Source organism: Paenibacillus sp. cl123 (assembly GCF_900101595.1).
Classification (GTDB): domain Bacteria; phylum Bacillota; class Bacilli; order Paenibacillales; family NBRC-103111; genus Paenibacillus_G.
In genome coordinates, this window is the sequence record NZ_FMYY01000003.1 from 243889 (window position 1) to 474574 (window position 230686).

206 protein-coding genes, 3 tRNA genes, 1 other RNA gene, 1 pseudogene, 1 riboswitch and 2 other annotated features (1 of these 214 cut by a window edge) are annotated in these 230686 nt (G+C 56.2%); of the genes and pseudogenes, 171 read left to right on the top strand and 40 right to left on the bottom strand.

Going from position 1 to position 230686, the window contains the following annotated elements; all coding sequences use genetic code 11:
• The first annotated feature begins 126 nt into the window (after positions 1-126).
• The 3 genes from BLR08_RS07770 (at position 127) to BLR08_RS07780 (ending at position 10659) form a co-directional block, all read left to right on the top strand.
• Positions 127-2793, top strand: coding sequence for a DNA internalization-related competence protein ComEC/Rec2 (locus tag BLR08_RS07770; protein ID WP_072328620.1), 2667 nt, complete (start codon positions 127-129; stop codon positions 2791-2793).
• Between the two features lie 90 nt (positions 2794-2883).
• Positions 2884-3972 carry an S-layer homology domain-containing protein gene (locus tag BLR08_RS07775; RefSeq protein ID WP_072328621.1) on the top strand — a complete coding sequence of 363 codons (1089 nt, stop codon included), beginning with the start codon at positions 2884-2886 and terminating at the stop codon, positions 3970-3972.
• Positions 3973-4938: 966 nt separating this feature from the next.
• Entirely contained in the window at positions 4939-10659 is a 5721-nt protein-coding gene (locus BLR08_RS07780; protein WP_176835452.1) for a glycoside hydrolase family 78 protein, read from the top strand.
• Positions 10660-10788: 129 nt separating this feature from the next.
• Here BLR08_RS07780 and BLR08_RS07785 read toward each other — a convergent pair whose 3' ends face one another.
• The gene (locus BLR08_RS07785; RefSeq protein ID WP_072328622.1) at positions 10789-11991 is read right to left on the bottom strand and encodes a hypothetical protein; all 1203 of its coding nucleotides are present in this window, start codon (positions 11989-11991) and stop codon (positions 10789-10791) included.
• A gap of 260 nt (positions 11992-12251) precedes the next feature.
• Here BLR08_RS07785 and BLR08_RS07790 point away from each other — a divergent pair, with 260 nt between their 5' ends.
• The 4 genes from BLR08_RS07790 (at position 12252) to holA (ending at position 17028) form a co-directional block, all read left to right on the top strand.
• Positions 12252-13166 carry an EamA family transporter gene (locus BLR08_RS07790; RefSeq protein WP_072328623.1) on the top strand — a complete coding sequence of 305 codons (915 nt, stop codon included), beginning with the start codon at positions 12252-12254 and terminating at the stop codon, positions 13164-13166.
• A gap of 543 nt (positions 13167-13709) precedes the next feature.
• Complete coding sequence (locus BLR08_RS07800; protein ID WP_072328625.1) at positions 13710-14270, top strand: RNA polymerase sigma factor; 561 nt, start codon at positions 13710-13712, stop codon at positions 14268-14270.
• A 62-nt stretch (positions 14271-14332) separates the two neighbouring features.
• On the top strand, positions 14333-15715 hold the full coding sequence (locus BLR08_RS07805) for a zf-HC2 domain-containing protein (RefSeq protein ID WP_256257461.1): 1383 nt from the start codon (positions 14333-14335) through the stop codon (positions 15713-15715).
• A 293-nt stretch (positions 15716-16008) separates the two neighbouring features.
• Positions 16009-17028 carry a DNA polymerase III subunit delta gene (gene holA, locus BLR08_RS07810; protein ID WP_072328627.1) on the top strand — a complete coding sequence of 340 codons (1020 nt, stop codon included), beginning with the start codon at positions 16009-16011 and terminating at the stop codon, positions 17026-17028.
• Positions 17029-17242: 214 nt separating this feature from the next.
• Here holA and rpsT read toward each other — a convergent pair whose 3' ends face one another.
• Positions 17243-17515 carry a 30S ribosomal protein S20 gene (gene rpsT, locus BLR08_RS07815; protein ID WP_072328628.1) on the bottom strand — a complete coding sequence of 91 codons (273 nt, stop codon included), beginning with the start codon at positions 17513-17515 and terminating at the stop codon, positions 17243-17245.
• Positions 17516-17713: 198 nt separating this feature from the next.
• Here rpsT and gpr point away from each other — a divergent pair, with 198 nt between their 5' ends.
• From gpr to BLR08_RS07880, 13 genes are all read left to right on the top strand, one after another.
• Positions 17714-18712 (top strand): GPR endopeptidase, encoded by a 999-nt coding sequence (gpr, locus tag BLR08_RS07820; RefSeq protein WP_072328629.1) that lies wholly within the window; start codon positions 17714-17716, stop codon positions 18710-18712.
• A gap of 250 nt (positions 18713-18962) precedes the next feature.
• The gene (locus tag BLR08_RS07825; RefSeq protein ID WP_072328630.1) at positions 18963-20225 is read left to right on the top strand and encodes a stage II sporulation protein P; all 1263 of its coding nucleotides are present in this window, start codon (positions 18963-18965) and stop codon (positions 20223-20225) included.
• Between the two features lie 75 nt (positions 20226-20300).
• Positions 20301-20729: a hypothetical protein gene (locus BLR08_RS07830; RefSeq protein WP_072328631.1), complete on the top strand. Its 429-nt coding sequence runs from the start codon at positions 20301-20303 to the stop codon at positions 20727-20729.
• Positions 20730-20816: 87 nt separating this feature from the next.
• Positions 20817-22628 (top strand): translation elongation factor 4, encoded by a 1812-nt coding sequence (gene lepA / locus BLR08_RS07835; RefSeq protein WP_072328632.1) that lies wholly within the window; start codon positions 20817-20819, stop codon positions 22626-22628.
• Between the two features lie 151 nt (positions 22629-22779).
• Entirely contained in the window at positions 22780-23946 is a 1167-nt protein-coding gene (hemW, locus tag BLR08_RS07840; RefSeq protein ID WP_072328633.1) for a radical SAM family heme chaperone HemW, read from the top strand.
• 89 nt (positions 23947-24035) lie between these two features.
• Positions 24036-24503, top strand: coding sequence for an N-acetyltransferase (locus BLR08_RS07845; protein WP_072328634.1), 468 nt, complete (start codon positions 24036-24038; stop codon positions 24501-24503).
• A 181-nt stretch (positions 24504-24684) separates the two neighbouring features.
• Complete coding sequence (gene hrcA / locus BLR08_RS07850; RefSeq protein ID WP_072328881.1) at positions 24685-25716, top strand: heat-inducible transcriptional repressor HrcA; 1032 nt, start codon at positions 24685-24687, stop codon at positions 25714-25716.
• A complete protein-coding gene (locus BLR08_RS07855) occupies positions 25713-27257 on the top strand; it encodes a TCP-1/cpn60 chaperonin family protein (protein ID WP_072328635.1) in 1545 nt (514 codons plus the stop codon). The genes hrcA and BLR08_RS07855 overlap by 4 nt, the downstream gene beginning before the upstream one ends.
• Before the next feature lie 85 nt (positions 27258-27342).
• Positions 27343-27939 (top strand): nucleotide exchange factor GrpE, encoded by a 597-nt coding sequence (gene grpE / locus BLR08_RS07860; RefSeq protein ID WP_072328636.1) that lies wholly within the window; start codon positions 27343-27345, stop codon positions 27937-27939.
• 59 nt (positions 27940-27998) lie between these two features.
• Complete coding sequence (dnaK, locus tag BLR08_RS07865; RefSeq protein WP_072328637.1) at positions 27999-29834, top strand: molecular chaperone DnaK; 1836 nt, start codon at positions 27999-28001, stop codon at positions 29832-29834.
• A 200-nt stretch (positions 29835-30034) separates the two neighbouring features.
• On the top strand, positions 30035-31147 hold the full coding sequence (gene dnaJ, locus BLR08_RS07870) for a molecular chaperone DnaJ (protein WP_072328638.1): 1113 nt from the start codon (positions 30035-30037) through the stop codon (positions 31145-31147).
• A 122-nt stretch (positions 31148-31269) separates the two neighbouring features.
• Positions 31270-31425, top strand: a complete 156-nt coding sequence (locus BLR08_RS07875; RefSeq protein ID WP_072328639.1) for a YfhD family protein — start codon at positions 31270-31272, stop codon at positions 31423-31425.
• A 48-nt stretch (positions 31426-31473) separates the two neighbouring features.
• On the top strand, positions 31474-31665 hold the full coding sequence (locus BLR08_RS07880; RefSeq protein WP_072328640.1) for a hypothetical protein: 192 nt from the start codon (positions 31474-31476) through the stop codon (positions 31663-31665).
• Positions 31666-31711: 46 nt separating this feature from the next.
• On the opposite strand, the gene BLR08_RS07885 is transcribed toward BLR08_RS07880, so the two are convergent.
• Both BLR08_RS07885 and BLR08_RS07890 read right to left on the bottom strand, forming a co-directional pair.
• Positions 31712-32188 carry a CBO0543 family protein gene (locus BLR08_RS07885; RefSeq protein WP_072328641.1) on the bottom strand — a complete coding sequence of 159 codons (477 nt, stop codon included), beginning with the start codon at positions 32186-32188 and terminating at the stop codon, positions 31712-31714.
• Between the two features lie 8 nt (positions 32189-32196).
• Positions 32197-32682, bottom strand: a complete 486-nt coding sequence (locus tag BLR08_RS07890; RefSeq protein WP_072328642.1) for a CBO0543 family protein — start codon at positions 32680-32682, stop codon at positions 32197-32199.
• A gap of 169 nt (positions 32683-32851) precedes the next feature.
• Here BLR08_RS07890 and prmA point away from each other — a divergent pair, with 169 nt between their 5' ends.
• From prmA to BLR08_RS07930, 8 genes are all read left to right on the top strand, one after another.
• Positions 32852-33826 (top strand): 50S ribosomal protein L11 methyltransferase, encoded by a 975-nt coding sequence (gene prmA / locus BLR08_RS07895; RefSeq protein ID WP_072328643.1) that lies wholly within the window; start codon positions 32852-32854, stop codon positions 33824-33826.
• Positions 33827-33834: 8 nt separating this feature from the next.
• Positions 33835-34524, top strand: coding sequence for a site-2 protease family protein (locus BLR08_RS07900; protein ID WP_072328644.1), 690 nt, complete (start codon positions 33835-33837; stop codon positions 34522-34524).
• Between the two features lie 136 nt (positions 34525-34660).
• On the top strand, positions 34661-35485 hold the full coding sequence (locus BLR08_RS07905; protein ID WP_072328645.1) for an RsmE family RNA methyltransferase: 825 nt from the start codon (positions 34661-34663) through the stop codon (positions 35483-35485).
• Positions 35486-36916: a tRNA (N(6)-L-threonylcarbamoyladenosine(37)-C(2))-methylthiotransferase MtaB gene (mtaB, locus tag BLR08_RS07910; RefSeq protein WP_072328646.1), complete on the top strand. Its 1431-nt coding sequence runs from the start codon at positions 35486-35488 to the stop codon at positions 36914-36916.
• Positions 36917-37019: 103 nt separating this feature from the next.
• Positions 37020-37448 carry an NUDIX hydrolase gene (locus tag BLR08_RS07915; protein WP_072328647.1) on the top strand — a complete coding sequence of 143 codons (429 nt, stop codon included), beginning with the start codon at positions 37020-37022 and terminating at the stop codon, positions 37446-37448.
• Positions 37449-38132 carry a deoxyribose-phosphate aldolase gene (gene deoC, locus BLR08_RS07920; RefSeq protein ID WP_072328648.1) on the top strand — a complete coding sequence of 228 codons (684 nt, stop codon included), beginning with the start codon at positions 37449-37451 and terminating at the stop codon, positions 38130-38132.
• A 220-nt stretch (positions 38133-38352) separates the two neighbouring features.
• The gene (locus BLR08_RS07925) at positions 38353-39723 is read left to right on the top strand and encodes a class I SAM-dependent rRNA methyltransferase (protein ID WP_072328649.1); all 1371 of its coding nucleotides are present in this window, start codon (positions 38353-38355) and stop codon (positions 39721-39723) included.
• Positions 39724-39743: 20 nt separating this feature from the next.
• Positions 39744-40307, top strand: coding sequence for a nitroreductase family protein (locus tag BLR08_RS07930; RefSeq protein WP_072328650.1), 564 nt, complete (start codon positions 39744-39746; stop codon positions 40305-40307).
• Positions 40308-40384: 77 nt separating this feature from the next.
• On the opposite strand, the gene BLR08_RS07935 is transcribed toward BLR08_RS07930, so the two are convergent.
• Positions 40385-41161 (bottom strand): arylamine N-acetyltransferase family protein, encoded by a 777-nt coding sequence (locus tag BLR08_RS07935; RefSeq protein WP_072328651.1) that lies wholly within the window; start codon positions 41159-41161, stop codon positions 40385-40387.
• A gap of 281 nt (positions 41162-41442) precedes the next feature.
• On the opposite strand from BLR08_RS07935, the gene addB reads away from it, so the two are divergent.
• The 8 genes and pseudogenes from addB (at position 41443) to BLR08_RS07975 (ending at position 60338) form a co-directional block, all read left to right on the top strand.
• Positions 41443-45237, top strand: a complete 3795-nt coding sequence (addB, locus tag BLR08_RS07940; RefSeq protein ID WP_072328652.1) for a helicase-exonuclease AddAB subunit AddB — start codon at positions 41443-41445, stop codon at positions 45235-45237.
• A complete protein-coding gene (locus BLR08_RS07945) occupies positions 45234-46589 on the top strand; it encodes a UvrD-helicase domain-containing protein (RefSeq protein WP_072328653.1) in 1356 nt (451 codons plus the stop codon). The genes addB and BLR08_RS07945 overlap by 4 nt, the downstream gene beginning before the upstream one ends.
• Before the next feature lie 577 nt (positions 46590-47166).
• Positions 47167-48630, top strand: coding sequence for a reverse transcriptase/maturase family protein (locus tag BLR08_RS07950; protein WP_176835454.1), 1464 nt, complete (start codon positions 47167-47169; stop codon positions 48628-48630).
• Between the two features lie 131 nt (positions 48631-48761).
• Complete coding sequence (locus tag BLR08_RS07955; protein ID WP_371117146.1) at positions 48762-51665, top strand: 3'-5' exonuclease; 2904 nt, start codon at positions 48762-48764, stop codon at positions 51663-51665.
• Positions 51666-51752: 87 nt separating this feature from the next.
• The gene (locus BLR08_RS07960; protein WP_072328656.1) at positions 51753-52937 is read left to right on the top strand and encodes an exonuclease SbcCD subunit D; all 1185 of its coding nucleotides are present in this window, start codon (positions 51753-51755) and stop codon (positions 52935-52937) included.
• A 174-nt stretch (positions 52938-53111) separates the two neighbouring features.
• A complete protein-coding gene (locus BLR08_RS07965) occupies positions 53112-56705 on the top strand; it encodes an AAA family ATPase (RefSeq protein ID WP_072328657.1) in 3594 nt (1197 codons plus the stop codon).
• 148 nt (positions 56706-56853) lie between these two features.
• Positions 56854-59118 carry a stalk domain-containing protein gene (locus BLR08_RS07970; protein WP_083536765.1) on the top strand — a complete coding sequence of 755 codons (2265 nt, stop codon included), beginning with the start codon at positions 56854-56856 and terminating at the stop codon, positions 59116-59118.
• Between the two features lie 179 nt (positions 59119-59297).
• Positions 59298-60338, top strand: a pseudogene (locus BLR08_RS07975) (transposase).
• A 251-nt stretch (positions 60339-60589) separates the two neighbouring features.
• Here BLR08_RS07975 and BLR08_RS07980 read toward each other — a convergent pair.
• Positions 60590-62506, bottom strand: a complete 1917-nt coding sequence (locus BLR08_RS07980; RefSeq protein WP_072328658.1) for an FAD-dependent oxidoreductase — start codon at positions 62504-62506, stop codon at positions 60590-60592.
• 647 nt (positions 62507-63153) lie between these two features.
• Here BLR08_RS07980 and BLR08_RS07985 point away from each other — a divergent pair.
• The 24 genes from BLR08_RS07985 to rnpB all read left to right on the top strand — a co-directional run bounded on the left by BLR08_RS07985 (position 63154) and on the right by rnpB (position 84563).
• Positions 63154-63495 carry a histidine triad nucleotide-binding protein gene (locus tag BLR08_RS07985; protein ID WP_072328659.1) on the top strand — a complete coding sequence of 114 codons (342 nt, stop codon included), beginning with the start codon at positions 63154-63156 and terminating at the stop codon, positions 63493-63495.
• Positions 63496-63626: 131 nt separating this feature from the next.
• Positions 63627-63800, top strand: coding sequence for a 30S ribosomal protein S21 (gene rpsU / locus BLR08_RS07990; protein WP_010491812.1), 174 nt, complete (start codon positions 63627-63629; stop codon positions 63798-63800).
• Between the two features lie 12 nt (positions 63801-63812).
• A complete protein-coding gene (locus BLR08_RS07995; protein ID WP_072328660.1) occupies positions 63813-64256 on the top strand; it encodes a GatB/YqeY domain-containing protein in 444 nt (147 codons plus the stop codon).
• A gap of 196 nt (positions 64257-64452) precedes the next feature.
• The gene (locus BLR08_RS08000) at positions 64453-65862 is read left to right on the top strand and encodes an NfeD family protein (RefSeq protein ID WP_072328661.1); all 1410 of its coding nucleotides are present in this window, start codon (positions 64453-64455) and stop codon (positions 65860-65862) included.
• Between the two features lie 36 nt (positions 65863-65898).
• Positions 65899-66897 (top strand): flotillin-like protein FloA, encoded by a 999-nt coding sequence (gene floA / locus BLR08_RS08005; RefSeq protein ID WP_305367645.1) that lies wholly within the window; start codon positions 65899-65901, stop codon positions 66895-66897.
• Between the two features lie 39 nt (positions 66898-66936).
• Positions 66937-67524, top strand: a complete 588-nt coding sequence (locus BLR08_RS08010; RefSeq protein WP_072328662.1) for a hypothetical protein — start codon at positions 66937-66939, stop codon at positions 67522-67524.
• A gap of 324 nt (positions 67525-67848) precedes the next feature.
• Positions 67849-68127 (top strand): sporulation protein YqfC, encoded by a 279-nt coding sequence (gene yqfC, locus BLR08_RS08015; protein WP_072328663.1) that lies wholly within the window; start codon positions 67849-67851, stop codon positions 68125-68127.
• 21 nt (positions 68128-68148) lie between these two features.
• The gene (yqfD, locus tag BLR08_RS08020) at positions 68149-69330 is read left to right on the top strand and encodes a sporulation protein YqfD (RefSeq protein ID WP_072328664.1); all 1182 of its coding nucleotides are present in this window, start codon (positions 68149-68151) and stop codon (positions 69328-69330) included.
• Positions 69331-69349: 19 nt separating this feature from the next.
• On the top strand, positions 69350-70312 hold the full coding sequence (locus BLR08_RS08025) for a PhoH family protein (RefSeq protein WP_072328665.1): 963 nt from the start codon (positions 69350-69352) through the stop codon (positions 70310-70312).
• 20 nt (positions 70313-70332) lie between these two features.
• Positions 70333-72564 carry an HD family phosphohydrolase gene (locus BLR08_RS08030; RefSeq protein ID WP_072328666.1) on the top strand — a complete coding sequence of 744 codons (2232 nt, stop codon included), beginning with the start codon at positions 70333-70335 and terminating at the stop codon, positions 72562-72564.
• 50 nt (positions 72565-72614) lie between these two features.
• Entirely contained in the window at positions 72615-73202 is a 588-nt protein-coding gene (gene ybeY / locus BLR08_RS08035; RefSeq protein WP_072328883.1) for an rRNA maturation RNase YbeY, read from the top strand.
• Positions 73199-73900, top strand: coding sequence for a diacylglycerol kinase family protein (locus BLR08_RS08040; RefSeq protein ID WP_072328667.1), 702 nt, complete (start codon positions 73199-73201; stop codon positions 73898-73900). Before ybeY ends, BLR08_RS08040 begins: the two co-directional genes overlap by 4 nt.
• Positions 73901-73931: 31 nt before the next feature.
• A complete protein-coding gene (locus BLR08_RS08045; protein WP_072328668.1) occupies positions 73932-74348 on the top strand; it encodes a cytidine deaminase in 417 nt (138 codons plus the stop codon).
• The gene (era, locus tag BLR08_RS08050) at positions 74348-75265 is read left to right on the top strand and encodes a GTPase Era (RefSeq protein ID WP_072328669.1); all 918 of its coding nucleotides are present in this window, start codon (positions 74348-74350) and stop codon (positions 75263-75265) included. Before BLR08_RS08045 ends, era begins: the two co-directional genes overlap by 1 nt.
• Positions 75266-75416: 151 nt before the next feature.
• Positions 75417-75560 carry a YqzL family protein gene (locus BLR08_RS08055; protein WP_072328670.1) on the top strand — a complete coding sequence of 48 codons (144 nt, stop codon included), beginning with the start codon at positions 75417-75419 and terminating at the stop codon, positions 75558-75560.
• Positions 75561-75612: 52 nt separating this feature from the next.
• A complete protein-coding gene (recO, locus tag BLR08_RS08060) occupies positions 75613-76365 on the top strand; it encodes a DNA repair protein RecO (RefSeq protein ID WP_072328671.1) in 753 nt (250 codons plus the stop codon).
• A gap of 326 nt (positions 76366-76691) precedes the next feature.
• Positions 76692-77504: a pyruvate, water dikinase regulatory protein gene (locus tag BLR08_RS08065; RefSeq protein WP_072328672.1), complete on the top strand. Its 813-nt coding sequence runs from the start codon at positions 76692-76694 to the stop codon at positions 77502-77504.
• Positions 77505-77604: 100 nt separating this feature from the next.
• On the top strand, positions 77605-78057 hold the full coding sequence (locus tag BLR08_RS08070) for a YaiI/YqxD family protein (protein WP_072328673.1): 453 nt from the start codon (positions 77605-77607) through the stop codon (positions 78055-78057).
• Positions 78058-78107: 50 nt separating this feature from the next.
• Entirely contained in the window at positions 78108-79949 is a 1842-nt protein-coding gene (gene dnaG / locus BLR08_RS08075; protein WP_072328674.1) for a DNA primase, read from the top strand.
• A 46-nt stretch (positions 79950-79995) separates the two neighbouring features.
• Positions 79996-81120 carry an RNA polymerase sigma factor RpoD gene (gene rpoD / locus BLR08_RS08080; protein ID WP_072328675.1) on the top strand — a complete coding sequence of 375 codons (1125 nt, stop codon included), beginning with the start codon at positions 79996-79998 and terminating at the stop codon, positions 81118-81120.
• A 138-nt stretch (positions 81121-81258) separates the two neighbouring features.
• Entirely contained in the window at positions 81259-82107 is an 849-nt protein-coding gene (locus BLR08_RS08085) for a hypothetical protein (protein ID WP_072328676.1), read from the top strand.
• Positions 82104-82886 carry a tRNA (adenine(22)-N(1))-methyltransferase gene (locus BLR08_RS08090; protein ID WP_072328677.1) on the top strand — a complete coding sequence of 261 codons (783 nt, stop codon included), beginning with the start codon at positions 82104-82106 and terminating at the stop codon, positions 82884-82886. Before BLR08_RS08085 ends, BLR08_RS08090 begins: the two co-directional genes overlap by 4 nt.
• A complete protein-coding gene (locus tag BLR08_RS08095) occupies positions 82853-83968 on the top strand; it encodes a Nif3-like dinuclear metal center hexameric protein (protein WP_072328678.1) in 1116 nt (371 codons plus the stop codon). The genes BLR08_RS08090 and BLR08_RS08095 overlap by 34 nt, the downstream gene beginning before the upstream one ends.
• A gap of 161 nt (positions 83969-84129) precedes the next feature.
• Positions 84130-84563: RNase P RNA component class A (gene rnpB / locus BLR08_RS08100), an RNA gene on the top strand.
• A 63-nt stretch (positions 84564-84626) separates the two neighbouring features.
• Here the strand turns inward: rnpB and BLR08_RS08105 are convergent.
• Positions 84627-86540 (bottom strand): S8 family peptidase, encoded by a 1914-nt coding sequence (locus BLR08_RS08105; RefSeq protein WP_072328679.1) that lies wholly within the window; start codon positions 86538-86540, stop codon positions 84627-84629.
• Between the two features lie 178 nt (positions 86541-86718).
• Between BLR08_RS08105 and BLR08_RS08110 the strand changes: the two genes are divergently transcribed.
• The 13 genes from BLR08_RS08110 to BLR08_RS08170 all read left to right on the top strand — a co-directional run bounded on the left by BLR08_RS08110 (position 86719) and on the right by BLR08_RS08170 (position 97355).
• Complete coding sequence (locus BLR08_RS08110) at positions 86719-87219, top strand: YpuI family protein (RefSeq protein WP_072328680.1); 501 nt, start codon at positions 86719-86721, stop codon at positions 87217-87219.
• A gap of 159 nt (positions 87220-87378) precedes the next feature.
• Positions 87379-88515 carry a glycoside hydrolase family 15 protein gene (locus tag BLR08_RS08115; protein ID WP_072328681.1) on the top strand — a complete coding sequence of 379 codons (1137 nt, stop codon included), beginning with the start codon at positions 87379-87381 and terminating at the stop codon, positions 88513-88515.
• Between the two features lie 130 nt (positions 88516-88645).
• A complete protein-coding gene (locus BLR08_RS08120) occupies positions 88646-88858 on the top strand; it encodes a DUF1540 domain-containing protein (RefSeq protein WP_072328682.1) in 213 nt (70 codons plus the stop codon).
• A gap of 20 nt (positions 88859-88878) precedes the next feature.
• A complete protein-coding gene (locus BLR08_RS08125; protein WP_072328683.1) occupies positions 88879-89334 on the top strand; it encodes a hypothetical protein in 456 nt (151 codons plus the stop codon).
• Between the two features lie 143 nt (positions 89335-89477).
• Complete coding sequence (locus tag BLR08_RS08130; protein WP_072328684.1) at positions 89478-90167, top strand: lytic transglycosylase domain-containing protein; 690 nt, start codon at positions 89478-89480, stop codon at positions 90165-90167.
• Between the two features lie 101 nt (positions 90168-90268).
• Positions 90269-91468 carry a cysteine desulfurase family protein gene (locus BLR08_RS08135; protein ID WP_072328685.1) on the top strand — a complete coding sequence of 400 codons (1200 nt, stop codon included), beginning with the start codon at positions 90269-90271 and terminating at the stop codon, positions 91466-91468.
• Positions 91465-92682 carry a tRNA uracil 4-sulfurtransferase ThiI gene (gene thiI / locus BLR08_RS08140; protein ID WP_072328686.1) on the top strand — a complete coding sequence of 406 codons (1218 nt, stop codon included), beginning with the start codon at positions 91465-91467 and terminating at the stop codon, positions 92680-92682. The genes BLR08_RS08135 and thiI overlap by 4 nt, the downstream gene beginning before the upstream one ends.
• Positions 92683-92783: 101 nt before the next feature.
• Entirely contained in the window at positions 92784-93446 is a 663-nt protein-coding gene (locus BLR08_RS08145; RefSeq protein ID WP_072328687.1) for a TerC family protein, read from the top strand.
• Between the two features lie 306 nt (positions 93447-93752).
• Positions 93753-95600: a translational GTPase TypA gene (gene typA, locus BLR08_RS08150; protein WP_072328688.1), complete on the top strand. Its 1848-nt coding sequence runs from the start codon at positions 93753-93755 to the stop codon at positions 95598-95600.
• Between the two features lie 117 nt (positions 95601-95717).
• On the top strand, positions 95718-95984 hold the full coding sequence (locus BLR08_RS08155) for a YlaH-like family protein (RefSeq protein WP_072328884.1): 267 nt from the start codon (positions 95718-95720) through the stop codon (positions 95982-95984).
• Positions 95985-96016: 32 nt separating this feature from the next.
• Entirely contained in the window at positions 96017-96481 is a 465-nt protein-coding gene (locus BLR08_RS08160; RefSeq protein ID WP_072328689.1) for a hypothetical protein, read from the top strand.
• Between the two features lie 6 nt (positions 96482-96487).
• Positions 96488-96760 carry a hypothetical protein gene (locus tag BLR08_RS08165; protein ID WP_072328690.1) on the top strand — a complete coding sequence of 91 codons (273 nt, stop codon included), beginning with the start codon at positions 96488-96490 and terminating at the stop codon, positions 96758-96760.
• 142 nt (positions 96761-96902) lie between these two features.
• Positions 96903-97355, top strand: a complete 453-nt coding sequence (locus BLR08_RS08170; RefSeq protein ID WP_072328691.1) for a pyridoxamine 5'-phosphate oxidase family protein — start codon at positions 96903-96905, stop codon at positions 97353-97355.
• Between the two features lie 47 nt (positions 97356-97402).
• Here the strand turns inward: BLR08_RS08170 and BLR08_RS08175 are convergent, their stop codons facing one another.
• Positions 97403-97948, bottom strand: coding sequence for a YhcN/YlaJ family sporulation lipoprotein (locus BLR08_RS08175; RefSeq protein ID WP_072328692.1), 546 nt, complete (start codon positions 97946-97948; stop codon positions 97403-97405).
• 109 nt (positions 97949-98057) lie between these two features.
• Here BLR08_RS08175 and BLR08_RS08180 point away from each other — a divergent pair, with 109 nt between their 5' ends.
• Positions 98058-99392 (top strand): PhoH family protein, encoded by a 1335-nt coding sequence (locus tag BLR08_RS08180; protein ID WP_072328693.1) that lies wholly within the window; start codon positions 98058-98060, stop codon positions 99390-99392.
• A gap of 147 nt (positions 99393-99539) precedes the next feature.
• Here BLR08_RS08180 and BLR08_RS08185 read toward each other — a convergent pair whose 3' ends face one another.
• From BLR08_RS08185 to BLR08_RS08195, 3 genes are all read right to left on the bottom strand, one after another.
• Entirely contained in the window at positions 99540-100091 is a 552-nt protein-coding gene (locus tag BLR08_RS08185; protein WP_072328694.1) for a hypothetical protein, read from the bottom strand.
• A 41-nt stretch (positions 100092-100132) separates the two neighbouring features.
• The gene (locus BLR08_RS08190) at positions 100133-101257 is read right to left on the bottom strand and encodes a hypothetical protein (RefSeq protein ID WP_072328885.1); all 1125 of its coding nucleotides are present in this window, start codon (positions 101255-101257) and stop codon (positions 100133-100135) included.
• A gap of 185 nt (positions 101258-101442) precedes the next feature.
• A complete protein-coding gene (locus tag BLR08_RS08195; protein WP_083536769.1) occupies positions 101443-102384 on the bottom strand; it encodes a hypothetical protein in 942 nt (313 codons plus the stop codon).
• Positions 102385-102476: 92 nt separating this feature from the next.
• On the opposite strand from BLR08_RS08195, the gene BLR08_RS08200 reads away from it, so the two are divergent.
• On the top strand, positions 102477-103613 hold the full coding sequence (locus BLR08_RS08200; RefSeq protein ID WP_072328695.1) for a class I SAM-dependent methyltransferase: 1137 nt from the start codon (positions 102477-102479) through the stop codon (positions 103611-103613).
• 55 nt (positions 103614-103668) lie between these two features.
• Here the strand turns inward: BLR08_RS08200 and BLR08_RS08205 are convergent, their stop codons facing one another.
• Positions 103669-103899: a DUF2626 domain-containing protein gene (locus BLR08_RS08205; RefSeq protein WP_072328696.1), complete on the bottom strand. Its 231-nt coding sequence runs from the start codon at positions 103897-103899 to the stop codon at positions 103669-103671.
• Positions 103900-104202: 303 nt separating this feature from the next.
• Between BLR08_RS08205 and BLR08_RS08210 the strand changes: the two genes are divergently transcribed.
• The 10 genes from BLR08_RS08210 to BLR08_RS08255 all read left to right on the top strand — a co-directional run bounded on the left by BLR08_RS08210 (position 104203) and on the right by BLR08_RS08255 (position 115632).
• Positions 104203-104844 (top strand): RsfA family transcriptional regulator, encoded by a 642-nt coding sequence (locus tag BLR08_RS08210; protein ID WP_072328697.1) that lies wholly within the window; start codon positions 104203-104205, stop codon positions 104842-104844.
• Between the two features lie 166 nt (positions 104845-105010).
• On the top strand, positions 105011-105985 hold the full coding sequence (locus BLR08_RS08215) for a ketopantoate reductase family protein (protein ID WP_072328698.1): 975 nt from the start codon (positions 105011-105013) through the stop codon (positions 105983-105985).
• Between the two features lie 38 nt (positions 105986-106023).
• The gene (locus BLR08_RS08220; protein WP_072328699.1) at positions 106024-106416 is read left to right on the top strand and encodes a DUF3397 domain-containing protein; all 393 of its coding nucleotides are present in this window, start codon (positions 106024-106026) and stop codon (positions 106414-106416) included.
• Between the two features lie 328 nt (positions 106417-106744).
• The gene (locus tag BLR08_RS08225) at positions 106745-108412 is read left to right on the top strand and encodes a peptide ABC transporter substrate-binding protein (RefSeq protein ID WP_072328700.1); all 1668 of its coding nucleotides are present in this window, start codon (positions 106745-106747) and stop codon (positions 108410-108412) included.
• 230 nt (positions 108413-108642) lie between these two features.
• Positions 108643-109578: an ABC transporter permease gene (locus BLR08_RS08230; protein ID WP_072328701.1), complete on the top strand. Its 936-nt coding sequence runs from the start codon at positions 108643-108645 to the stop codon at positions 109576-109578.
• Positions 109575-110492: an ABC transporter permease gene (locus BLR08_RS08235; protein ID WP_072328702.1), complete on the top strand. Its 918-nt coding sequence runs from the start codon at positions 109575-109577 to the stop codon at positions 110490-110492. The genes BLR08_RS08230 and BLR08_RS08235 overlap by 4 nt, the downstream gene beginning before the upstream one ends.
• A gap of 28 nt (positions 110493-110520) precedes the next feature.
• Positions 110521-111552, top strand: coding sequence for an ABC transporter ATP-binding protein (locus BLR08_RS08240; protein WP_072328703.1), 1032 nt, complete (start codon positions 110521-110523; stop codon positions 111550-111552).
• Complete coding sequence (locus BLR08_RS08245; protein WP_072328704.1) at positions 111549-112505, top strand: ABC transporter ATP-binding protein; 957 nt, start codon at positions 111549-111551, stop codon at positions 112503-112505. Before BLR08_RS08240 ends, BLR08_RS08245 begins: the two co-directional genes overlap by 4 nt.
• 183 nt (positions 112506-112688) lie before the next feature.
• The gene (gene bshC, locus BLR08_RS08250) at positions 112689-114332 is read left to right on the top strand and encodes a bacillithiol biosynthesis cysteine-adding enzyme BshC (RefSeq protein WP_256257439.1); all 1644 of its coding nucleotides are present in this window, start codon (positions 112689-112691) and stop codon (positions 114330-114332) included.
• A 31-nt stretch (positions 114333-114363) separates the two neighbouring features.
• Entirely contained in the window at positions 114364-115632 is a 1269-nt protein-coding gene (locus BLR08_RS08255; RefSeq protein WP_072328705.1) for an adenosylhomocysteinase, read from the top strand.
• Positions 115633-115972: 340 nt separating this feature from the next.
• Here BLR08_RS08255 and BLR08_RS08260 read toward each other — a convergent pair whose 3' ends face one another.
• The gene (locus BLR08_RS08260; protein WP_072328706.1) at positions 115973-116401 is read right to left on the bottom strand and encodes a hypothetical protein; all 429 of its coding nucleotides are present in this window, start codon (positions 116399-116401) and stop codon (positions 115973-115975) included.
• 188 nt (positions 116402-116589) lie between these two features.
• Here BLR08_RS08260 and BLR08_RS08265 point away from each other — a divergent pair, with 188 nt between their 5' ends.
• The 19 genes from BLR08_RS08265 to sigE all read left to right on the top strand — a co-directional run bounded on the left by BLR08_RS08265 (position 116590) and on the right by sigE (position 139908).
• Positions 116590-117756, top strand: coding sequence for a DUF4349 domain-containing protein (locus tag BLR08_RS08265; protein WP_083536771.1), 1167 nt, complete (start codon positions 116590-116592; stop codon positions 117754-117756).
• A gap of 156 nt (positions 117757-117912) precedes the next feature.
• Positions 117913-118350 carry a division/cell wall cluster transcriptional repressor MraZ gene (gene mraZ, locus BLR08_RS08270; RefSeq protein ID WP_072328707.1) on the top strand — a complete coding sequence of 146 codons (438 nt, stop codon included), beginning with the start codon at positions 117913-117915 and terminating at the stop codon, positions 118348-118350.
• 35 nt (positions 118351-118385) lie between these two features.
• Positions 118386-119342 (top strand): 16S rRNA (cytosine(1402)-N(4))-methyltransferase RsmH, encoded by a 957-nt coding sequence (gene rsmH, locus BLR08_RS08275; protein WP_176835456.1) that lies wholly within the window; start codon positions 118386-118388, stop codon positions 119340-119342.
• Between the two features lie 52 nt (positions 119343-119394).
• Positions 119395-119829: a cell division protein FtsL gene (locus BLR08_RS08280; protein WP_072328709.1), complete on the top strand. Its 435-nt coding sequence runs from the start codon at positions 119395-119397 to the stop codon at positions 119827-119829.
• 27 nt (positions 119830-119856) lie between these two features.
• Positions 119857-122247, top strand: coding sequence for a penicillin-binding transpeptidase domain-containing protein (locus tag BLR08_RS08285; RefSeq protein ID WP_072328710.1), 2391 nt, complete (start codon positions 119857-119859; stop codon positions 122245-122247).
• A gap of 73 nt (positions 122248-122320) precedes the next feature.
• Complete coding sequence (locus tag BLR08_RS08290) at positions 122321-124327, top strand: stage V sporulation protein D (RefSeq protein WP_083536772.1); 2007 nt, start codon at positions 122321-122323, stop codon at positions 124325-124327.
• 73 nt (positions 124328-124400) lie between these two features.
• On the top strand, positions 124401-125894 hold the full coding sequence (locus tag BLR08_RS08295; RefSeq protein WP_072328711.1) for a UDP-N-acetylmuramoyl-L-alanyl-D-glutamate--2,6-diaminopimelate ligase: 1494 nt from the start codon (positions 124401-124403) through the stop codon (positions 125892-125894).
• On the top strand, positions 125891-127300 hold the full coding sequence (murF, locus tag BLR08_RS08300; RefSeq protein WP_072328712.1) for a UDP-N-acetylmuramoyl-tripeptide--D-alanyl-D-alanine ligase: 1410 nt from the start codon (positions 125891-125893) through the stop codon (positions 127298-127300). Before BLR08_RS08295 ends, murF begins: the two co-directional genes overlap by 4 nt.
• Before the next feature lie 4 nt (positions 127301-127304).
• Positions 127305-128267, top strand: coding sequence for a phospho-N-acetylmuramoyl-pentapeptide-transferase (gene mraY, locus BLR08_RS08305; protein ID WP_072328713.1), 963 nt, complete (start codon positions 127305-127307; stop codon positions 128265-128267).
• A gap of 2 nt (positions 128268-128269) precedes the next feature.
• The gene (gene murD / locus BLR08_RS08310; RefSeq protein WP_072328714.1) at positions 128270-129691 is read left to right on the top strand and encodes a UDP-N-acetylmuramoyl-L-alanine--D-glutamate ligase; all 1422 of its coding nucleotides are present in this window, start codon (positions 128270-128272) and stop codon (positions 129689-129691) included.
• A 98-nt stretch (positions 129692-129789) separates the two neighbouring features.
• Complete coding sequence (gene spoVE, locus BLR08_RS08315; RefSeq protein WP_072328715.1) at positions 129790-130887, top strand: stage V sporulation protein E; 1098 nt, start codon at positions 129790-129792, stop codon at positions 130885-130887.
• 7 nt (positions 130888-130894) lie between these two features.
• Complete coding sequence (locus BLR08_RS08320; RefSeq protein ID WP_072328716.1) at positions 130895-131968, top strand: undecaprenyldiphospho-muramoylpentapeptide beta-N-acetylglucosaminyltransferase; 1074 nt, start codon at positions 130895-130897, stop codon at positions 131966-131968.
• 195 nt (positions 131969-132163) lie between these two features.
• Positions 132164-133069 (top strand): UDP-N-acetylmuramate dehydrogenase, encoded by a 906-nt coding sequence (gene murB, locus BLR08_RS08325; RefSeq protein WP_072328717.1) that lies wholly within the window; start codon positions 132164-132166, stop codon positions 133067-133069.
• Between the two features lie 15 nt (positions 133070-133084).
• Positions 133085-134353: a UDP-N-acetylglucosamine 1-carboxyvinyltransferase gene (murA, locus tag BLR08_RS08330; RefSeq protein WP_072328718.1), complete on the top strand. Its 1269-nt coding sequence runs from the start codon at positions 133085-133087 to the stop codon at positions 134351-134353.
• A 109-nt stretch (positions 134354-134462) separates the two neighbouring features.
• Complete coding sequence (locus BLR08_RS08335; RefSeq protein ID WP_072328719.1) at positions 134463-135308, top strand: cell division protein FtsQ/DivIB; 846 nt, start codon at positions 134463-134465, stop codon at positions 135306-135308.
• Between the two features lie 225 nt (positions 135309-135533).
• Positions 135534-136781, top strand: a complete 1248-nt coding sequence (ftsA, locus tag BLR08_RS08340) for a cell division protein FtsA (RefSeq protein ID WP_072328720.1) — start codon at positions 135534-135536, stop codon at positions 136779-136781.
• A 65-nt stretch (positions 136782-136846) separates the two neighbouring features.
• Positions 136847-137992 (top strand): cell division protein FtsZ, encoded by a 1146-nt coding sequence (gene ftsZ / locus BLR08_RS08345; protein ID WP_072328721.1) that lies wholly within the window; start codon positions 136847-136849, stop codon positions 137990-137992.
• Between the two features lie 216 nt (positions 137993-138208).
• Positions 138209-139117: a sigma-E processing peptidase SpoIIGA gene (gene spoIIGA / locus BLR08_RS08350; protein ID WP_072328722.1), complete on the top strand. Its 909-nt coding sequence runs from the start codon at positions 138209-138211 to the stop codon at positions 139115-139117.
• Positions 139118-139185: 68 nt separating this feature from the next.
• On the top strand, positions 139186-139908 hold the full coding sequence (gene sigE, locus BLR08_RS08355) for an RNA polymerase sporulation sigma factor SigE (RefSeq protein ID WP_072328723.1): 723 nt from the start codon (positions 139186-139188) through the stop codon (positions 139906-139908).
• Positions 139909-140122: 214 nt separating this feature from the next.
• On the opposite strand, the gene BLR08_RS08360 is transcribed toward sigE, so the two are convergent.
• Both BLR08_RS08360 and BLR08_RS08365 read right to left on the bottom strand, forming a co-directional pair.
• Entirely contained in the window at positions 140123-141496 is a 1374-nt protein-coding gene (locus BLR08_RS08360) for a sensor histidine kinase (protein ID WP_072328724.1), read from the bottom strand.
• Positions 141493-142179: a response regulator transcription factor gene (locus BLR08_RS08365; protein ID WP_072328725.1), complete on the bottom strand. Its 687-nt coding sequence runs from the start codon at positions 142177-142179 to the stop codon at positions 141493-141495. Before BLR08_RS08365 ends, BLR08_RS08360 begins: the two co-directional genes overlap by 4 nt.
• A gap of 168 nt (positions 142180-142347) precedes the next feature.
• On the opposite strand from BLR08_RS08365, the gene BLR08_RS08370 reads away from it, so the two are divergent.
• Positions 142348-142557 (top strand): DUF5957 family protein, encoded by a 210-nt coding sequence (locus tag BLR08_RS08370; protein WP_072328726.1) that lies wholly within the window; start codon positions 142348-142350, stop codon positions 142555-142557.
• The gene (locus tag BLR08_RS08375) at positions 142557-142991 is read left to right on the top strand and encodes a DUF6220 domain-containing protein (protein WP_176835457.1); all 435 of its coding nucleotides are present in this window, start codon (positions 142557-142559) and stop codon (positions 142989-142991) included. Before BLR08_RS08370 ends, BLR08_RS08375 begins: the two co-directional genes overlap by 1 nt.
• 149 nt (positions 142992-143140) lie before the next feature.
• Here BLR08_RS08375 and BLR08_RS08380 read toward each other — a convergent pair whose 3' ends face one another.
• Positions 143141-144205, bottom strand: coding sequence for a MerR family transcriptional regulator (locus BLR08_RS08380; protein ID WP_072328727.1), 1065 nt, complete (start codon positions 144203-144205; stop codon positions 143141-143143).
• 199 nt (positions 144206-144404) lie between these two features.
• Between BLR08_RS08380 and sigG the strand changes: the two genes are divergently transcribed.
• The 9 genes from sigG (at position 144405) to ileS (ending at position 152794) form a co-directional block, all read left to right on the top strand.
• On the top strand, positions 144405-145187 hold the full coding sequence (sigG, locus tag BLR08_RS08385; protein WP_072328728.1) for an RNA polymerase sporulation sigma factor SigG: 783 nt from the start codon (positions 144405-144407) through the stop codon (positions 145185-145187).
• Positions 145188-145334: 147 nt separating this feature from the next.
• Positions 145335-145637, top strand: coding sequence for a YlmC/YmxH family sporulation protein (locus BLR08_RS08390; protein ID WP_072328729.1), 303 nt, complete (start codon positions 145335-145337; stop codon positions 145635-145637).
• A gap of 70 nt (positions 145638-145707) precedes the next feature.
• Positions 145708-146574, top strand: coding sequence for a peptidoglycan editing factor PgeF (gene pgeF, locus BLR08_RS08395; protein ID WP_072328730.1), 867 nt, complete (start codon positions 145708-145710; stop codon positions 146572-146574).
• A gap of 83 nt (positions 146575-146657) precedes the next feature.
• Positions 146658-147347 carry a YggS family pyridoxal phosphate-dependent enzyme gene (locus BLR08_RS08400; protein WP_072328731.1) on the top strand — a complete coding sequence of 230 codons (690 nt, stop codon included), beginning with the start codon at positions 146658-146660 and terminating at the stop codon, positions 147345-147347.
• A 56-nt stretch (positions 147348-147403) separates the two neighbouring features.
• Positions 147404-147832, top strand: a complete 429-nt coding sequence (locus BLR08_RS08405) for a cell division protein SepF (protein ID WP_072328732.1) — start codon at positions 147404-147406, stop codon at positions 147830-147832.
• Between the two features lie 37 nt (positions 147833-147869).
• Positions 147870-148130, top strand: coding sequence for a YggT family protein (locus BLR08_RS08410; RefSeq protein ID WP_176835469.1), 261 nt, complete (start codon positions 147870-147872; stop codon positions 148128-148130).
• A 16-nt stretch (positions 148131-148146) separates the two neighbouring features.
• Positions 148147-148929: a YlmH family RNA-binding protein gene (locus tag BLR08_RS08415; protein WP_072328734.1), complete on the top strand. Its 783-nt coding sequence runs from the start codon at positions 148147-148149 to the stop codon at positions 148927-148929.
• 237 nt (positions 148930-149166) lie between these two features.
• Positions 149167-149646, top strand: a complete 480-nt coding sequence (locus BLR08_RS08420; protein WP_072328735.1) for a DivIVA domain-containing protein — start codon at positions 149167-149169, stop codon at positions 149644-149646.
• A gap of 63 nt (positions 149647-149709) precedes the next feature.
• Positions 149710-149967: a binding site (T-box leader), on the top strand.
• Positions 149968-150025: 58 nt separating this feature from the next.
• Complete coding sequence (gene ileS, locus BLR08_RS08430) at positions 150026-152794, top strand: isoleucine--tRNA ligase (RefSeq protein WP_072328889.1); 2769 nt, start codon at positions 150026-150028, stop codon at positions 152792-152794.
• Positions 152795-152994: 200 nt separating this feature from the next.
• On the opposite strand, the gene BLR08_RS08435 is transcribed toward ileS, so the two are convergent.
• Complete coding sequence (locus BLR08_RS08435) at positions 152995-153756, bottom strand: TraR/DksA C4-type zinc finger protein (protein ID WP_072328737.1); 762 nt, start codon at positions 153754-153756, stop codon at positions 152995-152997.
• Between the two features lie 118 nt (positions 153757-153874).
• On the opposite strand from BLR08_RS08435, the gene lspA reads away from it, so the two are divergent.
• From lspA to BLR08_RS08455, 4 genes are all read left to right on the top strand, one after another.
• Positions 153875-154405: a signal peptidase II gene (lspA, locus tag BLR08_RS08440; RefSeq protein ID WP_072328890.1), complete on the top strand. Its 531-nt coding sequence runs from the start codon at positions 153875-153877 to the stop codon at positions 154403-154405.
• A gap of 68 nt (positions 154406-154473) precedes the next feature.
• Positions 154474-155373 (top strand): RluA family pseudouridine synthase, encoded by a 900-nt coding sequence (locus BLR08_RS08445; RefSeq protein ID WP_256257464.1) that lies wholly within the window; start codon positions 154474-154476, stop codon positions 155371-155373.
• Between the two features lie 23 nt (positions 155374-155396).
• Positions 155397-156557 carry an aminotransferase A gene (locus tag BLR08_RS08450; protein ID WP_176835470.1) on the top strand — a complete coding sequence of 387 codons (1161 nt, stop codon included), beginning with the start codon at positions 155397-155399 and terminating at the stop codon, positions 156555-156557.
• A gap of 384 nt (positions 156558-156941) precedes the next feature.
• Positions 156942-157370: a hypothetical protein gene (locus tag BLR08_RS08455; RefSeq protein WP_072328740.1), complete on the top strand. Its 429-nt coding sequence runs from the start codon at positions 156942-156944 to the stop codon at positions 157368-157370.
• 69 nt (positions 157371-157439) lie between these two features.
• Here BLR08_RS08455 and BLR08_RS08460 read toward each other — a convergent pair whose 3' ends face one another.
• Together BLR08_RS08460 and dapD are read right to left on the bottom strand one after the other, a co-directional pair.
• Positions 157440-158615, bottom strand: a complete 1176-nt coding sequence (locus tag BLR08_RS08460; protein WP_072328741.1) for an N-acetyldiaminopimelate deacetylase — start codon at positions 158613-158615, stop codon at positions 157440-157442.
• Between the two features lie 159 nt (positions 158616-158774).
• A complete protein-coding gene (dapD, locus tag BLR08_RS08465; RefSeq protein ID WP_072328742.1) occupies positions 158775-159491 on the bottom strand; it encodes a 2,3,4,5-tetrahydropyridine-2,6-dicarboxylate N-acetyltransferase in 717 nt (238 codons plus the stop codon).
• 453 nt (positions 159492-159944) lie between these two features.
• Here dapD and pyrR point away from each other — a divergent pair, with 453 nt between their 5' ends.
• From pyrR to pyrE, 7 genes are all read left to right on the top strand, one after another.
• Positions 159945-160520, top strand: coding sequence for a bifunctional pyr operon transcriptional regulator/uracil phosphoribosyltransferase PyrR (gene pyrR, locus BLR08_RS08470; protein ID WP_072328743.1), 576 nt, complete (start codon positions 159945-159947; stop codon positions 160518-160520).
• Positions 160517-161422 carry an aspartate carbamoyltransferase catalytic subunit gene (locus BLR08_RS08475; protein ID WP_072328744.1) on the top strand — a complete coding sequence of 302 codons (906 nt, stop codon included), beginning with the start codon at positions 160517-160519 and terminating at the stop codon, positions 161420-161422. Before pyrR ends, BLR08_RS08475 begins: the two co-directional genes overlap by 4 nt.
• Before the next feature lie 55 nt (positions 161423-161477).
• On the top strand, positions 161478-162761 hold the full coding sequence (locus BLR08_RS08480; RefSeq protein ID WP_072328745.1) for a dihydroorotase: 1284 nt from the start codon (positions 161478-161480) through the stop codon (positions 162759-162761).
• Positions 162762-162860: 99 nt separating this feature from the next.
• Positions 162861-164042 (top strand): carbamoyl phosphate synthase small subunit, encoded by a 1182-nt coding sequence (locus BLR08_RS08485; RefSeq protein ID WP_072328746.1) that lies wholly within the window; start codon positions 162861-162863, stop codon positions 164040-164042.
• The gene (gene carB / locus BLR08_RS08490; protein WP_072328747.1) at positions 164029-167244 is read left to right on the top strand and encodes a carbamoyl-phosphate synthase large subunit; all 3216 of its coding nucleotides are present in this window, start codon (positions 164029-164031) and stop codon (positions 167242-167244) included. Before BLR08_RS08485 ends, carB begins: the two co-directional genes overlap by 14 nt.
• A gap of 119 nt (positions 167245-167363) precedes the next feature.
• On the top strand, positions 167364-168110 hold the full coding sequence (pyrF, locus tag BLR08_RS08495) for an orotidine-5'-phosphate decarboxylase (RefSeq protein ID WP_072328748.1): 747 nt from the start codon (positions 167364-167366) through the stop codon (positions 168108-168110).
• Positions 168111-168182: 72 nt separating this feature from the next.
• Positions 168183-168842 carry an orotate phosphoribosyltransferase gene (gene pyrE, locus BLR08_RS08500; RefSeq protein ID WP_072328749.1) on the top strand — a complete coding sequence of 220 codons (660 nt, stop codon included), beginning with the start codon at positions 168183-168185 and terminating at the stop codon, positions 168840-168842.
• 830 nt (positions 168843-169672) lie between these two features.
• Here pyrE and BLR08_RS31055 read toward each other — a convergent pair.
• Both BLR08_RS31055 and BLR08_RS32090 read right to left on the bottom strand, forming a co-directional pair.
• Positions 169673-169927 (bottom strand): hypothetical protein, encoded by a 255-nt coding sequence (locus tag BLR08_RS31055; protein ID WP_176835444.1) that lies wholly within the window; start codon positions 169925-169927, stop codon positions 169673-169675.
• Positions 169852-170181: a DUF4277 domain-containing protein gene (locus tag BLR08_RS32090; protein WP_072328750.1), complete on the bottom strand. Its 330-nt coding sequence runs from the start codon at positions 170179-170181 to the stop codon at positions 169852-169854. The genes BLR08_RS31055 and BLR08_RS32090 overlap by 76 nt, the downstream gene beginning before the upstream one ends.
• 310 nt (positions 170182-170491) lie before the next feature.
• On the opposite strand from BLR08_RS32090, the gene BLR08_RS08510 reads away from it, so the two are divergent.
• Complete coding sequence (locus BLR08_RS08510; RefSeq protein ID WP_072328751.1) at positions 170492-171169, top strand: HAD family hydrolase; 678 nt, start codon at positions 170492-170494, stop codon at positions 171167-171169.
• A gap of 15 nt (positions 171170-171184) precedes the next feature.
• Here BLR08_RS08510 and BLR08_RS32095 read toward each other — a convergent pair whose 3' ends face one another.
• Positions 171185-171460, bottom strand: coding sequence for a JAB domain-containing protein (locus tag BLR08_RS32095; protein WP_083536773.1), 276 nt, complete (start codon positions 171458-171460; stop codon positions 171185-171187).
• A 712-nt stretch (positions 171461-172172) separates the two neighbouring features.
• Between BLR08_RS32095 and BLR08_RS31600 the strand changes: the two genes are divergently transcribed.
• The 4 genes from BLR08_RS31600 to BLR08_RS31615 are packed head-to-tail and all read left to right on the top strand — an operon-like array spanning position 172173 to position 173632.
• Positions 172173-172583 carry a DUF4277 domain-containing protein gene (locus BLR08_RS31600; protein ID WP_371117184.1) on the top strand — a complete coding sequence of 137 codons (411 nt, stop codon included), beginning with the start codon at positions 172173-172175 and terminating at the stop codon, positions 172581-172583.
• 6 nt (positions 172584-172589) lie between these two features.
• Positions 172590-172868: a hypothetical protein gene (locus BLR08_RS31605; RefSeq protein ID WP_256257441.1), complete on the top strand. Its 279-nt coding sequence runs from the start codon at positions 172590-172592 to the stop codon at positions 172866-172868.
• 9 nt (positions 172869-172877) lie between these two features.
• Positions 172878-173402 carry a hypothetical protein gene (locus BLR08_RS31610; protein ID WP_256257443.1) on the top strand — a complete coding sequence of 175 codons (525 nt, stop codon included), beginning with the start codon at positions 172878-172880 and terminating at the stop codon, positions 173400-173402.
• An 11-nt stretch (positions 173403-173413) separates the two neighbouring features.
• Positions 173414-173632 carry a hypothetical protein gene (locus BLR08_RS31615; protein ID WP_256257444.1) on the top strand — a complete coding sequence of 73 codons (219 nt, stop codon included), beginning with the start codon at positions 173414-173416 and terminating at the stop codon, positions 173630-173632.
• 285 nt (positions 173633-173917) lie between these two features.
• Here the strand turns inward: BLR08_RS31615 and mtnB are convergent, their stop codons facing one another.
• The 7 genes from mtnB to BLR08_RS08560 all read right to left on the bottom strand — a co-directional run bounded on the left by mtnB (position 173918) and on the right by BLR08_RS08560 (position 181444).
• Positions 173918-174562 (bottom strand): methylthioribulose 1-phosphate dehydratase, encoded by a 645-nt coding sequence (gene mtnB, locus BLR08_RS08530; RefSeq protein ID WP_072328754.1) that lies wholly within the window; start codon positions 174560-174562, stop codon positions 173918-173920.
• Entirely contained in the window at positions 174559-175224 is a 666-nt protein-coding gene (locus BLR08_RS08535) for a 2-hydroxy-3-keto-5-methylthiopentenyl-1-phosphate phosphatase (RefSeq protein ID WP_072328755.1), read from the bottom strand. Before BLR08_RS08535 ends, mtnB begins: the two co-directional genes overlap by 4 nt.
• Positions 175221-176501, bottom strand: a complete 1281-nt coding sequence (locus BLR08_RS08540; protein WP_256257445.1) for a 2,3-diketo-5-methylthiopentyl-1-phosphate enolase — start codon at positions 176499-176501, stop codon at positions 175221-175223. Before BLR08_RS08540 ends, BLR08_RS08535 begins: the two co-directional genes overlap by 4 nt.
• A 29-nt stretch (positions 176502-176530) precedes the next feature.
• On the bottom strand, positions 176531-177400 hold the full coding sequence (gene proC / locus BLR08_RS08545) for a pyrroline-5-carboxylate reductase (RefSeq protein WP_072328757.1): 870 nt from the start codon (positions 177398-177400) through the stop codon (positions 176531-176533).
• Between the two features lie 35 nt (positions 177401-177435).
• Complete coding sequence (locus BLR08_RS08550; RefSeq protein WP_072328758.1) at positions 177436-178728, bottom strand: glutamate-5-semialdehyde dehydrogenase; 1293 nt, start codon at positions 178726-178728, stop codon at positions 177436-177438.
• Positions 178729-178761: 33 nt separating this feature from the next.
• Positions 178762-179901 (bottom strand): glutamate 5-kinase, encoded by a 1140-nt coding sequence (gene proB, locus BLR08_RS08555; protein ID WP_072328891.1) that lies wholly within the window; start codon positions 179899-179901, stop codon positions 178762-178764.
• Between the two features lie 46 nt (positions 179902-179947).
• Positions 179948-180164, bottom strand: a binding site (T-box leader).
• A gap of 77 nt (positions 180165-180241) precedes the next feature.
• Positions 180242-181444 carry a pyridoxal phosphate-dependent aminotransferase gene (locus BLR08_RS08560; RefSeq protein ID WP_072328759.1) on the bottom strand — a complete coding sequence of 401 codons (1203 nt, stop codon included), beginning with the start codon at positions 181442-181444 and terminating at the stop codon, positions 180242-180244.
• A 255-nt stretch (positions 181445-181699) separates the two neighbouring features.
• Here BLR08_RS08560 and BLR08_RS08565 point away from each other — a divergent pair, with 255 nt between their 5' ends.
• Positions 181700-182500, top strand: a complete 801-nt coding sequence (locus tag BLR08_RS08565; RefSeq protein ID WP_072328760.1) for a carbon-nitrogen family hydrolase — start codon at positions 181700-181702, stop codon at positions 182498-182500.
• Between the two features lie 19 nt (positions 182501-182519).
• Here BLR08_RS08565 and BLR08_RS08570 read toward each other — a convergent pair whose 3' ends face one another.
• Positions 182520-183452: a LysR family transcriptional regulator gene (locus BLR08_RS08570; protein ID WP_072328761.1), complete on the bottom strand. Its 933-nt coding sequence runs from the start codon at positions 183450-183452 to the stop codon at positions 182520-182522.
• Positions 183453-183582: 130 nt separating this feature from the next.
• On the opposite strand from BLR08_RS08570, the gene BLR08_RS08575 reads away from it, so the two are divergent.
• The 17 genes from BLR08_RS08575 (at position 183583) to BLR08_RS08655 (ending at position 207879) form a co-directional block, all read left to right on the top strand.
• Positions 183583-184449 (top strand): YitT family protein, encoded by an 867-nt coding sequence (locus BLR08_RS08575; RefSeq protein WP_072328762.1) that lies wholly within the window; start codon positions 183583-183585, stop codon positions 184447-184449.
• A 215-nt stretch (positions 184450-184664) separates the two neighbouring features.
• Positions 184665-186083 carry a 3-isopropylmalate dehydratase large subunit gene (leuC, locus tag BLR08_RS08580; protein ID WP_072328763.1) on the top strand — a complete coding sequence of 473 codons (1419 nt, stop codon included), beginning with the start codon at positions 184665-184667 and terminating at the stop codon, positions 186081-186083.
• Between the two features lie 56 nt (positions 186084-186139).
• Positions 186140-186739, top strand: a complete 600-nt coding sequence (leuD, locus tag BLR08_RS08585) for a 3-isopropylmalate dehydratase small subunit (RefSeq protein ID WP_072328764.1) — start codon at positions 186140-186142, stop codon at positions 186737-186739.
• A gap of 187 nt (positions 186740-186926) precedes the next feature.
• Positions 186927-187799 carry a 3-hydroxyacyl-CoA dehydrogenase family protein gene (locus tag BLR08_RS08590; protein ID WP_072328765.1) on the top strand — a complete coding sequence of 291 codons (873 nt, stop codon included), beginning with the start codon at positions 186927-186929 and terminating at the stop codon, positions 187797-187799.
• Complete coding sequence (locus BLR08_RS08595) at positions 187796-189010, top strand: acetate kinase (protein WP_072328766.1); 1215 nt, start codon at positions 187796-187798, stop codon at positions 189008-189010. Before BLR08_RS08590 ends, BLR08_RS08595 begins: the two co-directional genes overlap by 4 nt.
• Positions 189011-189089: 79 nt before the next feature.
• A complete protein-coding gene (gene asnS, locus BLR08_RS08600; RefSeq protein ID WP_072328767.1) occupies positions 189090-190388 on the top strand; it encodes an asparagine--tRNA ligase in 1299 nt (432 codons plus the stop codon).
• 77 nt (positions 190389-190465) lie between these two features.
• Positions 190466-191143: a DnaD domain-containing protein gene (locus BLR08_RS08605; RefSeq protein ID WP_072328768.1), complete on the top strand. Its 678-nt coding sequence runs from the start codon at positions 190466-190468 to the stop codon at positions 191141-191143.
• A 173-nt stretch (positions 191144-191316) separates the two neighbouring features.
• Positions 191317-192156 (top strand): ABC transporter ATP-binding protein, encoded by an 840-nt coding sequence (locus tag BLR08_RS08610; RefSeq protein ID WP_072328769.1) that lies wholly within the window; start codon positions 191317-191319, stop codon positions 192154-192156.
• Positions 192149-193213 (top strand): efflux RND transporter periplasmic adaptor subunit, encoded by a 1065-nt coding sequence (locus BLR08_RS08615; RefSeq protein ID WP_256257446.1) that lies wholly within the window; start codon positions 192149-192151, stop codon positions 193211-193213. The genes BLR08_RS08610 and BLR08_RS08615 overlap by 8 nt, the downstream gene beginning before the upstream one ends.
• Entirely contained in the window at positions 193213-196158 is a 2946-nt protein-coding gene (locus tag BLR08_RS08620; RefSeq protein ID WP_072328771.1) for an ABC transporter permease, read from the top strand. Before BLR08_RS08615 ends, BLR08_RS08620 begins: the two co-directional genes overlap by 1 nt.
• A gap of 7 nt (positions 196159-196165) precedes the next feature.
• Positions 196166-197104, top strand: a complete 939-nt coding sequence (locus tag BLR08_RS08625; protein WP_083536775.1) for an ABC transporter ATP-binding protein — start codon at positions 196166-196168, stop codon at positions 197102-197104.
• Positions 197101-198588, top strand: coding sequence for an ABC transporter substrate-binding protein (locus tag BLR08_RS08630; protein ID WP_072328772.1), 1488 nt, complete (start codon positions 197101-197103; stop codon positions 198586-198588). The genes BLR08_RS08625 and BLR08_RS08630 overlap by 4 nt, the downstream gene beginning before the upstream one ends.
• Before the next feature lie 58 nt (positions 198589-198646).
• Positions 198647-200866, top strand: coding sequence for a hypothetical protein (locus BLR08_RS08635; RefSeq protein WP_256257447.1), 2220 nt, complete (start codon positions 198647-198649; stop codon positions 200864-200866).
• A 185-nt stretch (positions 200867-201051) separates the two neighbouring features.
• Positions 201052-201585: a GbsR/MarR family transcriptional regulator gene (locus BLR08_RS08640; protein ID WP_072328773.1), complete on the top strand. Its 534-nt coding sequence runs from the start codon at positions 201052-201054 to the stop codon at positions 201583-201585.
• A 132-nt stretch (positions 201586-201717) separates the two neighbouring features.
• A complete protein-coding gene (locus tag BLR08_RS08645; protein ID WP_072328774.1) occupies positions 201718-204825 on the top strand; it encodes an efflux RND transporter permease subunit in 3108 nt (1035 codons plus the stop codon).
• Between the two features lie 48 nt (positions 204826-204873).
• Positions 204874-206127 carry an efflux RND transporter periplasmic adaptor subunit gene (locus BLR08_RS08650; protein WP_072328775.1) on the top strand — a complete coding sequence of 418 codons (1254 nt, stop codon included), beginning with the start codon at positions 204874-204876 and terminating at the stop codon, positions 206125-206127.
• A 30-nt stretch (positions 206128-206157) separates the two neighbouring features.
• Positions 206158-207879, top strand: coding sequence for a hypothetical protein (locus tag BLR08_RS08655; RefSeq protein ID WP_072328776.1), 1722 nt, complete (start codon positions 206158-206160; stop codon positions 207877-207879).
• A 117-nt stretch (positions 207880-207996) separates the two neighbouring features.
• Here BLR08_RS08655 and BLR08_RS08660 read toward each other — a convergent pair whose 3' ends face one another.
• The gene (locus BLR08_RS08660; protein WP_072328777.1) at positions 207997-209028 is read right to left on the bottom strand and encodes a phosphatidylinositol-specific phospholipase C/glycerophosphodiester phosphodiesterase family protein; all 1032 of its coding nucleotides are present in this window, start codon (positions 209026-209028) and stop codon (positions 207997-207999) included.
• A gap of 181 nt (positions 209029-209209) precedes the next feature.
• On the opposite strand from BLR08_RS08660, the gene BLR08_RS08665 reads away from it, so the two are divergent.
• The 4 genes from BLR08_RS08665 (at position 209210) to BLR08_RS08675 (ending at position 210298) form a co-directional block, all read left to right on the top strand.
• Positions 209210-209773: a phosphatidylglycerophosphatase A family protein gene (locus BLR08_RS08665; RefSeq protein WP_072328778.1), complete on the top strand. Its 564-nt coding sequence runs from the start codon at positions 209210-209212 to the stop codon at positions 209771-209773.
• A gap of 123 nt (positions 209774-209896) precedes the next feature.
• Positions 209897-210061: a hypothetical protein gene (locus BLR08_RS31060; RefSeq protein WP_176835458.1), complete on the top strand. Its 165-nt coding sequence runs from the start codon at positions 209897-209899 to the stop codon at positions 210059-210061.
• 78 nt (positions 210062-210139) lie between these two features.
• A tRNA-Met gene (locus BLR08_RS08670) sits at positions 210140-210213 on the top strand.
• Positions 210214-210224: 11 nt separating this feature from the next.
• Positions 210225-210298: transfer RNA gene (locus BLR08_RS08675), tRNA-Ile, on the top strand.
• 222 nt (positions 210299-210520) lie between these two features.
• Here BLR08_RS08675 and BLR08_RS31065 read toward each other — a convergent pair.
• Positions 210521-210688 (bottom strand): hypothetical protein, encoded by a 168-nt coding sequence (locus BLR08_RS31065; protein WP_176835459.1) that lies wholly within the window; start codon positions 210686-210688, stop codon positions 210521-210523.
• Positions 210689-210745: 57 nt separating this feature from the next.
• Positions 210746-210829, bottom strand: a riboswitch (cyclic di-GMP riboswitch).
• 241 nt (positions 210830-211070) lie between these two features.
• On the opposite strand from BLR08_RS31065, the gene BLR08_RS08680 reads away from it, so the two are divergent.
• Complete coding sequence (locus BLR08_RS08680) at positions 211071-211298, top strand: hypothetical protein (protein WP_072328779.1); 228 nt, start codon at positions 211071-211073, stop codon at positions 211296-211298.
• A 141-nt stretch (positions 211299-211439) separates the two neighbouring features.
• Here BLR08_RS08680 and BLR08_RS08685 read toward each other — a convergent pair whose 3' ends face one another.
• Positions 211440-211673 (bottom strand): alpha/beta-type small acid-soluble spore protein, encoded by a 234-nt coding sequence (locus BLR08_RS08685; protein ID WP_072328780.1) that lies wholly within the window; start codon positions 211671-211673, stop codon positions 211440-211442.
• A 204-nt stretch (positions 211674-211877) separates the two neighbouring features.
• Here BLR08_RS08685 and BLR08_RS08690 point away from each other — a divergent pair.
• A tRNA-Leu gene (locus BLR08_RS08690) sits at positions 211878-211963 on the top strand.
• Positions 211964-212130: 167 nt separating this feature from the next.
• Here BLR08_RS08690 and BLR08_RS08695 read toward each other — a convergent pair.
• Both BLR08_RS08695 and BLR08_RS08700 read right to left on the bottom strand, forming a co-directional pair.
• Positions 212131-213756 carry a response regulator transcription factor gene (locus BLR08_RS08695; protein ID WP_072328781.1) on the bottom strand — a complete coding sequence of 542 codons (1626 nt, stop codon included), beginning with the start codon at positions 213754-213756 and terminating at the stop codon, positions 212131-212133.
• The gene (locus BLR08_RS08700; protein ID WP_176835460.1) at positions 213743-215500 is read right to left on the bottom strand and encodes a cache domain-containing sensor histidine kinase; all 1758 of its coding nucleotides are present in this window, start codon (positions 215498-215500) and stop codon (positions 213743-213745) included. The genes BLR08_RS08695 and BLR08_RS08700 overlap by 14 nt, the downstream gene beginning before the upstream one ends.
• A 302-nt stretch (positions 215501-215802) precedes the next feature.
• Between BLR08_RS08700 and BLR08_RS08705 the strand changes: the two genes are divergently transcribed.
• The 4 genes from BLR08_RS08705 to BLR08_RS08720 all read left to right on the top strand — a co-directional run bounded on the left by BLR08_RS08705 (position 215803) and on the right by BLR08_RS08720 (position 221453).
• Complete coding sequence (locus tag BLR08_RS08705) at positions 215803-217365, top strand: extracellular solute-binding protein (RefSeq protein WP_176835461.1); 1563 nt, start codon at positions 215803-215805, stop codon at positions 217363-217365.
• Between the two features lie 79 nt (positions 217366-217444).
• On the top strand, positions 217445-218353 hold the full coding sequence (locus tag BLR08_RS08710) for an ABC transporter permease (protein WP_072328784.1): 909 nt from the start codon (positions 217445-217447) through the stop codon (positions 218351-218353).
• Positions 218354-218371: 18 nt separating this feature from the next.
• On the top strand, positions 218372-219241 hold the full coding sequence (locus BLR08_RS08715; RefSeq protein WP_072328785.1) for a carbohydrate ABC transporter permease: 870 nt from the start codon (positions 218372-218374) through the stop codon (positions 219239-219241).
• Positions 219242-219260: 19 nt separating this feature from the next.
• A complete protein-coding gene (locus BLR08_RS08720) occupies positions 219261-221453 on the top strand; it encodes an alginate lyase family protein (protein WP_072328786.1) in 2193 nt (730 codons plus the stop codon).
• Between the two features lie 217 nt (positions 221454-221670).
• Here BLR08_RS08720 and BLR08_RS08725 read toward each other — a convergent pair whose 3' ends face one another.
• Entirely contained in the window at positions 221671-223737 is a 2067-nt protein-coding gene (locus BLR08_RS08725; RefSeq protein ID WP_072328787.1) for a beta-galactosidase, read from the bottom strand.
• Between the two features lie 126 nt (positions 223738-223863).
• Here BLR08_RS08725 and BLR08_RS08730 point away from each other — a divergent pair, with 126 nt between their 5' ends.
• Positions 223864-224763 (top strand): helix-turn-helix transcriptional regulator, encoded by a 900-nt coding sequence (locus BLR08_RS08730; protein WP_072328788.1) that lies wholly within the window; start codon positions 223864-223866, stop codon positions 224761-224763.
• Positions 224764-224965: 202 nt separating this feature from the next.
• The gene (locus tag BLR08_RS08735; RefSeq protein WP_072328789.1) at positions 224966-225184 is read left to right on the top strand and encodes a spore germination protein; all 219 of its coding nucleotides are present in this window, start codon (positions 224966-224968) and stop codon (positions 225182-225184) included.
• 76 nt (positions 225185-225260) lie between these two features.
• On the opposite strand, the gene BLR08_RS08740 is transcribed toward BLR08_RS08735, so the two are convergent.
• Entirely contained in the window at positions 225261-225743 is a 483-nt protein-coding gene (locus BLR08_RS08740; protein ID WP_072328790.1) for an Hsp20/alpha crystallin family protein, read from the bottom strand.
• 131 nt (positions 225744-225874) lie between these two features.
• On the opposite strand from BLR08_RS08740, the gene BLR08_RS08745 reads away from it, so the two are divergent.
• From BLR08_RS08745 to BLR08_RS08780, 7 genes are all read left to right on the top strand, one after another.
• On the top strand, positions 225875-226096 hold the full coding sequence (locus tag BLR08_RS08745; RefSeq protein ID WP_072328791.1) for a spore germination protein: 222 nt from the start codon (positions 225875-225877) through the stop codon (positions 226094-226096).
• Positions 226097-226111: 15 nt separating this feature from the next.
• Positions 226112-226333 (top strand): spore germination protein GerPB, encoded by a 222-nt coding sequence (locus BLR08_RS08750; RefSeq protein WP_072328792.1) that lies wholly within the window; start codon positions 226112-226114, stop codon positions 226331-226333.
• Between the two features lie 22 nt (positions 226334-226355).
• Positions 226356-227009 carry a spore germination protein GerPC gene (gene gerPC, locus BLR08_RS08755; protein ID WP_072328793.1) on the top strand — a complete coding sequence of 218 codons (654 nt, stop codon included), beginning with the start codon at positions 226356-226358 and terminating at the stop codon, positions 227007-227009.
• Positions 226963-227169, top strand: a complete 207-nt coding sequence (locus tag BLR08_RS08760) for a spore gernimation protein GerPD (protein WP_090585971.1) — start codon at positions 226963-226965, stop codon at positions 227167-227169. The genes gerPC and BLR08_RS08760 overlap by 47 nt, the downstream gene beginning before the upstream one ends.
• Entirely contained in the window at positions 227170-227559 is a 390-nt protein-coding gene (locus tag BLR08_RS08765) for a spore germination protein GerPE (RefSeq protein ID WP_072328794.1), read from the top strand.
• A gap of 134 nt (positions 227560-227693) precedes the next feature.
• The gene (locus BLR08_RS08770; protein WP_072328795.1) at positions 227694-228086 is read left to right on the top strand and encodes a VOC family protein; all 393 of its coding nucleotides are present in this window, start codon (positions 227694-227696) and stop codon (positions 228084-228086) included.
• Positions 228087-228387: 301 nt separating this feature from the next.
• Positions 228388-228585 (top strand): hypothetical protein, encoded by a 198-nt coding sequence (locus tag BLR08_RS08780; protein WP_072328797.1) that lies wholly within the window; start codon positions 228388-228390, stop codon positions 228583-228585.
• 40 nt (positions 228586-228625) lie between these two features.
• Here the strand turns inward: BLR08_RS08780 and BLR08_RS31070 are convergent, their stop codons facing one another.
• Complete coding sequence (locus BLR08_RS31070) at positions 228626-228784, bottom strand: hypothetical protein (RefSeq protein ID WP_176835462.1); 159 nt, start codon at positions 228782-228784, stop codon at positions 228626-228628.
• Between the two features lie 366 nt (positions 228785-229150).
• Positions 229151-229378 (bottom strand): DUF3973 domain-containing protein, encoded by a 228-nt coding sequence (locus BLR08_RS08785; RefSeq protein WP_072328798.1) that lies wholly within the window; start codon positions 229376-229378, stop codon positions 229151-229153.
• Positions 229379-229494: 116 nt separating this feature from the next.
• Here BLR08_RS08785 and BLR08_RS08790 point away from each other — a divergent pair, with 116 nt between their 5' ends.
• Both BLR08_RS08790 and BLR08_RS08795 read left to right on the top strand, forming a co-directional pair.
• Entirely contained in the window at positions 229495-229710 is a 216-nt protein-coding gene (locus BLR08_RS08790; protein ID WP_072328799.1) for a hypothetical protein, read from the top strand.
• A gap of 202 nt (positions 229711-229912) precedes the next feature.
• On the top strand, positions 229913-230098 hold the full coding sequence (locus tag BLR08_RS08795; protein ID WP_072328800.1) for a hypothetical protein: 186 nt from the start codon (positions 229913-229915) through the stop codon (positions 230096-230098).
• 90 nt (positions 230099-230188) lie between these two features.
• Here BLR08_RS08795 and sda read toward each other — a convergent pair whose 3' ends face one another.
• Positions 230189-230344: a sporulation histidine kinase inhibitor Sda gene (sda, locus tag BLR08_RS08800; RefSeq protein ID WP_083536778.1), complete on the bottom strand. Its 156-nt coding sequence runs from the start codon at positions 230342-230344 to the stop codon at positions 230189-230191.
• 172 nt (positions 230345-230516) lie between these two features.
• On the opposite strand from sda, the gene BLR08_RS08805 reads away from it, so the two are divergent.
• Positions 230517-230686, top strand: partial view of a hypothetical protein gene (locus BLR08_RS08805; RefSeq protein WP_072328801.1) — the 5' portion only. The gene runs 61 nt beyond the window's last position; 170 of the gene's 231 nt are visible here — the first part of the coding sequence; its start codon is at positions 230517-230519; its stop codon lies beyond the right edge, outside the window.

Genomic DNA, 230686 nt, shown 5'->3' on the forward strand with positions numbered 1-230686 from the left:
AAAAATGGAACAGTGATACAGGTTTTTATACAAAGCGCTTTGGTCAAATAGAGCAAAAATATTTCTGACTTAAATTATAGGAAGAACCTCCTTTTACCTAACGATAGGGAAAGGGGGTTCTTTGCGTTGAATGAAACGGAGGGAGGGCATCGGTGGACATCCCGTCCCGTCGTCTGGCTCGCGGTCTGCTGGGTTGCGGGTTACGCGATCGCTATAGAGTGGGGCGGCTTGAGCCGTTTTTCCCTCTATATGACGCTCGCCGGGCCTGCTCTGCTGGCGCTTACAGCGGCGTGGAGGCTGCCCGGAAGGCTGACTTTGGCGTTGGCGGCGTTGTTGCTTGTATGCACGGCGGCAGGCTGGTACGGCATGTTCGATAACCGCAACCGGAGCTTGATCCCCGGTACTTGGGCGGAAGAGGCGAGCGAAGGCGCAGCGCTGGCGGGCCGTATCGAGACGCCGGTAGAGGTGGATGGAGACAAGGTGATGTTTCAGGTCGGAGCCGATCGGATCATGCTGCCGCCAGCAGCCCCCTCCTCAGGTCAGAAAGATTCATCTCCGGAAGAGCTGGCGCTTCGCGGCGAGCGAATCCAGCTCTCCATCCGACTGCTGAAGGAGGACGAGCAGCGGGAGGCGCGAACCTGGCAGCGGGGAGACCGGATTGAGCTTCGCGGGATGCTGGAGCGCCCGGGGGAGCCTCGGAATTTCGGCTCCTTCGATTACCGGAACTATTTGCTCCGGCAGCATATCCACTGGCAGGTTGCCGTCAAAGGATTGGAGGAAGTTCAAGTCAGCCAGCCGGGTCGGTCCGAGTGGGGCTGGTGGAGACTTGCCAGATCGAACGATAACTTGCGTTTTACGCTTGGAGCGATGGTGGACCGGCTGTTTCCGGCGGAGCAGGCGGGCTTTATGAAGGGCATGCTGATCGGCTTGACCGCGGAGCTTGATCCGCAGCAGTTCGACGCTTTCTCCCGATTGGGACTTACCCATATCATCGCGATTTCAGGATTGAATGTTGCTATCTTTCTGGGTTGCGTGATCTGGAGCCTGCGCCGTCTCGGCATGACGAAAGAAGCGTATCTATGGACGGCGATGGCTCTTCTGCCCTTGTATATAGCGATCACCGGAGCCGCCCCTTCCATTATGCGGGCCGGATTGATGGCGATGATCGGACTGTATGCGGCTTACCGGAACCGGTTGAAGGATGGGCTTCATCTGGTCATGATCGTTGGTCTGCTGATGCTGCTCTGGAACCCGTATTACATAACCGATGTGAGCTTCCAGCTGTCTTTTTTGGTGACGCTGGGCATTATTGTTCTGGTGCCTCGGGTAAGCGCCATTTTGCCCTTGTCGAATCGAAAATGGCGGGACGCGCTTTCGATCACTCTGGTAGCTCAGTTTGTTTCTTTTCCGCTTACCATCTACTATTTCAATCAATTTTCACTGCTTTCCTTTGCCGCCAATCTGGCGCTCGTGCCGGTATTCAGCTCCTTCACGATGCCCGTGGGAACGATAGCTATGCTGGTCGGCTTTCTGTTACCTGCCGCCGGAGGCTGGCTGGCATGGCCGGTCGCGAAAGTAAACAGCTGGCTGTTTGCTATCGTAGAATGGTCGGGAGAATTGCCGGGGTTTCAAACGATATGGCCAACTCCCCCGCTGTTCTGGATCGCTGCCTACTATGGGCTGTTAACCGCAGCTATTGCCTCGCTGGGCCTCTTGCGAAGGGGACGCGATCCGGCGGAAAACGGCGAAGGTCCGATGCTGGATACATGGAGAGCTATGCGCCGCAAGCAGCTGCTTGCTGCATGGAACCGGGTGCTGCTTCTGCCAGGGGCGGTTTGCTTGTTTGTTGTCGTTTTGATGCTGGGATATCGCCCTGCGCTGCAATCCCCTCCACAGGGGACGGTTCAGATGCTGGATGTGGGGCAAGGGGACAGCATTCTTATTCGGACCGGCGGCTCCGGCGGCCATACGGTATTGGTTGACGGAGGGGGGACCGTCACCTTTCGCAAGCCCGGCGAGGAATGGAAGCTTCGTCATGATCCCTATGAGGTGGGGCGCAAGCTGCTCGTGCCGCTATTGAAAAGGCGGGGCGTTCAACAGATTGACGAGGTTATCCTTACTCATCAGGATGCGGATCATTTCGGCGGCTTGCAGGCTGTACTCGAGCAAATACCGGTCAAACGCCTGCTCTTCAACGGAACGTTGAAGACGATTCCGGCCGTCGAGACATTATTCCGGACCGCGCTTGACCGGGGGACACAGCTTGTTCCCATTCAAGCCGGAGACCGGCTTACGACCCGCGAGGGATTGGAGCTGTATTTTCTGTACCCGATCGGCATGGGGGAGGATCGCCGCCAGCTTCAGCTGGCCGCAGAGCAAAATCCTATCTCAGTTGTATTTCTTATGGAGCTTGCGGGGACGCGCTGGCTATTTACCGGCGATATGGGGGCCGCCGAAGAACGCGAGCTGCTGGCCCGCTGGAGGGGGGCGGTCTCGGCATCCTCAGATGCCGGGCTTCCGGCTCTGCTGATGGAGAAGCCGCTCGATGTGCTGAAAATAGCGCATCACGGGAGCAAGTCGTCCACGTCCGAGGCTTGGCTTGAAGCCTGGCGGCCGCGTACGGCATTGATCAGCGCGGGTGCGCGCAATGTGTACGGACATCCGAGCCCGCAGGTGACGGAGCGTTTAAACAGCCGTGGGATAACTACCTATCGGACCGATCGTGACGGCGAAATTCAGCTGCAGGTTCGAGAAGGGAAGGTAGAAATTAGAACCATGCTCGGAGTTCCTTGATATGCACAAAATGGAAGAAAATGATGGGTGATTGTGCTATATTGAGAACAATTGGTTGACGACATAAAAAGGAACAAAGGGGAGATAGAGATGAAGCATTGGAAGAAAGGTTTGTTGATTGCAGCTGGGGCCGCCTGGATAAACGCTCAGTGGGGGACGGGCCAAGCTCATGCCCAATTCTCGGATGTGACCGGCCATTGGGCGGAGATGTCGATCGGGGCAGCGGTTGCAGCTAACTATGTGGACGGTTACCCGGACGGCAGCTTTAAGCCTGAGAATGAAATCAGCCGCGCGGAATTTGTGAAGCTGGTGGCTAGTGCGTTGCATGTACAAGGCGCAGGAATTGCTAATTCGAGCAGCTGGTATGACGGTTATGTTTCCGGGTTGAAGTTGGAAGGAGTAGTACGCGACTCCGATTTTTCTGATTCGAATTGGGACAAAGCTATCTCCCGTGTCGAGATGGCCAGGATGGCGGCGCGAGCCTCGTTGGCGGAGCTGCGTGACCCCGAGGTGGCGCTGGACGATGCGACGGCCATGTATTATGCGACGAGGAGCGGCTTGATTCAAGGCTTGCATAAGGGCGAGTTGGCATTGGACGGTTTGACGACGCGCGCGCAGTCGGTGACGGTGTTGGAGCGGATCATGAAGGCGCGGGCGGGAGAGAAGCTGCCGGTGGATAAATATGCGGCCGGGCGAGCGGAAGTGGCTTTGACCGGAACGAACTTCGAGTCGGCGTATGGGAAGCGGACGGCGCTGAAGCTGCCGGCCGAGTACAGCTTGACCAGCGATGTGAAGATGACGATTAAGGAAGCTTGGTTTTTTGATAGCTCGGAGAAGGATTCGCCGGTGTGGGAGTTGATTGAGGGTGGCAAGCGTTCTGACCGGAAGGGTTTGGAGGACAGCTATTATTTTGCTTACAAAGCTGAATACGACATGGGGAGTAAGGCCAGGGATTATTCTGTTCGAGTTCTTGACTATTTTGACATGATTGGCTGGGCGCACGTGTTTACAACAGGAGAAGATCAGATATTGCGTCTGGAGACAGGGATAAAGGAAGGTTGGATTATTTTTGCTTTGAGTAAATCGAAAAGTGACCCGAGCAAACAAAAGTACAACCTTCAGTACAGTGGATATGAGATAAATAACAAAAATCATTATTTGTTCGCTGATCAAGATTAAGGAGAAAAGTTAATGAAACATGAGGGACTATTGGTCTGTATTGTATTAATAATAGTACAATTTATAAGCTTGTTCGCTACAGCACCAGCCCAAGCTGCCCAAACTACGACTCTGTATGTGAACTTGGCCAACCAAACAATTCAAACTACTCCCGTGACAGGAGGGGACTATTATTCTCCTTCGAAGGAATGGAAAAAAGAATTTGACTTATCTTCATTGATTTCTGGAAACATTGAGTCTTACCAAGTTAATCTCCCGAAAGGTACGGTAATTAAACAAGATTTTAATCTAAATACTATCATACTAGAGCTTTCTGGTGTTCCTACGCCAATATATGGACGGACGAAAACAAATCCTGGTCATCAAATTTATAGACTGCCGGATGGGAAGCGTTGGGAACATAAAGGGGAACGGACTCAAATCATGCAATTTGTCCCCGATGATGCATCTTCCGGAATCTCACAACGGCCCGGCCAAGTTCCATCCAGCGGATACGTTCGACAACCAAATAATTCATTAGCGGATACAACACCAACGAGCTATATTACCAAAGGTCCAAATATTTCAGATGTTAACGGATTAGATCTTCGTTATGAATATGGCAACCCTCCCTACGGATTGAATGAAATGGGAAGACCCGACTATAGAGATCAGGGAGCAGCTGTCACGAGGGCATATAATGTAACCCCTGCGTCAATGTTCTTTTTGGATAAACCAACAGAAGAATCTCCTAGGCCGGGCAAGGAAATTACTGAAATCGAACCCGGCTCCATACGCCTCACACAAGCCAGCACGAAATACCCCGGTATTGAACCCTACTTCTGGGGATACGTGGAGGAAACAGGCACGAATCAAATTGCCGTTAGGCGTAAGCTCGAAGAAGTTTGTCCAGAGCCGCCAGCGCGCTCGGAGACTTGCATTGTTGAGAGCACAGGTCCAAACCACGGTAGGCTTGTGAACTACGTCATGGAAGTCAACACAGAATGGCAAGCCAACACCTTCGCTTTTAGCGCAGGCGCTACGATTACCGTAGTCAGCAAGGTTCCGGAGAAACCGGACCTTGCCGCGCAATACATCAAGCACGACAAAGCCTGCATCCAAGTCGGCGACACCGTTCCTATAAAATACGCCTACAAGAACATCGGCCTGAGCACGACAACGCCCTTCAAAGTACAGCTGAAGGTAGATGGAACCGTGATACATACCGAAAATGTCGATGATGGGGCTAATAAAGACATACTTCTCGGGGCCACGGTGAACTACAAGTTCACAAGCACAGCCAAGAAAAGCTTCACGCTGGTTGTAGACTCTGGAAACGCCGTCGATGAGGAAACGAAAACGAACAACTCGATATCCGAAATCTTCGAGGCGAAATCGGACTGTACTGGTGGTGGCACAGGTGGTCCAGAGGTCATAACAGGTACCTTAGAAGTCGAGTTGCCAACCGTATTATACGGCAAGTCCAACTACACGTGGCTGAGAAATGTCACCGTATCCGGCGGCAACAGCTGTAAATTGATCAAAGGAGACTTAATCTACTCGCAAGGCAGTCACAAGCGAACGTACAGCCTGGACCGAAGCGGTACTTTCAGTGACCAGTTCGTTGCCAGTCCATACAATGGATTTTCCACAGGTACAGTCAGCGTCCAATACGACATCCTCACCAGCTGCGGCACGAAGAAGACAATCGGACCCGGGAGTTTCCAAGTCATAGCCGATACAGCAAACAGACCGCCGCAGTTCGAGCCGTCATGGTTCGAGGACAGCTATTATACGGGGTATGGAACCAAAACAACGATGGTACCCGTCGGGGAGAAGGTAAGTCTGGGGCCGGTTAAGCGGCCGGCGATACCGGCCTTAAATGATAATGGAACGCCGTATGATCCAGATGGGGATGATATCACTTTCTATTACGATTTCGAAAACAGCAGCAGCTCCTGGATACGCTGGATTGGAGATACGAAGGATGGATTGGGATATTATCCTTATCAAACCTCCTTCAATAATCTTACAACCAACCAGCTGGGAGCTCATACGGTTGCGGTACAGGCATTCGATGGCCGCGGTGGGGTGGCTGGACCGTACAATATCACTTTGAATGTTGTTGATCAAAACCCGGTTCCGGTTATTGATCTGCCGACGAAAGTTGTCGAGGGCAGAACATACACTCCGGAGATTAGCTGTGCAAAAAGCTGGAGCCCGTACAAGAACCGGAGTATAACATCATGCGACTGGCACGGCACAAAGCAACCGATGTATCCAACAGCCGGCAATTACGCCATTCAACTCGATGTCACAGACAATACGGGCCTTCGCTCCAAAGAAACGGCTATCAAGACGCTGGCCGTGCAGCCGGATTTGCCTCCAGTCCCAAGACTTGTGAACCCGATGCTCGGAATCCGTAATGCGGGCATGCACTTCCAGGACACTTCCTATAGCCCTGACGATGATCCGATCAGCGAGCATGTGGTCACAATGAGCTATGACACTAACAATGACGGGAACTTTGCCGGCGAAGTCTCCTGGAGCGTTACGCTCGATGCGCAGGGTAGGTTTTCCTATACGCCTGCCAAGGTAGGGAAATACGCCATCCGAATTTATCTTAAGGAAGGGTTGGGCTACCAACGCTCAGCTCAGGCAGACTTTCAATTCGAAGTGATCAATGATGCTCCGGACGCAAGTTTTTACGTAGAGGGCTCAGATTTCTTCCCGCCTGAGATTGTGACCCAATCCTTTACCGGTGCGATGCTGCTGCAGCCTGGAAGCTGGAAAACATCCACTGTGAGTCACATCAATAAATACAAGGAGTACCTCCTGAATGAGGATGGTTCTCTTGAAACTGGAAAAAGTTTTGTCTCTCAGAGCTTTTTGCCAAATTTCAGCGGGGCCAGTTCGCTTGAAAAGTCATTTAGCTGTACATGGCCTACACGAAGATGTGACATTGGTCCGGCTATAAACCCTAATTTTTTTATGAACATTTATGGAACGTCTTTGTTGAACGTAAGTGACAATGACCCGAATACTTATGTTCCGGTATCCCCTCCGGTTAAACTTACAAGTATTTATCATTGGGCAGAATTGACATATGGACCTATCGTAGACACTGCAAATGATAGAGTGCTGTACAGGGCATTTGAAAAGGTTCATCGGGGCGGAGACTGGCATACCTATGTATTCCGTCTATCGGATTTGGAACAGCAAGCCAAACGAAATAGTCAGGGCAATACAACGTTTACAGCCCAACCCCTGTATAGCAAAACCGAATTTATACCGGAAGAGAAATATGGTAATGACCAAGGAAAAAGCTTGCTGGCCCCTATTCCAGAAAGTGTGTGGGTAAATCCTCCGGAAAAACGGGTGAATGTTATTAACGGTATGCCGCGCGCTTCCTATGATAATGCCTATACGAATAAAGAATTGGACCTGTATACCTCCAGCAATTATAAGGTGTACGGAGGAGACAACAATGGGAATCGGTTTCATTACTCCTGCAAACGGTTGACTTTCGAAGATGGTCACGGAGACACCTATTACCAGGACCCGTGTGATCTCCAATTACTTAATCCACAGGGGGGCGTTATCTGGACGATTCCACAAATATTTAAATTATACGATTATGGATCAGGAGCAAGACATATCCCACCGAGTGACTTGATAGCGTATATGACGCTAGACGGGACGAAAATGATTATAAATAAAAAGTTATACAGCGTTGCTACCGGGCAATTGCTCAGCTCATCGCTACCCAATCTGTCCTATATCGAATGGGATAAGATGATTGGCTTGAGGAATGTTATGGTGCGCAGTGAATCGGGCGACGACTACTACCAGCAATGGGATAATATCTATCTTGATGTGTTTGACCTAAATACCTTATCTTACAGCTCATCCACCTTAATTTGCTCAGATTGCGCGGTTGGCGGTGCCGGTAAGGGCAGTTTCTCCATTCAACTTACAGCCGATAAGAAGGTATTGGCGGTTCAAGGTTATCGCGGCGCCTGGGCGGAAGGCTCAAAAATCGTTGTTTCCGGCTATGATTTATCCGGTAATTTGATTTCGCAATACGAAAAAACAGTTCCTTGGTCTGATTTGTACCCAGGTTCAAAGAATATCCTGATGGTAAATGAACAGGAAGTGCTGCTTCATTATAGTGATTACGCAAACTCAAATGATTACTATTATTACAGCCTTTCCAAAATTACAACACCGTCCCCGACCCGGATGGAGGCCGATACGTTCAACTTCGGACAGTTTTACAACGAAGGTGTGCGGCTGGAAAACGGCGATGTATCAGCCGGCTTCAAGCTCAATTACGATAATCTCACGGAAGGCGTTTCCTTTGGCCTGTCCGCACGCATGCAGGATAATCGCAACATGTACAGGCTTGAGGTCACTCCACGATCGACACGGCTGGTCAAAATCGTGGGAGGGGTCAAGACCGTGCTGCAGGACAGGAGCTATCCCTTCCAGCTGCGATCGTATGTAGATGTGAAGCTGAAGATGAATGGATCGAGAATCCGTGGGTATGTGGGAGGTGTTCCACTAATCGATGTAACGGACGATACGTTCACGACAGGAATGACAGGTCCGTATTCCGAGGTGGAATACAGTCAAATGAAGGACTTCGCCATTACTTCCTATTCAGGCACAAATGGCAACACTCGTAATACGGCGATCGTGGGTACTCCGATCAATTACATCAAGTCTTATAGCGATCCGGAGCAAGATCCGGCGATTCCTGTCCTGACGGAGTGGACATACAACCATCTGCAGCCGTATAAATTCCTGGATACGGGCGACGGCTACTCCGGCGTGTCGGCCTACCACGGCCAGACAGTCACCGCGGAACGTGCGGTGCTGGACAAGGTTGGCGTTTACAGAGTGGATTACCGGGTGCCGGACGATCCGACACCGGCCGGGTACAAGTATCCGAATCCGGCATTTATGAGCTACAGCAAGTATTCGGATATCCATTCCGAAACGGTCATCATCCATCGCAGGCCGCTCGCGAACTTCAGCTTGACGATCAATGCGGACAAGACCATAGCATGGCATGACGCAGCTTACGATCCGGACCGCTGGATGAATGCATGGACGTATTCGATCGAGCCGGCCACAGGCATCGACTATGGAGCAACGCGAGGCATACTGGACCGCAAACGGAATTATACGACGCCGGGCGGCGTAACGGTGAACGGGCAACTGACGCGTCCGGCCGAGTGGGGCTGGTATACAGTACGGCAGGCAGTTGCAGACGAATACGGGGCGTGGAGTGAATGGTACGAGGTATCGATTTGGGTGGAGCCGGCACCGAACAATCCACCAGCTGTCACGTTGACGTTCCCTATAGGCAGTCATTCTAGCCCGACGCCGGTCAGCTTGAAGCCGACAATATCCTGGAATCAGTCGGACCCTGACCCTGGGACGACGTTCAGCGTATTCAATCTGAGCATTAGAGATGAGGCGGGGGTTTGCATCGAGTGTCTGAGCGGACAAGCCATGTATACGCAGCAGGGCAGCTGGGCGTGGACGATGGAACAACTGCTGACGATGGGGCGGAAATACCAGGTGCAGGTGCAAGTTGCCGATGACGGCAATCTGCATTCCCCCTGGAGCCATATCGGGTGGATGGCGACCAACAGTCCCCCGAGCGCCTACATGAGCTACCCTTGGGGGACGCAGGCAGAACCGACCGTCGTGAGCACGCTGCGCCCTACGCTCACCTGGTCGCAGACCGACCCGGACCCGGGCACCGTGTTCGACTATTTCCAGATTCAGATTACGAATGAAGCGAATACGGCGATCGTGCTCGATACATGCGCGGTGTCAGCCGACTGCAAGGTGAAGCAGAGTACGGCAGCCGCAACGGGAAGCTGGACGGTCAGCTCTGATCTGCCGGCGGGACAAAAGCTGCGGGTACGTGTGAAGGTGTATGACCAATACGGCTCCGAATCCGAATGGTCGCCGCAGACATGGATGCTGATCAACAGGGCGCCGGGAGGTAATTTACTCGTTCAGCAGCCGATCTATGAGCATGACACGCCGGTATTGACAGTCGAAGCTTCTGATCCCGATGGAGACGCCTTGACCGTGCGACTGGAGAGCAGCTACGAGGGAGGAGAATTCCTGGAACTGCAGAGCTGGAGCGGCGTTTCTTCGGGCGATACCCGTCAGATAAGCTATGGCCCCCTTCAGCAGGGGATGTATACGCTGCGGGTGACGGTGACCGATCCTTACGGCGCTCAATACCGGCAAACTTACCGGGTAACCGTGCTTCCGCTGGAGCTGACGGGCTGGGTTCGGCATACGCCGGACTGGGAGAGATACCGGCAGGAGTGGAACGCGAAGTTTCCTGAGAAAGAACGTCAGGAAGACATGTTCTGGGCGGGCGAGGCTTTCTTGCTGACGGCAGCCGTTACGGATACAGGGCCAAGCTCCACGAAGCCGGCAGCCGTCACTTCCGAGCTGCTGGCAACGGGGGAGCGCACAGAGCTGTCTTACGAGGCTCCAACGGACTTATACCAGGGCATGCTGCTGAACACCGACCATGTCCGGACTCTGCCGCAAGGAACCGTGACTTTCCGTTTCACCGTGGATTGGTCCAATGGACTAACCCTTCATTACGAGGTACCCGTCCGGATCGTCGGTTCGCTCTATGAGGCGATGGTGCAGCAGATTCGTCACTGACGAGGGCAACTACGAATCGCATCTTAACCATTGGTTTATCTTAACGGTTGGAGGAACAAGCAGAGGAGCGCTGCCCGATGCGTCAAGCATGGGGCGGCGCTCCTCCGGGGTTCGGATGGGATTCGGAATTTAGAAGCCGGCTGTCCGGATATCTCCGGCAGCTGTAGGGAGCGAAGCTTCCCTCGATTTTTTCGAGAAAAAAGGAATGGAGAGCGCTCCGGCGATGGAAATAAGGAGCAGAGCGACAAACGGTGCGCCGTGCAAGTTCTCGATGCCCAAAATCCATACCAGGATGACGACGCGCGATATAATCAGCATCCATTCCCGCCAAATTAAAATCCGCGCCTGTTCGATGGCCGTGTGTTTGCTGATCAGCCGGAAATGCTCCGTATTCCATACGGTGCCGAAATAAAACATGCCGATTGTCATCAAAATATTGGACACGACGAGAAAGACGGATATTTCCAAAAGCGGGAACAGAAATCCTGCGCTCAGGAGAGCCACTCCGATCATCAGCCAACGACGTTCCTGGACTCGAAGCTTCCGGTAGAGGAGCATGGCTGCCATGGTAGAGACGGTGTAAAGAACGTTCAGCATGGCGATCACGAGCTTATCGCTGGAGACGGAGAACGTGAAGATCAGCGTAAACAGATTATGGAACTGCAGCACGACGCCGGCGGCCAGGCAGGAAGGGATCATCCAGCGCAGCGCACTGTACGAGAAAACATGATGGAAGCGCATATTGTGGAAAACTGTCACGGACTGATCCGACAGCGTAATCTTCGGGATAAAGAACGACACAACCAGCAGAACCGTCACGAAGACGAGCATCAGCAAGAAGGAGCCGTTATAGCCGATCCACTGGATCACGAGCGCGGAGACGACGGGATTGATGATGGAGATGATCTGTCCGACTATGCTGGCGGCCGCGAAATATTGCTCGAAATCTTGTCCTTTGCCGATCAGACTGAGCGTGATGTTTTGCGTGGAAGCATAGGTTCCCCACATGACGCCGACGGGTACGGCGAGTATCGCAATCCACAGCAGCCGGTTGTCCAGAGTCAAGGTCGTCAGCAGCAGAAAGGTCAGGCCGCCGCATGCGGCCGTGATCTGGATCAGCAATCTTGTCGTAAACCTCGACAGCAGTCTGGAGCTGGTGGCGAACGAAAGACCCCAAGCCAAGAACATGATGAGGTTGAACCAGGCGACATCAAAAATCCGATGCCCTTGCTCCCAGATGTACAAATTCACAAAAATTCCGATGTAGTTGAAAATAATGTTGGAGGACGCGTTCATCAGCAGCATCTTGCGTACGGTTCCGGTAAGCTGCAAAGTTATTCCACTCCCTTGTGTCTGGTTAGTGCATCTGGGTCATGACGGATGAAGAATACGTCCCGGAGCAAGAAGACTGCAGCATGAACGACGGCTTTATTATATCTGATTTAAGCTGGCTTGATAAGATGGCGAGGCAAGTATTTTCCAGTATTTCATGTTGTGTTAGGTATTTGTTTTTGATATAGTTCAGTACTAGCAGGGCCTCCAGCGAGGCGATCGTGCGGGTGGGTGAGGGAACAACGTAAAGAGGATGGATCATGAATAAAAACAGCCGCTGGCAAGCGGTCGTTTATGTGCTTATCGGAGCGGCTTCCTACGGGGTGCTCTCCAGTGTCGTCAAGCTGGCTTATGCGGACGGATTCTCCGCCGGCGAAGTCACGGGCAGCCAGGTGTTGACAGGCTGTGTGGCCATGTGGCTGCTCAGCATTCCTTATTGGAAGCTCTGCCGGCAGTTATCGCTGGCTACTTTGGCGAAGATGGTTGGGAGCGGGACCTTTACCGGATTAACGGGTATTTTCTACTACCAGTCCCTTCAAAAGCTGGATGCGTCGTTCGCCGTCCTGCTGCTGTTCCAGTTCGCATGGATGGGGCTTGCCGTCGAATGGCTGTTCCATCGCAAACGTCCCGGACGGATGCAAGTCATCGGCGCTATCGTCGTTGGAGCGGGGACGCTGCTGGCATCGGGCCTGCTACTGGAAGGCGGCGCCCGGTCTTATGATCCGGCAGGCATCGCCTTAGGCTTGTTGGCTGCCGTTTGCTACACGCTATTCGTCTATTTTAGCGGCAGGGTGGCTACGTCAGTTCCGGCAACGCTGAGGAGCGCGTGGATGCTGACGGGAGCGGCGATCATAACGCTGCTGATTTTTCCGCCCCGGTTCATATGGAACGGAGCGGTTGCAGAAGGATTATGGCTGTGGGCGCTAATTCTTGGCTTGTTCGGAATGATTCTGCCGCCGTACCTGTTCGCGAAAGGAGCCCCGCGGTTGAATACCGGGCTGACCGCGATTCTTGGCTCCGTCGAGCTTCCGGTTGTTATGATCTGCTCGGCCTGGCTCCTGCAGGAGCGCGCGGAAGCTGCGCAGTGGCTCGGGGTTGTGCTGATTCTCGCGGGGATCGGCGTATCCGAGTGGAAGGGCCGCGCTTCGGCCCGCAAAGCCCGCCATACGGTTTGACGGCATCACGGCTTATGGCCGCTCTCCTCGCTGGAGAGCGGTTTTTTGTGTTCTCGGCACGTAAACCGTTCGGTGATTGCAACGGAACGCAGCGACCCCTAGCGCATGAAATTAAAGTCCCGGAGAGCAGTCCAGGGAGGTCGTGCATGAATAGCTGTTTAATGTGCTCAAGGAATGAAGAGCTATCGCTTGGGATGGTACGTAATGCTGATTGGCTGAGCGATGGAGATCCAGAGGTGGAAGACCCCACGCACCAAAAGCAGGGAGCCGTATGCGGAGATCCTTAAGAACCTGGCCGATGGTCATGATTCTCTTAAACTGCGCGTGAACATGCAGCCTTGTACGGGCCCCGATATATCTCCCGCCTCTTCTTCAGCGGACCGCGCAACAAATTCGGATCTCAAGCGTATAACTGTGCAGCAAATCTTGGCCGCTGAGGCAATCGTTTCCCTATAAGTCAAAGCCAATATTTGATAAGATAAATCTAGTGCAACATTTCGCCAGGCAGGTACGTTATTAAGGTTGCAAGAGAGGGGGATCCTAGTGGTAGCGCCAGATTTGATCAAGGCTGCCCAGATGGGCGATCGCGACGCTCTAATTACCCTATTGCGAGAAATAGAGAATCATGTTTACCGCACGGCTTATTACATTCTGGGCAATGAGCAGGATGCGCTTGACGCAGCCCAGGAAGCCTTAATCCGGATTTATACCAAAATCAACTCCTACGAAGAAAAAGCTCAGTTCAAAACGTGGGTGCAGCGCATCGTGACCAATCTTTGTATCGACAAATTCCGTCGGACGAAGCCAACGGTTTCGATCGAGCAGCATGACATGAGCTTTGCCGATCACAAAACGGTGGAAGACGAAGTTATGTCTACGTATATCGCGCAGGATATCCGAGAAGCGATCGACAAGCTCCCCGAGCACCATCGTTCCGTGGTCGTACTGAGGTATTTGCAGGATTTCTCGTATAATGAGATCGCGGAATCGCTGGACCTGCCCATTAATACGGTCAAGTCGTATTTATTCAGGGCCAGACAGCAGCTGCAGGGCATATTGAAGGATTATAACAAACAACAGCGCAGCGATGCGGTGCGGGGATAGCGGAGAAACAGCTAGTTGAGAATCGGTATACGAATCGTTAGGAAAGGTAGTGTACGGGGATGATGTGTCAAGAGGTGATCGAACTGATGCAGAGATACCTTGATCGGGATCTCGAAGAAACCGAATACCGCCGGATGCTGGGCCATCTGCAGCAGTGTCCGGATTGCTCTGAACTGTTCGAGCGTCTTGTTCATGTATCGACCGAGCTGGAGAGCTTGCCGAAGATTATGCCTCCATACAGTCTGGTCGATGCGATATTGCCAGAAATCGAGCGGCTGGAAGCGGACGCCGGCGGAGCGGCCGCTGGGGCTGGACTTGCCCGGGAGGAAGCCGCCGGCCGAGGAGCTGCGCGAGCGGATGCAGCCGGTGCCGGACCCCGGCCGCGCGCGAAGCGCGGTGAAGGCTCGCGCAGCCGGATGCGGGAGTGGGTTTCATTCCCGGTACTTGGCGGTGTCGTTGCCGCGGGGCTGATCTTTGGCTTCTTTGCTTTCCAGCAGGATATGACGATGAACAACAAGATGGCGGAGGAGATGGCGAGCAAGTCGTCACAGCAGTTCGATATGAGCCAATCTCTGTCCGCGCCGGCTGGCAGCCGCGCGCAGGATTCTGCCGACGGAGGGGCCGAGGGCTCTGCCGCAGGCAGCACGATGGCCGCTCCCGAGAGCAGCGGAGCGCAGCAGCCGGTAGCCGGCGACGCCCCTGTGCCTGATAAGCCGAGGGAGACGGCGTCTCCCCCTCAGGCCGACCAACGGCCCGGAGCCGGGGCGAAGGAGCCTACCACTCGTCCGGCGGCTCCGAAGCAGCCGCCAGCAGGGGAAGCGAAGTCGCCGGAGACCGGAGCAGGCACGCCAACGTCAGGCTTCCGGAATGGCGCAGCCTCGCCGGATGCAAAGATAACAGCGCCCCCGGAGCAAGGCCCCGCACTTCCCGATGCTGCGAACGAGCAGCAGGGAGGGAGCGGCGGAGCTTCAGGCGGACAGCCCGATGCCAGCCTGAAGGCGATGCCGCCCCAAGCCGGAGGCGCAGAAGGCCAGACGCCTGCTGAGGATGGATCGGCAGCGGATGCGAAGCCGGAAATGGGCTTGATGGGCGCTATGGAAGACCCAGCAGCTGCGGATGCTCGGGATGCGAACAGCAAGGGATTGACGGAGAAGCCTTTCGGACCGGCCTATAAGATTTCTGAGGTCCCTCCAGCTCCCAAGCATGAGCTTGAATCCAAGGACGGCCAATATAAGGCGGCCGTGAAGGATAGTCAGGTATGGGTATATGATAAGGATGGCAAGGAAGCTTATGCGTCCAAGTTCGATCAATGGACGGGGGCGGATCGGATCGAACTGCTGGAGTGGAACGGACTGAAGCTTAAGTACGCGGTGAAGATGAATGAGCAGACGAGAACTTTCGAGATCGATCTGCAGACGAAAACCGAGGTTGAAATCAAGAACTGACAAGCATGTTTCAGCGCTGTGGCTGCAAGGTTATGTAAAGAAGGTACCGCGCAGAAAATTGCGCCGGCCCGAGTCCGAGCCCGCGTCTTATGATCACGTTCGCTCGAGGGTTTCTAGAGCCCGGGGAGCCGTGTTGATATAGATGGTGTCCGGCCTTTAGGCGGAAGCAGGTAGAACGAAGGGATTACGTCCGTGCCGTGAATACGGTTTTGACGTAGTCCCTTCGTTGTTGTTATGATGAATGACGAGAGCCGTAATCGATCAAGGCAACAATCAAATCGGAGTGGGATGACATGGACTATAAGCAGGCGATTAAGCAGATCGCGAAGGGGCAGGTCGCTCCCGTATACATAGCCTATGGCTTGGAAAGTTATCTGATGCAGGAGCTGATTCACCGGTTGACCGAAACGCTGATTCCCGAGGATGAGCGGGCGTTTGCGGTGGGGCGGTATGATTTGGCGGAGACGCCGGTTGAGGCGGTGCTGGAGGAAGCCGAGACCTTGCCGTTTCTGGCTGAACGTAAGCTGGTTATTGCCTCCGGCGCCGTCTTCTTGACGGGGGCGAAGGATACGGGCAAGGTGGAGCATAACCTCGACAGGCTGAGCGCCTACCTGAAGTCTCCGGCAGATTTTACGGTGCTTGTGCTTACCGTGGACGCGGAGAAGCTGGATGAGCGCAAAAAAATCGTCAAAGCTTTAAAAGAAGCCGATGCGCTGGTGCCTTGCGCGATGCTGGGCGAGGCTGAGCTGATCCAGTGGGTTCAGCAGCAGGCGGGCAAGGCCGGATTTTCCTTTGCTCCCGGTGCGGCCGAGCAATTGATCCAATATACAGGCACCGGTCTGCAGGCGCTGGCCCAGGAGATCGAAAAATGCTACCTGTATGTCGGAGCGGGCGGGACCTTGACCGGAGCCGACCTCGGGCAGCTGGTGACGAAAACCGTGGAGCAGGATATTTTCCAGATGGTCGAGCATATCGTGCAGATGCGGATGGAGCAGGCGTTCACGATGCTGGCCGAGCTGCTGCGCCGCAAAGAGGAGCCGATCAAGATCGTGATCCTGATCGCCAGACAGTTCCGCATTATGCTGCAGGTGAAGGACCTGCTGCAGCAGGGCTACTCGCATCAGCAGATCGCCTCTCAGGTCGGACTGCATCCGTATGCAGTGAAGATCGCGGCCGGACAAGCCGGCCGGTTCGAAGCCAAGCGGCTGATGAGCATATTGCAGCAGCTCGGCGAGCTGGATTACCAGATGAAAAGCGGGAAGATCGACAAGGTGCTCGGGCTGGAGATGTTTCTGCTGCGGCTGGCGGCTTGACGGGCGAGCGGACTCAAGCCGTCCGGTGGCGGGCCAGGTAGCGCTCGCCGGACCGACCGGATGACCCGGGGCGGGGAGGGGGGTGACGAACAGACGGGGAAGCCATGCTTGCCAAGGCGTTTCCCGTTTGTTCGCCATCGTCCCATACAAAAAGACCATGCTCCTCAACAGGAGGACATGGTCTTCGCTTTTGTCGCATGCTTGTATCGTGAGCTTAGCCTTGTGCGGCAAGCGCGTTAAGCTTTTTAGCGAGGCGGGATTTCTTGCGGGCAGCTGCATTTTTGTGCACGAGACCTTTGGTAGCCGCTTTGTCCAGCTTTTTGCTGGCAGCGATCAAAGCTTCCTTAGCGGTTTCTACGTTGCTGCCTGCTGCAGCCGTTTCAAAAGCTTTCACAGCAGTACGAAGCGCGGATTTGTGAGATGCGTTGCGCTGACGGCGCTTCTCGCTCACTTTCACACGTTTAATCGCGGATTTAATGTTTGGCATGTGACGTTCACCTCCTACTACAACTTGCGAACAATCATGTAGCATGATTAGTTGACAACTCTAGATATTCTAACATGGGCATTTCCAAATTGCAATAGAGCGGGACAAAACGGCACCAAGCGTTCTATGCATAACAAATAAGCCTTTATCGCACAATAATTGGCGACAGCCGACGACTTAGGAAAGGGGAAACGCTGGATGAGTTTGGATTTAAGCGCATACTCGGTACGGACCGATCTGGCTCTGGAAGCCCATGACCTCGCCTCTGCCTCAGGAACCGCTATTCCCGGCGTGCAGATGTCCAAGAGAGAGGAGCAGGGCATCCGCATCAGTCTTATCGATATAACTTCCCAAGAAGGCTCGCAGGCGATAGGGAAGCTGCCGGGCCATTATATGACGATGGACGTCCCCGATTTGCGCAAGAAGGACAGCGAGCTGCAGGACCGGGTGGCTACCGTCTTCGCCCAGGAGTTCGAAAAATTTCTTATAAAGCTGAATGTGCCGGCTAACGCTAGCGTGCTGATCATCGGGCTCGGCAACTGGAATGTGACGCCCGACGCTCTCGGTCCTATGGTGGTGGAAAATGTGATGGTGACCCGCCATTACTTCGAATTGATGCCGGGCGAAGTAAGTCCCGGGTACCGGCCGGTCAGCTCGGTTGCTCCGGGCGTGCTGGGCACGACGGGGATCGAGACGAGCGACATCGTGCAGGGGATCGTGGAACGCTCCAAGCCGGACCTCGTCATTGCGATCGATGCGCTGGCTTCTCTCTCGCTCGAGCGCGTCAATACGACGATCCAGATTGCGGACACGGGCATTCATCCTGGCTCGGGGATCGGCAACAAGCGCAAGGGGCTGACGCTGGATTCGCTGGGGGTTCCGGTCATCGCGATCGGCGTTCCGACAGTCGTGTACGCTTCTACTATTGTAAATAATGCGTTTGATATGATGCATGCCCACTTTGCCAGACAAACGTCCAACACGGGTCAAATACTGGGGTTGATGGATACGATGGTGGAGCAGGAGCGCCTGGAGCTGGTGAGGGAAGTGCTGAACCCGCTGGGGCATGATCTGCTGGTCACGCCCAAAGAAATCGACCAGTTTATCGAGGATATCGCCAATATTATCGCCAGCGGGCTTAATGCGGCGCTGCACCAGGCGGTAGATGTGAACAACGTGTCTGCCTATACGCATTGACGGCGAAAGATCGGCCGGTCGCTCCGTCCAGGACGGAGCGACCGGCTTTTTGTGCATCGTTTATGCGTGGCTGCTTTTGTCGCCAGATCAAAAAGCGGAAAGCCGCCTCTGCGATTATTTTGCTGTCCCTCCCAGGTTCTATCTCTCTACGAGCCTTCATAGAGTAGTTACTAGAGAGTGGGGGAGCGGAACAGCTCCCGCTCATGCCAGCAGCGATCGATGCCGATCCGACGCAGAGGAGGAATAAACGATGAAATGGCCCGCCGCAGCAGCAGGTGCAAGCAGACTCCGCAAGACCGGACAAGCGCTTGGAGCGTATTCCAAGGCGTTCACCTTATTAATGATAGGGTCTCTGATCTTTTTTATTGCGCTTGGTTTGCTTGGTTATGTGCAGTCCCGGGTATCGGGGCATTCGCCCAACGCTTCGATGAAGGGGTTGGCCGCCAGCGTATCCAGTCGTTTTTTTATGGACATGATGGGGCTTGAAGTGCCGGGGCTGAAAGAGGACGGCCAGTCCTTTACATTTTCCCAGGCCAATGTTTCAGGTTTCCTGTTCTCGCTGGTGACCGATCTGAACCCTAAAGATCCGAAGACGATGATCGCCCGGGAGGTGCCCGGGATGTCGCAGTACCGCTCAGTTCCGCTGAACTCGGCGGTCGGAGCCGTGGACGCGCCGGAGGATTACAGCCCTCGCTCCGAGGTATTCGAGCGGGAAAATCTGGGCGAAGCGGGGGCAATTACGGCGATCCCGGGAACGAATCGGGACGGCGCGCCTGCCGAGCCCGCAGCGCCGGGACCTGAAGAAGCAGCGGCCAAGCCGCCCGTTACCGCAGGCAAAAACGTAGCCTTCATCTATCAATCTCATAATCAGGAGTCTTATCTGCCGGAGCTGCCCGGGGAGAAGGACCCGGATAAAGCTTATGACCCGAAAAAAAATGTCACCCAAGTCGGCCTCAGACTGGCCCAGCAGCTGGAGAAAGAGGGGATCGGTGCCGTGCATTCGGACAAAAACTACCCGGCGATCGAGAAAGGCTTCAACTACTATTATTCCTACAAATATTCGCTGAAGACGCTGCAGGAGGCGTCGGCCGGCCATCCGGACCTGAAATATTATTTCGATATTCATCGCGATTCCCAGCGCCGGGACAAGACAACGGCTACGATCAACGGAAAGACGTATGCGCAGGTATATTTTATCATCGGGGGCAAAAATCCGAACTATAAAGAAAACTACGAGTTCGCCGAGCGAATCGACAAGGTGCTAAAAGCCAAATACCCGGGGCTGTCCAAAGGCATTCATGCCAAGTCGGGAGAAGGCAACGGGGTGTACAACCAGACGTTTTCCTCAAACAGCGCTCTTATCGAGGTGGGCGGCGTCGACAATACGCTGGAGGAATGCTATCGCACCGCCGACGCGCTTGCCGCGGCTATTGCCGAAGTCATTATGAACGCCGAGAAGGTAGATGCCCAGCCTGCGCCGGGCAGCGCCCAGACAGGGAAAACTTCCAGCTGACGCGGAGGCTGGAGCGACCAGCCCAACGAAAAGCTGCGGAAAAAATCATGCGAACTCGCAAGGAGGAGTCTGGACATGGCCGATGGACGAGGTTGGATAAGGCTTGGTGTAGTGGGACTGGGCATGGCCTTCTGCTTGTTCTTCGGCGTCTCCCTGGCCACCCAGGGGACGGAGCGGATTCACGGCCCGCTGACGCCGGGCGCAGCCGGCGTGTCCGCCGGTCCGGTCCGGGCGTCCGGCGGAGAGTCCGGAGCGGTGAAGAAGCCTTCCGGCACGGAGGCCAAGTCGACAAGCGCGCAGGCGGAAGGGAAGGGAGCTTCCGGCAAGCAGCAGGTCAAGCCGTCGCCCCAGCAGGCTTCCAAGCCGGCTCCCAAGCGGGCGGAGGAGCCGGCCACGGAGACGGGGATCAACCGCGTCGGCAACAAAACTGGCGAGCTGCTGCAGATCGTCGCCTATCACGGAATCCGCGGAGTTGTGTCTTTGTTTGAAAGACTTCTGAAGTAATGGCGGAGCTGCTCATTGCTGGCTGACTTCACAACTGCTATAATGAGTTATTGTACAAAAAGCGAGTTTAGTGAGGTTTTGCTGCCAATGGATATTCAAGCCCGTCAGAAGAAAATCAGAAATTTCAGTATTATCGCCCATATCGACCATGGAAAGTCAACGCTAGCAGACCGAATTCTGGAATTTACAGGCGCCTTGACCTCCCGCGAGATGCAGGAGCAGGTGCTGGACAAGATGGATCTGGAGCGCGAGCGCGGCATTACGATCAAGCTGCAGGCCGTTCGGCTCAATTACCGCGCCGATGACGGCGAGGAATATATATTGAACCTGATTGACACCCCGGGACATGTCGATTTCACCTACGAGGTGTCGCGCAGCCTTGCCGCCTGTGAGGGCGCTTTGCTTGTCGTGGATGCGGCTCAGGGCATTGAGGCTCAGACGCTGGCCAACGTCTATCTGGCACTGGACAACAATCTGGAGATATTGCCGGTCATCAACAAGATCGACCTGCCGAGCGCCGACCCTGAGCGCGTCAAGCAGGAGGTTGAAGACGTCATTGGCCTCGACGCCAGCGAAGCGGTGCTCGCATCGGCCAAGGCGGGTATCGGCATCAAGGAGATTTTGGAGCAGGTTGTGCAGAAGGTTCCGGCACCGACCGGCGAGTCGACGAACCCGTTGAAAGCGTTGATCTTCGATTCCCACTTCGATCCGTACAAGGGCGTTATCGTTTATGTGCGCGTTATCGACGGTTCGATCCGTTCGGGCTCCAAGATCAAGTTCATGGCGACGGACAAGGTGTTCGAGGTCATCGAGGTCGGCGCATTCAAGCCGCGGATGACCATCATAGATTCCCTGGAGGTCGGTGACGTAGGCTTTATTGTCGCCGGGATCAAGAATGTGGGCGATACGCGAGTCGGGGATACGGTTACAGATGCGAAGAACCCCGCGCCTGCTCCGCTGCCGGGCTACCGCAAGATCAATCCGATGGTCTTCTGCGGTCTGTACCCGATCGAGACGAGCGACTATAACGATCTGCGCGAGGCGCTGGAGAAGCTGCAGCTGAATGACGCTTCCCTCAGCTTCGAGCCGGAAACGTCTACGGCGCTGGGCTTCGGCTTCCGCTGCGGCTTTCTCGGGCTGCTGCATATGGAGATCATCCAGGAGCGGATCGAGCGCGAGTTCAATATCCCGCTTATTACGACCGCCCCGAGCGTTGTGTTCCACGTGACGCAGACGAACGGCGAGGTTTTGAAAATCGAAAATCCGTCGCTTTTCCCTGAACCGGGCAAGATCGAGTTCGTCGAAGAGCCGTTCGTGAAGGCGGCGATCATCGTGCCTAACGATTATGTCGGTACGATTATGGAGCTGTGCCAAGGCAAGCGTGGCGAGTTTATCAACATGGAGTATCTGGACACGACGCGGGTGACGATTACTTACGATATTCCGCTGTCCGAGATCGTCTATGATTTCTTCGATCAGCTCAAATCAAGCACCAAGGGCTACGCGTCCTTCGACTACGAGCTGTCCGGCTACAAGCGGACCAATCTGGTCAAAATGGACATCCTGCTCAACAACGAGCAGGTCGACGCGCTTTCGTTTATCGTTCACCGCGACCGGGCCTACAACCGCGGCCGGATCATCTGCGAGAAGCTGCGCGAGCTGATCCCGCGGCAGATGTTCGAGGTTCCGATCCAGGCGGCCATCGGTCAGAAGGTCATCGCCCGCGAGACTGTCAAGGCGATGCGCAAAAACGTCCTTGCCAAGTGTTATGGCGGCGATATTAGCCGGAAGCGGAAGCTGCTGGAGAAGCAGAAGGAAGGCAAGAAGCGGATGAAGCAGGTCGGCAGCGTGGAAGTGCCGCAGGAAGCGTTCATGGCCGTGCTGAAGATTGACGAATAAATAGTCGGAGGGCAGATGGTCGAGACACGGGTCGCGGCCATTTTCCTTTGTCAGGCTGCCCGCTGTCTGTTGTCCGGCGCGGCAGCCGATGCCGATTGCCGGTCAAGGCTGCTTGACCGGTCAGATCAGGTCTTGGCAGAAAGGAATAAGGATGAAACAACTTACACAAACGCCGGCCGCAGTTTATCTGCATATCCCCTTTTGTACGAACAAGTGCCATTATTGCGATTTCAACTCATACATTTTGAAGGGCCAGCCTGTCATGGACTATCTGGACGCGCTGGAGCGGGAGATGGAGCGCACGGTGCTGGAAGTGCCGCCCGGGGAGATTGAAACGATCTTCGTCGGGGGCGGAACTCCCACCGTGCTGACGCCTGAGCAGATGGCCAGCTTTTTGAGTCGGGTGCAGACGTACTTCGGAAACTGGGCGCCGAATATCGAATTCACGATGGAGGCGAATCCCGGGACGACGGATCTGGAGAAGCTTCAGGCGATGAAGGAGGGCGGGGTGAACCGGATCAGCTTCGGCGTCCAATCGTTCGACAATGCGCTGCTGGAGCGGATAGGGCGCATTCACAATACGGATGATGTGTACCGCAGCCTGGAGAATGCCCGCAAAGCAGGGTTCGCGAATATGTCGATCGACCTCATGTTCGGGCTGCCGACGCAGACGATCGCGATCATGGAAGCGACGCTTGCGGAGGCGCTTAAGCTGGATTTGCCCCATTACTCCATCTACAGCCTGAAGGTCGAGGAGAACACGCTGTTCCACGCACTCTATGAACGGGGGAATTTGCCGCTTCCCGAAGAAGAGGAAGAGGTCGGCATGTTTCTTCATATTATGAAGCGGCTGCGCGAGGCCGGGTACGGACAATATGAGATCAGCAATTTCGCGAAGCCGGGGTTCGAGAGCCGGCACAATGCGATGTATTGGCGCAATCAGCCGTACTACGGGCTCGGAGCGGGCGCCCACGGCTATGTGCATGGGAAGCGCCACGTCAATATCAAGGGCGTCCAGCCCTATATCGAAGGCACCCGCGCAGGAAGGCCGTTGCTCGATTCTCATGAGGTGGACCTGACTGAGGCGATGGAGGACTTTATGATGGTCGGACTGCGGCTGCTGAGGGGCGTCCGCCGTGCGGATTTCACCGAACAATTCAATCGTCCGCTGGAGGCGGTGTTCGGCACCGCAATCCGCGGCCTGCTGGAGAAAGGGCTGCTGGAGGAAACGGCCGAGGGCTACAGGCTGAGCGAGCAGGGCATCTTGCTCGGCAACGATGTATTCGGACAGTTTCTGGAGGCGGCTGAATCCGTTTAAAAATCGATGAAAAAAAGAGATTGATCATTTTATACGTTATGTTGTATATTTATTCATATCATTCTTACATGTGATGGGTGGGAACTCCAATGACAATGACCCTGACCTGCCGCAAGGCAACCGAACAGGACATCGAGACGTTATACGACATCATTCAAGGCTATGCGGAGAAAGGGATCATGCTACCGCGAACGAGGGAGATGCTGACCGCACAGCTGGATACGTTCGTTGTTGCTGAAGTCGGGGGACAGCTGGTCGGCTGCGGGTCCAATACCCAGCTCGGACCGGATCTGGTGGAGATCCGATCGCTTGGAGTGACCGAGGGCTATAAAGGACTTGGCATCGGCAAATCCATTGTCAATCTGCTCATCGAAGAAGCGCGCAAGCTGGGCATTCCGAAAATTATGGCGCTCACCTACGAGGTCGCCTTCTTTGAAAGAATCGGATTTACGGTCGTACAGAAGGAGATCTTTCCCGAGAAAGTATGGCGGGATTGCATCCACTGCAAAAAACAGCATTGCTGCGACGAAATCGCCGTGCTCAAAAGACTGGATTGACTTGACACAGACCCTTGAGGTCTGTTATTTTTGTAGTAGCTTAGCACTCGATGGACTGGAGTGCTAACGAATGAACGGCCAATATGGCAGCCGCAGGACGTTCGGAGCATGTTCCGGGCGAATGACGGACGACAAGACCGCGGCGGCTGATACGGACATTCCTCGGAGGTGGAAATCGCTTATGCTAACCGAACGACAAAGACATATATTGAGCGCCATCGTAGACGATTATATCCGTTCCGCGGAGCCGATCGGCTCTCGCAGCATATCCAAACGCGGAAACGTGGGGTTCAGTCCCGCCACCATACGCAATGAAATGTCGGATCTCGAAGAAATGGGGTTTCTGGAGCAGCCGCATACGTCGGCCGGCCGGATTCCTTCACATAAAGGTTATCGCTATTACGTCGATCATCTGATGGCTTACGACGATCAGACGGTCGATGAAGATATCGGAGTCATGAAGCAGTTTTTCGCCGACCGTCTGCAGCAGATGGAGCGGGTTATCCAGCAGGTCGCGATGATCCTGTCACAGGTGACGCCGTATACGTCGATTGTGATGGGTCCCGAGATGCTGACGACGACGATGAAGCATCTGCAGATCGTGCCGCTCAATGAGCATACGGCCGTAGCGATCGTCGTTACGAATACCGGGCAAGTAGAGAATAGAACGGTCACGATCCCCGAAGGCATCCCGATGTCGGAGATTGAGAAGTTTGTGTCCATCCTGAACACGAGATTGAAGAATGTGCCGTTGCTGCACTTCAAGTCCAAGCTCTATACGGAGATTGCTTCGGAGATGAGCAGGTACGTGTCCGGCTACGAGGAGCTGCTCGTCATGCTCGATTCGATCATCGAGCGCGAGGAGGAACGCGTCTTCCTCGGCGGGACGACGAATATGCTGACCCAGCCTGAATTCAAGGATGTCGACAAGGTGAAGAGCATCCTGGACCTGCTGGCCGAGACGCCCAAAATTATTCAGCTGTTCGAAGGGACCGGCGGAGCGAGCGGGATTCAGGTGCGGATCGGCAGCGAAAACAAGCTTGAGGCGGTCAACGATTGCAGCTTCATTACCGCGACTTATGCTTTTGAAGGACAGACGCTCGGGACGATCGGCATCCTGGGGCCGACACGGATGGATTACGCCAAGATGATTAAACTGCTGGACCATTTGTCCAAAGACATGACCCAGCTTATGGAGCGTTGGTATAAATGAGCCAGACGAGACAGCCGGGCGCGGCGCAAGAAAGCGAAGAGGCGTATGCCACGCTGCGCAATAATGTGAATGCCGTCCGCGCGATCTGCTCGGCGGTTGAGGGTACGCTCGGTCCGAAGGGACTCGACACGATGCTCGTCGGAGCCCGCGGAGAAGTGATCATTACCAACGACGGCGTTACGATCCTGGAGAAGATGGATGTCGCGCATCCCGCCGCGCAGCTGCTCGTTCAGGTGGCCCGCGCCCAGCAGGAGCGCATCGGAGACGGCACGACTACCGCCACGGTGCTGGCAGGTGCACTGGTTGCCGAGGGCGCCAGACAAGTGATGCGCGGCGTGCCGGTGGCCAAGGTGGTGCGGGGCATCCAGGACGGAGTCGGCCAAGCGGCGCAGGCTCTGAGCAGCCGGGCCCGGCCTGTGCTAGGACTGGACGACCCGGTGCTGAAGCGGGTCGCCTATGTGGCCGGCCGGGAGCATGCCGATCTGGCCGATCTGATCGTAAGCGGCGCGAGGCAGCTCGGGGCAGGCAAGCTGTGCGAGGAGAACTTCCGCTTCGCGGACGCCGTACACTCGCTTGGTCAGGCGAGCGGAGAAGTATGGCCCGGGCTGATCGTTCCGAAGCGCCCGGCCAATGCGCAGCTTGATTTTCCGGCCCGGTCAGCAGGGGTTCTGATCATTCAGGACGCTTTCGGACCGGAGGAAGTGGCGGAGGAAGCTTTGACGACCGAATCCGGGTACGGACGGCATCTTCAGCTGCGGGAGCAATTCCGCGATGCGCTGGATAGCCTGTCCGAGCTGCAGGTCGGCCTGATTGCCTGCGAGCGGGGGGTGGACGGCGAGGCGGAGCAATATTGCACCGACCGCGGCATCATGGTGCTCCAGCGCGTGCCTCGCACCTGGCTGCGGCGGCTGTCCGACTATACGGCTGCACGGCCGATGCGCCGGTCGGCCTTTTACCGTCCGGCGGCCGAATGGTCGGGATATTTGGGCTACGCTGGCCGGGTCGCCTATGACGAGCGGCTGGAATGTGTGCGAATCGCCGACGGGCGGGGCCAAAAGCAAGTTTCGATCGTCATCGGAGCCAGCACAAATGAAATCGCCGGTGAGCGCCTGCGGATTGCGCGCGATGCCGCAGCGGCGCTCCAGGCCGCACTGAGAAGCGGCTGGCTGCCCGGCGGGGGCGCTGCGGAGATCGCAGCGGCTTACGAGCTGGAGCGTTACCGGGAAACCGTGCGCGGAATGGAAGGCTTCGGCGTCGAAGCTGTCGTCCATGCGCTGCGGAAGCCGCTGTCGCAGATTGTCGTCAATGCCGGCTATAACCCGCTGGAGAAGGTGGAGGAAGCGAAGGCGGCACAGCTGGCGGCGTCAAGCGACGCCTTGGGCATCGATTGCGATACCGGAGCGGTCGCCGACATGGCGGAAGCCGGGATCATCGACCCGGCGGATGTGAAGCTGCACGCGCTGCATGCGGCGGGGGAAGTCGCGTCGGCGGTGCTCCGCATCCATACCGTGATCAAGATGCGTCAGCCCAGAGAAGAATGACCGTACGGATGGGAACAGGTTTCGACTTTTCCCCGGTGGTTACAATATAGAGAGAGACAGATTGATTATAAGGAGGTGACAGACATTGAATACGGAACAACACAACCAGCCGCAGAGCGGCGAGCAGCAGACGGATACCAACGAGCAGGCGGAACGCGCTACATACGAAGCTCCTGAGAGCGAACAAGCGAATTCCGGCCATGCTGAAACTACCCAATCCGATGATGCTGTCCAAGCACAGCTGGAGGAAGCGAAGAACCAGGCGGAGGAGCATTATCAACGGCTGCTGCGCACTCAAGCGGATTTCGATAACTTCAGAAGACGGACCCAGAAAGAAAAAGAAGATCAGGCCAAGTATGCATCGCTCAAAGTGATCGAGCAGCTGCTGCCTGTCGTCGATAATTTCGATCGGGCGCTGTCGGCCAGCAAAGAAAATAAGGATTACGACGCCCTGGCCAAGGGGATCGATATGATATTCCGCCAACTGGAGCAGGTGCTGACGGCTGAAGGCCTTAAGCCGATGGAAGTTGTCGGCCAGCCGTTTAACCCGGAGTTCCATCAGGCGATTATGCAGGTGGAGTCGGAAGAGCACGAGGAAGGCATCGTGGTCGAGGAAATTCAGAAGGGCTACCTGTTGAAAGATAAAGTACTGCGGCCTGCCATGGTCAAAGTAAGTTCATAAAGCTAGAGATTTCGACGAGCTCATATTTGTTTTAACCCAAATTAAGGAGGAATTCCCTCATGAGTAAAGTTATTGGTATCGACCTTGGAACGACGAACTCCTGCGTCGCCGTTATGGAAGGCGGCGAAGCCGTCGTTATTCCCAACGCCGAAGGAAACCGCACCACACCGTCCGTCGTAGGCTTCAAGAAAGACGGAGAGCGCGTCGTGGGCGAAACGGCGAAACGCCAGGCTATCACGAACCCGGACCGCACGGTTATTTCGATCAAGCGCCATATGGGTACGAATCACAAGGAAGTTATCGAAGGCAAAGACTACTCGCCGCAAGAAATTTCCGCGATTATTTTGCAGAAGCTGAAAGCCGATGCGGAAGCGTATCTCGGACAGACCGTGACGCAAGCCGTTATTACGGTTCCGGCCTACTTCAACGACAGCCAGCGTCAAGCGACCAAAGATGCGGGTAAAATTGCCGGTCTGGAAGTGCTTCGTATCGTCAACGAGCCTACGGCTGCTGCACTGGCTTACGGTATGGAGAAATCCGAAGATCAGACGATTCTGGTCTATGACCTCGGCGGCGGTACGTTCGACGTGTCGATCCTGGAACTTGGAGACGGGTTCTTTGAAGTTAAAGCGACCAGCGGCGATAACAAGCTCGGCGGCGACGACTTTGACCAAGTCATCATCGATTACCTGGTAGCAGAATTCAAGAAAGAACATAGCATTGACCTGAGCAAGGATAAAGCGGCCGTTCAACGTCTGAAGGATGCTGCCGAGAAAGCGAAAAAGGAATTGTCCGGCGTGCTGACGACGACGATCTCCCTGCCGTTCATTACGGTCGTAGACGGCGTGCCGCAGCACTTGGAGATCAACCTGAGCCGCGCCAAATTCGAAGAGCTGTCCGCCGGTCTGGTCGAGCGCACCTTGGGTCCTACGCGTCAAGCGCTCAGCGATGCAGGGCTGACGCCTGACCAAATCAACAAAGTGGTGCTGGTCGGCGGTTCTACCCGGATTCCGGCCGTTCAAGAAGCCGTTAAGCGTCTGACGGGCAAGGAACCTCATAAAGGCGTGAATCCGGATGAAGTTGTAGCGCTTGGCGCAGCCGTCCAGGCGGGCGTATTGACAGGCGATGTCAAAGATGTCGTATTGCTGGACGTTACTCCTCTGTCGCTCGGTATCGAAACGGCAGGCGGCGTGTTCACGAAGATGATCGACCGCAACACGACGATTCCTACGACGAAATCCCAGGTGTTTACGACATATGCCGACAACCAGCCAAGCGTAGAAATCCACGTCCTGCAAGGCGAGCGTGCGATGGCTGCCGACAACAAGACGCTCGGCCGCTTTATTCTTGGCGACATTCCGACGGCTCCGCGCGGCATCCCGCAGATCGAAGTTACCTTCGATATCGATGCCAACGGGATCGTGAACGTATCCGCTCTGGATAAAGGTACGGGCAAAAGCCAGAAAATTACGATCACTTCCTCCAGCGGCTTGTCCGACGAAGAGATCGACCGCATGATGAAGGATGCCGAATCCCATGCCGAAGAAGACCGCAAGCGCAAAGAAGTCGTAGAAGCTCGCAACAACGCGGATCAGCTTGTATATTCGGTTGACAAAACGATCAAGGATCTCGGCGATAAGGTAGATCAAGCAGAGATCGACAAAGCCAATGAAGCCAAAGAAAAGCTCAAGAAGGCGCTTGAAGGCGACAATCTGGATGAAATCAAAGCAGCCAGCGAAGAGCTGACGCAAATTGTGCAGCAGTTGTCCGTCAAGCTCTACGAGCAAGCGGCTCAAGCGCAAGGCGCGGGCGAAGCGGGCGGCGAGCCGCAAGGCGCTTCCAAGAAAGACAATGTAGTCGATGCCGATTATGAAGTTGTAGACGACAAGAAGTAAGCTGCTGTCGTACAATAGAAGAGTGCGCTCCGAAAGCCTCGGCTTTCGGAGCCGGCTCTGATCAGGCAGCGTCTGCGTATACGGAGTGCCTAGAAGTCAAAGCCGGCAGCGGCTTTGACTTTCGGCTTTCCTACCCGGATCAGGAACAAGACGTCCGTGGGGACGCCGCTTAACGGAAGGCTAGGGAGTGGGAGTGAAGGATGAGTAAACGCGATTTCTATGAAGTGCTGGGGGTTGGCAAGGACGCTTCGCAAGAAGATATCAAGAAGGCTTACCGCAAGCTGGCCCGTCAATATCACCCTGACGTGAACAAGGCGGATGACGCCGAGTCCAAGTTCAAAGAGGCAAAGGAAGCCTACGATGTGCTGAGCGACGATCAGAAGAAAGCCCAATACGACCGCTTCGGCCACGTTGATCCTAACCAGGGCATGGGCGGCGGCGCGGATTTCGGAGGCGGGTTCGGCGATCTGTTCGATATGTTCTTCGGAGGCGGCGGCCAACGTCGCAATCCGAATGCGCCTCAGCGGGGCAACGATCTGCAGTATACCTTGACCATCGAGTTCAAGGAAGCGGTATTCGGCAAAAAAACCGATATCGTCATTCCGCGCACGGAAACCTGCGATACTTGTCATGGCAGCGGAGCGAAGCCGGGCACGAAGCCGGATACCTGCGGAGTTTGTCACGGCTCCGGTCAGCAGGAGGTTGTGCAAAACACCGCATTCGGCCGCATCGTCAACCGCCGGGTCTGTTCGGCCTGCCAAGGCCAGGGCAAGATTATCAAGGACAAATGCGGAACCTGCCATGGCGCGGGGAAGGTCAAGAAGCAGCGCACGATCAACCTGAACATTCCGGCGGGAGTCGACGACGGCGCTCAACTGCGGGTGACAGGTGAAGGAGAAGGCGGACTGCGCGGCGGTCCGGCAGGCGATCTGTACGTCGTCATCCGCGTGAAGGCGCATGAATTTTTCGAGCGCGAAGGCGACGATATTTACTGCGAGGTCCCGCTCACATTCGCACAGGCTGCGCTTGGCGATGAGATCGAGATTCCGACGCTGACCGAGAAGGTGAAGCTGAAGATTCCGGCAGGCACGCAGACCGATACGTATTTCCGCTTGAAGGGCAAGGGCGTCCCGCATCTGCGGGGCTACGGGCAAGGCGATCAGCACGTGAAGGTCGTCGTGGTCACGCCTACATCCATGAACGAAGAACAACGGGAGCTGCTGCGCGAGTTCAGCCGGTTGAGCGGCGAGCATACGCATGAGCAAAACCAATCGATTTTCGAACGTATGAAGAAAGCCTTCTTGGGCGACTAGAGGGCAGAAAGACAAGGAAAAGACGGCAGAGCTCTGCCGTCTTTTCCTTGTCTTTCTGCATATTTGGACTGATTATGCGGACAATAGGAAGGTTCGTAACTTGGAGAAAGGAGACTTGCCTTATGAAGCAGCAGCGGGAAAATCAACCGATGCCCAGCGCTAAGAATGAGGATGTGGAATTCTCGAAGGAGCTGGCGGATGCAGTGGATCTGGAGGCCGCGGAGCGTGCGGCGCAAGCCGATGCGCGCCAAGAGCGCGCTTCCGAAGACACGAACTGAGTGTGCGTAAGCCAAAGGAAAGAAACGGATAAGGAATGAGGCGCAGATATGTCGGATAAGGGAATTACCGCTTCCTTCGGTTCCCCGGAGGAAGCGCTCAGCTGTATATCCAAGCTGCAGGCTTTGCGTGCGGCCGATCTGCAGATTGACCACAGTCAGCTCCAATTGACGGGCGCTGTGAACGAATCGGCCTACGACCAGGCGCTTCGCGTCATCCGTGAAGCGGGCGGCAGCGTCTGAGCGGTAACCCGCTTATGTGACAACGGCTCCGCGGCTATGAGATTACTCAAGCCGGGAGCCGTTTTTCTCTGAAAAACCAGAGGCAGAATAAACGCGAGAGCATGAGGGTTATCAATAAGCTTAGCCAAGTCCAATACCAAGTCCATTGATGGTACCGGATCAGGTGGAGGGTTTTGGAATGCTCCAGCATAGCCTCCACGATCGTTATGGTCGTAGCGTATGTCATGGCGTAGCCCAATTGAAAGAGAAGCGACCGGTGACCCGGAAACCTGCTGTTGAATACGGCGCAGACCGTCGGGTAAGCGAAATATTCGAACGTGAAGCTGGCCCGGTTTACATCCGCGAAAAAACGGACCGGATACTCCAGCCAGCCTTTCTCCACGACATAGAGGCCGGTGGCCCAGGTAATCATCTGCTTGAACAAAAAAGCGGCGTGCGCGACGCGTCTCCTGTTCTTCGGTACGGCAAATATCAACAGACTGGCGGAAACGGCCCATACTGCGTAAAGTACGAGATACTCCATGCGGCGTCTTACTCCTCTTGATGGCTTATGAATGCGGAAGATCGAAAAAACCAGCAGCAATAATACCGGGTTGCCAGAAATTGTACCAGAAAGACAAGCCAGGTCCAGTACCAGGCATAATTTTCGTAGCGGACGAGATTCGTATAAGTGGCGAGCAGCAAGTCGATGACCGTCGCGGCTGTTACACAAGTTATTAAAGATTTCCAGTTTATGCGGCTTTGATTCATTGGTTCCCTGATCACATAAAGAGCGCAGAAAAAGGGATAAAAGAAATATTCGGTCGTGACCAGAAGATCCGTCGCCTTGGGAAACTCGCGGACCGGAAACTGGATCAGATCATGACGGCTGTGGAGCAGAGATGAGACCCACAACAAAGCCTGACAAAACAATAATGCGATAGCGGCAATCCGAACCTTGCGCCGGGGAATCATTATAACAGCAAGAACGACGCTTAGTCCCCATAAGAGTATAAGTACGAAGCGGTCTAATGTCATGAAGGAAGCTCCTAGTCTTGAATTGGCTCGTTATCTTAATTGGATCCATTCCGGCTTAGGATGATCAGCGGCCGCACCCTTTATGCAAACCCGGTTTATTTTACCCATACCTCTAATTGTTGTATACTAGGGGTTATGCGTGAGTTAAGCAGATAGGGGAGGAAAACCGGTGCGTTGGCATGAAATTACGGTACATACAACAGAAGAAGCGATCGAAATGATCTCCAACTTTATACACGAGCTGGGCGCGGGAGGCGTCTCCATCGAGGAGTCCGGCACCTTAAACAAACAGCGGGATACGTCGCTCGGGCAGTGGTATGAGCTGCCTCTGAACGATATTCCCGAAGGCCGCGCGGAGATCAAGGGCTATTTTGCCGAAGGAACGGATACGGCAGCCGTGCTCGCTGACCTGAAGGCTGCTGTAGAGCGGCTGGCCGAATACGATATCGATACCGGCAGCCCCGTTTACGAATGGAAAGAAGTGGATGACGAAGACTGGGCCACGGCATGGAAGCAATACTTCAAGCCGCTGCGCGTGTCGGATCGTCTGACGATCAAGCCGACCTGGGAAGAGTACGAAGCGGGCGAAGGCGAGATCATCCTGGAGCTTGATCCGGGCATGGCGTTCGGCACGGGAACTCATGCGACGACGGCCTTATGTCTTAGGACGCTTGAGAAGGTCATCCAAGGCGGCGAACATGTTATCGACGTCGGCACGGGCTCCGGCATTTTGGCTATCGCAGCGGCCAAGCTGGGGGCCCGCCATGTGCTGGCTCTTGATCTGGACCCGGTATCGGTGTCCAGCGCGACGGAGAATACACTGCTGAACGGCTTGCAGGATCGCATTACCATCAAGCTGAGCGATCTGCTGCAGGTGCTGAACGAGACGCGTGTAGCCGGCTCATCCGCGCTTGGCGTCCAGCTGCCTGTGCAGGTTGTCGTAGCGAATATTTTGGCCGAGATTATTATGCTGTTCATCCAGGATGTATACGATGCGCTGGAGTCCGGCGGAACCTATATCGTGTCTGGCATCATCAAAAGCAAGCAGGAGACGGTACAGGACGGGCTGACCGCGGCCGGCTTTACCGTGACCGAGGTGAACGAGGATCAGGATTGGGTAGTGCTCGTCGCCAGAAAGCCGTAGGTGGCTGAATGGATTGGAACTCTTTCCTGGCTTATCCGGTCGACGAACTGCCATTCGTCTTTCTCGTCCTGCTGCTGGCGTTCACCGTGCATGAATTTGCGCATGCGTATGTGGCGGACAAATTCGGCGATCCGACGCCCCGCGCCATGGGCCGGCTTACGCTGAACCCGCGCGTTCATCTGGACTGGCTGGGGATGATCTTCTTCCTGATCGTCGGCATCGGCTGGGCGAGACCGGTGCTCGTTAACCGGGCCCGCTTCAAGAATCCGCGAGCGATGGGCATCGCCGTGTCGTTCGCGGGGCCCTTCAGCAACCTCGTGCTTGGCTTTATCAGCCTGGTTATCATGTATATGGTGCATAATTACGGCTGGCTCGGCGGCATGAGCGCGGGCATGGCGATGGCCATCTCGACCTTCCTGAAATATATGGTCGTTCAGAACATCTTTCTCTTTATCCTGAATTTGATTCCTTTCCCGCCGCTCGACGGCTACCGGATTCTGGAGGATTTGCTGCCCGTTAGCTGGGCTATCAAGCTGCAGCAGGTGCAGCAGTGGCTGTTTTACGCGGTGCTGCTTATGTTCTTCATTCCGCCGCTGCGCGCGGTGACGCTCGGTCCGATTTTCGCCCTTCAGTACGATATTTTGGGAGCCTTCATGAGGGTGCTGACCCCTATTTTCGGACCGCTGGGCGGGCTTTGAGGACATAAGAGCATCTATAGCCTTGTGGTAAGGCTTGGACTGGTATTTTAACTGAAAAACGTGTAAGATGAAGGTTGACCGTTCTACGTAATTTGTAAAACGGTCTCACCTTTTTTTTGTGAAAGCGATGGTTGCGATGCAAAGATATTTCATTCAGCCGGCAAGTTTCTCGGCTGATCATGTGACGATAACGGGCGATGACGCCCATCATTTGATTCGCGTTATGCGCGCCAAGGCCGGCGATCGCGTAATCGTCAGCGACGGTTGCGGACGGGAAGCCGTCGCTGTGCTCCGCTCGCTCGAGGCCGGCGAGGTAACGGCCGCTGTGGAACAGTGGCTGCCGCCGGACAAGGAGCCGCGCGTGGATGTATGGATTGCCCAAAGCCTGCCGAAGGGCGACAAGATGGAGCTGGTGATTCAGAAGGGGACGGAGATCGGGGCGGCCCGCTTCATCCCCTTCTCCTCGGAGCGGACGGTTGTCCAATGGGATGCGAAGAAGGAAGGCAAACGGCTCGAGCGCTGGCAGAAAATCGCCAAGGAAGCAGCAGAGCAGGCCCACCGCAGCTGCATTCCGGCAGTGGAGTCCGTGCAGAGTTGGAAGGGACTGCTGAAGCTTGCGGCCGAAGCGGACGCCGCCTGGTTCTGCTATGAGAAGCAGGATGCGCAGGAGCTTCGCAGCTTGATCAAGTCGGCTCTGCGGAAGACGCAAGTGAGCGCCGCTGAGACCGGGGAGGGCGTGCAAGCGCCCAAGCCGCACGGGACGCAGGAGGAGAGCCGTCCGAAGCTGCTCGTGATCGTAGGCCCTGAGGGAGGCTTCAGCGAGCGCGAGGCCGCTGAGGCGGAGCAAGCCGGGTGCAGGCCCGTATCGCTGGGCAAACGGATTCTGCGCACGGAGACGGCCGCAATGGTCGGTTTAACGTGCATTTTATATGAAGCCGGAGAAATGGGAGGAGACGAATAGATGTCAACAGTCGCTTTTCACACGCTGGGCTGTAAAGTGAACTTCTATGATACGGAAGCGATCTGGCAGTTATTCAAGCATGAAGGCTATGAGCAGGTTGATTTTGAATCGACCGCCGATATTTATGTGATTAACACCTGTACGGTGACGAATACGGGCGATAAAAAAAGCCGGCAAATGATTCGCCGGGCCATCCGGCGCAATCCGGAGGCGATCGTGGCGGTGACCGGCTGCTACGCCCAGACCTCTCCGGCCGAGATTCTCGCTATTCCCGGCGTAGATATTGTGATCGGCACCCAGGACCGGGACAAGATTTTGTCCTATGTGCAGCAGCTGCAGGCCGAGCGCCAGCCGATCAACGCGGTGCGCAACATCATGAAAACCCGGGCCTTCGAGGAGCTGGATGTGCCGGACTTTGCGGACCGGACGCGCGCGTTTCTGAAGATTCAGGAAGGCTGCAACAACTTCTGTACGTTCTGCATCATCCCATGGTCCCGCGGCCTGATGCGCAGCCGTGAGCCGCAAAGCGTATTGAACCAAGCGCGGATGCTGGTCGAAGCGGGCTACCAGGAGATTGTGCTGACGGGTATTCATACGGGCGGATATGGCGAGGATATGGAGGACTACAGTCTGGCCAAGCTTCTGTGGGATCTGGACAAGGTCGAGGGGCTGAAGCGGATTCGGATCAGCTCGATCGAAGCCAGTCAGATTACGGATGAGGTGCTGGAGGTGCTGCAGCATTCGGAGAAGATGTGCCGTCATCTGCATATCCCGCTGCAGGCGGGACATGACGAGGTGCTGAAGCGGATGCGCCGCAAGTATACGACGGCCGAATTCGCCGCCAAGATCGAGCATATTCACCGGATTATGCCGGGCGTGGCGATCACGACGGATGTGATCGTCGGTTTCCCGGGCGAGACGGAGGAGATGTTCCGGGACGGCTACCGGTTCATGGAACGGATGGGCTTCTCGGAAATGCATGTGTTCCCATACTCCAAACGGACCGGAACGCCGGCAGCGCGGATGGAGGATCAGGTGGACGAGGAAGTCAAAAACACCCGTGTTCACGAGCTGATCGATCTCTCGGAACGGCTGCAGCTTGCTTATGCCGAGCGTTTCGTGGGCGAGGTGCTGGAAGTCATCCCCGAACGCGACTTCAAGGGGGAGCCGGACAGCGGCTTGATCATGGGATACTCGGACAATTACTTGTCTGTCGTGTTTGAAGGCCAGTCCGACTGGGTCGGACAAGTATGCCGGGTGCGGGTAACCGAAGCAGGCGTCAATGAATGCCGCGGAGAGCTGATCGGGGTTCCGATGCCTGCGGCGGCTGCGGGAAGAGGCGGGTTAAAGCTGGCTGCCTCCATTTCCGTCTCCGGGGGAAGCAGCGACTCTATCCCGGGACAAGCGCAAGCAGCGAAGGCAATCGTATAAAGACAAGCGGAGGATTTCACTTGCGCCGGGCAGCGGCGAGGAAGTGGAATCCTTTCGTTACGGAGGGCATAAGGGTCGTTAGCGGCGGAAAGGATGTTGAACGGTGAAGGAGATTTCAGCAGGCGGAGTCGTGTACCGGAAGACCGGAGATGGCATTCAGGTGCAAATGATCCAGGATAGATATGGGAAAATAACATTGCCCAAAGGCAAGATGGAGCCGGGCGAAACGGTGGAACAAACGGCTCTCCGCGAGATTCTGGAGGAAACGGGCATTGAAGGCAGCATTATTAAGCCGCTCGAGACGATTACGTATCAGTTTCAGCTGTCGGGCATAGGTCAGGTGGACAAGGAAGTGCATTATTATCTCGTAGAAGCGACAGGAGGCGAGCTGCAGGCTCAGGTGGAGGAAATCCGGGGCGTGGAATGGCTCCATCCGCTGGATGCCTGGCAGCAGCAAACGAATGCCGGTTATGGAAACAACGATGCTGTACTAAAAAAAGCGCTTCATGCGCTGGGCTATGAGGTGAAGTAGATGGGAAGCTTTGATGTCAGCAAACTGCCGAGCTATATCGACCATACATTGCTGAAAGCCGATGCGGGGGAAGAGACGATACGCCAGTTGTGCGCGGAAGCGAAGCAATACGGCTTTTACAGCGTCTGCGTGAACGGCACTTGGGTCTCGCTCTGCAAGGAGCTACTTGCCGGCTCGGGCGTCAAAATCAGCGTTGTCTGCGGTTTCCCGCTCGGTGCGATGGAAAGCACAGTCAAAGCTTGGGAGGCCGCCAAGGCTGCGGAGCAGGGCGCCGACGAAATTGACATGGTGCTGCAAATCGGACGATTGAAGCAGGGCGAATACGATGCGGTGCGTGAGGACATCCGCGCGGTCGTGCAAGCGGTCGAAGGAAAAGCGATCGTCAAGGTTATTTTCGAGACGGGCTCGCTGAACGAAGAACAGAAGCTGGCGGCATGCCGGCTGTCCGTGGAAGCGGGCGCTCATTACGTGAAAACGTCGACCGGCTTCGGCCAAGGAGGAGCAACCGTGGAGGATATCCGGCTGATGCGCGGCGCTGTGCCTGCCCAAGTGGGCGTCAAGGCTTCGGGCGGAGTCCGCGACCTGGAGACGGCTATCCGGATGATTGAAGCCGGAGCGACCCGCCTAGGCACCAGCTCGGGCGTGGCGTTAATGCAGGGAACGAGCGGGCAATCGGCCTACTAAGCTTGAGCTCGTTTGAGCAGCGCGGAGAAAAGGGGAACCGGCATGCCCCGGGTACGCGGTTCCCGGACAAGCGCTTTAAGGCCGGCAGCTTGCCGGCTGGCTGTGCAAGCATACATAGGCTCCGAACGACTCCGGTCCGGAGCTTTTCTTTTTGCATCGGGCAAAGGCTGGTTTCGCAGGGGCCGGCTATAACATTTCATGAAAGCGGAGGTGCGCGCGGATGGCGGCAATTTATTTGCACAAGAAACGAAAGAAACGGCTGGAGGAAGGGCATCCGTGGGTATATCGCTCCGAGATCGAGCGTGTCGAAGGCGAGCCGTCCCCAGGCGGGCTGGTGGCCGTCCATCGCCATGACGGGGCTTACCTCGCAACGGGCTATTACAATGAAGCTTCTCAGCTTACGGTGAGGATCGTCTCTTATGAGCCGCTGGAGGCGATGGCGCGGGAATGGTTTGCGGCCAAGCTGCTTCGCTGCAAAGAGCTGAGAGAACGTTTCGTGCCGGATGCGAGATCGTATCGGCTTGTTTATGGAGAAGCGGATTTTCTGCCCGGTCTGATCGTCGACAAGTTCGAAGAAACGCTGGTCGTCCAGGTGTTGACCCTCGGCATGGAGATGGCGCGCGAAGCGCTGGTGGCCGCGCTTGTCGAGGTGATGCAGCCGGCGGGCATCTATGAGCGGAGCGACGTGTCTGTCCGTGAGCTGGAGGGGCTGGAGAAGCGCAAGGGCGTGCTGTACGGAGATTGTCCGCAGCATGTAACGATTCGTGAGAACGGACTGCTGCTGGAAGTCGATATTGTCGACGGACAGAAGACAGGTTATTTCTTCGACCAGCGCGAGAACCGGGCGGCGATCGCTCCGCTGATGCTGGGCTGGGGGGCGCGCAGCGGCATCCGGACGGTCGAGCAGCTGCTGGACGACGGTACGGTCAAGAAAGTGCCTGTCAACAAGAGCGGCCAGGAAGTAACTTTCCCGTATTGGGACGGCGCTACGGTGCTCGAGTGCTTCTCGCATACCGGCAGCTTCACCCTGCATGCCTGCGGGTACGGCGCGAAGAAGGTCACTTGCCTGGACATCTCCGAGCATGCGGTCGAATCCGCGAGGCGCAACGTTATGCTGAACGGCTTCGGCGATCGGGTAGAGTTTGTGGTGGCCGATGCGTTCGCTTATTTGCGCGAGCAGGTGCGCGGCCAGGAGGAACGGGAGACGAGAGGACAGGCGGACAGGCGCAAGATGGACACCTCCGTTAAAATGGCGGGAAAAGGCCGGACCTGGGATGTAGTCATTCTCGATCCGCCGGCGTTCGCCAAAACGCGCAGCGCGGTCGAGGGAGCTTGCCGCGGCTACAAGGACATTAATCTGCACGGCATGAAGCTGGTGAACGAAGGCGGTTATCTGGTAACGGCGAGCTGCTCCTACCATATGAAGCCGGACCTGTTCCTTGAAACGATCCATGCGGCGGCACAAGATGCGGGCAAGACGCTTCGGCTGATCGAATTCCGCGGAGCCGGGAAGGATCATCCCCGCATACTCGGCGTGGACGAAGGCCATTATTTGAAATTCGCAATATTTGAAGTAACAACGCGCCGCTAGAGGCGGGGAGGAGCAGGCCGATGGAGTTATTCGAAGCTATCCGCACAAGACGCACGATCGGACGCGTGAAAGACGAGCCCGTGAACAGCCGGCTTATTGAACAAATTCTGGACGCGGGCAACTGGGCGCCCAGCCATCATGCGACCGAGCCTTGGCGGTTTTATGTCATGACGGGCGGCGGACGCAATAAACTGGGCGATGCCTACGCGGCTATCGCGGCCGAGACGGCGGATGGCGAATTGACGGAGGAGGCGCTGAGCAAGCACCGGGGCAAGGCGCTGCGTTCGCCGGTCATTATCGCCGTAGCCGTCTCGCCTTCGCCGGAGAAAGGCGTTATCCGCATCGAAGAATTTGCGGCAGCCCATGCCGCCGCGCAAAACATGCTGCTGGCCGCGCACGCGCTAGGGCTGGGAGCGATCTGGCGCTCGGGCGAGCCTATGTACCACCCGCTGATGCAGCAGGCTTTCGGGCTTGCCGAAGGCGAAGAGCTCGTAGCGCTCCTGTACATCGGCCACCCGGCGATGTCGCCTCCCGAAGGCAAGCGCAGGCCCGCTGCGGAGAAAACGGTATGGCTGGCGGATTGACCGCCGGCCTCCGGCTTGCTTCGGAGGAGCGGAGCGAAAAAGTCGGCTGCACGCCGCTTGTCATTGGGCCGGTTCCCTTATTGGCCGAAATGACGATGCAACAGATCCTTAAAGCTTGTGCTGTCGATGACCTGTTTGGTTACTTGGCCGCCCTCTCGCCGCGTAAGCGAAGTCTCCGTTAAAGTTATATTTCCTTGATCCGTAAGCCGGGTGATCATCCGGCTTTTATTAAAGCTTGATCTCGGGTCGTGGACAATCAGCTGCTGGACGGCATTAATTTCCGCTAGCTGAGTAACCGTTCGCTTGGAGTCGAAGGCATAGCCTGTTTTCCAGGCCGAATCTCTATCCTTCACTTTCATTTCGAGTACAAAGTTCCCATGCTCCCCCTCTTCTCGTAGTATCCGGAAGTCCCCATTATCTGAGGAAACGGGCTCACCGTTTAAAGGAACGGGCTTCAAGGGCAGATTCCCTCCGAAGCCGGTATCTACGACATACACCTGGTTTTCATGAGTCAGAAGAATAAAAACATGCGTTCTTCCCAGCGAAGGGAATTCCTGAGCCTCCTGGTTATACACAATTCCGCGCGCAAGCCTCACTTCAAACCCATTCTCCATCAAGAAATAATACAATATCGTATTCAGCTCATAACAAAGCCCCCCTTCTTTGTGTATAAGAATTTTGTTGATCAAGTTAGCCTTCGAAATCTCTTGAGTCCGCTTTTCAATGATTCTTAAATTCTCAAAAGCAATCGTTTTGGCCGTTTTTTCCAAAACCTTATCCAAGCTTGCAAATGTAAGGGCCGCTTCCTCAGCAAGCCCGATTCTGCTGCGAAATAAAGTGTTCAACTCGCTCATTGTTCCTTCTCTCCCTCCCAAGTGATTCCGGATCGTCGTCCGTTACTCGATATGTTAGAGCCGATCGATACTCGAAACAACAACCAATTCAGGGAATTGTACCAGTACAGTTCAGAATCGCTTATTGAATGAACAGGAACGAATGTTCCTAAAGTCTGGCTTATGCTATAATAAACGATAGGTTTGGAAGACTGGCATAACCTGCCTTTTACCGGAACCCCCGGTTATTTGGTAGAATAGTAGGATCAGGATAGAAGCTTGATGGGAGGGGATTGCGAGGAATGGCGTTTCAATTTGTGCTTGGACGCGCGGGAACGGGTAAAACCGCAAGCTGTCTGGAACAGATCAAGCAAAGGCTGAAGGCTGAGCCGCAAGGAAAGCCGCTCATCTGGCTTGTTCCCGAGCAGGCGACGTTTCAGGCGGAGTACGCGCTGGCGTCGGAGCCGGAGCTCCGCGGCACGCTGCGGGCCCAGGTGCTCAGCTTTCGCCGTCTGGCTTGGCGCGTGATGCAGGAAGTGGGCGGGACGTCGAGGCTTCCGATCGACGATACCGGGAAAAAGCTGCTGCTCCACCGTATTCTCCACAAGCAGCGGGACAGGCTGAGAAGCTTGCGTGATACTGCCGGGCAAACCGGTTTTTTGGAGCATATGAGCGAGCTCTTCACGGAGCTTAAACGGTATAGGATTACGGCCGACGAGCTGGCGGCCTTTTATTCAGCCCGCATCTCCGATTCGGAGCGCGCGGGCGCTTCCTTTGCGAACAAGCTCCACGACCTGCAGCTGGTGTACGCCGAATTTCAGGAGGAGCTGTCCAGGCTGTACTTGGACGGAGAAGATTATTTATCGCTGCTGATCGATCAAGTTCCGAAGTCTTCTTATTTGCGAGAGGCGTCGATATGGATAGACGGGTTCTACGGCTTCTCGCCGCAGGAGTCGGCCGTTATCGAGCAGCTTGCGCTGCATACGGAGGACGTCCGAATAACGCTTAGTCTGGATCGTCCGTATGGGGCAGGCGAGCCGGTGCCTGAGCTGGAGCTGTTCCATCCGACAGCGCGGACGATGTCTCAATTGTCGCAGCGGCTCGTTGAGCTGGGCGTAGAGCTGAATCCGACGGTCGTGCTGGAGGCGAATCCGCCCGCAAGATTCGCGGCGAATCCGGTGCTGGCCCATCTGGAGCGGAGCTGGGGGCTCGGCGTAAGGCCGGCCTACCGGATGAAGCCGGAAGAGCGGGCGGGCAGCGCCCTGCATATTACAGCTGCCGTACACCGGCGTGCCGAGGTGGAGGGAACCGCCCGCGCCATTCGCCGGCTTGTCCGCGAAGAGGGCTTGCGCTGGCGGGACTGCGCCGTATCCGTGCGCAATCTGGAGGCTTACGGCGATCTGATCGCTGGCACCTTTGCGGATTACGGCATCCCGCTGTTTCTGGACCGGAAGCGCCCGGTGCTGCATCACCCGATGGTGGAGTTTATCCGGTCGGCCCTTGAAGTCGTCCGCCAGCATTGGAGATACGACGCAGTGTTTCGCTGCGTCAAGACCGGATTTTTCATCCCTCTGCGCAGGACGGATAAGGGGTCGGCAGAACGGGTGAGCACACATGGATTTGACCGGCTGGAGAACTATGTGCTCGCCTTCGGTATCCAGGGCTCCCGGTGGCGTGAGGGCGCGGACTGGACTTATCGCTATGATACGTCCATCGAACGGGAGGAGGACGAGAGCGGCGTCGAGTCGGCTTTCTTGCGTTCGATCAATCATTACCGCCGAATTATTGCGCAGCCGCTGGGCGTTTTTCAGGACAAACTGCGCGAGCGCAAGACGGTGAAGGAGCGGGTAGAAGCGCTGTACGAGCTTCTGACCGAGCTGCAGGTGCCCGAGCGGCTGGAGAAGTGGAGCCAGGAAGCGCTGAATGCCGGTGAGCCTGAGAAAGCTCGTGAGCATGCCCAGGTATGGGATCGGGTTATCGATATGCTGGATCAGCTTGTCGAGCTGACGGGGGAGGAAGACATCTCGGTGGAGCAGTTTGCCAAGCTGATCGAAACGGGGATGGAGAGCATCAAGCTCGGTCTTGTCCCTCCTACGCTCGATCAGGTGCTGATCGGCAGCATGGACCGGACCCGGAATGCGAGGATCAAGCATTTGTTCGTCCTGGGAGTCACTGAGGGCGTCATGCCGGCCAAAATCGCCGAAAGCGGCGTTTTGACCGAAACGGAACGGGAGCATCTGGCGTCGGCCGGCCTGCAGCTTGCGGAGGATGGCAGACGGAAACTGCTGGATGAAAATTTCCTGATCTATAATGCGTTATGCACGCCCAGCGAGGGGCTCTGGATCAGCTATCCCCTGGCGGATGAGGAAGGCAAGTCGCTCTTGCCGTCGGATGTGATACGCAGAATCAGGCGGCTGTTCCCGGACGTGCCCGAGCAGCTCGGGCTGAACGAGCCGGGGTCCCGGACAGAAGCGGACGAGCAGCTTGACTATGTCACCCACCCGGATAAAGCGTTGTCCATGCTGGTCGTCCAGCTGAAGCAGTGGATGCGCGGGGCGCCGGTTCACGGCGTATGGTGGTCTGTGTACAATTGGTTCGCCAGACAGCCGGAACATAGCGGAAGATTGGCGCGCTTGACGGAAGCGCTGCAATATACGAACCGGATCGCGCCGCTCTCCGAGCGGACGAGCCGGGAGCTGTACGGAGACTCGATCGATACGAGCGTCTCGCGGATGGAGCGTTTCGTCGCCTGCCCGTTCTCGCAGTTCGCGTCGCACGGGCTTCGTCTGAAGGAACGGCGGATGTTCCGGCTGGAGGCCCCCGATGTCGGACAGCTGTTCCATGCGGCGCTCAGCCGGTTCGCCGAGCAGATCGTGGCCGAGGGCGCAGATTGGGGCGGGCTCTCGGCTGCGGAGTGCGAGCGCCGGGCGGCTCTCGTCATCGATGCTTTGACGCCGAGGCTGCAGGGTGAAATTTTGCTCAGCTCCAAGCGTTATCACTATATCGCGCGCAAGCTGAAGCAGGTTATCGGGCGCGCAGCCTATATGCTGGGCGAGCATGCGAAGCGGGGGCAGTTTCAACCGATCGGGCTGGAGGTCGGCTTCGGAGCGGGCGAACGCATTCCCGCACTGCATTATGAGCTGGACAACGGGGTACGGATGAACCTGCGGGGACGCATCGACCGGATCGACCGGGCGGATACCGAGAAGGGGGCCTTGCTTCGGGTTATCGACTACAAGTCAAGCTCCAAGGCTCTGCAGCTCGGCGATGTGTACTACGGCTTGTCTTTGCAGATGATGACGTATCTCGATGTTATTCTCACGCACGCCCCGCTGTGGCTGGGAACGGAAGCGCAGCCGGCCGGCGTCCTGTACTTCCACGTGCATAACCCGGTGCTGCAGGTCAAAAATGCGCTAAGCGCCGAGCAAGCCGACAAGGAGCTGAGGAAACGGTTCAAAATGAAAGGACTGCTCTCCGCCGATGCGGATACGGTCCGCCTGATGGACAGCGCGCTGGTCGGGGCCAGCGGATATTCCGAGCTGCTGCCGGTGGCGTTGAAGTCGGACGGCGGGTTCTACAAGTCGTCGTCCGTTGCGACGGAGCAGGAATGGGGGACCGTCAGACGCCATGTGCAGCGAACGATCCGGGAGATCGGCACGTCGATGTCGAACGGCCATATCGCGATCGAGCCTTACCGCAAAGGGACGGCTGTTGCCTGTCAGGGCTGCTCCTTCCAGCCGGTATGCCAGTTCGACCCTCAGCTGGCCGGCAATTCGTACAAGCAGCTTCCGATGCTGGGCAAGGACCTGGCGCTGGAGCTGATGGAGCGTAAGGACGCCTCGGAAGCGGGTTCCGGAGGAGACAAACGGCACGGTGAAAAGCCAACCGAAGTCGCAAGCGACGGAGAGAAGCCGATCAAACGCAGTCAGGCTGCGTTCCGTCCGGCAGCTGCCCGCAGCAATCGGCTTGCGGCTCTGGAAGCAGGAGCGGGGCTGGAGGACGACTTGGACGAACCCGCCGGGGACGAAGGGCCAAGCGGCAGCTTGCGTCCGGATGAGCCTGTACGCGGGAGAGGGAAGGATGGAGAAACGCAATGACGACGAATGTTAGTCCGAAGCCGGAGAACAGCACCTGGACGGATGAGCAATGGGAAGCGATCGCTGTCCGGGGAAGATCGGTGCTGGTGGCGGCGGCGGCCGGCTCCGGCAAGACAGCCGTGCTGGTCGAACGCATCATCCGCCGCATCTCGGACCCGCAGGAGCCGATGGACGTCGACAGGCTGCTGGTCGCCACCTTCACGAAGGCGGCCGCCGCCGAGATGCGGCATCGGATCAGCGATGCCCTGGAGAAAGCGCTGGCTGAAGACCCGGGCTCCGAGCATCTGCGCAGGCAGCTGGCGCTTATACCGCGCGCTTCCATCACGACGCTGCACTCCTTCTGTATGGAGGTTATCCAGAAGCATTACCAAACGATCGGTCTCGATCCCGGCTTCCGCATCGCGAATGAGACCGAAAGCGCGCTGCTTCGTCAGGAACTGCTGGAGGAGCTGCTGGAGGACCGGTACGGCGCAGCGGTAGAGGGCGAGCCGTTCTGGCTGCTGGCCGATACGTTCAGCGGGGACAAAAATGACGAGGGTTTATTCCGCCTCATCCAGAGGCTGTACGATGACTCGCGCAGCCATCCGTGGCCGGAGCACTGGCTGGAGGGCTGCGTGGATATGTTCGGAGCGCAGCTGGCCACGGATGATCATCCGTGGCTGGACAGCCTGCGTGCGGCGGTGAAGCTGGAGCTGCAGGGCATGGAAGGCATGCTGACCGAGGCGGAGCGGCTGGCTCGCGGCCCGGGAGGGCCGACTCCCTATCTCGCCAACCTGGACGACGATCTGACTATGACCCGCAGCCTGCTGGAGCGAAGCGAAGAAGGACCGTGGGAGCTTCTCTACGAGGCTTTCCACGGCGCTGCGTTCGGCAAGCTGAAGCCATGCAAGGGCGATCAGGTGGACAAGGAACTGCAGGAGAAGGTCAAGGATCTGAGAAATGCGGCCAAGGACAAGCTGACGCAGATCAAGGAGGAGTGGTTCGCCCGCAGCCTGGAAGAGTACGCGCAGGAGCTCGAGAAGGTGCACCCGTTGATGCGCGAGCTGGCGAGGCTCGTAAACGAATTCGCCGAAGCTTACAGGAAGGCCAAGTCGGACAAAGGTCTGGTGGACTTTGCCGATCTCGAGCACTACTGCCTGCGCATCCTGTGCGATCCGGCAACGTCATCACCCGAGCACCCGGTGCCCTCTGCGGCCGCCTGGGAATATCGCGAGCAGTTCGTAGAGGTCATGCTGGACGAATACCAGGATACGAACCGGGTTCAGGAGACGATCGTCGCCCTAATTTCGCGGGAGCAGCCGGGCAACCGGTTTATGGTAGGAGATGTGAAGCAGAGCATCGTGCGCCCATAAGGCGTATCCGTTTTCCCCGCTAAGCCGGGGGGCTTCCAGGGTATGGAGGTCATGTCGCCCAACTTATCCGAAGGGGAAACCCGGAGGGGAGTGCAGCATGTTGGGAAAGTCGCAAGTTGGCGAGCTAACGCGCCACGACTGAGCGGCGAGACATCAAGATAAGTACGAGGATGAAAGCTATACTGCTTAAAGTCTAGTCCAAGCGGGGCCATGCTTCCCGGCAGGAAAGTTAGCTGCTACCTGCTCTCAGCGCTCTGACAGCGAGCCGGACGGCTGTCAGGCACTTCGAAGGCACAGATGCTATAATTCGAAGTGATACCCAAGCTTCCCGCGCTGACGCACACCTGAAGAGGTGGAACGGACGAAAGGACCATCCGACAACTTATCGCGCTTGGACGGATATGACTAAATGGGGATTGCCTAAGTGGGAACGCCGACCCGGCTATATCCTGCAGAGGATTGAATATCTCATATGGCAACGGAGTCTCCATAGTAGTCCGAGACAGGGAAAGCCTGTTACATGGCGAAGGGAGACAGCTTGTCGGTATACATGCAGCGGAAAGGAGCGCAAGGCTCCATGAATTCTGGCGAAGCTTTATACCTATTGACCAAAATATCCAAGCAAAAACCGGATTATGTGTTCGAGCGGGTGTATCGTCATTTCTACAATCCTGACTTCTATCTCCGGGCTTATGACAGGCTTCGCGCCAGGAACGGCAGGGGAGAAGCAGGCAGCGGCAAGGAAACAGCCGCCTTGTTCCCTATGGATAAGGTCATGTCGCTCATCGAATTGATGAAAAATGAATCGTATCAACCACGAAGAAGGGACAGCCGAGGAAGGACAGGACAGCCCCCGTCACCGGGTTTGCCCGCTTTCACGGACAGCCTTATTCAGGAAATCGGCAGGATGATTCTTGATGCGATTTATGAGCCCGTTTTCGAGGATTTCAGTCACGGCTACAGACCGGATCGCAGCTGTCATACGGCCTTATGCGAAGCGCTAGACAACTTCAACGGGGCGGCCTGGTTGATCAAGGGAGATATCAAGGGGCATCTGGACAGCATCTCCTACCTTAAACTGATCGCGCTCCTGGAGAAGAAAATCAACGATGCGAAATTTATCCGGCTGATCCGGAAATTTCTGAGGGCGGGATACCTGGAAGATTGGAAGCAGGGCGGGACTTACAGCGGCACGCCGCAAGGCGGAATCCTCGGTCCGGCGCTTGCCAACATTTACCTGGACTCCTTCGATAAATGGCTGCGCTCTTATCAAGTCGAAGAGCGGGCGGCCGCTCGAAGCCACGCCCATCGCGAGCCTTTTCAGCACTTGGAAGCCAATCGCATCGCATGCATTCGTTATGCCGGCGACTTTGTCGTTGCCGTGTGGGGCAGCAGAGCGCAAAGCGAATCCGTACGACATGATATAAAGAGGTTTATGAGGGACGTCCTGGAGATCGAGCTTTTAGAAGGAGAGCTTCGGACGGCTCACGCCGGCAGCGGCGTCAAATTCCTCGGGCATATCATGAAAGTCCAAGACGACTGGCGTCTTCGAACAGACACAAACGGCGTAAAGAAGATGGCGGGCATCGGCCGCGCCCAGCTCTTCATGCCGGAGGATACGGTCCGGACGTTCATTACGGCGCATAAGCTGGTCAAGGACATGGATGCCAAGCAATGGAGAATGCTTCCCGTTCCCGCTATTCTTCATAAGCCCGACGCGGACATCGTCGCCCTGTACAACGCCCGACTGCTGGGGCTGTACCGGTATTACAGGATGGCGGTCAACGTAAACAGAGCTATGCAGCAATTGAGGCATGTCATGGAATACAGCTGCCTGGCGACGCTCGCGGCCAAACATCAAGCGAGCATTGCCCAAGTCAAGCGGAAGTTCAGGGCGGGCAAGCATTGGGGAATTCCTTATGAAGACGATAGCGGACAGATGCGTATGCTGTACTTCTACAAGGACGGATTTGCGAGAGTAAACGCGCCTTATACGGCATCCGATCCCGATCTTCAGCCGCATCCCAAGCTTTCCCCCTGAATAAAATGCGGCGGACGCGCGAAACCATGCCAGGCAGCGGAAGCTATGCATTGCTTGTCAGCCATGTCGGGACAGCATCTATCCGCGGTGAACGGAATTTTGGTCGAAATGACAAGCGGAGAGCCGTATACTTGGAGACAAGTACGTACGGTTCGGAGGGGAGTTCTGCGAAACCTGTCCCGGCAACGGGAGAAGGCGCGGGGGGCTTACCCTACTATCGTTTCCGGCTCGCAGAGCCAGGCTTGTTTCAAGAGAAATACAAAAGCTACCGGCTGGACGGAGCGGAGCCCGGGCAGCGGATCGATTTGGCCCGGAATTTCCGGAGCCGTCAGGAGGTAGTGGACGGAACGAACTATATATTCCGTCAGGTGATGAAAGAAAGCGTCGGAGAGATTGACTACGACGAGCGGGCGGAGCTTGTCTATGGAGCGGCCTACCCGCCGGCTGAAGGGGAGAGCGGGGCGCCGGAGCTGGTGCTGATCGACCGATCGTCCGCCGAACCCACGGAGCCGAGGGTGGCAGACGCCGACGCCGAGACGGAAGACAACGCTTCTTCCGGGCCGGACGGAGCGTCCGAGGCGAAGGATCTGGAGACGGCGCAGCTCGAGGCCAGATTTATGGCCGAACGCATACGCAGCATGATGGGCGAAGGCGGCCGAGGCAAACGCCAAGTGTTCGACAAGCAGTCAAAGGGCATGCGGGATATCGCTTACCGCGATATCGTCGTGCTGCTCCGGGCAACCCAGCAGTGGGCGCCTGTGCTGGTCGAGGAGCTCAGGCAGCAGGGCATCCCCGCATATGCGGAGCTTAATACCGGCTATTTTACGGCGACAGAGGTACAAGTCGTGCTTTCGCTGCTCAAGATCATCGATAATCCGTATCAGGATATTCCGCTTGCCGGGGTGCTTCGTTCCCCGCTTGTCGGTCTGACCGAAGAGGAGTTGGCGGCGATCCGGATCGCCCGCAGGAGCGGCTCTTATTTCGATGCGGTACGCAGCTTTGCCTTCCGCGCTTCCGATGCGGATACATCGCAAGGAGCGGCAGAGCCGGGAACGGCGGATATAGAGGATGCGGAAGAAGAGCGTCTGGCCGAAAGACTGCTGGAGCGGGCAGGCAGGAACGAAGAGGCCGTACTGCCGGCTAGAGCGTTGTATGTGCCGGCGGAACCGAAGGCCACGGATGCGGACAGCTTGCTTAAGGACAAGCTGCAGCGGTTTCTGGGCGCCCTCGGCGTATGGAGGATGCAATCGCTGCAGGGACCGCTCGCCGAGCTGATCTGGACGATATACCGGGATATAGGATATTTCGACTTCGTCGGAGGGCTGCCGGGCGGCGAGCAGCGTCAGGCGAACCTGCGCGCTTTATACGACCGCGCTCAGCAGTACGAGGCTACGAGTTTGCGGGGGCTGTTCCGGTTTCTCCGGTTCATAGAAAGAATGCAGGATACCGGGGGCGACCTTGGCACGGCCCGAGCGCTTGGCGAGCAGGAGGACGTCGTGCGGATCATGACGATCCATAAAAGCAAGGGACTCGAATTTCCCGTCGTATTTGTCGCCGGCTGCGGCAAAATGTTCAATCGCCGGGAGCTGACGGATGCTTTCCTGCTGCACAAGGAGCTGGGCTTCGGTCCGAAGCTGATGGACCCCGCAAGCCGCTTCAGCTACCCGACGCTGCCTTGGCTGGCGATCAAGCAGAAGATCCGGATGGAGATGCTGGCCGAGGAGATGAGAGTGCTGTACGTAGCGCTGACGCGGGCCAAAGAAAAGCTGATTCTGGTCGCCACCGTTCGCGGGCTGGAGAAGCAGCTTGCCTCCTGGGCGCGTTATGTCGGCTACAGCGGGCAGACGCTGCCGGACGATACGCTGGCTGCCGCCAAATGCTACCTTGACTGGATCGGACCTGCGATCATGCGTCATCCGGACGGAGACGTATTGCGCCAAGCGATCGGTCTGGACGAGAAGACGTCTCCGTCGATGGGCCGGGAGCCGTCGCAGTGGACGGTTCACGTGCTGAGCCCGGACAGGTTTGCTCATATCGCGGAGGCGGCAACCGCAGCGGAGTCTGTCGAGGACGATCCGCGTTGGCTCGCCGTAGAGCGCCATGAGCCGGTAGAAGGAACCGAACGGTGGGAGCCGGAAGTATGGAAGCGGCTGTCCTGGGAATACGGATACCGGGAAGCGACCCATATGTTCTCCAAGACGTCGGTCACCGAGCTCAAGCGGCTTACGGAGCATGAGAAGCTGCTGGAGCTGTTCGGGGACGAGCCTGCTTCCGCCTATTGGAACCGGGAGAGTCCGGAGCCGCCGCTGGAAGCGTCGGCAATCGGGGATAGGACCGGCGCAGAGCCTCCGAAAGCTCCATTATTGGGGGAGCGGGTCAACGAAGAGCAGCCGGGCTTGATGTCTGGGTGGGACGGGTCCGGCGGCGGCGTGAACGGAGCCGGTTATCAAGCGGCGAACGGCAGCTTCAGGCCGCTGATCGTGCGCAGACCCCGCTTCCTGGAGCAGCGGGAGCTGAACGCTGCCGAACGGGGCTCGGTGTTCCATGCTGTGATGCAGCATATTTCCCTCAGCCGGCTGCCCCGGACAGAAGATGTGGAAAACACGCTGGCCGATATGGTGCTGCGGGAGCTGCTGACAGAAGAGCAGCGGGCGCTCGTAGACCCCCAGGTGATCGTATCCTTCTATTCGAGCACGCTCGGTGAACGGCTGCTGGCCGCGCAGCGGGTTTACCGGGAGCTTCCCTTCAGCTTCGGAATGCCGGCAGCGGACATCTACCGGCAGGCGGACCCGGAGGGAGCGGAAGATATCGTGATGCTGCAGGGAGTCATCGACTGTCTGATCGACGAAGGAGACGGCTTCGTGCTGGTCGATTACAAGACGGACCGGCTGAAGGGCGTCCCGCCCCGCAAGCTGGCCGAGAAGTACAGGCTGCAGCTTGAGCTGTATGCCAGAGCGGTGGAGGCCATTTGGAAGAAGCCGGTCAAGGAGACATTTGTTTTCTTGTTCGACGGGGCTCATCTGGTGGAGCTGTAAGCAATGGTTCACAGAACTGCCGGGGTGCAGTTGAAGGGTAGAAGTCGAGGACAGAGGGTGCGTTAAAAGAAGAAGGGGGAGCAAGGCATGCGCATATTGCATACGGCGGATTGGCATCTTGGACGCACGCTGGAAGGACGGAGCCGGCTCGCCGAGCAGGAGGCGTTCGTAGACGAGTTGGCGTCGATCGTCCGTGACAGCAGGATCGACCTCATTTTGCTTGCGGGCGATGTGTACGATTCCGTGAATCCGCCGGCGGCGGCCGAGCAATTGTTTTATGAGGCGCTAGCCCGTCTATCGGATCAAGGAAGCCGGCCGGTGTACGTGATTGCCGGCAACCACGATCATCCTGACAGGCTGGCGGCGGCGGCCCCGCTTGCGGACAAGCTGGGCGTCAAGCTGATCGGCTTGCCGGAGAATCGCGTGCACCGGATAGCGATCCCGCGGACGGAGGAGACAGCCATGCTGTTCGCTCTGCCTTATCCTTCCGAGGCGCGGCTGAAGGAGCTGCTGACGGAAGGGACGGACGAGGCCTTGCTGCGGGCCGCCTATTCGGATCGGGTGCGGCATCTTGTACAGGAGCAGGCCCGGCATTTCGGCCCGGATACGGTCAATTTGCTGATGAGCCATCTGTACGTGATGGGAGGCAAGGAAACGGACTCGGAGCGCCCGATTCAGGTCGGCGGAGCTTATACGGTCGACGCCTCCGCGCTGTCGACGGGCGTAAGCTACGCGGCGCTTGGCCATCTTCACCGGCCGCAGCAGCAGACGAGCGGGGATTGCCTGCTCCGGTACAGCGGCTCGCCGCTTGCGTACAGCTTCTCCGAAGCGGGACAAGCGAAGTCGGTTACGATTGTCGATATGAAGCCGGGAGAGGCGCCCACGCTCGAGGAAATCTACCTTGGCTGCGGACGCCCTCTGGTGGAGTGGACGGCGCGCGGAGGTCTGGCCGAGGTACATAGCTGGCTGGACGAGGGCAAGGATGCGAGCGCCTGGATCGACCTGGAGCTGCATCTGCAGGAGACGATCTCTCTGGAGCAGATTCACCGGCTCAGGCAGGCGCGGGAAGGGTTTATTCATATCCGGCCCGTTTATCCGGAGCTGCAGGCGGAAGCCGACCAGGTCCGCCAGGTGGCGAAGTTGCCGATGGACGAGCTGTTTCGCCGGTTCTATGAGCGGCAGACCGGCGGCGCTCAGCCGGAGCCGGAGCTGACCCGGCTGTTTCTGGAGCTGCTGGCGGACGAGGACGATGACGCGGCTTCCGGCATGTAGCAGGGGGTTCAGCCGGGGGGCCGCTGATTCTGGAGCTGCTTGCGGATGAGGGCGGATACACGCACCGGCATGTAGCGGCTTGGCTGATGCCCTGCTACAAGGGAGCGGAAGACGAAGGATGGCTGCAGAACCGGCGCTGCCGGCTGCGGCCGTCCTTCCAGAGGAGGAATTGGAATGAGACCCATATCGCTGCAAATTACAGGGCTGCAAAGCTATCGAGAGCTGCAGGAGATTGATTTCACGGCTTTGACGGGAGCGGGGGTGTTTGGCATCTTCGGGCCTACCGGCAGCGGCAAGTCCTCGCTGCTGGATGCGATCACCTTGGCCTTGTTCGGCAAGGTGGAGCGCGCGCCGAGCGGCACGCAGGCGGTGATGAATCAGGCGGAGGATGTGCTCTCCGTATCCTTCGGCTTCGAGCTGTCTTCGCCGGGCGGTCCGGTCCGCTACCGGGTGGACCGGCAGTTCAAGCGCAGCGGCGACCAGTCGATGCTGGGCAGCGTTTGCCGGCTGATCCGGCAGCAGGACGGGGAGACGGTTGTACTGGCCGACAAGGCGGGGGAAGTTAACGGGCAAGTGCAGGAGCTGCTCGGGCTCTCGATGGCCGACTTTACCCGCGCGGTTGTGCTGCCTCAGGGCAAATTCGCGGAGTTTCTGACATTGGCGGGCAAGGACCGCCGCGCGATGCTCCAGCGGTTGTTTCACCTGGAGCCGTACGGCGATCGGCTGACAGCCAAGACATCCGCCCGCTACAAGCAGGCGGATGCGGGTGTGAAGCAGCTGCAAGCGGAGCAGCAGGGCTTGGGCGACGCCTCGCAGGAGGCTGTAAGCGAGGCTGAAGCAAGGCTTGCGGCGGCGCAGTCGGCCGCCCGCGCGGCCCGCGAGGCGCTGGCCGCCTGCGAGCGGCTGGCGGCGGAGCAGCGCGCGCTGCTCGAGCTGCAGCGCGAGCGCGGCGCGCAAGCCGAGCGCCGGGCGAGCCTCGCCGCCGAAGCGCCGCGCATAGCCGCGCTGGCTGCACGGCTCGCCCGCGCAGCCGAGGCCGAGCGGCTGCGCCCGCTGCTGCGCCGGCGGCTGGCCGCGCGCGCGCAGCTCGCGGACGCCAGCGCGGCGTCCGCGGCGGCTTCGGCCGCGCTGGCCGGCGCGCAGCGCTCGCTCGAGGCCGCGGAGGCCGCGCATCAGGCCGCCCGCGAGGCGCTGGCGGCCCGGGAGGCGCCGCTCGCCGCGCGGCTCGAGCAGCTGCGCTACGCCGCGGAGCTGGCGGCTGAGCTGGCCGCGGCCCGCGAGCGCTTGGCCGAGCTGGCCGCCGAAGCCGGCCGGGCGCAAGCGGGGCTGGCCGCGCAGCGCGCCGAGGAGGCGCGCGAGCGCGAGCTGCGCGAGAAGGCGCAGCTGCGGCAGGCGCAGCTCAAGGCGGAGCTGGCGCGCGTCGAGACGCCCGCCGCCGCCCGGAGGCGGCTGCAGGAAGCGCTGCAGGCTGCGCGCGAGCTGGAACGCACGGCTGCTCTGACCGCCGAGCGGCAAGCGGCGGCGGAGGGGCAGCGGCAGGAAGCCGTGCGCGAGAGGCAGCGGCTGCAGGAGCTGGCCGAGCAGGAGCGGGCCTGGAGCGAGCGGGCAGCCGGCTGGCTCGGGCGCGCCGCAGAGCTGCGCCAGGGAGCCGCTGCCGCCGAGGCGAGGCTGCAGGAGCTCGAGCAGGCCGGAGGCCGCGAGGAGGAGCTCCGCCGGAGGCGGGAGCTGGCGGCCGAGCGGGAGGCGATGGCCCAGGCGCTTGCCGCGCAGCTTCAGGCCGGGGAGCCTTGCCCGGTCTGCGGCTCGCTGGAGCATCCGGCGCGGGAAGCCCATGCGCGCAGCGAAGGCCCGGAAGCTGCGGCTGCCCAGTCGGGACCGGCGGACGGGCAGCTGCCGGCGGCAGAGGCGGATAGCGAGTCCGAGCGGCGGACGAGGGAAGCCGCCGAGCTGGAGTTGTGCCGCAAGCAGACGCGGGAGGAGCAGTTCGCCGCGCGCAGGCTGCTGCAGCGGCTGGATTCGCTGGAGCGCCAGTGCGAGCAGCTGTTCGAGGCGGAGGCTGCGGAGGGGGCCGCTTCTTCGCAGCGGGAGCTGCGGGAAGCGCGGCTGCAGGCGGCAGCCGGTCTGACCGGAATAGGCGCTGAGGCGGCGAACCGTCGGAGCGGCGAAGGGGATGCGGATATCTCCGCACCTGTTTTCGGACAATTGGCCGAGCATCTTAGCCGGGAATTTTCTGCCTCGTTGGCCGCTGCGCACGCGGATTGCATAAGAAGGCTTCGCCGCTTGGAGCGAGCGACGGACGAGCTTGAGAGCGGATGGCAGGAGCTTCTCCAGCAATACCGGCAAGGCGAGCGCAGGCGGCAGGAGCTGGAGACGAGGCTTCAGACGCTGCAAGCAGCGCTTGCCGCCGAAGAGAAGAAGGCGGAGGAGTGGGGGCAGGCGCTTGCCGCCCAAAACAAGACATGGCAGGCCGAGTACCCGGAATGGGAGCCGGCGCAAGTTCCGGCCCTTGCCGAGCAGGGGAGGCGTCAGGAGGAGGCGGCTGAGGATATTCGCCAGCGGCTGGAGAAAAGCGTCTCCTTCTTGCAGGAGAAGGATGCCCGACTGCAGCAGCTCCAACTGGAGCAGACAGAGCTGGAGAAGCACGCCGTACGGGTAGTTGCCGAGCAGGAAGCGCTGGAACGCCAGCTTAAGCTTCAGTCGGAGCGCCTGCACGGACTGGCGGGCGACGGCGACCCGGCCCGCTTGGCCGCAGAGGCCAATGCCGAGCTGCTGCGGCTGCGCGAGGAGGCGGGCGCGGCCAATCAGCGCCGAGAGCTGTCGCTGGCCGCTCATCAGGCGGCCGCCGCCCGAACCGCCGCAGCCGCGCAGGCAGAGCAATCGGCGGCTGCGCTTGAGGCGCAGACGCATCAAGAATGGCTTGAGCTGTCCGGAGCTGCAGGCTTTGCGGCAGAGGCCGATGTGGAAGCGGCGCTGCTCTCCGCCGAGCAAATCTCCGCCTGGAGCCGTGAAGTAGAGAACCACGGCAAGCAGGAGCATCAAGCGGCTGTCCGGCTTCAGGAGCTGGATGCCTTGCTCGCCGGCCGTTCCGTGTCGGACGAAGCCTGGGAACTTACCGAGCGCCAGCTGGCTGCCTGCAAGCGGCAGGATGAAGAGGCGCTTCAGGCCGCTGCGAGAGCGGAGAGGGACTGCGAGGAGCTTCGAAGGAAGCACGGGCGCTGGCTGGAGCTGGAGAAGCGCCGCGAGGAGCTGCAGCAGGAGCTTACGCTGCTGGGCAAGCTCCAGGGGGTGCTGAGAGGCAATGCGTTCGTCGAGTATTTGGCCGAGGAGCAGCTGATGCATGTCAGCCGGGCCGCCTCCGAGCGGCTGGGTCAGCTGACGCGCCGCAAATATGCCATCGAGGTGGACTCGGGCAGCGGCTTCGTCATCCGGGATGATGCCAACGGCGGAACCCGCCGTCCGGTGACGACGTTGTCCGGCGGAGAGACCTTCTTGACATCCCTGTCGCTGGCGCTGGCGCTATCGACGCAAATTCAGCTCAAGGGCCAGTATCCGCTCGAATTTTTTTTCCTGGACGAAGGGTTCGGTACGTTGGACCCCGAGCTGCTTGACGCGGTCGTAACCGCTCTGGAGAAGCTGCATATGGACAAGCTTTCCGTGGGGGTCATCAGCCATGTGCCCGAGCTGCGCGCCAGGCTGCCGCGCCGGCTTGTTGTGCTTCCGGCAGAGCCAGGCGGACGAGGCAGCCGGGTTGTGCTGGAGACGATGTAGCGCGGCGGCGGTCCGGGTCTTGCGAAACGTGAAGGCCGTTTGAGAAACGCGATCAGGCTTTTTCCGTACATAAGCTTGTCGCTGAGCGCATACTTGGTGATATATACTATAAAGACATGAAGGCGACAAGCAGGAGGGGGCAGATGAGATGAAGCGAACACGACAAACAACCGCGTCAAGACAGGGTACGACCAACGCAAGCGCGGCAGCTTGGACCGAAAAGGCCGATAGCGGTAAAGAGGCTGCCCGGCCGCCGGCGAAGAGAAGGTCTGCTGCAGCCCGCTCTTTCCTGGCAGCGGCGCTGGGAGCCGGCCTGCTGCTCGCCGGGGTCGCGCCGGCGCATGCCGACGAGATCTGGAACCGCTGGCAGGCTGCCGACAAGGCGGTTGCTGCAGGCAACGCGGCCGGAGCGGTGCCGCACTGGGAGTTTTTGGTGAATCATTATGCGGGCATCGGAGATTGGCAGAACGCCGCTTTATTTTGCGGGCGGCTTAACGTCTACTTTGACTCTGTCGGCGATTACGAGAGGGCCATCGCCTACTACGAGCTGGAGAATCAGTATTGGCTGAAGGACGGGAAGGACTGGGGCGCTGTCGATTTGCAGCGGGCCGAGCAGATCCGCACGATCGTCGAGGCCTATATCTCCACTTCGGATACCGAGGCGCTGCGCCGCAGAGCGCTTCCGGCTGGCGGCAAGCTGGCCAAGTTCGAGCCCGAATACGGGATGTACATCGGGATGTATACGGAACGCGACCCGAAGATGCTGAATTACTTCGACCGTTCCGAGTCGATATACGGGAAGAAGCATGCTTTGTATTTAGCCTATACGCAGGTCGGCAAGCCGTTTCCCAAGCAATATGCTGACCGCGCCAAACAGGCGGGAGCCGGGCTGCAGATTGGCTGGGAGCCGATGAACGGACTGGACGCCGTTACGGATGCGGTCGTTCGTCAATGGGCGAAGGAAGCCAAGGCGGCTGGGATTCCAATCTTCCTCCGCTATGCCAGCGAAATGAACGGCAATTGGATTCCCTGGCACGGCGACCCGGACAAATACATCCGGAGCTTCCGGATGGTGCATGACATCATGGAACAGGAAGCGCCCAACGTAGCGATGGTTTGGAGTCCGGGGGATGTGCCGATGTACTCGATGGATGCGTATTACCCGGGAGACGACTACGTGGACTGGGTAGGCGTCAGCCTGTACAGCGAGCCGTACGAAAACGGCGATCCGCAGCAGGGAAATATGCAAGCCACAAGTCCTGTCGAGAGGCTGGATTATTTGTACCGGACTTACGCAGAGCGCAAGCCGATCATGATCAGCGAGACGGCCGTATCCCATTACGCGAATATTCCGAAGGAATCGTTCACCGATTACGGAACGCTGAATTTGCAGCGCCTGTATGGAATTATGCCGTACAAATACCCCCGGCTGAAGTCCGTGACCTACTTCAACGTAAATCTGGAGATGTCGGAGAGTAAAAACAACTACCTGCTTCGCGACAATGACGCCATGATGAGCCTGTACAAGAAGCTGATCGCTCCTTCTTATTATTTGACGAAGATAGAGCAGGGGGCCAAGCCGTCCGATCAGACCGGACTCGTTCCGCTGGAGGACGGGAGAGTTTTTTATAAGCAGGCGAGCATAACGCCATTTGTAAAGATTCCGGATATTTACATCGGGAAAATCGCGTTTTCGTTGAACGGCAAGCTCCTCGAGGAGCAGACGGCGCCGCCCTACGGACTGCAGCTGAAGGCGGGACAGGTGCCGGACGGCTCCGTTCTCGGGTTAACCGTATACAACAAATCGGGCCGGCAGGTGGCATCCAAGTCGTTCCCGCTAACCTCCGGGATATCGATTGCGCTTAACGGCAAGGACTTGACCTTCGAGCAGCCCCCGGTAATCCGGGAAGGGAATACGCTTGCGCCTATACGGGCCGTGTTTGAAGCTATGGGCGCGACGGTTGAATGGAATGCCGCCACCAAAACGGCTACGGCCCGCAAAGGTTCCAAGGTCGTTTCCATAGCCATCGGCAGCCGGGAGGCGTACGTGGACAACAAGCCGGTGACGCTGGAAGTGCCGGCTCAACTGATCGGCGGCTCGACGCTAGTGCCTGCGCGCTTCGCAAGCGAAGCCTTTGGCGGAGTCGTTAGCTGGGACGGAACGACACGGACCGTGCAGATCCGCAGCAACGGTCAAGCTTCGGCCTCAGCGGTTTCCGCGTCTGCGGTTGCACACGCTCCGGTTATGAGCGCCTCCGCCGCTTCGACGGGAACGGGCAGCGCAGACCGCGCAGACAACGCGGACACCGATGCGAAAGCGGATGCAGCCGAAGAATCACCGACGACAGGCTGGCTGGGATGGATCAAGCTGCAACTCGGCCGTTTGGCCGGGATATGGGACCGCTTGGCCTAGCTTTCGAAAGCGGCTGGTCTCGGAGCGCAGCCATTCAAAAAAAGCCCAAAAAGCTCTCAGGGGAAGTTCGAGGCCACTGAAAAAGTGCGTCTCAAAAAAAGGTACAGTCACTCAAGAAATTGAGGAGACTGTGCCTTTTTTCGTTTATGATTAAGGCATCACAGAAAGTGGGTGAGCGAATGATCCGGCAACAACAATCACTGATGCTTAGTCCATACGCCAAGCTGTACGATATGCTGATCCCAAAGGACAACATGCTGCGTCAGATCAACGAACTGGTGGATTTCACCTTTATATACGAGGAACTCAAAGACAAGTATTGCCACCACACTGGCCGAAACGCCATCGACCCCATTCGTATGTTTAAATACATGCTGCTCAAGGCCATCTTCGAGCTGTCGGATGTAGACATTGTGGAGCGCTCGCGGTACGATCTGTCCTTTAAGTTCTTTCTGGACATGGCACCGGAAGATCCGGTCATCGAGCCCAGCTCTCTGACTAGACGCCACCCACACGAAAGCATGTTACAACCAGAAGTCGCCGCGGGAAATCCTGCAAGACCAGGCTAAGAAGCTGCGGAAGGCTATGTATGCTATGGACGAATCGGTCAAAGTTCGCATGCCGGCTAAGAACACAAACGATGTGTTAGAGGACGAAATGGCGTATTGTCAAAAGCTCATCACGTTCATCGAAACGGAAACGGGAGTACACAGGTGCCTAAGATTACGGAGCCGTTGAACCTTTTGAAAGAGATCGTGGAGGATGACGTGGAGCAGCTTCGTCTGGCCGCCGACCCGGATGCACGCTTGGGACACAAGAGCGCAGACTCGGCCTTTTTCGGTTACAAGACGCATCTGGCGATGACCGAGGAACGCATCATTACCGCAGGCAAAAACCAGGCGGACACCTACTACTTCGACGTAGAGATCTGCAAGCGTTGTCCGTTTAAGGGAGGCTGCTACAAAAAGGGATCTCGGAGCAAGACCTACTCCGTGAGTATTAAGTCCGACGCGCATTCGGAACAAATGGCGTTTCATGAGACGGCGTATTTCAAGGTCAAATTCAAGGAACGCTACAAAATCGAGGCAAAGAACAGCGAACTCAAACATGGATACGGGTATGATGTAGCTACATCCTCGGGTCTGCTTGGTATGCAACTGCAAGGAGGTATGACCATTTTCGCCGTAAACCTCAAGCGAATTTTGAAGCTAGCGGATTAAGAGTACGTGGCTAATCCAGAGGGGAATATAGCTCAAAAAGAAGGCATCTGCACCGAATTTTCGGGCAAATGCCTTCTTTTGCTCTACTCCATATGACGGGGTGAAAATTTAGCTTAGTTCTTCAGTGGCCTCGGGAAGTTCCTGAGAGCTTTTTTTGAGCTTGAATGAATAGGCCTGACGCAAGTTTTAGGCTTGACGCACATCCTTCAGACTTGACGCACATCCTTCAGACTTGACGCGAAGCTGTATGCTCAGGAGTGGACCGTGAGCTCCTCGATCACCGACTTTGCCGCCTGTCTGGCGGTGGAGAAGGCGCGTTCGGCCAGCTCTCCTTTGCCTTCGCATCCGTCTCCGCAAAAATAAAACGGCACGCTTTCCACGCGCGTGGGCAGCAGACGATTGCCGGCAATGTTCTTGACGCTGGCGACCATCGCCTTCTTCGAGACGCGCTTGACCTCCGTCGCTTCGCGCCATCCGGGGTAATACTCGTCGAAGAGGGCTTCCATCTGCTGCGTCTTTTTCTCCAGATATGCCTTGCGCTCCGCTTCATCCGTGAAGGAGTCGCTCAGATAGGCGATGCCTTGCAGCAGCTGGCCGCCTTCGGGAACAAGCGTATGGTCGGTGGCTGATACATCGCTGATAAACAGCTTATTGTCCATGTCGCTGATGTAGCTGAAGGGACGGGCGACGACATGCTTCAGACCGATATCGTATACCATGACCTCGGTGGAGCTGTTATTTTCATAAGGGGACAGGAAAGGCTCCCACGGCGTATCCTTGAGCAGCTTGCATACCTGCTGCACCGGCATGGCGAAAATAACGCGGTCGAACGCTTCCTCGCGGTTTTTCGTCTTGAGGATATACTGGCGGTCCGCATAGCGGATGCTTTCGACCCCTTCCTGAAGCGCGATGCTCCAATTGCCCGATTGCTCGATTTTTTGCTTGAGCTGGTTGGTGATGACCGCCCAGCTTCCGAGCACATAGTTGACCGGGCGGCTTGACAGAAACAGATTTTGATAATAATCGCTGATGACCGATCCCGGGACCTTGCGGGCTTCCTCCGGAGCGATGAAAAAGTTGGAGCAGACCAAATGCTCCCACAGCTCCTTCACATCCTCGTCGGCGTTGGATTCGGCCAAATAATCGCCAAGCGTCGGATAGTTGCGAAGCTGATGGATATTGGCGATGATGGCCGTAATTTCGCCGACGAAGCGCATTTTTTGCATGGTGTTAAGCAGATCGGTCCGCATCAGATTGACGAAGTCGAGCGGAGCCGGAGTCAGCTGCCCATTTTTGGCATACATGACTTTTCGCTTGTCGACCTGCTTGGAGCTGAACGACAAGCCAAGCTCTCGCTCCATCACAGTCAGCTTGTGGCGGTCGATGCCGTAGACGGCGTGCGCTCCGTAGTTCAGGGTGAAGCCGGCTTTTTCGTAAGTAAAGGCGCGTCCGCCGAGCTGCGGGCTTCTTTCGAATAAAACACCTTGGATGCCGTGGTGTTCGGATAAGTAAGCTGCGGCAGTGAGGCCTGCAAGGCCGCCGCCGATGATAGCTGTTTTCATTTGATAATCCCCTTTCGTTTCGATGTCTTTCTCAGCTGCAGTCGGGTTAGCTTCATGGCGGATACCGGACCAGGTCCAATTCAATTGCAGCCGCACCTGCTCGGTAAGCTCGCTTTCGTCCTGCCGGGAGCACCACACCATCAAGGAACCGAAGTAAGCTGTGACAAGAGCGCCGGCTTTGCCGGGCTCCGGCAGCCAGCGCAGGATGGCTTCATGCAGCTCGGACCGCAGATCGTCCATCGCCGATTTTAGACTGTCATTCTGCATAGAGAGCGCAATCCAGCTGCGGATAAAGCGGGAGGAGGGGGCGGCATGGGCCGCCAGCTCCATAAACAGCCGGTTGATATGTCGCTCCAGCGAAGGAACCTGTGTCGGCTTGCGCTCTGACCAGGCGCGGATGATGTCCATTTGCCGCTTGGGAAAATCCTGCAGAATTTCGTCCTTGCCTTTGAAATAATGGTAAAACGTCCCTTTGGACGTACGGGTGGCAGCGATGATGTCGTCAACCGAAACCTGCTCGTAGCCCCGCTGTATAAACAGCCTGATCGCCGTCTCCAGCAGCTGCTCGCGTTTTTTAAGAGTTGCCGCGCGCATAAACCGGCTCATGAGACTGCCTCCTTCTCCGGCCATCGTGAAAGATCGTATACGTCCATTATAGTCCAACTCGGCTAGAAATGATACGCTATATTAGACTAAAAGTCTAATTAAGAAAAACGCTTGATTAAGAGTTCTTTCGAGGGAGATTCATTCGTGTTTTAGCAGCGGCCGGCTTTTCTTGCGAGCAGAAAGCTTCACCGCGCTTTATCGCTCTTTAAGTGAAGTTAAACCTCTTTTACGGCGCGATTTGTAAGCTTTGCTGCTTACCGCATACCCTCGCATAAACGCGAAAAAAGTGTGCTGCCTCTCTAGACAAGCTCACGGAGTGACGCGTAGAAATTCGGGGGCTGCTCAGCTGACACCAATGGACTGTGTCTTAATCACTGATTTTTCATCCCATGGGACCGGCACGTGTAACTCTAGGCCCGCCCGCGTCTTAGAGCAGGTTACCCGTTTGCGCTTCGGCATTTTAAGCACTCCGGCGCGCTTAAATAATCGGCGAGCTGGCGATCCAGCGATCAAACCGAGCTAACGATCACGATGAAATCTCTTTACATCCTCTTTTTACAGCTCGCCGTCTTGCATTTTTCTTTTGTCCGAAGTTCATGTATCATAAGAGTTCAGGAAGATATACAGGATGCAGGAGGGGAACGAGCGTGGATTGTATTTTTTGCAAAATCGTCGAGGGGACGATTCCTTCTACCAAAGTTTTCGAAGATGATCGGGTATGCGCATTTCTGGACATTCAGCCGTCCGCGCCCGAGCATGTGCTGATCATTCCCAAGAAACACATCCCGTCCGTGAACGGGCTTGAGGGGGAAGACTTCTCCCTTATCGGCGACATTCACCGGGCTGCCCAAACGATCGCGAAGGAGCGGGGAGTGGCCGATTCGGGCTACCGCTTGATCACGAATACCGGACCGGACAGCGGACAAGTCGTATTTCACCTGCATTATCATCTGCTTGGAGGGGAAAAGCTGGGGCCGCTGAACGCCTGAAAAGGGCTGCGGAGCCTTCCTTTAAGAGTTTTCTATTCTAGGTTGACACCTGGTTAGTCGTTGCCCTATAATGAAGTTTGATGAATGTCTTTTATCGTCTTGGACGGTCTGTTCGGAGGGAGGGAAAACTGGTGTCAGAAACTCGAGTTCGCAAGAACGAAACGATAGATGCTGCACTCCGCCGCTTTAAGCGTTCCATCGCTAAAGATGGCGTGTTGGCGGAGGTTAAGAAACGGAAGCATTATGAGAAGCCTAGCGTCAAACGCAAGAAGAAGTCTGAGGCTGCTCGCAAGAGAAAGTTCTAGGGGGCTTAATCGATGAGCTTAAGCGACAGATTAAACGATGACATGAAGCTCGCGATGAAGAGTCAAGACAAGTTTAAACTCTCCGTTATCCGTATGGTTCGTGCCGCTATCAAGAACATTGAGATAGATCAGCGAAAACCCTTGGAGGAACAAGAAGTTCTTGATGTTCTGAATCGTGAGGTCAAACAGCGCAAAGATTCCCTCCAAGAATTTGAAAAGGCCGGTCGTGAAGATTTGGCCGAAACACTCAGGGCCGAGATCGCTATATTGATGGAATACATGCCGCAACAGCTTTCCGATGAAGAAGTAAAAGCCATTGTACAGCAGACCATCCAAGAAGTGGGGGCTTCTTCAAAAGCGGACATGGGTAAAGTCATGAGCGCATTGATGCCAAAGGTAAAAGGACGAGCTGACGGCAAAGTCGTCAATCAGTTCGTTCAGCAATTGCTTACTTAACGATCATGAGAAACACTCCAGTCCAGGGGTGTTTTTCTTTATTTTAAGCTTTTTTTAAGCTTCTTTTAAGGTTCTTCAGGTTTCTTTGAATCGTATCTCCGTCTGCTGCGTATTACTTGCTTGAACAGGCAATTCTAAGAAAAAGCTGCGCGTTGGCCCCGCCGGGCAAAGTCAGTTAAGTGAGGAGGTTTAGGCCATGAACGTCGTACTTCCGTATTGGCGGAAGCGCTTTACGGGGCGGAACCCGCTCAAGCTGCTGCTGCTCTCGGTGCTGCTGGCTCTGGGACTGCTGCTTCCGCATTTCGGCGCCCAAGCGGCGGCAGAGGCTCCGGCTTCCTCGCCGCCGCTTGCCGCGCCGGTTGTGGTCATACCGGTCAAGCAGACGATTGAGAGCGGGCTGGAGCAATTTCTGAAGCGAGCTCTGAACGAAGCGCAGGAGATGAGGGCGAAGGAGATCATCCTGGAGATCGACACGCTTGGAGGCAGTGTGGAATCCGCGGCGAATATCGGGCAGCTGGTAAAGGAAAGCGGTATTCCGACCGTCGCTTACATCAGAGGCAAGGCGATTTCGGCAGGTACCTACATCGCTTTGAATGCGAACCGTATCGTGATGGAGCCGGGCAGCTCCATGGGGGCCGCCGCCGTTGTGGATGGAGCCGGCCGGGAGATCGAGCAGGTCAAGGTAATTTCCTACTGGTCAGGCCAGATGAAGTCTGCTGCAGAGCTGCGCGGCCGTGATCCGCATGTAGCGGAGGCGATGGTGGATAAGCGGCTTGGCATCTCCTTGCCGCAGATCGGCCGCGAAGTGGCCAAGGGAGATATTCTGACGCTTACTGCCGAGGAAGCGGTAAAAGTAGGGTATGCGGAGGCGCTGGCGGCAGACCGGCAAGCGGTCGTGGCCTTTATCCGCGGCGAGGCGCATCCGCTTGTGGAGATTGAGCCGGGGCCGGCGGAGAAGCTTTCACGGTGGGTCACTCAGCCCTGGGTATCGATCATGCTGCTGCTGATCGGCATCGCGGGCATCGCTATCGAGCTCTTCGTCACCGGGTTCGGCATCGCCGGCATTCTTGGAACGCTGGGATTCGGCCTTTATTTTTTCGGCCATTACCTGGCGGGCTTCGCGGGGGTGGAAGAGGTCGTGCTGTTTATAGCCGGTTTGCTGCTGCTGGTCATGGAGATGTTTGTCGCCAGCTTCGGCATCCTGGGCGTGCTTGGAGCGTTATGTTTATTCGGCGGTGTCGTGCTGTCCGCTCATAACATGAAGCTGGGCATGGCGAACCTCGGCATAGCCTTCGTGCTTGCGGTTATCGTGGCGGTCATCGTCCTCCGCATCTTCAGGCATCGCGGCGTCTGGAACCGATTTATTCTGAAGGACAGCTTGTCCACGCAGGCCGGTTATGTATCCGCGGTGAGCCGAGTGGAGCTGCTGGGCCAAACCGGTCTTGCGATCACGCCGCTGCGTCCGGCCGGCACGGCCGCCTTCGGCGAAGAAAAGCTGGATGTCGTGACGGACGGCGAATTTATACCCGCCGGCTCTCAAGTGGTCGTCACGCTCGTGGAAGGCTCGCGTATTGTTGTAAAACCCAGCAAGAACCCTTCGCTCTAAGAAGGGATACAGATTCGCAAAGGAGGATTTTTGCTTATGATAGACACAGGCGTCATCTCAATGCTCATTTTGGTGGTCGTAGTCATTATCGCGCTGTCCGTGTTTTTTACTTTCGTTCCGGTCATGCTGTGGATTGCGGCCTTGGCTTCGGGCGTTCGCATCGGCATTATTACACTTGTGGCGATGCGTCTCAGACGGGTTATCCCGAGCCGTATCGTGAACCCGCTGATCAAAGCGACAAAGGCCGGCCTCGATGTGTCGGTAAACCAGTTGGAGAGTCACTTCCTGGCAGGCGGTAATGTGGACCGCGTAGTCAATGCGCTGATCGCGGCTCATCGGGCCAACATCCATCTGGAATTCGAGCGCGCGGCCGCAATCGATCTGGCGGGCCGCGACGTTCTCCAGGCTGTCCAGATGAGCGTCAATCCGCGGGTGATCGAGACGCCGACGGTGTCGGCGGTAGCCAAGGACGGGATTGAAGTGAAAGTTATCGCCCGGGTGACGGTGCGGGCCAACATCGACCGGCTCGTCGGCGGCGCAGGCGAGGAGACGATCATCGCGCGGGTCGGCGAGGGGATCGTTACGACGGTCGGTTCGAGCAATTCGCATAAGGACGTGCTGGAAAATCCGGACATGATCTCCCGGACAGTGCTTGGCAAAGGGCTGGATGCAGGGACTGCGTTCGAAATTTTGTCGATCGACATCGCGGATGTGGATGTAGGCAAAAACATCGGGGCACATCTGCAGACCGAGCAGGCGGAAGCGGACAAGCGAATCGCGCAGGCGAAGGCGGAGGAACGGCGGGCTATGGCCGTTGCCCAGGAACAGGAGATGAAGGCGCGCGTCGTCGAGATGAAGGCGAAGGTCGTCGAGTCCGAATCCCAGGTGCCGCTTGCGATGGCCGAAGCGCTGCGCGACGGCAAGCTTGGGGTCATGGACTATATGAACCTGCAGAACATCGAAGCCGACACCCAGATGAGATCGAACTTGGGCAAGTCCAATGATTCCGGGCAGAAGCCGGGCGGGGATGTTTAACCCTCCGGGGACTCAGGATCAGAAAGGCGGTGAGCTTCGTTGAGAGTGATCGAGTTTTTGCTGCAGAATTGGGTGGTTGTAGCGATCGCCTTTTTTGTCCTCAGCTCCATGTTCAGAAAGGGCGGAGCCCGTTCCCGGGATACGGAGTCGGGCCAGGGCCGGGGAAGGCAGCAGGGGGGAATGCCGACCTTTGGAGGCGGTCCGGGCAAGCCCGGGAGACCGTCGTCCCCGCTTGGCGGAGACAGATCCGGCTGGCCGACCTCTGCGGAGGCTCCGCCGGTCCGCCGGCAGCAGCCGTCAGGTCCTGTACCGGGCCAGCCGCAGCGGAGAGCGTCGACGGGGCGGCAGGACGCCGCAGAGCGCGTCGACGTATCCGGACGCTCTTGGGACCTGCCGGAAGCCGCTTCCCGCTCGGAGGCGGCGTCCCGGACGGTTAGGCAGGATGCTGCGGAGAAGCCGGGCTCACAGCCGAGTCCGGCGCCGGCAAGCCGCTTCGGCGATTCGGGCAGTTCCCGGGCATCCGAAGGGCTGCTCGGCGATCTCCGTCCCGAAGAGGTAGCCCGTGGAGTGCTGTGGGCCGAGATTTTGGGACCGCCTCGTGCCAAGCGCCCCTATCGGCGCCATTGACAGCGATCCTAGCTGATGAATAGGAACAGCGGCCAAGCGCCGTCTTCACAAGTCACTGTGGAGACGGCGCCTTTTTGTGTTCGCGAACAACCTGCAATTCCGCCTTCCGCCGCCTGCCGAGGCCGGCATCAGCCCCGCCCCAGCCCCGTATGACGGGGCAATTGGCGCGGCAGGCATATTCTTCAATCCGCCGCATATCGTGTAAATAGCCCGAGATTGGCCCGCTGTCTGCACGCAAGCCCTAAGTCCGTATAGGGGATGGGGCAGCGTTAAGGGGACGCGGATCTGACATGGAGCTCCGCAAGCTGCCGGAGGAGGTTAGGTATGCGCAGTCTAACTCGCAAAATTAATCAAATAACGGCAAAACTGCTCGACTTGCCTCAGGATGTCGCCTTGGACTTGCCCCGGATCACGATGATCGGGAATATGCAGCTGTACATCGAGAATCATCGCGGCGTTATTCATTTTTCCGACGAATCTCTGAAGCTGGCTCTTCCGAATGGGAAGCTGGAGGTGGTCGGCTCCAATCTGGTTATCCGCGCTATTATGCCGGACGAAGTTATGATCGAAGGAACCATCCGCGATGTCCAATATATGCTATAGTCCGGAAAGGGGTAGAGAGCGTTGAAGCAATCGTTCATTGGACGTCTGCAAGGTTTTGTGCGGGTTGAGGTGACGGGGGGGCGGCCGGAGCGGCTGGTCAATCTGCTGTCGGAGAAACGAATGTCCGTCTGGGACATTCGTTATCTGGATCAGCACCGGATAACGTTTCATATCACAGTCCGCGACTTTTTCCGTCTTCGTCCGCTTCTGAAGGAGACAGGCTCGGGACTGCGCATCCGCGGCAAGGAGGGGATGCCCTTTTGGCTGGACAAGCTGGAGAAGCGCAAGTTTTTCGCGATCGGCCTGCTGGGCTTCGTGATAGGGATTTATTTGCTCTCGTCGATGGTGTGGCAGGTGAAGGTGGAAGGAAATGAGACGATCACGCCTGAGCGAATCTTGCAGGCGGCCAAGGAAGAGGGGATTTTCCGGACACAGTGGAAATTCCGCCTGCGCGAGCCTTCGGAGCTGGCGCGGGGCCTTCAGAGCAGGCTGCCGGATGCGGCATGGATCGGTGTGGAGGTGCGGGGCACGCATGTCATTGTGAAGGTGGTCGAGGCCCGGATTCCGGTGAAGCCGCCCTTGATGAATCCCCGGCATCTGGTCGCCTCCAAAAATGCGCTGGTGACCGACATATTTGCCGAGAAGGGGCGTCCGCTCGTCAAGCCGAATACGTATGTGCGCAAGGGCGATATATTGATCTCGGGGCTGCTGGGGGATGAGACGAATACGCAGACGGTGGTGGCAAGCGGGACGGTCAAAGGAATTGTGTGGTACAAGCCGACGGTGGAGGTGCCGCTCGTCCGCTCTTATAAAGTATATACAGGCGAAAGCAAGCTGCGTTCTTATCTGGTGCTGGGAAGCCGGGCCGTGCAGCTGACGGGCTACGGGAGCATGCCGTTTGAGCAGACGGAGACGATTCAGGACCGCAAATCGCTCAGTTGGCGTTCTTATGTGCTGCCGATAGGCTGGCTGAAGGAGAAGGTGATGGAGGTGCAGATTCAGGAGCACCCTCTTGAAGCGAAAGAGGCGGCGGCTATCGGGCTTGAGCAGGCGAAGGCCAGTATTTTGTCAGAGTCTGGCAAAGGTTCCAGGGTTATATCGGAAAAAATTTTGCATGAGAAGGCGGAGAATGGTAAAGTTTATATGGAAGTACTTTTAGAGGTCGAAGAGCCGATCGCAGTAGAGCAGCCGATTGTGCCATAACCTTCATAAGGAGAATTGGATGGAACAAGCGACAACGGTGAAAATATCATTGAAAAATCCGGCCGAAGGCCAAGCGCTCTTCGGTCCGCAGGACAAGTTCCTGCATCTGATCGAAGAGGAAGTGCAAGCTTCCATCTTCACGCGCGAGGAAGCGATCGTCATCCAGGGAACCCCTGCAGAAAGCGCCAGGCTGGAGCATCTGTTTACGGTACTGCTTGAGTTGATCCGCAACCAGTATGTGCTGACGGAACGGGATGTGAACTATGCGCTGGACTTGTCCCGCGAACTGAAGGCCGATCAATTGCTTGACCTGTTTAAGGGCGAGATTGCAGTTACGCATAAGGGCAAGCCGATCCGGGTCAAGACGATCGGTCAGAAGCAGTATGTGAACGAAATCAAGAAGAAAGACATCGTATTCGGGATAGGGCCTGCCGGCACGGGCAAGACGTACATCGCCGTCGTCCTGGCCGTCGCCGCGCTGAAGGAAGGCAAGGTCAAGCGGATCGTGCTGACGCGTCCTGCCGTAGAAGCGGGCGAAAGCCTCGGATTCCTGCCTGGAGACCTCCAGGAAAAAGTTGACCCGTATCTACGCCCATTGTATGATGCTCTTAACGACGTGCTGGGACCGGATCAGGTTCTCAAGTCGCTCGAGCGCGGTCTGATCGAGATCGCACCGCTGGCCTATATGCGCGGAAGAACGCTCGACGATTCGTTCATCATTTTGGATGAAGCGCAGAACACGACGCCCGAGCAGATGAAGATGTTTCTCACCCGTCTTGGCTTCGGCTCCAAGATGGTCATTACGGGCGACGTGACGCAGATCGACTTGCCGCGCGGGAAATCTTCCGGACTTGTTGAGGCGCAGCGCATCCTGAGCAGAATTGAAGAACTTGGCTTTATTACATTTGCAGAGCAGGATGTCGTCAGGCATTCGCTCGTTCAGAAAATCATTGTAGCCTACAATGAAGACAAAGAAGGCTGAGAAAGGGCTGACCTTTCATCATGAACAACCGCGTTTCCATTCAGGGCAAATTTCAATACCGGCTTGCCGGCTGGAGATACAGCGCCATCGTGCGCTTTCTTCTATTTTTGGCGCTGGCGATGTTTATGTATGCGGCGCTGCTGCATAGAATCGTCCCGCAAACGTATGATATCCAGCTTAACTCGCTCGCGGAGAAGGATATCCCGGCTCCGCGGGCGATTCTGAACGAGGTGGAGACGGAGAAGGCCAAGGAAGAGGCCGCTGCCCGTCTGCAGCCGGTCTACAAGGTCGTGTCGCTGAAAAATGAGACGGCGGTCGAGCTGATATTTGAGAAGCTGCAGCAGATTAACGCTGATACGGAAGTTTCGCTTACGGATAAGGTCAGCATCTACAGAACGGTCATTCCGACGATGATCAAGGACCATCTGAGCCGCCAGTTGAAGCAGTTCGAGAGCACCGGACAATACAGCGCCGAGCTGCTCGCCGAGATGCGCAAGGCGTTCGACGAGCAGCAGTACCGGATTCCGGAGGAAGCGTTCTACAAGCTGCCGCGTCTGACCAGGGAGGATCTGACCGAGATGGAGCCCGTCTCGCGCGATATCGTGCTGCGTCTGATGACGGACCAGCTCCTCGACGCTCAGGTGGGCCGTGCGAAGGTGGCCGAGCTGGTCAACGCTTCGAACTTGTCGAAGAACAATGTGCGCGAGCTCGTGCAGGAGCTGGTACGCGCTGCCTTAACGCCCAACAAGTTTTACGACCAGAAGGGCACCGAGGAAGCAAAGGGGCATGCCCGGGACAATGTCAAGCCCGTCTATATCAACAAAAACGACGTGCTTGTACACAAAGGCGAACTAATTACCGAGGAGCTTTATCAGAAGCTGGCTGCGCTGGAGCTGCTGAAGGACGAACGGAGTTATTGGCCGCATCTGGGGCTGCTTATATTCGTCACGTTATGTTGTTTGCTGCTGTTTATGTATGTGAAGCAAAGCGCGCTGCCCGTGAGCCATAACAATGTTCAGCTCGTCATGCTGGTCCTGATTCTATTCGTAACTGTGACGATTATGAAAGTATTTTCGATGATGCAGGGGCTGGAATATCCGTTTATCGGCTATTTGGCGCCGGCGGCGATCGGAGCGATGCTGATCACGATTTTGCTGAACCCTCAGCTCGCCTTTGTGTCCTCCGTGATCTTCTGCGTGATGGCCAGCATTATTTTTAACTCGGATCAGGTACAGGTATTCGATTTCCGCTACGGATTGCTTACGCTGGGCACCTCGTTTGTCGCTATCTTCTCGATTCAGCGGGCGAGCCAGCGCTCCTCAATCCTCAAGGCCGGCATTATGGTGTCGCTGCTGGCGGTTGCGCTGGTCGCTTCGATGATGCTGTTCGAGGAGCAGGAGACGAAGCGGGAGGCGATCTTTGCAGCTTCCTTCGCGCTTGGCAGCGGCTTGCTGACGGCGGTGTTCGTGATCGGTCTGCTCCCATTCTTCGAGGCGGCCTTCGGCATTCTGTCGCCGCTTAAGCTGGTGGAGCTGTCCAACCCGAACCATCCGCTGCTGCGGAAGCTGCTTACGGAAACGCCGGGCACTTATCATCATAGCGTGATGGTGGGGAATTTATCCGAAGCGGCCGCCGAGGCGATCGGAGCGGACGGACTGCTCTGCCGAGTAGGCGCGTATTACCATGATATCGGCAAGACGAAGCGGCCCAGCTATTTTATTGAGAATCAGACGAACATCGAAAATCCGCACGACAAGATTGACCCGGCGCTCAGCAAGTCGATCATCGTCGCCCATGCGAGAGACGGCTCCGAGATGCTCAAGGAATTTAATATACCGAAGCCGATCCGCGACATTGCCGAGCAGCATCACGGCACGACCTTGCTTCAGTATTTTTACCACAAGGCCCGCAAGCAGGCGGAGGAACGGGGCGAGGAGCCGCCGGAGGAGCAGGAATACCGGTATCCGGGGCCGAATTCGCAAACGAAGGAAGCCGCGATCGTCGGCATCGCGGATTGCGTAGAGGCGGCTGTCCGTTCTTTGCGCAACCCGACGGTCGAGCAGATCGACTCGATGGTCCGCAAAATTATTAAGAGCCGGCTCGATGACGGGCAGTTCAATGAATGCGATCTGACGATCAAGGAGCTGGATCAAATCGCCCGCACGCTGAATGAAACCTTGCTGGGAATTTTCCACTCCCGGATCGAGTATCCGGCTGAAGCCCAGGCTCCCAAAGCGGAGGCTGCCAAGTGATTTCAAACTGAATTATGAATATGAGCGATTATTATGAAAAGGGTGAGCCTATGAGTTTGCGTTTGTCCTGGAATAATGAACAAACGGCCTATGAGATCACGCCGGAGCTGGTCGCCAAGCTGGAGGAGCTGCTGAAGCTGGCGGGGAAGGCTGAGGATGTCCCGCATGGCGAGGTGGCTCTGACCTTTGTCGACGATGCGGCGATTCAAGAGCTGAATAAACAGTACCGCGGCCTGGATAAACCGACCGACGTCTTGTCCTTCTCCATGCAAGAGCTGGGAGAGGACGAGATCGAGATCATTTACGGCGATGAAGAGTACGATGTGGAAGAATTTGAATTCGCCGATGCGGCCGAAGGGGCCGAGCTGGACGGCGCGGAGGAGTCGGACATCCGGGAGGATGGCGATGAGGATGACGACGAAGGCTATGAGGAACCGCTTGGCGATGTGATCATTTCCGTGCAGCGCGCTGTTGCGCAAGCGGAGGAGTACGGGCATTCGGTCGATCGCGAGCTGGGTTTTCTGTTCGTGCACGGATTTCTGCACTTGATCGGTTACGATCATCAGGAAGAGGAAGAAGAGAAGGCGATGTTCGGCAAGCAGGAGCGTATTCTGCAGCAGGCGGGCCTTACGCGTTGAGACAGCCCGCCAAGTGGGAGAGAAGCTTCCGGTACGCCTACGAAGGCGTCAAGTACGCGCTGGCTACCCAGCGCAATATGAGGTTTCATTTTTTTGCGGCCTTTGCCGCGCTGGTAGCCGCCTTACTGTTTGGCTTGCCGAAGACGGACGTGCTGTTTCTCCTGCTTGCGGTGACGCTGGTCATCGTGACGGAGCTGATAAATACCGCGATCGAGAAAACGGTCGATCTGGCGATGCCGGACATACATCCGCTCGCCAAAATCGCCAAAGACGTAGCTGCAGCCGCGGTATTGGTGACTGCGGCTTTTGCCGTTATCGCAGGCATGATCGTATTCTACGAGCCCGTCGATCACTTGATCCGCGCCGGGAGGGTCAAGGAGGGCCATGCGTTTACGGCAGGCGCTGTGTGGATTTTGTTATCCTTGGTCATCCTAAGCGTTATCGTCATTCAGACCCGGTTCACCGACAAAGGAAATTGGGTAAAGCCAAGCCTGCTTAGCGCCGTCGCCTTCGCGGTGTCTACGCTGATCGCTTATCGTACCGATGATACGCTCGTATCGCTGCTTGGATTTTTGCTGTCGGGCGTTCTGTCCCTCGCGCTCCACGACAAGCGCAGACGGCCGCTGAGCTCCTTGCTGCTGGGCGCTTTGCTTGGCAGCCTGATTACGGTGTTCAGCTTCTATCTCTACACCCTGTAGCCTATAGCCCTCGGAAAAGGAAGTGACGTCTATGCAAGCGAGTGAATTGATCGAACTGGCCAGACAAGCCCGCGAAAGGGCCTATACTCCCTATTCCCGGTTCCAAGTGGGCAGCGCGCTGCTCGACGCGGACGGACGCGTGCATCTCGGCTGCAATGTGGAGAATGCCGCCTTCGGTCCGACCAATTGCGCCGAGCGGACGGCGCTTCACCGCGCGATCGCGGACGGAGCGGCCCCGCGCTCCTTCAAGGCGCTGGCCGTGATCGGGGACACGGCTCAGCCGATCTCGCCTTGCGGCGTCTGCCGGCAGGTGATGGTGGAGCTATGCGCGCCGGATATGCCGGTGTATTTGGCCAATCTGCGCGGCGACGTCGCGGAGACAACCGTAGCGGCACTGCTTCCCGGCGCTTTTACATCTCAAGATTTGGACGGAGGAACAAGTAACTGATGGCTTCTACTGACAAAACGCGCCAAGCGCCCTTTAAATCGGGTTTCGTCGCTATTATAGGGCGTCCCAACGTCGGGAAATCGACGCTTATGAATCAGGTAATCGGACAAAAAATCGCGATCATGTCCGACAAGCCGCAGACCACCCGCAACAAAATTCATGGCGTCTATACGACAGACCAAGCCCAGATTGTCTTCCTGGATACGCCGGGCATTCACAAGTCGCAGTCCAAGCTGGGCGATTACATGATGAAGGCGGCAGAGAGCGCTCTGAAGGAAGTGGAAGCGATTCTGTTCCTCATCGATGTTGTGGAAGGCATCGGCGGCGGGGACCGCTATATAATCGAGCAGCTGAAGAAGGTCAATACGCCGGTCATCCTTGTGATGAACAAAATTGACCAGGTGCATCCGGAAGCGCTCCTGCCGATCATCACAACGTACAAAGAGCTGTATCCGTTCGCTGAGATCGTTCCCATCTCTGCGATGAACGGCAATAATGTCAATACGCTGCTGGAGCAGATCGTCAAGTATTTGCCGCCGGGCCCGCAATATTATCCGGCCGACCAGATCACCGACCATCCGGAGCAGTTCGTCTGCGCGGAGCTGATCCGGGAGAAGATTCTGCATCTGACGAGAGAGGAAATTCCTCATTCGATCGCTGTCGGCATCGAGGATATGAAGGTTCAGGACAACGGAGTCGTGCATATTTCGGCCGTTATCTACGTGGAGCGGGATTCCCAGAAAGGGATCATTATCGGTAAAAGCGGTGCGCTGCTGAAAGAGGTCGGCAAGAAGTCGCGCGCAGATATCGAAGCCTTGCTCGGTTCCAAGACGTTTCTGGAGCTGTGGGTTAAGGTGAAGAAGGACTGGCGCAATCAGGAGCGCGTGCTGAAGGACCTCGGCTTCCGCCACGAATAGGCGCTTTGGTCCGTTTCAAGAGCAATACGGCAGGTTAATGGGAGTCATACATGCCAGTTTTTGTACCGTATACTTCAATGAGCTTCGTATCATCCTAAGCTTATAAACAGGTATTGTATACTAATACAGGTCACGAAGGGGAGGATGAACCATGAAAGATTTTTCGTGGAAGTATTTTTCAATGACCGGCGACGTGGATGCCTACCTGCTTTATAAAGAGTCGAACGGTGAGGAACCCGAGGCCCAGGAAACCGAAGATTTTCTCGCGGCTGAAAACGAGGAATGGCTCCAGTAAGACGCAAATCGATTCTATAGCGTGCCCCGGGCAGGCAGGAAAGAGGCTGCCGATGCAGTACAGACTGCAAGGAATTATTATCCGCAGCATGGATTATGGCGAAGGCAACAAGATCGTCACTTTATTCACCAGAGAGCATGGCAAGATGAGCGTTGTTGCCCGCGGCGCCAAAAAAGTCAAAAGCCGGTTCGGCTCAGCCGTTCAATTATTTACGCTCGGCGATTTTTCTTTTTTCAAATCGGGCCAAAACGGGCTCGGCTCGATGAATCAGGCGGATATCGTGGAAGCTCATCATGCGCTGCGGGAGGATTTGCACCTCGCGGCGTATGCTTCGTATTTGGCCGAGCTTACCGACAAGATGTTTGGAGATCATGAAGGCCATCCTTATTTATATGAGCAGCTGAAGGGAAGCTTTCAGGCCATGGATGATAAAAAGGATGCGCAAATCGTCATGCATATGTATGAGATCAAGATGCTGATACAGGCCGGCTACTCGCCAGAGCTGCATCAATGCGTCGTCTGCGGCTCCCAGAAGGAAGCGGTTGCGCTAAGTGTCGGGCTTGGAGGCATCCTGTGCGAGATGTGCAAGCTGCGGGATCCGCAAGCCATCGCCTTGGCGCCGGCTGTGCTTAAACTGCTGCGTGCATTTGCCCAGACGGATGTGAGACGGCTGGGAGAGATCAGCGTCAAGGAAGCGAGCAAGCAGGCGCTAAAGCATATTTTGCGCGCATATTTCGACCATCATGTCGGAGTACGGTTGAAGTCCCGCGACTTTATCGAGCAGATGGAACGGTACGGCATTTGATGATCATGGAATAATTGTTTGCAAACCCGCTATAATGGTATCATTATATTTTTTTATGAAACTCTCGTTACAGAGTCTGTCAAGTCAGGGCTTTGGTTAGCGGGATTTTTTTAGAGTCAAGAAAGTTTAACATCACTAAAGCAGGTAAAGCGCGGCAAAACTTTCTGCTCGCAAGAAAAGCTATCGCTCATGTATCTTCTTCGAATTGGCTCCGAATAGGAGCTTTTCTTATTGCCTGGCTGAAACATCCTGATACATATTTTCGTACTAGAGAAAGAAAGGCGAACATATATACTCCATTTTATACTTAAAGGGGCGGTTATCTGATGGAAATGCAAGTAAAGCCGGTCATATTTGTCGCATCGGACTCGGCAGGGGATACGGGAGAGGCGGCAGTCCGGGCCGCCGCCGTACAATTCGAACCGCTGCAGGTCGAAATCAGACGTGTGCCTTTCCTGCACGATACATCCGACATTGACCGGTTAATTTACCATGTGCTCGAGCGGAAGGGCGCGATCGTATTCACCCTGGTGCTTCCAGTGCTCAGAGATCACCTCATTCAGGAGTGCGAACGCAAAGGCATCTTGTACATCGATTTGCTCGGGCCGATTATCCGCACCTTGGAGAGTACGCTGAATCAGGAGGCGCGTCATGAGCCCGGGATGATTCATCGGCTGGACGAGGATTATTTCAAAAAGGTCGAGGCCGTGGAGTTTGCCGTGAAATACGATGATGGCCGCGACTTCAACGGGGTGCTGCAGGCGGATATCGTGTTGGTCGGCGTGTCGCGGACGTCCAAAACGCCGCTCTCCATGTATTTGGCCCATAAGACGTATAAGGTGGCGAACGTGCCGCTAGTGCCCGAAATTGCGCCTCCTGAGCAGCTGTTCACCGTCTCTTCCCACAAAATCATAGGACTGCGCATCGACCCGCTTAAGCTCAATGCGATCCGGACCGAACGATTGAAGGCGCTGGGCCTGCCCGGAAATGCCACCTATGCCAATACGGAACGCATTCTCAAGGAGCTGGAGTTTGCGGACAACATTATGAAACGGATCGGCTGCGAGGTTATCGACGTATCGAATCGCGCCGTGGAAGAAACGGCCAGCCTTATTATCGACATATTGCGTTCCAGATAAACAATCAAATCCTATTCTTTGAAAACACAGCAGGATTTTTTGTAATTTCATCGTATATAATATTACGGAAGCTTCAAAGTCATGAATGCGGTGGTAACCTATGACGTATAAACTGATTGTAGACGCTGATGCGTGCCCCGTTAAAGCGGAGATCCGCCGCGCTGCGGCAAGCTTTGGCCTGCCTGTGACAATGGTTGCCTCCTTCGACCATCGTCTGCAGCCTGAAGAAGGGGTGGAGATTGTCCAGGTCGACCGTTCCGATCAGTCGGTGGATCTGTATATCGCCAACAAGATTCGCCCGGGAGACATACTCGTTACCCAAGACTTCGGACTCGCCGCCCTGGCTCTCGGCAAGAAGGCCCATGCGATTTCGAATCGCGGACAGCTATTCACGGAACGGACGATCGATTTCCTGCTGGAGCGACGTCATGAGCAGGCCCGATTGCGCCGCGGAGGAAAGCATACCAAGGGGCCGAAAGCGATGACCGATGAGGATCGGGAGGAATTTCTACAATCTTTGACAAAACTTTTAACCCGGTTGCAGGAGAATTGAACGAAACAGCGAATAGTTATACGTGTTAATCGGATTGTAGGTGGATTAAGATGAGTAACGGACGCATACCTGATGATGTCATCGACGCTGTGCTTAAGGCTCATGATATTGCGGAAGTCGTCGGCAGGCATGTTCATTTAACGAAGCAGGGCCGGTACCTCAAGGGGCTTTGTCCCTTTCATTCCGAGAAAACGCCATCCTTCACGGTCTCGCCCGAGCGGCAGACGTTTCATTGCTTCGGCTGCGGAGCCGGGGGAAGCGCCATCCGGTTTATTTCGGAGATCGAGGGCTTGTCCTTCGGGCAGGCGCTGCGCAAGCTGGCGGAGGAGGCCGGATTGCAGCTCAATCTGGGAACGGCCGGCGGAGAAAGAAGCGAGCCCAGGGAGAACCCGGAGCGCATCAAGCTTCAGGAAGCCTATGTGCTGGCCGACAAGCTGTATCAGTATATTCTCCATAATACGGAGCAGGGCAAGGCTGCCAAGGATTATCTGAAACGGCGCGGCATCTCTGAAAAGCTGATGGAAGCCTTCGGCATCGGCTATGCGCCGATGCGCTGGGATACGTTGGTGAAGCTGCTGGAAAAAAACGGTTTTTCATTGCCGCTGATGGAGCAAGGCGGACTGATCTCTGCCAAGCAGGACGAGACCGGTTACGTCGACAAATTTCGCGACCGGGTGATGTTTCCGATCAAAGATTGGAAGGGGCAGACGATCGCCTTCGGCGGCCGTTTAATGGGCGAAGGTCAGCCCAAGTATATGAACAGCCCCGAGTCGATGTTATTTCACAAAAGCAAAACCTTGTACAACCTTCATATGTCCAGACCTCACATCCGCAAGACGCAGGAGCTAGTATTGTTCGAAGGTTATATGGATGTGATCCGTTCCTGGGATGCAGGCGTTTCGAATGGCGTCGCGACGATGGGCACGGCCTTGACGCCGGAGCATGCGGAGGCGATTCGCCGGCTGGCTGAGCGGGTGACGGTTGCTTATGACGGGGACAGCGCCGGCCAGACCGCCGCTTATAAAAGTATCCCGATTTTGGAAAAGGCGGGGTGTCAGGTTCGGATTGCAGTGCTGCCGGGCGGTTTGGACCCGGATGAGTTTATTGCCAAGCACGGTTCTGAGCGATTCGTACGCGAGGTGATGGAAGCCGCCGTACCATCGATCAAATATAAACTTCTTTATTATCGCCGGAACTACAGGATGCAGGAGGATGGAGAGAGGCTTAGATACATTCAGCAAGCGCTGCGTTTGATAGCGGGGCTGCCGTCCCCGATTGAGCGGGAGCATTACGTGAGAGATTTGACTTCAGAGTTTCGTTATTCCTACGAAAGCGCGATGCAGACGGTTAACGAGATCCGCTTGCGGGAGGAAAAAACCGACAGCACCGGGGATAATAAACCCAATCCGTGGAATAATGTTAGGCATGATGATGTCAAACCGCGTGAGAAAACCCCGAAAATCATTCCAGCCTACCAATTCGCAGAACGCCAGCTGCTAGCCGTTATGCTGCTGGACCGGGATGTAGCGCAATATGTCGAACGACGCTTGGGCGACGGGTTTAACCTGGATGCGCACACGGCGATTGCTGCTGGACTGTACGCTTTCTACGGGCAAGGCTATGAGCCGAATGCAAGCATGTTCATCGGGATGCTTCAAGATGACCAGCTTGAGAGCTTAGCCAGCTCCTTGACCTTAATAGATAATCGCAGCGGCGTGAATGAAGCCGTGATCGACGATTATATCCGCGAGATTAAGAAGTACCCGCTTATGCAGGAATTGGAACAGAAAAAAGAATTGATCAAGCAAGCGGAACGGGCGGGAGACATCCCAAGAGCTCTGCAGCTCGGCAATGAAATCATATCCTTGGAAAAGCAGTTGAAGTCATCCTGATGTTGTGAAGGTTTCGGGAGTTTCCAAGGAGGAGGGAGTCCTAATCATGGCGAACGATCAACGCACGGAAATAGAGACAGAGCTGACGCTCGAACAAGTCAAAGAACAATTGATCGAGCAAGGCAAAAAGCGTTCGGCTATCACCTACAAAGAGATCATGGAGAAGCTGGCGCCCTTCGATCAGGATCCGGAGCAAATCGACGAGTTTTTCGAGCAACTCCAGGAGATGGGGATCGATGTCGGCAACGAATCGGATGAGGAAGAGGAGCTCGGCGGGGGAAGATTGGAGCGGGAGCATGACGATTTCCACTTCGATGATGACCTGTCGCTGCCTCCCGGCATCAAAATCAATGATCCCGTGCGGATGTACCTGAAGGAAATCGGCCGGGTGCCGCTGCTCTCCGCCGAAGACGAGATAGGCTTGGCCAAGCGTATCGAGCAGGGGGACGAAGAGGCGAAACGCCGGCTTGCGGAAGCGAATCTGCGTCTGGTCGTAAGTATCGCCAAGCGTTATGTCGGACGGGGAATGTTATTCCTCGACCTGATCCAGGAAGGAAACATGGGTCTCATCAAAGCGGTCGAGAAATTCGATCATGACAAAGGCTTCAAATTCAGTACGTATGCAACCTGGTGGATTCGTCAGGCGATTACGCGGGCCATCGCGGATCAAGCGCGTACGATCCGGATTCCGGTACATATGGTGGAAACCATCAATAAGCTGATCCGGGTATCGCGGCAGCTGCTGCAGGAATTGGGCCGCGAACCTACGCCGGAGGAGATCGCCAAGGAGATGGATCTGAGCACCGATAAAGTTCGGGAGATTATGAAAATCGCTCAGGAGCCGGTTTCTCTCGAGACGCCGATCGGCGAAGAAGACGATTCGCATCTGGGAGACTTTATCGAGGATCAGGAGGCGCTTGCGCCAGCCGATGCCGCTGCCTACGAACTGTTGAAGGAACAGCTGGAAGATGTGCTGGATACGCTGACCGAACGGGAAGAAAACGTGCTTCGTCTCCGGTTCGGACTTGATGACGGCCGCACGCGCACGCTTGAGGAAGTAGGCAAAGTATTCGGCGTTACACGAGAGCGTATCCGTCAGATCGAAGCCAAGGCGCTTCGGAAGCTGCGCCATCCGAGCCGCAGCAAGCGGTTGAAGGATTTCCTCGAATAAGCGCTTCAAGTGCTTTATTTTAGGCGAGTATCTATGATGACCTTCTGCGACCGTTCGCAGCAAGGTCTAATTTTTTATTCCCCTGCAACCGATAATGAGTATGGAAGAACATGACATGGCGTGGGGGAGCAGCCGGATATGGATGAGAAAAAGAAATTATTAATCCGCGAGATTGAGCACTGGCGTCGCAGCAGGCTGCTGCCGGAGCAATATTGCGATTTCTTGCTGAATATTTATCTGGAAACGGATCAGGACAAATCGGCGGCTGTCGCCTCCGGGCCCACCATTCTCGGGTTATCCTCCGCGAGCATAGGAAACAGTAATTGGAAAATATGGATGCTTGTTTTGCTGGTGGCGGGCGGTTTATCCTTTGCTGCTCTTAATTTTAACGCTTTTGAATTACCATTGCAAATGGGCATCGCCTTCGCGATTCTTTCCGCATTATATATATGGGGTGGCTCGAAGCGGGAGAGGGAGCCGATGGCATCTCAAATCCTGCTGGGCATGGCCTCGTTATTCCAGCTGTTCATCGGCGTTTACTTAATGAAGCTGCATGGCGTGGAAGCGGCCGTGCTTGTCGTTGGCTATGTCTTCCTAACGAGCCTGGTCTGGATCGTCACCGGCTTGGCGGCCAAGCTTGCGTTGTTTCAATTGTGCGGCTGGGTTGTGCTCGTCTTCTGCTACGGTTGGCTGCTCCATCATCAGCTCGATACGATCAACTGGGTGACGCTGGAGCTAAGCTGGACGCCGCTTGCCATCCTATTCTGCTGGATGTCGTGGATGGTGCATGAGAAGAGCAAGCAAATCGGACTTGTGTTTTTCCTGCTCGGTTTGATCGTTTGGTTTATGCCCGAGTTGTATGGTATGCTATATGCCGAGAAGTATGGAGCGCAGACGATTCAATGGTTGCTGCTCGGCAAAATGTGCGTACAAGCCGCCGTATTATTCGCTTGGCGCAAAAAATGGACGGTGTGGGTATTATCATGATACGTTTATCGAAAAGGCTGGAGCTCATTGCAAATCAAGTACCCCAAGGAAGCAGGCTGGCGGATATCGGTTCCGACCATGCTTTGCTTCCTTCTTACTTGGCATCGCAAGGCGTGATCGGCAGCGGAGTGGCCGGTGAAGTCAATAGCGGTCCTTATGAGGCTGCCTCCAGACAGGTGCGTTCAGCGGGCTTGAAGGAGCGGATTGCGGTCCGTCTGGGCGACGGCCTGGCGGTTATCGAGCCGGGCGAGGTGGATGTCATTACGATCGCCGGCATGGGCGGCGCGCTGATCGTCTCGATATTGGAAGCGGGTAAGGCCAAGCTGAGGGGCGTGAGCCGGCTGGTCCTGCAGCCGAACGTAGGCGAGGACGCGGTGCGCGGCTGGCTGGCGGACAACGGCTGGCTGCTCATAGGCGAGCAGATTTTGGAGGAAGACGGAAAGATTTATGAGATATTAACGGCTGAGAAAGCTTCGGAGGGGACGGAGGAAGCAGGCCGCGCGGATAGTTTGTATGAGCCGCGAACTCTGGCGGGAGGACTGACCGTCTCCAAGGAGCTGCTGATTCGCATGGGACCCTACTTGATCGATGAGGCTTCCTCGGTGTGGAAAGCCAAGTGGCGGCTGGAGCTGGACAAGCTGGAGCATATTTGCTCCCAAGTGGCCCGTTCGGATACTGATGCCGCTCGGGTGAAGGAGCGGGAGCTTCGTGCGGAGATGAGACGAATCGAGGAGGTGCTGGAAGCATGTACGCCAAAGGACAAGCCGTCATTCAATTAATGGAGGAGCTCGCTCCTAAATCGTATGCCGTCGAAGGCGATAAAATCGGGCTGCAGCTCGGTACGCTGCAGAAAGAAATTCCGGCAGCGCTGATCGCTCTGGACGTAACCGAAGAGGTGGTGGAGGAAGCGATTCGGGAAGGCGCGAATCTGATTATCGCTCATCATGCGATCATCTATCGGCCGCTTGCCCATCTGCAGACAGACACTCCGGCCGGGCGGATCTATGAGAAGCTGATCAAGCATGATATTGCAGTCTACATCGCGCATACGAACCTGGATGTGGCGGATGGGGGCATCAACGATATGATGGCCGAAGCGATCGGCCTGCAGGTGACGGAACCGCTGGATGAGGTGCATACGGACAAGCTGAAGAAGCTCGTCGTCTTCGTGCCGGTCGATCATGCCGATCAGGTCAGATCGGCCATGTTCGAAGCGGGAGCCGGCAGCATCGGCGATTACAGCCATTGCAGCTTCAACATCGAAGGGACAGGCACGTTCAAACCGGGCGAAGGCACGAATCCCTACATCGGCCTTCAGGGCAAGCTGGAGCGCGCGCAGGAGATTCGCATCGAGACGATCGTGCCGCAGAGCGCGGAGCGCCGAGTCGTGCAGACGATGCTGAAGGCTCATCCTTATGAGGAGGTCGCGTATGACCTCTATGCTCTGGATCTGAAAACCCGCACATTCGGACTCGGCCGGGCCGGTAAGCTGCAGAGCCCGGTGACGCTTCAGGAGCTGTGCGAGCGGGTGAAGACCGCTTATGACGTTCCAACGCTTCGGGTTGTAGGAGACCCGGACCGCCTGATTAAAAAAGCGGCCGTTCTTGGAGGCTCAGGAAGCCGTTATGTGCGTCACGCGATATTTGCAGGGGCCGATGTGCTGATTACCGGGGACATCGATTATCATACGGCGCATGATGCGCTGGCTGCGGGCATCGCATTGATTGATCCGGGCCATAACGTGGAGAAAATCATGAAGCAGGGCATCGCCGACTACTTGCAGCGCAAGCTCGACGGGCGCAAATGGAACACGAAGGCGATTCCGTCGAAGGTGGATACGGAGCCGTTCCGGTTTGTGTGAAGCCGCTGTTGAAGCTGGCTCTGGGGGAGGCTGCCGTGCCGGTTGCGTAATCCTGACCAGCCGGGCGGGCAAACAGAGGATAAATCCATCCGCTGTCAGATCAAGGCACTTGAGTTTTCGGCCGAATCGCTGTATACTAGCAAATGCATCTGTTGCAAAAGAAAGTTTGACAGACAATCGCTGGCGGCTTCGGCCGCGAGAGGAAAGTCCGGGCTCCATAGGGCGATGATGCTGGATAACGTCCAGTCAACGCGAGTTGAAGGCTAGTGCCACAGAAATGGACCGCCGATGGCTGCTTTGCTGCATCGCGCTTCGGCGCGGTGTGCGGAGCTTCACAGGCAAGGATGGAACCGTGGTGTAAGAGACCACGAGGAGCCATGGTGACATGGTTCCTGGTAAACCCCATCTGGAGCAAGACCTAATGGAACGCTAGCTCCCTTGAGGAGCAGCCTCGGCCCGGGGCGCGTTCGGGTTGGTCGCTGGAGCCGGTCAGCAATGGCCGGCCTAGATAGATGATTGTCGCTTCCATGGTGGCAGGGTGGCCCCCGTTATGACCACTGGCAGCACAGAACCCGGCTTACGGCAAGCTTTCTTTCAGCCATATGCCAACCGATGCTTATGTAGCTATGAGAAAAACCGCCTCGTGAGGCGGTTTTTTTCATGATCCGAACAACGTTCTCAGCCAGTCCGACCACGATGAACCGAGATTGGTATTGTCTACGGCCGAATGGTTCTGCTGCTGGCCCGCCGCCTGCGGCCGGGCGGCCTGCAATGCTCGCGCGACGTCAATCAAGCCATATCCGTAATATTTATCCTTGCCCTTGGGTCCCAGATCCGTCGCGGTATCACGCATTAGCTGCATGACTTCCGTGTTCTTAAGCTCCGGATTGGCCGAGCGGATCAACGCAGCCAGCGCCGTCACATGGGGACTGGCCATCGAGGTGCCGGATAACGCCGCATATTGATTATGCGGGTACGTGCTGGCGATGCTTACCCCAGGGGCTGCGACATCGATATAATCGCCGTAGTTGGAGAAGGAAGCTTTGGACTTGTTCGAATCGACCGCCGCTACGGCAAATACCTCGGGATAAGCCGCCGGAAATCCGGGGGTTTCGGTATTGTCATTGCCGCTCGCTGCGATCATCACGACGTCACGGTCATACGCATATTTGATGGCATCGTGGAGGAACTGGGCATCCGCGTAGTTGCCCAGGCTCATGTTGATAACTTTGGCGCCGTGATCGACGGCCCAGATGATCCCTTGGGCTACCGCATAGGTGCTTCCGGCCCCCGTAGCGTCCAGCACTTTGACCGGCATGATCCGGTTATACCAGCTCATTCCGGCCACGCCGAGATTGTTGTTGACCAGCGCGCCGATCACGCCCGCGACATGCGTGCCATGGCCGACATCGTCCTGGGGATCGCCTTCCTGGTTTACGACATTGATGCCGCTCACGAGCTGATCCTTCAGATCGGGATGAGTCAGGTCTGCTCCGGTATCCACGACCGCTACGATAACTTGCTCGGACCCTTTTGTAATATCCCAGCCTGCCTCCGTTTCGATCTGCGGCAAATTCCACTGGTAGCGGCGGTATAAAGCGTCGTTAGGGCGGAACACCTGCTCCCGGGCGTCTGAGGGATCCGGTTGAGCGGCCATAGGGGCGCTGCGAGAATTGGTCAAATACAGGAAATGCGGCTCTGCATAAGCCACGTTCCATTTCCGGAAATAATGGACGAGCGCCTGAGCCTCCAGCTTGTCCGATTCAAATACATACGTATAGCCTAGCTTGCGAACCAAGCTGCCGCCAATTTCGCCGCTGATTTGTGCGAGGCTGGCTTCGGTAGGCTCTTGATTGAAGCGGACGACGACCTGATTTTGGTGATAATGGCTCGTTCCCTGATTATCCTCGGGATGATCGACATGAACGTCCTTCAGCGTTTTGGAATCAACCGACTCGATTTTATAGCGTCCTTCGGCCGGATAAGGCACAAGCCGAAGATTTTTCCGCTGATGATCGGCTACCTGGTGAAGAATATGCTGCTGCACGACCGCAATGATGCCATTGCCGCTGCCATTGCCATTGCCGCCGTTGTCCGCCGACGGTTCTCCAAGCACGAAATACCGGCGTCCGTCAATATCGAGCTGCTCGGACTGATACGCTTCTCCGGCATCAAGACGCTTCTTGGCCTGATCAATGGCGGCTTGAGTCTGACTGCGGATAGACTCACTCAGAGAGCCGACGGTATCGCTTTGACTAAGCGGCTTGCTCCGTTCGGAGCGGACCAGCCACTCCATATGCGGATGGTCCTGCTGCAGCCGGGCGAGCAGCTTCGGTGCGCTCGATCCGGGGTCTGACCCTATAGCGCTGCCGACACGGCGAAGCTCATAGCTGCACTGAAGCCGGCATAGCTCATCGGTGCGGGCAACATCCTGGTTCATGGTCGCTTCCTTCATGCTGAGCTCCGTCTGGGGCGACAAGGCTTCCGGTAGGGGGGCGTTGTCCCCGCGGGGAAAGAGCAGTAAAGCGCCGGCGAGAACGGCAAGCGCGGTAAATGCATATTTTCTCATCATTATCCTGCCTCCTGCAGCGAAAGAATCGATAAAGCTACTATTCCCTCGGTCGCCTGAGCCCATCAACAGTAAAGTTACCCATTGGATACGGCATGGATTTATGGTACGATATGAATAATGCCTGTTTATTTTTCATACTATCATGTTTGTTTTAAATGTTGAGGAGGTCTATTCAGCCATGGCTGTAGTACATGTTAAAAACCTATGCGAATCGACAAGAGCGAAACTGAGCGAAGCCATCGCCAAAATCGAACAGTTTTTGAACGCAAGCTCTTTACAGCTCCTGAATTCCGAGAACGACGCCGCTATGGAAGAATTTTATAAAGGGTATCTTTCGGACACCAGGCATTTATTGGTTTTCTCTGAGGTTTCCTATGAGAAGCTGGGCGTTGCCCTTCGCCGTCCCAACTTCAACCAGGAGTATGCCGAAAGAGCGCTGTATGAGGTGTATCATAGCTCGGTGAACAGTTTCTTTTACCCTAAAAATGAATGCTACTCCGAGGACGGCAGATATGCGTACACCGGGCAGGATGCGATCCGCTTCCGTAAAAAGCCGAATCGCGAAGTGCGCGACCTGACTATTGAGCTATCCAAAATTTTCGAGACGCTGCGTGAAGAATTGGCTTATTACGAAACCGACTATATTACGCAAAAAAGAATGCAGGGCGAGAAGGTTTAATTCATCGCCGATTTGGCGTGCCAGCGTATATCCATTGGCATGATTCCATATACTTACAGCATAGAGATGCTTGCGGCGTCTCTTTTTTTTCGTTCCGGGACAGGCATGTCCTGATTAGTACCCACCCATTTATTGCAGAAAGCGAGGCTGGGGCGCAGCATGATAAATCGCTCGAAGTTAGACAAGCTGGCTGAGGACAGTATCCGCTTGATTAGATGGAACCAGCATGAGCGAGGAGCCTATACGGCCTCTCCGTTATTTTCCCATTACGGCTTCGGCTGGCTGCGGGACGGCAGCTTTGTCGCTTACAGCATGGATCTGTCGGGCAGGCATGAAAGCTCCCGTTTGTTTCATGAATGGGTCAGCCGCATTATCGAACGCAAGGCGTCTCGCATCGACGAGTTGATCGCCCGCAAGCAGCGTGGGGAATACATAGAGCGCCGCGAGTTTCTGCATACGCGGTACCAGCTGGATGGCCGGGATGATGCCGACTCGGAGTGGGGTCATTTCCAGCTCGACGGGTACGGGACTTGGCTGTGGGGACTATGCGCTCACTTGAAAACTACAGGGCATACGGAGATACCGGACATATACCGAACGGCGGTTGCCGCCACTGTCCGGTATTTGCAGGCTTTCTGGGAATATACCAATTTCGATTGCTGGGAGGAGTACAGCGATTGGGTTCATCCGGCTACGCTAGCTTGCATTTACGGAGGCTTGAGCGCCGCTGCGGAGCTTGATAAGGAGGCGGCCAAAGAATCGTTGTCCCTGTGCAGCCATATCCGTGAATTTTTACTGCGGCATGCCGTACATGCGGACGGGTATTTCGTCAAGTCGATCCGCCCGCAGTATCCCGAGGGGCGCGTGGAATACGAAATCGGCTATGACGGAGTCGATGCCAGCCTGTTGTGGCTGTGCGAGCCGTTTCGGGTGTTTGAGACGGATCACCCGGTTATGCGCCGCACCATCGAGAAGATCCGGGATGACCTTCGCACCGCCCAGGGAGGCGTGCGCCGCTACTCTGCGGATACGTATTATGGAGGCGGCGAGTGGCTGCTGCTGACCGCATGGTACGGCTGGGCGGCGCTGGCCCGGGGCAGTCGCGAGGAAGCGGAGGATGCGCTTGGCTGGGTGGCTTCCAAGGCCGATCCGCTGGGGCGTATGCCTGAGCAGGTGCCGGATGCGCTGAGCGACCGCAGCGGGTATGAGGAATGGACAAGTCGCTGGGGGCCGCCGGCTTCCCCGCTGCTGTGGTCGCATGCGATGTTTCTCGTGCTGTACAACAAGCTGTACTGAAAGACTGAGGGACAAGCAGAGGTAAACGGCTAAACGAAGCGCCTCACGGGTTCGGATCAGGAAATAAAATCCAGACTGGCAGGAATACCCCCTACTGCAAGCGGGCAAGCTGTTGACGGAGGTGATTAATATGCCAGATGTCAAATGCAGCGTGTCCAACTGTTCGTTCTGGGGGCAGGGCAATAACTGCAATGCCAAGTCCATCATGATTGAAGTCGATCAGCATGCCCAGATGGACTATGACTCCGAGTTCGCCGCAGATTTCGACGATCATAAGGACCAAGCGGCGGGAGTAAGAAATACCTGTTGTCACACCTTCGAGCCGAAGAAAAAGTCCAAGTAACTCGTAAGGAGGAGCTGGATATGAAACGAAGGCTCGGAGGTCATGCTTCCCGTTCATCCGGCATGACCCGCTCGGAAGCTGCGCTGCATCGTTACAAGCTGCAGCAGCTGCAGAGGGAAGCCGGACACGGCGATGGAGGCGAGGAGTTTGCGGCCGAAGCGGGCTTTGGCGCTCTCCCGGGCACGGTTCGCCGGGAGAAAGCAAGCCGCCGACCGAAGCCATCCGTATCGCGGCGGGAAGCCGAAAGCCGCACGGCGGCAGCATCAACGCGTGTGTCGCAGTGGTCCGGCTATGCGGCGCTGCTGGCATCCGCGCTGGCCCTGTTCATCTTCCCGGTGCTGCTCGGCTCGGCGGGGATGCTGCTGGGAGCTGTCGCATATGGGCTGGGGCAGCGGAAGCTGGGCGCTTGGGCGCTGACGGTCGGACTGTTGGCGCTGGCCGGCTATTTTATCCTGGTGCCGTTTTTTTATTCGTAGCGGCTCAGTCTCAGATGGCGATTCTCAAAAAAAGCGGCGGGCGAGATGCCCGCCGCTTTTTGCCATGCGCAGGGGTGGCCCGCGAGCCGAAAAGGGTGTACAATGGATGTAATCATCTTAACGAACAAGGGGAAGCGCATGACATGACAATCAGCATCGAAAACTCCGACCTGTATAGGCAGCGCCGTCTTTCTTCCGATGAGCCCGTCAGACTGAGCAAGGCAGCTGCCAATCGGGCTGTCCAAGGCTCGGCCGGGGAATCGGATTTCAATAGTCTTCTCGAGGGCCTGCTGGCCACGGAAGCGGCGCAGCAGAACGCTGCCGGCCGCTCGTCGTCTGCGGCGGTATTGTCCGCCTCTGCTGCCCCTCAGCCCTGGGGAGCCTTCGGCTCCGCTTTTCTCGGGTCCAGCAAGCCAACCGAATATGAAGAGCTGATCCAGCAAGCCAGCGAGGCTTACGGGGTGCAGTCCAGCCTCGTCAAAGCCGTGATCGAAGCGGAGTCCTCGTTCAATCCCAAGGCGGTGTCCAGCGCAGGAGCGAAAGGGCTGATGCAGCTGATGGACGCAACGGGAGCCGGGCTTGGAGTAACGGATCCGTTCGACCCGGCCCAGAATATTGCCGGAGGCACGCAGTATCTATCCAATCTGCTGGTGAGGTACAACGGCAATCAGTCTGTCGCGCTGGCCGCTTATAACGCGGGCTCGGGCCGAGTGGACCGGCTCGGCATCCGGACGGATCAGGATCTGGCAAGCAAGCTGCGCCTGCTGCCAGAGGAAACCCAGAAGTATGTAGCCCGGGTGCTGGATTTGCAGGCCGGCTTTGCCAATGAATAGAGTCAGCAGGGACCAATACCCGTCTTTCGCTTCGGCGAATTACGAGAGGATTGGTCTTGTTTTTCGTTCCCCAGTACTGATCGGAAGCGAGGATCAATAAATTGTTATATATGGATTATGCGGCGACAACGCCGATGCATCCCGAGGTGATCGACGCGATGACCGAGGTGATGCGCTTGCACTACGGCAATCCGTCATCCCTTCATAAGCTCGGGGTCGAAAGCGAGCTGCTCGTGAGGCGCAGCAGAGAGACGATTGCCGCCGCTCTCCGCTGCAAGCCGGGTGAAATTCGCTTCACGTCAGGAGGCACGGAGGGCAATAACGCCGCGATACGCGGCACAGCTTATAAGTACAGGCACCGGGGAAATCATCTGATCGCGAGCGCCATCGAGCATCCTTCGGTGCATGAAACGCTCGGCCGGCTGGAGAAGGACGGCTTCCGCGTTACTTATGTGCCGGTGTCCCGTACAGGCCATCTGGAGTTAGACAAGCTGCAGGAGGCGCTGACGGAGGATACGATTCTGGTCAGCCTCATGCTGGTTAATAATGAAATTGGTAGCGTTCAGCCGGTCCGGGCTGTCGGCGAGCTGCTGCGCGGACGTGCAAAAACCGTGTTTCATGTCGATGCGGTGCAGGCTATCGGCAAGCTGCCCGTCGTCCCGTCCGAGCTGGGGGCCGACCTGCTGACCGGGGCGGCGCATAAGCTCGGGGGACCCAAGGGAGCGGGGCTGCTGTACGTTCGCTCCGGCCTGGAGCTGGAGCCGCAGCTGACAGGAGGAGGACAGGAATTCGGCTTGCGTTCGGGAACGGAGAACGTGCCCGCCATCGTCGGCATGGCCAAGGCGATCCGGATCGCCGTGGAGAAGCAGCCGCATTTCCTCAGCCGGACATCCGCTCTGCGCGAAGGGTTGATCCGGGAGATCAGGCAATTTTCGGAGCTGGTGCTGACAGGGGAGATCGAAGAAGCGGGGCTGCGTCCCGAGGAGCATGCCATGGCTCCGCATATCGTTCACTTTGCCTATCCGGGTATGAAGTCGGAAGTATTGGTTCATGCTTTTGAACAACAGGGAATATGCGTATCGGCGCGCTCGGCCTGCTCCTCCGGCGCCGAAGAGCCGAGCCGGGTGATGCTTGCCATGGGCTGTAATCCGGAAGAAGCGCGCAGCGGCATCCGGATCAGCTATTCGGCTGAACAGGAGCCGGAGGAAACGGCCGCGGTGTTCGGAAGGGCGCTGGCTGAAGTGATGAAGAAATTGAGACCGCAGGCGGTCCGCTCGAGCGGGAGAGGGAGAAGAAGATGAAGACAGAGACGGCCGCTTTGGCGATTCTCCGGTATGGGGAACTGGTATTGAAAGGAAAGAACAGGCATAGATTTGAGAAAACGGTGTACGAGCAGGTCAAGCGCGCCCTGCGGCCTTTCACCTCCATCGCCTATGAGCGGGAATTCGGCAGAATCGTGCTCCATCTGAACGGAGCTCCTTATGAAGAAGCGCTTGTCCCGTTGCAGCGCATCTTCGGCTTGGCTTCCATCAGTCCCGCCGTCGCGGTTCCGTTGGAGCTGAGCCGCATTGAAGAAGCAGCCGCAGCGATGATGCAGGAACTTGAACCGGCGCCGCGCACGTTCAAGGTAACGGTACGCCGTGTCAACAAGCGGTTTCCTCATGATTCGCAGGCGATGAACCGCATCCTCGGAGGAGCTGTGCTGAGAGCGATGCCCTCTCTGGGCGTGAACGTCCATGCGCCGGACGCCGAGCTGAAGGTCGAGCTGCGGGAGCAGGGAGCCTGGCTTTATGTCCGGACCGACTCGGGAGCGGGCGGGTTTCCTTACGGCTCGAACGGCAAGGGGATGCTGATGCTGTCTGGCGGCATCGACAGCCCGGTAGCCGGCTACCTCGCCATGCGCCAAGGGCTGCGGATCGAAGCCGTCCATTTCCACAGCTATCCGTATACGAGCGAAAAGTCGCAGCAGAAGGTGCGGGACCTGGCCGGGCGTCTGGCCGGCTTCAGCGGCTCTGTCCGCCTGCATATGGTGCCCTTCACCGAGGTACAGACGCGCATCCATGCGGCTTATGCGGACAATCTGCTCATCACGCTGCTGCGCAGAGCGATGTACAGGATTACGGAGAAGCTGGCCGAGGCAAGCGGAGCGGGCGCGATCGTCACAGGCGAAAGTCTGGGCCAGGTGGCGAGCCAGACGCTGCCGAGCCTGGATGCGATAGGCCGGGCTGTGGAGCTGCCCATACTCCGTCCGCTCATTTGCATGGAGAAGAAGGATATTATCAGGATCGCGGAAAGTATCGATACATTCGAGCTGTCGATCTTGCCTTACGAGGATTGCTGTACGCTATTTCTTCCGCCAAGCCCATCCACGAATCCGAATCTGAACGTGCTTCGCCGGATCGAGAGCAACATGCCGTGGCTGGATGAGGCGATCGCAGACGCAGCGGAACGCACCGAATCGGTTTGGATCGAAACGGATCATGCCGTGAAGGACCGGTTTGCCGCTTTCTTCTAGCCTTTAATGAAAGCTAACGGGTCTCCCGGATGTCCGGAAGCGGCGGCAAGGGCCGGCTAGACGCTAGACGTTGGTTTGACCTTACCTTAGGAGGGTTGTTTATGCTTTGGGAAAATGTCGTGTTGTTCTTCGAAATTATGCTGATCAATATCGTGCTGAGCGGAGACAATGCGGTTGTCATCGCGCTGGCGAGCAAAAATCTTCCCGCTGCGCAGCGCAAGCAGGCCATCTGGTGGGGGGCGTTCGGAGCGATCGGGCTGCGCGTAGTGCTGACTGTCGTGGCTGTCTATGTGCTCGACATTCCTTATATCCAGGGAATCGGCTCCTTGCTGCTGCTCTGGATCGCAATCAAGCTGCTGGTCGATGACGAAGGCCATGCGGACGTAAAAGTGGCGACGACGCTGGGGAAGGCGGTCGGGACGATTATTTTGGCCGACTTCGTTATGAGTCTCGACAACGTGCTGGCCATTGCGGCCAAGGCGCAGGGCGAGATCGGCATCATTATTTTGGGCATCGGGCTGAGCATCCCGATTATCGTATGGGGCAGCAATCTGGTCGTTAAGCTTCTGAAAAATTTCCCGGTGCTTGTATTTCTGGGGGCCGGAATTCTCGGTTATACGGCGGGCGAGATGTTTTTGGCCGATACGAATGTGTCGAACCGGCTGCTAGGGGATACGCCGCACTTTATTATCCCGCTCGTTACGACCGTTATCGTCATCGCCAGCGGAGTGATCAAGAAGCTGATCACCCCTCGCCATTCGTAAGCGAAGAGCAAGCTCTCCTGGAAGTCCGGTGAATAACTCGCGGCCCCGGACAATCGGGGTTTCCATTCGCTGTTTCAACCCAATCCGCTCTCCGGCCATTTATTCACCGGACATCTAGAGCTTCCATGTCTTGTCAGAGTAAGCGTTTTATACAAAAAACGACGCCCTTCGCGGCCGATTTTCTTGCCTTTTGACCCAATCGCACGTATAATAAAAAACGAATGCTAGCGTCGGCGCTTCGGTGGTCGACGCTTCTTTGATGAACGGGCTGGACAGCCAAACCAGAAGAGAGGATTTTGTACACTTATGCATGCAAGAGAAAAGATCCGCAATATCGCCATTATCGCTCACGTCGACCATGGCAAAACGACGCTTGTCGACAAGCTGCTGCAGCAATCCGGTACGTTTCGGGACAATGAGGCCATTCAGGAACGCGCCATGGATTCCAATGATTTGGAGCGGGAGCGGGGCATTACGATTTTGGCCAAAAATACCGCAATCAATTACAAGGATTATTTGATTAATATTATGGATACGCCGGGTCATGCGGACTTCGGCGGAGAAGTGGAACGGATTATGAAGATGGTTGACGGCGTATTGCTCGTCGTCGATGCGTTCGAAGGCACGATGCCGCAGACGAAGTTCGTGCTTCGCAAAGCGCTGGAGGCTCATCTGACGCCGATTGTTGTCGTCAACAAAATCGACCGTCCGAACGCTCGCCCAACCGAGGTCGTGGACGAGGTGCTGGATCTGTTCATCGAGCTCGGCGCTGATGACGATCAGTTGGATTTCCCGGTCGCCTACGCTTCTGCCCTGATGGGGACATCCGGTCTTGAGCCGGACCCTGAGAAGCAGGCAGGGAACATGCAGGCGCTGTACGATACGATTGTCAATCATATTCCGGCGCCGACGGAGAACGTGGCGGAGCCGCTGCAATTTTTGGTTACGCTGATGGATTACAACGAATATCTGGGCCGTATCGCCATCGGACGCGTCAACCGCGGGATTGTGCGCCAAGGACAGCCTATCGCGGTCATCAATCGCGAAGGCCAGGTCAAGCAGGCGAGAGTCGAGAAGCTGTTCGGCTTCCAGGGGCTGAAGCGTCTGGAGATCGAAGAAGCGGGCGCGGGCGATATCGTCGCGATCTCCGGGATCAAGGACATCAATATCGGCGAGACGCTGGCTGATCCGGCGAATCCCGAAGCGCTCCCCGTGCTGAAGATCGACGAGCCGACGCTGCAGATGACGTTCGTCGTCAACAACAGCCCGTTTGCCGGCCGCGAAGGCAAGTTTGTGACATCCCGCAAGCTGCGCGAGCGCCTGTTCAAGGAGCTGGAGACGGATGTTTCCCTGCGCGTCGACGAAACTGACAGCCCGGATGCCTTCATCGTCTCCGGACGCGGCGAGCTGCATCTTGGGATTCTCATCGAGAATATGCGCCGCGAAGGCTTCGAGCTGCAAGTATCCAAGCCTGAGGTTATCATCAAGGAAATCGACGGCCAGAAGATGGAGCCTATCGAGCGGATGGTTATCGATGTGCCAGAGGACAGCATGGGCGCTGTTATGGAAAGCCTCGGAACCCGCAAGGCCGAGATGGTGAACATGATCAACAACGGCAACGGCAATGTGCGCCTGGAATTCCTGATCCCGGCCCGCGGGCTGATCGGCTACCGGACATACTTTCTGACGCTGACGCGTGGCTACGGCGTCATGAACCACGCCTTTGACAGCTACGGTCCTTATCTGGGCGGAGGCGTTGGCGGACGCCACGAGGGCGTGCTTGTTTCCAGCGAAACCGGCACTTCTACTTTCTACGGCATGCTGTCCGTCGAAGACCGCGGCATCCTTTTCCTGGAGCCGGGTACGGATGTATATGAAGGCATGATCGTCGGCGAGCATAACCGCGATACCGATATTATCGTCAACATCTGCAAGGAGAAGCAGCTGACCAACGTGCGTTCGGCTACGAAGGAAGAGACCGTCAGATTGAAGACGCCTCGCATTCACTCCATGGAGCAGGCGCTTGAGTATCTGAACGATGACGAATATTGCGAGATTACTCCGAAGTCGATCCGGCTTCGCAAAAAAATATTGAACAAAAGCGAGCGCGAACGGGCGGAGAAGCACCGCAAGATGTCCGAAGCGAACGCATAAGGTTCAGCACCCGGAAAGCTCTGAGCAATCAGAGCTTTCTTCTTAAGTTTTTGGCAGCGGATAAGCTGTTAAGCAATGGTCGGACCGATGAACCTGAACCTGGAGGTGTTCCATGCTATGACGGATTGGTTCCGCGAGCATCCATGGATCGCATATATTTTGATTTTTGTGCTGATTACATACGTATACAATAAAGTGTTCCGCACACGCAAGCTGCCGCTGCTGAAGGACGCCCTTGTCTATCTGATGCTGGCGATCGGCTCGGTGATGCTGCTGTTTTTCCAGCTGGCAGGTCTGCCGATTATTATCAGCTTGTCTGTGGCGGTCGGGCTGATGCTGCTGGTGAGAGTCCGCTATTTTTTTCAGGAGCGGGGGAATAAATAAGCAACCAACCTTGAGCAAGGAGGAGCAGGCGGATGACCACATATTGGCTCGTGCCGGCAGCGTGGGAAGGGCATGACATCGTTTTGGGCCGTGAGCGATTGAAGCTGAGCCCCGAGGAGCTGAGAAACTCTTTTTGCCAGTCGCTGCAGGCGGCGCATCCCCGGCTTCTGCTGCTGTTCAAGGCGCATCTGCTGCTATCGGACGATTCGGCGGAAGCTTGCGGAGCGGATGGACTGGCGGTCGCGCTAAGCGAGTCCGGTGATATTCGGCTGAGCGGCGCAAGCGAAGAGCAGAAAGAAAGCGGGGAGCCGTCCGACGCTTTGGCATGGAGCTTGTCCCATTGCGGGGAAGCTTACTTAAACGGCCTTATGTCGCCGTCAGAGGCTGTGGCGAAGCTGGCGCTGGTCCGTGTGGAGCCCGAAGCCCGGTCATGGTATGAGGCGATGAGGGACTGGCTCGCCGAAGGGCGTATCGTTATGATGCTGAGAGAGGATTGATACCGTATGAAGCTGCAAGACGCTATTTTCAATTGGCTGCAGATCAGCCTTGTTGCCGAGGCTCGGCCGCAGGATGGGGCAGCCAGAGAAACGATGGAATTTTTCGAGACGATACTGAGGGAAGACCATGCGCTGAGCCGCTTTCTGTATGTATGCGATGAGAGCGTTTGCACGGTGGAATACAGCCAGGACGGGCAGGATAAGCTGCTGCGATACGACCGGGAGCTGGCCGAGCAGCTGCTGACCGATATTAATTCCAATCCCAAGTACAATGAATGACATATATCCAATCGTGTATAGATAATATAAATTATATGGACGCGAAAGGAGTGTCAGTTCATCTTGCCGTCAGTAGCTGTTCCACATTCCGTATGTTATAATCGGTGTAGCAACAGTGACTTCAATCACAGGAGGGTATCTTATGGCAGAAACGATCACAGCCTTATCGGAACAACTCGTCGAAAGCCTGCAAAATGAGGCGCTAGTCTTGCTCAGCACCATTGATCATGAGCACGGATCGCCCGCGATGAACGCCGTCTCCTGGCTGTTTGCCAAGGACGCATCCACGATTCGACTGTCCGTGGACCAGCGTTCACGGATTGTGGCGAACATCAAGGCCAATCCGCAAGTGACGTTAACTTATATCGGAGCAGGCTCCGTCCACGCCATCTATGGCCGCGGCCGTCTTGTGTCCGATGCGCTCGAAGAAGTGCCGTTCAAGCTGGCCTGCTTCGATATTGAAATTACGGAGGTCCGCGATGCGATGTTTTACGGTGCGCGTATTTCCGTTCAACCTGAATATGAGAAGACGTATGACAAGCGTGCCGCCGAGAAGCTGGACACGCAAGTGTTCAGCGCCATGAGAAAAGCCTAGATCCGATTTCCGTTTCTAGGCTTTTCTCTTCATATCCCGGCCAAGTCCTACAGCGAACCGCCCGGCTGTTGAGGGGTTGCCTGCTGCGGAGCGTTTGGTTCGGTATCCACGTCTCTGGGCATCTGCGGGATGATGCGGCCGATGATGGCGGCCATTTCCTCGGCCAATCCATTCATACCGCGGCCGCTTTGCATCTGATTGCGGATGGTGCGGACGCGTTCGCCAAGATCCATATCGGCTGTCACATAAGCGTCAACTCCATACGGATCTTTTTTCAGAGCTTCGGCTACCGACAGCTTGATCGTCCCTACCTTGGCCCGGTCCATGCCCGGAGGCACATTGATGCCGACGATAGCCGTATTGCCGAAAACAACGCAATTGGCGCTTTCGACATTAGGGACGCTCATCGCAATTTGCTCCAGGCGATCGGCAACCGCACGCTGGTCCTTAATTTCTTTCTTCTGGGGCGCCGTTTGCTGCACTCTGACCTGGCGATCCCCCTCCTGAGCCGATGGGGCGGCGCCTCGGTTGGCCGAGCTGCAGCCTGACAAAGCGGCGGCTAGCAGTAGTACGATCGAGACAAACTTCATCATTCATCATCATTCCTTTCTTTGCGGTATCAGCTTTGGCTAGTTTGTCCTTACAGGCTATTTACTATGTAGCTCGCTTGAGCCAAACACCAAACCCCTGGGAGGAACGCGCATGAAAAAAATATATGTATTGGACACCAACGTGCTGCTGCAGGACCCCAATGCGATTTATGCTTTTGATGAACATGATGTGGTTATCCCGGCGGTGGTATTGGAAGAAATTGATCTGAAGAAGCGAAATGCGGACGAACTGGGTCGCAATTCCCGCCAAATTTCCCGCATGCTGGACTCGCTGCGGGCCGGCGGTTATCTATATGAAGGCATTGAGCTGCCCAGCGGCGGGCGGTTGAAGGTAGAGCTGAATCACAAGAGCTTTGCCAAGCTACAGGAAGTATTCGCGGAGGCTACGAATGATAACCGGATATTGGCAGTAGCGCTTAATTATCATCTGGAGGAGAAGGAGAAGCCTGATCCGAGGCCGGTAATTCTCGTCAGCAAGGATATGCTGGTGCGCATCAAAGCGGACGTGCTTGGCATTACGGCGCAAGATTATTTGACCGACAGGGTTGTCAATATGGCGGACGAGATCTACTCCGGCCATCTGACGCTGCGCGTGCACCCCGCGATCATCGATGAGTTTTATTCATACCGCTCGTTAAGCGTCAGCTCGTTGAATGTGGCTTATTCCTTGCATCCCCATGAGTTTGTTATTTTGAAGGACGAGTTGGGCACGAGCAAATCGGCTTTGCTCAAAGTAAACGCTGACGGCAAGAAGCTGGAGCCGCTTTACCTCAGCAATGATCCCGTCTGGGGGATCGCAGCCCGCAATGCTCAGCAGCGGATGGCGCTGGAGCTGCTGCTTAACGACGATATCCCGCTCGTCACCTTGACCGGCAAGGCGGGCACGGGGAAAACGCTGCTGACGCTGGCCGCCGGACTGATGAAGGTAGAGGATGAGCGCAAATACAAGAAGCTGCTGATCGCCCGCCCAGTCGTGCCGATGGGCAAGGATATCGGTTACCTGCCCGGAGAGAAGGAGGAGAAGCTGCGGCCCTGGATGCAGCCGGTTTATGATAATCTGGAGTATTTGTTTGATACGAAGAAAACAGGCGATATCGATAAAATATTGGCGGGACTGGGCAGTATTCAAGTGGAGGCTCTCACTTATATCCGGGGCCGGTCGATTCCCGGGCAATTTATTATCATCGACGAAGCGCAAAATTTATCCAAGCATGAGGTGAAAACGATTGTCTCCAGGGTGGGCGAGGGCAGCAAAATCGTGCTGCTCGGAGACCCGGAGCAGATCGACCACCCATATCTGGATGCGTCGAGCAATGGATTGACCTACGTGGTGGAGCGGTTCAAGGAACAAAATATTAGCGGTCATATTTTACTGGAACGCGGAGAACGGTCGCATCTCGCGCAGCTTGCCGCCGATCTGTTGTAAACAAAAAAGCCGTACACGTGATGAACGATCACGTTGTACGGCTTTTCTGCGAAACCCGACCGGTTGCAAGACGGTGAAAACAGATGGGGAATCGGGACAGCGAGTGGATACCCGATCGGCCTCTGCCGCGCATAATCAACCGGACTTCTAAAGGCTTGGGCGATAAAGCCAGTGAACAGTGCATCCGTATGCCCGGGCGATGCCGACGGCCAGCTCATCATGCTCCGCTCCCATGGCGAAGCAGGTTCCTTCATCCGGTGCCTTCCAATCGCCAAGCAGATGCTCTTCGAGCTGAGCGGCGGCCAAGCGAGGCTCGGGACTTCGCGCTGCGCCGGCAGCGGAATCGTCTGATCCTGCGGCCGGCTGGAGTTGAAACAAGACGGCGGTAGCCGCGTACAGATAAGCGCGCTCGAGCCGGCTCCTAAATCCGTAGTCTGTGAAGGCGGGTCTGGGCCGGAAGGAATTGGGCAGGAGCAGCAAATCAAGCTCCTCTGTCGGCACCGCGTATTGCGCCATGACCGGAAGCGCCGCTTCGCGGTCGCCCGCCGAGGCGAAGACGAGCAGCTCCTTGTCCCGGTCCGATACGGTAGTTCTCTCCGCCAATGCTTTGATAATTTGAGCGTAATAGCCCGGGCGTTTGCCGCCAGGCAAGCTTAAGTCGAGTGCGTAAGTTATGCTGAACTGGGGATGCGTGGTCATCGGTTGGTTGCCTCCTCGCAGATTTTGCCGCTCCGGGCTTGTTAGAGGACGAGCTTAAGCACGATGCGCAGCAAGCCTTCATCCTGATGCACTTCCGTCACTTGCAAGATGGGCGCCAGCTTCTCCGGATATATGCTCAGGTCAACTTCCTTCTCAAGCGCTTCAACGGTAGTGGCCGGCAGCTGGAAGCCGTTGAAGTGCAGCTCCTCGATCCGGAAGCGGATGAACGGCTTGGCTTTCGGGTCTTCCCGGGCGGCGATGGAATACGCGCCCTGCACGGACAGGTCGATCCCGTCCTGCCGGCCGGAGGCTACGACCTTCCCGGGTATAAACTTAAAGGTCAGAGAAGCAAACATCGGATGCCTGGTTCTCAGGTACTCGTTCAGCTCTCCATCCGTCAGCTGAAAGGTCGAGCTGAGGCCGTTATCGAACAAGCTCAAATTGCTGTTTTTTCCCGTGCCTGTGCCGGAGCCTGTAGACATCGTTTGCGGCAGCTCCTGCATCGCTTTGGCCAGTTCTCTCAGATACGCCTTGAATGCGGGGAGTCCCTGCTCATGCCACTGACGGTTCAGCTCCAGCATCCGGGCTTGAAGAGCGGCCGCCTCGGCTTCGGAGCTGGCCCGAGCCGCGATCTGCCGGTCCAGTTCCGCCTGCAGGGCCAGCTGCTTGTCCCGCTGCTGCTGGAACCGGAGCTTGGCCGCCTGCAGGGCGTCTCCTGCTTGCTCAAGCTCCCGCTTATGCTCCGTTTGCTTGGCATAGGCGTCCTGATGCCGTCCTAAAGTCATTTTATCGTTGCTCAGAATCATCTGCAAATAGTCGAATATCGCGAGCCCGTCTGCGAAGGAACGTGCAGAGAATAACAACGTCCACAGCGAATCACGATCCCCCATATAGTAGGCGCGGATCACTTTGGCCGCATGCTCGCGCGTTTGCTCTACCGCGTCGGCAGAGCTTGCCAGTGCCGCTTCGGCCTTGCGCTGCTGCGTCTGCAGCTCGGCTTCCCGCACTTCGATCCGCTTCAGCTCCTGATCGATCTCGAAGATCGTCAAGCCTTGCTGCAAAATATCGCGGTCCTGATGAGGCTGCCCGGTTTCTGCGGCTGTAACCGGGCTTTGGACCGACAGGCAGGCGGCGCAAAGCAGCACGGTCAGCAATCGAATTCGCATCTTCACCTCTATGTCCCTCCAATCCTCTCAAGTACAGATTATCATGAGAATGGGAAAAACATGACAACTACTTTTCTCTCATACCTTCTCGCAGGCGGCAAACAGGCTGCCGACGGATCGGCAGCCTTATCGCGGCTATATGGCAGTTGTGATTACGGAGCCGACCGGTTGTTCAGGCCGGCCGGTTACTTGGCTGCTGCGGGTTTCGGCAGCAGCTTCAGAATATCTCCCAAAGGCTTCGTAAGCTGGGGGATTTCCTTGGTAAATGACGGAGGCTGGTTGATCCCGTCGATGCGGTGCGTCCAGCGGACGGTATGAACGGGGCCGCCTTCTTGAAGGCTGAAGCGCAGCTCGCCTTGCTGCTGCCTGATATAGCCGGCTTCGTCTATCCAGATGACGAATGTAGAGGGAGCAAGCATATGCGCCGACGCCAGTCTATCTTTCCAGTTCTTGGTCTGGGCTTCGCCGAGCAGGCCGCTGGTCATCCATTCGTCCAGGGCAGTGGGAAGCGCCTTGAGCAGATAAGCAGATACCTGTTTTTGATTTTTGTCGGTCAGCTGCAGGGTAATACGCTTGGCCGCTTCGCCGCCCGGCAGCTTCTCGTCCTTGGCTCCGGGCTCCAGCCAGTCCGGTTCCAGCTCCTGAAGAAGCCGTGCGCTTGCCGCAGAGGAAAGCCGCCCCGTTTGCTTCAGCCGTTCGGCCTGCTGCTCCAGCGGCAGCATCACATATTCGTCGGTTTTATTGATGATTGGCAAGTGAACATACATTTTGTTATCTTTAAGTAGGACGGGCATCTCTATCCCTTTATCCGAGCCTTGAGGCACAAGCTTGAAATCTGCCTCCGCCTGGACGAGCGGCTCCTTGGAGGAAGCCTTTCCCTGATACGTAAGCTTGCCTGTGCGGAAAGCGGAGAGCATGGCGGCGGTTAAGGGCTGAGCGTCTTTAAACAGGGAGGCGTCCAATTGAAATTCGGCTTCGCCCGAAAATTGATAGCTTTGGATTTGCTCCTGCTTGGCAGCGGCTTGCACCCAGTCCTCCTTCAACTGCTTGCGGTCGGTACATCCGGCCATGAGCAGGACAGCGCAGCCGATGACGGCCGCTTGACGAAAGAAACGCGATGGATTCAAGGCTTCTGCCTCCTTTGGATGTAGACTACCCGTACTATTATAACGATATAAGCAAGGTTTGTCTGTAGGTAATGAGGATTGGAGATGATGGAATGGGAAAGGAAACGGGTCAAGAAGCGAGGCGGCGGCGCTCCGGCGGACTGCTGGAACGGCTGCGGCAGCGGCTTGACGCAAGCGCCGAAGGTTTCTTGTCGTTCCATGACTATATGGAATTATGCCTCTATGAGCCGGACTACGGCTACTATACAAGCGGCCGGGAGAAAATCGGCCGATCCGGCGATTACTATACCGCAGGGGCGCTGGGTGGATTGCTGGGGGAATGCTTGGCCGGATATATCTCAAAGCAGCTGGAAGCATTCGACGGCCCGGTACGGCTGGTAGAATGGGGAGGAGGAACAGGCCGCCTGGCTGACGGGGTGCTGAACGGCATCCGGACCAGGGACCGTCAGCTGTACGACCGGCTCCGCTATACGAGCGTGGAAGCCAGTCCGTATCACCGGGGACTTCAGGCGGCAGCGCTGGCGGAGCATCGGGAGCGTGTGGAGATTATCGGTCCCGAAGCCTGGGAGCTTGCCGGTAAGCTGGAGAACGCCGTGATCTTCTCCAATGAGCTGCCGGACGCGTTTCCCGTTCATCGCGTTGTATACCGGCAGGAGGGGTGGATGGAGCTGGGCGTCCGCCTGCATGCGGCTGAGGGGAGATTTGAAGAGGTCGAGCGGCCGGTGTGCGATACAGAGGTGATGGCTTATATCGAGCGTGAGCGGCTGCCCCGCCGCCTCGGGCAGCGTTTTGAGGTCAATCTGGCCGCGTTGCGCTGGTACCGGGAGCTCGCCTCCGGGCTTGCGCCGGGCAGCCTCATCATCACGATCGATTATGGCGATGTACGGGACGAACTGCACGCCTCTCATCGGATGGAAGGGACGCTGATCTGCTACCGCGGCCATGCGGCCTCCGATACGCCGCTGCAGCATGCAGGTGAGCAGGATATCACTTCCCACGTCAATTTCAGCGCATTGATGGAAGCCGGACAGGCTGCAGCGATGGAGACCGTCGCCTATCAGACGCAGAAGCAATTTCTCGTGGAGCAGGGCATTCTGCAGCTGCTTCAGGATCATGACGCTTCCGACCCGTTCTCGCCGGCTGCGAAGCGGAATCGCGCAATCCGCCAGCTGCTGCTGTCCGACTCGATGAGCGAGCTGTTCAAGGTGCTGATCCAGACAAAAAAGTGAGCCGCATGCTGCATGCGGCTCACTTTGCTTGGGATGGCATCGATATCATTTGGAACTAGATGGACATTTTGAAGAATGACCAATACGTAACTCCTGTGAACGAGAGAATCATGTAACCCCAAAATAATAATATGTAGGTGCGTTCGGACAGCTTCAAGTAGCCAAGCAATACGAAGACGGCCGTCTGGGCGAAAAAGATCAAGGCCATTGGTATTAAATCGCCGGCCAATGCCATTAACCCGATAGCAAGCGTCCAGAAGCCGAGTACGCGAAACATGCGATCCATTGTGCATCCCCCTCTCTGCATTCACGATTCGAAAAGAACATTACTATCCAACATTATAACGAAAGCCCGGGTGCGTGTAAACGTCCAAACCGTGACGAAATTGAGTCATTTTAACCGTGTCGCACATAGTATGACCAAATTGCGAGAGATGATGTATGGACGCTGATAAAAATGGCAATACAAAATACTAGAAAAAGTATTCTATGAACTCTACCAAGGGCATAGAGATAAGTATTACAACATGTTCAGCTATAGTTTCAATCATAGATGATGAATAACGTGAGGGGTTAGGAGGATTGCATCATGACGGCGATCAGACAAGACGCTTGGAGCGATGAAGACGATCTAATTTTGGCGGAGGTTACGCTTCGTCATATCCGGGAAGGAAGCACCCAGCTTTCGGCATTTGAGGAAGTAGGCGAGAAGATAGGAAGAACGGCTGCGGCGTGCGGCTTCCGCTGGAATAGTTTTGTTCGCAAAAAATATGAAGCGGCGATACAGATCGCCAAGGCTCAAAGACAGAAAAGAAGCCAGCAGCGCAAGCATGCCGGCAGCTTCGTCAGCGTATCCGGTACCGTGGAGGTGGCGGAAGCTCCTGGATTCCGGGCAGACGGCGTGCTGGAGGAACTATCCATCGACGCCGTGATCCGGTTTCTCCGCCAATGGAAAGGCAGCTACCAGGAAATGGTGCGTCATCTGAGGCAGCTTGAGAAGGAACTGAACGACAAGCAGGATGAGCTGGAGAAGCTGCGCAGCGAGAATGAGGTGCTCAGCAAGCAGGTAAATGCCGTTTCCACCGATTACAGAGTGGTCAACGATGATTATAAGGCGCTGATTCAGATTATGGACAGAGCCCGCAAGCTGGCTTTCCTCGCCGAAGAAGACGAGGAAGTGAAATCTCGCTTCAAGATGGATGAGAACGGGAATTTGGAACGAATCGATTGATAGAGCATCGACCTCCGGGCAGACGGATCAAGCATCCGTTGATGCCCGGAGGTTTTTTGTTCTTATTGGTCAGGATAGGCCGCTTGTGCTAGAATCAGGCCATGGCAGCCGAATCGATCGAGCTGCAATCGCTTCGCTGTTATAGCTAAAAAAGGGGGAGGCGGCGATGAGCCGATATACATGCATAGGGGCCGGGGCGCTGGGCACGTTGTTTGCGGCGCGGCTGAGCTTGGCGGGATTTTCGGTGCAGCTTCTCGTACGCAGGGCTGAGCAGGCCCGGCTGATCGATGAGCGAGGGCTTTCGCTTCGAGAGGGGCACGGAGCCGAGCTGACCGCGCGGCCCGTGGTGCTGACGCTGGAGGAGCAGGCAGGCGAAGACGGCGGCAGACCGCCGGCCGGGACTGCCGCGGATGAGCTGCATTATATCCTGCTGAGCGTCAAACAGACAGCCATTACGGAGGAACTCGCGCGCTCCATCAAGCGACTGATGGGACCGGGCTCCTGGGTGGTCTGCCTGCAGAACGGGATCGGACATGCCGAGAAGCTGGCGCGTTACATTCCCCGGGACCGCTTGCTGCTGGCCGTTACGACCGAAGCCTCGCTGCGCGTGGCCGATAACGCAGCCATTCATACAGGCCGCGGAGAAACCTATATGGGCGCTTATGTAGAGGATCATCCCGGCGAAAACAGCCGAAAAGCGCAAAAAAATCTTATATTAGACCTGAAAACGGCAGGATTTGAGGTTTTTCTGTCGAATGAGATCATAAACCGAGCTTGGCAGAAGTTAATTATCAACGCTGCGATTAATCCTCTGAGCGCCATTCTGCAGATAAGAAACGGCTTGCTCCTGGAGCGGAGCGAAGCGCGGGAGCTCATGCGGCTAATCGTCGAAGAAGGCGTTCGTCTGGCGGAAGCCTGCGGAATCAGCCTGGGGCCGAATCCCTGGATGCGCGTGCAGGAGGTTTGCAGCCTTACGACGGCGAACCAATCGTCCATGCTGCAGGATAGGCTTGCAGGGCGTCCTACCGAGATCGAGGCCATTGCGGGGAGTATGCTTGAGCAGGCCGAAGCAATGGGAATGGAACTGCACGTATTGAAAAGCGTATATCTCCTCGTTAAAGCGCTGGAGAGCCGCGAATAGCAGTGGAATGAACCATTAACGTCGGATCGGGTGATGTTATGAACGTATGGAACTGGCTTCATCAATTGTATACTTTGCTTGCGCTCGTCCCCTTTGTCGTTTTTTTCATTACATGGCTCATCGTGTATTACAACAAGCGCGACAAGCGGAAAGCAACCCATCTCAGCATGGATGTCACTACGCTGTTCCTGATAGGGTCGGTTGCCTACATGAGCCGCAATCTGTTTAACTCGGCGTTTTTGCTGTGGATGATCGTGCTGCTGTTCCTTGTGGCCGCGGGGCTGCTCGGCAGCATGCAGAATCGGCTGAAGGGACGAGTCGATTTGAAGAAGATTGCACGCACATTGTCGAGACTCGGCTTCCTCGTGTTGACGGCATGTTACGTCATGCTGCTGGTCGTCGGCATCGGTAAGTATATGCTTCAGTCCTGATTGAATTCCGGAAATCACTTACATACTTCTGCGCATAAATTTGTACCGGAAATGAGAGCCTATTCCATAGGCTCTTTTTTTTGTCTTAGTGAACGAACGGCTTCTAAATCTCTACAATTTTACGAAATTATTGACCAATGACAAAAAATAGTACTAGATTTTATTAACCGTCGGTTATATAATTACTCAGTGGTAACGGTTTCAGTTGTTTACAGATCGTCCTTTTAAAGGTATTATCGAACGGATGTCTCTTAATTGACCAGGTGATAATTCTGATAACCATAATCGGAATTAGCATATAATTACATATTTTTAAAGGAGGATGTATATGAAGTTGAATAAACTTCTAGTTCTGGCTTCTGTGACGGCTATGCTTGGCGCGACAGTTGCCGGATGCTCGGGCAATGCCAACCAAGAACAAATAGGGGGCGGCGCCACAGACAATAAAAAAGCGCCGGCGCAAGAAATTCGTATCAATATGTCGGCCGAGCCGCCTGCACTCGATAGCTCCATTGCGACAACTAACCCGTCGTTCACGATTCTTAACGCTGTTAACGAAGGCTTGTACCGCCTGGATGCCGAAGGCAAGCCGCAGCCAGGTCTCGCCAAAGAGCTTCCAAAAATCTCTCCCGACGGCCTCGTGTACACGATCACGCTGCGCGACGGATTGAAATGGGCCGATGGTTCCGCATTGACGGCGAACGACTTCGTCTGGGCTTACCAGCGTACGTTGGACCCTGCCACCAAAGCGAAATATGCTTCGATGCTGGCCTGGATCAAGGGCGGAGCCGATCTGAACAAAGCGAAGCCGGAGGAGCTCGAAGCTAAAAAAGCGGCTCTGGGCATTAAAGCCAAGGACGACAAAACGCTGGAAATTACGCTTGAGCGTCCGGTTGCTTTCTTCGTGGACCAGCTGGCTAATCCGCTGTTTTTCCCGCAAAAGGCTGATTTCGTCACGAAGCAAGGCGACAAAAACGGCGCGGATGCGGACAAGGTGATGGGCGCAGGTCCGTTCAAGCTGGAGAAATGGGATCATGAGCAGCAGCTTGTCATGGTTAAAAACGAAAACTATTGGGACGCTGCCAATGTGAAGCTGAACAAAGTGACGGTCAACGTTGTAAAAGACCCGAATACGGCGCTTAACATGTTCGAAACGAACCAAGTGGACTTGACTGAGCTCCGCGGCGAGCAGTCCAAAATGTTCCAAGGCAAGCCTGAGCTGGCCATCAAAAAAGAGTTCGTAACCGCCTATGTGATGTTCCACAACAGCAAAAACCCGGCCTTCGCCAATGCAAAGGTTCGCCAAGCGCTCGGTATGGCGATTGACCGCAAAGCCTACAACGAAGTTGTACTCGGCGGCACCTCGATCCCATCGACAGGTCTTGTGCCGGGAACGGTTCTTGACGGCAACAAGCAGGAATTCCGCAAGACGGCCGGCGATACGCAGACGGCATTCGATGCAGCTAAAGCCAAAGCGCTGCTGGCCGAAGGTTTGAAGGAATTGAACATGACGGCGCTGCCGAAGTTCAAGCTGACTTCGGACGACACGGAAACATCCAAGAAAACGATCGAGTTCATCCAGGCGCAATGGAAACAAAACCTTGGCGTTGATGTGGATGGCGAGCCGCTGCCGTTTGCGCTCCGCGTGAAAAACATGCAGGAAAACAACTTTGACGCTCTGATCGCCCTGTGGGGAGCGGATTACAATGACCCGATGACCTTCCTTGACATGTGGGTGTCCGACAACAAATCGTTCAACTACGTGCAATACAACAGCAAAGCTTATGACGATCTGGTCAAAGGCGCCGATAAGGAAGTAGATGTGGCTAAACGCGCCCAAATGCTTGTTGAAGCCGAGAAGGTTCTGATGAACGACGCTCCGATTTACCCGCTGTATTTCCGTACGAAGCCGTATGCGAAAAATGCAAACGTAGACGGCCTGATTTTGCCGGCTATGTCCAAAGAATGGGAGCTTCGTTGGGTCAGCATCAAGTAAGTTAGCCCGCGCTGTTTGAGAGGAAGAGGGGGCCGTTCTGAGATAGGGAGAACGGCCTCGCTTTTTTCTCGTCATCCCGGCTTTCCGGGATCGGCAGGCAATGCGGAGCTGTTTCGCAAACATAGCCTGTTCAGCGGTGGACGACTATGCTTGCGAAGCAGCTCGGCTGCCCTTGGCCAAGCTGCATGCAATGTATTTATATGCTTTCTCACTAGTTCAGGAGGTGTGCCATGCTTCGTTACTTGCTGCGACGTCTGGTATATATGGCGATCACTTTGTGGCTCATCGTAACGTTAACGTTTGTGTTGATGAAAAATTTGCCGGGTGACCCGTTTGGCGAAGATTCTCAGAAGATGACCGCCGAGCAGCGCCAGATTTTATATGCACAGTATGGTCTAGACAAACCGATTTGGGAGCAGTATCTGAAATACATGAACAACGTGCTTCACGGCGATCTCGGGGTTTCCTATTCCTTTCCGACCCGTAAAGTGACGGACATTATCCAGCAAGCCTTCCCGGCCTCGCTGGAGCTCGGCTTGTGGGCGCTTGGCATCGCCATCGTCGTCGGTCTTTTCCTCGGCATTATCGCATCCTTGAACCATAATAAAGGGCTGGACGTCGGAGCGATGTTTACGGCTATCATCGGAATTTCGATTCCGTCGTTTGTGCTTGGACCGCTTCTGTCGTATTTTGTCGGAGTGAAGCTTGGGTGGCTGCCTCCCGGGATGTGGACGGGTCCGGAATCGCGCGTGCTGCCGGCGATTGCCCTGTCCTTCGGTACGATCGCCATATTGGCGAGGCTGATGCGCACGTCGATGCTTGATGTGCTTAATCAGGATTACATCAAAACCGCCAAGGCGAAGGGTTTGTCGAGCCCGGTTATCGTTGTCCGGCATACGATCCGCAATGCTATTTTGCCGGTCGTCACGGTACTCGGTCCCGTATTCGTCAATCTGATTACCGGTACGCTTGTTGTCGAGCAAATTTTCGTTGTGCCGGGCTTGGGCAAGCACTTCGTGCAGTCGATTTATTCCAATGACTATACGATGATCACGGGGCTGACGATCTTCTACTCGTTTATTTTGATCGTTGTGCTCTTTATTACGGATATTTTGTATGGCATCGTGGATCCGAGAATTCGTCTGACGAAGGGAGGAAGCAAATGATGGATGTGTCCAAAGAGATGTTTCAACCGGTAGAACGCGAGCAGGTGGGCCGCGAATCCATCGTTCGCCCTTCGCTGACGTACTGGAAGGATGCCTGGAGACGCCTGAAGAAAAACAGGCTGGCGATGTTTGGTCTGATCACGCTCTGTACGCTTGCTGTGCTTTCGATCTTCGGGCCGATGATCTCCAAGTTCGATTATGCGACGCAAAATTATGACATCAAGAACCTCGGGCCATCGGCCGAGCATTGGTTCGGCACGGACGATTTCGGCCGCGACCTGTGGGTTCGCGTATGGTGGGGGACCCGGATTTCACTGGCGATCGGGCTTACCGCCGCGCTGCTGGATCTGGTGTTCGGCGTGATTTACGGCGGCGTCTCCGCTTATTATGGCGGACGGGTGGACGATGTGATGCAGCGGGTTATCGAGATTGTATACTCGATCCCTTTCCTGCTGATTTCCATCCTGCTCATCATCGTGATGGGCCCTGGCTTCAAAACGATCATCATCGCCTATGCGATTACCGGCTGGGTGCCGATGGCGAGGCTTGTCCGCGGGCAAATCCTGCAGCTCAAGGAGCAGGAGTATGTGCTCGCAGCGAGAACGCTTGGCGCCGGAGGCACTCGCATTATCCTGAAGCATCTGGTGCCTAACGCGCTTGGACTTATAATTGTTCAGATTACATTTATCGTGCCATCGGCCATATTCGTCGAATCATTCCTGAGCTTTATCGGTCTTGGCATTCGGGTGCCGCTCGCCTCGCTCGGCTCATTGCTGTCCGACGGCGCGAACTCGATCCGGATGTATCCTCACCGGATTATTTCCCCGACGATCGTGTTCAGCTTGATCCTGATGAGCTTCAACCTGCTCGGCGACGGTCTGCGGGATGCTCTCGATCCGAAGATGCGCAAATAGGCAGTCATTCATTCGGAGGTGACTATAGATGAGTAAAAATAAACCGATATTGGAAGTTAAGGATCTGCGGGTATCTTTCCGCACGTATGCCGGCGAAGTGCAAGCCGTGCGCGGCGTATCCTTTCATTTGAATAAAGGCGAGGTGCTCGCGATCGTAGGCGAATCGGGCTGCGGCAAGTCCGTAACCGCGCAGACGCTGATGCGGCTTATTCCGACGCCTCCCAGCTTTATCAAAAGCGGCTCGATTTTGTTTGACGGAGCAACGGATATTACGAAGCTCTCGAATGCCAAGATGGAGAAAATCCGCGGCTCCGAGATGGGCATGATCTTCCAGGACCCGATGACATCGCTGAACCCGACAATGACGGTCGGCAAGCAAATTACGGAAGGCTTGATTAAGCATCAAGGCTTAAGCCGCAGCGCAGCCGACGCGCGCGCGCTCGAAATTTTGAAGCTGGTGGGCATCTCCAATCCGGAAGGGCGGCTGAAGCAGTACCCGCATGAATTTTCCGGAGGGATGCGTCAGCGGGTCATGATCGCCATCGCGCTCGCCTGCAATCCGAAGCTGCTGATCGCGGACGAGCCGACGACGGCGCTGGACGTGACGATCCAGGCGCAGATTATCGATCTGATGAAGAAGCTGTCCGAGCAGACGGACTCGGCGATCATCGTCATTACGCATGACCTCGGGGTCGTTGCGGAGATGGCTCAGCGCGTCGTGGTCATGTATGCGGGCAAGGTGGTGGAGCAAGGGACGGTCGATGAGATTTTCTATCAGTCGCGCCATCCTTATTCATGGGGGCTGCTTCGTTCCGTTCCCCGGCTCGATCAGGAGAAGGACAGCGAGCTGGTGCCGATCCCCGGCACGCCCCCGGACCTGTTTGCGCCGCCCAAGGGCTGTGCGTTCGCAGCCAGATGCCCGTATGCGATGAAGGTTTGTCTGGAGATCGATCCGGAGCCTACGCCATTATCCGGCACGCATTCGGCCGCTTGCTGGCTGCTCGACAAAAATGCTCCGCAGGTTGAACGTCCGGTCGAAGCGGGAGGTGCGGCACGATGAGCAAGCAACCGATTCTCGAAGTGAAAAATTTGCAGAAGCATTTTCATCTTGGCGGCGGCAAAACGCTGAAGGCTGTCGATATGCTGAACTTCTCCATCGAGCGCGGGGAAACTTTCGGTCTGGTAGGCGAGTCCGGCTGCGGCAAATCGACCGCAGGGCGGACGATCATCCGGCTGTATGAGGCGACAAGCGGCGAAGTTCTGTTTAACGGGGAAAATGTTCACAAGCTGCGCGGACGGAAAATGCAGGAATTCCGCCGGCAGATGCAGATGGTGTTTCAGGACCCTTATGCTTCATTGAATCCGCGCATGACCGTCGGCAATATTATTGCCGAGGGCATCGATATTCACGGCGTGACCAGCGGCCGCCAGCGCAAGCAGCGCGTGTCCGAGCTGCTGGACGCCGTCGGTCTGAACGAAGAGCACGCAAGCCGGTTTCCGCATGAATTCTCGGGCGGCCAGCGGCAGCGGATCGGGATCGCCCGGGCGCTTGCGATCGAGCCGCAATTTATTATCGCGGACGAGCCGATCTCGGCGCTGGACGTATCCGTACAGGCCCAGGTAGTGAATTTGTTCAAGAAGCTGCAGAAGGAACGCGGCCTGACGTACTTGTTCATCGCGCATGATTTGGCGATGGTCAAGCATATTTCGGACCGGATCGGCGTCATGTATCTCGGCAAGCTGGTGGAGGTTACGACGGCGGAGGAGCTTTATGCCAACCCGCTGCATCCGTATACCCAATCTCTGCTGTCGGCGATTCCGATTCCCGATCCGGAAATCGAACGCACGCGCGAGCGGATTATTCTCGAGGGTGAAATTCCGAGCCCGCTGAACCCGCCGAGCGGCTGTCCGTTCCGGACGCGTTGTCCAAAGGCGATGGCGGAATGTGCGGCAGCGATGCCGGAGTTCAAGGAAGTCAAGCCGGGTCATTTTACCGCATGCCACTTATATTAGAAGAAACAAAAGCTTGCCGGACGCGCTCTCGCGTATCCGGCGGGCTTTTTGGGTTACTTTGGCGGGGAGGCCGGGCTGTCCGGTTTGTTTTGACGATTTGGGTTATCCTGTGTACAATAAAGTTGTTTGCTGGCTTACCTACGAATGGGAGGCAGCTAACCAAATATAAGAGAGGCGGCGGGTATGTTGCAGATAGACGCGATCGACTGGCATTCCGGCCAGCCTTTGACTGACGATTACATACGTCGATATGCCTTGACGGGCGACCTATTTGATTATAATCCGTGGGATGCCTCCAGCTGGGAAGAGCGTGCAGTCTGGCTGGATAAGGAGCGCAGCTTCGGGGCGGATCGCGACAAGCTCGCCGATGTGCTGCACGCGTTCAACATGCGCGCGGGCGGCGTGCCTCAAGCCTTGCAGGCGGTCGATAAGCTGCGTGACCCGCGGACGCTGTGCATCGTCGGGGGGCAGCAGGCGAGCTTGTTTGGAGGACCGCTGCTTGTGCTTTACAAGGCGATATCGCTCATCCAGGCGGCTAGAGCGGCCGAGCGGCAGCTTGACAGGCCGGTGATCCCGGTATTCTGGATCGCCGGAGAGGATCATGACTTTGATGAGGCGAACCATGTGCTGGTGCTGACGCCGGAGAGCAAGGTGGAGAAAATCAAGCTCGCTCATCCCGGAGGCCCGCGCACGTCCGTCAGCCGGACGATGATTGCCGAGGAGCAATGGGAAGAAGTGCTCGCACAGTTGGAGCAGTCGCTGCTGCCGACCGAATATAAGGACGAAGTCGTCGCCCGTCTTCGCGAGGCGGTACGATCGTCTTTGTCGCTGGTCGATACGTTCGCCAAGCTGCTCGCTTCGCTGCTCGGCCGCGAGGGGCTGGTGCTGCTCGACTCCGACGATCCCGCCCTGCGCGAGCTGGAGGGGCCGATGTTCCGCGTCCTGCTGGAGCGAAGCGGCGAGCTGAACGAAGCGATTGCGGAGGGCAGCGCCCAGGTGAGGAAGCAGGGCTACGAGCCTCAGGTCGAAATTTACCCGAACGGGGCCAATCTGTTCGTCTACGATGAGACGGGCGAACGCGTGCTGCTGTATGAGGACGAGGCGCGGACGGGTTACACGGACCGCCGGGGCGAACGCCGCTTCAGCCGCGAGGAGCTGCTCGCCTGGACGGATGAGGAGCCCGGCCGTCTGAGCAACAATGTGATGACGAGACCTCTGATGCAGGACTATTTATTCCCGGTGCTGGCGACCGTGCTTGGGCCGGCTGAGATCGTCTACTGGGGCCAGACGAAGCAGGCGTTTCATAAGCTGGGCATGCGCATGCCGATCGTGCTCCCGCGGCTTGTGTTCACGCTGCTGGAAGGTCCGGTGCAGAAGCATATGCAGAAGCTGGGGCTCACCTTGAGCGATGTACAGGAGCGGCTGCAGGAGAAGCAGGAGTCCTGGCTGCGAGAGCGGGATCAGCTTCAGGTAGAACGGCGGTTCGCCGAAGTCGCCCAGCGCTTCCGGACCGACTATGAGCCGCTCGTGGCAATGCTGGGTCAGATCAATCCGGGACTGCAGACGCTGGGCGCAACGAATCTGGGGAAAATCATCGAACAGATTGACTTCCTCCGGCAAAAAGCGGAAGATGGACTACGTACGCAGAATGAAGCCGGGTTGCGTCAGTTTACTCGAATCGGACAGTCGATTGCGCCGGGCGGGAAGCCGCAGGAGCGGGTGCTGAATATGGCGCCTTATTTCAACAAGTACGGGGATTTCTGGCTCCAGGAGCTGGTGAACACCGAGATTCCGCTCGACGGCAAGCATCGTATCTGTTATATGTGAGGTATATTAAACAAGCTTAGGAGGAATGACAGTGGCTAATAGTACGGCAGACCGCAGCATTATCCGCGATATTTCGCTCGCGCCGGAAGGACATTTGAAGATCGATTGGGTGAACGCCCATATGCCGGTGTTGAACAAGATCCGGGAGCAGTTCGAGAAGGAGCAGCCGTTTAAAGGATTGAAGGTGGCCATTTCACTCCATCTGGAGGCCAAGACGGCGTACCTCGCCAAGGTTGTGCAAGCCGGCGGAGCGGATGTCACGATCTGCGGAAGCAATCCGCTGTCCACGCAGGATGATGTGTGCGCCGCTCTCGTGGAGGACGGTATTACCGTATTCGCGAAGTATAATCCTGAGCCGCAGGAATACAAGGAACTGCTGATCAAGACGCTCGAAACCGAGCCGGACCTTATAATCGACGATGGCGGGGATTTGGTGACGATCCTTCATTCGGAGCGCAAGGATCTGGCGAAAAATGTCCGCGGCGGCGCCGAGGAAACGACGACCGGCATTCTGCGGCTGAAGTCGCTGGAGAAGGACGGGCAGCTGCAATTCCCTATGGTTGCCGTCAACGATGCCTTCTGCAAATATTTGTTCGATAACCGCTACGGAACGGGGCAATCCGTCTGGGACGGCATCAACCGGACTACGAACCTTGTGGTAGCGGGCAAAACCGTTGTCGTGGTCGGCTATGGCTGGTGCGGCAAAGGCGTTGCGCTGCGGGCCAAAGGCCTCGGCGCCAATGTCATCGTCACTGAAATCGACGCCATCAAAGCGGTCGAGGCGTACATGGACGGATTCGCCGTCATGCCGATGCTCGAAGCTGCCAAGCAGGGCGATTTCTTCGTAACGGTAACGGGCAACCGCGACGTGATCCGCGGCGAGCACTACGAGGTGATGAAGGATGGCGCGATTCTGTCGAACGCCGGCCACTTCGACGTCGAGGTGAACAAGCCTGAGCTTGAGGCCCTGTCGGTATCGAAGCGTACCGTGCGCCGCAATATCGAGGAGTATACGCTGAAGGACGGCCGCAAGTTCTACCTGCTGGCCGAAGGCCGTCTCGTTAACCTGGCAGCCGGCGACGGACATCCTGCCGAGATTATGGATATGACTTTTGCGCTGCAGGCGATGTCGCTGAAGTACGTCAATGACAATTACGAGCAGATCGGCAGCAAAGTCGTCAATGTGCCTTATGAGCTCGACGAGCAGGTAGCGCGCTTCAAGCTGGCTGCGCTCGGCTTTGGCATCGATTCCTTGACCGACGAGCAGAAGTCTTATCTGGACAGCTGGGCGGAGCATTAATTGCGGGGTCCGGTGCGCGGATGGTCAGCCGGTTGGCTGGCTTGAGGGTGGATTGGGGCTGGCGTAGCCTGTATCCAAGCAGCAGGTAAACATAAACAAAAAAGGTCGAGTTCAGGGCAAGTGACAGCCTGGCTCGGCCTTTTTTTCGTAATGCAGGGAAAAGAAGCTTTTCCCGCTGGAAGCAAAAAAGCCCCTGATCTAAAAAAACGCTGTCTGGGACAGCATTTTTACAAGAATGGCCTCGGAGCAGGTCTGACTACGGTCGGACGCTTACAGGCCGGCTGCGCTATTTTTGCATACGGGATGAGTTTGCTGTAAGGCTTTATGTAGGCGAGTGCAATCAACGCTGATAGACCGACTTCGTTACGTTGGTCGTATTTTTCCCGGTCTGTTTGTCGGCTGCGGCCGGTTTTTGCGGGGTTGCAGCCGGCGTCGAGTTTTCCTTCTTGGCGTTCGGGCCGGGTTTCGTTTCATTGCCCGTAGGCTTCGGTCCATTGACACCGGGATTCGCCGTATTGGCTGCGGAGGGCGCTTCAGCAGAGCCTGCAGCGGGTGAAATCGCGGGGATGGCGGCCGGATCGGGCACCTGCGAGTCTGTGGCGCTGCCCCCGGAAGTTGCTGCGGCGGGCTCCGGCGGCAGATTGGCCGCGCTCGCGGGCTTAACCCCTTGCTGCCGGATGGATTTCTCCCAATGACGGTTTCCCAGGATAAGAACAAGGATCAAAATGATCGCTAAAATGAAAACACTCCAACGCTGTGCGGTAATCATAAGAGACTTTCCTCCTGCCAACACCGTTCTGAAATAGTTCTGAATGCTTAAGTATAGCACAATTTTACCAGGAAGAAGCGTTTCTGTCCAAAATGATGCAACAACACCGTCCCAACCTGCGTCCATGTCAGTAGAAGTATCCATGAAAGGCTATGGCGGTGCTTCAATAGGCTACGGGGGGCAGGAATATGAAAACGGGTGTGAACGCAGCGCAGTGTTCGGCAGATGGAGCGGAAGAGAGAAACCGGCTGAGCGCGGGGCGGAGACGGCATAGAGAAAGAGGAACCGCGGTCAAACTGCTGCTGGCGGGTACGGCGCTGGCCTTGCTGCTCGCGGGATGCAGCTCAAGCAGCCAGGAGAAGGCGGATATGATGCAGGTCAATGACGCAGCCATGCCGACGGCCGATTCGAAGGCCTCAGCTTCGGCAGGCAGTGCTCCTATGGAGGCAAGCAGCACGGCGGCGAACACAGCGGCCCCGGGCCAGACCGCCGGCATGACGGGCACCGGCGCGGCGCAGGCAGGAGCGGAAGACCCGTTCAGCCGCAAGATCATCTATCGAGCCAATCTGTCCATGCAGGTGGAAAGCTACAAAGAGACGGAGGAGCTCGTGCAGGAAGCTGTGCGCAGCGCCGGAGGATATGTGCTGCAGTTCAGTGAAAATGCTTCGGCGGCGGAAAAGTTCGGCACCTTCGTCATCAAGGTGCCTGCCGCGGGTTTTGAGTCGCTGATCAGCCGGTTCGAGAAAATTAACCCGGCGATGCGCAAATCGATGGAAGGCCAAGACGTTACCGAAGAGTATGTGGACCTCTCATCGCGGCTGAAGGCCAAGGAGCTTATGGAAAGCCGCCTGCTCGCTTTTATGGAGAAGGCGACCAAAACCGAGGAGCTGGTGTCCTTCTCGACAGAGCTGGGCAAGGTTCAGGAGGAGATCGAGCGGATCAAGGGAAGAATGCGCTATCTGGAGCAAAATGTGTCCTACTCGACGATCGAGCTGCGCATCGTGCAAAAGATCGCTTCCGCCGACGTGATCGGCGCGCAGGACCGCGGCCCGCTGGGCAAGCGCGCTGCCCAAGCGCTGGACGGCTCTCTGGCTGTCATGGGCGTCGTCCTGCAGGGAGTTATCGTCATAGCTGCGGGAGCGCTGCCTGTTCTGGTCCTGCTGGCGGTTGTCGGTTTGCCGATTATCTGGTACCGCCGCAAGCGCAAAGCGAAAATGGCCCTGCTGCGCCAGCAGAGGCTGGAGGATAATCGCCGGGAGGCTGCGGGCACCGCTCCTGAAGTCCGGCAGCCCCGGCAGGAAGCGGGCTCGGCAGCAGACGGCCCGCAGTCCGGCGAGGAGCCGAAGCAAACTTAGAGGCCGGCATGCCGATATTTAAGATGCAACCCAAACGGACATGAAAAAATCCTGTTTCTTCGAAAGAAGAAGCAGGATTTTTGTGTATTTGGGAGAATAGTTACTGTACAGGTGGTGGAAAGTGGGGTAAAGTGGGTAAAAAGGGGGTGGCAATCGGTGTTCATGGGGGAATATCAGCATACGATCGACGAAAAGGGCCGGATTATCATCCCGGCGAAGTTTCGCGAAGCCCTCGGAGCATCGTTTATAGCCACTCGCGGTTTGGACCAGTGTTTGTTCGTTTACCCCATGCAGGAATGGTCGTCTTTGGAGCAGAAGCTTAAAGCGCTGCCTCTGATGAAATCGGATGCCCGCGCTTTCACGCGCTTTTTCTTTTCCGGCGCAACGGAATGCGAGCTTGACAAGCAAGGCCGGGTCAATCTGCCGGGTATGCTCGTTGATCACGCCAAGCTCGAGAAAGATTGCGTCGTCATCGGCGTTTCCAACCGGGTGGAGATTTGGAGCAAGGCGATCTGGGAAAGCTATTTCCAGCAGTCCGAGGAATCGTTTGCGGAAATAGCGGAAAAGCTCGTCGACTTCAACTTTGACTTTTAGTTCAGGCAGCAGGCCGATGTAGGAGGATGGAAGCCGTGTTTCATCATGTAACCGTACTTAAGCAAGAAGCGGTGGAAGGTTTACATATTCAGTCTGACGGGATTTACGTGGATTGTACGCTCGGCGGAGCCGGGCACAGCTTGGAGATCGCCTCCAGGCTTGGGCCAAACGGGCTGCTGATCGCCTTTGATCAGGACGATGCGGCGCTGGCGAATGCCAAGGAAAGGCTAGCCGGCGTCTGGGACCGGGTTAGGCTGGTGCGCAGCAACTTTCGTTATCTCGAACGGGAGCTGTCCCGGATACCGGAGGCTTGCCGGACGGGGCGTCCCCAGGTGAACGGGATTTTGTTCGACCTCGGCGTGTCGTCGCCGCAGCTCGATGAGGCCGATCGGGGCTTCAGCTATAACTATGACGCAGAGCTTGACATGAGGATGGACCGGACAGCTCCGCTTACGGCCAAAGATATTGTGAATGACTGGCCCGAGAAGGAAATCGCCGATATTTTATTCGAGTACGGGGAAGAGAAGTTCTCCCGGCGCATCGCAGCCCGTATCGTGGCAGCCCGTGCCGTCGCTCCGATCGAGTCGACCGGTCAGCTGGTCGAGCTGATTAAGGAAGGGATTCCAGCCGCGGCCAGACGGACGGGACCGCATCCGGCCAAGCGCAGCTTCCAGGCGCTGCGGATAGCCGTGAACGACGAGCTGGGGGCTTTCGAGGACGCGCTGAAGCAATCGGTGCGCTGCCTGGCCCCCGGAGGCAGAGTTGCGGTCATCACGTTCCACTCGCTGGAGGACCGGATCTGCAAGCAGACATTTGCCGGCTACGTAGCCAAGTGTACCTGCCCTCCGGACTTTCCGATGTGCGTATGCAACCCGGCCGGGGGACTGAAGCTGGTCAACCGCAAGCCGATCGAGCCAGGGGGCGAAGAGCTGGAGGCAAACCCCAGGGCGCGTTCCTCGAAGCTGAGAATTGCAGAGAAGCTGACGCAATAGCATCAACCAAATCATAGAAGCCGAACCTTAACGCGCGAAGGGGGAAAACAAGTTGCCGGCATACATGCATGGAAATCTTGCAGTCGAACAAAAGACGGAGCAAAAACCGAAGGTTCAGGAAAGCAAGCGAGTCGTTTACCGGAAAAAAACGCTGCCCATGCAGGAGAAGCTGCTGTATTTGTTTACAGTTGCCATCTGCGTGGTTGTGGCAGGCGTTATTATCGTGCGCTACGCGCAAATCTATGAGATGAGCACCCAGATTCGCGATATTGAGGCGAAGATCGTCAAGCTCGAATCGGAGAACAGCATCCTGAAGCAGAAGCTGGATGCCGCTATTGAGCCTCATCGCATGCTGGAGCAGGCCAAGGAGATGGGCTTCAAAACAGCGGAGCCGAATCAAGTGAAGCCAGGCACGGACAAGACGGCCACGAAGCAGGGGAGCGCGAAATCGACGGTAAGCGCAAAGAAAACGAAGGATCAGCCCTGATCCGAGAGGAATAAGGGAGAGGATAAGATGACGAAAAAAGTAAAATTGCGTTCGCTGCTGATCGGAGGGGCATTCACCCTCCTTTTTGCTGTCCTGGTAGGACGGCTTTATTGGGTACAGGTCGTGCAGGGAGCCGAGCTGCTGGAGCAGGCCAAAGCAAGATGGGCGCTCGACAAAACCATCCAGCCGGTCCGCGGAGCCATTACCGACCGCAACGGGAAGCTGCTTGCTGAAGATGCGCCTTCTTATACGATTGCGCTGTTGCCGCAGATTATCCGCGATCAAGGGCTTGAGCTGGATATCGTAAAGGGGCTCGCTCCCATCCTCGCCCCGCCGGATGACGCCGCTGCGCTGATGGCGATGGAAGAGCGGATACGCTCCAGGCTGAACAAGACGCGCGAGGACGGCAAGACGCTGCTGGCTCAGGTGGAGCTGGGGAACGAAGGCTGGAAAATCGATGCGGAGACGGGGGACAAGGTCAAGGCGCTGCGCGAAGAGCTGCAGGCCAAGCTGAAGCAGCAGCAGGATAACTTGAAGGTCAGAGGAAGCCAGCGGAAGATGGAAACCGGCATTGAGCTGCGACCCGAAATCAAGCGCTTTTATCCGGCGGAGAAGCTGGCCGCTCATCTGATCGGCTATATGAACAAAGAAAATGTGCCGGTCATGGGGCTGGAGCAGACGCTCAACGACTACCTGAAGGGTCAGCCGGGAGCGCTTTATTACGAGAAGGCACCCAAAGGCGTAGGGCTTCCCGATCCTAAAAACCGGTATACGCCGGCGGTCAACGGCAACAACGTCACATTGACTATTGATAAAAACATCCAATTTTACATAGAGAGCGCTATCGAGAAGATGTACGAGAAGTACAAGCCGAAAAGCATGACGGCGATCGCGGTCGATCCGCAGACGATGGAAATTTTGGGAATGGCCAATGCCCCTACCTTTAACCCGAATAAATATTGGGAAACCAAGGATATGCGCAATTTTATGAATCATGCGATCGCCTCCCAATATGAGCCGGGCTCGACCTTCAAGCTGGTGACGCTGGCGGCGACCGTGGAGGAAGGGCTGTTTAATCCCGAGGAAGAATTTCAATCGGGGTCGATTCGAGTGGCGGACCGGCGGCTGCATGACCATAATATTTCCGGATGGGGAAAAATTAAATATATTGAAGGCTTAAAGCGTTCGAGTAACGTGGCGTTCGTCAAGCTGGGCACCGAGAAGCTTGGCAATGAACGGCTTCGCCAATATATCGACAAGTTTGGCTTCGGCGCGCGGACAGGCATCGACATCCCCGGTGAAGTGAAGGGGATTGTCAATATGCGGTATGCGCCGGACTTCGCGACAGCTACCTACGGACAAGGCCTGACCGCCACCTTGCTGCAGCAAACCTCCGCTTATGCGGCTATTGCTAACGGGGGCAAGCTGATGAAGCCTTATTTGATCAAGGAGATTAAGAATCCGGATACCGGCGAAATCGTGCAGCAGACGCAGCCGCAGGTTATCCGGCAGGTCGTCTCGGAGAAAACCTCCAAGCAGGTTGGCGAATATTTGGAGCAGGTCGTCTCTGACCAGGCGATAGGCACAGGGAGAAACGCTTATATCGATGGATACCGGATCGCCGGTAAAACCGGCACCGCGCAAAAAGTATTGCCCGGCGAGAAAGGCTACGCCGACGGCGTATGGGTCATTTCCTTTATCGGTTACGCTCCGCTGGAGAATCCGCGCATCCTCGTTGCAATTGTAGCCGACGAGCCGGACCTCGGCGGCGACTATCACCGGGGCGGCGAAGTGGCGGCTCCGGCTTTCCGGGAGATTGTGTCCCAGTCGCTGCGCCATATGGGGATTGCTCCGACCCAGGAGACGGCAGCCAAGACACCGTCGGCATCCGGCAAAACCAAGGTGCCCGATCTGACGGGCATCAGTCTGGATCAGGCGAAGGCGCAGATGAATAAGCTGGGCGGGGCTGTCGAGCCGCTCGGCAAGGGCAGCGCCGTTCTCGCCCAAAATCCGGCCGCCGGTACAGAAATGGGGGCAGAGCAACGAATCTATGTATTGATGGAGGAAGCGAGCGGCGTAGCCGTGCCGAATTTGAACGGCAAGTCGTTCCGGGATGCGCTGGAGGTATGCTCGCTGCTGGAAATCCGCTGTCAGTCGAATGGCGAAGGTTATGTGGCCGATCAGACGTTGAGCGGCGAAGGCGGCAACCGTACGTTGACGTTGACGCTGCGTCCGTATACCGAGCTGACGAACGAAGCTGTGAAGAACGAGGATAAGACGAAAGACAAAAATACGGAGAAAAGCGCAGATAAGCAGTCAAGCTCCGGCACGGATGCAAAGGAGGGAGCGGGTGAGGGCGGCAAAGCCTCCGGCTCAGGCTCTTCTACAGGCGCCAAGGAAAGCCAAGGGTCCCGATAGCTTGTTCTAACCCCGGGTTGTCCTGAATAGGGATGTTAGGAAACCATTCTTGTTCAGGAGGGATTGAGCGGGCATGAAGGCATCGAACGTAACGGTTCGTCGACGACTATTCGCCGCACTGATAATAGGAACGATTTTGTTTATCGCGCTGGTGGTGCGGCTCGCGTTTGTGCAGATCTGGATGGGGCCGAAGCTGTCCCAGGAAGCGGAGGACAACTGGCGGCGCAATATCGAAGTGACGGCCAAGCGGGGCGAGGTGCTGGACCGCAACGGCGTTCAGCTTGCCTATAATATCAGCACGCCGACAGTGATGGCGATTCCCGTTCAGATCAAGGACCCGAGAGCGACGGCTTCCGCCTTGGCGACAGCGCTGGATGCCGATGAAGAGACGATCTACAAGCAGATCACGGTTCGCCAATCGCAAGTTTATATCAAGCCGAGCGGCCGGAAGATTACGCAGGAGAAAGCGCAGGAAATCCGCAATCTTCAGCTGCCGGGCATCGTCGTGGCGGAGGACAATAAGCGGTATTATCCGTTCGGGGGGCTAGCCGCTCATATTCTGGGCTTCACCGGGGGCTATAATCAAGGACTGACAGGCATAGAATTGAAGTACGACAAGCTGCTCAAGGGAATTAACGGCAGTATCCAGCATATGGTGGATGCCGCCGGGAAGCCGATGCCCGGCTCCAGCGAGCTGTATCGTCAACCGCAGGACGGGCTTAACCTGCAACTGACGATCGACAGCAACATCCAGGCGATTATGGAGCGCGAGCTGGATCAGGCGATGGTCAAATATCAGCCCAAGCATGTCATCGCCATCGCGATGGACCCGAGCAACGGGGAGATTTTGGCGATGGGCTCCCGGCCGGGCTTCGAGCCGGGCAACTACGGGGCTTATCCGGTGGAGAATTACAACCGCAACCTGCCGATCTGGATGACTTACGAGCCGGGATCTACCTTCAAGATCATTACGCTGGCCGCAGCGCTTGAGGAAAAGAAGATCAATCTGAGCGATCCGTTCTACGATAAAGGCTCGATCGAGGTTGCTGGCGCCCGGCTTCGCTGCTGGAAGCGTCAAGGCCACGGCAGCGAGACCTTCCTGCAGGTCGTGGAAAATTCCTGCAACCCCGGGTTTGTCGTAATGGGAGACCGTCTGGGCAAGGAGAAGCTGTTCAGCTACATTCATAATTTCGGCTTCGGCAAAAAAACGGGCATCGATCTCGGCGGCGAGGAGAACGGCATCATGTTCAAGCCGTCCCGCGTCGGTCCCGTCGAGCTGGCGACTACGTCATTCGGCCAGGGGGTTTCGGTGACGCCGATCCAGCAGGTGGCGGCCATCTCGGCGGCCATCAATGGCGGCAAGCTCTATCAGCCGCATGTCGCGCGGGCGTGGTATAAGCCGGAGGACGGCGAATTGGTGCAGAAGGTCGAGCCAAATCTTGTCCGCCAGGTCATCTCGGAGCAGACGTCCAAGCAGGTGCGCGAGACGCTGGAGAGCGTCGTAGCGAACGGCACCGGCCGCAACGCGTTTATCGACGGATACCGGGTGGGCGGCAAAACGGGTACGGCTCAGAAAGTCATCAACGGCCGATATTCGTCGGATGAGCATATCGTTTCGTTTATCGGCTTTGCGCCGGCGGACGATCCGAAGGTTGTGATCTATGCGGCGGTTGACGATCCGCAGGGCGTCCAGTTCGGCGGTCTGATTGCGGCTCCGCTCGTGAAAAATATAATGGCCGACACGCTGCGCTATATGAAGGTGCCTCCGCGGACCGATCAGCTGGACCGCAAGTACGTCTATGGAGACACGCCGATCGTCGAGGTGCCCGAGCTGGTGGGACGCACAGTCTCCGATATTTATGAGGACCTGAACATGAACTTTCAGCTGGCCAAGTCGGGTGTAGGTAAAACCGTGATCAATCAGGTTCCCAAAGCAGGTACCCGCGTGGAGCAGGGCTCTACCATCCGCATCTACTTGTCCGACACAGGAACGCCCGGCGGGCCTGCGCCTACTTTGGTGCAGCCGGCTGTCCGCGAGCCTTCGTTATGGGAGAGGGTTCGCGAGATTTTTAGCAGGTGAATAAAAATAGGCTTTTCATCGCGCTAGTTTTTGTACATAATAGATACCATGTGTAAAAATGGAGGGACTCTCGATGCAGCTTAAGGAACTGTTCGCCCAGCTGCTTACAAGCCGGCTTATCGGTGACGGCGATACGGAGGTAACCGGGCTCGCGATCGATTCCCGGAAGGTGAAGCCGGGCGATGCATTCATATGTATACCGGGCCTGGCAAGCGACGGGCATGACTATGCCGAGACGGCCGTCAAGAAGGGGGCCGTCGCTCTGGTAGCCGAACGCGAGCTGGAGCTCGGGGTTCCCGTACTGCTCGTACGGGACGCAAGGAGCGCGATGGCGGCTCTCGCCACTCATTTCTACCGGCATCCGAGCCGGGAGCTGCGCTTGATCGGAGTGACAGGGACGAACGGCAAGACGACGACGACTTATGTGCTGGAGCATATAATAAGCGATCAAGGCTTCCGGACCGGCCTGATGGGCAATATCCACATCAAGGTGGGCGACGAGTACCGGGAGAACCTGGCGACCAATACGCAGGAGGCGCTGGAGCTGCAGCGCATTCTCCGGGAAATGGCCGATTGCGGCACAGACTATACGCTGATGGAAGTATCCTCGCATGGGCTGGACAGAGGACGGGTGAAGGGCTGCCGGTTCCGGACCGCGATATTTACCAATCTCACTCAGGACCATCTGGATTATCACGGGACGATGGACCGGTACCGCGATGCCAAAAGCCTGCTATTCTCCAGGCTGGGCAACGAATATGCGGCACATCCGGATGAGCGGCAGTTCGCTGTGTTCAACGCGGATGACCCTGCTTTCGAAGCGTTCCTTCAGGTGACGGCAGCCCAGACGATCACCTATGGGATCGACCGTCCGGAAGCGGATGTAAGGGCGGAGAACATCGTGATGACAGCGGAGGGCACGTCGTTTCGCTGCGTCACCTTCAAGGGCTCGGCGGATATCCGTGTCCGGCTGGTCGGGCGGTTTAACGTCTACAACGTGCTGGCATCCGTTGCCGCCGCCCTCGCGGAGGGGATAGAGCTGGAGCGCATCGCCGAAAGCCTGTCAAAGCTGCATGGCGTAGAAGGGCGCATGGAAGTCGTCAGCGCGGGCCAGCCCTATCTGGTGCTTGTCGATTATGCGCATACGCCGGACGGGTTGGAGAATGCGCTGGCAACCATCCGGCAATTTGCCGAAGGCCAGGTGATCTGCGTTTTCGGCTGCGGCGGAGACCGGGACCGGACCAAGCGGCCCCTCATGGGGGCCGTTGCCGCCAAGTACAGCGATTACGTCCTGGCAACCAGCGATAATCCGCGGTTCGAGGACCCTGAGCGCATCCTGCTGGATATTGAACCGGGTTTGCGCGAGGCGGGCGCGGACGACAGCCGTTACGAGCTGATCGCGGACCGCAGGGAAGCGATCAGCCGGGCGATAAGCCGGGCGAAGCCGAAGGATATCGTGCTGATCGCGGGCAAAGGGCATGAGACCTACCAGGAGACAGGCGGCGTCAAGCATCCGTTCGACGACCGGCTGATCGCCAAACAAGCGATAAGGGGCGAGCTGTCGTGATCAAACGGACATTGGCTGATATAGCCGCCATGGCGGGAGGCCGCCTCGAGCTGCCTTCGGCGGAGGAAATAACGGTACGGGGCGTATCCAAAGACACGCGGACCTTGGCCCCGGGCAATCTGTACATTCCGTTGATCGGCGAAGCCTTCGACGGTCATCGGTTCGTCACGGCGGCGTTCGAGCGCGGAGCGGCGGCATCGCTATGGCAGAGCGGACATCCGGGACAGCCGGAAGGCGTGCCGCTGATCGTCGTTGACGATTGCCTGGCGGCTCTTCAGCGTCTGGCCGTCGCCTACCGGAAGCAGCTGAAAACCCGCATCGTCGGCATTACCGGCAGCAATGGCAAGACAACGACCAAAGATTTTACGGCGTCCGTCTTGTCCACTGTGTTTCGGGTACACAAAACCGGCGGTAATTATAACAATCATATCGGTCTTCCGCTCACGCTGCTGGAGCTGGCGGAGGACACGGAAATAGCCGTGCTGGAGATGGGCATGAGCGGCCGGGGCGAAATCGAGCTGCTCTCGAAGCTCGCCGAGCCTGAAGTGGCCGTCATCACCAATATCGGAGAAGCGCATCTGCTGCAGCTCGGCAGCCGGAAGGAGATTGCCCGTGCAAAAACGGAAATTTTGTCCGGCCTGCAGCCCGGCGGAACGCTTGTGTACAACGGCGACGAACCGCTGATGGAGCTTGCATTGACGGAGCTCGCGCAGGCGGGAGCCCGGGAGAAGGACTCTTACCTCCGGGTGCGGTTTGGAGCGGTAACAGGGAATGAGCTGTTTCCCGCCGGCATAAGCATGGATAGGAAGGGTTCGCGCTTCAAGCTCGGCGGCGGCGGAGAACGGGAATATCATATTCCGCTTCTGGGTGCTCATAATGTGCTGAACGCATTGGCCGCCTATGCGGTCGGACGGTACTTCGGCCTGGACGACGACGCAATCGCCGCCGGCTTGTCCGGCGTAACGGTAACCGGGATGCGCATCGAGGTGCTGCAGGCGCCGGACGGGCTGACCGTCTGGAACGATGCTTACAATGCCAGTCCGACGGCGATGCGGGCGGCGTTGACGCTGCTGCATGAAGCCGAGGGGTACGGGCGGAAATTTGCCTGTCTCGGCGATATGCTGGAGCTGGGCCCGGATGAGGCCGAGCTGCACCGGGAGGTCGGCCGCTTCCTCGATCCTGGCGAAGTTGCGGGCGTATTCGCCTTCGGCCCGCTTGCGGCCTATCTGGCCGAAGGGGCGATGGAGCGATTCCCGGCAGGGACGGTAATGCATTATCAGGATAAAGAGGAGCTGGCTCGCGCGCTCCGCGCTGCCGCAGCGCCGCAGGATGTGGTGCTGATCAAAGGATCACGCGGCATGCGCATGGAGCAGGTAGCCGCTTTTGTTATGCAATTGGGGGGGTAAACCGGTGGATTTTAAAATTGTGATGATCACGCTGGGGGTAGCATTTCTGCTGGCGCTGATTATGGGGCCGCTCGGCATTCCGCTGCTGCGGAGGCTGAAGTTCGGACAACAGATCCGGACCGACGGGCCGCAGGGCCATCTGAAGAAAGCGGGCACGCCGACGATGGGCGGCATCATCATCATGCTGGCCCTGGCGCTGGCCGTCCTGCGCTTCGGAGAAAAAAATCTGGAGACGGTGATCCTGCTGCTGGCATCGCTCGGTTACGGGTTTGTCGGATTTCTGGATGATTATATCAAAATTTTATTCAAGCGCTCGCTGGGGCTGACAGCCAGGCAGAAGCTGTTCGGGCAGCTGCTCATTGCAGCCGTCGTTTGCTACCTGCTTGTTTTGTCCGGGCACAGCACGGAGATCCGGCTTCCTTATCTGAATATCATGTTCGATATGGGCTGGCTTTACTTCCCGTTCGTCGTCTTCCTGATGCTGGGCACGTCCAATGCGGTCAACTTCACGGACGGTCTGGACGGTTTGCTGGCGGGCACGAGCGCCATTGCTTTCGGAGCCTATGCCATCATCGCGCTGAACAATACGCAGCCGAACGTGGCTATTTTCTCGGCGGCGATGGTTGGAGCCGTGCTTGGATTTCTCGTATTCAACGCTCATCCGGCCAAGGTATTTATGGGAGATACGGGATCGCTCGGCATCGGCGGAGGTTTGGTGGCGGTTGCGATTTTGACCAAGGCGGAAATTTTGCTGGCCTTGATCGGCGGGGTGTTTCTGATCGAGATTTTGTCGGTCATCATCCAGGTCGTTTCTTTCAAAACCCGGGGGAAACGCGTATTCAAGATGAGCCCGATCCATCACCACTTCGAGCTGGTTGGCTGGTCCGAATGGCGGGTCGTAATTTCGTTCTGGACGGCCGGTATTCTGTTGGCCGGTGTTGGACTCTATATTAATGAGGTGTTGTAAGGATGGAGCATCCTGCTGCTTACCGCGGACGCCAGGTCGTTGTACTCGGCCTGGCGCGCAGCGGTGTCGCCGTTGCCAAGTGGTTTCATGAGGCCGGGGCGTATGTAACGGTTAACGATAAGAAAGAGCGCGAGGGATGCCCTGAAGCCGACGATCTGGAGGCTCTGGGTATTTCTGTTGTTTGCGGGAGTCATCCCCCTGGCCTGATCCACGAAGGGGTGGCGCTAGTGGTGAAAAATCCGGGAATCCCGTACAGCGTCGAGCCGGTGCGGCGGGCTGCCGAGCTTGGCATCGACGTGGTGACCGAGGTGGAGGTGGCGGCTGGTCTCAGCAAAGCTCCGATCATCGGAATCACCGGCTCCAACGGCAAAACGACGACGACGACGTGGACCGGCCTGATGCTGGAGGCGGGTGGTCTGAAGCCGATCGTTGCCGGCAATATCGGGCGAGCTTTGACGGAGGCTGCGCTGGAGGCCGGGGAAGACAACCGGATGGTCGTCGAGCTCAGCAGCTTCCAGCTGAAGGGAACGCAGGCTTTCCGACCGGCCATCGCCTGTCTGCTGAACGTCTACGAGACGCATCTGGACTACCATGGTTCGATGGAGGATTATGTCCGCTCCAAGCAAAAGCTGTTCGCCAACCTGGGGCCGGAGGACACGGCCGTGCTGAACTGGGACCAACCGGTCTGCCGCCAGACGGCAGAGGGCTTAACCTCTCGCGTGCTTCCTTTCTCCGTGCGCCGGGAGCTGGAGTACGGCTTGTACGCAAAGCCGCCGCTGCTGGACGCGAAGGAAGCGGGACAGGCGTCGATGCTCGTCTACAGGGATGAGCAAGGTGTGGAGCATCCGATAATCCGGCATGACGAGCTGGGCATTCCAGGCAGCCACAATGTGGAAAATGCGCTTGCCGCTTCGGCGATCGCTATCGCCTCGGGCGTCTCGGTGGCTGTCATCGCCGAGGTGCTGCACAGCTTCCACGGGGTTGAGCACCGGCTGGAATTTGTGGCCAAGAAAGACGGCGTGCTGTTCTACAACGACTCCAAAGCGACCAATCCGACGGCTACGATCAAGACGATCGAGTCGTTCAGCCAGGACATTGTCCTGATCGCCGGAGGGCTTGACCGCGGGTCCGACTACATGGAGCTGCTGCCGGCTCTGGCCAGGCAGGTCAAAGGGATTGTGGCGTTCGGGGAGACGAAGGACAAAATCGTCCGGGTCGCGAGGCTCGCAGGCATGAGCAGGGTGAAAACCGTCGATACTGCTAAGCAAGTGCAGGACGCGGTGACGGAGGCGGTGCGCGCAGCGTTCGCCTTGGCCGAGCCGGGCGATGTCGTGCTGCTTTCGCCGGCTTGCGCCAGCTGGGATATGTTTCCTTCTTATGAAGAGAGGGGACGCATGTTTAAGCAGTCCGTGCATAACCTTTAAACAGGAGGGTGACAAGCTCAGCCTGCACCAGGCTGCATGGCCGGATCATCTGCGGCGTCCGCCCTCCTAATTTAACCAGGTTAGAGGTGTGAGACGTAATGGTCAAACCACGGTCGGCTCCGGATCTATATTTGCTCGGCTCAACGCTGCTGCTGCTTGTTATCGGCGTGGTGATGGTGTACAGCGCCAGCGCAGTGCTGGCGTTTCGCGAATTCGGCGATGCCTTCTATTATTTGAAGCGTCAGGCGCTGTTTGCCGCACTTGGCGTTATCGCCATGTTTTTCACGATGAACACCGATTATGAGGTGTGGAGAAAATACGCGAAGATCGCGCTGATCGTTTGCTTCGTGCTGCTGGTCGCCGTGCTGGTGCCCGGCATCGGCGTTGTCCGGGGAGGAGCTCGGAGCTGGCTCGGGATCGGCTCGTTCGGCATCCAGCCCTCGGAATTCATGAAGATGGGGATGATCATCTTCCTGGCCAAGTGGCTCTCTAGCCAGCATCATCCGATCAAGGAGTTCACGCGCGGGCTGCTGCCTCCGCTCGGTCTGGTCGGACTGGCCTTCGGACTGATCATGCTTCAGCCTGACTTGGGGACGGGCGCGGTCCTGGTGGGGGCCTCCCTGCTTATTATTTATGCGGCGGGGGCTCGTCTGCGCCACCTGTCCTATTTCGGCCTCGTCGGGGTGGTCGGCTTCGTCGGCCTTATCATTGCGGCGCCATACCGCCTGAAGCGAATCACAGCCTTCCTCGATCCCTGGCAGGACCCTCTTGGGGCAGGTTATCAGTCGATCCAATCGCTTTATGCCATCGGGCCGGGAGGGCTGGTCGGTCTGGGACTTGGGATGAGCCGGCAGAAATACAGCTATTTGCCTGAACCGCAAACGGACTTTATCTTCTCCATTATCGCCGAGGAGCTTGGCTTCATCGGAGGCACTTGCGTGCTGCTGCTGTTCATGGTGCTTGTCTGGAGAGGCATGCGTACCGCCATTACCGCTCCGGATGCGTTCGGCAGCCTGCTGGCTACCGGCATCGTCGGCATGATCGCGGTGCAGGTCGTCATCAATATCGGCGTTGTCATCGGCATGTTCCCGGTTACCGGCATTACGCTTCCGCTGATCAGCGCCGGTGGCTCATCGCTGACGCTCATGCTGACTTCGATCGGCGTGCTGCTTAATATTTCACGTTACTCGAGGTGACTGGGCTATGAATAAAATCGTTTTTACCGGCGGAGGGACGGCAGGGCATGTGACGCCCAACCTGGCTATCATGAATCGCCTGAGGCAAAGCGGATGGGAGATGGCCTACATCGGCTCCCGCGACGGCATTGAACGCGAAATTATCGAACATGAGGGCATTCCGTTTCATCATATCGCTTCAGGCAAGCTGCGCCGGTATTTCGACCTGAAAAATTTTAAGGACCCGTTCCGGGTGCTTCAAGGCACGCTGCAGGCTTACAGGCTGCTGCGCCGCATACGCCCGCAGATTGTGTTCTCGAAGGGCGGATTTGTGTCCGTGCCCGTGATCGTGGCCAGCCGCATGCTGGGCATTCCGGTCATCTCGCATGAATCCGATCTGACGCCGGGGCTGGCCAACCGCATCTCGATGCCGTTCGTCTCGCGCATCTGCGTCACGTTTCCCGAGACGCTGGCCCATGTCCGCCAGGACAAAGGAGAATGCACCGGGCTCCCGATCCGCGAGCAAATACTGGCCGGCAAGGCTGCAAAGGGCATAGCGCGCTGCGATTTCCATACCCAGAAGCCCGTGCTGTTCATCATGGGAGGCAGTCTGGGAGCGCAGCGCATCAATCAAGCGATTCGCGCGTCGCTGGAAACGCTGCTGCAAAGCTATCAGATTATACATATTTGCGGGAAAGGGCATGCGGAGGCCAGCCTGGACGGCGTCCGAGGCTACCGGCAGTTCGAATATGTCAAGGACGAGCTGCCGGAGCTGCTCGCCTGCGCGGATCTCGTCGTGTCCCGGGCAGGCTCGACCTCGATCTTCGAATTTCTGGCCTTGCGCAAGCCGATGCTGCTCATTCCGCTCTCCAGACAAGCCAGCCGGGGCGATCAGATTCTCAATGCCGAGTCCTTCGAGAGGCAGGGGTATGCCCATGTGCTGCAGGAGGAGGAGCTTACGCCTCAGACGCTTGTATCCGGACTGGCGGCGCTGCAGAGCGACAGCGCAGGCATGAAGCTGCGGATGGCGGACAATCCTTATGGCAATGGAACCGACTCGATTGTCCGGTTGATCGAAAGATTCAAGCTTCCCGCCTCTTGACGAATTTTGCAGATAGGCGATTGTCACACTCTGTGCCGTTTCACATAAACTACACTATAACCGTGACAGACACCCGGCGAAGCGGCGGGAGGCGGTCTTCCGAAAGAAAGAGACCCGGAAGCCCGCCCCTGCGTGATCGGATACAGCGCCTATGCTGTATGGCGCGCCAGGCGTTCTGTGAAGGAGGTTGATCCCATGCAACAAGTCATATCGGAATTGCTGAACGGATCGTTCGGAGAGGTTAAACTCCAGGAGCCGCTCGCCCCCTACACGACCTGGAAAATAGGCGGTCCCGCCGATTGCCTGCTCATTCCCCGCGATAAGGATCAGCTGATCCGGGCGGTGAAGCTGCTGCATGAAAGGCAGGTTCCCTGGACGGTTATCGGCCGGGGCTCCAACATGCTGGTTGCCGACAAAGGCATTCGGGGCGTGGTCATCAAGCTGGGGGATGCGCTGAATGCCGTGCGGATTGAAGGGGAGTCGGTAATAGCCGGCGGCGCATATTCGTTCATCAAGCTCTCGGTAATCGCGGGCAAGGAAGGCTTGACCGGACTTGAGTTCGCCGGAGGCATACCGGGGACTGTGGGTGGCGCCGTCTACATGAATGCCGGGGCGCACGGCTCTGATGTGTCACGAATTTTACAGCGGGCTGAAGTACTGCTCCCAACGGGAGAGTTGGCAACGTATCACAATGAGGACTTGGCGTATGCGTACCGGCATTCCATCCTGCAGACGAAGCAGGGCATCGTCACCGAAGCGGAATTCCGGCTGAGGCATGGCGATCGCAAGGAAATAGCGGCTGCGCTGGCTGCCTACAAGGACCGCCGGCTGCGAACGCAGCCTCTGCAGCTGGCCTGCGCGGGCAGCGTCTTCCGGAATCCGGAAGGCCATCATGCGGCTAAGCTGATCGAGGAGGCGGGCCTGAAGGGTCTGCGTGTCGGCGGCGCTCAGGTCTCCCCCCTGCATGCCAACTTTATCGTCAATACGGGGCAGGCGACAGCCCACGACGTGCTCACTTTAATCGAACAAATCATAGCAGAAATCCAAGCCCGATTCGGAGTTAAGCTCGTACCTGAAGTATTGGTGGTGGGTGAGCGGTAAATCGGAGGTGGGATTTTGGAAAAGTTGGTTATCGAAGGCGGGAAACCTCTATCGGGAGCCATCCATATTCACGGCGCCAAAAACGCCGCTCTGCCGATCCTGGCAGCGAGCATCATGGCGGAAGGCACGGTCGTGCTGGAAAACGTACCGGAGCTTTCGGATATCGGAGTGATGCTGGGGATATTGCGTTCACTCGGCTGCAAGGCCGAACAGACAGGCGAGATCGTGACGGTCAATACGGCAGCCGTCCATCAATTTCACATTCCCGAGCATTTGATGAGTCAGATGAGATCCTCCATCTTCCTGATGGGGCCGCTCCTTGCCCGCCTCGGACGGGTAGAGCTGTATCAGCCCGGAGGGTGTGCGATCGGGGAACGGAAGATCGATCTTCATCTGAAGGGACTTATGGCTCTGGGGGTGCACATCGAGGATAACGGAAGCCGGATTGTGTGTACGGCGGCTGAGCTCACCGGAGCGGATATCATGCTGGATTATCCGAGCGTCGGCGCGACGGAAAACATCATGATGGCGGCCGTCATGGCCAGAGGCCAGACGACGATCACCAATGCCGCCCGCGAGCCGGAGATTCAGGATCTCCAGAATTTCCTCAACGCCATGGGGGCGAGGATCATCGGGGCCGGTACCGATACGATTACGATCGAAGGCGTCCAGGAGCTCGTCCCTTGTACTTACCGCATTATCCCGGACCGGATTGTCGCAGGTACGCTGATGATTGCTGCAGCCGTCACCCGGGGTCAAGTGGCGCTCAAAGGGGTTTGCCCTGCGCATCTGACTTCCGCCATCCACGTCCTAAAGCGTTCAGGTGTTCAAATAGCGATCGACGGTGATATAATAGTGGTATCCGCGCCTTCCCGGCTGAAGGCGGTGGAGCGTATCGTGACCAGCCCTTATCCGTCTTTCCCGACAGATTTGCAATCGCAGATTATGGTTCTCCTCAGTCTCGCAGATGGCGTAAGCATCGTGAAGGAAACCGTGTTTGAAGGCCGCTTTAAGCATGTTGACGAATTGTCGCGGATGGGAGCGGATATCCGTGTCGACCTGAATGCGGCCATTATCCGGGGAGTACCCCGACTGTATGGCGCGACGGTCGAAGCGACCGATCTGCGGGCAGGAGCTGCGCTTGTCATTGCGGGGCTAGCCGCACAAGGCACGACGGTCATCGAGCAGATTCATCATATCGACCGGGGGTATGACCGCATCGAGAACATGCTGAGGTCGCTCGGAGCGACGATTAACCGGACTACGCCGGTTGCCATGGAATAATTCCGATTCTCTACTACCAGCATATGAAAGCTGCCGCCGGGTTATCCCTCCTTTCTTGATGGGAACGGGGATAGCCGGCGGTTTACATACTTACGAAGAGGAGGCCGTCATGGAGGACAGACTTCCCGTGATGAAGCAGCACAAGCCGCGAAGCCGAAGCAGCAGGAAGCTGCTCCTGTTTCTATTCCTGTTCTTCATCACGCTGCTGCTCATATTGTTCTTTCAGTCTTCTCTAAGCAAGATTACCGAGGTTACGATCAGTGGACAAGCCTTGGTGGCGGAGGAACAGATCCGCAAGGCTGCCGCCGTCAATCCGGGCGATCATTTCTTCTCCGTATCGACCGACGGCATCGCCGGGCAGATTAAGGCGCTGCGCATGATCGAATCGGTCGAAGTCAAGAAGCGCTTCCCGGGCCGCATCGAGATCCAAGTTCAGGAATACCCGAAGGTGGCGTACCAATTCGGCGAGAACGGCCAGATCGAAGCGCTGCTGGCGGACGGCAGCGTCGTCCCTGTCACGATGCAGGGAGCGAAGCTGGACATGCCTATCCTGTCAGGCTGGGCGAAGGATGACCCGCTTAAGGTCGAGCTGTGCCGGGCCATGGCGGGGCTTGATCCGTCCCTGTTCTCCGACGTGTCGGAGATCAAGCCTTCGCCGAGCCAGTCGTTCCCGGACCGGATCAAGATGTACACGCGGACGCAGTTCGAGGTCGTCACGACCATCGAATTTCTCCCTCAGAAGATGCCGAACATGGAGACCTTCATAGCCAAGCTGCGCGACAATAACATCACAAGCGGCGTGCTGACCATGCTGCTGGCGGACTCGCATGCTCCATTTCCCGCACAGGAGACGTCGGGGGCGAAGAAAGCGACGGATACCTCCGGCAAATCGACCGGGAAAACAAACACGTCTTCGCAAGGAAGCAAGGAAGAGAAGGCGCCGCCGAAAGAATAGAATTGTCGTCTTTCTCCGACAGAGGCTATAGGCCTAATTCTAGTTCCAAAGTTCCTACTTTTGCTCTCCGAATAATGATATTATTAAAATTATGGGATAATTTCAGCTTACGTTCAAAAAAGAATGCAAAAAAAAGAGGAAACGGCTGAGCCGTGTGGAATAGTTACAAGCAGGTTTGCTGACCAAGGCTCATTTATACTACACAATACAGGAGGTGCCACGGGGTTGAGCAGCAATGACATCATTGTTAGTTTGGACATCGGTACATCCAAAGTTCGTGCTATTATTGGAGAAGTCGTAAACGGCGCCATTAATATAATTGGAGTTGGATCTGCCGACTCGCAAGGAATACGCAAGGGAGCCATCGTAGATATCGATCAGACCGTGCAGTCGATCCGCAGCGCAGTGGATCATGCGGAACGGATGGTCGGCATCCAGATCGCCGAAGTGTATGTCGGTATCTCGGGCAACCATATTGCCTTGCAGTCCAGTCATGGCGTTGTCGCCGTGTCCAATGAAGACAGGGAGATCGGCGACGAAGATATTGAGCGCGTCATCCAGGCGGCCAAGGTCATTCCGCTCGCGCCGGAGCGCGAGATTATCGGGGTTGTGCCTAACCAATACGTAGTGGATGGAACGGACCAAATTTACGATCCTCGCAGTATGATCGGAGTACGGCTCGAGGTTGAGGCTACGATCGTCACGGGTACGAAGACGGCGGTCCACAACCTGCTGCGTGTCGTGGAGAAGTCGGGACTGAAAGTATCCGGCCTGATCCTGATGTCGCTCGCGGCCGGTCACTTGGCGTTGTCCAAGGATGAGAAAGCGATCGGCACGGTGCTGGTGGATATCGGCGCAGGAGCCACGACCATTGCGATTTTCGATGAGAATCGTATGGTTGCGACCTCGACGCTGCCTATCGGCGGCGAATACATTACGAACGATATTGCTTACGGTCTGCGGACACAAGCCGATATCGCAGAGAAGATCAAGCTGAAGTTCGGCTGTGCGATCGTCGATCATGCGGCCCCGGATCAAGTATTCAAAGTGAACCGGATCGGCAGCAATGTGGACAAGGAGTTCTCGCAGGTGGATTTGGCGAATATCATCGAACCCCGGGTTCAGGAGATTTTCCACCTGATCCGGATGGAGGTCCAGCGCCTCGGTTACTCCGAGCTTCCAGGAGGATATGTTCTCTCCGGCGGCACGGTGTCCATACCGGGGATTCTGCCTGTTGCCCAGCATGAGCTTGCGTCTTCCGTACGAATTGCCGTGCCTGATTACATCGGCGTTCGTGATCCTTCCTTCACCAGCGGCGTCGGTATCATTCAATATGCTTCCAAGTATGTGCGTGGTGCCAAGCAAAGCTCAGGAGCCAAAAGGACAGTTGCTAACAAGAAGGCATCTCCCGGCCAGGAGCAAAAGCCCTCGGCTATGGAACGTTTTAAAAATTGGTTAAGCGAATTTATTTAGACCGAACGTCATCGTGTGGCTAAAGATTGTACGGTTTAAAGCCTAATGAGGGGGAAGACGCTAGTATGTTTGAATTTGATATGGACACGGACCATCTGGCTAAAATAAAGGTCATCGGTTGCGGCGGCGGCGGAAGCAACGCCGTCAACCGGATGATCGAGAATGGCGTCAAAGGCGTAGAGTTCATTACGGTAAACACGGATGCTCAGGCGCTTCATCTGGCGAAATCGGAGACGAAGCTGCAGATCGGGGACAAGCTGACGCGCGGCCTCGGGGCCGGGGCCAATCCGGAGGTAGGGAAGAAGGCGGCGGAGGAATCCCGCGAGCTGATTTTCAATGCGCTCAAGGGCTCCGACATGGTTTTCGTTACCGCAGGCATGGGCGGCGGCACGGGAACGGGCGCAGCTCCGGTTATTGCGGAGATCGCCAAGGAATGCGGCGCTCTGACAGTCGGCGTCGTTACGCGGCCGTTCACGTTTGAGGGACGCAAGCGTGCGCTCCAGGCGGATCAAGGCATCGCTGCGCTTAAGGAGAAGGTCGATACGCTGATCGTTATCCCGAATGACCGGCTCCTGGAGATTGTCGACAAAAAGACGCCTATGCTTGAAGCGTTCCGCACGGCGGACAACGTGCTCCGGCAAGGCGTGCAAGGGATCTCCGACCTGATCGCCGTTCCCGGTCTGATCAATCTCGACTTTGCCGATGTCAAAACGATCATGACCGAACGGGGCTCCGCCCTGATGGGGATCGGTGTCGGCACAGGCGAGAACCGTGCTGCGGATGCGGCCAAGCAGGCGATCATGTCTCCGCTGCTGGAAACGTCCATCGACGGCGCAAGAGGCGTGCTAATGAATATTACGGGCGGCGCCAATCTGTCCTTGTATGAAGTCAATGAAGCTGCCGATATCGTCGCTTCCGCTTCCGACCTGGAAGTGAACATGATTTTCGGAGCGGTCATTGACGAAAGATTGAAGGACGAGATCATGGTCACCGTCATTGCTACAGGCTTCGAGCACAAGAACCTGACGGCACCTCCGGCGAAAAAGCCGGCGACTTCTGGCACTTCAGCCGGCGCCAGCAGTCAGCCTCAGGAATCTTCGGATTCGCGGCTGAACAATCTGCGTCCGTTCGGCGGACAATCTTCCAACGATCAGCTCGACATTCCTGCGTTTCTGCGCAACCGCAACCGCGGGGGCTTCGACAACAAATAATAATCCGTGTACGACCGCCAACCGGCCCTTCGAGGGTCGGTTTTTTGGTTTGGCCGCAGCGGCTGCGAAGCTGCCGCATAACCCCCGTTCCCTCCCCAGGAAGCGACAAAAATAGTCCGGTCGCGGCGGCATGATTAGACAGACTTTGGAATAGGATTACTATATACTTGTCTCATTCGCGGAAATGCCGGCGGCGCGCGGAGGAGGTGACGGAAAATGGTGGTGTATCTCGATATCATTTTCCTAATGAATGTGCTGATAGACGGCACATTGCTATGGACTACCGCCTGGTCGCGCAAGCTGCGTTTTCGCCTCTGGCGGCTTTTGACGGCTGCTGCGATCGGCGGCAGCTATGCCATTTTTTTATTTTTTCCGCCGCTTGGCTTCATGTACACCTTTCTTGTAAAATTTCTGTTCTCGCTCTTCATGTTGTGGACGGCTTTCGGCTTTGGCGGGCTTCAGCATTTTTTGCGGAATTTGGGTGCATTCTATATGGTCAATTTTGTGGCGGCAGGCGTCGTAGTCGGATGTATGTATGCCAGACTCTCAGCTCCCGAGCTGCTGAGCGGTATCTTGCTGGGGCGCGGACTGACGGGAACCTTGACGCTGATCGCTGTCGGTATACCGGTTGCCGTCTGGATATACCGTGTGGTCGTTCAGGCTTTGAAGCGCAAGCAAGAGCTGGCCTCGCTTATGGCGAAGGTGGACGTGCATATCGATTGCGTCGCCTCGAGCTGTACGGGGCTGATCGACACCGGGAACCAGCTGTACGATCCGCTGACGCGAACGCCGGTCATGGTGATGGAGGCATCCCAGTGGGGCGAGTGGATTCCTGAGGCTTGGATGGAGAAAATACGCCGGGCGGAGGTGGACCAGATTGTCAGCGCGATTGGCATGGACTCATTTATCTGGCAGGATCGCTTGCGTCTTGTCCCTTATCGGGGAGTAAACCGCAGCACGCAGTTTATGCTGGCGCTGAAGCCGGACAAGGTGATCATTACGACCGAGCAGGGCCAGACGGAGACGCTTAAGGTACTGATTGGATTGGACGGCGGACGGCTTAGCTCGGATAACGCTTATCAGGCCATCATTCATCCGTCGCTTGTACAGGCAGGCAATGGATAACGGAGCGATTCAGAGCGCCCTTGCCGGCAGGCACGATCAACCATACCCTGAACAGGAGGAAGCCGAACATGTTAGTGAAATGGAAGCTGATGCTGCAAATTATGTATTTTCGTCTGCTGCTGCTGGTCGGGCTCAAAGGAAATGAGATTTACTACATCGGAGGAAGCGAAGCGCTGCCGCCCCCGCTCACCCGCGAAGAGGAAGAATATTTGCTGGAGAAGCTTCCAACGGGCGATGCGGCCATCCGCGGGGTACTGATTGAGCGGAATCTGCGCCTGGTAGTTTATATTGCGCGCAAGTTTGAAAATACAGGCATCAATATCGAGGATCTGGTGTCGATCGGCGCCATCGGATTGATCAAGGCGGTCAATACGTTCGATCCGGAGAAAAAGATCAAGCTGGCCACCTACGCATCCAGATGTATCGAGAACGAAATTTTAATGTATTTGCGGCGCAACAGCAAGATCCGCACCGAGGTGTCGTTCGACGAACCGCTCAATATCGACTGGGATGGCAATGAGCTGCTGCTGTCGGATGTGCTCGGTACGGAGAATGACACCATCTACCGAAACATCGAGGAACAGGTGGACCGCAAGCTGCTCCACAAGGCGCTCGATAAGCTGACGGAGCGGGAGCGCATCATCATGGAGCTGCGTTTCGGCTTGCAGAACGGGGAAGAGAAGACACAGAAGGACGTTGCGGACATGCTGGGCATCTCGCAATCGTATATATCCAGGCTGGAGAAACGGATTATTAAACGCCTGCGGAAGGAATTCAATAAAATGGTATAAGTCCTGCGATTTCAAATAAACGAAGAACCTTCGAAACCGGCTTGGCGGGCAAGCGAGCGGTGACGAAGGTTCTTTGTTGCGCTTGCATGCAGATGGCCGGAAGGTATGAGGGCAGGAGGCCGAAGGCCAACCGCTGGCTAACCGCCGGCAATGAGAAAATGAGCCGAACGTATAGTGCGCGGACGTTGGGTGAGCCTGCTGCCATGACGAACGCTTAGGGCGACATGGGTGGTGTCATATAAGGCAAAGTAACCGTAAACGTCGAGCCTTTTCCCGGAGAGCTGGCCACCTCCAGCGTTCCTTTGTGCAGCAGCACGAACTCTCTGGCGATCGCAAGCCCTATTCCCATGCCGCCACTGTTCCGGTTCCGCGCTTCATCTGTCCGGTAAAACCGATCGAAGAGCGAGGAGAGATGCTGCTCCTCAATGCCGATCCCGCTATCGGCAACGGCGACCTGCAGCAAGTCGGCGTCCGGGGAGCGGAGCAGGTTAACGGTTACGGTAACGGAGCCGCCCTGCGGAGTGTAGCGGATGGCATTGGCGAGCAGATTGAGGAACACCTGGGCCAGCCGGTGAGGGTCTGCCCAGAGGGTGGGAACAGGGCTTGGCGGGACGTTTAAGGTGAGGAGAAGCTCCTTGTCCTCCGCCTCCATCCGGATGCGTTCCAGGCTGCGCTCCAGCAGCTCCACCATGGCCACCGGCCTGCGCTCCAGGGTCAGCCGCCGCGCCTCAGCCAGCGACAGCTGATGCAGCTCATCCACGAGACGCGTAAGCCTGAGCAGCTCGTCCTGCAGAGGAAGCAGCTGCTCAGGCTCTACGGCCTGGCCGCTCTGCTGAATCCACTCCAGCTTGCCTCTGGCAATGGTAAGCGGCGTCCGCAGCTCATGAGCGACATCGGCTACAAGGTTTTTGCGCGCGTCCTCGGCGCGCCGAATCCGGTCCGACATCTGATTGAAAGCGAGCGCGACTTGCCCGTATTCATCCTTGGACGTAACGGGAGCCTGCACGCCGGGCTCGCCGCGGCCCAGCCGTTCGATAGCCGGCAGCAGCGCGTGAAGCGGCGCTGTCAGCTTGGCGGACAAGCGGTAGGCGATCACAAGAGCAAGAAGGGCGAGCAAAATCCCGCCTCCAAGCAGGAACACGGTAACCGAGCTGCCGATCCCGGCTCGAACAATGGCCCGGCTTGCGACCTCCTCGTCGCTGTAGTGCAAGCGGAACGAAGCGCCGTCCGCCGAATAAAGCGGCTGCTGCTGGCCCAGCCTTCTGACTTGCTGCGGAGCGAGCGGTCCGCGGAAGACGATCATACCGCCGGCAGAACTCGTGATCGCATAGCTGGCCTGCTTGTGTCCGCCGATTGTATCCGGAGCAGGCAGTTCATTAACGCGGTCCGCCGTTTCCCATGAGCGGCCATTTTCTTCATAGGCCGCCAGCAGACGATCCGCCAGCTCCGTCACTTCATGACGGCGGTCCACGTCCAGCTGGGAGCGGAGAATGCCCCAGATGACGGATTGCGTCAGAAAAGCGAACAGAAGTCCCATCAGCAGGATGATGGAGGACATCGCCAGGAACAGCTTGTGCCTGACGCTCATAACCGGTCTCCGAACCGGTAGCCGAAGCCGTAAACCGTATGGATATAAACCGGCTTGGCCGGATCGTCTTCGAGTTTCCGGCGTATGCGGCTGATATGAGCGTCGACCGTCCGCTCATCGTTCATATAGTCGTCCTCCAGGGCGGATTGAAGCAGCTGCAGCCTGCTATAGACTACGCCCGGTCTGGCTGCCAGCGCCAGCAGCACCTTGAATTCGGTCGGCGTGAGCGCTAATTCCTCCCCGCGCTTCCACACGCGGCATTGCTCCTCCGATATGGCGAGCTCCCCCCGCAGCAGCGTCTGCGCCGCCGTGTCCAAGCCCTCGATCCGCCGAAGTACGGCACGTATCCGGGCTGCCAGCTCCCTTAAGGAGAACGGCTTGGTCATGTAGTCGTCGGCTCCGACTTCGAGCCCGACAATTTTGTCGGTCTCCTCCGTGCGCGCCGTCACCATAATGATGCCTATACGGCCTTCCTTCCTCAGCTCCCGGCACACGTCAATGCCGCTCATCCCGGGCATCATCCAGTCCAGAACGACGAGCGACGGTTTTCGTTCCCGTGCGATGCGGACAGCTTCCGGGCCGGTTCGGGCGGTCACGGTCTCGAAGCCCTCCTGTCTCAGGAAAGGAACCATAAACTCGAGCACCTTTTCTTCATCGTCGACCAGCAGCAAAGTATGCGGCAATGGAAAGACACCTCCACTTTTCATCTGTTCTGCCCACATTATACACATTGGAGGGGGAGGACGGGGGAATTTCACGGGAATCGCAAAGGAATGTCACAAGTTCACAACAGTTCCCTGCTAGTATGTTCTTATAAACGAAGATGACACGCGGAAGGGGAGTTTGTCTGGATGACCAATTTCATTAAAACCGCATGCTGGGCCGCTGGAGGCTTTATGCTTGGCCTGCTGATTTCGGAGGCGCTTGGAGGTATCGGCCTGCTCTGGAGTGAGACGGCAATGGGAATTAAATATTTGCCGCTTGGGCTGGCAGGGATCGGAGCGGTTGTCAGTATTGTCCTGGCCGGGTTGCCGCAAAAGCAGGGGGAGGGGAGCCAGTGATGAAAGCGAACAAGGGGAATTCCTCCGAAGCCGTCATCCGGTTCTCGAGAGGGGTGTTTCAGCTATTGGCTTGGGCGTTCGTGCTCTCCGTCGGGCTTCAGACGCTGCTGGCGGGCATGGCTATTTTCCAGGATCCGGGACATTGGAGCAAGCATACGTCGTTCGTGCACATCATTGAGTTTATTCCGATCCTGATGTTTTTGCTGGCCTTTCCAGCGAAATGGCCTGCAGGCCTCAAGCTGCAGAGCGCGGGACTGTTCCTGATGATATTTGCCCAATATATGACAGCCCATCTATCGGCAGCAGGTCCGCTGCATCCGGTGATCGCTCTGCTGCTGTTCTGGCTTTCGATCATAACGGCCCGCCAATCGTCCCGGCTCGGACGCAGCGACGGAGCGGAAGTCAAGGCCGGCGGTAGCGGGCACCGCTCCTAAATCTTTCATTTCACATAAGCGCAGCCCCTTGTTGCTGTCCGCCGGACGGACGCCAACAAGGGGCTGCGCTTCGTATCGGCCGCCTCGCTTCCAGCTTATTCGCCCGCCTGATCGCCGCGAGCAGTTTCAATGGAACTTGATCGCTTTCTTCATACCCGCTGTTTGCGGGCATACACGACGCGCAGCAGCGGGCTGTAGGTTTCATGCGATACGCTGCAGCCCGCTTCCTCCAGCTCTTGCCTGAGCTCGGAAAGATAGGCATAGTTGTCGAGCTCCTCCGGCAGCACCCGCCCCAGACCGTTGTCACGCTGTTGCCCGGCAAGGAACTGCCGCTTGTGCGCCGCATCGTCGAACATAAAATCCGAGATGCACAGCCTGCCTCCCTGCTTCAGTACCCGGAGCATCTCGCTGACGGCAACCGGCCGCTGCTCCTCGGTCAAGTAATGATAGGCGAAGCTGGTCGCAACGAAATCGAAATGCGCGTCCAGATAAGGAATAGCGAGGAAGTTGCCGTGCCGTGTTTCTAGTCCGGGAAATTTGTTCCTGCACAGCTTCAGCATCTCCTTGGAGCTGTCGATCGCGGACATGACGGCTCCGCGGGCGAGCAGCTTGCCTGCCAGATTGCCTGTGCCCGTGCCGATATCGAGCCCGACTTCGCCCGGCTGGGGGTCAAGCCGGCCCGCGATATGCTCCAGCGCCTCGTCGTAGGGGACCTCGGCTCCGGAGGCAGTGACGCCGCTGCGCACGAGCTCGTCATAATAAGACGCCCGGGGATCGAAGTTCCAGGCGCTTTCCTTGCGGCTGCGTATGATTCGGAGCCGTTTGGAGCTTTCGGCCAGCGGATACGCATCCTCGGGCGCAAGCGTGCCCTGCTTGTCCAGCAGCTCGATCATCCGATCGGTCGTCTCCATCAGCTGTTTCAGCTCCAGCCACTGGGTGAAGGTAGCTGTGCGCTGCAGCTCCAGATAATGGCGCAGCTCCCCATCGTTGCCTTCCTCGATATGGGCCAGCGCTTGCTTGATTTCGCGCAGGGAAAGCCCGATTTCCCTCAGTGAGATGATGGTTTGCAGCCGCCACAGCTCATTGTCGGAGAACCTTCTGTATTGATTGCCGCTGTCCTTGTCGGGCTTGAGCAGCCCTTTTTCCTCATAGAAGCGGATCGTTCGGGTGGAGATATGTAGCCTCTCGGCCAATTCCTTGATACGGATCGACATCCACCTCCTTTCTTGCGGATTGCTTAATAAGTTGATTATAAACATGAACGTTACGTGAAGGTCAATGTTCTCCGCCTTTGAAATCCAGACAGGAGAAGGGCTGGCACGGGGACGCCCCGGCCAGTTGGAAAAATACGCATAAAAAATTCGCCCGCGGGGATAATGTACATTAATGTTTCTCCTTGGGAGGTAATCACGAATGACCCGAAACAAAGTCGAAATATGCGGCGTCGATACGGCAAAGCTACCGGTTTTGACCAATGCGGAAATGCGTGAACTGTTCGTCGCTTTACAGACGAAGAATGAGCGATCTGCAAGAGAGAAATTAGTGAACGGCAACCTCCGGTTGGTGCTGTCCGTGATCCAGCGCTTCAACAACAGGGGAGAGTATGTCGACGATTTGTTTCAGGTTGGCTGTATCGGCTTGATGAAAGCCATTGATAATTTCGATTTGAGCCAGAACGTCAAATTCTCCACTTATGCGGTGCCGATGATCATCGGCGAAATCCGCCGGTATTTGCGCGACAATAACCCGATCCGGGTATCGCGCTCGCTGCGCGACATCGCCTACAAGGCGCTGCAGGTGCGGGATCAGCTGACGAATCAAAATTCGCGGGAGCCGACGATTTATGAAATATCGGAGGCGCTGAACGTGCCGAAGGAGGATGTGGTGTTTGCGCTGGATGCGATCCAGGACCCGGTTTCGCTGTTCGAGCCGATTTATCACGACGGCGGCGATCCGATCTATGTGATGGATCAGATCAGCGACGACCGCAACAAAGACGTATCCTGGATCGAAGGCATTGCGCTGCGCGAGGCGATGAGGAAGCTGAACGACCGCGAGAAGATGATCTTATCCATGCGCTTCTTTGACGGAAAAACGCAAATGGAAGTAGCCGACGAAATCGGCATCTCTCAGGCTCAAGTGTCCCGGCTGGAGAAGTCGGCGATATCGCAAATGCAAAAGCATGTGAAAAATTGACCGCTTTACGAAGAGAAATCCCGACCTGACCCGCCGGCATTGCGACGGTGAAAGGTCTTTTTTTAATTTCAGGGCCATATCGGGCGTGTTTTGCCAGGCTGCCACATACATATGAAGTAACGACTAAAGCTCGGTGGTGATGCCTGCTTGAAGATTACGGACTTTCAGACGAAGGACGTCATCAATATCGTGGACGGCAAGAAGCTTGGCCAGATCAGCGATCTGGAGCTTGACTTAAGAAACGGGCGGATCGAGGCGATTGTAGTTCCGATCTCTCCCCGGTTTTTCGGGCTGCTTGGCAATGGGGCGGATATCGTGATTCCATGGCGGAATATTGTCAAGATCGGCATGGATGTCGTGCTGGTCGAGCTGGATGACATGGGGGCATATCGGCCGGAGGAGATGGGAGGCGGCTTGGACTATCACCGCGACTACTACCGCGGAAATTAAGGTTAGCGCGTGTTCTTTTGAAGCGGATCGTGTATACTGAGTGGTAACAGATGACAGGGGGGCGCGGGACATGGAACCATTTATGCTGAGGCAAGCCGAGAACGGCTGCGAACAGCTGGAGCTGGAGCCGCTGGTACGCGCCTATCCGGAGCTATCCGCCGGATTTACAACGCGCAGAGGCGGCGTTAGCCGGGAGCCGTTCGGCAGCTTGAATTGTGGACTTCATGTGGAGGACGTTCACGAGGATGTCGTAGAGAACCGGAGGCGGCTGGCGGAGGCGCTCGGCCATCCGTTCGAATGCGGTATTTATGCCGAGCAGGTGCATGGCAAGGAGATTCAGGTGGTTACGAAGCGGGAGACCGGCGCCGGCAGAGATTCGCGGGAGACGGCGCTGCAGGCGAAGGACGGCTTCGTCACCAATGAACGCGGGGTGATGCTTTATGCGTTGTTCGCCGACTGCGTGCCGCTATACTTCTATGACCCGATCCGGCATGCCGTGGGGCTTGCCCATGCGGGCTGGAAAGGAACGGCGCTGCAGATTGCGAGGTCCCTGCTGGAGACGATGAGCGCGGCCTACGGCACGAAAGCCCGCGATGTCAGGGCGGCGGTCGGTCCCTCCATCGGGGCGTGCTGTTATGAGGTGGACGAGACGGTTGTCCGGAGAATGGACCGCGCGCTTGCCGAAGCGGGTAGCGCCGGGCGCGACGAGGACGGGAATTCGTTTTATGTCAGGCGGCAGAACGGGAAGTACATGCTGAATCTGCAGCAGATCAATCGACAAATCTTGATCCAAGCAGGAATTTTGCCGTCTCATATCGAAATAAGTGGTTTATGCACGAGCTGTCGCACTGACCTGTTCTTCTCGCATCGCAAGGAAGGCGGAAAAACAGGGCGGATGGCCGCCTGGATCGGTCTTCGGGATCATGAGCACGGATAATTGCCGGCAGCTTGTGCTGCCGACACTCTCCGCTGCGTGTTCCTGGAAGGCTGTCCTACAGAAGACAAGGGGAAATTGCTATCATGAACCATTCATTGCAACAACGCATACAACAGGTGCAGGCACGAATCGAGGCGGCGTGCGCCCGCTCGGGAAGAGATCCGCACAGCGTCCGCACGATTGCGGTTACGAAGTACGTGTCGCTTGAAGCTACCGGCGAGGTGCTGCGCTCCGGACTTGAGCATATCGGAGAGAATCGCTGGCAGGACGCGTCGGACAAATGGGCTGCGCTCGGATCGCAGGGCGTCTGGCATTTTATCGGCCACCTGCAGACGAACAAGGTAAAAGAGGTCGTTGGCCGGTTCGCCTATATTCACTCGCTGGACAGGCTGTCACTGGCCAAGGAGATCGACAAGAAGGCGGCCGCGCTGGGCATTCAGGTTCCCTGCTTCGTGCAGGTGAACGTCTCGGGCGAAGAGACGAAGTACGGGCTTGCGCCGGACGAACTGCTGCCGTTCGCCAAGGAGATCGCCGGGATGCCGGGCATACGCGTCGAAGGGTTGATGACGATGGCTCCTTATGATGCGCAGCCAGAGGCGGCCAGACCCGTTTTCCGCGGGCTGAGGGAATGGCGGGATCGGCTGAACGAGAGCGGCGCGCTCGGCTACGAGGCCAGTGAGCTGTCGATGGGCATGTCCGGGGACTTCGAGGTGGCTGTAGAGGAAGGCGCTACCTGGCTGCGTCTCGGGTCTGTCCTGGTGGGTAAGGAGTAGGAAGAATGGCCGATGCCGAAGGCGGCATGAACGAATGATCAAGGAGGCGATCAACGATGGGCGTCTATAACAAATTTATGAATCTGATCGGTCTGCAGGAGGAAGAAGAAATAGTCGAACGCGAACGGCTCGCCGAGCAGCAGGAAGATGTTGAAACCCCGGTGCAGGAACCACGTAAGAACAAAGGAAACATCGTCAGTATTCATTCTCAGAAAAATATCCGGGTTATTCTGAATGAACCTCGTTCGTATGAGGAAACGCAGGAAATCGCCGATCATCTGCGCAACCGCCGTCCGGTTGTCGTCAACCTGCACCGCGTTCGCTCGGATCAGGCGACACGGATCGTCGACTTTCTGAGCGGAACCGTATACGCGCTGGGCGGCTCGATCTCCAAGATCGGCCCGAACATTTTCCTGTGCACGCCGGATACGGTGGAAATTCACGGCTCTATCACCGAGCTGCTGCATGCGCAACCGGAAGAGTAACATTTAAACTTAAGACGAGGTGAACAGCTTGGGCTCCATTAACGGTTACATTCTCACGCTTATTGATATTTATCAATACGTGCTCATCGCCTACGTGCTGCTTTCCTGGCTGCCAAGCGCGCGGGAAAGCTTCATCGGCGAAATTCTGGGGAAGCTGTGCGAGCCTTACTTGGGCATTTTCCGCCGGTTTATTCCGCCCATCGGCGGTATGATTGATATTTCTCCGATCGTAGCGCTGATTGCGCTTCGGTTTATCGGCATGGGTATCGTGGTTGTGCTTGGCTATATTATCCCGTAATTGCAGGTGAACTCAACTGGCACACGATAACATCTATGTACATTTTCACCCGGACGAGCACCGGTTCGTCGATCAGGCGGCCGAATGGATCGCCCGGGCTGAGCAGCATGACGTGAAGCGGACCGATTTTCTCGATCCGAGACAAGCTTTCATCCTGACTTCTCTGGCCAACGCAAACCTGGACGTTCACGTTCGCTTCGAAGGCGGGCATCCGGACGCGGAGAGGCGACGGGCGATCATCGCGCCGGAGTACCGGGTGCTGGAGGGCGAGGATGCCGGGATTCGCGTCATCTCGATCAGTTCTCCGGATGACAGTCTCGCTGAGCTCGATCATGGCGACTACATGGGAGCGATACTGGGACTTGGGCTTAAGCGGGACAAAATCGGGGATATTTATCCCAGGGCGGATGGCTGCCATATCGTCGTCGCTGCGGAGAACGCCGAATATATCTCGATACAGCTGAATCAGGTGCACCGGGTTCATGTACGCACGGAGATTCTCCCTGCCGACCAGCTCCAGCCTTCGCAATCCCGGCTCGAGGAGCTACAGCTTTCCGTGGCATCGCTGAGACTGGACGGCATCGCAAGCGATGTATACCGCCTCAGCCGGGCCAAGATTCTTATGCCGATCAAGGCGGGGCGCTGCAAGGTGAACTGGAAGCAGGAGGAAGATCCGAGCAAGCCGCTGAAAGAAGGGGATGTCGTCTCCATGAAGGGCTTCGGGAGATTTACGCTCCTGGAGGTGGAGGGGCTGAGCAAAAAAGGAAGACATCGGATTCGGGTCGGCAAATACGTTTAGCTGCCGATGAAGATGCCTGAGGCCTCGGCGGCCGAAGGATTAAAAGCGGAGGCTGCATGATTCGGCCAAGCTGCCCTATGAAGCTAGCGGCCCCACCAGGTGTGGGGTTATTTGGCTGCTTAGGTGACTTTTTTGTATGCGCGTGCAGGAAAATGCCAGCAGCTGTCGAATATGACAGTACGCATGGCTGCCGATAGTCCGGGCCTAACGCTTGTCAAATTTGCAGGAGGTGCAGCAATGGCTTTAACACCGCTCGATATACATAATAAAGAGTTCAGTCGTTCGTTCCGCGGGTATGATGAGGATCAGGTCAACGAGTTTCTGGATCAGGTGATCAAGGACTACGAAGCGTTGATCCGCGAGAACAAGGAGCTGCAAAATCAGCTCGTAACGATTCAAGAGCGGCTGGATCACTTTGCCAACATCGAGGAAACCTTGAGCAAGACGATCATCGTGGCTCAGGAGGCGGCTGACGAATTAAAGCAGAACTCCAAGAAGGAAGCGCAGCTGATTTTGAAAGAAGCGGAGAAAAACGCGGACCGGATCATTAACGAGTCGCTATCGAAGTCCCGCAAGATTGCCGTGGAGATCGAGGAGCTGAAGAAGCAGGCTTCCATCTACCGCACCCGTTTCCGCACGCTTATCGAGGCTCAGCTGGAGCTGCTCAGCAAGGAAGACTGGAACTCGCTGGAGCGTACCGAGATCGAACAGCCTTAGAGGTCCGGTTGACGGCATTTGTTTTTTTGGATATACTCCTGTATAAGTTACTTCTTCAAATAAAGGAAAGCGATGACTGGGACGAGTACTTGGTCTTACGCCGATGCAAGCGAACCGGGGAGTGGTGGGAGCCCGGACTTCGGCAGCCAAGGAATATCACCCAGGAGCGTCTCTTGAACCCGTTCATGGGTGTAGAGAGCATCGGCTGATCCCGTTATCGATCGCCAAGCGAAGACTTCGTCTCCATATGCGTACAGCCTTATGGCGAGAGCATGAGGAAGTCTTAATTAGGGTGGTACCGCGAGACTTCTCGTCCCTTTGGGATGCGAGGTCTTTTTCTGTTGAATCGAGTAAGGAGTGAGGAAGAGAAATGTCCAATATGGATTATGGAAAAACGTTAAACCTGCTGCAAACGGAATTCCCGATGCGCGGAAACTTGCCGCAGGCAGAGCCTAAGCTGCAGCAGCAGTGGGACGAAGCGGATATATACCGTCTTGTCCAGGAGAGCCGTCAGGGAAAACCTAAGTTTATTCTGCATGACGGTCCCCCGTACGCGAACGGAGATATTCATATCGGTCATGCGCTGAACAAAATTTTGAAGGACATCATCGTGCGCTTCAAAACGATGCAGGGCTATGACGCGCCGTACGTGCCGGGTTGGGATACGCATGGTCTGCCGATCGAGCAGGCGATCGCCAATGGAGGCAAAGTCGACCGCAAGAAGATGAGCGTGCCGGAGTTCCGCGATTATTGCAAGGCTTACGCGCTGGAGTGGGTCGAGAAGCAGAAGAAGCAGTTCCGCAGACTCGGCATCCGGGGAGATTGGAATAATCCGTACATTACGCTTCAGCCTGAGTACGAAGCGCAGCAGATTCGCGTATTTGGCGCTATGGTGAACAAAGGGTATATTTACAAAGGACTGAAGCCGGTCTACTGGTCTCCTTCCTCGGAGAGCGCGCTGGCGGAAGCGGAGATTGAATACAAGGATAAGACGTCGACATCGATCTACGTCGCGTTCCAAGTGCAGGACGGGAAGGGCAAGCTGCCGGAGGATGCGTCCATCGTCATCTGGACGACCACGCCGTGGACGCTGCCGGCGAACCTCGGCATCAGCTTGCACCCGGACTTCGATTATGTGCTGGTAGAAGCGTCGGGCCGCAAATTTGTGCTTGCGCAAGGGCTCCTGGAAGCCGCCTCCAAAGAGATCGGCTGGAGCGATGTAACCGTACTGGCCGCTTATAAAGGCAGCGAGCTGGAGCATGTGCTGTGCAAGCACCCGCTGTATGACCGCACCTCGCTGGTTATGGTGGGAGAGCATGTCACCCTGGAAGCCGGTTCGGGCTGCGTACACACCGCGCCCGGACATGGGGAAGACGACTTTACAATCGGCCAGCGCTACAATATCGGCGTGTTATGTCCGGTAGACGATCAGGGACATTTTACGGCGGAAGCGCCGGGCTTCGAGGGCATGTTCTATGAGAAAGCCAATAAGCTCATCACAGACATGCTGCAGGAAAGCGGCCATCTGCTCCACGCAGCTTCGATACAGCATCAGTACCCGCATGACTGGCGGACGAAAAAGCCTGTCATCTACCGGGCGACCGAGCAGTGGTTCGCATCGATCGACAAGTTCCGCCAGGAGATGCTGGACGAAATCAAACGGATCGACTGGACGCCGGAGTGGGGGGAGATCCGACTGCACAACATGATCGCCGAGCGCGGCGACTGGTGCATCTCCCGCCAGCGCGCGTGGGGCGTGCCGATTCCGATCTTCTACTGCCGCAGCTGCAACGAGCCGCTTGTCAACGAGGCGACGATCGAGCATGTGGCCGGCATCTTCGAAGCGGAAGGCTCCAATGCCTGGTTCCTGCGCGACGAGAAGGAGCTGCTGCCGGCCGGAACCGCATGCCCGTCCTGCGGCCACGATCATTTCCGTAAAGAAACCGACATCATGGACGTCTGGTTCGACTCGGGCTCCAGCCATGTCGCCGTGCTGGAGACGCGACAAGAGCTGCAATGGCCGGCCGATCTGTATCTGGAAGGCTCGGACCAATACCGCGGCTGGTACAACTCGTCCTTGATTACGGGCGTGGCGGTCAAGGGACAGTCTCCGTATAACGGTATTCTCAGCCATGGCTTTACTCTCGACGGCGAAGGCCGGAAGATGTCCAAGTCGCTTGGCAATACGATCGATCCTAATCAGGTATGCGACAAGCTTGGCGCCGACATTTTGCGGCTCTGGGTGTCGTCGACGGACTTCCAGGCCGATCAGCGCATCTCGGACAATATTTTGACTCAAACTTCCGAGGGGTACCGGAAAATCCGCAATACGCTGCGCTTCCTGCTCGGCAATCTGTCGGATTTCCACCCATCCGACGACCGGGTGGAAGTGTCGCAGCTCGCCGAGCTTGACCGGTTCGCGCTGATCCGGCTTCACCGGATGACGGATAAGGTTATCCGGGCTTACGACAATTATGAATTCCATGTGGTGTATCAGGCGATTCATCATTTCTGCGCCGTCGAACTCAGCGCGTTCTATCTGGATATCCTGAAGGACCGTCTGTATGCGAGCGCCGCGGATGATGCCGGACGCAAAGCCGCGCAAACCGTATTGTATGACACGCTTACGGCAATAACTAAGCTGATCGCTCCGATTTTGCCGCATACGGCCGACGAGGTATGGAAGTATATTCCTGGCGTCGAGCTGCCGAGCGTACAGCTGGCTTATTTGCCTGAGGTGGACGCTTCCTTGTTCGATAAGGAATTGGAGGAGAAATGGGAGAGATTTAACACCCTGCGCGACGATGTGTTGAAAGCGCTGGAAGAGGCGCGCAAAAGCAAGCTGATCGGGAATTCGCTGAGCGCCGCTGTGCATCTGTATCCGAATAAAGCGGCCGCTGAGCTGCTGTCGGGCTTCGACCGTCTGGATCTGCTGTTTATCGTGTCCGATGTTGTGGTCCATGAGGCTGACGAAGCAGCTCCCGAGGAAGCGACCCGCTTCAAGGAGCTGAGCGTCCGCATCGCGGTCGCCGACGGCGAGAAATGCGAGCGTTGCTGGATCGTAACGCCTGAGGTTGGACTGCAGGAGGAGCATCCTACGCTTTGCAAACGCTGCTCGGATGTGCTGAAAGCTGGCGTTCAGGTGTAACAGGCTGCCGGTGAACGAAGCAGGCAAGCAGCGGCTGAGAGCGGGATATATGGCATGAGATGTGGGGGGCCGCGGAAGCTGGTTTATGCTGTTCCCGAGCTGTTCGCTCGCGTTCATAGAACAATGATTCAAGGGCCTGACAGGCCCTTGAATGGAATGCAGGACAACCGGTGCCAGGTGACAGCGATTCGAGGCGCCATTTACTCGTACTCGTCCTCAAACGTCGCTTCGGGCTCCAGCAGCCCGTCGCCTTCGCCGGCTTGCATATAATCCCGGTAAGCATCGTTACGCACGACGGATACATGACGTCCGTACAAATCCGTGGCAACGAAGCTTTCGAAGGCCTCGACATAGCCCTCATGCTCGTCGGCTTCGATCTCCATCTGATTGTAATTGTAGGAGACATTCGGATTTTCGGCGAGCGCAGGCGTATTGGAGGTGCCCCAGCTTTCGACGATCTGCCACGCATCTTCGCCGTCAAACCTGTTCTGCTCGGTTCTCTCGTCAAGGCTTGTGCGGCCAAATGGGGGAGTCAGTACTTGCTCCTCAACCGGACGGCGTTCGGATTCATTCGGATCCGGCACATGCTCCACGCAATAGGCTGCGGTCGGCAGCGCCTGCAGCCGTTCATAAGGGATAGGCTGCCCGCATGCGCGGCAGCTGCCATATTGTCCGTTCTCCATGCGGGAGAGGGCTTCGTTAATGTCGGCAAGGTGGCGCTCGGCGTTTTCCAGCAAGGCGATGTCCTTGCCGCGCTCGAACATTTCGCTGCCGAGGTCGGCGGGATGGTTGTCGTAAGCGGACAGCTCGCCGGTTTGCTCGCGCAAGGAATCTTCAAGCCCGTCATGCTCGTTGCTCTCCAGATGCGCCTCAAGCCAGCGGCCTTCTTCCCGAAGCTGCCGGCTCAGTTCATTCATCTGCGCTTCCGTCAAATGGTCGGAACGGGATGGAACCGGGGTCATGTTCGTCTCCTCCTTGAAGTCATGGCATAGATGTAGTTTAAGCGGACGGATACAGTTTTAGCTAGGTAAATCCTTGTAGGTACGCGATAGGCGATAAGGGGCGGTTACCATGAAATTTATGAAATATGGCATCATCTCATTGGTCGTGCTGGTGCTGGATCAAGTGACCAAATGGATCATTGCCACACGCCTGATGCTGAATGAAACGCATTCGGTTATCGGAGAGTTTTTCCAAATCACCTCGCATCGGAACCGGGGAGCGGCCTTCGGCATTCTTCAGAACCAGCGCTGGTTTTTCATCGTGGTTACGACGGTGGTTGTGATCGGGATTATCTGGTATTTGAAGAAGACGGTAGACGAGGGCAAAAGGCTTCTGCCCGTCGCGCTCGGACTGCTGCTTGGCGGCGCCTTGGGCAATTTTATCGACCGGGCTTTGTTTGGGGAAGTCGTGGATTTTCTGCAATTCAATTTTGAATTCAATTTCCTCAATCCGCCCGTTTATTACACGTTCCCGATCTTCAACGTGGCCGACTCGGCGATCGTTATCGGCGTAGCCTTGATTTTCCTGGATGCGCTGATCAGCTGGCGCCGCGAGGTCAAGGAAAGCGCACAAGCTTCGAGCCGGGAAAGCGGGGATGTGCAGCCGTGAGCGAATTAGAGTATCATGCAAAGTCCGAGCAAGAATCGGCAGATTGGGAGCAGCGGCAGGAATGGACGATCGACGAGCCGGAGTCCGGCGAGCGGATCGACAAGTTTCTGACAGAGGCGCTGGGGGAGGAAGCTTCGCGCACGCAAGTGCAGCAGTGGATCAAGGACGGCAACGCCACGGTCGATGGACGGACGGTGAAGCCGAACTACAAGCTGAACGCGGGAGAAGAGGTTTCGCTCGTTATTCCCGAGCCGAAGGAGCTGGAAGTCGCCGCGGAGCCTATTGCGCTGAACGTCGTCTATGAGGATTCGGACCTGATCGTGGTCAACAAACCGCGGGGGCTTGTCGTGCATCCGGCTGTCGGGCATTACAGCGGAACGCTGGTCAATGGACTGCTTTATCATTGCAAGGATTTGTCCGGCATTAACGGGGTGATGCGTCCAGGCATTGTCCACCGGATCGACAAGGATACATCAGGCTTGCTGATGGCGGCCAAAAACGATCTGGCTCACAGCGGACTGGCTGCCCAATTGAAGGAGCATAGCGTCAACCGCAAGTACATCGCCCTGGTCCACGGCAACGTGCCCCATGATAATGGCACGATTGACGCGCCGATCGGCAGAGATCCGAGAGATCGCAAGCTGTATACGGTGACCGAACGCAACAGCAAGCATGCCGTCACCCATTTTCTTGTGCTGGAGCGCTTCGGGGATTATACGCTGCTCGAGCTTAAGCTGGAAACCGGAAGAACGCATCAGATCCGCGTGCATATGAAGTTTATCGGCCATCCTCTGGTCGGCGACCCGGCCTACGGCCCTTCCAAGAGCAAGGGGGTTGTGATGGACGGTCAGGCGCTTCATGCGGCCGTACTCGGCTTCAAGCATCCGCGGACCGGACAATATCTGGAGTTCGAAGCGCCTTTGCCCGAAGACATGAACCGGTTGTTGGATGTATTAAAATTGCGATAGGACGGAGCCATGGGATGGAGCAACTGGAACATTTGATTAACCCGCGTGTGAAGCAAATTGAAATATCCGGCATCCGGAAAATGTCCAATCTGGTCGCCCGCCATCCGGGAGCTATTACGCTGACGATCGGCCAGCCGGACTTCCCGACTCCCGAGCATATTCTGGAGGCCGGCAAGCAGGCTATCGCGACCAATCGTACCACTTATACGCCCAATGCCGGCTTGCCCGAGCTGCGTCAGGCGATCTCGGATTTCGTCAGCGCCAAGTACAAGCTGAGCTATGCCGCGGCCGATGAAATTATCGTGACGGCCGGCGCAAGCCAAGCCTTGGATATTACGCTGCGGACATTGCTGACTGAGGGCAGCGAGGTTATATTGCCCGGACCGATTTATCCGGGTTATGAGCCGCTTGTTCGCTTGTGTGGAGGCGTTCCTGTTTACGTGGACACGTCGGCGAACGGGTTCAAGCTGACAGCGGAACTGCTGGAGCCATATTTGACGGATAAGACCCGCTGCGTGGTGCTTTGTTACCCATCCAATCCGACAGGGCGTATCTTGACGCCACAGGAGCAGGATGCGCTAGGGCAGCTGCTGGAGGATCGCAATCTTTTCGTGATCTCCGATGAGATCTACAGCGAGCTGATCTACGAAGGGAGCCACCGTTCGTTTGCATCCGTAAGCGGGATGAGGGAGAAGACCGTTGTTATCAACGGCTTGTCCAAATCCCATGCGATGACGGGCTGGCGGATCGGCTTTACGCTGGCTCCGGCCTACCTCACGCAGCATATGGTCAAAGTCCATCAGTACAACATTACATGCGCCAGCTCCATCAGCCAGTATGCGGCTGTTGAAGCTCTGACGGCTGGGGTGGACGACGCGCTGCCGATGAGAGAGGAATATCGCCGGCGGCGGAACTATACGTATGAGCGGCTGATTGGGATGGGGTTCGAGCTGGACAAGCCGGAAGGCGCCTTTTATGTGTTCCCTTCCATCAAGCGGTACGGTCTGCCGTCGATGACTTTCGCGATGCGGCTGCTGGAGGAGCATCAGGTAGCCGTCGTGCCCGGAGACGCCTTCTCCGGCTACGGAGAAGGATATATCCGTATTTCCTATGCGTATGCGATGGAAGTCCTCGAAGCCGGGCTGGACCGGCTGGAGGCGTTTGTGAAGAAGCTGCAGGCTTGATGGCAGCTTCTTTTTTTCTGATGGTGGTCTGATGGTGGAAGGAGGAAAACGCAGCCGGAGAACAGATGGACCTCCTCTCAAGATGAGCTCATGCGGGAGCATAGGTAGAAGTTCGTGGTTCGGATTGCTCTATACCACCAGTAAGCTAGGTTTGGTCGCATAACGCTGGCTGTTTATTATGTGGAGCGAGCGGTAAAGTCGTAGCTCTAAACCCGGGAAAGATGCGGACTGTCGATCGAACCTATCAAGTTACAGGGAGACGATCATGAGAATCGACAAAAATAGTGAATTTTAGAAAATGAAGATAAATAATCGTTCCATAGTTTAAGGAGCAGGGCTGTGTTAAAATAAGCTTAACGTCTTCGCAGGGAGGTCTTTCTACCGATGGACCGGGAGCTTAAGCTCATTCTTGAAACAATAGTCGGCAAAGTAGAAAAATTGGCTGAAAAGCAGGACAGCTTCGATGCGCGACTTGGTGTGCTGGTGGACAGGCAGGACAGCTTCGATGCGCGACTTGGCGTGCTGATGGACAAGCAGGGAAGCTTTGAAGCCCAGGTATTAACCAGGCTGGACCGAGTCGAAGGGGAATTGTCGACTGTCAGCGCGCGCTTAAGCAAGGTAGAGGATGGACTGGAGTCAGTGAAAGAGCAACTGGACAGAAACGAAGCGGAATTCAGCCAGGATGTGGTGACGATGCTGAATTTGATTCATTTGAAGCTGGAGCGCTCGGCAAGCAAGGAAGACATGGATTTTCTAGCTGCCAAGCTAGGCGTTCATGACATCGAAATGGACAGGCTAAGGCGAATGAAATAAGACTGCCAACAAGTCATAAAAACCATACCAAACAAGCCCGGGAAGACGCAAACGCTCCCGGGCTTTTAGTTATTCGGCTGACCCAGTGGAAGCCGGCGCCGAACGCCAGCTCAAGTACCGCGTCATCACGCCGATGGCGACATCGATAGCGGCTTCGTCGGGCTTAAGCTTGGCATGATGCAGCCCGTAAGCCGTATTGACGCCAAGCCAAAACATGAAGCCTGGAATCTCTTCGAGGAAATAGCCGAAGTCCTCTCCAGTCATGGCCTCCGTGCATGTGTGCAGAGTGACGCCATGCTCGCCCTGCGTATTCTGAAGCCAATCCATAAAGCTTGCCGTTACTGACTCTTCATTGTAGACCTGCCGATAATTGGAGCCATAGTCGATCTCGGCCCGACAGGAGAAGGAGGTCTCGATGCCGCTGACTACTGCTTCCAATCTGGATTTGACCAGATTCATTGTCGCGGCGGACAAGGTACGGATCGTTCCTTCCAGGCGAGCCCGCTCGGCAATGATGTTTTGCTTCGTTCCTCCGTCGATCTTGCCGATGGTGACGACGGCTGAATCCAGGGGATTGACATTGCGCGAGATGATCGTCTGCAGCTGCCCTACGAGCTGGCAGGCGGCGATAACCATATCGTTCGCGTTATGGGGGAAGGCGGCATGTCCGCCTTTGCCGATCAAATCGATGAACAGCTCCGATGTATTCGCGAACAAAATGCCCGGCTTGACAGCTATCGTCCCTACCGGATATTCCGGCGCAATATGCAGGGCGAATATTTCATCGGGACGCCAATCGCGGAATTCGTCGCTCTGCAGCATAGGCAGCGCGCCGCCTGGCCCTTCTTCGGCCGGCTGAAATATAAATAGCAGATCGTCTGCGATCGGATGCTCTGTGAAATAAGTAAGCACTCCCAGGCCGATGCTCATATGAAGATCATGTCCGCACGCATGCATCATGCCCGGATGCGTGGATGCAAAGTCGTATCCGGTGTCTTCTTGAATAGGGAGGGCGTCGATATCGGCCCGGTATCCGTACCTGCGGCGCGGCGCGGATCCCGTTCCTCTCACGTGCGCGAGAATGCCCGTGCGCCAGGTGCGGACCTCCAGTCTGTCCTGAGGCAGACTGCCGATATAGGCCATCAGATAGGCTTGAGTTTTGAATTCCTGGAAGCCCAGCTCGGGAATCTGGTGCAGATCTCGCCGAATCTGCACGTACCGGCCGGGGGTTGCTGCTGCGGTCATATGGGTTTGCGACCTCCTTGGTATCAAGCGGGGGTGGAGCTGCGAGCTGCACAGACGTTCCGGCATAGCCTGGATGCCCCCGCCTTGCTTGCGACTTGCCTTACGAAAAGAAAGCCCGGCGCGCCGTAAGCGCCGGGCTGACTGAGCACCTGGCGCGGACTACAGGGTGCGCAGGTCTTTCAAGATCTCGGTTTTCGACTTCGTCTTATCGTCGACCTTCTTGATGACGCGAGCCGGAGTGCCCGCAACTACGCAGAACTCAGGCACATCTTCGGTGACGACGGCGCCAGCGGCCACGACGGAGCCTTGGCCGACGCGAACTCCCTCAAGGATAACAGCGTTTGCGCCGACGAGCACATCGTCTCCAATAACGACCGGCTGTGCGGAAGGGGGCTCGATAACTCCGGCCAGGACGGCGCCAGCGCCGATATGGCACATTTTGCCGACCTGCACGCGTCCGCCGATGACGGCGCCCATATCGATCATCGTGCCTTCGCCGATCGTAACCCCGATATTAATAACGGCTCCCATCATAATGATGGCATTATCGCCGATGCCGACCATGTCGCGGATAACCGCTCCGGGCTCGATGCGGGCATTGATGCCTTTGAGGTCAAGCAGCGGAATAGCCGAGTTGCGGCGGTCGTTCTCTACCACATAATCTTCGATTTTCGCTCCCTGCTCGTCGATGACGGACTTGATATCGGTCCATTCGCCGAACAGCACGCCGCTTTTGCCGGATACGAAAGCCTGAATACCGTCTCCGAAGGAGATATTTTCCAGATCGTTTCCTTTAATATATACCTTCACGGGTGTTTTCTTCTTGCTGGTTTTAATGAGATTGATGACTTCTTCGGTATTCATCTCCATGGACATATTGCTGTGTTTCACTCCCTCAGTAAAGTTACCGCTTGCGGACAAGCGATAGACGAACGAACTACATCTTTTATAGCATATTCGACTGGTTCAAGCAATAATTGTCTGAAATGATGTTACATTTCCTTCCATGGGAGCGTTGCTGAGGAGGGGAGAGGAGCTTAACAGCGGGTTGTTCCAAAGACAATCGACATCTATTGACATTCGGGGCCAGGCGTGGGATAATGCTGATAACTGAAAAAGCACCTTTAAGATGCAGTCCCGTGAGACTGACAAGGTGAACGAAGAATGGAACGGTCACACTCGTAGTGTTCCGGCAGGTGCTGCCTGCAGGGAACCTTCTGGGGACATGTTCTCTTTCCGCGCCCACAACCTTGTCATCCTGGCAAGGTTTTTTTATGTCTTGCGGCTGGCTTACTGCGATAGCGCGAATGGTAAGGAGGTTAGGACGCCATGCAGCAAACGGATCATGTCTTGATGGATGAAACGGCGATTCGCCGGGCTTTGACCCGGATCGCCCACGAAATACTGGAGCGCAACAAAGGATTCGAGGATTGCATCCTGATGGGGATTCGCACCCGAGGCATTTATCTGGCTCGACGGATCGCCGATAAAATTCGCGAGATAGAAGAGGTGTCCGTGCTGGTGGGCGAAGTGGACGTTACGGAATACCGGGACGACCGCCGGGTCTCGCTGGAGTCGGTCACCGCGCTGAGCGGAAGCCACGCCCCGGGAGAAGGACCGGAGCCGCTGGCGGTTCATAACAAGAAAATTATTCTGGTCGACGATGTGCTCTACACGGGCAGAACGGTCAGGGCGGCGATGGATGCCCTGATGGATCTCGGCAGACCCCAGATGATTCAGCTCGCGGTGCTTGTCGACCGCGGACACCGGGAGCTGCCGATCCGTCCGGATTATGTCGGCAAAAACATACCGACCTCGCGGATGGAAAGCATCGAGGTGCAGCTTGTTGAGTCGGACGAAGCCGACCAAGTGTTGATTACAGGGCAGAGGAGGCCAAGCGCATGACACAGCTACTTCAATCCAGCAAGCATCTGCTCGGTACGAAAGGGTTAAGCTCGGGCGAACTGATCTCCATCCTGGACCGGGCAGCGTACTGGGAGCAGTATCCTGTCAAGGTGACGGGTCATCTGCAAGGCCGGTTCGTCGCCAATATGTTTTTCGAGAACAGTACGAGAACCCGCTTCTCCTTCGAGGTCGCGGAGAAGAGGCTCGGCGCGGAGGTGCTGAACTTCGCGGCTGCGGTATCCAGCGTGCAGAAGGGCGAGTCGATCTACGACACGGTCCGCACGCTCGAGTCGATGGGCATCGATGCCGGTGTCATTCGGATGAAGCCGAACGGCCTGCTGCAGGAGCTGGCAACCAAGATCAAGGTTCCGCTGATCAACGCGGGAGACGGCAACAGCGAGCATCCGACACAGGCGCTGCTCGATCTGTACACGATGCGCAAGCAGTTCGGCGAGCTCAAGGGGCTAAATGTCGCCATTGTCGGCGATATTCAGCACAGCCGCGTGGCCCGTTCCAATCTTTGGGCGCTGCAAACGCTTGGGGCCAAGGTCAGCTTCTGCGCGCCGGAGTCGATGCGGGCTGAGGAGCTTGCCGAGCACGCGCCGTACGTCACGATCGACGAGGCGCTGCAGGCGGACGTCGTCATGATGCTGCGCGTCCAGCTCGAGCGTCATGAAGGCACGGTATTCGGCTCGGCCGAAGACTACCGGGCGGCGTACGGGCTGACGGCCGAGCGCGCGGCGCGGATGGCCCCGCATGCAATCATCATGCATCCGGCGCCATTTAACCGCAACGTGGAGATTGACGACGAGCTGGTGGAATGCGAGAAATCGAAAATTTTTGAGCAGATGAGTCACGGCGTACCGATCCGGATGGCCGTTATCGAACGAGCTTTGAGCTAAGCGAGGGCGTTGCTGCAACGCTTCTACTTATATACACTACCAATCGGAGGTTCTCATGGGCATTTGGATACTGAACGCGAGCGTCGTAGGAGCGGGCAATGAGCGGACGACCAAGCACGTACTGGTGGAGGGCAATACTGTAGCGCGAATCGCAGAAGCGGGAGAAGCAGCGCCGGATACGGCCGGACATACGGTCGTCGACGCGGCAGGCAGGCTGCTGACGCCGGGATTGATCGACATGCACGTGCATCTGCGCGAGCCGGGGTTCGAGCATAAGGAAACGATCGCAACCGGAACCCGGTCGGCGGCCCAGGGCGGATTTACGACGATCGCCTGCATGCCGAATACACGTCCGGTTATCGACACGGTCGAGACGGTCAAGTACATTTTGGACAAAGCCGAGACGGAAGGCGTGGTGCGGGTACTGCCTTACGGCTGTATCACCAAGGGTGAGCTCGGCCGCGAGCTGACAGACTTCGACGCGTTGAAGGAAGCAGGCGTGATCGGCTACACGGATGACGGCGTCGGCGTGCAGAGCGCCCAGATGATGAAGGATGCGATGGCCAAGGCTGCATCGATCGGTATGCCGATCATCGCCCATTGCGAGGATAACACGCTGGTCGAGGGAGCAGCCTTTACAGAAGGGGAGTTCTCCCGCAAGCATGGGCTGAAAGGCATTCCGAACGAGTCGGAGGCCATTCACGTCGGCCGCGACATACTGCTGTCCGAGGCCACCGGCGTCCATTATCACGTGTGCCATGTCAGCACCGAGCAGTCGGTGCGCCTGATCCGTCAGGCCAAGCAGATCGGCATCAAGGTGACTGCCGAGGTATGTCCTCATCATCTGCTGCTCTCCGACGAGGACATCCCCGGTATGGACGCCAACTGGAAAATGAATCCTCCGCTGCGCACTCCGCGGGATGTACAAGCCTGCATCGAAGGGCTGTTGGACGGGACGATCGACATCGTGGTCACCGACCATGCTCCGCACAGCGAAGAGGAGAAAGCGCGCGGCGTGCAGCTGGCGCCGTTCGGCATCGTCGGCTTTGAGACGGCCTTCCCGCTGCTTTACACGAAATTCGTAGCGACGGGCGAATGGACGCTTGAATTTCTGGTCGACAAGATGACCAGACTGCCGGCCGAAGTGTTCGGCCTGCCATGGGGGACGCTGGAAGAGGGCAAGCCGGCTGATCTGACCTTGATCGATCTGGAGACGGAACGCGAGGTCGATCCGGGATCATTTGCCTCCAAGGGCCGCAACACGCCGTTTACGGGCTGGAAGCTGCAAGGCTGGCCGACACTCACCATGGTGAACGGAAGCATCGTCTGGAGCGCATAGCCGGCTAGAAACGGATACACCTGCGAATGACCGGATTTGAACGGCCGTTCGCTGCACATATAGCTTATAGCTGGACCATCTAAGAAGGAGTGAGGATCGATGCAAGCAAGATTGTTGTTGGAAGACGGTACATTGTTTACCGGCAAAGCGTTCGGAAGCACTGGCGATTCGGTTGGCGAGGTCGTCTTTAATACAGGCATCACAGGTTATCAGGAGGTGCTGTCCGATCCTTCCTACTGCGGTCAGATCGTGACTATGACTTACCCGCTGATCGGCAACTATGGCATTACCCGCGACGATTTCGAATCGATCCGCCCGTTTATCCACGGGTTTGTCGTGCGCGAGCATGAAACGGTGCCAAGCAACTGGAGAGCGGAATATTCCCTCGACAGCCTGCTCCAGGAGTACGGGATTATCGGTATAAGCGGCGTAGATACGCGCATGCTGACCCGCCGCATTCGCCATCACGGCGTAATGAAAGGGATTTTGACGACCTCGAACAAGCGTGTGGAAGAACTGCTGGAGCAGATGAAGGCTTCCCCGCTGATGACGGATCAAGTTTCCCGAGTGTCCACGAAAACCGTATTCAGCGCCCCGGGTACGAAGGAGCGCATCGTGCTGGTCGACTTCGGCTCGAAGAGCGGTATCCTGCGCGATCTGACCAAGCGCGGCTGCGACGTAGTCGTCGTGCCTCAGGACGCGACCGCCGAACAGATTCGCCGCTTGGCGCCGGACGGCATCCTGCTGTCCAACGGCCCTGGGGACCCTAAGGACGTACCGCATGCCGTCAAGATGATTGCCGACCTGCTCGGCGAATACCCGATCTTCGGCATCTGTCTGGGGCATCAGCTGTTCGCGCTGGCGAGCGGCGCCGACTCGGAGAAGCTGAAATTCGGACACCGCGGCGGCAACCATCCGGTAAAGGATCTGATCTCCGGACGCTGCTATATTACTTCCCAGAACCATGGCTATACGGTCAAAGAGGATTCCATCGCAGGCACGGAGCTTGAAGTAACGCATATCAACAACAATGATAGAACGATCGAAGGCTTGCGCCACAAGCAATACCCGGCCTTCTCGGTGCAGTATCATCCGGAAGCGGCGCCTGGTCCGTTCGACTCGAGCTACCTGTTCGACGACTTCCTGACGATGATCCGCGATCATAAGCGGAATGCGCCTAAAGCGCCGCGCCAAGCGCAAATTGCTGCTGCATACGAAGCTTCCAAGACAGCAGCAGCCGCAACCGACTCGAAGGGAGAATTGTCCTATGCCAAAAAATAAAGAACTCAAAAAAATTCTCGTCATCGGTTCGGGACCGATCGTTATCGGTCAGGCGGCGGAGTTCGACTACGCCGGCACCCAAGCCTGCCAAGCCTTGAAAGAGGAAGGCTATGAAGTAGTACTGATCAACAGCAACCCGGCCACGATCATGACCGATACGAACATGGCCGACAAAGTATATATCGAACCGATTACGCTGGAATTCGTCACGCAAATCATCCGTCAGGAGCGTCCTGACGGCCTGCTGCCTACGCTGGGCGGTCAGACCGGTCTGAACATGGCCGTTGAGCTGGCCCGCGCCGGCGTACTGGAGCGCGAGAACGTGAAGCTGCTCGGCACGCAGCTGACGGCGATCGAGAAAGCCGAAGACCGCGATCTATTCCGCGATCTGATGCGCGAGCTGGAGCAGCCGGTACCGGATAGCGTCATCGTTACGACAGTCGAAGAGGCTGTGACCTTCGCCAATGAAATCGGCTATCCGATCATCGTGCGTCCGGCCTACACGCTGGGCGGAACGGGCGGCGGCATCTGCGCAAGCGAAGAGGAGCTGCGCGAGACAGTAGCTTCCGGCATCCGGTACAGCCCGATCAGCCAATGTCTGATCGAGAAGAGCATCGCCGGCATGAAGGAAGTCGAATATGAAGTTATGCGCGACGCCAACGACAACTGTATCGTCGTGTGCAATATGGAAAACTTCGATCCGGTCGGCGTACATACGGGCGACTCGATCGTCGTAGCGCCGAGCCAGACGCTGTCCGACCGCGAGTATCAGATGCTGCGTTCGGCTTCGCTTAAAATTATCCGCGCGCTGAGCATCGAGGGCGGCTGCAACGTGCAGTTCGCGCTGGACCCGCACAGCTATCAATATTATGTCATCGAAGTAAATCCGCGTGTAAGCCGCTCGTCCGCACTGGCTTCCAAGGCAACGGGCTACCCGATCGCCAAGATGGCGGCCAAGATCGCAATTGGCTATACGCTGGACGAAATTGTCAACCCGGTTACAGGTCAAACCTACGCTTGCTTCGAGCCTACGCTGGACTACATCGTATCGAAAATCCCGCGCTGGCCGTTCGACAAGTTTACGGCAGCGAACCGCAAGCTCGGCACGCAGATGAAAGCGACGGGCGAGGTCATGGCGATCGGCCGCACGTTTGAGGAATCGATCCACAAAGCGATCCGCTCGCTCGAAATCGGCGTCCACCGCCTGTTCCTCAAGGAAACGGATATGCTCGATCAGGCTACGCTGGAAAGCCGTCTGATCAAGCCTGACGACGAGCGGATGTTCCTGATCGCCGAAGCGCTGCGCCGCGGCTACTCGGTTCAGCAGCTGCAGGATCTGACCAAGATCGACTGGTGGTTCCTGTACAAGCTGGAAGGGCTGATCAAGTTCGAAGAAGAGCTGCAGGCGCCTGAGTTGACCCCTGAGCTGCTGCTCGAAGCGAAGCGCAAAGGCTTCACCGACCGCGCGATCGCCGAAGTGCGCCGCGGGGCCGATAAAGGACTGAGCTTGACCCAGGAGGCCGAAGTCCGCGCTTACCGCCTGTCTGCAAGCATCAAGCCGGTCTATAAAATGGTCGATACTTGCGCCGCCGAATTCGAAGCGACGACGCCTTACTACTACTCGACGTATGAGACGGAAGATGAAGTGAAAGAAACGTCGAAACAAAAAGTCGTCGTACTTGGCTCCGGTCCGATCCGGATCGGACAAGGCATCGAGTTTGACTACTCGACGGTGCATGCGGTATGGGCTATCCAGGCAGCCGGGTATGAAGCGGTCATCATCAACAACAACCCGGAGACGGTATCGACCGACTTCAATACCTCGGATCGTCTGTACTTTGAACCGCTGTTCTTCGAGGACGTAATGAACGTAATCGAACGCGAGCAGCCGATCGGCGTCATCGTCCAATTCGGCGGACAAACAGCAATCAATCTTGCCGCTCCGCTGGCCGCCGCCGGTGTGCGCATCCTCGGTACGGACCTGGAGAACATCGACGCTGCGGAAGACCGCAAGAAATTCGAAGCGCTGCTGCGCAGCTTGGACATCGCTCAGCCTCCTGGCGGAACGGTCACTTCGGTCGACCAGGCGGTAGGCATGGCGGCGAACTTCGGCTATCCGGTGCTTGTCCGTCCTTCCTATGTGCTGGGCGGCCGGGCGATGGAGATCGTCTACTCCGATGAGGAGCTGCTGAGCTACATGGAGTATGCCGTCAAAATCAATCCGGAGCATCCGGTTCTGATCGACCGCTACATGCTAGGCAAGGAAGTCGAAGTGGACGCCATCTGCGACAAGGAGACGGTCCTGATCCCGGGGATCATGGAGCATATCGAGCGCGCAGGCGTTCACTCCGGCGACTCGATCGCGGTCTATCCGACGCAAACGATCTCCGATGAGCTGAAGGCGAAAATTATCGAGATTACAACGAAAATTGCTCGCGGCCTGCAGGTTGTCGGACTGGTGAACATCCAGTTCGTCATCTACCAGGACGAGGTGTATGTTATCGAGGTTAACCCGCGCTCCTCGCGGACGGTGCCATTCCTCAGCAAGGTTACGAAGATTCCGATGGCCAACGTAGCGACACGCGTCATCATGGGCGAAACGCTGAAGGACATGGGGTATGAAACAGGGCTGTGGCCGGAAGACAACTATGTCTCCGTCAAAGTGCCGGTATTCTCCTTCGCCAAGCTGCGCCGCGTAGACACGACGCTCGGTCCGGAGATGAAGTCGACGGGCGAGGTTATGGGACGCGACAAAACCTTCGCGAAAGCTCTGTATAAAGGTCTGATCGGCTCGGGCATGAAGGTGCCGCCGACAGGAGCTATCATTGCAACGGTCGCGGACAAGGATAAGGCGGAAGCGACCGAGATTCTGCGCGGCTTCTTCACCCTCGGCTACCGCATCGTAGCGACGGGCGGCACGGCCGATGCGCTGGAGGAAGCAGGTCTTCGCGTGACTCGCGTCAACAAGCTGAGCGAAGGCTCGCCGAACATTCTGGATCTGATCCGCAACGGCGAGGCCCACTTCGTGGTCAATACGCTGACCAAAGGCAAAACACCGGAGCGCGACGGCTTCCGGATTCGCCGCGAGGCGGTCGAGAACGGCGTAGTCTGCATGACCTCGCTGGATACGGTCAAGGCACTGCTGCACGTGCTCGAGTCCATCTACTTCCAGTCGACGGCTATGCCGGCACATCATGGATAAACAGGCAAGCATCGCTTAACATAGTAGCACAGCGCCCGTCCGGGCCTGTGCTACTCTCTTGATTGGAGTCGCTGCTGCAAGCCGCGGCAGGCGTACGATGAACTGGAGGAGGAGAAGCTGTGAGTGAAAATAGGACATCCGTGACTGAGCGAATAATTGTGGCTCTCGATTATCCCGATGCACAGAAGGCCGATGAACTGGTGCGCTCGCTGGAAGGAATCCCCTGCTATATGAAGGTGGGGATGCAGCTGTTCTACAGTGCAGGCCCCCAATTCGTGCTCGGCTTGAAAGAGAAAGGCTACCATGTGTTTCTGGACTTGAAGATGCATGACATCCCGAATACGGTCAAAGGCGGAGCTGAAAGCATCACCAGACTTGGCGTGGACATGTTCAATGTGCATGCGTTTGGCAGCCGGCAGATGATGGAGGCGGCGCGCGAAGGCGTAGACAAGGCGCTGGCCGGTAGCGGAGCGGGGAGCAAGCGCCCGCTGCTGATCGCGGTCACGCAGCTGACAAGCACGAATCAGGCGATGCTCAACGACGAAATCGGCATTGCCGGAAGCGTGGAGGACACGGTTGTCCGGTACGCAGAGCTGGCACGTTCGTCCGGTCTTGACGGCGTCGTGGCTTCGCCGCTGGAGGTTGGCCTTATCAAGCAAGCGTGCGGAGCGGGGTTTGTCACCGTGACGCCTGGCATTCGTCCGGCAGGCGCGGATATCGGCGATCAGTCGCGCATCATGACGCCGGCCGAAGCATTTGCTCAAGGCACGGACTATGTGGTGATCGGCCGTCCGATCACACAAGCAGCGGACCCGAGAGCGGCGCTGGAGGCCATTATTGCTTCGGTGCCGGTTCCCCAGATCTGATCAGACTGCCTTGGACATGGGGTCCGAGAGCTGTTGACAAATTTCCATTTGACTCTAAGGAGAGATGACTCAATGAGTTCAACTACGATCCGTACGAATCCGCAGCTTTCCGAACAAATTGCCGCCGACCTGCTGAAGATCGGAGCGGTAGCGCTTCGTCCGCAGCAGCCATTCACCTGGACCTCGGGATTGAAGTCGCCGATTTATTGCGATAACCGTCTGACCATCTCTTATCCGGAGATTCGCGAACGCATCGCTGACGGCTTCGTCTCCTTGATTCGCGAAAACTTTCCCGATGCCGAGGTGATCGCCGGAGCGGCAACGGGAGGCATCCCTCATGCGGCATGGGTAGCGTCCAAGCTGGGCCTGCCGATGGTATACGTGCGCGATAAGGCGAAGGGACATGGCAAGGGGAATCTGATCGAAGGTGCGATCAAGCCCGGACAGAAGACGGTCGTCATCGAGGATCTGATCTCCACAGGAGGCAGCTCGCTGAAAGTAGCGTTGGCTGTCAATGACGCCGGAGCGGAAGCTTTGTCCGTGCTGGGCATCTTCTCCTACCAGTTCGACAAAGCGAAGGAAGCCTTCGAGAACGCGGGCATCCCGTTCGAGACGCTGACCAACTACTCGACGCTGGTGAACGTCGCCCTGGCGCAAGGCAGCATCCAAGAGCAGGATGTGGCGGCGCTGCAAGCCTGGAGAGCCAATCCGAGCGAATACGGCAAGGCTTGAGTTTGAGTGGTGAACGGAATATGGAGTACATGAGAAGGAAGACTTCGGCTAACTGCGCCGGGGTCTTCTTTTTGTACGCCCAGCATGGGCGTCATCTCTAGGGTGAGAGTCCCGAACGGGGGCTGGCGAAACGCCTACCGTTAGCCAAGAGCAAGGGTGTCCACCGCGAGGTGGAAATCTAGAAGGAAGCTCAAGGCAAATGCACGAGCCAACGTACATGAACTGGATTTGAGGCAGGGTTAGCTGGATGAAGTCGCCAAGACTGGTCGATGCAACAGGGCGTATTCATTTTCGAGAACTCGAAAAGTTGGAAGTTTAACACGGGCTGAAGTGTTGATGTGCCTGGAAGAAGTTAAGGTCGGTTGTGCCCTTTTACGGCTGAGTGAGATGCGCGCTGCCTGCTCTTTATTCTCGAGCGGGGTTAAATTCCCTTCCAAACGGACAGCTCGCAGCTGCTATATTCAGGTGATTGCCGACAGGTGTGATTTCACATCTTACCTTTTTTAATCCAATCGAGTATCTTATAAATTCCTAACACGATAACAAAGAAAAGAAGGATGCACATTATAATATAGGGTAGCTTTGAATTACCAAGATACGACCAATTCATAATAATAAAGACTAGTAAAAAGAGATTCATTAATGCTAGGAGTATTTGGGGTATTATCCAAGCAATTCTTAATTTCTATTTTTCATCTGTTTTTCCCCTCTCTCATAAAGAGGAGCGTCGGTATTCCCGACCGACGCTCAAATTTCTAAGAAATATAACTAAAAACCACTTACCTCGGATACAGTATGGTTTTCCCAGTAACTTCCTCCACCATAAAAATTCATAGTTCTTGCGTTTTCCATGTATTGAGCTGCTGTTTTGCTAAGTTGCAATCTTGAATAGTTGAATAAACTGTAGAAGTAAGTCCGGCAAATGTGGAGAGAGCACCGCTATAATATAACACAATCGTGACCCATCCAGGAGGTCCAGAACCATATCCAGCAACGATTGTTGCTAAACCTACCAAGGCAGATCCATACCCGACCACTTCCGGCCACAATGGTGCCTGCATGTAATTATTAATGTGTGTGTCCATGTTATTGATATATCCTTTATACGTTGACATAGATCCGGGATGCGCTCGTGTTGGTACACATGCAGTTGGAAGTCGGAGTAAACGTGGTGGATGTCCGCTTCATAAAGCCGGTCCAGGTAGTGTCCGAGTGCGTCGTCGTTGAACCAGGAGGCCTGAAGGCCTGGACGAAGCAGTTGATCCAAATCCTGCTCCGTGGTCCATTTGTCCACGTTCATCAAGGCATTTCGACCGCTCAGCATGTCGAGTACCAACAACTGGACAGCTTCCTTTTATATCCATTCGGCTGCTATACTCATAGAAGGTTGGTGAATTTTATGGAGTGGAAATTGAATTTTATTCGGAATTTTTGGTTGAATATTTCTAATTTGTATTAAGTATCCATCTGTTTACTTGTATTAAGTATTATTTCAAGGATATATAAGCAGCTTTATCGGCGATTTTCTATCTGTTTCAGGACTATTTGTTGTTATTTATTTTAGTATTTTGTTGATTATTGATTGTTTCAAATCTGAATTTAACAGAAAGAGCATCAAACGCGAGGAGCATCAATAAGGAGGAATTCCATTGACTATTCATGCGGTGCTTTTTGATTTGGACGGCACACTGCTGGACCGTGACTCCTCACTATTACAGTTTGTGAGAGATCAACACCAACGCTACCCGGAGCTGCAATTCGTTGAAAAAGATGTTTTCGCTCAGCGGTTCATTGAGCTTGATAATCATGGCTACGTATGGAAGGACAAAGTATATCAACAGCTTGTGGATGAGTTTTCTATTCAAAATCTGGATTGGATTTTGCTGCTGGAGGATTACATAAGCAATTTTCAAAAACATTGCATAGGCTTTCCAAACCTGTTGAGTATGCTTACTCAGCTAAAGGACCATAATCTCAAGTTAGCATTGGTCTCGAACGGTTTTGGACAATTTCAATATGATAACTTCAAGGCGCTGCATATTGAACATCTATTCGACGAGATTTTAATATCAGAATGGGAAGGGCTGCGGAAGCCGGATCAAGCCATTTTTAATAGTGCTTTGACGAAACTTGGTGTACACGCTAAAAATGCCGTCTTTGTCGGAGACCATCCTGACAATGATATACGAGCCAGCCGTGACGTTGGCATGAGGGCGGTTTGGAAACGAAACGGACAGGTTGAAGCTGTTGTGGATGCGGATGCCATAATTGACGATCTAGAGGAATTAGCAGCTATTGTCATACGCAAATGCGACCGTAATTATTGAATGACAAAGGATAGCTCAAATGTCTATATACACGGGGGATAGAGTGGCGATTCCGCTTGGATGGTTACCCAATAATATCATCGAAGCTGCATTATTGAGTAAAGCGGCTTTAAAGACCTCCCTTGGATACACAAATTCTGAGTTAATAGTTCCGGCAGAAATGACGTGAATGACAGCTATCATATTTTTAATGGCCATGGTGATGATGCCGAACTTTTCTTGGGCTTCGCTTTCAAGATCAAACGTTTTCTGAAGAACTTCGTATGCGTCAACCGGTGAATTAATGATAATACTAGATCGAGCATTGCCCTTTTTCCCTTACATGCTTGACTAATAAAAATTAATCCGAACCATTTACAATCACTCCCTCGTCCTCATGTCCCTTACGGGGCGAACGGATCAGGACGGAAAAGCCGAAAGTGCAAGGCTCGCCAAGAGGTTGGCCAGTGGATCAGCGAAGATGGTCCTTCGGCCATCATCCTTATCTCTTCAGCCACCCGAAGGGTTGCCTTGCACTGTAGGCTCGGACTGGTAAGGTAGCAATAACGTAAGGGACAGACAAACTTAAGTTCAAGGCGAGCTGAGGGCAGTTCTCTACCAGTTCACTCCATCTTTTACTTTTTTAGAGATAAAGTAATAAATGTGGATTTTCATTCTGTTCTTCAAAAATTGCTGAGCTTATTTCCGCAGTTCAACAAGGCTACAACTAAATAGGGCAAGAGATCAGTTCTTTGTCAACTGCATAATGGATTGCCAGTTTCCCAAAAGTTGAGTTATTTATTTTTTTTTGATCCTTTTATTTCTTCATGTAGTAAACCCAATTTATAATTGATGTTCAACGCTATGCCAATCAATATTAAAACCAAAAGTATAACCGTTTCTGAACTGTTAACTTGATACATAACTCCGAATAACGACAAAATACCAATCAACAGATAATATCCAATTACGGAAGCGACAATAAAGATAAATATCACGGAGTTGCCTCCTTATTGTTTCCTGAATTTGGGGACAAGGGCGTGCGCCGCCGGTAGACGGGCAATGCCGAACGACAGCCGGGGAAGCTGTCCAGTTGCTGGTACTCGACATGCTGAGTGGTCGAAATGCCCTGATGAATGTGGATAAATGGGCCGCGGAGCACGATTTGGATCAATTGCTTCGTCCAGGCCTTCAGGCCTCCTGGTTCAACGACGACGCACTCGGACGCCACCTGGACCGGCTTTATGAAGCGGACATCCACCACGTTTACTCCGACTTCCAACTGCATGTGTACCAACACGAGCGCATCCCGATGAGCGTGTTTCACGGCGACACGACGAGTATGTCCGTTTACGGGGCATACACGAAACTGAGCAAGGCGCTGCAGATTGTCGAAGGCTACAGCCGTGACCGGCGAGGCGCGAAGCAAATCTAGTTCGGGTTGATCGGCAACGCCGACGGGATCCCCCTGTATGGCGATGTGCACGATGGGAACACCTCAGACAAAACCTGGAATAAGGACGTGCTGGAGAAACTCCATGCGCAGTGCGCTGCCGTGAAGCTGAACGATTTCGTTTACGTCGCCGATTCGGCGGCGATGAGCAAGGCGACTCTCGATGTCGCAAAAAGCGCGAACGCCTACCTCTTGACCCGCGCTCCCAACCAACTGAAGATCGTTAAAGCGGCGCTGGCTTCTGCCGATGCACCGGACGCCTCCTGATCGGAGAAGGTGTCGTTCGTCTCGTCCAACGAAGGCGCTACGTACCGCTGGATGGCTGCGGAAGCCGAGCATGAGGGTCATACGCTCCGCCTGATCGTCGTGGAGTCCAGTGCGCTGGACAAGAAAAAGGAAAACACGTTAACCTGCGAGCGGGAGGCCGAACGCGACCGTTTGACACAAGCCGCAAAGGAAGCGGCTCAAACGCCGTTTCATTGCCGGGCCGATGCCCAGCAAGCCGCCGAAGCCTTTCGAGCCGGGCAATCGCCCCGGTTTCATCAGGTGGACGTGACCGTTCGGCCGCAGGAGGTTGTTCGTAAAAACGGGGACGTCCGAAGCAAGGCGAAGCTCCCCAAGTCGATACGGTTTACGTGCTGGAGGCCGCGATCACGCCAGACGAAGCGCGGTTTCACGAAGCGCGCCGGCGGGCGTCCCGCTTCGTGCTGGCCACCACCTTGCCGTCCGAGTGACGTGGCGAACCGATGGAGGGGACGGCGTTACTTTGCTTGTATAAAGGACAAATCCACATCGAAATGAATTTCTCCTTTTTGAAGGATCCCGTGTATACGGACGAAATTTACTTGAAGAAGCCGGAGCGCGTGAAGGTGCTGGGGTACTTGTTCTTGTTGGCACTCACGGTCTACCGGGTGTTCCAACGCCGCATTCGCCAGCACATCACGGAGCAAAACCCGATGCACGGGTCGGGCGGCCGGAATCCTGCGCAAGCCGACAGCCGCCGCCATATTCCAAATCTTCAAGTATCGTAAGGTCGTCGTGTTTCGCCTGCCGGACGGTGCCCGAACCCGGCAATTCGCTCGCCCCCTGAGCAAAGAGGAGAAGCGGGTGTTGACCTATCTCGGTTTGGATGAATCGGTTTATCTCGGCTAATCGAATTGACTTGCTTCAGCGATGGTTTTGCTTCTTGAACCATCGCTACATCCGTTTCACGGCTGGTTGACCCCTAAAAATTCCATTCACTACCACATGTCTGGGGTGCGGAATGTGAGTTATTAAGGTAACGATTCTTGAGGCAACGCCGTAGAGACCTAAGCCTACTTCTTCAGCAAAGCCAGCCTGTACGCATATTCGAACAGAAACTCAAATGCTTCCAAGTGGCGCTTTGCCTCGAAAGCATTGGCCCCCCAAGCGCACACGCCATGCTTGCGGATCAAAATGCCCGGGATACGCGGGAGAATAGCTTGCTCCACCAGCTCGGCGATTCGCGGAATTTCCGCATAGTTCGGTACGATCGGAATGTCGATCTGGGCTTCCTCTTCCCAGATATTGAACGCTTTGATCAGCTCAACGCCGTCGATCGGCACGCTGCCTCGTTCCCCGTACAGCTCCGAAACCAAGTTGTTGAATACCGTATGCACATGGAAAATAGCGCCCGCGCCTGTCGCTTTATAAATCTCGCAGTGGATCAGCGTTTCGGCGGATGGTCTGAGCGCTGTCGCTTCAATGGCTTTGCCGTCCTGATCAACAAGCAGATAGTCCGACGGGGTATTGACGGACTTGTCCTTGCCGCTCGCTGTTACGGCGAAGGCAAATTGCTCGCGCTCGAAGGGGCCGACGCGGACGGACAAATTGCCGCTCGTGCCGGGGAACCAGCCGCGCCCGGCGAGCAGTGTCTTGATCTCCCGCAATTCGGCGAACGCCTGCTGCTTGTCCTCCAAGGTGATATGCTGGAAATTCATCTCGCGTTCATCTCCTCCAAGTGGTTGATCACATCGTGAAACGTTTCAAATGGTTTGTAATTCAAGTGAAGCTCCTCGCAAAGGTCAATCAGATGCGCCCGGGCGAACACCGTGTCGACCAGCTTCGCGCCAGCGAAGTCGGTGACGCTGTCCCCGATCAGGATGCGCTCGTATTGCTCGGCCGGGTAGCGGCGGATGATGGCCGTTTTGCACATGCCGCAGTCATTGTCGCAATGCTCATCGCACGCATGGGGCCATTCGATGCGGATAAACGGGCCGCTGAAGTCGCTGCCATTGCAGTAAATATGGTCCTGCGGAATCGGAAACTCCGCAAGCACCGGATAAACGAAGAAATCGATGCCTCCGCTCGTGACGAGGAAGACGATGTTTTCCCGCTTGCAGTAAGCGAGCAGGTCGGCAAATCCTTCGCGGATCCGGACATTGCCGATCGCATAGTCGACAATTTCCTGCTTGCGGGAGGCGGGGAGCAGGGCGAACATGCGCCCTACGCCTTCCCGCACCGATATCTGCTTGCCGATGACCTGCTCCACGAGCTTGTCCCAGCCTTCGGGCTTGAAATGCTTCATGATCGCGACGATATTATCATTAACCGTGATCGTGCCGTCAAAATCGCAGAAAATGATGCGCTGCTTCTTCGTCATTCCTTGATCCCCCAGGCTTCAATGGCCGCCTGCAGCTCCGGATGCCCGTCCGCCGCAAAGGCGCGCAGCGGGATTCCGCTCAGGCAGGCCTCGATCGCTTGACGGAAAGCGCGTCCGCCTGCCGCGGCTCCCTGCGGATGGCCGTGAACGCCGCCCCCAGCATTGACGACAACGTCGTGGCCGAAATCGCGCAATATCCACGGGACAAGTCCCGGATGAATGCCTGCCGACGGAACCGGAAAGCTCCGCGCTAAGGCCAACGTCCGATCCGCAGAAGCGCCCAACGCATAATCCGAAGCTTGTGTCGTCAGCAGCGCGTCCTTGATGGCCATATTTTCTTCAAGCGGCATGACGACAGAGCCGTAAGGCGAAGGGAACAGCACAAGATCGGCTCCGGCCAGACGCATCAGCTTGCCCAGCAGCACATTGGCCGAGATGCCGTGATACGTGGACGGATAGAACGCTCCGGCCAGGGCAGGATGGGCCATAATCGGGACGTTCACATCCGGGTGGCGGCTAAGCTCGCTGAGCGCATCGAAGCCGTAGGCGAGCACATTGAACAGCAGGGCATTGGCTCCCGCTCCGATGGCACGCTTCGCCTGCTCGACCAGGTCGAACGTCGGTCCGGTCAGGTTGGCCGCGTACAGCAGCTTTTGACCGGTCTCGCGCTGCGCTTGAGCGGCCGCCTCCATGCAGACCTCGACACGGCGTTCGATAGGGGTCAGCGGATTTTCGAACAATATTTCGTCGTCCTTGATCAGATCGACTCCGCCAAGCGCCTGCTGGTAAAATTGTTCGCGCAAAGCTGGAAGATCATGGCCGATGACCGACTTGAAGATGCTCATCAGCAGCGGACGATCCTGAACGCCCAGCAGCTGCCGGACGCCAGGGAGTCCGAAACGCGGACCCGGGAAAGCGGACAGGAAGCCGTCCGAGAACGATAGATCGATCAGCTTGATTCGGCCGTCCATGGACAGCTTGCCGAACACGGTCACGAGCAGGGCGGGAATATCCCGGCTGAAGTTGACGTCGGGATAAGCGATCTGTATGTCGGCATAACGCTCTCCCGGCTGGCGGCTGTCCGGCTCGTGAACGGTGACGTCCACGACTTGACCAAGATGCTTCTCCATCTCGGCCTTGCGCGCTTCAGGCAGATCGGTCCAGCTTCCTACAGTCAGACCGACCGCAATCCCAAGCGCTTTTTTCTGAAAATCGGCTTTATCGTCATAGGCGCGGTAAGTCGCCACGCAGTAAGTTTGATAGGCTTGTAAGTTCAAGACGGTACCACCTTTGCTTGAATCCATTATTATTTATTCGGTAAAGCTGCCGAGTCGCTGAGCGAAGAGCCGATTTCGGCGGCGCGGCTGGCCGAACGGAGAACGGCCTGGGCAACGGCTTCCGGGAAGCCTCGGCTTTCCAGCAGCTCCAACGCGGCTTGAGTCGTGCCGTTCGGCGAGGTGACCTTACGGCGCAGCTCGGCCGGTTCCTGGCCGGTCGTCTCGACCATGCGGCCCGCTCCGAGCACAGTCTGAACGGTCAGACGGCGTGCTTCGTCGCGGTCCAAGCCGCCTTGAACGCCGCCTTCGATCATCGCTTCCATCATATAGTAAATATAAGCGGGACCGCTGCCGGACAGCCCGGTGATGGCATCCAGCAGCCGTTCCTCGACGACGCTTACGATACCGGTGGAGCGGAAGATATGCTCCGCAGCGGCACGCTGGGTTTCTGTGGCGGCTGCCGAGAAGCTCAGCCCCGTCGCTCCCAGCCCGATCGTGCTGGATGTGTTGGGCATCGTGCGTGCGACCGGCATGGCATTATTCCCAAGCAGGCCGCAGATCGTCTCGATGGAAAGACCGGCGATAACGGAGACGAGCAGCTGACGCTCGCTGAGCAAGCTTTGCAGGCCGCGGACGCCTTCGAGGGCATCCTTCGGTTTGAAGGCAATCACGACCACATCGGCTTCCCGGATGGCGAGCTCTTTCTCGGCCTGATGCAGGGATTGGCGAACGCCGTATGTTTGCTGCAGCTCTTGCAGGCGGTCTTCATTGGAGCGGTTGGTGACGAAAATTTGCTCCGGGTGAATGCCTCCTTGCCCGACCAAGCCGCGGATGATGGCTTCCGCCATGGAGCCGGCGCCGATGAATGCGATATTGAGCGAAGACCAAGTCGTGGACATGGGAACAGCTCCTTTACATGAAATAGAATATCCGTTTAGCCGCGGATCTGACCGTTGCCGGCGATTATATATTTGCTCGAGGTCAGAGCGGGCAGCCCCATCGGACCGCGGACATGCAGCTTCTGCGTACTGATGCCGATCTCCGCGCCGAAGCCGAACTCGAAGCCGTCGGTGAACCGGGTGGAGGCGTTATGATAGACGGCTGCGGCATCGACCTCATTCAGGAAACGGACGGCGTTCAAGTCGTCTTCCGTGACGATGCACTCCGAATGTTTGGTGCCATGGGCTGCAATATGGGCGAGCGCCTCATCGACGCTGCCAACCACCTTGATATTCAGAATATAGTCGTTGTATTCCGTATCCCAGTCCTGCTCGCTAGCCGCATGGATGCCGGGTAACAGGCTGCGGGCTGCATCGTCGCCGCGGAGCTCGACGCGCTGCTGTACGAACTGCTCGGCTATGGCAGGCAGATGACGCGCTGCGAAATCGCGGTGCACGAGCAGCGTCTCCATGGAGTTGCATACGGACGGCCGCTGCACCTTGGCGTTGATGGCGATGCGCAGCGCCATATCCGGATCTGCGCTGGCGTCAATGAACGTGTGGCAGATGCCGGCTCCGGTCTCTATCACCGGAACGGAAGCGTTCCGAACGACGTTCTGGATCAGCGCCGCGCCGCCGCGCGGGATCAGCACATCCAGCAGACCGTTCAGCTTCAGCATCTCATCGGCCGAGGAACGGCTGGGGTCCAGAATAAGCTGAAGCGCTTCGGACGGCAGCTCGGTTTGACTAAGCGCTTCGTGCAGCACCTCCACAATGCGGCGATTCGATTCCAGCGCCGCCGAGCCTCCCCGCAGCACAACCGCATTGCCGGTCTTCAGACATAAGCCTGCGGCATCGACGGTCACATTCGGCCGCGCTTCGTAGATCATGCCGATAACGCCGAGAGGGACCCGCACCTTGCGGATGGAGAGCCCGTTCGGCCGCTCGAAGCTCTCGAGCTCTTCGCCGATTGGATCGGGCAGCAGCGCCACCTCGCGCAGCCCTTCCGCCATAGCTACGATGCGCGCTTCATTCAGCGCAATCCGGTCGAGCAGGGAGGAGGAGGTGCCGTTTTCGCGCCCGCGATGCAGGTCCAGCGCGTTGGCCACGATGATTGAGGCGGTCTCCTGAATCAGCGCGTCTGCCATAAGCAGCAGCGCGTTGTTTTTTTGCTCGGTGGATAGCAGAGCAAGCCTGGGGGCCGCTGTCTTGGCCGTCTGGGCTTTGCGTACAACTTCGGATAGCTGACTGGAGTCGAGAGAGAAAGCTTCAGTGATGGGATGGGACATGGAAAAAGGCCTCCTTCTGGAATAGCTTCGGGTTTAATTGGATGCAGCGGCATCCTTGGCTTTGCCTGTCGTGGCGGCCAGGGTGATCCATTCATCACGATGGATAACCTCGATCCGCTGCACATCAATCCGCTTCTGGACTTCGTCGGTACCGAGGCCGGCGACAGCCTGGAGCTGCCAGGCCGCATAATTGACGACGCCGCGGCCGATCGTACGATGCGCGAGGTTCACGACTTCGATCACATCGCCGGGATGGAAATCGCCTTCCACCTCGCGAACGCCCGCCGGCAGCAGGCTGCGGCCGCCTGCCACGAGCGCTTGCTCCGCTCCTTCGTCGACAGTGACCGTGCCCTGAGGCTGGGAATGAAAGCCCAGCCATTGCTTCTTCATCGGCAGGCTGTGCGCCGTCGTATCGAAGTATGTCCCTTTGCCGGTACCGTCGACCGCGAGCAGGGCGTCTCCCGGCTCTACGACCCGGCCGATAAACAGCGGGATGCCGCCGCGCATCGCGATGCGGGCCGCTTCCAGCTTGGAGCGCATCCCGCCGGTGCCAACTGCGGACCCGGAGCCTCCGGCGAGCCGGTACAGCTCCTCGTCGATTTCGGAGACCCGGTCGATCCGGCGTGCGTCGGGATTGCTGCGCGGATCGCCGTTGTACAGACCGTCGATATCGGTGATGATCACGAGCTTCTGAGCACGGACCAGATTGGCGACCAGCGCCGACAGCGTATCGTTGTCGCCGAATTTGAGCTCATCGACGGATACAGTGTCGTTTTCATTGATAATCGGCACCATGCCGCGGCGCAGCAGCTCCTCCAGCGTCATCTGGGCATTGTGGATTCGCTTGCGGCTGACGAAGTCGGAGCGAGTCAGCAAAATCTGTCCGACGCCGATGCCGTGGCGGCCGAAGGCCTCGTGATAAGCCTGCATCAGCAGCGCCTGGCCGACAGACGCCGACGCCTGCTTCTCATGCAGCTGCTTGGGCCGGGACGGGTAGCCAAGCTCCCGGAAGCCTGCGGCTACGGCGCCTGAGGTCACCAGCAGGACAGGGCAGCCTCGGCGGTGAAGGGCGGCGAGCTCGCCGGCAAAAAATTCGATTTGTTCCCGGTTCAGTCCGCCTTCGCTGGACGTCAGCGAGCTGCTGCCGATTTTAATTACAATCGCTTGCTGCATCATAAGAATTCACGCTTCTCTCGGTAAAATGAAAAAGGCCCCGTCCATGAAGGACGAAAGCCTGTAACTTCCGCGGTACCACCTTGCTTGATGACATGCGTCATCCATCTTGGTTCCCTCGTAACGGCAGGGAGCGCCGTCCAACTCTTCGCTGGCCGTTCGGGGGCGGGTTCGGATAGTCTTCACGGTAAATTCTCGCAGCCGGTGGAATTTACTCTCTGAGCGTGCAGGGGCTTTCCTACTATTCCCTTCATTACGTTTACTTTCTTCTAAGAATATCATGCGCTCCGGCGGTTTGTAAAGGCGGCCGGGTTACCCGCCGGGAGCGGCGTCTTGCCAGCTAGAACAAATTCAACGCTTCGACGCGGCGCACGGCTTCCCTCAGCCGCTCCTCCGAGCTCAGCAGCCCGAGCCGGACATAACCTTCGCCATGCTCGCCGAAGCCTACGCCGGGAGCGACGACAAGCCCCGCTTCGTTCAGCAGCCGGTCGGCGAACGCTTCCGAGGCGTAGCCGTCAGGGACGGGCAGCCAGGTGAAGAAGGAGCCTTGGGAGCGCTTGGCCTTCCAGCCGATCCGGTCCAGCTCGGTGTACAAGGCGCTGCGCCGCGAGGCGTACACACGGACCAGCTCGCTCACGCAATCCTGCGGTCCGGTGAGCGCGACGGAGGCCGCTTCCTGAATACCGCCGAACAGGCTGCAGTAGTAATGGTCCTGGATCAGATTGATCAGTCTGACGATCTCGCGGTTGCCGAGACAGAAGCCTACGCGCCACCCGGCCATATTATAAGTCTTGGACAGCGTATAAAATTCGACGCCGACTTCCTTGGCCCCCGGCACCTGCAGGAAGCTGACGGGCTTGTGCTCGTCGAAGCCGATGGCGCCGTAGGCAAAATCGCTGGCGACAACGATGCCGTGCCGGGCTGCGAAGCGGATCGTCTCTTCATAGAACGACAGCGGAGCGGAAGCGCCGGTCGGATTGTTCGGGTAGTTGATAAACATCAGCTTTGCCTTATCCACGTCGGTAGCTGCGAGCGAGCTGTAGTCAGGCAGAAAATCATTGTTTTCCGTGAGCGGCATAAACGCCATTCTCGCTCCGGCAAGCGCTACCCCGGACCAGTAGTCCGGATAGCCAGGGTCCGGCACGAGGCAAACATCGCCCGGGTTCAGCATGCATTGGGCAATCTCGACGAGGCCGGTTTTGCCGCCGAACAGGATAGCGACCTCGGTCTCCGGGTCCAGCTCGACGCCATAATCCTCGCGGTAGCGCTGAGCGACCGCTTCCTTGAGAAACAGGTAACCGTTGAAAGGGGGATACTTATGGTACAGCGGATTTTCAGCAGCTCCTTGAAGCGCTTTGACGATATGTCCGGGGGTCGGCCGATCAGGATTGCCTTGGCCCAGGTTGATCACGTCATGCCCGGCTGCGATCTGCTCATTGGCTTTGCGCACGAGCTTGGCGAAAAATTGGGTCGGCAGCTGCTGCATGCGGTCTGCCGGTTGAATAGGAAAAGCGCGGGCTGCGCGCTCGGAAGTTGGATTCATGGTTATTCACTCCATCGCTAATATCAGGATGTAAGGCAAAGCCCTTATGTCGGATAGCCTTACTGTACCATGAAATGGGGGGAGTGTACACATGGGACATGGACGCCGCTTGACGGCGGTCATAGCTGCGCACAGGAGGGGAGCTTGCGGAGAGCGAGGCGCGGCGGAGCGGGCGGCAGACAGGCCCATGCATTGAACTTGCCGCCGGCATCCACTATAGTTAAGGAATCACGTATATGAAGAGGATGAGCACACATGTCGCAATCGACCTGGAATGTGGCGCTGCTGCAGATGGATATCGCCATCGGAGAGCCGGAGCGCAATTATGGCAAGCTGGAGCTATTATTGAAGCAGGCGGTGGATCATGAACAGAAGCCGGATGTCATCGTCATCCCCGAGATGTGGAACACCGGCTACGCGCTGGACCGCATTCACGAGCTGGCGGATCCGGCCGGAGAACGGACGAGAGCGATGCTCTCGGACTTTAGCGGGAAGCACCAGGTAAATATATTGGGCGGATCGATCGCCGAGAAGCGGGCTGACGGCGTGTACAATACGACGTATGCCTTCGACCGGGAGGGCCGGGAGATCGGCTCCTATTCCAAAATCCATCTGTTCCGGCTTATGGATGAGGAAAAGTATCTGAAGAGCGGCGCGAGCCTCGGTCAGCTGGAGCTAGACGGGATTTCGGCAGGCGCGATGATCTGCTATGATATCCGCTTCCCGGAGCTGGCCCGGAAGCTGGCGCTTGGCGGCGCCAAGCTGTTGTTCGTCCCGGCCGAGTGGCCAAATCCCCGCCTGCATCACTGGCGGACGCTGCTGCAGGCCAGAGCCATCGAAAATCAGATGTTCGTCATCGCCTGCAACCGCGTCGGCATCAGCGGAACGACCGAATTTTTCGGCCATTCGATGGTGATCGACCCTTGGGGCGAAGTATTGGCCGAAGGAGACGGCGCCGAAAGTATCGTCCGGGCGACGATCAACCTTGATCTGGTCGACGAGGTGCGCAGCCGTATCCCGATTTTTGAAGATCGGCGGCCGGCGCTCTACGAATAGCAAGGGACCCGCGTAGAGGTCAAAGGGGACTCCCCTTGCTGAAGCCAAATCCTTCCGCAGACGTCATCACCTCGCGGAATGTGTCCATGAAGGCTTCAACCGCTTTGGACAAATACCTGCCCTTCTTGTAAGCGACGACGAGGGTACGGCACGGCCGGGTTTGCAGCGGCAAATAGACGGGAACGAGCTCGCTCCATCGTCCGCGCGACACCATATGGGGCACCATAGCGATGCCCATCCCCGCTGCGACCAAGGACTGGACGGTTTCAATATTGCTGCTCTCGAACACGATGCGCGGGGTAAAGCCGGCATCGCTGCACAGCTCGACCGTAATTTGCCGGAAGCCCTGCCCTTTCTTGAGCGCGATGAAGGGCTCATGCTGCAGCAAAGCGATGTCGACGGGCTCCGCTTCGGCCGACCGTTCGGCGAGCGGATGATGCTGCGGGACCGCGAGCACAATTTCCTCCTCGATGACAGGCTCATAAGCGAGCGCATCGTCGATCAGCGGCAGGGAGAGCAGGCTGATATCCGCCTGACCGCTGGCGGTGAGATGCTCCAGATTCGAGGTCGTCTCCTCGACAAGCACGATATCGATCTCCGGATAACGCTTCTGGAACACCGGAAGCACGAGCGGAAGCAAATGGGCGCCCGTGATCGGCAAACTGCCGACCACGAGGCGTCCTTTGCGCATCTGCGAGATATCCTCCATCTCCTGCTTGAGCTGCTCGACCATGTCGAGTATTTTTTGCGCTTTCTCCACGAACAGCGAGCCGGCATGGGTCGCTTCGACGGAATTGGTGGTGCGCTGGAACAGAAGAACGCCGATTTCCTTCTCCAGCTTCGACAGCTGCTGGCTGAGCGATGGCTGGGCGATATGCAGCTTCTCCGCAGCGCGCGAGAAGTTTTTGTCGATGGCAATCTGCAAGGCATATTGGAGCTGTCTGAGTTCCATATTGGAATAAACCCCTTCCGTTTTCTAAGTATTGTGGGAATAAATGTTCGAATTGAGTTGAAGGCTCTCATCATGTAAACTGTACCGTAGACAAAAAGTGACAAAGTTTGAGGAAGGTGAGGAACCATGCTTGGCTAAGAAACATAGAAAGCTGTCTGTCGTTGAGTTTATTAAACGGTTTTTATTTATTACCATCGGCGCCGTTCTGATGGCCACCGCGCTGGAGCTGTTTCTGGTGCCCAACACCGTTCTGGACGGCGGCATCACGGGCATTTCCATCATGGTGACCAAGCTGACCGGTCTGCCTCTGGGCTTGTTCATCTTCGTGTTCAACATCCCTTTCCTGCTCCTCGGATACAAGCAGATCGGCAAAACGTTCGCGATCTCCACCTTGTACGGCATTTCCGTTATGTCGGTGACGACGCTGCTGCTGCATCATTCGGCCGCATTTACCGACGAGAAGGTTCTCGCCGTGCTGTTCGGCGGCCTTATTCTCGGCTTCGGCGTCGGACTGGTCATCCGTTACGGCGGCTCGCTGGACGGAACGGAGATCGTTGCCATACTGCTCTCCAAGCGGTTCAGGGTCCCTGTCGGACAAATTATTATGATGATCAACGTCGTGATCTTCATCGTAGCCGGATTTATTTTCGGCTGGGATTCCGCCATGTACTCGATTTTCACCTTCTATATCGCATCCAAGGTGATGGATATTGTGGTGGAGGGCTTGGAGGAATCCAAGTCCGCTACGATCATTTCAGCCGAATACGAAGAAGTTTCGGACGCCATCGTCAACAGGCTCGGACGCAGCACAACGTTTATTTACGCCAGGGGCGGGTACTCCAAGGAGGATACGCAGATGATTTATTGCGTCGTGACCCGTTTGGAAGTGGCCAAGCTCAAGGCGATCGTGCAGGAAATCGATCCGAAGGCGTTCATCTCCATCCAGCATGTATCCGACGTTCTGGGCGGCAATATGGAAAAGAAAAACATTCATTAAAATAAGACAGAGAACAGGATGGCGGGCCTTTCTTCGGCGAAGAGGGGCCTGCTTTTTTCCCATTCCCGGCCCAATGCTTTATAGATAATAATTATGAATCCTATAGATATTATATCTTGGATCAATGAAGTTGAACATGGTAGGATGTTAACAAGCAAGCAAAGCAAGCTGTAAGCAAGATAAGATTTACTCATACAAGACTAGAGGTGTAACCGATGGCAAAAACAATGTTTGAGAAAATTTGGGACAACCATGTCATCCACTCCGAGCCAGGCAAACCGAGCATCATCTATATCGACCTGCACCTGGTTCATGAAGTAACAAGCCCGCAGGCGTTTGAAGGTCTCCGGTTGGCAGGCCGCAAGGTGCGCCGTCCCGATCTGACGTTCGCAACGATGGATCACAACGTACCGACCAAGGACCGCTACAACATCACGGACCCGATCTCCAAGCAGCAGATCGATACGCTGTCCAAAAACTGTGCGGACTTCGGCGTCAAGCTGTTCGATCTGGACAGCATCGACCAAGGCGTCGTTCACGTTATGGGCCCAGAAGTCGGTCTGACGCATCCGGGCAAAACGATCGTTTGCGGCGACAGCCATACGTCTACGCACGGGGCATTCGGCGCGCTGGCATTCGGTATCGGAACGAGCGAGGTTGAGCATGTGCTCGCAACGCAATGTCTGCAGCAATCCAAAGCGAAGACGCTGGAAGTGCGCATCAACGGCAGACTGAAGCCGGGCGTAACGGCAAAGGACTTGATCCTGGGCGTTATCGCCAAGTACGGCACGGACTTCGCAACCGGCTATGTGATCGAATATACGGGCGAAGCGATCCGCGGCTTGTCGATGGAGGAGCGCATGACCGTCTGCAACATGTCGATCGAAGCCGGCGCGCGCGCAGGTCTGATCGCACCGGATGAGACGACGTTCGAATACTTGCGCGGACGCGATTATGTGCCGCAGGGCGAAGCATTCGATCAGGCTGTTGCCGAGTGGAAGAAGCTGACAACGGACGAAGGCGCCGTATATGACAGAGTCGTTGAGTTCGACGCCGAGAGTCTCATTCCGCAAGTGACCTGGGGAACAAGCCCTGGCATGGGTACGGATATTACAAGCGCTGTGCCGAATCCTGCCGATTTCACGACTGAGAACGAGCGCAAGGCTGCCGAGAAAGCCATCGAATACATGGGGCTGACGCCGGGTACGCCGATGAGCGAGATCGAGATCGACTATGTATTTATCGGTTCCTGTACGAACGGACGGATCGAGGACCTTCGCGCTGCGGCTAGCGTCGCACAAGGGCATAAGGTGTCTCCGAACGTGACTGCGATCGTGGTTCCGGGTTCGGGCCGCGTGAAGATCCAAGCCGAGAAGGAAGGATTGGATAAAATCTTCACCGAAGCCGGATTCGAATGGCGCGATGCGGGCTGCTCGATGTGTCTGGCGATGAACCCCGACGTGCTTCAACCGGGTCAGCGCTGCGCCTCGACGTCCAACCGTAACTTCGAAGGCCGTCAAGGCCGTGACGGACGCACGCATCTCGTGTCGCCGGCAATGGCTGCCGCTGCAGCGATCAAAGGCCGCTTTACCGATGTTCGCGACTGGGAATTCAAAGTCAAACAAGAAGCGTAAACCGTTTCATATAGCATTTATTCAACCTATTTTCCCGATGTAAGGAGCAGACCGACATGGAAGCTTTCAAACAGCATACCGGACTCGTAGCCCCGGTCGACCGCGTGAATGTCGATACGGATGCGATTATCCCCAAACAATTTCTGAAGCGCATCGAGCGCTCGGGCTTCGGCCAGTTTTTGTTCTACGAATGGCGCTTCAGCCCGCAGGGCGACGTCATTCCCGAATTCAGCCTGAACCAGCCGCGTTACCAAGGAGCTTCCGTACTGATCTCCCGCGCGAATTTCGGCTGCGGGTCTTCCCGTGAGCATGCGCCATGGGCGATTCAAGACTTCGGCTTCAAAGTGGTGATTGCCCCTTCGTTTGCCGATATTTTCTACAACAACTGCTTCAAGAACGGCATCCTGCCTCTCAAGCTGAGCGAGGAGCAGGTGGAAGATCTGTTCCAGCGCACGGCTGCCCAAGAAGGCTACAAGCTGACCGTCGATCTGGAAAACAACACGATTACCGATGAGCAAGGCTTGCGCATCGACTTCGAGCTTGACGAGCATCGCCGTCAGTTCCTGCTGCTCGGTCTTGACGATATCGGCTTGACTTTGCAGCATGCCGACAAGATCGCCGCTTATGAAGAGGCTCGCGCCGCTCGTCTGGCGTAACTTCTGATTCAAGGCAAACCCGCTTTCCGCTTGGAGCTTCATCCGCGGATAAGCGGGTTTTTCGCTTTGATCCCGAAGTTCACATTTTGTTCGGATTCGGCCTATGAGCTGTGATATTTGTTTTATGAAAACTACTCGGTCTTGTGTATAATATCACTGGATGGTGCAGGAAGGGAGAGAGACTACTATGATATTCACCAAAATCGGTGTCGTTGGAGCGGGGACGATGGGGCAAGGCATCGCCGAAATGTTGGCGGCCAAAGGCTTGGATGTTCTGCTTGTCGAACGAACTCCCGAACGGTTGGAGCAAGCGTGGGCGCAAATTGAAATCAGCCTGGATAAGCAGCTGGAGAAATGGGCGATTACGGTCCCCGAGAAGAAGCTGATCCTATCGAAAATTCAGAAGGTTACGGACTGGAGCCGGCTGGCCGAATGCGAAATGGTCATAGAATCCGTGACCGAGGATCTGGAACTGAAAAAACAGGTGTTCGCGCGTCTGGACGAGCTTTGTCCTCCGCATGTGCTGCTGGCCAGCAATACGTCAACGCTCAGCTTGACGGAGATGGCGGCTGAGACGAAGCTGCCCGAGCGGGTGATCGGGCTTCATTTCCTATATCCGGTATCTAAAATTCATTTGGTAGAAATTATACGCGCGGTCAAGACCAGCGAAGAAACATTCGAGCGGACCAAGCGTTTTGTAGAGGATACGATTCAGAAACGGGGCATACAGGTGTATGAATCTCCCGGGTTTGTCACGACCCGGCTGATCTGCATCCTGATCAATGAGGCGATGCATGCGCTCTCCGAACGGGTGGCGTCCGCAGAGGACATAGACAGCGCGATGCGGATCGGTTACGATTTTCACTATGGTCCGCTGGAGATGGCCGACCGGTTCGGTCTGGATGCCGTGCTGGCGGCGATGGAGCGGATGTTCCGCGAATTCGGCGAGCTGAAATACCGCCCTTCTTTTCTGCTGAAGCAGATGGTTCGGGCCGGGCATCTGGGGACGAAGACAGGACAAGGCTTTTTTCGCTACGACAAGGATGGTGATCGGATATGATCGTACTCGTCATTAATGCCGGCAGCTCTTCGCTGAAGTTCCAGCTGTACAGCATGGAGAATGAATCGGTGCTGGCCAAGGGCAAGGTTGAGCGGATCGGGATGGAATCGGCGATCTTGACCTATGAGCCGGAAGGCAAGCAGGATATCCGCGAGGTCCGCGAAATTCTGGAGCATACGACGGCCATACGCCGCGTATTGGACATGCTGGTTCACCGGGATTTCGGCGTGCTGGAGTCGGTCCGCGAGATTCAGGCAGTCGGTCACCGGGTCGTGCACGGAGGCGAAGCCTTCTCCAGCTCGGTGCTGGTCGATGAGCGGGTCAAGCAGGAGATTAAGCGGTTGTTCGATCTGGCTCCCCTGCATAATCCGGCTCACATGCTCGGCATTCAGGCGGTTGAAGCCAACATGCCCGGTGTCCCGCAAGCGGTCGTGTTCGACACGGCGTTCCATCAGACGATGCCGGCCCCCGCCTACTTATACCCGATTCCGATGGTGCTCTATAAGAAGCATCAGATCCGCCGTTACGGCTTTCACGGCACCTCTCATTATTATGTGAGCGAACGCGCGGCAGCCTATCTCGGCCGTCCGATCGACGAGCTGAAGCTGGTCACCTGCCATATCGGCAACGGAGCGAGCTGCGCTGCAGTGCTGCACGGCAAGTCGGTCGATACGAGCATGGGCATGACGCCGCTTGAAGGGCTGATGATGGGAACCCGCAGCGGCGACATCGATCCGGCCATCGTACCCTTTGCGATGATCAAGGAAGAGCTGACGCTTTCCGAAGTCAATTCGATGCTGAATAAGCATAGCGGCCTGATGGCTATCTCGGGTATCGGCAGCGATATGCGCGAGATCACGCAGGCGATGGAGCAGGGGGACAAAAACGCGACGCTCGCCTTCGACATGTACGAATACCGGCTGCGTAAATGCATCGGCGCTTACGCCGCGGCCATGAACGGCATCGACGCCATCGTCTTCACCGCGGGCGTCGGCGAGAACTCGGCTCCTTTGCGCGCAGCCGTCTGCCGCAATCTGACTTATCTCGGTCTTCGTCTCGACGAGGAAGCGAATGCTCGCCGCTCCTCCGAGGACAGGGCTATCACAACGCCTGAATCGCGGGTGCAGGCCCTGGTCATCCCCACCAATGAGGAGCTGGTCATCGCCCGCGATACGTACCAGTTGCTTTTGAATCGCAATTCTGTAGAATAATAAGTGAACGCCGGTCGAACATCCGTTCGTCGGCGTTCCTTCAGTCCATATACAAATCAAGCTGGGAGGTAAGCTGACAATGAGCCGTAATTTGGTAATGATCCGTGAGGCGCAGCGGCATGTGGACGAGTCCGTTACGATCGGATGCTGGCTGCACAATATGCGCTCCAGCGGGAAAATCCGATTTCTGCAGCTGCGGGATGGCTCGGGATATATCCAGGGCGTTGTCGTGAAGAGCGAGGTGGCCGAGCAGGTTTGGGAGGATGCGGGGAAGCTTACGCAGGAGAGCTCGCTGTACGTAACCGGCGTCATCCGCGAGGATACGCGGAGCAAGGGCGGCTACGAGCTGAGCGTGACAGCTATTGAGCTGATCCAGGTCGCAACCGATTATCCGATCACGCCGAAGGAGCATGGCGTCGATTATTTGATGGATCACCGACATTTGTGGATTCGGACGCCGCGGCAGCGGGCGATTCTTGTCGTGCGGGCGCAAATTATACGGGCGGTGCAGCAATTCTTCGACGAGCGAGGGTTCCATCTGGTCGATCCGCCGATCTTGACCCCCTCCTCCTGCGAAGGGACGACCAATCTGTTCCATACGAAATATTTCGACGAGGACGCCTTCCTGACGCAAAGCGGGCAGCTCTATATGGAAGCGGCCGCGATGGCGCTCGGGCGCGTGTATTCCTTCGGCCCTACCTTCCGGGCGGAGAAATCGAAAACCCGCCGGCATCTGATCGAGTTCTGGATGATCGAGCCGGAGATGGCCTTTGTCACCCATGAGCAAAGCCTGGAGATTCAGGAGCAATTCGTCTCGCATGTGGTGCAGTCTGTCATCGCCCATTGCCGCAAGGAACTGGAGACGCTGGAGCGGGATATAACCAAGCTGGAGCGGATTCAGGCTCCGTTCCCGCGTATAACGTATGATGAGGCCGTGCAGTTCCTGAAGGATAACGGTCATGCGTTTGAATGGGGCGAGGACTTCGGCGCTCCGCATGAAACGGCCATCGCCCAGAGCTATGACAAGCCGGTTTTCATCACGCATTATCCGACTGAGATCAAGGCGTTCTACATGAAGCCGGACCCGAATCGTCCTGAAGTCGTGTTGTGCGCGGATATGATCGCTCCGGAAGGCTACGGCGAAATAATCGGGGGAAGTCAGCGCATCGACGATCCTGAGCTGATGGAGGAAAGATTCCGGCAGCATGAGCTGTCCAAGGAAGCCTATCAATGGTATTTGGACCTGCGGCAATACGGCTCCGTGCCTCACTCGGGCTTTGGCCTTGGTTTGGAGAGAACGGTAGCCTGGATATGCGGACTTGATCATGTGCGCGAGACGATTCCTTTCCCGCGGCTTCTGTATCGCTTGTACCCCTAAACCTTGCGCTGGCTGATAGGCGCATCATGCATGTTATCGCGCGCGAGGGCGAAAGTATACAGGAAGGGGACGGGAGCTTGAAAAAGAATGAACGCGAGCGGGACGAGCTGTCGGCGATGCTGCTCGGCGGCTTATCCGACGGACAAGCCGAGATTCCATATTGGCTGCTCCGGTATTATCCGCGGCTGCGGCTGTCGGAGCCGGAGGTCATGCTCATCATCCATGTGATGGCCTTCAAGCAGAAGGAGCGGAAGGAGTTTCCGACGCTGGAGGAGCTGCAGGAGCGGATGACGCTTCCGCTGGACAAGGTTATCGCCATCGTCCAGAGGCTTCTGGCCGATGGCCTGCTGCTGATCGACGAGACGCGGGATTCGTCGACCGGCGTTCACAGCGAAGCCTATAACTGGACGCCGCTGCTGGAACGGCTGGCCGCTGTCCGTGCCGAGGAGTGGCTGGAGGAGCGGGCGAGCAAGCGGCTGGCCGCCGCTTCGCGCGGCGAGCGGAAGGATATATTTTCGATCTTCGAGCGTGAATTCGGCCGTCCGCTCACTCCGATGGAGCTGGAATCGATCGCCGGCTGGCTGGATAAGGACGGTTATCCCGAGGCGCTGATTTTGGCCGGACTGAAGGAAGCGGTATTTGCCGGCAAGGTGCATTTCCGCTACATCGAGCGCATCCTGCTGGAGTGGCAGCGCCACCGGATCACGACGGTTGAGCAGGCGAAGGAGCATTCCCAGAAATTCAGAAGCAGGTAGCAGAAGCGCAGGCATTCGTTCTTCGGGATGGATGCCTGTTTGCCGTGCTGCTCGCCGGACTGGAAGCCATTATTAATTTTTCCAATACAGGTGTAACCTTTTGGCCGGCTTTATCGTCTAACAGAGTGTGTCTACATAGCGCAATATGTCGAATGAAGTGAAGGAGGGTGGGCATGATCCGTTGGCTGCGCAAACAAAAAGAGCATGCTGAAGACGCGCCGCTCGCAGGGCCAAAGCAGGAGTCCGCGCCCGAGGATCGTTATGCCTCCGAGGCGGCGTCCGCTTCGGAGGCCGTGCTCCCTGAGATGTCGCGGCCGCGGCCGCAGATCGATACGAGCGTTCCTTTGCTGACCGTGACTGGCGTGGAGAGATCGTTTCCGGTCGGAGGGCAGCAGCTTCACGTGCTCAAGGGCATTGATCTATCGCTGTATCCGACGCAGCTCGCGATGCTGAAGGGCCGGTCAGGCTCAGGCAAGACGACTTTGCTCAATTTGATCGGCGGTCTGGATCAGCCGAGCAAGGGCGAGATCCGGTTCAAGGAGCATTTGTTTCATCAATGCGGCGATGATGAGAGGACGTACATACGCAGGAAAGAAATCGGATTTATTTTTCAATCTTTCGCTTTAATGCCTCTATTGTCGGCCTGGGAGAACGTCGAGCTGTCCATGCGGATGGCGGGCATCCCGAGATCCCAATGGAAACCAAGAGTTGCCCACTGCCTCGAGCTCGTAGGTCTGGCCAAGCGGATGCATCACCGGCCCTTCGAGCTGTCGGGCGGCGAGCAGCAGCGCGTGGCCATCGCCAAGGCTATCGCCCATAAGCCAAGCCTGCTGCTCGCCGACGAACCGACCGCCGAGCTGGATTCGCAGATGGGCGCTCAAGTGATGGGCGTATTCCGCGACATCATCGAGACGGAGCGCATGACGATCTGTATGACCACGCATGATCCGACAATAATGGAGGTAGCCGACCGTGTTTTCGAAATGGTGGATGGTAAATTTATCAATGGTTAGAAAAGCGGCCAGGCCGGCGGCGTTCGTCTGCCTGTCGCTGTCGCTGGCCGTCGCGTCCGGCTGCTCGGTGCTGCCCAAGGAAGAAGAGGAAGAAGCGATCCCCGTGATCCAGGCTCCGAAGCTGTCCAAGAAGCCGGAGTACACCGTGAAGACGGGAACGCTCGAATCGACGGCCAGGGGGTCGGGGAAGATGATGTCGACGGTGGAAGAAGACTTGTACTTCACCGACGAAACAAGCCGCAGAATCAAGCAAATTGCGGTGAAAACCGGCGACCGCGTGGAGCAGGGACAGCTGATCGCCGAGCTGGATGTCACCGAGCTGGAGAGCGAGCTCAAGCAGAAGCGGCTGCAGACGCGCAAGGATGAGCTGGCCATGATCGAGACGCTGCGCAATGCCGACGGCAAAAGCGCCGAGGAGATCGAGCAGGCCAAGATCACCTTCGAGCTGGAGCGCGAGAAGCTGAACAAGATGGAAAGCACGATCGCCAAGGCGAAGCTGACCGCGCCTTTCTCGGGGACCATCGTCTCCTTATATATGAAGAAAGGCGATTCGGTCAAGGCTTACGACGCGATCGCGACGATCGCGGATCTGTCGCAGCTGACGGTAGCCGCGACGCTGAGCGCCGACGATCTGAAGAAGGTGGCCGTCGGGATGGAGGTGGTCGTCGATATCAACGCTCTCGGCCAGCATAAGGGAACCGTTCAGCAGATGCCGAGCCCTAAGTCGGAGGATTCGGGCAGCGGCGGCGGATTCCCCGGAGAAGGGCAGAGGCAGCCTGACTCCATCGACAAGTATATGATCGTCAAGCTGGAGTCGCTCCCCGAAGGCATCGACCGCGGCAGACCGCTTAGCGTAACTGTCATTACGAACCGGAAGGAGAACGCCGTGCTGATCCCGCTCGCCGCTCTGCGTTCGTACTCCGGGCGCAATTACGTGCAGGTGGTGGAAGCGGACGGAAGCAAGCGTGAAGTGGACGTGGAGCTCGGCCAGCAAACCTCAACCGAAGTTGAGATCGTGAAGGGTCTGACGCCCGGACAGAAAGTAGTGGGACGCTAATGCCTATGCTTCGTTTTCTATTCCGCAAAATGTGGAATACCCGATGGCTGACGCTCAGCACGCTCGTCGGCTTGATCATGGCAGTCGCTTTCACCACGAGCATCCCGATGTACTCGGACGGCGCGCTCAAGCGGGTCGTCGGCAAGACGCTGGAGGAGAAAAGCGACGGGCTGCCGGCCGGCTCCGTCATGATCCGCTATCAGGCCAGCGGCAGCGACCGGGCGGATCTGAACGATCTGAAGGCGGTTGACGCCTATATACAGACCGAGCTGCCTAAGGAGATTACATTTCCTCATGAGGCCTATGTTCGCACCTATTCCATACGCGGCTCGCAGATTTCTCCCGTGGACCCGACCAAGGTGGATGCCGCCAAGCGGCGTCAGCTGACGCTTATGGCCCAGTCTGGGCTAAAGGAGCGTGTGGAGCTGACGCAAGGCTCCTGGTTCTCGGAGCAGCCCCAAGACGGGACGATTGAGGTCGTCATGTTCGAGGAGGGGCTGTACCGGGGGGATATGCGGATCGGCGATACGTTTAATTATCCGATCTCAGGCGGACTTGGCATCGCGCCGATCAAGATCAAGATCGTCGGAGCCTACAAGCCGCTCGATGACAGCAATCCTTACTGGTACCAGGGCCTCGAAGGACTGCTTACCTCGGCTTTCATGAGCGAAGCCGGATTTCAAGACTACCTGTTGACGAACAAAAAAATTCCGCTCAACCTGGGCAATTGGTATTATGCGTTCGATCTGCGCGAGATTCAGACGAGTCAGCTCTCCGGCCTGGAGAAAAAGCTGGACCGGCTCGGGATGACCTTATTCCAGCTGCTTAAAAACACGCGCGTGGATATTTCCTTTATCCCGCTGCTGCAGGAATTCAAGGTACAGAGCGTGCAGCTGCAGATCATGCTGTTCACGCTGGCCGCTCCGATGATCGCGATGGTGTTTTACTACATCGTGATGAATGCCAGGCAGTCGCTGGACCGGCAGCGCACCGTCATCGCCGTCATTCGAAGCCGCGGCGGCAGCACGGGGCAGATCATCTGGATTTATCTGCTCGAGGGGCTGCTGCTGGGCGGCGCAGCGCTGGTGCTTGGACCGATGCTCGGCTGGTTTATGGCCAAAAGCATCGGCTCGTCCAGCGGATTTCTGACCTTCGTGGACCGCAAAGCCGTGCCTGTCGGGGTGTCGACGGAAGCGATGCTTTACGGAGCGGCGGCTGTCGTGATCGCCATTCTGGCGAGCGTCATCCCGGCTATCGTCTTCGCGCGGGCTTCCATCGTCAGCTACAAGCAGAAGCTGGCCAGATCGGACCGCAAGCCGTTCTGGCAGAAGTGGTTCCTGGATGTGGCGCTGCTCGGGCTGGTCGGATACGGCTACTACTTGTTCGGACAGCGCCAGGATTTATTCAGCCAGACGGGCATGACGACGGATCAGCTGCAGGTGCATCCGCTGCTGTTCTTCATCCCGGCGTTGTCGATTATCGCTCTAGGCCTGTTTTTCCTTCGGCTGTTTCCATGGCTGCTGCGCATCGGCAACTGGCTCGGCAAGCGTATGCTGCCGGTGCCGGTATACTTGACGCTGACCCAGCTCAGCCGTTCGTCAACCGCCTATTATCCGCTGATGATTTTGCTGATTCTGACGCTTGGTCTCGGGATTTATAACGCATCGGCCGCCCGGACGATCGATCTCAATTCGACGGAACGGACGCTGTATGCTTATGGAACGGACGTTATTATGCGCGCCGACTGGGTTGCCGTGTCCGATGAGCTGCCTCAGAACAACTCCTCGCAGGGCGGCGGTCAAGGCCAGGGCCAAGGCGGCCAAGGTCAGGGAGGCCAGGGTCAAGGCGGCCAAGGGCAAGGAGGCCAGGGTCAAGGCGGCCAAGGAGGAGGTCAAAACCCCGGAGGCGGAGGGCAGCCGGGAGGAGGCAATCAGCCTCCGCCGAAGCTGCGGTATATCGAACCGCCGTTCGAGCTGTTCCGCGAGCTTGAAGGCGTCGAGCATGCAGCCAGGGTAATGACCCTGAAGAGCAATGCCGTCGTTTCGGGCAAGTCGATCGGCCAGGGAATGCTGATGGGGATCGACAACATCGATTTTGCCGAAGTCGGCTGGTTCCGGAAGGATTTGCTCAAGGTTCATCAGAATAACTACTTGAATGTGCTCGGACAATTGGAGCAGGCTGTCATTATTCCGACGAAGCTCGCTGAGAAGCATAACATCAAGGCGGGCGACCTGATGAATATTACGGTATCCGGCCAGCCGGTCGAATTCGTAGTCGTCGCGACCGTGCCGTACTGGCCGAGCCAGTATCCGGATGAGATACCGTTTTTCATCGCGAATCTGGAATACATCTACGATCAAGCGCCGATAACGCCTTATGATGTTTGGCTGAAAATGAAGGACGGAGCCAAGGTCGCGCCTATGCTGGAAGCCTTGCGCGCGAAAAACGTCGATATCGCCACCGTGAAGGATGTGCGCAACGAACTGATCATACAGAAAAAGCATCCTGCCCGTGGCGGCGTGTTCGGCATCCTGAGCCTTGGCTTTCTGGTCTCGGCCTTCGTATCGTTGATCGGTTATGTGCTGTACTGGTTTTTCAATCTGTCGAGCCGGGTCGTCCAGTTCGGCGTGCTGCGCGCGATGGGCTTATCGCGCCGCCAGTTGACCGGAATGCTGCTGCTGGAGCAAATATTTACGGCAGGGCTGGCGATTGCGCTCGGCTTTGGGATCGGCAAGCTCACGAGCTATCTCTTCCTGCCTTTCCTGCAGACGGCGGAAAATGTGAAGACCCAGGTGCCGCCATTCCGCGTGATCTTCGACTCTCGGGATACGAGCCAGCTGTATATCGTCGTCGCCGTGATGATGCTGACCGGCGCAAGCCTGCTGTTCTTGCACATCCGGCGCCTGCGTGTGCATCAGGCCGTGAAGCTCGGAGAGGAGAAGTGATGCTGCAGTGATTTATTGTGAAGGACTCGTCAAAATCTATAAGACCGACGACCTGGAGGTCGTCGCGCTGCAGGGCCTCAACATCGAAGTCGCTCCCGGCGAGATGATGGCGATCATCGGGAACAGCGGCAGCGGGAAGTCAACGCTGCTTAATATTTTGGGCGGTCTTGACCGCCCTTCGGCCGGTCAGGTGCGGGTGGGCGAATGGAATCTGCTGAAAATTTCCGACGAGGAGCTTGTCAAGTACAAGCGTCATACGGTCGGATTCATATGGCAGAACAATGCGCGCAACCTGATTCCGTATTTGACGGCGCTGGAGAACGTCGAGATGCCCATGATGCTGAGCGGCGCTTATGACAGGGCCTACGCCCGGCAGCTGCTCGAATGGGTCGGGCTGAAGGACCGGGTTCACAACAAGCTGCAGCAGCTCTCAGGGGGAGAGCAGCAGCGCGTCGCTATCGCGATCTCGCTGGCCAATCGGCCTTCGCTGCTGCTGGCGGACGAACCGACCGGCTCGGTCGATACGAAGACGTCGGATATGATTATGGACATTTTCCGGCGGCTGAACAAGGAGCTCGGCGTGACGATCGTCATCGTCACCCATGATATGACGCTGGCGGGGAAGGTGGACCGGGTAGTAGCCATCCGCGACGGAATGACCAGCACCGAGTTTATCAAGCGCAATCCGAATCTGGATCAGTCGGAGGCGGAAGCCGCAGCGTCGCTCGGAGGCGTGCACGAGGAATACGTCGTGCTAGATCGCGTAGGCAGGCTGCAAATACCGGCCGCCTATCTGAAGTCGCTCGGCATTGACGGCAAAGCGTCAATGGAGTTTGACGGAGAGCAGATCATTATCAAAACACCTAAATCTCTGGATGGGCAGACAGACGAGCAAGCAGAAGAGAATGCGATCAGCGAATCGGAATCGGAGGGGCGAACAAAATGAATAAACGGATTAAACGCACGATGCTGGTGACGCTCAGCGTCGGACTGATGGTGCCGCTGCTTCAGGCCTGCACCAAAGGAAGCAATAGCGACGACAAGACGGAGAAGGTGCTGCGAATCGCAACGACGATGTATGCGGGTCCTGATGATGAATATTTCCGTCAGCGGTTCACCGAGCTGTATGAGTTCGCCAATAAAAATGTAAAGATCGAAATCATCCCGACGATGGATGACAGATATATGTACGGGTACGGCCGCCAAGACCCGAACGAGAAGCCTCAGGATCCTGCCGAGAAGCTGAAGGAACTGATGAAGGGCGACAATCCGCCTGACATCGTCATGTTCGGCTACGAGCAGCTGCCCGATCTCGTCGGCGAAAATTTGCTGACCCAGCTCGACCCGCTTATTACGAAGGATAAATTCGACACAACCGATTTTGTTCCGGCCGTCCTGGAAGGGATCAAGAAAGCGGGAGACGGCAAAATTTACGGGCTTTCCCCAACGTTCAGCTCATCGGCTGTCATTTACAATAAAAAAATGTTTGACGAGGCGGGAGTCCCTTACCCGACCGACAAAATGACCTGGCCGGATATGTTTGACCTGGCACGCCGCCTGTCCAAGGGCGAAGGGGCGGACCGCAAATACGGCTTCTCTTTCTCTACTTATAATATGGGCGGAGACATTTATTACGCGATGCAGCCGTATGTCACTCCGCTGCAGCTAAGCATGTTCGACGACAAGGCGGAGAAAATGACGGTCAACAGCGACCAATGGGAGAATGTCTGGAAGGCGATGATTCAGCTGAAGACGGAGAAGCTGCTGCCTGAACAGCTGGATATGAGCAAGATGCAGCCACAGGGTCCGGAGGATTACAATCCGTTCCAGCATGATGACTTCATGTCCGGCCGCACAGCGATGGCTATCACCCATTACGGAGATTTGGACCGCATCCATAATGCGATGAAGAACGCTCAGAACATCAAGGGCTTCACGCCATTCGAATGGGATGTGGTCACTCTGCCGGTGCATCAGGAGGCGCCGGATATCGGGGCCAATATCGGCATGGAAAGCGTGATGGGGATTAACGCCAACGCTCAAAACGCGGAGGAAGCCTGGAAGTACATCCAATTCATCAACGGCGAGGACTGGGCTAAGCTGAAATCAAGCAGCAATTATAATATCGTCTCCCGCCAGAAGTACATTAAGAAAAAAGACGGCATGGACTTCAACATGAACGCCTTCACGACCTTGATGCCGGCGCCGATGCCTGCCGAATATAAGCTGTATCGCCAAAGCCAGAATCTATACCAGATCAACAACATCGGAGCCAGATTGTTCTCCGAAGCGGCTCAGGGCAAGATGACGGTGCGGGATGCGCTCAAGCAATGGGAAACCGAGGGCAATCAGATGCTGCAGAAGATCAAGGATAACCCGAATGGGCCGATTGACATCATGCCGCCGGCTGCTGCAATGCCGACCGGATAATCTGACCGGCCAAGGCAAGCAGACAGCTCACCAAGACTAGAGGAGGATACCAGCTACGATGAACATGAGACGTAAAAAAGTCCAGCGAGCCAGTCTCTGGCTCCTTGCCTCAACGATCGCGCTTGGCAGCGCCTTCCCCGCTTATGCGGCGGACGGCGCTGGTGGCGGTAACGGCGCTTCCAGCGCTGCCGTACTGTCGACAGGCACGGCTCCAGCAATTGGCCAGGTAGCCATCACGTCTACCGGCAATGTTGAATTGAAAAACTTGTATATGATGCCCGAGGAGGGCAGCAAAACCGTTACCTTCACGCTGACCGTGCATAACAATGGAACGAGCGACCTGCAGTTCATCGATTACTGGGTGCGGCTGCGCACGAAGTCCGGCAATCAGATTACCGTGAAGGTGCTTCCGCAGGATAAGGAGAAAAACCGGATCACCCCGAAGTCCAGCCAGGACATCGGCTTCTATGCTTCCGTGAACGAATCGACGGAGCTGAACGATCTTATTTTCGATATTATCAAATGGGACTTCAGCCAGGCGAACTTCGAGCGGACGGTCGGCTCCATTCCTGTTCCGGAGGCGTACAGCATCATTACGGAAGCCGGCAGCGCCCAGACCATCTCCATGAACGGCAATCCCGTCAGCACTAGTGTGGAGAAAGTATACGTAGGCAAAAACGAAAAAAATTATACGCCGACGATCAAGCTGAACATGAAAAATACGGGCAGCCGAAGCGTCGCGGTACCAACCTATCAGTACATGATTCGTACGGCAGAGGGCTATATGTACCCGCTGAATCCCAAGGGGACGAAGGAGCTGACGATCAATCCGCAGACGGATAAAAATATCGAGCTGACCGGCTCCGTGCCTATCTCGCTGAAAGTGGAAGGCTGGCAGCTTGTTATCGTGCAAAATTCGACGGAGCTGAAGCTTAATCTGCCGGTCGCCTTCTTCTCCTTACCGCCGGTGTCCGAGCCGGACAGCGTGGGCACAGGGCAAACCTATGATTTTACGAATAAGGACGGCTCCTATACCGCCGAGTTAAATTCCGTGCAGCGCACGCCTTGGGAGGATCAGGATATTCTCGCGGCTACGCTGACGCTCGGCAATAAGGGGACGGAGTCTCTTCCGCTGCCTAATCTGACGGGCTACTTCATGCTCGACAACAACATCAAGGTAGAAGCGAAGCTCATACGCACAGACAAAGTCATCGGACTGGCAGCCGGCGGGAAGCTGCAGTACCAGTTCGTGGGCAAGGTCCCTTACACGTATGAATTTGCCAAGGCCAAGCTTGTGCTGCAGGAAAAAGCGGCCGACAGCGGCTCGGGTACGGGTTCGGGGACAGGCGGAAGCGGCACCGATGCCGGAACGAACGAGGATCTGCTCGAATTCGTGCACAGCTCGGAGCTGATGAGCATTCCTCTGAACAATGTCGGAGAGACCTATAAAGTCACGAGCGTTGGCCGGAGCGCGTCCTACAAGGTGCGTAATGTGACCACTTATACAGGCGACACCTCCGACACGATCGCCGTTCAGCTCGAGGCCGTGAACGCTGAGAAACGGTCCAATGCCGTGCCGAAGCTGGTTACGTACTTCAAGGCCGCTGACGGAAGCGTACTGCCTGCAGCTAATCCGGAGATCAAGAACAGAATCATTCCAGGAGGCTCGGCGCTGCTGTTTTTGACTACCCAGGTGCCCAAAGGCTTCGATGCGGATGGTCTTCAGCTGCTGATCGGAGACGCGATTACTCAGGATAAGCTGAGCGAAGGCAAGGATGCGCCTGACGCCTACGTCAATGCCGTCTCTTTCTGGCTGCCAGACGAAAACAAAGAAGTGAAGACGAAAGCGAAGGATATCGAGGTGGGGCCGTACAAGCTGTCCATGAGCAAGATTCATACGCGAGGCGACGAAACGGGCATTCAGCTTTATTTTGACTATGAGCTGACCAAAACCCTGACGGGCGAGACGAACCTGGAAGGCCGCAAGCTGAGCATTGCGATCGAAGACCGCGAGGACAAGGCGAAGTTTTCTTGGGATATGGACTTGGCCAAGTTCGAGGAGCAGAACACGGAGAACGGCACAGACCCGCTGCAAAATACGGAAGGACAGCTTAAGCTGGGCAAGAAAGAGAAGTTCAAGCTGTCTAAAAATAACCGGGAATTTATTTTCATGGTCAGCTATCTGAAGGATTACGACTTGAAAGTATACGAAATATTCAACGGCCAGAAGAAGCTGCTGGCTTCCCAGAAAATTACTTGGTTCGAGACGACGGACTAATGAAATTTAATTATAAAAATTGAGGTTTAACGAAACCGTTTCTGTCCAAATGCGTAACAATTGGGCAGGGACGGTTTTTTGTTTCATTGGAAAAACTTGTTGACAGAAAACGTTTCCCAATATTACGTTAGTATCGTTAACATCTTTCTTAACGATCTAAACATACATAACTTGAGGAGAGCAAGATGAACCCGACACCGCTATCTTTTACAGAATTGAAGCGTACGGTCAGCCATGCGATGTCCCAGTCCTTCGAGATGGAAGGCTTCAGCCCGCTGGTTGGACGAATTTTTGGGCTGCTTTTATTCGCATCGGAGCCCGTGAGTCTTCAGTCTATGGCTGAACAGCTCGGCGTCTCCAAAGCTGCGGTAAGTGTTCAGGTGCGCACGCTGGAGCGCAATTCGATGTGCCAAAAGGTTACGGCAAGCAGCGACCGGAAGGACTACTACTACATCGCGGATGATGTCAATGCGATCGCTCTGCGCTCTACCAAGCAGAAGATGGATCTGCTAACCCAGCAGGTGGAGTCAACCTTATGCGCTATGAATGCGCTGACGGATATCGCTCCGGAAGATCGGGATGCTTACCTGGCGGCCAAAAGACGGTTTACGGAATCTGTTGCGATGTACGGTCTTCTCTCTTCTAAGCTGGAGGGACTCGAGGAGGAGTGGCTAGCTGTTAGGCAGAAGCTGTACGAGGAGCAGGATGGCAAGATGTAGAGAATGACAATAGATTCAGCCGGAGCATTTTATCCGTTTTTGAAGCGGAGGAGCTTTTCTTTTTTTAGATTGAAGGGTTCCACGAATGGGCTGCGTCTAAGTTGTCAGCAATTCTAATGGAGGAGTAGAGAGATGAATCAATTAACGAATTTTTCTATGAAAAACATCACGGCAGTTATCATCATCGTTCTTCTCTTGTTCGGCGGTGGCGCATTCGCATCTACGACATTGAAGGTTGAGAGCATGCCGGACATTTCATTCCCCGTTGTACTCATCAATACGCAGTATACGGCGCCTCCCAAGGACGTGCTGGATGGAGTAACGAAGCCGCTGGAGAAGGCGGTAGCGAGTCTGGAGGGACTCAAAAATCTTTCATCCAGCTCCAGCGATAACTTCTCCCAGATCGTGCTGGAGCTGGAGCAGTCGGTCAATACCGATGACGCCAAGCGTGATGTTGAGAGTTTGATCTCCAACGTCAGGCTTCCGTCCGGCTCGGATAAGCCTAAGGTGACAACGTTCGGATTTGCATCCGAGCCGGTCTACTACCTGTCGCTGTACGCCCAGAACGGGATGGGGCAGCAGGAGCTCGACAAGCTGTACAAAGACGTGATCGAGCCTGGCTTTAACGCGATGAAAGGCATCGATCATATCGATTCGATCGGCAACCAGGAGTCTGTGCTGACGATGAAGCTGAACGGCAATGCGATCAACAACTATGGGTTAACGCCATCTCAAGTGTCGCAAAGCATACGTGCTGCGCTTGCCACAAGTCCCGCGGGAACGGTCGACTTTAACGGCAATGAGCAGATGGTCAGGGTCAAGAGCGATCTCAATACGATATACAGCCTTGAGAACATGAAGGTCGGAACGCCATCCGGCACGACGGTGCTGCTCAAGGATATCGCGAAGGTCGAAGCTATCACGGAATCTACCTTCATCTCCCGGTTGAACGGCCAACCGGCGATCGGCGTGCGTCTGTACAAGACGAAAAATGCAAACGCGGTGGAATTCGGCAATGAAGCCGACAAGCTGATGGAAGGCTGGAAGCAGCAATATCCAAACATTACCTTCCAGGGCATTTACAACAGCGCCAAAGATATCAAGGAATCGATCAACGGCATGCTGAAGGAAGGTATTCTGGGCGCTTTGCTCGCATCCATTATGATTTTGCTCTTTTTAAGAAATGTTCGGATGACGATCATCGTTTTAGTCTCAATCCCGCTCTCCATGCTCATTACCTTGATGGTTATGGCGCCGCTCGGAATATCGCTGAACATTATGACGCTCGGCGGGATGGCGATTGCGATCGGACGCGTCGTCGACGACAGTATCGTCGTTATCGAAAATATTTACAGCCAGCTGCAGAAGGCGCAGGAGCGCAATGAGTCGGTTATCAAGATGGCGACGGCCCAAGTTGCTTCGGCAATCACATCCTCCACGATTACGACGGTCGGCGTATTCGCACCGATCGCCTTCGTAAGCGGCGTAATGGGAGAAGTGTTCCGCCCGTTCGCGATCACGCTGAGCGTGGCGCTGTTGTCCTCGCTGCTTGTCGCCGTGACCGTTATTCCGATGCTGGCCAAGTTGCTGGTGCTGCGCAGTAAAAATATCAAGGCCCATGATGAAGCGGCCGTCGGCAAGGTGTCCATCGGTTATAAGAAAGCTTTGTTATGGTCGCTGAATCACCGGATTCTGACCGTTGTCATCTCGATGGTGCTGCTGGTTGTCTCCGTTGGAGGAACCGTGCCTTTCCTGGCTCAAAGCTTCATGCCGGAAAGCGATTCCGATAAAATGATGCAGTTCTCGATCAAAATGCCCCGCGAAACAACGATCGAGACGATGAATGAGAAAGTCAAAGAAATCGAAGCGATGATGTTCGAATCCAAGGACCCGGCGGGACAGCCGACCTTCGATTATGTGGAATCGTCGATCGGCTATAACATGGGCAGCGACCGAGTGCCTTACCGGACCTCTTTCTTCGCGGTGGCTTCGGCGGCGTCGGATGCCAAGGCTGTGGCGCAGGATTTCAAGACGCGTATAGGGAATCTGCTGCCGGCCGGTTCGGAAGCCGATGGAGCTGTACTCAGCATGGCTGGCACTGGCGGCGGCACGGACTTCAGTTACATGCTGAAGGGCGATGATATGCTGTATCTGCAAGAAGGAGCGAAGCAGGTCAAAGAAAAAATGAAGGAATTCCCTGAGCTGGTCGATATCAAGGATAGCTTGAGCGAATCCAAGATGGAAGTCGAGATCAGCGTTGACCAAAATAAGGCAAGACTATACGGGTTGTCCTCCGCCCAAATTATGGAAGGCGTACATATCTGGCTAGCCGAGGAAAATATCGGCGATCTGAAGTTTGACAACGCCACATTCGAGACGAAGGTTATGGTTGATCCCAGCTTCAAAAACTCGGTCGATAAAATCGGACGGTTCACCATTATGACGCCATCCGGCACTAAAGTTGCCTTGAATGAAGTCGCCAAGGTCAATCAGATCGAAGCGCCGGCGGCAATTACCCGGGATCAGCAGACTCAGTTCCTTCGCGTTACAGCGAAGATCGATTCCGCCGACAAAGGCGGAATCAGCGCCAAGGTTACCCAGGAGTTAAACAAGATTGAGCTGCCGCCGGGCGTCAGAACGGAAGTTAAGGGCGTAACCGACGATATTCAAGAAAGCTTCCAGCAGATGTTTGTGGCTATGCTGGCTTCTGTCTTCATCGTTTATCTGATCATGGTACTCGCTTTCGGCAACGGCAGTGCGCCATTCGCCATCCTGTTCTCGCTGCCGCTGGCGGCCATCGGAGGACTTATCGCATTGTTGGTTACGAACGAGTCGCTGAACATTACATCGCTCATCGGGTTCCTGATGCTAATCGGGGTCGTCGTGACCAACGCCATCGTTCTGATCGACCGCGTACAGCAGCTTCGCGAAGAGGGACTTCCGGTCAGAGAGGCATTGATCGAAGCGGGCATGACCCGTCTCCGTCCGATTATTATGACGGCCGGCGCGACGATTATTGCTCTGATGCCGCTCGCTCTGGGCTTCTCCAAAGGAGCGCTTATCTCCAAGGGTCTCGCGGTTGTCGTTATCGGGGGTTTGACGACCTCCACGCTGCTCACGCTTGTTGTCGTACCGGTCGCCTATGATCTGATCGAAGGATTCAAGCGCCGCGTTGGGCGCCTGTTCCGCAAGAAAGAAAAAGCGGCCGCCGACGCCAATGTCACGTCGGCTACCCACTAACCCGTAATCAGGGATATAGACAGATATAGGGAAAAGGAGAATCGATCCATGAATCCGACTAAAAAGAACCGATTGAAGTCAAGCTCCAAGGTGATGAGCGCCGTCGTTATCAGTACGGCGCTGATCGCCGGCTGCTCGGCGCAGCCTGCCCAGCAGCCGGCGGCCGCCACGGCCGAATCGCAAGTGAAGACGGTCAAGACAGCGCCGGTGGAGAAGAAGAAGATAGGCGAACCGCTTGAGCAGGTGGCCGATGTCACGGCCTCCGTCCAGATGAATATCGTCTCGAAAGTTACGGGCGATGTGCTGGAGATCGTTAAGAAGCGGGGAGATTATGTCGAGAAGGGCGAAGTCTTGTTCCGGATCGACCCCACTGACATGAAGATTCAGAGGGAGAAGGCGCAAATTTCGATTGACGGAGCCAAGGACCAGATGGATAAGGCGCGTAAGGAGCTGGACGATTCCAAGCAGGATCTGCAGAGCGGCATTGCGAAGCTGGAAGCCGCGCTGGCCGATGCGGAGAAAAACTACAGCAAGCTGCGCAACGACTATGATCTTGGTCTCGTGACGAAAATTCAGCTGGAGCAGACGGAAACGCAGCTGAACAGCTTAAGGCTCGATCTGGATGGCTCGAAGCGCAAGCTGCAGACCTTGAACAGCACCAACGCGCTTTCGCAATTGGAGCAGCAGCTGCAGATGTCCAATGTCTCCTTGCGCGAGCTGGACCGCAGTCTCGGCTACACCGACGTGAAAGCAACAGTCAGCGGCGTACTGACCGATTTGCCGGTCGAGGTCGGGATGACGCTCAATCCGGGAAGTCCGGCGGCTACCGTTCAGCAGCTCGATCCTGTTAAAATTAAAGCAGAGCTGACGGAGGAATCGGCAGCCCTGATCCGCGGCAAGTCGGAGCTGACGTTCTACGTTCCGGGCACCACGGATAAAACCATGGCCAAAGTGAGTTATCTGGCGGACGTCGTTGGCGCCCAGACTAAATCCTACGCGCTGGAGCTTGAAGTGCCGAACCCTGACCGGAAGCTGAAGCCCGGCATGAAGGCCCAAATTCAGCTGACCGAAGAGCCGGATCAAATCGTCGTAACCGTGCCGACGCTCAGTGTAGTCCGCGAAGGCGGAGATACGTATGTGTTTGTGCTGGTGGGCGACACGGCCGAAAAACGCAAGGTTCAGCTCGGACGTCTGAACGAAACGGTCCAGGAGGTGCTCTCCGGCGTGAAGGAAGGCGAGCAGCTTATCGTATCGGGCCAAAACCAACTCAAAGACAAAGAAAAAGTACAGCTCGCCAAGTAAGTCAGAGCGGACTCGACAGGAGGAAAACAAGTGAACAACAAACTGATCAAGACTGTAGCAACTGTAGCCATCTCCGTTTCTCTGCTCGGCTCCGGGCTTACCGCCTACGCGGCGGAAGGCGTCGTAGCGGAGGCGAGCACTCCCGCTTCCGTTTCTTATAAGCTAACCGATCTGCTGGATGTTGAAATTAAAGGCGCCTTGAATGAGCGCATTGATTCAGGCACACGCCTTGGGGTAACCGTTCGGATGAAAAATAACGGAACTGCAATTACTCGGGTACCCGAGTATGAGGTGCGCCTCCAGACGAGCGAAGGCGTCGAATATACGCTGAAGCCAAGCGCGTCCAATGCGAAGTCTCTTCAGCCGAAGGCTACTACCGAGCTCAGCTATTTGGCCGAAATCGATCGTACGGATGAGATTACGCTGACCCAGGTTAACTGGACCGATGTGGACTATTATGTGTATCCGAAGAAAGAAACGCCGATTCTCGGCGTTCCGATCCAAGGAGAAGCCTGGAAGGGCAGCGATTCGGCGATTACGGACCCGACGGCGGTAAAGAAATGGTCCGAGTCCTTTAAAATTCCCGGACTCGTTTCTCCCGTCCAGTACACGCCGGTAGCGATCAATAAAGAATCGACCGCGAGCGGAACGGTATATGTCGTGCAATTGCTTGCCTACAACCCGACGGACAAGCGAGAGAATGTGCCTGCCTTCGACATCGACGGCAAAGGAGGCGGCAAGGTATTCGGCGGCTCCCGGGTGGAGAAGGACACGGTCGTGCTGGAAGGTAAAACGGAAAAGTATATCCATTACGCAATCCCTACGGACCAGGACACGGTCTTGCAGAGCCTGAACCTGCTGACGCCGGAAACTTTTGCGGAAGCCGGAGCCGCAGGCGTGAACGTTACCAGCTACAAAGTAGGCCGTTTGAACATCCTGCTTCCAGGCGAAGCGCCGGGAACCAGCTTTGCAGCCTACAAGCTGGGAGCTCCTATCGTATTCGATGAGAGAAGCCAGCTGATCAACCCGGATCTGGCCGTATCCATCGTCGAATACAATATGCATGAGAATACGGAAGATGGAAATAAAAACGTTACGGCCAAGTTCAAGCTGACGAACAAATCGTCAAAGCCGATAGCTGTACCGACGTTCCAGGCAGATCTCGTAAGCAAAGACGGCTATGAGTATGCAGGAAGCCGTCAAGCGGTCCAGACGGCCACTGTGCTGCCTAACTCCTCGCTGACCGTCAGCTATTCGTTCACCTTGCCGGTATCGGAGAAGGGCGACGGTTTGGTGCTGAAGGTACAGGATGCGGTCACGGCGGCGCCTTACAAATCGACAATCGCGGCCGTATCGACCGGCTTGCAGGAAGCGAAGAAGGATGAGTGGAGCTTGTATCCGTTCACGGTTAAGGTCAACAACTGGACGTTGAACTCCGATTACGGCGCTACAACGAATTATCAATATGTATACCGGCTGAAGCTGGACCTGGCCATTACCCGCGACGAGCAGGTGCAGTTGGACGCTTCCTTCCCGTCTCTGCTGGTGGAGCTGTACGACTCCTACGACCGACTGGTAGGTACAGGCAATGCAACTCTCTTCGGCACAAGCCGTCTGGTAAATGGAGATAACGTGATTTCGCTCCGCGGAGCATCCGATATACTGGACGTTCATCACAAGGTACGCATCTATGAAACGTTCTCGACGCCGACGGGAGATGCGAAGCGCCTGCTCGTTGAATACAATCAGTAAAAGCAGTAGTGGTCCTTATCTATTCATATCCGGATAATGCAAATGAAACAAAGCCGCCCCCAAGGGCGGCTTTGCTGCAGGTGCGAATGAGATGCCGATGCCCCGGCTCCCGGCCAATCAGGCGGAACTGCCAGGGCCAAGCCAAAGCTTCATGCGTTCCAGAAACCAGGATATTCTCGAATCACCAGGCTCGGAGCTTGGCAGCGGCGCAAATTCGGCGGCCGGCTGCAGTGGGGCTGGAGCGGCCGTCATAACGGTTCGGGTTTCCGTAAGACCGTCTTCGCCCGGGAAAGAGACAGCGGTTCTGCGGCTGGAAGGCAGAAGCTCATCGGTATAAACGCCATGTACGCCCATTTTCTGGAGCCGCGCCCATTCTAAAGGGTCATTCAGCGTATGCGTATAAACAACGGCTCCTTCTGCCTTCAGCTGTCTCATCCAATTAGCGTCCACCCGCTCCAAGGGCATGGCCACAGCCTGAATGCCCAGCGTCCGGACTTCTTCCAATACTTCCTCGTGGCTTAACGACGACAAGTAAAGAGAGAAGAGGTAGGAAGGGAAAGGGTATATATCGCGCACCTGCCTGATCATCTCTGGGGTGTACAGCTCGGGAATGATCCGCTCCAGCAGGGCTGGATCTATCGCTTTAGCCGCCTCCACAAGCAGCCGGAATTGCTTATCTACAATTTGAGGGTCGGTTTCCTTGGTGTCCGTGACCAGATAGGCATCCGGGTAAGCAACCAGCAGGTTTAACAGCTCCGAGACTTCCAGAGGCCGGTAGGCGCCCAATATGTTTCGTTCCTTGAACTGCGCCAGGCTCATGGGCGCATTAACGGTTTGTTCGGAAGCTACAGTCTGCTGCAGCATGCGCGACAAATAATCGGACCAGTCATGTCTGGCAACCAGATGTCCGTCCGTAGTCAGTATAAGATCCGCCTCAAAAACGCGGAAGCCTTTGTCGTAATTAAGAACAAATGCTTCTCCGGCGTTGGCGGTGTTTACTCCATCGATCTGACCCATACCGTGGGCGATATGGGTATGGCGGGTCCAAGTATCCTGCGCATAGGCGGGCGGCGATGAGCTTCCCAGCAAAATGCCCAAGGCTAGCAGGCTGCAACCCAATGCCTTTACCCCGTATTTATAAGCTGACATCAGGTTCCCTCCTTCATGCTGTTTGTTGTATGTTTAAACAGGCCGCAAGAAAATGTAACAGGCTCGGGCAAAAATGGGCCTTCATGATCTCTAGGCTTGTCGAATTATGAGATTCACCACCGTACAAGCGGTGGCATAGCATGGTATAATAACATCATTTCCTAATAAAGGGGCGTTACCAATGACAAGACAAGTTCACAGTCAGGAAATACGAGCCGCCGTCTACCAGAAGCTCCAGGAGCGCGGCGTAGCCATCGAGGATATTGCCTGGATCGTCCGGGAGATGCAAGGTCCGTATAACGCCGATCTGACCATGGAGGCTTGCATAAACGCCGTCCATGCGGTTCTGCAGAAGCGGGAGCTGCAGCACGCCCTGCTCGTCGGCATCGAGCTCGACATGCTCGCAGAGAAAGGCATGCTCTCGGAGCCGATTCAATCGATCATTGCTGGAGATGAAGGACTGTTCGGTTGCGACGAGACGCTTGCGCTTGGCTCCGTATTTGGCTATGGCAGCATTGCCGTCACGACATTTGGACATCTGGACAAACAAAAAATCGGTATTATCCGCCAGCTGGATACGAAAAACGGCCGCGGCATCCATACCTTCCTGGATGATCTGGTGGCAAGCATCGCCGCTTCCGCTTCCAGCCGGATCGCTCACCATCAGCGGGACCAACAGGAAAACGACGATACGGTAGTGCCGTTCGTGCCTGCATTGGACGTGCCTGAAGAAAATGCGGGGTAACCTTATCTTGGGCAACTCCCTATTATAAGTTCGGAAGCTCCCTGTGAAATAAGGGGGCTTTCTTCTGGTTACACTAATGATCGTGACCTTATCCTTACATTGTTATAGCGAGGTGCGATTAATATGAAATGGATTTATTGGGTTAAGCTGTATGAAAGCAAATTCCAGGCGGGTTGTTTGGCTAAACGCATGGAGGAGGACTGGTGGATTTACGGCTATGAATGCCCCAGTGAGGTCGAGGTGTTTAAGTCAACGAAGGGAAGGTTCGGCGTCCGGTATATTGTGTAAAAATTATTGCTTGACTATCCGAGCAGGGTTAGTGTATATTTATTTCTGTCGCTGTTTGCCGAAGCAATTTGGCACTGTCGCGGGGTGGAGCAGCCCGGTAGCTCGTCGGGCTCATAACCCGAAGGCCGCAGGTTCAAATCCTGCCCCCGCAATAAGCTTGTCAGGGCCCTTAGCTCAGTTGGTTAGAGCGGTCGGCTCATAACCGATTGGTCGGGGGTTCGAGTCCCTCAGGGCCCATAGCGAAGAAACCCTTGCTGAGCAAGGGTTTTTCATAATTTGTACGGATGAGTAGAGAGAGCTTCCATGCAAGACTGCCCATAAACGCTTTTTAAGAGTAAAGAAAGTCCGGATCGGAGCTATTCTTATGTATAAATCCTCGGGGGCTTACGAACGTAATTATTTTTTTGTGTAAAAGCCGTGTAAAAGCCGTTTAAAAGCGTGTTGCTCTGCCGGCGAATTTCACTCTTCATCCTCAGAGGGCGGCGGAGACTCTGCATCGGCCTCAGCATCGTCCCGGGGACGAGAAGCCTTCTCTTGATTTAACCTGTTCATTTTCCACTCCCCATACAGCTCAGTCGATATACCCAACTGAAGAATAATAAGATCACAATCAAGTGCTTGTTTCACTTTGGTGCCTCCTGTCTGATGTGATTTGTCGAAAATAAAAATACCACCCTTCGCCAAAGAAAGGTGGTCCGGTTGCACTACTAGCTCCTTCGAATCCAAGTGCCCACATACAGATCCGAATTCATTGCTTACCTAAGTTCATCATAACAAATGAGAAGACTTATTTCTGTTTGTTTTCACACGTTGTTGGAATTGTGTTGGTGGAAGAGGGAGGCTCATTTGTCTTTTTCGGCGCTCCCGCGAATAAAGGAAGCGGCATAGGGCTATGCTATCCATCGAAGCTTGAAGCATGTGCGGGCATGCCGACGAGCATCCTGACTGATTGATTGGGCGGTATCCATTGCGGGTAAGAATGTGTAACAACGCAATTGGAGGATTAGCAATGGATCATTTCGCCAACTTTGATGAAGCATTTGAATATTTAAAATCGATGCAAGCGGCCCGGGAAGAAGTGGCTGCGGACTCCTTACATAGGCCAGCTGGCCAGAAATCAGAGGGAGATTACGACCATGAGGGGGAGCGCTTGTTGCAGCAAGCAGAATCTAGTTATTTCTGGATGAGCGGCTCCGTTGTTTTCGCGGAGGAGAGCCGGCATACGGATGAGGGATAAGTTCTCGAACAGCTGCGCTTACGCGCCATTCCACGGGTGCAAAAACCCCGTCTGCGCCAACAGACGGGGGTAGGTGTCAAGCTTACATTAACCACGCTCAGGTTCGAAGGAAAGCTTGGCCTCGGGTATCTTCCGAATGCATTAACGCTTGCCGGCGAATTGTCCGGACAGTTGTTGTTCTGCGATTTGCACCAGTCTGCGTGTAATATGGCCCCCGATAGCGCCTGTGTCGCGAGTGGCCATATAGCCGTAGTAGCCGTCTTGAGGAACTTGAATACCCAGCTCTTGCGCGACTTCGTATTTGAGTTGTGCGAGTGCTGCCGCTGCTTGCTGTACCACCAGTTGATTGTTGGAACGACTTTGTCCTGTAGCCATACCTGAAATCCCTCCTGGATTTATCTTCATTGGCATGTCTGAGCCAATGTAGGGATATGTTCCCCGGCGTTTCGGCATCTTATGCAGCCTATGCCAAACATTTTTTCCGGCGCGGCTTATTCAGAATATGCGCTAGGAACATCTTGATTTTTCCGAAGAGGACAGGATATAATAAGCAAAGTCGGTTTGATTGTAATAAAATGCGCCGGAGTGGCGGAATAGGCAGACGCACAGGACTTAAAATCCTGCGGTGGGTGACCACCGTACCGGTTCGACCCCGGTCTTCGGCATTACCAGCTCTACGTACTTGTATAATCAGTTTTTATCCCAAGCACTAAACAAGCCCTGGGAGGCAATGGCCTCATTAGGGCTTTTTTCATAACTATATTTGCAGGGCTCCGTGACAGCGTTCAACTGGACAGAGCCTTGCCCATGGTTGGCGCGCCGCGTGCGGCGCTTACCTCCAACCGCCGTCTACGCCTTGCTTGCGGTAGTCGGAGGGCGTAAGTCCTGTGTCCCGCTTGAACAGCCGATTGAAGGAACGATAATTCTCGAAGCCGATTTCCTCCGCAATCTCGAACGTCTTGCGGTCTGTCGTCAACAGCAGCAGCTTCGCTTTCTCCAGCCGCAGCTTGTTCAAATATTGGACAAAGCTGTCGCCTGTAGTTTTCTTGAACATGCTGCTCAAATAAGGCACGCTGTAATTGATGGACGCCGCCAGCTCCTCCAGCTTGAACGGCTCGTTAAGATTCTCGTGCAGCCGCTGCACGATTTTGGTTATCGAGGCGTCGAGCTTCCGATTGTCCCCCTGCAGTTGCATAAGCTTGCGGAAGCAAGCGACCGTGGAGTCGTGCACGGCATCGAAGGTCTGGCATTGCTCCAGCTTTTTGCGGAAGGCGGCTTCCAGATCAGCCATGCCTTCGGCTTCGTTGGTGAACTGGCTAAGATCCAGGAAAACTCGAAGATAAAGCGATTTGATCTGCTCGGGCTCCCAGCCGTGCTCCATGGCCTGCTTGCGGAAGGAGTTCCGCTCATGCTCCACTGCGGCGGAGCGCAGATGCGATTCCAGCAGCGCCCTCTTCAGCACATTGCCCCAGAAGCGGCTGTATTGCTCCGGGATATGGGCAAACCCGATTCGTTCCGGCGCGGAGGAGCCGCTCCCAAGAGCCGGACGACTATCGTAGAAGAACGGGTAAGCGGCGTATACCCATGCCTTGAACTCGCCCATTCGATTCTGCAGCCCCGAAGGGAATTTCCTCAGCATCGCCAACCCGTCCATCTTCAAATATTTCGAGAAGGAATCAATAATCTGATCCAGCAGCGTCTCGAGCGCGGACTCGCTCCCCGGGGCAAAAATCGCGACAAACCGCCCTTTGTCCAGCGCGATCACTTTGTGCGGACCAAGCGCGCCAAGCAGCTCGTTCAGCACGTTCACTCCCGCGAACTGCCAAAGCTTGAGCTCCTGCGGCAGCTCGATCGAGAAGCGCAGCGAGCTGCGATCCAGCTCCAGCAGCAGCGCAAACACCTGAGAGCCGCGAGCAGGGATGTCTATCCTCTCCAGCGATTGCAGCCATTCATCTTCGGCTGCCGGATTGCGGAGCATCTCCAGAAACAGGTTTTGCTCGATCACGATCTCGTTGGAGCGCACCTTCTGCTCCAGCTCCAAGTGCTTCTCTCTCGTCTCGTTCCGTCCTTCGACCTGCTCGGTCAGCCCTTCGAGCGTACGAGCCAGCAGCCCCGGATCGTTCAGACAATCATCCTTGATCAGATAAGCGGCCGCCTTGAGCTGGATGGCCTGCTGCGCAAATTGAAAGTCCTGGTGGCAGGTCAAAATAACGACCTGAGGCATCGCTTCGCCGCGGCTCTCGATCGCCCGGAGCATCTCAAGCCCGCTCATGCCCGGCATCGTAATATCGGTTACAACCAGTTGCGGCTTATGCCGCTTGTACAGTTCTAAGCCGTCCTGGCCGTCCTCCGCTTCTCCCACAAGCTCGAACAAGTCGCCGCGCTCCTCGATCATGCCGCGAAACACCGTTCGAGCGGGAATTTCGTCTTCGACGAGCAGTACCTTATAGACGCTCATGTTCTTCCTCCTTGATCTGAATCTGATCGGCCTGCAATTCGATGCGAATGAGAAGGCCCGCTCCTTCTTCGCTGAACAGCTCCATGGCCGTCGACTGGCCGAACATCAGCTTCAGCCTCATTCTGACGTTCTGCAAGCCGATGTTTTCGCTCGATTCCTCCCGCAGGAGATGCATCCTCAGCTTCTCCAGCTCCTCTTCGGGCAGTCCGAGGCCGTCGTCCCGAATTTCAATGACAATTCGCTCCGATTCTTGGTTGGCGAATGCCCGGATGGCGATATGCCCGGTCTCGGATTTTTTCGGCAATATGCCGTGAAATACGGAGTTTTCGATGAGAGGCTGCAGGCTGAGCTTTGGAATCTGCATCCTGCCAAGCGGCTCCTCGATATCATAATCCAATACGATCTGGCATTTGTAGCGCATATTAAGCAGACCGACGTAATCCTTCAGATAATCCAGCTCTTGGCCGAGCTTGACGGTCTGGTCGTAATTTTCCATGGAATAACGCAGCAATCCGACGAACCTGCCCATCAATGTGTTAATCTTGTCATAGTCCTTCAGCATGGCGAACATTCGGATGGTGTTCAAGGTGTTGTACATAAAATGCGGGTTGATCTGCGATTGGAGAGCCCGGATTTCGAGACGGCGCTTCAATTCCTCCGAATCCTGCAGATCGTTCACCAGCTCCTGGATGCGGATGGCCATCGAGTTAAGCATCCGTCCGAGATCGCCGATCTCATTGTTGGCAAATGTGTCCACCCGGGCGTCGAACTGTCCCTTTTTGATCGCATTGACCTGGCGCTTGACGGCCTGAAGCGGCCGGTACAAGTGATAACCGAAGCCCAGAATGGACGCGGCGCCAAGCCCGATCAGAACGGCCAGAAAATACACGACCGTATCCCGGATAATGCCGGTACTCTGGGTCAGCTCCTTGGACGGGATCTCGGAGACGACGATCCAGCCGTCATATGTCCCGGTCTGCTTGACGGAAATGATCGAGGATGCCTCGGCGAATTGGTTGGGCGATCCAAGCTCCCGCCAATGCTCGAGGATCGTCTCGACCCGGCCCTTGTCTTCCGCATCGCTCAGCTTGCTCGTCGTAGCGATCGGACTTCCGGCCGGCGTCAACAGCGTAATGGAGCCCCGCGAGCCGAGCTGTATATTTTCGATTTGCTGCTGGAACTGGTTGTTTTTCATGGAGATCAGAATAATGCCCTTCATCTCCTCGTATTTGTTGTACGGAATCCGCGCCATATAGATGCTGGAATCGCGCAGCATCTCCATTCCCGGCATGGAATCCTTATCGAGAAACAGCTCCGTTCTGGGGGAGCTTAGGAAATGATCGATCAGCGGCTTGTAGATCGAGCGCTCGATCCGGGACGGCGCTTCCGTGGATGACAAAATTTCTCCCGTGACGGCGGAGTATACCTGCAGACCCTCTACATTGCCGATCATAGCCGAAGCTGTGCTTAGCACCGAGATCAGCTCCCGCTTTAGCACCACGTCCTCGTAATACAGCTCCGAGGGGGAAACGAGTGCGTTTTGAATCGAAAACAAGCCCGAATATTGTACACTCAGTTCACGGAACCTGTTCATGGACAGTTCGATCCGGTCGATAAGCTGATTGACCAGCTGGGCGTTCAGCCTGTTCACCTGCTTCTCCACCGTGGAGCTGGATGCCGTGATGGAGATATAAGCGAGCATCAGCAGCGGAATGATCGACACGGCGAGCATAATCAAGATCATGCGGACATAAAAGCTCCGCGTCAAAAAGCCAAAAAAAGCTGAAGGCATCCTTTTATTCCTTTCATCCTGCAAGGTTGGCTCGGGGCGGCGCATTGCGCCATCCATGTCGCCGAAGACGCATGGCAAACGGCGTCCTTCGACTAACCTAAGTATAGTATAACAGTTCCGGGTAAGGATAGACGCAGCGTAAACCATCTTAAAAACGGTGACACTTTCGCTTGTTTTCGTCATGTTAAGCATGGCCGCGGCTCAACTATAATGAAAAATGTAAACGCAAGGAAAATTAGAAATGGGGGATGAACATGCAAATCAATAAATATCTCGCACAAGTCGCGACTGCATCCGTGCTGATGACGACCGTGCTCGCAGGCTGCACCAGCAGCGAAGGCGGAGCGACTAATCCGACCAACTCCGCGAACGGCCAACAGACGGACGCTTCGAATGCGAAGCCGACCACTATCAAAGCGATGACGATCACCTTCGGCGATCCGCCGTCTGCGGAAAACAATCAGGCGAAGGCCGATCTTGAGAAGCGGGGCAACGTCAAACTCGATCTGACCTTCGTGCCTTCCGAGGCTTACAAAGACAAGCTTGCCGTCGCCGTATCGGCCAACGATTACGATCTGCTGCTGATCGACAGCGGCAAGGACGACAAGTATACGAACCTGGTCAAAATGGGCGCTTTCCACGACCTGACGGATTACATCAAGGGAACGAAAAACATCAGTCAGATCGAAGAGGCGGTATGGAACAATACGAGCGTGCAGGGCAAAATTTACGGTATTCCGAGACCGCGCGGCCTGTATGGCGGCGGGGAAGCCAGCGTGCTGATCCGCAAGGACTGGCTGGATAAATACAACCTTCAGGTTCCTAAAACGATCGACGAGTTGACGAACGCCCTCCGCGTTTTTAAGGAAAACGATCCTGCAGGAGGCGGAAAAACGGTGCCTTTGACCATCTACGGCGTAGACGGCGTTGCGGGTCCCGGCCCGTTCGGCTCCGTGTTCCCGATGTTATTCGCCTTCGGAGTGCCGCATACGTGGGCGCTTAACGGCGACAAGCCAGTTCGGGATTTCCAAACGCCCGAATATAAAGAATATCTCGAATGGCTCAGAGACGCATGGAGCAAAGGCTTGATCGACAAGGACGCTCCCGTTCTCAAAGGCCAGCAGCAATCCCGCAACAAATTCCAGGCTGGCGTTGCCGGCGCGTTTGTAAGCAACGTGGGCGACATCTCGGAGACAAGTCTCGAGAAGATGAAGCAAGTCGACCCGAAGGCTGAAATCGCCGTAATCGACGTGCTGGAAGGGCGCAAAGGACAGAAGGGCGTGGCCCTGATCGGCGGTTACTACGGGATCTGGGCGATCCCTAGCTCCGTGCCTAAGGAGAAGGTACAAAAGATTGTCGACTTCCTGGACTTCACGTCCGCCGAGGAAAACGTCGCTTTCTCCAAAGCAGGCGTCATCGGCGTGCATGCCAGCGACTTCAAGGACGGCCTCCCGGTACAAACCGAGGACCAGAAGAAGCTCTTCGATCTGGAGAAGCCGAGCGCGTTCGTGCTGCAAAACCGCGTAGACCCTTATATCTACGCCAACTCCAAAAATCCGAAAATTTTGGAGGCTCAAAAAGCTTCCCTTGACGTCATCGCCAAGTACGGCGTACCGAATCCGTTTTTGAGCTACAGCTCGCAAACGGCGACCAAAAATCCGGACACCTATAAAAAGCTGAGTGCAGTCATGACGCAATACGTGCTGGGCGAAGCAACCTGGGAAGCCGTACAGAAGGAAATCGACGCATGGACCGCAGGCACCGGCGCTGTCATCACGAAAGAACTGCTGGAGCAATATAAGGCAGATCATAAATAAAGCCGACGTCTGCACAGAGAGAAAAGATAGGGGTGCAAGGCCCCTATCTTTTGTTCATGGATAAGGAGGAGCAGAGCTCATGGTGAGAAGCCATCGCTTTAACCGATTCAATCAACTTTGGCCCTTTTTTTTGCTGGCCACACCGGGCATTTTGTATTTTCTTATCTTCCATTACGTTCCCATGTGGGGACTGGTGCTTGCCTTTAAGGATTACAGTCCGTTTATCGGCATGATCAAGAGCCCCTGGGTAGGCTTCGAGCATTTCCAGCAATTTTTTAGCACGGACAACTTTTATATTCTCCTGAAGAACACGCTGATGATCAGTTTTCTCAGCCTCGTCGTCTATTTCCCGTTTACGATTTTATTGTCGATCATGCTGAACGAGCTCCGGTTAAAAATATTCAAGCGCATTTCCCAAACGGTCGTCTATTTGCCCCACTTTCTATCGTGGGTCGTCATTTACGGCATAACGATTTCTTTCTTTGGCCCTTCCGGGGTCATCAATCATTATTTGGAGCAATGGTTCAATACGAACGCGTTGTTTCTGGTCAGCAATGACTGGTTCCGGCCTCTAATCGTATTCCAGGCCATCTGGAAGGATGCGGGATGGGGAACTATCATATTTCTGGCGGCGCTGGCCGGTATCAATCCCGAGCTGTACGAGGCCGCCAAGGTGGACGGTGCGAACCGTTTTCACAACATTTGGCATATTACGCTGCCTGGAATCAAAAGCACCATCATTATCTTGCTGCTTCTAAGGTTAGGCTCTTCTCTGGACTCGAACTTCATGCAGATTTTCCTGATGACCAACAGTCTGAATTTGGATGTCTCGAATGTGTTCGACCTGTTTGTCTATCAAACCGGGCTGCAGCAATTCAATTACAGCTTCGCCATTACGGTCGGCATGTTCAAATCCGTTGTCAGCCTTATTCTGGTGCTCGGAGCCAACTATTTGGCCAAGCTGATGGGCGAGGACGGCATTTTCTAAGATAAGGTGGGACATCACATGAAACTTCGCATCACTTGGTTCGACAGCGTGCTTGCAGTCATCATCCTTCTGATCAGCCTGATGATCGTACTGCCTTTTCTATATATCATCGCGGTATCCTTTAGCCTTCCGGGCCAATCCATGTCGGGCGCGTTTTTTATCTGGCCCAAGACATGGACGCTCGATGCGTATAAATATTTGCTAAACGCCCAAACGTTTATGACCTCGGTCAAAAATTCCGTTTTCATTACCGCGCTCGGCACCTGCGTCAATTTGATCGTATCTCTGACGCTGGCGTACGCCCTGTCCAAAAAGATCATGCCGGGACGGAAAGTGATTTTGCTGTTGATTTTCTTCACGATGATTTTCCATGGCGGCATGATTCCGAGCTACCTTGTCGTCAAGGAGCTCGGACTGCTGGATTCGTATTGGGCCATCGTGCTGCCCGCCGCCACCAGCGCCTTTAATATCCTGGTCATCCGAACCTTCTTCATGAATCTTCCCGAGAGTTTGGACGAAGCGGCGCGCATTGACGGCGCGGGCGAATTCCGCATTTTAATGTCCGTCGTCATTCCGCTGTCCAAGCCAATCATAGCGACGTTCACGCTGTTTTTTATGGTACAGTACTGGAACGAGTTTTTCTCGGCCGTTATCTATATCAACGATACGACGAAGTGGCCGATCCAGCCGCTGCTTCGGCAGATGGTCGCCATCAGCTCGTCCAACATTTCCGCCGATGCCGCGCTCGATGCGCAGATGGCCGCCAATCTCGGGCCCAATGTTCAAAATGCCGCCATCCTGCTGGCCATGCTGCCTATCGTCATCGTCTATCCGTTCTTGCAAAAATATTTTGCCCAGGGCGCTATGCTGGGCTCCATCAAAGAATAGCTGTTAGGGAGGTAAACAGATGGGATATAAGGAACTGCGGCACGATCCGCATTACACGAAGCCGCTTCCCTCTGACAAGTCGTTTCTGCGCGAAGAGCTGGACCTGGATCGTCCCGGCATGGAGGGCGTACGCGAGAAGCTAAGCGCCGGCGACATCGCCGGCGCCCGGGATGCCTACCTGGCTCTAATCGCATCGGGAGCGACGAAACGGTATTATTTCGAGGCGGCCGATATGCCCGAATTGGCGAATTATTCGCGCAAGCGGTATGCGGATGACCCGGAGGCCGTTTTGGCGCTTGAAGAAGCGGAGCTGCTGACGAAAAGCAACTTCCCTCTTTTCAAGGGAAGACGGATTGTATTTCCCGAGGGAACGTATGACTGGAACGGCTGGCTGTTCGACAGCTCGCAGTATCAGCTTCATCTTACCCGCTTCGGCTATCTGAAGCATCTGTCCCGCGCCTATGCGCTGACCGGCAACGAAACTTATGCGCGCTGCTTCAATGACATGATGAAGCATTTTATTCTCGATAATCCGATGCCCAAGGACGGCACCTTCCGCGTCGAGCATTGCACATGGGACCCGCTGTCGGTTGGCGTCAGGCTATTTGTGCTGCCTGAGCCGTTTTTGGCCTTGTTCGGTTCGCCTTCCTTCGAGCCGGAGGTCAAGATGATGATGATCAAGTCGTTCCACCAGCACGGCGTATATACCCGGAATTATCACGCGTCCCATGGCAACCACGTCTGCATGCAGCTGCGCGGCCTGATCACGCTGTCTCTGCTGCTGCCCGAGCTGAAGGACTCCCGGGACTGGCTGGCGTACGGCATGAAGGAGCTGCCCGGCTATATCCGGCAAAATGTATACGAGGACGGCGTGCAATTCGAAGCCAGCCCCAACTATCATCAAGTCGTCATGCGGGACTTGTACGAGCTGGTCGCGCTCCTGCAGAAGCTGGATATCCCGGCGAGCGAATACGACCGTACGCTTGAGAAGATGTTCGATGTGCTGATGCATCTCATGACGCCGGACGGACAGCTCCCGAGATTCGGCGATACGGACGTTCTATCGTCACACGATCTCCGCGCAGTCATGAGTCTGGGCGCATACTTGTTCAACCGGCCGGACTTCAAATATCACGGCTGCGAGGAACTGCCTTTCTCGCTGCTGTGGAGAGTCGGTCCGGCTGCGACCGAGCGCTACAGGAGGCTGGAGGCGAGGGCGCCGCAGGCGACGGCGGCTCGTTTCCCCATCGGCGGCTATCTCATATCCCGCGAGAATTGGAGCGGCGACGCGCTGTACATGGCGGCGCGCGCCGGCGTCGGCGTCGCCGGTCATGCCCATGCCGACACGCTGAGCGTTATCGCGCTGGCCGGCAGCCGGGAGCTGCTCGTCGATTCCGGCATCGGCTTGTTCGAGTGGAACAAGGAGCGCAAATATGTTATTTCCACTCGAGCTCACAATACGGTTGTGGTCGACGGCGGGGACCAGCATGTCCGCAGCGCCCATTGGAACACACCGCAGACGGCTCCTTGCCGCATCTGGGATTTCCGGAGCACGGAGCGTTACGATTACTGGTTTGCCAGCCATTACGGCTATACGCGGTACGACGATCCCGTCATCCATTCCCGCAAGGTATTGTTCGTCAAAAACAGGTATTGGCTGATCGTGGATTTGTTCGAAGCGCGGGAGCAGCATGTTTACGAGCAATATTTCCACCTGCCTCCGGGCGCGGCAACCGCCGACTTCGGACATGGTCGCGTCCGGACGGACCGCGAGGAAGGCGGCAGCGTGCTGCTGGCCTACCCGGAGCTGGATTCCGCCCAGCTTGCGCTTGAGTCCGGCTTATATTTCCTCCAGGGCCAGTATCATACGAAGCCGGTCGTCAAACGCACGCTGAAAGCCACTGGAAGGGCGGTCATGGAAACGGTCGTGCTGCCTTATGGCTCAAAGACGCCGCCGCTTGAGCTGTCGCGGATCAACGCCGTCTCGGAGGGCGCGGAGCTTTGTCGCCTAGAGGCGACCGTCCTCCGGATTGCCGGCGACGGCTGGACGGACGAGATCTGCCTCGATCACCGGGGGCTGCAGGTCGCCGATTATCTGGACCATACGGGCAATCCCGTAACGGAAGGGCTGCTGCCGAAGCCGGTTGTTCGCGAGATCGAATTGGGCGGGCGGCGCGGCGTCGATGATGTTCTGCTCCATTCGCTGGCCTAGGGACAGCGGCTTCCGGCCAGCTGCGCTATAACCGGCCGCCATTATACCAAGCAAGCGCCGGCTTCGGCATCGAAGCCGGCTTGCTTATGTGCCGGACCGCTGGAGCAGGGGGGGCCGGATAACCGGGTCAGACGACGGCGACCCGGCACGCAGGATAGAAGCAAACGTCCCGGACTCGCGACTCTTGATCGCTTGTCCGGGACGTTTGCCATGCCATTTAATTGCGAGACGAGTCCCGCTTCAGTACCCGAATGCCGTGAACAGGCAGCAGGACGACCGGTCCCAAGGCTTCGCCGCTTTCGAGATCGACGTAGGAATGTCCGTCCAGCGCCACCTCCGCCGCCTTGGCGCCGAAATTCATCAGGAAAACAAAATCCGATTCTCCGTCCGTTCGCTGCTGAGCCGTAACGCCCGCCGGCAGCTCCGTATCCAGCGTGCACGCGACACCGGCTTCCGCCGTCACTTTGCGATAGAAATCATACAGGAAGTCGTCACCGAGTCGAGTTGCCACATAATAGGCCTTGCCCAGTCCAAGTTTATTGACGGTAAGGGCGGGGCGCTCCGCGTAGAAATCGTCGGTATAGCAGCCCAGCGCTTCCGCCCCCTCCAGATGAATCAGCTCGCACAGGTCGCGGGATTCATAACGGCCGGACAACCCGAGCCGATTGCCTTCTAGCAGGGACAAGCCGTTGCGCTCATGGTCATACAGCGCGTCGAGCTCCTCCGCCCAGATGCCGAGCGTCCTGCGCAGCGGCCCCGGGAAGCCTCCCAGATGGCATTGATCATACTCGTTCACGACGCCCGACCAATACGTAACGACCAGCGTGCCGCCGCGCTCCACGAATGCTTCCAGCTTGCGTCCGGTTTCTTCTCTGCACAGGTAGAGCATCGGCGCAACGATCAGCTTGTAGGGCGCAAAGTCGTCCTCGCTGCCGATCACATCCACGGAGACGCCCTGCTTCCAGAACGCGTGATGATGGTCTTGCACCGTCTCCTCGTAATGCAGCCCGGAATTGCGCGGGCCCTGCGCGTCCTTGACCGCCCAGCGGTTTTCCCAGTCGAACAGGATCGCGGCTTCCGAGGGGGTCGACGAGCCTGTCACTTCCGAGAGGTCGGCCAATGTGCCGCCCAGTTCCGCCACGTCGCGGAATACGCGGGTGTGCTCGTGGCCGGCATGGTCGACGACCGCGCCGTGCAATTTCTCGCTGGAGCCCCTGCTTTTCCTCCATTGGAAATATTGCACGGAGTCGGAGCCGTGCGCAACCGCCTGTAGGGAAGACAACCGGTGCATTCCCGGCTTCTTCAGCTTGCTCACCGCTTGCCAATTGGTCATACTGGGCGTGCTCTCCATCAGCAGAAACGGCTTGCGCATAATGGAGCGGAACAGGTCATGATGGAAGGCGAACGTCGAGGCTATCTTGGCGTTATCCGGCTCGCTGTGCCAGGTCGGATAGGCGTCCCAGGAGATCACGTCCAATATGGCGGCGAATTTGCGGTAATCCAGACCTTCGATCGGATGCATGTTGGTCGTAACCGGCAGGTCGGGATTGGCCCATTTGACGGCATCAATCTCATGCTTGCAGAAGGCGATCGTCTGCTCCGACACGAAGCGGCGCCAGTCCAGATTCAGGCCGTGAACCATCCGTTCCCCGTGGGGAGCGGGGGATTCGATCTGCTTCCAATCCGTAAACGTATGCGCCCAGAACGAGGTCCACCATGCCAGATTCAACGCATCGAGCGTGCCATATTGACGTTTCAGCCAGTCCCGGAACGCATCCTGGCACAGGTCACAATGGCACTCGCCCCCGTATTCGTTGGAAATATGCCAGCCGACGACTGCGGGATGTGCCGCGTAACGCTCCGCCAGCTTGCGGCCTATGATGGCCACCTTCTCCCGGTAGACCGGCGATGTATAGCAGTGGTTATGCCTCCCCCCGTGCAAATTGCGAACCCGGTTAGCACCTACCCGAAGCACCTCCGGGTAGCCGTCGGACAGCCAAGCGGGACGAGCGCCGCTCGGCGTCGCCAGCCAGGCGTAAATGCCGTTGTTGCGGAAGCGCTCAAGCACTTGATCCAGCCACTCGAACCGGAATTCGCCCTCGGAGGGCTCCAGCGAAGCCCACGAAAAGATGCCGATCGCCATTACGTTGCAGCCGGCAAGCTTCATAAGCCGTATGTCTTCCTCCAATACGGCGGGATCATGCAGCCATTGGTCGGGATTATAGTCAGCTCCGTGCATGAGCACGGGCAGCTTGGGGCTTATCGGCGCATGTAGCGTTGTCATATACACTCCACCTCGTCATTTAATCATTCTCTTATGCTTTGATCATAGTCCATAACAAAGCTATAATCATAGAATAGAACCGTCAATAAATCGTCCGATCTTAACATAAGAGGAGAGTCACTTCCGATGATGCCTTTCTTGTTCGCCGATAACGCCAATCTGGAGCAGCGCCTTCCCCTGTACGTCCTGTGCGTAGGCAGCCATGAGCAGAGGGAGATTGACAGATTGCGCAGCGGCTATCCCGCGCATCAGCTGTTCCTGACCCGCCGAGGCAAGGGGCGGTTCCGCTTGGCCGACGGGCGCGAGTACGGGCTGTCGGCGGGCATGGCGCTGTTGATGCCTGCGCATACGCGGCATAGCTATCGACCGGATAAGGCGGAGGATACCTGGGATCTCGGCTTTATCGCCTTCGGCGGCGGCGCGGCCGAAGGATTGCTTTTGCAGCTGGGCGTCAGCAAGCTAGCGGCCGGCGGAACGCCGCAGCAGCAGGCCGAGCCGGAACCGGTCGCCGTCCACGCACCGAATTTCGCAGAGCTTTGGCTGAAGCTGGAAGGCATCTGGCATTCGATCCATCAAGGCGGCGAGCATGCCTACGACGCTTCCAGGCGATTGTACGATCTGCTGCTCGCCTGGATGGAGGGGCAATACCCGGCCGCCAAGCCATCCAAGAAGGTCGTGCCGTCGGGTCAGCCCAACCCCGCATTGCAAGCCGCCGTGCAGTGGATCCATGACCACTCGAACGAACGGCTGCTCCTGTCCAACATTGCCAATGCGGCCGGATATTCGGTGCAGCATTTTCACCGACTGTTCGTCGCAGGCTACGGCATGACGCCTCAGCAATACATGCTGCAGCTGCGCATGAGCAGATCCTTGCAGCTTTTTAAGGACTATCCCGGCATTACGGTGGAGCGGGTCGCGGAGCAGCTCGGCATGGATACCAGCTACTTCATTCGGATGTTCAAGCGTACGTATGGCACGACACCGAAGCGGCACGTTCAAGCGGGCAAACCGGTGAAGCCGTTGTGAACCTTCTCTTTCCGCTGTGTCAAGCCAGGCTCGCTATTGCGCTCTATCCCGGAGCAGGGGGGAATATCAGCTGCTCACCGTTAGCAAGGCCAGGAAGTGAGCCGGCAAGCGCATATTTATTTCTTAACATCCTGTCCGCCGTGATGATTCCATTTTCTCGCTCATATACTTTATCATTTGAAAGAGGAAGGGGAGAATCCACATGCCTTCAATTATCCTGGCTCCGATTAAAATTACAGGCAATGACGGAGAATTGGTGTTTGGCGATGTGCTTCAAGTGACGCCGAAGAGCACCTCGAAGACGGCTTCCGGAGGCGGGGGCGGCAATACCGGCGATTTCTGCGCTACGTTCACGCTGATCAGCTTCACAAATACGCTCGATCCGGATGTTGCCGACAGCAACAATGCGGGGAACAACTAGTCCTTATCCGGAATGGCATAGAAAAAGCACATGTTCCGTATTCGCAGAGTACGGCGGCATGTGCTTTTTGGCGGGCTCAGAATCTGACATCTATTTCGTAAAAGGGATTTTCCGTGGACTGTTTCCGCATATGGAGCTGCAAAATACCGTTGCGGTAGACCGCCTTGCAGCTTGTAGCGCTGACCAGGCTGGGGAGCCGGACAGTCTGGGTTCTGTCTTGAGGCAGCCCCTCGAGCCGCAGCGTGCTGACGTTCAGCATTACCCGTATTTTTCTCGCTTGGCTTTTATCCGGAATATGCACCTTGACGATCACATTGCGATGGGTGTCGAACACCTCCGTGTGAAAGTGATGCTTGAGGGACTGGGATTGGACCTGCGCCTGAGGCATAGCTTGCTTCATGATATCTTTGATGTAGCCATCGATCCAGGACAGATCGCCCGGGATTGACGGGGTGGGAGCCAAAGGCATTTTCCCGCCGAAAAATTGTTCGAATTGCTTCCAGTTCATATCGAAATAAGGATTCGGATTGGATGAATGAGGCGGATTTGTTTTGCTCATGAGCGATCACTCCTTTGTTCCCAGTATATGATGCGCGATCTGTACGCATGAGCGCCTTTGCTTGGGAAAACATACTTTGCGCCACTGCGACATATATTGAAATAAAACGATGTGAAGTAGGGTGCTGCCTTATGCCGGCTATCGTGGGTGCCATCAAGATCAACAACGTCAGCGCAGGCTCCATCGTACATATCGGGGATTCAGTCCAGCTTGCTCCTCAGTCTGTAGCGAAAACCTTTGCCGGAGCAGGATCATTTAATACCGGAGACAATCTGCGTGTGTATAACTATGTGAGTACGACCAATACGTACGATAATGATCTGCTCGATTCGAATATTGCGCTTACGAACTAAGGCGGGTGGATGAGTATGGCGACATGGACCGTGCATCAGAGCATAGTGATCCATCAGATGAAAATCGGTGCGGTAAACAATTCATCCGTGCTTCAGATTGGTACCGCAGGCTCCATCCGATCGTTGGCCAACTTATATAATACGGGCGGCTTTACGGGTCCTGCGCCTGAATTAGGACAATCAGCCGAAGAGCCTTCGCCGCTGCCGCTGGTTCCGCTTCCAGTCCCGTCCACTTAATTGCAAAACGGAGGAATACGCCATGCGCCCGAATTCGGAATACGAGACCTACTTCCAGCAGCTCCACGCGTATTTGAAATGGCAGACGGATCGGATTCGTTACTTGGAAACCAGGCTTGATCGTATGGAGAAAGAGCTGGAGCAGGTCAAAGGTCAGGAACGTATCCGCATTGATAAAATCGAGTATAACTTCGATCAGTTGAAGGTGGAAACGCTGGAGGGAACGTTGAATGTGGGCATATCGCCTTCGGGGCTGAATGGTCAAGACATTGAGGATATGGCTGTCGACGGCAAAACGATCACGACCAATACGTCGCGCTCCGAGGCTTTCGAACGTATACAGCGGAACGTCCAGACCTTTTTGGAGCAAAGGCTGCCGGATGAAATGGCCAGGCTGAAAGCCGAATACCAATTGGAGCTTGAGGAGGACCTGGGGGCGCGTGTAGCCGGGGATCTGCAGGGGCAGACGAGACAAAGAATCGAATATTACATGCAGGCGATAGCCGGGCCCGCGCCGGCTTCCGTCATGCCGGAGCAGGAGAAGATCATTACGGATGCGGTAATCAATGACATTCAGGCCGGTCTGGATCAATTTATGTTGAAGCGCCAGCAAGAAGGAGGAGAGATGGATGCGTCAAGTCAGTCCGGAAGTGATTCTGCTGCAGGTGGAAAATAAAGTGCTAAGTGTAGGAACGATCAATCTGGATGGTGTCGCGAGTTCGTCCTTGTTTTTGATCGGGGACATGGATACCGCTATGTTATCCTCCGTATTCGATACGCCGCCGGAATCGCTTATTATTGGCCCGGCAGGAATAATAGCTGCTGAAGAGGGCTAGATGAACGTCAATCGGGTAAGAACCAGCAAAGTGCAGGCAATGAAAGTATACAGTATTGGTTATGCCTCGGCCTTATTTATCGGAGATTTGCAGCAATTTGCTCCTTTAACCGAGGCGTTGGCCATTCAACGCGAGATCAGCCGGTTCAGGGGCGATGAAGGAGATTTGTCCGCGTATCCGATCTTCTCTGTGCCTATCCCGCAGCTTCAGCCGATCCGGGTGACACGGCTAAGCGTAAATAATGTGAATCCGGAAATTTGCGTCAGCCAGGTCCGGATATTGGCGGTGTCCACCTCATCATCATTTCAGGTAGGATCGCTTGGCCGCATGGACGCTCAGTCCAGGATCAAAAATATACGGGAGAAGCTGACAGGTCTGGTGCCCAAATAAAGAGAGCCATCCAAGCGATGCTCTCTTTTTTAATGGGAAACGGCCGGGCAACGACCTCTGCTTATGGTATAATGATTGGGAGCTAGATTTACGCAGGAGGAAGCGGCAAGGAACCTTAAGAAGGAGTGAAAGGATTGGCACGTATTAAGCTAGAGCATGTCGGCATTATGGTAAAGGATATGGAGACGTCGGTGCGATTTTATGAGGAAGTGATCGGGCTGACCTGCAAAGAAACGCTCGATCATACCAATGGCGTGATCAAGCTCGCATTCCTGGGCTTCGGCCGGCAGGGAGAAACGGAGCTGGAATTAATTCAAGGCTACCATGACGGCTTGCCCCAGGAAGGCAAGGTTCACCATGTAGCTTTTACGGTCGATGATATCGAAGAGGAATTCAAGCGTATCCAGGGGTTAAGCCATGTGCGTCTCATCGATCAGGAAATCACGACTTTGCCCAATGGTTCCAGGTACTTTTTCTTCCATGGTCCGGACGGAGAATGGATCGAACTGTTCCAGTCTACCCGGTAGAGGATTAGCATGAAGACAGGAGCCGACAAACTATCCAAAGGGCAGCCCGTAAAAATCAATTGTTTGCAGTGCAAGCATTATTTTGTTACATGGGACCCCCAGTTTCCAAGGGGCTGCCGGTCGTACGGGGTCAAAACAAGTCAGATGCCTTCAGCGCTGGTATATCGCTCATCCGGTCAGCCATGTCTGACCTTCGAAATGAAATCATAAGCGGCTTGGAGAGAGGCAGACTTATGAAAAGTAAGCCGGGCCCCTGAGGAGAGGGGCCTTCGCCCATCCAGCCGGCAGGGGGAATACCCGGATGTTATTCAACTTGCAGCAGAAAAAGCTGATACTTGAGCTTCTAAGGAAAGAAAAGCGCAAGCTGTTCTCCAAACATAAGGGGGAGCTGCTGGACAAAACGATCGACGATTTGTCGCAAATGGTACGCAATGAACAAGTAAATGCCGCGGAACTCCGGGACAATGTGATCGACTGGCAGTCGCATAAAAAACGCTAGCCTATAGGGAGGCGGGAAAACCTCTCTTGAGAGCCTTCTTTTAAGTGCGGATCAGCTCCAGTCGTATCGCTTGTTCTTCTGTCAAAATAAACTGCTCACCCGGGCTAATGGTATCTTCTTCATGCAGTCCGAACAACTGCATCAGTTCTAGCCATATGCCGCGCTCCATCGCTTCCTGGGCTGTAATCATAATTTTCATCTAAGTTCTCCTCCAGACATTAGGTGATCTACTCCATGATTACACCAATTCGGAGCCGTTATACCAAGGGGCGGCCGAGAGTCATGTCCGAATGCCTCTGTGAGACGGAACCTTTTCCTGGCAGCGCTCGTCTAACGGTTATCGTGCGCCTGTCTGTCGAACAGGCTAGAAGGAGGAACAGACCGAATGAAGAGAATGTCAGCGCCATGCAGCAAATTGGGATCCTCGCTCGTGAGCCTGTGCCGCAGAACAAGCATAGCTGGTTTGCCGGGAGTTTCGGCTCTCTGGGTAGGGGCGGCGTTGGCATCCCCTTCCTATGCTTGTGCCTGTGAAGGCGCGCCGCCGCCTCAAGGGTGGTCACAGTGGCTATACCTTGTTCTCGGCATAGTCATGGGGCTTGGCATGCTTGTCTACTCCGTTGGGCTTGCCGTCAAAGTTTGGCGCAGCCGCCCCTGCTAACTCCCGGGCCTCGCTCTGACATAGTCCTGCAGGGTAACGGACGCTTGTAAGAATATGAAAGCCTGTTTTGAAAATATGTAAATATTCTCTTGGCTCCGACGGATGAAGCTGCTTGCAAGCAATACAGTAGAACATGTCAACGACCCCTCGCCCCTGGATTCAATTAATATCACAATATGTATGAAGGCGGGGGAATATGTCAGTTGTCGTCCGGAGAATGACTATTTGTCAGGAAAGGGGAACATCGCACCATGGTATCCGGTCAAACCCAGGACTACAAGGAAAAATGGCTGCTAATCAAAGAAGCGTCGTCGGATTCGGCCGTCGAGTCGCTTGTGGGGGAGCTTATCGAGGAGCTTGAACGTCTCGCGGGAGAGAATAAACGGCTGAAGACGGCGCTGCTTAAGGCGACGACGGCGCAGAAGCCGACGATGTCCACGAAACTAAGCGAGGCTTTGCGAGAGTAAGAGGAAGGAAATGGACGGAACTATTAGAACACGGGTCACTGCAAACGGCCGATTTGGCTGGATGCGGGGCCCATTTGTGTGAAAAAAGTCTGTCATACAAATGTAATATATTCGCCATCAGACTTTGACATATTCTGCAAGGCGCCCATGCTATGATAAGGACACGCTTAGGGAACCTAAGTGAACCTTGGGAGGGATCGACATGGGAGAAGAAGAACAAGTAGTACTGTCTAATGAGGAAAATGTGGAGGAAGCAGCCGCCGCAGAAGAATCGGAAGATGTGATTTCTGAAGAATTGGAAACGGTTTCAGAAGAATCGGCTGAGCTTGAAGTGGCAGCCGGGGAAGAAGCAGAAGAGGAAGCCTCCGAAGCTCAAGAGACAGATTAGCAGCCTCCCGAATCCCTTCTTCCAACATTTTTAACGGACCCAGGACCTGTTCATTGTCATGAGCAGGTCCTTTTACTTTTACGCGTCAGCTTACTCGTTGCTGTCTTGCATCAGCATGGCCTGCTTTTCCGGGCTGATCAATCCCCTCAAAATAATTTCCTCTTGCAGGACTCGGATAAACTCCTTGTCCAATCCATATTTGACGGCGTCTATGTAGGTTTGAACCAGCAAGTCGTCATTGAGCATTTTCAACGCTCATCACTTCGCTTTCTACTAGTTTCTCTGATCTTACGACGAAATTGTTAGGACTTTACGCCTGCAATTATTAAGGATCTATTAGATTGCCTGTGTTGAAGTCTAAGCTTGTTTATTGCGAATATATATGGGGAGAAGGAACGCGGAAACGGAGGGAAAGCCCATGAAACGTAAAACGGCCGCTTGGGCAGGCGTAGGCTTGTTCGGAGTATTGATGGTCGCCATTGCCGGCGTTTTATACACGCAGATGAATCAGCTCCTTTTCCCGGGGCTTGCTTTGATCGGAGGCATGTTTGTCGTATGCATGGGGCTGCTGTGGGTATCCGAGTATGA

Excerpts from the sequence above, each read along its gene's own strand:
- BLR08_RS07775 (WP_072328621.1), top strand. The coding sequence starts at position 2,884 with ATGAAGCATTGGAAGAAAGGTTTGTTGATTGCAGCTGGGGCCGCCTGG.
- BLR08_RS07780 (WP_176835452.1), top strand. The coding sequence starts at position 4,939 with ATGGAAGTCAACACAGAATGGCAAGCCAACACCTTCGCTTTTAGCGCA.
- BLR08_RS07790 (WP_072328623.1), top strand. The coding sequence starts at position 12,252 with ATGAATAAAAACAGCCGCTGGCAAGCGGTCGTTTATGTGCTTATCGGA.
- BLR08_RS07805 (WP_256257461.1), top strand. The coding sequence starts at position 14,333 with ATGTGTCAAGAGGTGATCGAACTGATGCAGAGATACCTTGATCGGGAT.
- holA (WP_072328627.1), top strand. The coding sequence starts at position 16,009 with ATGGACTATAAGCAGGCGATTAAGCAGATCGCGAAGGGGCAGGTCGCT.
- rpsT (WP_072328628.1), bottom strand. The coding sequence starts at position 17,515 with ATGCCAAACATTAAATCCGCGATTAAACGTGTGAAAGTGAGCGAGAAG.
- gpr (WP_072328629.1), top strand. The coding sequence starts at position 17,714 with ATGAGTTTGGATTTAAGCGCATACTCGGTACGGACCGATCTGGCTCTG.
- BLR08_RS07825 (WP_072328630.1), top strand. The coding sequence starts at position 18,963 with ATGAAATGGCCCGCCGCAGCAGCAGGTGCAAGCAGACTCCGCAAGACC.
- BLR08_RS07830 (WP_072328631.1), top strand. The coding sequence starts at position 20,301 with ATGGCCGATGGACGAGGTTGGATAAGGCTTGGTGTAGTGGGACTGGGC.
- lepA (WP_072328632.1), top strand. The coding sequence starts at position 20,817 with ATGGATATTCAAGCCCGTCAGAAGAAAATCAGAAATTTCAGTATTATC.
- hemW (WP_072328633.1), top strand. The coding sequence starts at position 22,780 with ATGAAACAACTTACACAAACGCCGGCCGCAGTTTATCTGCATATCCCC.
- BLR08_RS07845 (WP_072328634.1), top strand. The coding sequence starts at position 24,036 with ATGACAATGACCCTGACCTGCCGCAAGGCAACCGAACAGGACATCGAG.
- hrcA (WP_072328881.1), top strand. The coding sequence starts at position 24,685 with ATGCTAACCGAACGACAAAGACATATATTGAGCGCCATCGTAGACGAT.
- BLR08_RS07855 (WP_072328635.1), top strand. The coding sequence starts at position 25,713 with ATGAGCCAGACGAGACAGCCGGGCGCGGCGCAAGAAAGCGAAGAGGCG.
- dnaK (WP_072328637.1), top strand. The coding sequence starts at position 27,999 with ATGAGTAAAGTTATTGGTATCGACCTTGGAACGACGAACTCCTGCGTC.
- dnaJ (WP_072328638.1), top strand. The coding sequence starts at position 30,035 with ATGAGTAAACGCGATTTCTATGAAGTGCTGGGGGTTGGCAAGGACGCT.
- BLR08_RS07875 (WP_072328639.1), top strand. The coding sequence starts at position 31,270 with ATGAAGCAGCAGCGGGAAAATCAACCGATGCCCAGCGCTAAGAATGAG.
- BLR08_RS07880 (WP_072328640.1), top strand. The coding sequence starts at position 31,474 with ATGTCGGATAAGGGAATTACCGCTTCCTTCGGTTCCCCGGAGGAAGCG.
- BLR08_RS07885 (WP_072328641.1), bottom strand. The coding sequence starts at position 32,188 with ATGGAGTATCTCGTACTTTACGCAGTATGGGCCGTTTCCGCCAGTCTG.
- BLR08_RS07890 (WP_072328642.1), bottom strand. The coding sequence starts at position 32,682 with ATGACATTAGACCGCTTCGTACTTATACTCTTATGGGGACTAAGCGTC.
- BLR08_RS07900 (WP_072328644.1), top strand. The coding sequence starts at position 33,835 with ATGGATTGGAACTCTTTCCTGGCTTATCCGGTCGACGAACTGCCATTC.
- BLR08_RS07905 (WP_072328645.1), top strand. The coding sequence starts at position 34,661 with ATGCAAAGATATTTCATTCAGCCGGCAAGTTTCTCGGCTGATCATGTG.
- mtaB (WP_072328646.1), top strand. The coding sequence starts at position 35,486 with ATGTCAACAGTCGCTTTTCACACGCTGGGCTGTAAAGTGAACTTCTAT.
- deoC (WP_072328648.1), top strand. The coding sequence starts at position 37,449 with ATGGGAAGCTTTGATGTCAGCAAACTGCCGAGCTATATCGACCATACA.
- BLR08_RS07925 (WP_072328649.1), top strand. The coding sequence starts at position 38,353 with ATGGCGGCAATTTATTTGCACAAGAAACGAAAGAAACGGCTGGAGGAA.
- BLR08_RS07930 (WP_072328650.1), top strand. The coding sequence starts at position 39,744 with ATGGAGTTATTCGAAGCTATCCGCACAAGACGCACGATCGGACGCGTG.
- BLR08_RS07935 (WP_072328651.1), bottom strand. The coding sequence starts at position 41,161 with ATGAGCGAGTTGAACACTTTATTTCGCAGCAGAATCGGGCTTGCTGAG.
- addB (WP_072328652.1), top strand. The coding sequence starts at position 41,443 with ATGGCGTTTCAATTTGTGCTTGGACGCGCGGGAACGGGTAAAACCGCA.
- BLR08_RS07945 (WP_072328653.1), top strand. The coding sequence starts at position 45,234 with ATGACGACGAATGTTAGTCCGAAGCCGGAGAACAGCACCTGGACGGAT.
- BLR08_RS07950 (WP_176835454.1), top strand. The coding sequence starts at position 47,167 with ATGAATTCTGGCGAAGCTTTATACCTATTGACCAAAATATCCAAGCAA.
- BLR08_RS07960 (WP_072328656.1), top strand. The coding sequence starts at position 51,753 with ATGCGCATATTGCATACGGCGGATTGGCATCTTGGACGCACGCTGGAA.
- BLR08_RS07965 (WP_072328657.1), top strand. The coding sequence starts at position 53,112 with ATGAGACCCATATCGCTGCAAATTACAGGGCTGCAAAGCTATCGAGAG.
- BLR08_RS07970 (WP_083536765.1), top strand. The coding sequence starts at position 56,854 with ATGAAGCGAACACGACAAACAACCGCGTCAAGACAGGGTACGACCAAC.
- BLR08_RS07980 (WP_072328658.1), bottom strand. The coding sequence starts at position 62,506 with ATGAGCCGGTTTATGCGCGCGGCAACTCTTAAAAAACGCGAGCAGCTG.
- BLR08_RS07995 (WP_072328660.1), top strand. The coding sequence starts at position 63,813 with ATGAGCTTAAGCGACAGATTAAACGATGACATGAAGCTCGCGATGAAG.
- BLR08_RS08000 (WP_072328661.1), top strand. The coding sequence starts at position 64,453 with ATGAACGTCGTACTTCCGTATTGGCGGAAGCGCTTTACGGGGCGGAAC.
- floA (WP_305367645.1), top strand. The coding sequence starts at position 65,899 with ATGATAGACACAGGCGTCATCTCAATGCTCATTTTGGTGGTCGTAGTC.
- yqfC (WP_072328663.1), top strand. The coding sequence starts at position 67,849 with ATGCGCAGTCTAACTCGCAAAATTAATCAAATAACGGCAAAACTGCTC.
- BLR08_RS08025 (WP_072328665.1), top strand. The coding sequence starts at position 69,350 with ATGGAACAAGCGACAACGGTGAAAATATCATTGAAAAATCCGGCCGAA.
- BLR08_RS08030 (WP_072328666.1), top strand. The coding sequence starts at position 70,333 with ATGAACAACCGCGTTTCCATTCAGGGCAAATTTCAATACCGGCTTGCC.
- ybeY (WP_072328883.1), top strand. The coding sequence starts at position 72,615 with ATGAGTTTGCGTTTGTCCTGGAATAATGAACAAACGGCCTATGAGATC.
- BLR08_RS08045 (WP_072328668.1), top strand. The coding sequence starts at position 73,932 with ATGCAAGCGAGTGAATTGATCGAACTGGCCAGACAAGCCCGCGAAAGG.
- era (WP_072328669.1), top strand. The coding sequence starts at position 74,348 with ATGGCTTCTACTGACAAAACGCGCCAAGCGCCCTTTAAATCGGGTTTC.
- BLR08_RS08055 (WP_072328670.1), top strand. The coding sequence starts at position 75,417 with ATGAAAGATTTTTCGTGGAAGTATTTTTCAATGACCGGCGACGTGGAT.
- recO (WP_072328671.1), top strand. The coding sequence starts at position 75,613 with ATGCAGTACAGACTGCAAGGAATTATTATCCGCAGCATGGATTATGGC.
- BLR08_RS08065 (WP_072328672.1), top strand. The coding sequence starts at position 76,692 with ATGGAAATGCAAGTAAAGCCGGTCATATTTGTCGCATCGGACTCGGCA.
- BLR08_RS08070 (WP_072328673.1), top strand. The coding sequence starts at position 77,605 with ATGACGTATAAACTGATTGTAGACGCTGATGCGTGCCCCGTTAAAGCG.
- dnaG (WP_072328674.1), top strand. The coding sequence starts at position 78,108 with ATGAGTAACGGACGCATACCTGATGATGTCATCGACGCTGTGCTTAAG.
- rpoD (WP_072328675.1), top strand. The coding sequence starts at position 79,996 with ATGGCGAACGATCAACGCACGGAAATAGAGACAGAGCTGACGCTCGAA.
- BLR08_RS08085 (WP_072328676.1), top strand. The coding sequence starts at position 81,259 with ATGGATGAGAAAAAGAAATTATTAATCCGCGAGATTGAGCACTGGCGT.
- BLR08_RS08090 (WP_072328677.1), top strand. The coding sequence starts at position 82,104 with ATGATACGTTTATCGAAAAGGCTGGAGCTCATTGCAAATCAAGTACCC.
- BLR08_RS08095 (WP_072328678.1), top strand. The coding sequence starts at position 82,853 with ATGTACGCCAAAGGACAAGCCGTCATTCAATTAATGGAGGAGCTCGCT.
- BLR08_RS08105 (WP_072328679.1), bottom strand. The coding sequence starts at position 86,540 with ATGATGAGAAAATATGCATTTACCGCGCTTGCCGTTCTCGCCGGCGCT.
- BLR08_RS08110 (WP_072328680.1), top strand. The coding sequence starts at position 86,719 with ATGGCTGTAGTACATGTTAAAAACCTATGCGAATCGACAAGAGCGAAA.
- BLR08_RS08115 (WP_072328681.1), top strand. The coding sequence starts at position 87,379 with ATGATAAATCGCTCGAAGTTAGACAAGCTGGCTGAGGACAGTATCCGC.
- BLR08_RS08120 (WP_072328682.1), top strand. The coding sequence starts at position 88,646 with ATGCCAGATGTCAAATGCAGCGTGTCCAACTGTTCGTTCTGGGGGCAG.
- BLR08_RS08125 (WP_072328683.1), top strand. The coding sequence starts at position 88,879 with ATGAAACGAAGGCTCGGAGGTCATGCTTCCCGTTCATCCGGCATGACC.
- BLR08_RS08130 (WP_072328684.1), top strand. The coding sequence starts at position 89,478 with ATGACAATCAGCATCGAAAACTCCGACCTGTATAGGCAGCGCCGTCTT.
- thiI (WP_072328686.1), top strand. The coding sequence starts at position 91,465 with ATGAAGACAGAGACGGCCGCTTTGGCGATTCTCCGGTATGGGGAACTG.
- BLR08_RS08145 (WP_072328687.1), top strand. The coding sequence starts at position 92,784 with ATGCTTTGGGAAAATGTCGTGTTGTTCTTCGAAATTATGCTGATCAAT.
- typA (WP_072328688.1), top strand. The coding sequence starts at position 93,753 with ATGCATGCAAGAGAAAAGATCCGCAATATCGCCATTATCGCTCACGTC.
- BLR08_RS08155 (WP_072328884.1), top strand. The coding sequence starts at position 95,718 with ATGACGGATTGGTTCCGCGAGCATCCATGGATCGCATATATTTTGATT.
- BLR08_RS08160 (WP_072328689.1), top strand. The coding sequence starts at position 96,017 with ATGACCACATATTGGCTCGTGCCGGCAGCGTGGGAAGGGCATGACATC.
- BLR08_RS08165 (WP_072328690.1), top strand. The coding sequence starts at position 96,488 with ATGAAGCTGCAAGACGCTATTTTCAATTGGCTGCAGATCAGCCTTGTT.
- BLR08_RS08170 (WP_072328691.1), top strand. The coding sequence starts at position 96,903 with ATGGCAGAAACGATCACAGCCTTATCGGAACAACTCGTCGAAAGCCTG.
- BLR08_RS08175 (WP_072328692.1), bottom strand. The coding sequence starts at position 97,948 with ATGATGAAGTTTGTCTCGATCGTACTACTGCTAGCCGCCGCTTTGTCA.
- BLR08_RS08180 (WP_072328693.1), top strand. The coding sequence starts at position 98,058 with ATGAAAAAAATATATGTATTGGACACCAACGTGCTGCTGCAGGACCCC.
- BLR08_RS08185 (WP_072328694.1), bottom strand. The coding sequence starts at position 100,091 with ATGACCACGCATCCCCAGTTCAGCATAACTTACGCACTCGACTTAAGC.
- BLR08_RS08190 (WP_072328885.1), bottom strand. The coding sequence starts at position 101,257 with ATGCGAATTCGATTGCTGACCGTGCTGCTTTGCGCCGCCTGCCTGTCG.
- BLR08_RS08200 (WP_072328695.1), top strand. The coding sequence starts at position 102,477 with ATGGGAAAGGAAACGGGTCAAGAAGCGAGGCGGCGGCGCTCCGGCGGA.
- BLR08_RS08205 (WP_072328696.1), bottom strand. The coding sequence starts at position 103,899 with ATGGATCGCATGTTTCGCGTACTCGGCTTCTGGACGCTTGCTATCGGG.
- BLR08_RS08210 (WP_072328697.1), top strand. The coding sequence starts at position 104,203 with ATGACGGCGATCAGACAAGACGCTTGGAGCGATGAAGACGATCTAATT.
- BLR08_RS08215 (WP_072328698.1), top strand. The coding sequence starts at position 105,011 with ATGAGCCGATATACATGCATAGGGGCCGGGGCGCTGGGCACGTTGTTT.
- BLR08_RS08220 (WP_072328699.1), top strand. The coding sequence starts at position 106,024 with ATGAACGTATGGAACTGGCTTCATCAATTGTATACTTTGCTTGCGCTC.
- BLR08_RS08225 (WP_072328700.1), top strand. The coding sequence starts at position 106,745 with ATGAAGTTGAATAAACTTCTAGTTCTGGCTTCTGTGACGGCTATGCTT.
- BLR08_RS08230 (WP_072328701.1), top strand. The coding sequence starts at position 108,643 with ATGCTTCGTTACTTGCTGCGACGTCTGGTATATATGGCGATCACTTTG.
- BLR08_RS08235 (WP_072328702.1), top strand. The coding sequence starts at position 109,575 with ATGATGGATGTGTCCAAAGAGATGTTTCAACCGGTAGAACGCGAGCAG.
- BLR08_RS08240 (WP_072328703.1), top strand. The coding sequence starts at position 110,521 with ATGAGTAAAAATAAACCGATATTGGAAGTTAAGGATCTGCGGGTATCT.
- BLR08_RS08245 (WP_072328704.1), top strand. The coding sequence starts at position 111,549 with ATGAGCAAGCAACCGATTCTCGAAGTGAAAAATTTGCAGAAGCATTTT.
- bshC (WP_256257439.1), top strand. The coding sequence starts at position 112,689 with ATGTTGCAGATAGACGCGATCGACTGGCATTCCGGCCAGCCTTTGACT.
- BLR08_RS08260 (WP_072328706.1), bottom strand. The coding sequence starts at position 116,401 with ATGATTACCGCACAGCGTTGGAGTGTTTTCATTTTAGCGATCATTTTG.
- BLR08_RS08265 (WP_083536771.1), top strand. The coding sequence starts at position 116,590 with ATGAAAACGGGTGTGAACGCAGCGCAGTGTTCGGCAGATGGAGCGGAA.
- BLR08_RS08285 (WP_072328710.1), top strand. The coding sequence starts at position 119,857 with ATGACGAAAAAAGTAAAATTGCGTTCGCTGCTGATCGGAGGGGCATTC.
- BLR08_RS08290 (WP_083536772.1), top strand. The coding sequence starts at position 122,321 with ATGAAGGCATCGAACGTAACGGTTCGTCGACGACTATTCGCCGCACTG.
- BLR08_RS08295 (WP_072328711.1), top strand. The coding sequence starts at position 124,401 with ATGCAGCTTAAGGAACTGTTCGCCCAGCTGCTTACAAGCCGGCTTATC.
- murD (WP_072328714.1), top strand. The coding sequence starts at position 128,270 with ATGGAGCATCCTGCTGCTTACCGCGGACGCCAGGTCGTTGTACTCGGC.
- spoVE (WP_072328715.1), top strand. The coding sequence starts at position 129,790 with ATGGTCAAACCACGGTCGGCTCCGGATCTATATTTGCTCGGCTCAACG.
- BLR08_RS08320 (WP_072328716.1), top strand. The coding sequence starts at position 130,895 with ATGAATAAAATCGTTTTTACCGGCGGAGGGACGGCAGGGCATGTGACG.
- murB (WP_072328717.1), top strand. The coding sequence starts at position 132,164 with ATGCAACAAGTCATATCGGAATTGCTGAACGGATCGTTCGGAGAGGTT.
- BLR08_RS08335 (WP_072328719.1), top strand. The coding sequence starts at position 134,463 with ATGGAGGACAGACTTCCCGTGATGAAGCAGCACAAGCCGCGAAGCCGA.
- ftsZ (WP_072328721.1), top strand. The coding sequence starts at position 136,847 with ATGTTTGAATTTGATATGGACACGGACCATCTGGCTAAAATAAAGGTC.
- spoIIGA (WP_072328722.1), top strand. The coding sequence starts at position 138,209 with ATGGTGGTGTATCTCGATATCATTTTCCTAATGAATGTGCTGATAGAC.
- sigE (WP_072328723.1), top strand. The coding sequence starts at position 139,186 with ATGTTAGTGAAATGGAAGCTGATGCTGCAAATTATGTATTTTCGTCTG.
- BLR08_RS08360 (WP_072328724.1), bottom strand. The coding sequence starts at position 141,496 with ATGAGCGTCAGGCACAAGCTGTTCCTGGCGATGTCCTCCATCATCCTG.
- BLR08_RS08370 (WP_072328726.1), top strand. The coding sequence starts at position 142,348 with ATGACCAATTTCATTAAAACCGCATGCTGGGCCGCTGGAGGCTTTATG.
- BLR08_RS08375 (WP_176835457.1), top strand. The coding sequence starts at position 142,557 with ATGAAAGCGAACAAGGGGAATTCCTCCGAAGCCGTCATCCGGTTCTCG.
- BLR08_RS08380 (WP_072328727.1), bottom strand. The coding sequence starts at position 144,205 with ATGTCGATCCGTATCAAGGAATTGGCCGAGAGGCTACATATCTCCACC.
- sigG (WP_072328728.1), top strand. The coding sequence starts at position 144,405 with ATGACCCGAAACAAAGTCGAAATATGCGGCGTCGATACGGCAAAGCTA.
- pgeF (WP_072328730.1), top strand. The coding sequence starts at position 145,708 with ATGGAACCATTTATGCTGAGGCAAGCCGAGAACGGCTGCGAACAGCTG.
- BLR08_RS08400 (WP_072328731.1), top strand. The coding sequence starts at position 146,658 with ATGAACCATTCATTGCAACAACGCATACAACAGGTGCAGGCACGAATC.
- BLR08_RS08405 (WP_072328732.1), top strand. The coding sequence starts at position 147,404 with ATGGGCGTCTATAACAAATTTATGAATCTGATCGGTCTGCAGGAGGAA.
- BLR08_RS08420 (WP_072328735.1), top strand. The coding sequence starts at position 149,167 with ATGGCTTTAACACCGCTCGATATACATAATAAAGAGTTCAGTCGTTCG.
- ileS (WP_072328889.1), top strand. The coding sequence starts at position 150,026 with ATGGATTATGGAAAAACGTTAAACCTGCTGCAAACGGAATTCCCGATG.
- BLR08_RS08435 (WP_072328737.1), bottom strand. The coding sequence starts at position 153,756 with ATGACCCCGGTTCCATCCCGTTCCGACCATTTGACGGAAGCGCAGATG.
- lspA (WP_072328890.1), top strand. The coding sequence starts at position 153,875 with ATGAAATATGGCATCATCTCATTGGTCGTGCTGGTGCTGGATCAAGTG.
- BLR08_RS08455 (WP_072328740.1), top strand. The coding sequence starts at position 156,942 with ATGGACCGGGAGCTTAAGCTCATTCTTGAAACAATAGTCGGCAAAGTA.
- BLR08_RS08460 (WP_072328741.1), bottom strand. The coding sequence starts at position 158,615 with ATGACCGCAGCAGCAACCCCCGGCCGGTACGTGCAGATTCGGCGAGAT.
- dapD (WP_072328742.1), bottom strand. The coding sequence starts at position 159,491 with ATGTCCATGGAGATGAATACCGAAGAAGTCATCAATCTCATTAAAACC.
- pyrR (WP_072328743.1), top strand. The coding sequence starts at position 159,945 with ATGCAGCAAACGGATCATGTCTTGATGGATGAAACGGCGATTCGCCGG.
- BLR08_RS08475 (WP_072328744.1), top strand. The coding sequence starts at position 160,517 with ATGACACAGCTACTTCAATCCAGCAAGCATCTGCTCGGTACGAAAGGG.
- BLR08_RS08480 (WP_072328745.1), top strand. The coding sequence starts at position 161,478 with ATGGGCATTTGGATACTGAACGCGAGCGTCGTAGGAGCGGGCAATGAG.
- BLR08_RS08485 (WP_072328746.1), top strand. The coding sequence starts at position 162,861 with ATGCAAGCAAGATTGTTGTTGGAAGACGGTACATTGTTTACCGGCAAA.
- carB (WP_072328747.1), top strand. The coding sequence starts at position 164,029 with ATGCCAAAAAATAAAGAACTCAAAAAAATTCTCGTCATCGGTTCGGGA.
- pyrE (WP_072328749.1), top strand. The coding sequence starts at position 168,183 with ATGAGTTCAACTACGATCCGTACGAATCCGCAGCTTTCCGAACAAATT.
- BLR08_RS31055 (WP_176835444.1), bottom strand. The coding sequence starts at position 169,927 with ATGGACACACACATTAATAATTACATGCAGGCACCATTGTGGCCGGAA.
- mtnB (WP_072328754.1), bottom strand. The coding sequence starts at position 174,562 with ATGAATTTCCAGCATATCACCTTGGAGGACAAGCAGCAGGCGTTCGCC.
- BLR08_RS08535 (WP_072328755.1), bottom strand. The coding sequence starts at position 175,224 with ATGACGAAGAAGCAGCGCATCATTTTCTGCGATTTTGACGGCACGATC.
- proC (WP_072328757.1), bottom strand. The coding sequence starts at position 177,400 with ATGTCCACGACTTGGTCTTCGCTCAATATCGCATTCATCGGCGCCGGC.
- BLR08_RS08550 (WP_072328758.1), bottom strand. The coding sequence starts at position 178,728 with ATGTCCCATCCCATCACTGAAGCTTTCTCTCTCGACTCCAGTCAGCTA.
- proB (WP_072328891.1), bottom strand. The coding sequence starts at position 179,901 with ATGCAGCAAGCGATTGTAATTAAAATCGGCAGCAGCTCGCTGACGTCC.
- BLR08_RS08560 (WP_072328759.1), bottom strand. The coding sequence starts at position 181,444 with ATGAATCCAACTTCCGAGCGCGCAGCCCGCGCTTTTCCTATTCAACCG.
- BLR08_RS08565 (WP_072328760.1), top strand. The coding sequence starts at position 181,700 with ATGTCGCAATCGACCTGGAATGTGGCGCTGCTGCAGATGGATATCGCC.
- BLR08_RS08570 (WP_072328761.1), bottom strand. The coding sequence starts at position 183,452 with ATGGAACTCAGACAGCTCCAATATGCCTTGCAGATTGCCATCGACAAA.
- leuC (WP_072328763.1), top strand. The coding sequence starts at position 184,665 with ATGGCAAAAACAATGTTTGAGAAAATTTGGGACAACCATGTCATCCAC.
- leuD (WP_072328764.1), top strand. The coding sequence starts at position 186,140 with ATGGAAGCTTTCAAACAGCATACCGGACTCGTAGCCCCGGTCGACCGC.
- BLR08_RS08590 (WP_072328765.1), top strand. The coding sequence starts at position 186,927 with ATGATATTCACCAAAATCGGTGTCGTTGGAGCGGGGACGATGGGGCAA.
- BLR08_RS08595 (WP_072328766.1), top strand. The coding sequence starts at position 187,796 with ATGATCGTACTCGTCATTAATGCCGGCAGCTCTTCGCTGAAGTTCCAG.
- asnS (WP_072328767.1), top strand. The coding sequence starts at position 189,090 with ATGAGCCGTAATTTGGTAATGATCCGTGAGGCGCAGCGGCATGTGGAC.
- BLR08_RS08610 (WP_072328769.1), top strand. The coding sequence starts at position 191,317 with ATGATCCGTTGGCTGCGCAAACAAAAAGAGCATGCTGAAGACGCGCCG.
- BLR08_RS08615 (WP_256257446.1), top strand. The coding sequence starts at position 192,149 with ATGGTTAGAAAAGCGGCCAGGCCGGCGGCGTTCGTCTGCCTGTCGCTG.
- BLR08_RS08620 (WP_072328771.1), top strand. The coding sequence starts at position 193,213 with ATGCCTATGCTTCGTTTTCTATTCCGCAAAATGTGGAATACCCGATGG.
- BLR08_RS08630 (WP_072328772.1), top strand. The coding sequence starts at position 197,101 with ATGAATAAACGGATTAAACGCACGATGCTGGTGACGCTCAGCGTCGGA.
- BLR08_RS08635 (WP_256257447.1), top strand. The coding sequence starts at position 198,647 with ATGAACATGAGACGTAAAAAAGTCCAGCGAGCCAGTCTCTGGCTCCTT.
- BLR08_RS08640 (WP_072328773.1), top strand. The coding sequence starts at position 201,052 with ATGAACCCGACACCGCTATCTTTTACAGAATTGAAGCGTACGGTCAGC.
- BLR08_RS08645 (WP_072328774.1), top strand. The coding sequence starts at position 201,718 with ATGAATCAATTAACGAATTTTTCTATGAAAAACATCACGGCAGTTATC.
- BLR08_RS08650 (WP_072328775.1), top strand. The coding sequence starts at position 204,874 with ATGAATCCGACTAAAAAGAACCGATTGAAGTCAAGCTCCAAGGTGATG.
- BLR08_RS08660 (WP_072328777.1), bottom strand. The coding sequence starts at position 209,028 with ATGTCAGCTTATAAATACGGGGTAAAGGCATTGGGTTGCAGCCTGCTA.
- BLR08_RS08665 (WP_072328778.1), top strand. The coding sequence starts at position 209,210 with ATGACAAGACAAGTTCACAGTCAGGAAATACGAGCCGCCGTCTACCAG.
- BLR08_RS31060 (WP_176835458.1), top strand. The coding sequence starts at position 209,897 with ATGAAATGGATTTATTGGGTTAAGCTGTATGAAAGCAAATTCCAGGCG.
- BLR08_RS08680 (WP_072328779.1), top strand. The coding sequence starts at position 211,071 with ATGGATCATTTCGCCAACTTTGATGAAGCATTTGAATATTTAAAATCG.
- BLR08_RS08685 (WP_072328780.1), bottom strand. The coding sequence starts at position 211,673 with ATGGCTACAGGACAAAGTCGTTCCAACAATCAACTGGTGGTACAGCAA.
- BLR08_RS08695 (WP_072328781.1), bottom strand. The coding sequence starts at position 213,756 with ATGAGCGTCTATAAGGTACTGCTCGTCGAAGACGAAATTCCCGCTCGA.
- BLR08_RS08700 (WP_176835460.1), bottom strand. The coding sequence starts at position 215,500 with ATGATCTTGATTATGCTCGCCGTGTCGATCATTCCGCTGCTGATGCTC.
- BLR08_RS08705 (WP_176835461.1), top strand. The coding sequence starts at position 215,803 with ATGCAAATCAATAAATATCTCGCACAAGTCGCGACTGCATCCGTGCTG.
- BLR08_RS08710 (WP_072328784.1), top strand. The coding sequence starts at position 217,445 with ATGGTGAGAAGCCATCGCTTTAACCGATTCAATCAACTTTGGCCCTTT.
- BLR08_RS08715 (WP_072328785.1), top strand. The coding sequence starts at position 218,372 with ATGAAACTTCGCATCACTTGGTTCGACAGCGTGCTTGCAGTCATCATC.
- BLR08_RS08720 (WP_072328786.1), top strand. The coding sequence starts at position 219,261 with ATGGGATATAAGGAACTGCGGCACGATCCGCATTACACGAAGCCGCTT.
- BLR08_RS08725 (WP_072328787.1), bottom strand. The coding sequence starts at position 223,737 with ATGACAACGCTACATGCGCCGATAAGCCCCAAGCTGCCCGTGCTCATG.
- BLR08_RS08730 (WP_072328788.1), top strand. The coding sequence starts at position 223,864 with ATGATGCCTTTCTTGTTCGCCGATAACGCCAATCTGGAGCAGCGCCTT.
- BLR08_RS08735 (WP_072328789.1), top strand. The coding sequence starts at position 224,966 with ATGCCTTCAATTATCCTGGCTCCGATTAAAATTACAGGCAATGACGGA.
- BLR08_RS08740 (WP_072328790.1), bottom strand. The coding sequence starts at position 225,743 with ATGAGCAAAACAAATCCGCCTCATTCATCCAATCCGAATCCTTATTTC.
- BLR08_RS08745 (WP_072328791.1), top strand. The coding sequence starts at position 225,875 with ATGCCGGCTATCGTGGGTGCCATCAAGATCAACAACGTCAGCGCAGGC.
- BLR08_RS08750 (WP_072328792.1), top strand. The coding sequence starts at position 226,112 with ATGGCGACATGGACCGTGCATCAGAGCATAGTGATCCATCAGATGAAA.
- gerPC (WP_072328793.1), top strand. The coding sequence starts at position 226,356 with ATGCGCCCGAATTCGGAATACGAGACCTACTTCCAGCAGCTCCACGCG.
- BLR08_RS08760 (WP_090585971.1), top strand. The coding sequence starts at position 226,963 with ATGCGTCAAGTCAGTCCGGAAGTGATTCTGCTGCAGGTGGAAAATAAA.
- BLR08_RS08765 (WP_072328794.1), top strand. The coding sequence starts at position 227,170 with ATGAACGTCAATCGGGTAAGAACCAGCAAAGTGCAGGCAATGAAAGTA.
- BLR08_RS08780 (WP_072328797.1), top strand. The coding sequence starts at position 228,388 with ATGTTATTCAACTTGCAGCAGAAAAAGCTGATACTTGAGCTTCTAAGG.
- BLR08_RS31070 (WP_176835462.1), bottom strand. The coding sequence starts at position 228,784 with ATGAAAATTATGATTACAGCCCAGGAAGCGATGGAGCGCGGCATATGG.
- BLR08_RS08785 (WP_072328798.1), bottom strand. The coding sequence starts at position 229,378 with ATGTTCTACTGTATTGCTTGCAAGCAGCTTCATCCGTCGGAGCCAAGA.
- BLR08_RS08790 (WP_072328799.1), top strand. The coding sequence starts at position 229,495 with ATGGTATCCGGTCAAACCCAGGACTACAAGGAAAAATGGCTGCTAATC.
- BLR08_RS08795 (WP_072328800.1), top strand. The coding sequence starts at position 229,913 with ATGGGAGAAGAAGAACAAGTAGTACTGTCTAATGAGGAAAATGTGGAG.
- sda (WP_083536778.1), bottom strand. The coding sequence starts at position 230,344 with ATGCTCAATGACGACTTGCTGGTTCAAACCTACATAGACGCCGTCAAA.